Below are 230,686 nucleotides of genomic sequence, written 5' to 3' on the forward strand. Positions count from 1 at the left end.
GTCTAGGAAAGGAAACTGTTTAGACAATGCCGTTGCAGAGAACTTCTTCGGCATATTAAAAACTGAGATGTATCACAATGAAACGTTCAAAGATGCGAATGAGCTCATTGAAAACATCAAAGAATATATTGATTACTACAACAACGAACGCATTAAGCTAAAACTAAAAGGCCTGAGTCCGATACAATATCGAAATCAGGCCTTGGTTGCCGCTTAGAAATGAGTCCAACTTAATGGGGTCACTTCAAAACCGAAGCCTTTATTACAACTAGATTTGATATCTATACTAGCCAGAGGCTAAGTATTAAGTCCCTTGTTACCAACCACACTGGCGTGTAGCGTTTTGCTCATCTAGCCATGTCTTAAGTGGTGCAAAGTAGTCAGCAATAGTGCTTGCATCCATTTGTGGCGAACCTGTTAGGGTCTCCAAGGCATTCTGCCATGGCTGGCTCATGCCCATTTCTAACATTTCGTTAAGTGCTTTACCGGCTTCTTCACTGCCGTAAATAGAGCAGCGGTTAAGAGGGCCTTCATCACCAGCTATGTCACACAGTGCTTTATGGAACTGGAATTGAAGGATATGCGCTAAGAAATAGCGAGTATATGGCACATTCGCAGGCACGTGATATTTGGCACCTGGATCAAATGCATCTGCGCTGCGTTCAACTGGTGCCATAACACCTTGATACTTCTCTCTCAATTCCCACCATAGCTGGTTATATTGTTCAGGTGTCACTTCACCCGACATTACTTTCCAGCGCCACTGGTCAACCATTAAACCAAATGGAATGAAGGCAATTTTGTCTAACGCGACTTGCATCAACATTCCAATGTCGTTCGATGCATCTGGGATCTCATCAATTAAGTTGATTTGCTTAAGGTACTTAGGCGTGATTGATAAAGCGATAGTGTCGCCAATGGCTTCGTGGAAGCCGTCATTCGCCGAACCGCGATAAAGAAGAGGCTGGTCTTTATAAGCACGCTGGTAGTAGTTGTGACCCAACTCGTGGTGAATAACGTTAAATTCTTCCCCCGTCTTCTGAATACACATCTTTATACGAAGATCGTCTTTGTCATCCAAATCCCACGCCGATGCGTGACACTGAACGTCACGACCCTCAGGCTTTTGAAACATAGAACGTTCCCAGAATGTATCAGGAAGTTCCTCAAAGCCAAGTGAAGAGAAAAACGACTCTGCTTGCTTTACCATAGCGACTTCATCGTAGCCTTGCTCAACAAGCGCACCCGTTACATCAGGTACTGTCATTTCTTGCTGCGGTTTGACGATATCGTAAATGTTGCCCCACGACTGAGCCCACATGTTACCTAATAAATGGGCAGGGATGGGCTTGTCTTGAGGTACTACATCTTCGCCATAGTGCTCGCCTAGTTTAGCGCGAACGTGGCAATGTAGTGACTCGTAGAAAGGCTCCACTTGTGTCCACAAGCGATCCAGTTCTTTAGGGAATTCGTCAGCTGGCATATCGTACTTGCCACGCCATAAGGCGCTGACATTTTCAAAACCTAGCTCTGCAGCACCTTCGTTCGCTAGCGATACCTGTTCTGCGTATAGTCCAGCCATAGGTTTAGAAACCTCGCGCCAGCCTGTCCAGTACTCGAGTAGTTTGTCGGCATCGCGTAGCGTTGCCATTTCTGAACTCATTTCAACTAAGCTTTTGCACGTTCCATCTTCACTGCAATACTCACCTGAACCGTACATAGCGCTCAAGTCTGAGCCAATTTTTGCTAAGCGTTCTGCTTTGGCAGCATCTGCCGGTGGTGGCATTGTTAAGCTGTTTTTGAGTAAATCAAGCTGTCTGCGGGTGTCGGCATCAACGTCAACATCATTAAATTTAGCCGCTTCCTTCGCCAAGTTGGCAACCTTTGTTGAAAGCACTTCATTGAAATAAGCACTGACTGCAGCGGTGTCAAAATTGATATTTGTTGCGTAACTCCATTCCGCATGTGCGGCAGGAACTTGCATTTTTGCGATATCATTTTGAGCTTGCTGTAAGAATTGCTTAGCGTCTTGAGCGGTTAATTGAGGTTTAGCTTCTGTCTGAGTAGTACTTTCGCCACATCCCATAAGCGATACGCTTACTAATGCTGCTATCAGAGTACGTTTGTGATTGAGCATACTTTGTCCTTTAATTTTTTTGTTTTTAATGTGAATCGATGTTCACATAGACATGCTCTAGCATTGTGTAACGCGGCGTGACTTTTGTAAAACAAATTTGGCGCAATGCTCCAGTTTAAGCGTTAAAACGCTTCCGCTCTCATCTCATTGCTGAAACTGCAATAGCCAGCGTGAACAATAACGCGATATGTTTAGGTTTCAATAGCATGTTCACCTCTTCTTTTTACCTTCAAATTACTGCTAAGTTTTAAGATAGGCTTTAAAGAGGTGTCGCGCTATTCTCAATTAGTATAATTGTCTCGTTTGTCACAAATGTCACGTTTTCAAATGTGTTGAAAGCCTAGTGAGTTCAATGTGATTAATTGCATACGAATGCGCTAATAAGAGCAACGATTGTTGTTTGATAGATAGGGGAAGCTGTTTTTTTACAAATGATAAGTTGCTTAACAGTAAACTCTTGAGTCGCTAAGCTGAGGAGTTGCCAAGAAGACTGAATAAAAACACGAGTAGTGGTTTTAAAATTACTTCGCGCTAAAGCGGTTGCTTGGTAATACGCCGTGAATTAGGTATTGGCTTTTGAACGGTTTGCTGTTTTGAGACGACATATTGGCTGCACGCTTTACTGTGCTAAGGGCTAGCGATTTATTTTGACGCTGCTTTTTTAGTAGTTGTGAAGAGGATACGTCTTTTATATCTACCAGAGTTGGTTGAACTTCTTGCGCGACACTAACATTGACAAGCGAGCATGCTACACAAAACGTTGTAGCTAAAAAAATGTTTTTACTTGGCTTTTTCATCACATTTTTCTCTTATTTTATGAGTTAATCGCTAGATAAATGGGTTGAGCGTTTGCTTAGTTGTTACTTAGCTGGAGTTCGATTGCAGAGGCGGTTGCACTCGCCTCATTCATCGATTTTGTTTGTTCCTCTTCATTACACCGAAAGTAGAATGAAAACGAAACATGGCGTGTCATACTAAGGTATGTCTAAAAATACCTTTTGAGGTGTGGTCCTTCTGACATGTTGTCCTTTTGATATGTTGTATAGATGGCAGCTAAGAGTATGGTAGAGCTTTACCACGCCGTTACACCACCATCTACTGCTATGGTTTGCCCGTTCATGTAAGAGTTCCCTGGGGAAAGCATTAGCATCATTGTGTTAACGATTTCTTGCGGTTCTCCTAGTCGTTTCATGGGGCTGCCCATGCCTAATTGCTCTCGTGCTTCAGGCGTATTATAACCATCCAGATTCAATATATTGGTCGGGCTGTAAAAAGGGCAAATAGCGTTAACGCGAACATTCTTACGACCGTATTCAACTGCAGCGGTACGGGTTATTCCTGACACCGCGTGTTTTGCCGCGGCGTAAGCCCCACCTTTAGGCGCACCGCCTAAGCCAGCGAGTGAGCTAACATTTAGAACGTGACCTTGCTTTTGTGCAAGCATAACCGGTATTTGGTACTTCATGCCAAACATCACGCCTTTAACATTCACCGCAAACTGGGAATCCATGATTTCCTCGGTCATTTGATGAATTGGGGCTGGGTTATGCGCTATGCCTGCATTATTTACCGCAATATCCAGTCGGCCAAACGTTTCCATGGCTTTTTCAACCAAGGCCTTGTTGAGTGATTCGCTTGCGATATTACCTGCTAGCACCACGACGTCAGTAAGTGCCTTTACGTCTTTTGCTGTCTCTTCAAGGGCGGTTTCGTTAATGTCCGAAAGAACAAGTTTCGCTCCTCGGTTGGCAAGACCCAACGATAGCAAGCGGCCAAAACCGCTGCCTGCGCCGGTAATTAATACTACTTGTCCAGAAAAATCGAGTAGAGCATCCATGATAATCTCCTATTAGTAATTATTTAATGTCAGTTAAAACGTGGCTATTTATGCTGCGTTTGGTTTATAAATTGAATAAGTAAATTGGCGAGCATTTCCCCTTGGTCTTCCTGAATAAAATGGCCGCCGTTTTCTATCAGTGTGTGTGACATGCCGTTGCAGCCAGGAACAAGTTTTTGAAACACTTTTTCTCCACCTTTTGTCACAGGGTCGCTGTCTCCAAATGCTGTAATAAAGGGTTTATGGTATTGCTTCAGTTTTTCCCACGCTTGTCGATTCGCCTGTGCCTCAGCGTTGTCAGGGCTTGTAGGAACAAGAAGGGGAAATACGCGGGCTCCCGCTTTGTAGCTTTCGTTGGGAAAGGGGGCGTCGTAGGCAGCCAGTGTCGTTTCGTCTAATTCGGTGGTTGTAGCATTTTGGATAATGGTTGAAGTCGGAAATTCGGGCACATCTTGAGAGAAGCGGCGCCATTTAATGAATGCGTCAGTGGGTGCGTGATCGCCGGTGGGCAATTCGGTGTTTGACACCATCACGCCCGAAAAGCGATCAGGCATATCAGCAACAAGACGTAAGCCCAATAATCCTCCCCAATCTTGACAGAATAATGTAACAGGGCCTTTCGTCGTCTGTGAAAACCAATCTTTTAGCCATATCACATGCCGAGCATAGGAATAATCTTCTTTTCTTACTGGTTTGTCCGAGCGGCCAAAACCAATTAAGTCTGGCGCAAGAACATTGAAGCCGGCATCACCCAGTATTGGCATCATCTTGCGGTACAAATATGCCCACGTAGGCTCACCATGCATTAAAAGAACAGTGTGTCCGTTTTCTGGTCCGCATTGGTAATGGGCCATTGTGATTTCGCTGCTTACGGTATCTGTTATGTCTGTAAAGCAGGGAGCGTAAGGAAAGTCTGTGATCTTTTCAAAGGCACTTTCCGGTGTTTTGAGCACTTGCATAGCCAACCATCCTTTTGTAAATAAAATGTAATAACAAGTGTTGCTCGCTTAACAAAAACACCGGTTTAATTTTCTGTCAAATAAACCTTAGGCAAGGTAGAACAGGGTCTGCATGAAGAAATGAATTCAGAAAGGGGCTAGCGGTGAATATTAAATATTATGATAAATGTCTATAACACCAATAAACTTGGATGATTGACAACACTGCAATAACATCCAGTTAACGTGATAAACAGGACATGGTTATGACTGAGATGGAAAATAAAGCCGTAGAATATGCAGTACAACAAGGCGTCGCTACACTGACAATGCAAAGCGCACCCGTAAATGCGCTTTCTCGCGCAATCAGAGTAGGACTGATAGAAGGCATAAATAACGCGTTGGAAGACGATAGCGTCAGTGCCATTGTTATTACTTCTTCACTACCTATTTTTTCGGGTGGTGCTGATATTAGCGAATTCTCTGGCGGTGACTTATCTCCCATGCTGCCTGAAGTGTTAGACAAGATAGAAAATGCGTCTAAGCCCGTTGTTGCTGTTCTCCCTGGACCAGCATTCGGCGGTGGCTTAGAAGTGGCGTTAGCCTGTCATCATCGCATTACCTTTGCCGACAACAAAGTGGGTCTGCCTGAAGTCAATCTAGGTATTCTGCCTGGCGCTGGAGGCACCCAACGTCTTCCGCGATTAGCCGATGCACAAACGTCGTTAGAAATGATCGTAACCGGCAAGCCAACGTCGGTGGTTAAGCTTCCAGGTGTCTTCGACAAAATTTCCGATAAGCCTGAGCATCTACTTGAAGATACAAAAGCGTATTTGCAAGCATTAACCCCAGATAAAGCGATAAAACGAACTTGCGACATCACGCTGTCCATGTCCGATGAAACGCAGGCGGTGTTTGACGCTGTTACAGCGCAAACGAAAAAAGCTGCCCGTGGTTTCTTTGCACCCCTAAAGTGTATCGAAGCGGTACGCGGTGCCTACACGCTCGCTTTTGAAGACGGCCTTAAAAATGAAGGTAAGCTCTTCATGGAGTGCATGAATACCCCACAGGCGCGTGCCCAACAGCATTTCTTCTTTGCTGAGCGCGCGGCAGGCCATGTGAGTGACTTTGATAAGAATACGCCAGAGCGCAATATTGAGAAAGTCGCCATTATTGGTGCAGGTACTATGGGCGGCGGTATCGCGATGAACTTCGCTAACGCCGGTATCCCAGTCACTATGCTTGAGCTAAAAGAAGAAGCGCTAGAGAAGGGATTAGCGCTTATCAGAAAGAACTACGAAAACTCAGCGAAAAAAGGCAAGTTAACCCAAGAACAAGTAGAGAGCCGTATGGCACTGCTTTCTGGTACTACATCGTATGACGATTTAGCGGATGTAGACCTTGTCATCGAAGCTGTGTTCGAGAAGATGGAAGTAAAGAAAACCGTATTCTCGACGCTGGATAAAGTGTGTAAGCCGGGGGCTATTTTAGCCTCGAATACGTCGACCTTAGATATTGATGAAATTGCTACTGCTACATCGCGTCCTGAAGACGTGATCGGTCTTCATTTCTTCTCGCCCGCTAATGTCATGAGACTGCTAGAAGTGGTTAAGGCAGAAAAGACATCTGCTGAAGTCATTAAAACTTGCATGAAGATGGCTAAACGCATCAAGAAGGTTGCGGTATTAGTAGGCGTTTGTTTCGGGTTCGTGGGCAACCGCATGATTGAGCCTTACGGACGTGAAGCTAACCGTTTAGTACTTGAAGGTGCTACGCCTGAACAAGTTGACCGCGTGTTAACCGAATTCGGTATGCCAATGGGACCATTCACTATGGGCGACATGGCAGGGTTAGATATTGGCTACTATGTACGTCAATCTCGCCAGGAGCATATTGCACACGATCCAGCTTACGGTGCTGTGGCAGATCGCTTGGTTGAAAAGGGGCGAAACGGACTTAAAGCCGGTCGCGGTGTTTACAATTATGAGCCCGGCAGTCGAGTTCCTATTCCAGATCCTGAAGTACTAGAAATTGCTAAGCAAGAAGCAGAGCGCTTAGGTGTGGTTCAGCGCTCAGACATCAGCGATGAGGAAATTCTGGTTCGCGTGATGTACTCATTGATAAACGAAGGTGCAGCCATCTTGGAAGAGGGTATTGCAGCTAAATCTAGCGATATCGATGTAATTTATGTTTACGGTTATGGCTTCCCAGTGTATCGCGGCGGCCCGATGCAATACGCCGACGAAGTAGGGCTTGGCACTATTTTGGACAAGCTGACTACATATCGCGATCAGTTAGGTGAGTACGGAAAAATGTGGCTTGAACCAAGTGATTTGTTGGTGAAGTTGGCTCAGAGCGGCGGCACATTTAAAGGCTATAAGACAAAGTAGCCCTAACGCTAGTTAACAAAAAACTTGAGGACGAGAGCCTATATCAGCTTTCGTCACTTCACATTTGAATTTAGTAAAGCTAGGAACGTTTCGAAGAAGTACGAATCTTTAGTTTAACTTTGGCTGAACTTTCAGCCCAACTGAAAGGAACATAAACATGCGTGATGCAGTTATTGTAAGTACAGCACGTACGCCAATCGGGCGTGCCTACAAAGGTGCACTGAATAACTTACCAGCCCCTTCATTAGGCGGACATGCCATTCAAAACGCGGTAGCACGCGCAGGGATCGACCCTGCCAGTGTTGATGACGTGGTAATGGGCGCAGCGCTAACCCAAGGCAGTGGCGGCATGAATATTGGCCGCTTGGCTGGCCTAGCGGGTGGTTTACCGGTCACCGTAGCGGGTATGACACTCGACCGCCAATGCAGTTCTGGCATGTATGCCATTGCTACCGCAGCGAATTCAATTCGTACAGGCGATACCAACATTATGGTTGCGGGTGGCTTAGATTCTATCTCTTTAGTGCAAAACAAGAATATGAATATGTTTCGTGCAGTAGACCCTGCACTGGTTGCTAAGCACAAAGATATTTATATGCCAATGCTTCAAACGGCAGAAGTGGTAGGCAAGCGTTATAACATTAGCCGTGACGTACAAGATGAATACGGTTACCAGAGCCAAATGCGCACCGCAGCTGCGCAAGAAGCGGGTAAGTTTGATGATGAAATCGTTCCCATTACCGCAGTTCAAACCGTTTTTAATAAAGAAACAGGCGAAACCTCTGAACGTGAAGTGACCTTGTCAAAAGACGAAGGTAACCGCCCTGAAACAACACTAGAAGGGCTTAAGGCGCTAAACCCAGTAATAGAAGGCGGTTGTATTACCGCAGGTAATGCCAGTCAGCTTTCTGATGGTGCAAGTGCGACAGTAATTATGGATGAGCAAACAGCAGCGAAGGGCAACGCTCAACCTCTTGGTATTTATCGCGGTATTGCAGTGGCCGGCTGTGAGCCAGATGAAATGGGAATTGGCCCAGTGTTCGCTATTCCTAAGCTATTAAAGCAGCATGGATTGACCATGGACGATATCGGTCTATGGGAGCTTAATGAAGCGTTTGCAGTACAGGTACTGTATTGCCGCGATAAGTTAGGCATTCCAGACGAATTATTGAACGTAAACGGCGGTGCCATTTCTATTGGTCACCCATACGGCATGAGCGGTGCTCGCATGGTGGGTCATGCACTCATCGAAGGTAAACGACGCGGTGCGAAATATGTTGTTTGCACCATGTGTATCGGTGGCGGCATGGGCGCTGCTGGTCTATTTGAAGTAATATAGGTATTGGGTATGGAAGGTTATAAAGCTCCACAACGTGACGCCATGTTTGTAACACATGAGCTACTAAATTATCAAAATCACTATCAAAAGCTAGGTTTCGACGAAGCATCAGAAGACTTGGTGTCGGCGATTTTCGCTGAAGCTGCAAAGTTTTCAGAGAACGTACTGGCACCCATCAATGCATCAGGCGATGAAGAAGGGTGTAAGTGGGTTGATGGTGAAGTAACAACGCCTAAAGGTTTTAAAGAAGCTTATCAAACGTATGTTGAGGGCGGATGGCCAGGAATGTCTCACCCTGAGGAATTTGGCGGTCAGGCATTACCATATTCATTGTCATCTATCATTGCTGAGTGGTTTTCAGGCGCAAACCATTCTTGGGCGATGTACCCAGGTCTAAGCCAGGGCTGTATGGCAACAATAAAAGCCCATGGCTCTGAATTGCTACAAAAAATGTTCCTTGAAAAACTGGTTAGCGGTGAGTGGACAGGTACTATGTGTTTGACCGAGGCACACTGCGGTTCAGACCTTGGCATGTTGAAATGTCGCGCGGAACCTCAAGAAGATGGTACCTACAGCTTAACAGGAACGAAGATTTTTATTTCGGCAGGTGAACACGACTTGTCTGAAAATATCGTACACATTGTGTTAGCTCGATTGCCAGATGCGCCAGAGGGTACCAAAGGTATTTCACTATTTGTTGTGCCTAAGTTTAACGTGTCTGAAGATGGCGAAAAGCTAGATAGAAACGCAGTAGGATGCGGAAGCATTGAACATAAAATGGGTATCAAAGCCAGCGCAACCTGCGTGATCAACTTCGATGGCGCAAAAGGTTATTTGATTGGGCCACCAAACCGCGGCCTAAATTGCATGTTTACGTTCATGAATACCGCACGTATTGGCACTGGTCTAGAAGGCTTGGCATCATCTGAAGCAGCATTCCAAGGTGCGCTTCGCTACGCAAAAGATCGCATTCAGTTCCGTTCATTAACAGGGCGTAAAAATCCTGATGGCCCAGCTGATCCTATTATTGTGCACCCTGATGTACGTCGTATGCTGTTAACGCAGAAAGCGTTCGCGGAAGGCAACCGAGCGCTTGCCGCTTACTGTATGCAGTTAGTTGACGTTACTTTGTATGGTAGCGACGAGGCTGAGAAGCAACTTGCGGATGCAAAACTTGCATTCTTAACGCCAATCGTGAAAGCCTTCTTAACTGAAACCGCGCAAGAAGCCACGAGTTACGGTATGCAGGTTTATGGCGGCCACGGCTTTATCAAAGAATGGGGCATGGAGCAGCTAGCTCGCGATACCCGTATCTGCACCATGTATGAAGGTACTACAGGTATTCAAGCCGTTGACCTATTAGGTCGTAAAGTAATGGGCTCTAATGGCGAATTGCTTAATGTGTTTGTCCAAGAAGTGCGCGACTACTGTAATTCATTGCGCGACAACGCTCAGTTTAGTGCTTGGACTAACGCGCTAAACTCTCACCTTGACGAGTGGCAGCAGATCACTATGGACATCGGTAAGGCAGCAGCATCGAACCCAGATGAAATTGGTGCAGCGTCTGTCGATTACCTAATGTATTCAGGTTATGTCACCGTTGCTTACTTCTGGCTAAAAATGGCAGTGAAAGCACAAGAACAGCTTGATGCAGGTAGCACCGAAACCGAGTTTTATAAGAGTAAAATCTTAACAACGGGCTTCTACTTTGACCGTTTGTTAACCCGTACTCGCTCACTGGTTTCGGCAATGCAATCAGGCGCAGACAACTTGATGTCTATGCCAGAGAGTATGTTCGCTATCGAGTAACGACATAAAAGTAATACACGTGCGTTACTAAAAGACGTACGAAAGGCCGAGCAAATAATGTAGCCGAGAAAATGATTTAACCAAATAATCATTGGATACGTTATTTTGCTCGGCTTTTTTGTTTCTTAAAAAAACATAGAGGAAGCGAGCACAGTAATTGTTTCAAAGTACGCGAATGTTGAGGGGGCTCACATTCAATATTTAATCCGAACGCGTCGCATTGGTTACACCGGGAAAAGCCTGAATGGGTACAAAAAGAAGCGATAAATTTTACAGGGGCCTAGAAAGGGGTGAGGCCCCTAAAAGGGGCCTCCAGTGCGGCATCCTGCCGCTACCATGTTGAATCGTTACATCACATGGTGTGACTATATCTTCTTATTAAATTCTGCCGTTAAGCTCTGCTGAGATTGGTGAGCTCTGTAGACCTTGCTCTGCAATCCACGCTTGAAGTGTTTTGCCGTCTGATTCAGGTTCTGCTAGGTCTTTGCTTGGCATTTTCTTAACTAACAGCGTACCTACTTCAACTGCATTGTTAGTAATAGCAGTACGGATTAGGCTTTGACCGTTACAAGAAATACCAGAGTAGTAATCGCGAAGCTTAAGCTTGTAGTCTGATTGAACGCTACGCATTTTCTTGCGAAGTTCGCCTTTGTCATCGGCTTGAACGATAGTGCAAATATTTGCTAGTGCTTCGTTAATGTCGTTAGCTTGTGCTGCGTTAGAAAAAGCTAAAGTAGATGCTGCAATTACTAGAGAAGTTTTAACGATTTTCAACATGGTTAAATTCCTTCGGTCGTTGTTATTAAGATTATGTTTGTTCGTTGAGATGCATTAAACCTGAATCTAACTGATTGAAAAACATGCTGTAAAATAACATGGTATGCCAAATTATACTTATTGGCAGCCATATGGCTGAGAATGCCAGGTATGTGTGTTTGTGAGGGGGCATTTACAGAATGGTAGAACGGCAAAAGTACAACGGAAATAAAAAAGGCCCCGTAGCAGTGGGGCCTTTCAGCGCAGCATTTGCTGCAACCATGTTGAATCGACTCACATGGTAATGTGAAATAGTGCTTAAATCCTGTCGTTAAGCTCAGCTGAAATTGGAGAGCTTTGTAAGCCTTGCTCTGCAATCCACGCTTGTAGTGTTTTGCCGTCAGCTTCTGGCTCAGAAAGATCTTTACTTGGCATTTTCTTTACAAGCAGTGTGCCTACTTCAACCGCGTTGTTGGTCAATGCTGTACGAATAAGGCTTTGACCACCACATGTTACGCCAGAGTAATAATCGCGTAGTTTTAGTTTAAAGTCAGACTGTACGCGACGCATTTTTTTACGTAGCTCACCTTTGTCATCTGCCTGAACAATAGTGCAGATGTTTGCTAGGGCTTCATTTACATCATTTGCTTGTGCTGCATTTGAAAAAGCTAAGGTTGAAGCTGCGATGACTAGAGAAGTTTTAACGATTTTCAACATGGTTAAATTTCCTTCGTTGTTAGTTTAATTAATCAGTTCGTTTGTTCGGGATTAATTAAAAAACAACCAAGTCGATTAAAAAACATTCATTCAAATAACAAGGTATATCAAACAATACGTTATACTAAAGGTGTAAGAGAGATGAAACTCGCTGTAGCCTTTAGTAGTAAAGGGATGGAGCATACAGTAATGCATCGAGTGGCTAGATCAATAAATCGTCAAATAAAGCATAAAAAAACAGCGGAAAAACTGTTTTTTTAGCTTTTATTGAAGTTACTGCGTATGAAAAGTGCGCTAATTTGAGAATCGTTTAACAAGAATAAAAACGAAATTATGGAAGAACTAATGCCGCTGCTGTGCGCTCTGTTGTAATTAAACCATTTAGGAACTTCGAGCGAAGGGCTCCCCTTATTGCTTTCAATTTATTGTCACCCGATGCAACACCTATAACCGGCCTCTCAGGCGTTGCCTTTAACTTAAAACTGGTCACTCTCTCATTAATATCGCAGTTAATAAGAGCGCCTTCTTCATTAAATATCCAACTTATGATCTCGCCGCTTGCTCCAGACTCTGCAAGTGTCGCTAAATCATCGTCGCCGATGAACCCATCCTTATATAGCGGAGATACGCTGCCTAAATTGCCGATACCTACAAAGCTGATGTCAGCTTGTTCTGCAAGCGCGTGAATACGGGAAATGTGCTTTTGCCCTTGCCATATTTCCCTTTCTGATTGGCTTGAAGCAATAACAGGTGTTGGCATAGGGTAGTGTTGTGCCTTAACTCTGTCGGCTACGTGTACCGCAACGTCGTAGCGCGTGGCTTCGCCATTTTCAGCAATGTTACCAACAAGAGAAACAATTTTATGTTGAGGACAGTGCAGCATCGACAGTTCATCTGCGCACGCACGAAGTACGCGACCTGTGCCAAAAGCTATCGTTTTGGGGACGTCGGATTTTAACGCTCTTTCTATTGCTGCTGCACCCGCCTGGCCAAGCCCTCGAGTGGTATTGGGGTCATCATCTACGTTAGGAACAACATCGCAATATGTTAATCCAAATTTTTCTTGGAGCCGTTGTGCTAATTCCATACATCTAGCGATTGGGTGCTCTAAACGTACTTTTACAAGACCTTCTGACATAGATAACGCTACCAAGCGCTGTGCGCTCTGGCGCGACGTTTTAAGTGTTTTAGCTATTTCATCTTGCGTTTTCCCGCCAACATAGTACATCCATCCTGCTCTGGCGGCTTCGTCAAGTTTATTGAGTTCGTTCTGCGCTTTCTTACTCATTTTATATTTCTCACGTCGAATATGTTGGGCCAGTAACCGTAAAGCTCGTCCCATGTTTTTATAGTGTGATCAGATGATGTGTTACCACTGTGTAAGTGTGCGCCACCTGTATAATGTAAATAGTGCATACCCGCACTTTTAGCGGCGGAAATTCCTGGCTGAGAGTCTTCGATAACTAAGCAATTTGCCGGATCAACGCCCAGGGAGTTTGCAGCGTATAAAAATAAATCGGGCGCTGGCTTTCCTCGTTTTACTAATGAGCGTGTATAAACTCGGCCTTCAAAAAAATCATGAAGTCCTGTACGGTTTAGCGCCTTTGCCGTTCTTTCTGGGGAACTGCTGGTCGCGATGCAAAAAGGTATTGTTAGCGCTGAAAGCACAGACTCGATTCCAGGTGTTTGCTGAAGAAAGTGCTCGAAGTTTTTGAACAGTAATGTATAGAAGTCTTCTTTCATAGCAGTAGTAAGAGTAAGCATGAAATCTTCTTTTAACTTAAACTGAACATGTTCCATGCTTTTTCCAAGGAAGTGTTCAATAAAATAGTCCTTTGATAGGGTAATGTTGTAACGAGACAAAATGGTTTGCCACGTCTCCATCGACAATACTTCGCTATCGATAAGTACGCCATCGCAATCAAAAATTACTAAATCAACGGTCTTTATTTGCAAGAATCACCTTTCCTTAATTTCTGTTTTTCACACACTCGCTTTTGTTAGACGACTATTAGACCATCAAAGAATATATCTAAACAGATTGAACATTTGCCTAAGTGTAAGGTAATTGGTGTTAATTATTCTACCTAAACGCACCTTTCTCCAGTGCTATGTTCAATATCCCTTCGAATATCTAGCAATTTACATACTCTCGGGAATGTATTTTTTCTATTTTAGAAACAATTATTTAAATTCTTATAGACGTTTGTGTTTCTTGTTTTAGCACAGTTTTTAAAGTGTTAATGAAGTGGCAATGCGCCAACTTATTTTGTTAATGGCTGTTTACAAGAATCAGGGGCTGTGTAAATATTCACGCATAAATGAGATAAATCCCAGGTTGTGAGCAAATGCTCTAAATGGCATTTTAGCGCAAAGGGAAAACCACCTACAACACGAGATCTGAAGATGAAGTCGACGTCTAGTGATATTGATATTTCGCAAATTAGTGACGAGCAACTCCCTGTCGCTAAACATAAATTGAAAGGCTGGAAGCATTTCATGGGTTTGTATGCTGGCGAACATGTCGCCGCAACAGAGTTTGTATTTGGGGCCACTTTCGTTGCACTTGGCGCCACCATGATGGATATCTTGTTGGGGTTGCTTATTGGTAATTTACTTGCCGTACTAAGTTGGACTCTCATTACCACACCTATTGCTGTGGAAACCAGATTGAGCCTTTACTCTTACCTGCAAAAAATTGCGGGAGATTCAATGACCAAGCTCTACAACTGGGCAAATGTGGTGATATTCACTGTTATATCGGCAGCAATGATCACCGTGTCTGCCACCGCCGTGCGTTTTGCCCTTAATATTCCTGCCCAGTTGAACTGGTATCCTACAAATTTAGCTTTTGTCGCTGTGGTTCTTGCAGTTGGCGTTATCGTTGTTTTCGTCGCTATGTATGGTTTCAATGCCGTATCAGACTTCTCCCGTATTTGCGCTCCTTGGCTTTTCACCATGTTTATTTGTGGCCCTCTAGTGTTAATGCCAGCACTCGCAGAATCTGTAATTGGGCAGACTTTTATCTCATCGTGGAGCGACTTTGTACATATTGGTAGCACATCGGTATGGACGGGGCTGACTCAAAACGGAGAGCCAGGGATCGGATTACTAGAAGTTATTGGCTTTTCCTGGGCGGCCAATACTATTACACACTTTGGTTTAATTGATATGGCATTGCTTCGTTTTGCTAAGCGCAAACGTTATGGACTGTGTACGTCTGCAGGCATGCTATTTGGGCATTACATTGCGTGGATTTCAGCTGGCATTATGGGCGCGGGGACTGCGGTCATAGTGCAGAAATCAATTGTGGAATTAGACCCAGGTGATGTTGCCTTTCATGCTCTGGGGTTATCGGGCCTTGTCATCGTTATTGTTGCTGGCTGGACTACAGCAAATGCTAACCTTTATCGAGCTGGTCTTGCTGCCCAAGCTATTTTTAAAGATAAATCTCGCCATAAAACTACCGCCATAGTCGGCATGGTAACCGTGGCTATTGCTTGTTTTCCCTTTGTATTTACTAAGCTACTTCCTCTTCTTACTTATGCCGGGTTGCTGGTGGTGCCAGTTGGAGCGATTGTATTTGCAGAACATACTATTTTTCCTCGTATTGGCTATACACGATATTGGGCTCATTACCAGAGCTTAACGCATAGCACACCAGCCGTAGCGAGTTGGGGCGTAGGTCTTGCTTTTGGATTCGGGCTTAATGCGTTGAATGTTATGTCATTCTATTATGTTTTCATCCCCACGTGGTTTTTCACCATTGCTGTCTACACAGGGCTAGCCGCTAAATATGGCGCAAAGCGTGAATATCCAGAGCAGGTAGCGCAAGTAAGCGCATTCGATCAGCGAGTAGAAGCACATCAGCAAGCCGAAGCCGCTAAAACAAAGGAAGATGTAAAGGACAGCCGTGCTTCTTCTACGCTACTACGCATCGTATCTGTAGCGAGTCTGGTTGTTTCTATCGCATTGGCTTTCAACACGTTTTCTCTTAGTGACACGCTGAGCGCCTACGAGTCTAATCGAGACCTTTTCTTTAACGTCGGGTTTGCGTGCACGGTTATTTATTTCGTTACTGCATATTGGGCGATGCGTCGTCATAAAGCATTTCAAAACACATAAGGTTTTTATGAAAACTCAAACACCTATCTTATTGAATAGAGCTAATCTGGCGAAAATGCCGGCAGATTTTAAGCGGCCTTCTTATAACGTAGAAAATGTTAAAACTGGTATTGTTCACATTGGAGTGGGAGGGTTTCACCGCGCGCACGAAGCTATGTATGTAGACAGACTCATGGCGAAAACCGGGGATTTGTCCTGGGGAATTTGCGGTGTAGGCCTTCGTGAAAATGACCGGGCCATGAAAAAAGTGCTCGACGAACAAGATAACCTGTATACCCTGATTGAAAAGTATAAAGATGGTACCCGCAAAGCATCGGTCATCGGTGCTATGACAGGTTTTCTTATGGCGCAGGATAACCCTCAGGCGGTTATTGATAAGATGGCTGAACCCGAGGTACACATCGTTTCGTTAACCATTACTGAAGGTGGATATAATTTCGACGCGTCTACAGGGGAATTTATCGCCGCTAACCCAGACGTTATCCATGATATTGAAAACCCGAGAAGCCCTAAATTAGTTTTTGGTTATCTTGTTGCTGCGCTTAAAAAACGCAAGGAAAATCAGATTAAGCCTTTTACCGTTATGTCATGTGACAACATTCAACACAACGGACAAGTGCTGAAGAAAATGCTGCTTTCTTTCATAGAGTTATTCGACACCGCATTAGCTGACTGGGTAAACGAAAACGTAAGTTTCCCAAACTCGATGGTAGATAGAATAACGCCTGCGACGACAGAAGAAGACATCACAACGTTAAAATCAAAAGGCGTGGAAGATGGCTGGCCCGTAGTCTGTGAGCCTTTCGAACAGTGGGTTATCGAAGACAGTTTTTGCAATGAAAAACCAAAGTTTAACCTTGTTGGCGCACAATTTGTGGATGATGTAGCACCTTACGAGAAACTAAAACTTCGCATGCTCAATGCGGGTCACTCTGTACTTGGCCTGGTAGGTTCGGTAGCTGGACTCGACACAATTCATGAGAGCGTTGATGTAATGCAGCTTAAGCGTTTGCTTTCCGTTTTTATGGAGAAGGAAGTGATGCCAACGCTGGATATGGTAGAGGGAATAGATGTTTTTGAGTACAGAGATACATTAATTTCTCGTTTCTCCAACCCGTTTATAAAAGACACGCTCGCGCGAATTTGTCTTGAAAGCTCGGCAAAATTACCTGTGTTTTTGCTACCAACTGTACGAGATAATTTGGCGAGCGGCAGGAATGTTAGTATAAGTGCTCTAGTTATTGCATGCTGGGCTTACTATTCCGATAAACACTCTTCCCAAGATGGGAAACCACTTGAAGTCAATGATGTGATAGCCGAGACGCTACACGGTGCGGCGGTCGATAACCACCTTGATAGTCTCAGCTTCTTAAAACTAGAAGCGGTATTTGGTTCGCTGGTAAACCAAAACCAGTTTACTGTTTGTTATAAAGCGTATGTTGAGCGTCTGTATCAGGGTGAACCGGTATTATTGATTTGTGAAGAGGTAGCAAACAACGTACTTGAACTCGCCAAAGCTTGTTAAGTCGCGTCGTTAATCACTGTGGGTGAAGAGAGTAGGGATGTGCTCTCTTTTTTTTAGTAGTTCAAAATTATTGGGTACCACAAAAGAAAAAAGCGACCCGAGGGTCGCTTTCTAAAGTGCAGATTTCTCTGCAACCATGTTGAACTGATTCACATGGTGTGAAATTGTCTTATAGACGGTCGTTGATTACCGCAGCAATAGGGTTGTCTTGTAAACCGTTTTCCGCAACCCAAGCTTGAAGTGTTTTACCGTCAGCTTCTGGTGCTTCTAAATCGCTCTTAGGCATTTTCTTTACAAGCAATTCGCCAGCTTCCACAGCATTATTAAGTAACGCTGTACGAATTAGGCTGTTGCCGCTACAGCTGATACCAGCATAGTAGTCTTTTAGTTTCATGCGATAGTCAGATTCAACTGAACGCATTTTCTTACGTAGTTCGCCTTTATCGTCTGCTTGAACGATAGTGCAAATATTCGCTAGTGCTTCGTTAACATCAGCCTGTGCTACGCCCGACACACCTAATGTCGCTGCAATAACAAGAGAAGTTTTAACAATTTTCAACATGGTTAATTCCTCAAGTATTTGTGAGTTTGTTTGTTCGTTTGTTCGAGTGGATTAAACGACAAAATGCGGAGCTTGAAAACGTTCTAAGCGATACTTAGGTATGCAGTTTCATAACCAACAACAGGGCAAAAAAAAGCGCTCTTAAAGAGCGCTATAGAGGAAAGCATTGCTAATGAGATTTGTAATTACTGGCCACTTCCATGATTTGCTCGCGCATCCACATATGAGCGTGGTCGTGGTCAGCACTAACGTGCCAGTAAAGAAAATATTCTACTGGTGGTAGGTCAAAAGGCACTTCATAAAGAGCAAGGTCGTAATGCTTTGCTAGGTGATACGGCAAGCAAGCGATGAGGTCAGTTTTAACTATCGTACTTGGCACGGTTAAAAAATGTTGCCCTCGCATCACTTCTTTGCGTCTTTTACCAATTTTATCCAACGCAATTTCTATTGGTCCTACGCCCGATTTTCGTTGTGACACATTGATATGTCCTAGTCGAAGGAAAGTGTCTAAATCAAGGCCGTTTTTTAGTGCAGGATGATTTTTTCTTGCTAGCACGACTAACCTGTCTTGTGCGATTTTTTCTTTACATAGGTGAGGATCGGTAAATGTTGATGCGTCTGAATAAAAGTCCAGTGCCCCTGAAGCCATCGCTGAAACCACTTGGCTTCTTGGGATCTCGTAGTTAGTAAGTCCGATGTTTGGCGCAAGATTCTGCAGACGTGAAATTAACCGAGGCATAATACTTACCTCTAGCAAATCCCTACTAGCAAAATTAAACGATTTTTCAGCAGTTAGCGGATCAAATGTATGGCTTTCTTGAACACTTTTACGCAATAGAGCCAAGGCTTGACGAGCAGGAACAATAATATTTTGGGCAACGGGAGTAGGTGTCATACTGTGGCCAGTTCGAACAAACAAAGGGTCGTTTAGCATTTCCCTAAGCCTTGCTAATGAGTTACTCACCGCAGGTTGGGTGATGCATAAGACATCGGCTGCCTTGGTTAAGCTTCCTGCCGTATAAATGGCGTCGAATACTGCAAAAAGGTTCAAATCGATTCTATTGAGATTCATAACTAATCCTTTAAGAGCGAGTGCCCTGAAAAAAGCCAATAGATGAAGCGGCGCTGGTTTGTATCACAGGGTTTTGAAGATAAGCTGTGATGCAATGCTACATAGCATCTACGAATAATTTACGTTAGTGTAACAAGAATATTTATAAATACCTATTATTAAAAGTTAATTGAAACATTCAAGCGAATAATAGTAGTTTTGTCGATAGTAAACGGATATTGGACTCAAAAATGAAAACACTTTTAGACTTAGCAGTAGGAGATACCCTTGAACAGCCTGAGTGGTTAACCGTCACACAAGAGATGACTAATCAATTTGCTGACGCTACTGGGGACCATCAGTGGATACACTTGGACGCTGCACGCTGCGAAAGAGAAAGTCCATTTAAAACAACAATTGCACACGGTTTTCTCACTGCCAGCCTTATGCCCAAAGCATTTGCTGAAGTCATTGCACCTAATGAGCGAATCGCTTCAATGATCAATTATGGTATTGATAAGTTACGTTTTCTTGAACCTGTAAAAAGCAATGATGCTGTGAAATATCAATTCAAGCTGGTTGATGTCTCGGAAAAAGCGCAAGGAAAACTGTTCAAAGTGGAAGCGAGTTGCCTGTTGAAATCGAGTGGGAACCCTGCACTGGTAGGCAGTTTTCTTATGCTTGCAGTGCTTAAACCTTAATTAAAAAGTGCGTGAGACTAAACACGTTAAAAGCAAATACGCTATTGATGTAAACGTGGCGTGTATCATTTTCCACGAAGTGTATGCATATGACTTACCTTGTGAAAGGTCTCTTCACCCGCTTCAGAAAATAGTAAGGCGAAAAGATTTAAAGCCTGAGTTGCTAGGTTAGCAATCCTCAGGCTTTTGCTATTGTGATTTAGTTTAAACTCGATAGATGTGGTGTTAGTTAGACGCTTCCTCTGCGCCTTCTTCAATCGCTTCTCCTGCGCTTTGAATATCCTTACCCGCACCTTCAACGGTGGCACATCCACCTAAAGTGCCGAAACTTGCTGCTAATATAAGTACTAAAAAAGCGTGTTTAAGTGTTTTTGAATTTAACATTTCCATTTGCATCTCCTTAGTTTCATTCTTCTGCGGGGTGCTCAGGGTCATCACCCGCCTTTACATCAGACTGCTTTGTTGATGAATCCGTTTTATCCTTACTCTTACCGTGCTCGTTTTGCTTCTCCAGCATAGTATTTAATTTATCCCCTCCCTTGGCGTTGAAATCCAATGTTCTGATAGGGAAAGGAATGAGAATATCGTTTTCTTCCAATACAGTTTTAACAGTACTGACAGCGTCATGACGAACGCTCATAAATCCGGGGTCTCCCGGGTATCTAATCCAAAACCACAACAGCAGGTTAATACTCGAATCTCCAAACGACTCTGCATAGACTGCGGTTTCTTCCTTTCTGATAACGTAATCCTTTTCATTCATCGCGTCAGTGATGACCCTAGCGGCTTCCTCTATATCATCTGCATAGGAGATACCCACGGGAACTTCTATCCTGCGATAACCCAAATAGGAGTAGTTAGTTAGTATATTCCGAAACAGTATTTTGTTGGGTATAACTTCAAGTTGACCATAAAAGGTTTCAACCAAAGTGTTTCGAAGGTTAATCTCTTTAACGTTACCGAATACTCCTTCTGCTTCAATAACGTCGCCAATTTCAAAGGGCTTCCTAATACCCATGGCTACACCGGCAATGAAGTTTTCTGTCATGTCTTGAAACGCAAAACCAATGGCCAACCCCACAATACCTGCGCCGGCTAATAAAGAGGTAACAGTTCCCTTAAGGCCAACAAAATCAAGCGCAATGAAAATACCCGCTACTAAAATGATAGATTTGATTATGGAGGTCAGGAGGCTTGCAATTTGTCGCGACTCAAACGTTCTGCGCATGAGTTTGCCGGCAACATTGCCAATTACTTTTGCGATAATGCCAAATGCAATGGCAATAAAAAATGCAACAACAATGTTAGGAAGTAGCGTGATACCGCCTTCTATCCACGACTCTAACTTCTCGCTTAAAAGTTTATAAACCTCATCTAACTTTGGAAACTCCATAGACCTCGTAGCACCTTTATATAAAGTGATGTTGATATTTCAAAAATCATTCCTTCTCATGCTTGCGATTAAGTTGTTGAAATATATGGAGTAAATGCTTTCTCGGCTGAAGGGGGATGCTAGTAATGGTGAATAAATTACCCACATCGGGAAACATATTCTCATTAGGGTAAATGCGCTTTAACCCACCGGTAGTCGGCTGTTATCCATAAAGATATCTGGTCAGACCATGTGTAAAATTAATGTAAACATATTATTCACAATAAATTTACAAAGATGGAATTCGAGCATAGTATCAGATTTGTAGGTCAATATTTGTTCATGGCCTCAAACAATAACAACACGAAATCGAACAGCCTGTCGCTAGCGGAAAGTGTGGGTAGTATGCCGGTAGTGATAAGCCCAGATTTGGAATCACACTATGAAATTTAAAACGCGTAAGACAGCAGTGGCTGCAATGGTCGGTACTGCTTTATTTTGCTCACCTTACATCGCATCAGCCCAAGAAGCTGACGTAGAAAGTGAGCAAGATGCTAAGAAAGACGTAGAACTCATTTTGGTTACGGGTAGTTTTGTTCGCCGTAGCGAAAACTTCGAATCTCCATCACCACTTGCCGTAGTAGATAGCGTGGCTATCGACGCGATAGGTGCAAAAAACATTGCGGATATCACGCAAACACTCACCATTAACACCGGCGCCGAAAACAACCCAGATGCTTTTACTCAAAATGCGACTGCGGGTACGTCGAATATCAACCTCCGTGGTTTGGGCGTAGCGTCAACATTGGTTTTGCTTAACAACAAACGTCAAGTTGTTACTGCCCAACCCACAAACGAAGGTTTGAACTTCGTTGATACCAGCTCACTTGTCCCTATGATTGCCATCGACCGTATGGAAGTGGTTAAAGACGGTGCCTCTGCTTTATATGGTTCGGATGCGGTTGCGGGGGTAGTGAACTTTATCACTAAACGCAATTATGACGGTGCAATGGTAAGCCTTGATTATCAAGACGGTGCTCATGGCGATAATAAAGAATACATTCTGCAAGGCTTATGGGGTGCGACAGGAGATAACGGAAGTGTTTTAGCGGCTATTAGCTATACCAACCGTTCTCCGCTTTTCCTAAGTGATAGACGTCTTAGTCGTCCACAAGACGATACCAGTGCGTTAGGAAACCCTGGCTCGTTCTTTTTGAACATTCCTGGAGCAGGTGCACTTCCTATTATTGACCCATACGGGTGTGAAGAGTTTGGCGGAGCGCCAAGATTACTTGCACCAAGTGGTACAGTGCCTGGATTAGACATTGGTTTCTGTGGCTTCGATTTTGGTAAGTTCTACTCGTACGTAGCCGATGAAAGTCGTACGAACGCTTATGTGCGCGCAGATTACGAATTCCAAAACGATATAACATGGTCTGCGGAATTCAGTTTGGCTAGAAACCGCGCTGAACGTGGTGGCGCCCCAAGTTTCCCAATACTTACCTCGCCAATAGTTCCAGATTATCATCCGCAAAACCCGTTTGGTCAGTCTGTTGCTTTCTTTGGACGAGCTGAAGGTAACGGTTTCCCTGGTGACCCAGCTAATACCGAATCAGATACCTTCCGCTTTAGTACGAGTTTACAAGGTGTGACTGATACTGGCTTCTGGGAAGTGAGCTATACACGTGCGGTTAATGACTTCATTTTTAGAGTGCCTGATGTTCTTAACACCGAGTTCCAACTAGCGCTATATGGCCTAGGCGGTTCAAACTGTGATCCTATTGCCGGAACGCCTGGAGTAGGGAACTGTGAATTCTTCAACCCATTTGCAACGTCGTATACTTCAGCACCAAACTCAGATTACGTAGTGAGTTCATTCACTGGAACTGAAGTTATCGACTCTAAAGCTGACCTAGAAGTATTCGAAGCGTTCACGTCCTTTGACGTGTTTGAAATGGGCGGTGGCTTTGCTGCTTTAGCGTTGGGTGTTCAGTATCGTGAAAATCAATTAAGCCAAGATTACGATGATCTTGCTAACCAAGATAGCTTCACATTCGTTATTGGTAACCCAGACATTGATGGTAGCCAAGATGTATGGGCTGCATTTGGTGAACTTGCTCTACCGATAAATGATGAATTAGACATTCAGTTAGCTGTTCGTTACGAAGACTACGGCGGTACTATTGGAAGCACGGTTGATCCTAAGCTCGCTATTTCGTGGCGTGCTACGGATGAGTTTTCACTGCGTGGTTCTGTATCGACGTCGTTCAGAGCGCCAACTGTGTTCTTAGCGCAAGGTGGTTCAACATCGCTACAACAACTTATTGACCCTGTTCAGGGGGCCACGGCGTTCGTTGCGGTGCGCACTTCAGGTAACGAAGAGTTAAAGCCAGAAGAATCGACGGCGTATAACATCGGTTTTTCTTATGAACCATTTAGAGATCTGTCTATAGAAGTTGATTATTGGAACTTCAAATTTGAAGACCTGATCATTCAGGAGAATGCACAAGCAGTATTGAATGACGACCCAACTAATACAGACAGAGTAGTTAGAGCCGGAGATCCAGTAACAGGGCCGGTACTGCAAATTAACAATACTTATGTAAACGCAAGTTCTCTAGAGACGTCAGGTCTTGATTTTGTGACAAGTTATAAAATAGAGACGGATTTTGGTAACTTCACGCCTACATTGAACGCGACGTACATAACTAAGTACGACTTGACGGACCCTCAAGCAGGGAACATTGATGGCGCTGGACGTCGTAACTTTAATAACATTGGTGTGTCTTCACCTGAGTTGCGAGCGAACCTAGGATTAGCGTGGCAAAATGATATTCACGCTGCGAATATTTTCCTACGCTACATCTCATCTTACGATGATGATCAAAACTGTGCTGACGGCACAGCTAACGTGGCTGGTTGTTCTGGTGGTTTCTATGAGGTGGATAGTCACCTAACGGTAGACGCTCAATACAATATTGATTTGGGTGGTTTATATGACACTGAACAAAGCTATGTGTTGACGTTAGGTGCAATCAACATGTTTGATGAAGATCCTCCACAGCTATTCACTAACAGTGGATTTGACTCAAAGGTTCACGATCCTAGAGGTCGTCAGATCTATGCGCGTTTAGCTATTGAGTTTTAATCATTAATACTAATGAAGTATGGCCGGCCTTTATAAGGCCGGCTTTTTTGTAAACCATAGCCACCACCTTAAGTTTGTATTTTTAGTCACGCCCACTTCTTTTATTAAACCAGTCATTTAAAGTGTCATATTCAAACCTAAAGATATCGCGTACATCATTATTATTGTTTAAAGGAGAACATAATGGCGACAAAGCTGTCTGAAAAAGAAATTAATGAAAGTTTGAATGCGCTAAACGCACTAGTTTCAGATGACACTCCATGGGAGCAAAGTGGTGACTGCATCAAAAAGACATTTACATTCAAGAGTTTTATCCGTGCATTCGGGTGGATGTCACAGATTGCGATTTGGGCGGAGAAGCTAAAACATCACCCAGAGTGGTTCAACGTATATAACAAAGTAGAGGTTACGCTAACTACTCACGATGCCGGTGGACTGACTGAACTTGATTTTGCGCTTGCTGAAAAAATGGAAAAATTCAAATAGTTCGAAAACTGCGTTAAATAAATGGGACTGAATACCTGTAAATTCGTATTAACTTTGCACAGGTTGGTCAATTAAAGCGCGAACAGTCAGAAAAGTGAAATATTTCGCATCTTGGCACTTGTGTTGAGAAAGTCCCTATGTATAATACGCACCACGTTGAAGCGAGGCACATATTGAAGCGCTTTCATCGTTAATTTTCTGGCGCGGGATGGAGCAGTCTGGTAGCTCGTCGGGCTCATAACCCGAAGGTCGTAGGTTCAAATCCTGCTCCCGCAACCACAGAAAATGACCAGAATTTCAAAGCATTGCAAAGGCAAGCTTTACCGTACAAGCGCGGGATGGAGCAGTCTGGTAGCTCGTCGGGCTCATAACCCGAAGGTCGTAGGTTCAAATCCTGCTCCCGCAACCAATTTAAGACCAGAATTAAAAAGCACTGCATTTGCAAGCTTTACCGTACAGTCGCGGGATGGAGCAGTCTGGTAGCTCGTCGGGCTCATAACCCGAAGGTCGTAGGTTCAAATCCTGCTCCCGCAACCACCTTTAAAACCCAGCTTTGGCTGGGTTTTTTCTTTTCCGACGATATAACACTTGAGCTCTTCCTGATTTAAACGATAATTTTGAATTAATTACTACACTGTGTATGCGAGTGTGCTAAGTTAACTTCACGCCACCATTGAAAATTAGACTAATAGGTAGTTTGGCCGCGTTATGATCTCTCGTTTTTTTACGTTCGAAGAACATGCCACCTTAGTTGAAGGTGCTTATCATTTCCCATTGGTTGTGCTCTCATTGTTGGTGGCAGTATTTGCGTCATTCATGGCGTTCAATGTAGCGGGACAAGCCGCGATTACAGAAGACAAAATTAGAAGAAATACCTTATTAGGCACCGGTAGTATTGCGCTAGGTGGTGGCATTTGGTCGATGCACTTTTTAGGCATGACCGCGTTTGATTTGTGCTTACCCGTCAACTACGACCCATTTATCACCGGACTATCTGCAATTCCAGGAGTTGCGGCAGCGTGGGTGGCGCTTCATCTTTTAATAAAAACTCGCATTAGCATTGCAGAGATAGTTTTGGGTGGCGTGTTAGTAGGGGCGGGCATCGGCACAATGCACTACAGCGGTATGGCCGCTATGGAGATGGCACCTCTTCTTCGTTATGACCTTGGCATGTTTGCCCTTTCTATTATAGTCGCTGTGTGTTTAGCCATGCTGTCACTGTGGATTAAGTTTGGTATTACTGCTGCGACTAAAGCCAAGAGACTGTTAGGTAAACATGTATTGCTAGCCAGTATTATTATGGGCTTGGCCATTTCTGGAATGCACTATACCGGTATGGCAGCTGCTAGGTTCGTGTTACCACCTGGCATGGAAACTTCCGGTCAGTCCTCAGATATAGCGGTTTTCCTCGCTATTTCCATTGCTATTGTTACTTTGATACTCATCACTATGGTACTGGGCATTAGCTTGCTCTTTAAATACCGCGATGTAATGGTTCGTGCCATCGAGAGTGAGCGCATTCAAAGCGCTATAACAGATACTGCTGTCGATGCCATCCTTACTGTAGATGATAAAGGTATTATCAAAACCGCGAACCCTGCTGTAGAACGTATTTATGGTTACACTCAGCAAGAAATTATCGGTATGCACGCGCTCGACATTGTGACGCCTGAGAGACGCCATTTATACGGTGATGACTTTTTTAGTCAGCGGGTAGTACCAACAGAACAAATTATTGGCGCTGGTAGGGAAGTTGAAGTTTTACGTAAGGATGGCGAGAGGATACCCGTTAGTATAGGGGTAGGTTATACAAAAATTGAAGGGAAACCTGTTTTCGTGGCGTTTGCTTCTGATTTGCGTAAACGCAAAGAAATGGAAGATGCTTTACGTGAAAGTGAGGCCAAGTTTAGAAGCCTTATTTCAAACATTCCCGGTATGGCGTATCGCTGCTTGAATATGCCAGGCTGGCCTATGGTATTTATCAGTGACGCTGTAATAGAGGTTACTGGCTACCCGCCGGAGGATTTTACTCTACCTAATCCGAAACGCTCATTTGCTGATCTTTATCATCCTGAAGATGCTGAGCGTCTTTCTACCATAAGCCCTGAGGTAGGAGAATTCTCATATGAATATAGAATCATTGCGAAATCTGGCGAAGTTAAGTGGGTTACAGAGCATGGCGTACAGGTTAAAGATGACGAAGGCATGGTACTGTATGTAGACGGCTTCATATCTGATATTACGCACCGAAAAGTCATGGAAAATGAGCTAAAATCAGCAAAGGAAAAAGCTGAACAAGCCGCCGCCGCACGTACTGCTTTTCTAGCGAATATGAGCCACGAAATTAGAACGCCAATGAATGCAATTATTGGTTTTAGTGACTTGATGTTAGGCGAATCGCTTCGGGAAGAGCAGAAATCCCACCTTACTACCATTAATCGCTCTGCTCGTTCATTACTCCACCTTCTTAACGATATCCTCGATAGTGCTAAGCTAGATAAAGGAAAGCTCGACTTGGATTATCGCGATTTTCTTATTCGCGAAGAGTTAGATTTGGTCATTTCTACATTTTGGTTAGAAGCTAAACGCAAGAAAGTTGGACTTGTACTCAATGTGGATGATTCAGTAGCTAATGGGTATAGAGGCGTACCCGAGCGCATGCGTCAGGTACTCAACAACCTTATTGGTAACGCCGTTAAATTTACCCACGAAGGTGAGGTGACAATTAACGTAAAAAGCGACGATAAATTTGTCTACTTTGATGTGTCAGATACGGGTATTGGTATGACGCAAGAGCAAGTGGAACGCGTCTTCGATCCATTTTCGCAAGCCGATGCGTCAATGAGTAGAAAATACGGTGGCACGGGGCTTGGCACTACTATTTCCAAGCAGTTGGTCGAACTGATGGGCGGGAATATTTTCGCACGCAGTGAAAAAGGCAAAGGCACAACATTTACATTTAGACTTCCGCTGAAAGTTGTGGAAATAGATGAGCATATTTCGAGTGACACAACGTCAAAAGCTACGCGAATAGAAACCACATTAAATGTACTTGTTGTCGATGACGTCCAACAAAATCTAGAGCTTCTTTCATTGTTATTGAAGCGTGCTGGTCATAATGTAGATACCGCAACTGATGGTTTGATTGCATTAGATAAAATGCAATCACAGTCATATGATGTTGTGCTAATGGATTTACAGATGCCCAAGCTAGACGGTTTGGAAGCAGCCAAACAGCGTCGAGAATTTGAAAAGGAAAATAGCTTACCTCCGACGCCCATTGTTGCGCTTACGGCTAGCGTATTGGTGCAAGATAAGCATGCTGCACAGCAAGCAGGCATGGAAGGATTTGCTAACAAGCCAGTCGATTTTGCACAGCTGATGGAAGAGGTGGCGCGCGTACTCAATATAGATACAAACGTGATAGATAATGCCAAGGAAAATCCAGTAATTGGCACATCTGAACCATCGCTTAAAGTCGATAAAAACGTATTGGATTTGAAAAAAGCGGTGGATTTGTGGGGAAGTGAAGAAGCCATCCTACAAGAAGTTGATAAATTCTCATCAACATGTAGAGATAAGATAGATGAGCTAATGGGAGCGGCTATTCGAGAAGATTACAAAGCTGTCGCTACGCTGTCCCACGGATTGAAAGGAACGTCAGGTAATCTCTGTTTAACCACTTTTTACCATACCACCAGAGAAATTGAAGCGCAGGCTTTGAAATCGATAGTTAATATTGAAGAGATCAACCGTCTTCGCGATGCGTTAGAAAGAATCGAATTAATGTTAAGTGAATCGCCACTGTACGCCGAGAATGCAATTAATGAAAGTATCGACAATGCGTTGCTGCTTAGTCATCTGGAAGCTATGCTCGATAGTGTAGAGCAAAACATGGTAGATGAAGAGGAATTGACATTTTTACGCGAAGTTGGATGTTCGAGTCATAAAGAACAGATTACGCAAATACTTTTAGATATCGATGATTTTGAGTTTGAGTTAGCGCATGAGCGCATCTCTACACTGATAAAAGAATTAAAGTAGCCAAGAGACACGGCATGTTAGAAATTGAAATCACAAAACCTACTTTACTCCTCGTTGACGACGAGCCGGTAAACCTGCGGGTTTTAAAGCAGCTTCTCGCCAATGACTACCAACTAATTTTCGCCAGAAATGGTGAGGAAGCACTAAAACTAGCACAAACAAGACAGCCTAACTTAATACTTCTAGACGTTATGATGCCAGGCCTGACTGGTTTTGAAGTGTGTCGTCAGCTTAAACAGCTTTCAAGTACAAGGCATATCCCTGTTATATTTGTCACAGCGCTAAATGACGAGCACGAAGAGACAGAAGGTTTTGAAGCTGGCGCGGTGGACTATATTACAAAGCCTATATCACCAGCCATTGTAAAAGCGCGGGTTAAAACTCATCTTAGCTTAGTACAGGCAGACGAGTTGCTGAACAGCCGATTACAAGTTGTTCAGCGTTTGGGGAGAGCAGCAGAATACAAAGATAATGAAACGGGCATGCATGTCATGCGTATGAGCCATTACTCTAAAGAGCTTGCGCTAGCCTATGGACTTACAGATAAACAGGCGGAAATTCTGCTTCATGCGGCACCTATGCATGACATCGGCAAAATAGGTATTGCTGATAGCATAATGTTAAAACCAGGGAAGCTTACCGACGAAGAGTTTGCCACTATGAAACATCACCCTGAGATTGGTGCGGAAATCATTGGTGATTGCGGTGATTCTTTGTTATTGAAAGTCGCTAAATCTGTTTCGTTGACCCACCACGAAAAGTGGGATGGGACGGGTTACCCCAAAGGGCTTGCCGGTGAAGACATTCCTATTGAAGGGCGTATTTGCGCTATCGCTGACGTGTTCGATGCTCTAACCAGTAAACGACCTTACAAAGACGCGTGGAGCATTGAAAAGACGGTAGATTTCCTGCAAAGCCAAAAAGGTAAACATTTTGAACCTAAACTTGTCGACCTTATGCTAGAGATAATGCCAAAAATACTCGACATAAAGGCAACATTTAAAGACGAGGATTAACAGCAGACTCTATTGGCTGTTGCTTAATCCGGCGCCTAGACGTATAATGTGCGTATTACGTGATGAGAGCGGGCTCCCTCAGTACAGGAAAGTAACGCACTTATCATTAGCAAGCTATCACCTAACGGTGGTTTTACCCATAGGTTTGCAACTGCCCATGTTGGCAGGTATGGGTTCAGAATTTTAATAAAAGCCCCGCTAGTCCGGGGCTTTTTGTTGTATTAAAACCTGGAGTCAGCCTCGCTGAGCCGGGTGATGACAGGTGGGCTTTAGGCCCTTTTTTCGTTTTTGGAGGTTTGCATTGGCAAAACTTGAAGAGAAACTAACCGAAATGTTAGAGCCGGGTGTTGAAGCACTAGGTTTCGAATTGGTTGGTATCGAGTTTGTACGAGCGGGGAAACATTCGATTCTTCGTGTTTTTATTGATCATGAAAACGGTATTACCGTAGATGATTGTGCAGATGTAAGTCATCAGGTTAGCGCAATTTTGGATGTTGAAGATCCAATTAGCACTGAATACAACTTGGAAGTGTCATCACCAGGTATGGACAGACCGCTTTTCAAAGAGAAGCACTATATCGAGTCTGTGGGTGAAGTGGTTCAAATTCGTTTGTCTATGCCAATGGATGACAGACGTAATTTTAAAGGCAAAGTACTCGCGTGCGAAAATGGCATTGTAAGTATTGAAGTGGATGGCCAGCAGTTCCAGTTAGCTGTGGCGAATATCGAAAAAGGTAACGTTGTTCCCACGTTCGATTAACGGAACAGCTCTGCTTTCATCGACGAAAGCAAAAGAGAGGCGAAAATGAATAAAGAAATTTTGTTAGTGGCGGAAGCCGTTTCAAATGAAAAACAAGTGCCTAGAGAGAAAATTTTTGAAGCGCTAGAGTTTGCGATCGCTAGTGCAACAAAAAAGAAAAACGAAGGCGAAATTGAAGTTCGTGTAAGCATCGACAGAACGTCTGGTGACTTTGATACATTCCGTCGCTGGTTGGTTATTCCTGATGATCAAGAACAGGAAAACCCATTTGCTGAAATTACGATTTCTGCGGCACAAATCGACGAACCAGAGATTCAACTTGGCGATTATGTGGAAGAACAGATTGAATCTATAAAATTCGACCGCATAACTACGCAAACCGCAAAGCAAGTGATCGTACAAAAAGTACGTGAAGCTGAGCGTCAGCAAATGATTGCTGAGTACGAAGACAAAGTGGGTGAACTAGTTACCGGTACGGTAAAGAAAGTTAACCGCGACAATATCATCATCGATTTGGGTAACAACGCTGAAGGCGTTATCTACCGCGATGACATGCTTCCTCGTGAAACTTTCCGTCCGGGTGACCGTGTACGTGGTCTTCTATACGTTATCCGTCCAGAAGCACGTGGCGCACAGCTATTCATTAGCCGTACGCACCCAGACATGCTAGTTGAATTATTCCGCTTAGAAGTGCCAGAAATTGCGGAAGAAACACTAGAAATTAAATCTGCGGCTCGTGACCCAGGCTCTCGTGCAAAGATTGCGGTTAAAACTAACGACAAACGCTTAGACCCAGTAGGTGCGTGTGTTGGTATGCGTGGTTCACGTGTACAAGCCGTATCGGGTGAACTTGGCGGTGAGCGTGTTGATATCGTGCTATGGGATGAAAACCCAGCGCAATTCGTTATCAATGCAATGGCACCTGCTGAAGTTGCGTCTATTGTTGTTGATGAAGACAGCAACACAATGGACGTTGCGGTTGAAGCAGACAACCTAGCTCAGGCGATTGGCCGTAGTGGTCAAAACGTTCGCTTAGCTAGCCAGCTGACTGGCTGGGAACTTAACGTGATGACGGTTGACGATCTCAACAAGAAGCACGAAGAAGAAAACGCGAAGGTACTTAATCTATTTACTGCTGGTTTGGACATCGACGAAGAGTTCGCGTCTGTCCTGGTAGATGAAGGCTTTACAACGCTTGAAGAAGTGGCATACGTGCCTGCAAGTGAACTTCTAGCGGTTGAAGGGTTAGATGAAGAAATGGTTGAAGAGCTGCGCAACAGAGCGCGTGCTTTCCTAACCACGCGTGCACTGGCGAACGAAGAATCGCTTGAAGGTGCAGAGCCTACAGAAGCCTTATTAAATCTTGAAGGTATGAGTAAACACGTGGCCTATGTGTTGGCCAGCCGCGGTGTTACTGACCTGGAAGAATTAGCAGAACAAGGTACCGATGATATCAGTGATATCGATGAACTAGACGAAGAGAAAGCCGGTGCATTAATCATGGCGGCTCGTAATATCGTATGGTTCAGTGAAGAAGAGTAAGGTCAACAGGGGGAAAATTACGTAATGGCAGATGTATCTATTGAAAAGCTCGCCAGCGACATTGGTACGACCGTTGACCGATTGGTTGGCCAGTTTAAAGACGCGGGTATCACTAAGAGTGCCGGCGATCAGGTAAACGAAGACGAGAAACAAAAACTATTGGATCATTTAAGTAAGCAACACGGCAGCGCAGCTGAACCGACGCGTATGACACTTAAGCGTAAGACAACCAGCACATTGAGTGTTGGTAAGTCTAAAGAAGTGAAAGTGGAAGTACGTAAAAAGCGCACTTACGTTAAACGCAGCGACATTGAAGAGCAGCAGCGTCAAGCGGAAGAAGAGGCGAAGCGTCTTGAAGAAGAAGCACGTCTGAAGCGCGAAGCGGAAGAAAAAGCAGCGGCTGATGCCAAAAAAGCGGCTGAAGAGAAAGCGCGTAAAGCTGAAGAAGCGAAAAAAGCCGCTGAAGAAGAGCGCGCTCGTCGTGCTGAGCAAGCGAAGAAAGAAGCTGAAGCACGCAAGAAAGACGAACCAGAGCTAACGGAAGCTGAAAAAGCGGAAGCAGAAGCGGCTCGTCAGGAAGAAGAGCGTCTTCGTAAAGCGCAAGAAGAAGAAGCGCAGAAAAAGCTTGAAGAAGAAGCAAAGAAAGCGGCTGATGAAGCGCGTAAACTTGCTGAAGAAAACGAGCGTCGCTGGAAAGAAGAAGAAGAGCGTCGTAAGAAAGAAGAAGCTGAAGAAGTTCACTTGCACTCTAATCGTTATGCTCAAGAAGCTGAAGACGAAGAAGATATGCAGGTTGAGCGTTCATCTCGCCGTCGTCGTAAGTCGAAGAAAAATGCGGGTGAGCACCTTAAGCAAGGCTTTAACAAGCCAGCTGCACCTGTAGAGCGTGTAGTTAAGCTTGGCGCAACCATCACCGTTGGCGAACTTGCAAGTAAGCTTGCAATTAAGTCTAACGAAGTTATCAAAACGATGATGAAGATGGGCGAAATGGCAACCATTAACCAAGTACTAGACCAAGATACTGCGGTACTAGTGATTGAAGAAATGGGCCATAAGTACGAGCTTGTTAACGACAACGCACTTGAAGATGAGTTGTTGGCAGACGGCACCGGCGGTGAAAAAACCACACGTGCACCTGTTGTAACCATCATGGGTCACGTTGACCACGGTAAAACGTCATTGCTTGACTACATTCGTCGCGCGAAAGTTGCCGACGGTGAAGCCGGTGGTATTACCCAGCACATTGGTGCATATAAAGTAGAAACAGAGAACGGTGAAATTACGTTCCTAGATACACCTGGACACGCCGCGTTTACTGCAATGCGTGCTCGTGGTGCTACGGCGACAGATATAGTTATTCTTGTTGTTGCTGCAGATGACGGCGTAATGCCTCAAACGAAAGAAGCGGTACAGCACGCTCGCGCTGCTGGCGTACCTCTTATCGTTGCAGTAAACAAAATGGATAAAGAAACCGCTGACCCTGATCGCGTTAAAACTGAGCTATCTCAACTAGAAGTTATCTCAGAAGAGTGGGGTGGTGAGCACCAGTTCTGTAACGTTTCTGCGAAAACAGGTATGGGCGTAGACGAATTGCTTGAAGCTATCGTTCTACAAGCTGAAGTTCTTGACCTTAAAGCAGTAGCTGAAGGCCCAGGTCGCGGTATTGTTATTGAATCTCGCCTTGATAAAGGTCGTGGTCCAGTAGCTTCTGTATTGGTTCAAGAAGGCCAATTACGCGCTGGTGACATTCTACTTTGTGGTGAAGAGTACGGCCGTGTTCGTGCAATGCGCGACGAAAACGGTAATGAAATTAAAGTTGCTGGCCCTTCTACACCTGTGGAAGTACTTGGCCTGTCTGGTGTTCCGGTAGCGGGTGAAGACGCAGCTGTTGTTAAAGACGAGCGTAAAGCGCGTGAAGTAGCAGCTAAGCGTCATCAGAAGAAACGTGAACTTAAACTTGCTCGTCAGCAAAAAGCGAAACTTGAAAACATGTTCGCGAACATGGAATCAGGTGATGTTAGTGAACTGAACATCGTACTAAAAGCTGACGTACAGGGCTCTGTAGAAGCAATTTCTGAATCACTTGTTAAGCTTTCTACGTCTGAAGTGAAAGTGAACATTGTAGGTAGTGGTGTAGGTGGTATCACTGAAACTGACGCGACCCTTGCGGCTGCATCAGGCGCTATCGTACTAGGCTTTAACGTTCGTGCTGATGCTACAGCGCGCCGCGTACTAGAAGCTGAAGAAATTGATTTACGTTACTACAGCGTTATCTATAACCTAATTGACGAAGTGAAAGCGGCCATGAGTGGTATGCTTGCACCAGAATTCAAGCAGGAAATCATTGGTCTTGCAGAAGTACGTGACGTGTTTAAGTCACCGAAACTGGGCGCAATTGCGGGCTGTATGGTTACTGAAGGTAACGTTAAGCGTAGCAACCCAATCCGTGTACTTCGCGACAACGTAGTAATTTACGAAGGTGAGTTAGAATCACTACGTCGCTTTAAAGACGACGTACAAGAAGTACGTAACGGTATGGAATGTGGTATCGGCGTTAAGAACTACAACGACGTGAAAGTAGGCGACCAAATCGAGGTCTTCGAAATCGTTGAGGTTAAGCGCGAAATTTAATTGCCTTAGTTAATTCGGCATGTGAAAAACGGGGGCCGAGTGCTCCCGTTTTTGTCTGTATTTAGTCAATAAATTCAAATCATGCTCGACATTTACATAAGGAAAGGAGAGTACAATGGCCCGTGAATTTTCACGTACCGACAGAGTCGCTCAGCAAGTTCATAAAGAAGTGGCGAGCATTCTGCAAAACGAATACAAGCACCGCGTTGGCGATATGCCTTTGATCACGGTTTCTGACGTAGATGTATCGCGCGACTTAGCGCATGCAAAAATCTTTGTGACTATCTACAACAGCACCGAAGAGGAAGGTAAGGCGCAAATTAAACAACTGGCAGAATACAAAAAGTTTATCCGCAGTATTCTAGCTAAACGTATTCGCATGCGTTCAGTACCAGATCTTCACTTCTTTGAAGATAAGTCGATTGTTGAAGGTATGCGTATCTCTAATCTTGTGTCACAGACCATCGCAAAAGATGAGTCAAAGCGCGATAAAGACGAATCACAAGAGCAGGAGTAGATGGCAAGACGTCGTAAAGGCCGTGAGATTAACGGCATAGTATTGCTTGATAAACCGCTTGGTGGGTCATCTAACCAACTGCTACAAAAAGTGCGCTGGCTGTACAAAGCGGCAAAAGCCGGGCACACAGGCGCACTTGATCCGCTTGCCAGTGGTATGCTGCCGCTCTGCTTGGGTGAAGCCACCAAGTTTTCTCAGTTTCTTCTGGATGCTGAGAAGACCTACGAGGTAACTGCTCAATTAGGCGTACGCACAACCACATCTGATGCGGACGGTGAAGTAGTTGAAGAAAAACCTGTTGAAGTAAGCGAAGAACAAGTGCGTGATGCATGTTTGGCGTTCTTAGGTAAGAGCAAACAAATACCATCCATGTTCTCAGCGCTTAAACATCAAGGTAAGCCGCTTTATCATTATGCTCGTCAAGGCATAGAAATTGAGCGTGAGCCCCGCGATATTGAAGTGTATGAACTGGATGTACTGCGTATTGAACTGCCGTTTGTAGAAATGCGCATTAAATGCAGCAAAGGCACCTATATTCGCTCTATCGTGGATGATTTGGGTCAAAACCTTGGCTGTGGCGCCTACGTAACTCGCTTACACCGCACGGAAGTAGCAGACTATCCCACAGATAAAATGGTATCGCTGGATAAGTTGATTGAAATTCAGGAATCACTGGAAGAAGGTGACTTCAAAGCGCTGGATGACTTATTGATTCCTATGGATACGGCTGTAAGTCGCTTACCATTTGTGACTATTAACGATGCGGAAAGAAACCGCTTTGATAACGGTCAATCTGTAAAAGGGGTATGTAGCGAATCACTTATTGAAGGTATGTCTTACCGCGTTTACCACGGTGAAGATACTAGTGGTATTTTCTTAGGCGTAGGGGAAGGGGTTCTTGACCCGAAAGACCAAGGTATCCCTAAACAAGAAGTGTTTGTTAACCCAAAACGTCGAGTTGTTTATCCATCTTAGCTGCGCTGGTAAATAAAGACGGTTTATGGCTTGCTAAGTCTGTAAACGTCATTATAATACGGCGCTCATTCCGCTTTGCTGAATTAGTGATCGGCGAAGCATTAATATTAGGAGAATGATATGTCACTAACTAAAGCAGAAACCGCAAAAATCATTGCTGAGTACGGCGTTAAAGAAGGCGACACTGGTTCACCAGAAGTTCAAGTTGCTTTGCTTACTCACAACATCAACAAGCTTCAAGGTCACTTTGCTGATCACAAGAAAGATCACCACTCACGTCGTGGTCTTCTACGTATGGTTAGCCAACGTCGTAAGCTTCTAGACTACCTTAAAGGCAAGAACGCTGAGCGTTACCTTGACCTTATCAAGCGTCTAGGTCTACGTCGATAAGACTAGGTTTCAAGAAAAGCGCCCAATGGGCGCTTTTTTTTACGAAGTAATATAGTAACTTCGTTTGTGCAGTGCTAATTCAAGATGTTAGCCACCTGACGTAATAGGGTAAGCGTAAAAGGGTAAGATTAATTGCTGTTTAGCTTCTTATCCTCGAACATCCTTTCATCAGCAACAAATATGAGTTCTTCTAAAGTCTTTCCCTCAATAGGGTAACTTGCATGACCAATGCTGACGCCAACACTGAACGTACCGTGAGCTGTGGAAATAGGTTGGGTAAGGTTTTTAGCTAACCGTGTCTTTAGTGCTTCTACGCTAAAGTCCTTGTTTAGCTCTGTGATAACAACGATAAATTCGTCACCGCCAACGCGCGAAGCGATGTCATACACGCGGCACATTGACTGAAGCCTTTGTGCAAGCTCCACTAATACTTCATCACCTGTCGTGTGCCCATACTCGTCATTAATTGGCTTAAATCGATTGAGGTCCAAATATAAGAGAGTACACAGTTTATTGTTCCTCTCTAAGCGAGCAAGCTCATTACGCATGTAGGTAGAAAGCGCAAGTCTATTGGCTAAACCCGTTAACGTATCGCTATTCGCTAGCTTCCTAATTTGCTGCTCAGCCTCCACCTGTTCGGTAATATCAACATTGATACCAAACATCTTGTTGCCTTCTATACGTCCATACGCGCTTATGTGGCGGTACTTGTCGCTTGCCGCTTTTACCCGAAAGGTCGCATGAAAGCCTGAGCTTTCCTGTATGGCCTGATTAATCTTTTTCTTTACGTTAACGATATCGTCACAGTGGACCGTACTTTCCCAGTCACTAAATTGGCCACTAAACCCCGCCTTGGTGACACTGTAAATTTTATGCATCCAATCGTCCCAAATGAGCTCGTTAGTGGAAGTGTCCCATTCCCACACGCCTATGTGAGCAGCATCTGCGGCCATAGACATACGTCTGTTTAGTGTTTTAAGTGTATGCTGTGCTTCACGCCATTTGGTTACATCTTCAGAAAGCGCCAAGATGTATTGCGGCTTACCATAATTATCATCAATTACGATTTTCTTTGTTTCAAAAAAGCGCGTTACACCGTCAATGTTGAGCTCGAACTCGTTTACGTTTTGCTTTTCAGAGCTCGAAAGCAATTGTTTGTCGTCCGAAATGAATTTTTTAGCTTCTGTCTCGTCGAAAATATCAAAATCTGATAACCCGACGAGAGAGGCTTTATCAGCACCTAATATTTTGCTTCCCGCGTCATTTACGTGGGTGATAGAAAGGGTGTCGGCACGTTTGACAATCAGCATATTGGGTAGCGCGTCAAATACCGTTTGAGCAAAGACCTCCTGATTTTTGACATCAGATAAATCCTTCACCGTACACACATAGGATATGTCATTGCCTGGCAGAAGGTTGATACGTAGTGTTAATGGGAAAATCTTCCCGCTTTTTCTTATTCCATCTAGCGTTAGTGGCATATGATGTATTGCGCTATTTCTTGCTGCTTTTTTCAATCCAATCAGGAGTGGCTCATGTACGTGCTGAGAAGGGCTTACAAGTTCTCTTATATGGACAGTTTGAGGTGTAATAGCATCAAGTCCAAACATGCTTAGCGCGACAGGGTTTGCGAATTCAACCATACCAGCATTGTCAAAGGTCAGTACGCCTTCCTGAACAGTATTTAATACCGCGTTATAGCGCTCCAGCAATAAAGTTCGGGCTCGCAATTCGATAAAGATAAGGATAGTAAACGCGAAAAGCATCACCATTAACATGACCAGGTAAGCGAGGTTCTTTGTTTCCGGCTCTTGTAGTATTTGCGTGGAGGGCAGTGCATACACGTGCATAGACAGCATTCCGGTGTAATGCATACCGGATATAGCGCAGCCCATAATGATTGCAGGTACAATTTGCTTAGTAATTCGCAGCTGAGACGTGGTCACGTATTCATGGGTTTTTAACGCTATACCAGCTAATCCTACGGCAACCACTATTGATAGACAGAAGTACCAGCCGTCATAGGCCATGACGGCATCCATCTGCATTGCCATCATGCCAATATAGTGCATGCTGCCTATACCAAGGCCCATATATAAGCTTCTGAGCCAGAGCGAGTTAGCTTTGTGTGGCAGTTTGCTCATCACAACGATACTCGCAAGAATAGCGGGTAAAACCGACAGCAATGTAACAAACGGGCCATAGGAAACTTCAAGGGGCAGCTGATAAGCCAGCATTCCGACAAAATGCATTGCCCAAATGCCGAAACCGAGGAAGCACGCCGAAGCCAGCGACCAAAAAGAACGCTCGTTTTGTAGCTCTGTCTGCGACATCTTTGCAGACAGTACGAAAGAGATAAGAGAAGCCGAAATCGCAATAACAACAGAGGCCACTACGAAAGTAAGATCGTAAGTAGCCAATATTTCAGTGCTCGGTGGGAAATCCTTTACCGAAAAAAAGTGATAATGTCCGTTTTTCAAAGTCTTAAATTGTGTTTTCAACCAACTACTACTAAATGTAGTAGTTTCATTTATTTACGCAACTCGGCATTGCTAGCTGTTTTACTTGAAGTGCGAACCGCGTTTTGCATTATAGCGAGTTCACGGCTTGTCAAATTACGCCACTGACCTGGTTTTAATGAATCAAGTTCAAGGTGCATAATGCGAGTTCGCTTAAGTTTCGTAACCTCGTAACCTAAAAACTCACACATTCTGCGAATTTGTCGATTAAGCCCCTGAGTTAGAATGATGGTAAACTTATTCTTACCGGTAGGCTTTACCACACAAGGTTTAGTCACTGTGCCAAGGATCGGTACACCGCGTGCCATACGATTAACAAAGCGCTCACTTATGGGCTGATTCACCGTAACTTCATACTCTTTATCATGGGCATTTTCAGCACGCAGGATCTTGTTCACGATGTCTCCATCGCTGGTTAAAATGATTAAGCCTTCCGATGGTTTATCTAACCTTCCAACGGGGAAAATACGTTCCTTGTGACCGATAGCGTCAATAATGTTGCCTTTTACATGGCGCTCTGTGGTGCAGGTAATACCAATGGGTTTGTTGTAAACAATGTATACGCGGTCTGACTTATCTGATGCAACGGCACCAACCACTTTTCCGTCTACTTTTACGGTATCGCCAGGCCCCACTTTGGTGCCAAGTTCCGGCGGTTGGTTGTTAACGGTAACGCGGTTTTGCTCAATGAGTTTATCGGCTTCACGGCGAGAACAAAGGCCAGTGTCGCTGATATATTTATTTAAACGTTTGGGCGCTTGGTCACTCATTGCGCATTAAGTCCTATAGATTTTAAAAAGAGTGCAATACTATCACGGCAAAAAGAAAGGGGCGATTCGCCCCTTTCTTTTTTACTCATTAAACAGTGCTTGTTGCGGTCGTTTGACTGTTTTTACACTAAGTGGTGTTTGCTATTAATTACCCGTAGGCGAGGGTGCAGAACCGCTACCACCTGTCGAGTTGCCACTTGACACGACTTTGGTGGCAATATCGCGTATTTCATTTTCTAGGCTGGTAATGCGCCCCGATAATGTGGTGTTGCGTTGCTCTAGCACTGACAGCTTGTCGGTTAAATTGCGCACGCTTTGCTGAGCACTTTGTTTGTCACTTGCTGCTTGTTCAAGTTGAACATTAACAGCTAGCAGTTCGTCAGCTAATGATGCGAGCTGATTTTTCACAGAACCAATGGCTGCTGCTTGCGATTTAACGTTTTCTGAAACTGAACTGATATTTTTGTTCAACGAATTCTGAACATTGCCCACGCGGTCGCCAAGATCAGCTATTTCTTGCTGATTGCGACGCCAAGCCGATGCCCACAGCTTATCCATTTGCTCCCATAGCTCGTTTGTTTTATTTGTCAGTTCAGTGACTTTAACTTGTAAGGCTACGGTAGATTCGCCGATTTCTTCACCGGTGGCAGATAGCTTGTTTTCTAGTTGCAAAATGCGTTGTTCCGCTTGCTCGGCAACTGCTTTTTGATGCTCAAGCAGGGTGTACAGGTAATAGCAACCACCACAAGCAGCTAAAGCGATAACGGCAACTAATACAACCCAGATTCCATTACCGTTTCCGCTACCAGAAGGCTGACGGTTGGCGGAAGGGGAAGATGACGGCGGAGGCGTTGTCTTTGTTGGAGCTGCCTGACGTTTGGTTTGATAATCACGACGGTCTTCTTCATCCAATCTAATGGTTGGGAACTCATCGTTTTTCGAATTATTTGCCATAGTAAATTAATAGTCTCGTTATGTAGTGTTCTCTTCACTGCATTAACATGCTTAATTCAATAAGAAGACAACACATTTATATTTGCGCGCATAAGCATGTTATCGCTAAATTAAAGGAAATTCTATGGCTTATGTTGAATGTCAATTATACATAAGCCACAAAAAGTTAAAATTGCGTTAACCCTTGGCTTTATTGCTTATCGCCAATCCACTCAACGCGATACAAATCCCGTCTTCTATCCAGGTAGTTGCGCACTGAACCTTCATTTTGAAGCTTGGTCAGTTTATCCAAATCCAAATCAACAATTAGCGTCATTTCTGTATTTGGCGTGGTTTCAGAGACAATTGCGTCATGTGGGAAAGCAAAATCACTGGGAGAAAATACCGCAGTTTGGCCATACTGAATGTCTACATTATCAACTTTAGGTAAGTTACCTACGCTGCCTGCAATTGCCACGTAGCATTCGTTTTCAATTGCACGGGCTTGTGCACAGCGGCGCACACGTAAGTAGCCATTTTTAGTGTCTGTCCAAAATGGTACAAACAAAATCTGCATTTCTTGATCGGCAAGAATACGTGCAAGTTCTGGAAACTCCACGTCGTAACAAATCAATACACCAATTTTACCGAAATCGGTATCGAAGGTTTTAAGGCTATTGCCCCCTTTCATGATCCAATCTTCTTTCTCGTGGGGAGTAGGGTGCAACTTATATTGGCTCTCTATGGTCCCGTCGCGTTTACAAATGTAACTCACGTTGTAAAGCTCTTCCTCTTCTACCACAGGCATAGAACCCGCGATAATCGTGATGTTATACGACACGGCTAAATGAGACACCGCCGTGAGGATTTCATCGGTATAGGTGGCCAAATGCCAAATCGCATCAATTGATGAATCAGAAGGGCTTAAGCCCATCAACGGCGCGTTGAAAAATTCAGGAAAGAGGGCAACGTCACACGAGTAGTCAGATAACGCGTCGACGAAATACTCTACTTGCTGTAGGAGCTCCTCAACATTATTGAAATAACGCATTTGCCACTGAATACACCCGATACGGGCGCTGGTTTTTCTACTGGCGATGAGAGACGGTGTGCCCGGTTCGTAATATATATTGTGCCATTGAAGCAACGTTGCGTAACCTTGAGAGGCCTCATCTTCTGGAAGATAAGCCGACATTACCTGTTTTACTTCAAACCCATTTGAGAGTTGGAAAGTTAAAATGGGGTCGTATATATCTTTAAGTTTTACTTGTTCAATGTACTCATAAGGCGACAATTCATGCGCGTGATTTTTGTAATTCGGGATTCGACCGCCAGCCATGATGGATTTCAAATTAAGATTGCGGCAGAGTTCTTTGCGCGCTTCATATAAACGCCGTCCCAAGCGAAGCCCTCGGTATTCAGGTGATACAATTACCTCAACGCCATAAAGCACGTCTCCATTTGGATCGTGTGTAGTTAAGTAAGCGTCACCGGTTATTTCATCGTAGCTGTGTTTATCCCCAAATTGGTCATAATCTACAATCACCGAAATGGCAAATGCGACCACTTTGCCTTTGTCTTCTATGCATATTTGGCCATCGGGAAACGTTGTAACTTGAGCTTTGTAATTAGAGTAAGGCCACGCGCCCCCAACGTTGGCGTATACCTCATCCATTAACGCTTTCACATCGTTGTAGTCGTCCAGTCTCAAGTTTCTTAAGTCTAGATGATGTTCCGTTTCTTCTATTTGTGTTTGATCTTGACTCATGGGTTACTCTTATTGCTAAAGATTTCTTATACGTGTTTTACGTAGATTTCTACTAAACCGTGATGTAATCGGTTTTTCAACTGTTTATTACAGTTCGACCGCTACATTTGTAGTATCAGTGTTACTAAGTAGCAATAAGTAATTTCTTTCGAACATTTGTCGTGATCAGAATATAGTTTTACTTATTGATTTACTTAGCCCACTAGCTTTGCTGGACTGTCTCGCGCTTAAAAGACTTTCATGTAGACCAAAATTCGAAAACTAAAGGTCAACAGTCCCTAATTAAAACAAAGTAAGCAAGAAGCGTGCGATTTCGCTACACCAATTATAGCGACAAATATTTTTTCTTTTGTCGATAAAAAAATAACGCGCAAAATATGAGTACATGCAATTGCCACCACGCAAAACCCCGCGTATAAGTTCGCTAATTTCCACCGTACCCAACCTAAACCTAATAACATAATTAGTGCATTGCTATAAGGTAACAACACGCTAATGAATAGAGAACAACTTGCGTCGTATCAGCCTCTACACGTTTTTGATGAGACGTTGTTTGAAAATATCGTCGACGACCTGGTCGCTAAAGGCTTTTCTGTTCAAGAGAATGGATTACCGGATTTTATTACACAAGCACTTTTGTCATGCCAGCGTTCAATCTCGGACACTGAATACAAAGCCGCTGGTATTGGTCGTGCAGAAAATTATCAGAAGGCTGAAAAGGTAAGAGGTGACGAAATCTGCTGGATTACAGGTTCCTCAGAAGAAGGCGCGCTATGGTTATCTTGGTGTGAGGCCTTGCAGCAATACATAAATCGCTCTCTTTTTATGGGGCTTTTCTCATTTGAAAGTCACTTTGCGTGCTATGAAGCGGGTAAATTTTACAAGCGCCATGTAGATGCGTTTAAAGGGCAAGGGAACCGTGTGTTATCTCTCGTAGCCTATTTAAATGAAGATTGGACTAAGAACGATGGGGGCGAACTTGTGCTATATGCGGACGAAAGCGACCAGATTGGTACAAGAGTTTTGCCAACAAAAGGCTCTTTCGTTGTCTTTTTGAGTGAAGAGTTCCCCCATGAAGTATTACCTGCAGTGCGTACTCGTCACTCTGTGGCAGGGTGGTTTAGGGTAAACGGCAGTATAAACGACGCTATTGATCCGCCTCGTTAGCCGCTTGTTGTAGGTTGTGGCATGCACTTGTATCTAAACCCCAAGACTTATGTATAATAAGCTCAGGCTACATGCGCGCTATTATAAGAATTGGTTAGAATTACTGGCCAGCGCCTTTCGCGCAGAGCTCGCGCAATATTGTGCCGTCGTAATTACAAATGATTCATTACGACGCTTAGGGAAAAGACGTTAGAAGTGATTGGTTAATGCTGGAAAAAATACCTGCCCCAACCCCAAGAGAAGATTTGCATGTACTGGTTATCGATAACCAGGGGCTTGTACACGATGTTGTGACATCGGCCTTGCATGAGATTGGAATAAAAAATGTAAGCAGTGCCTTTAATGCCTTTCATGCTAAAAGGCTTTGTGCTGCGAGGCAATACGACTTTGTGTTGCTGGCTTTTAATGTCAGTCACGATAAAGATGGTTTCCATCTTTTTGAAGAACTTAAACACCTCAATCATATCAACGACACCACCACGGTAATCTTTCTTAGTGCAGAGACCTCGCCTGAACTGGTTAACTGCATTGTAGAATTGCAACCGGATGACTTTTGGGTAAAACCTCTTCAGCGTAACAAGATAGAATCGCGGTTAGAGTACCTTATTCAAATAAGACTTAAACTGCATAAAATGCTTCACTGTATGCAGATGGGGGATTACTCCACTGCAATGTACTATGCAGAGCGCCAGTTAAAAGACCCTTCGCTATCGGAATACCACACCAGAATAAAACGGTTAATCGGCGATTGTTTATTACAGCTTCGCGATTATCAGACGGCAGAGGATTATTTTAGAAGCTTATTACAAAGCATGGATCATGCGTGGGTGCATATTGGTTTAACTCGCTCGTTACTTCGACAAGATGAACTAGAAGAAGCTCAGCTGCTGGTTGACGACTTGCTACAACGCCACGATACGCGATTTTTAACTTTTGACTTACTCGCGCAATACTTTATTGAAAAAGAGCAGTTCGATATTGCTTACGAGCAGATGAAAGAAGCAAGTCGACTGGCGCCACGCAATATCGAGCGAAATAAAAGGCTATGGGATTTGGCCAGATTGAACCACGATAAAGCGGGCCAACTATCTGCTGTACAGAATATGGCGAAGTTCGCCAAAAACTCTATTCACGACTCGCCACAACTTACCTTGAATGTTATTCGTTCTACAATTGATTTGGCAACCAGCTTAGGCAGCGCCGAGGGCGACCGTTATATTAAGCGCGCAGAGTCCGAGCTGGAAGAGTTGAAACAGCAAAAAGGTATGCAGTCTCAACTGGGCGAACAGATTGATGTAGTTAAAGCACGAGTTTTGTGTCTTCGAGATGACAAGAAGGGCGCAGAAAAACTCATGAAGGAACGCTCTGCTTCTACTGATGGTCTGTCGATGGAAGATAGCCTCGACAAGATGAAAGCGTTTCACGAGCTGGGTATGCGTGAACACTGCGTGAGTATTTTAGATAAGCTGAGAAAGCAGATCGAAGGTGATACCTTTACTTCGCAAGTAGTAAATGAATATCTGAACCAAGAGTCGATTGAGCGTACTGAAATTCAATTTACAACAAAAGAGCTTAAGCAAATGGCGGCGGTAAATTATAAGGAAAACAGGTTATTACCTGCTTTTAATAATTTGCGCCAGGCACTTACGCTCTCGCCGAAAGATAAACAAGTCGCGCTTAGTTTACTGAAAGTTATTACTCAAATTCATTTAGGTGATAATTTATCTGACGAACAGATGAAAGCAGCGACAAAAGCGGCGACCCTTCTCTCTAGCAGCGATTTATCACCCACACAAGCGGAAAAGCGTGATCAGTACATAGCCAGAATTGGTATTGAAATAGAAAACAGCAATGCTGCTGACTTGGTAGGAATGGTGGCTGTGAAAGCCTAGCAGTTTATACAGACTGTTATCAAAATAACGTAAATACAAAAAAGCTGCCTCAATGTAGGCAGCTTTTTTATTGGGTAAAGCACACAGCGAGCGTGTGCTTTATCTATTACTTCTTACTTTTTAGCAGTAGCAGAACGACGACGAAAGCCAATCGCTGCAGCTAGCAGGGCAAGAATTCCTCCCATTGCGCCGCCAGAGCTATCGTTACTTTCTTCTTCTTCAACTACATCCGCTTGTAAATCGAAAGTCGCGATGAACGGGTCATGATCTGAGCTTCTGAATGGACCAACGTCAGTGAACGCGTAGCCGTCTTCATCCGGGTAGTAACGAAGTGCTTGATCGTACTGTAACTGATAAGCTTCAACCGAGTTGATATTCCAGTGCGCGCCATCAATAGCGTCTGCAAGCATGGCTTCACTCGCTAGAACGTGATCTAAACTACCCACTTGTTCAGTACCGTAGAACCAATATGAGAAACCCTCTGCGTCGAACTCTTCAGCCAAGTTGTGATAACCAAATCCAGCTTCAACTTCAACTGATTCACCTTCGTCCATACCAGTATTAACTGCTGTAGTGATGGTGTATCCGCGAGTTTCAGGTGTGTAATCAGTCAGAACAGCTACTGGATCTTCAGCGCTATATGCGTTTAAGTCACCTAGGATAACCTTACGCTCTGGCAGACTTTCATCACTTAGCGCATTGCCTAGTGTGATAGCTGCTGATACACGAAGAGCGTTACAGCTGCCTTGAATAGTAGTGATTTCAGACGGTGCTTCTGCCACGTCTTCAGCACACTGTGAACCCTTAGATTTAAAGTGATTCACAGCAACTAGGAACGATTTGCTGCTTTCTGCATGTACAAAAGATTGAAGAAGGCTTGGGCGCATACGTGCCAGGCTATCTTCATCAATTTGCTGCTCTGGCATAGCCACAACCATCGCGTCACCTTCTGGCGTTACTACAGAAGCTTTATACAGCAAGCCTACAGTAATAGCATCAGTACCAATTGCACTGCCATCACTGGTAGCGATAAATGAATATTGTTCAGTTTCACCGAGTTCAGCATTGATAGCATCAACAAGAGATTGGATGGCGCTATCTTCACCGAAACCGTCGTTTTCAATTTCCATTAAGCCAACAACGTCAGCGTTTAGGTTAACGATTGCTTCAACAATACGACCTTGTTGTAATTCAAACGCCACTTCGTCGTTTGCACCACGGTTTTGGTCATAATCAAACGTTACGTCGCCGTTTTCGTCTACTTCGCCATTAAAGTAGTTAAGTACGTTAAACGTGGCAATTGATAGGTTGCCTTCTGTAACCACTGGGTTCGCTTCGCGAGAAGAAGTTACTTCGATAACGTCGCTTGGATTAATTCTGTATGTGCCGAAGCTGTAGTTTAGCGGGCCAGATGCAGTAACTGTATCACCAATACGAATAGCGTTAGCGTAGCTGAAAGTAGGGAAGTAATTAAGTGCATCAGGGTACTGCGAGCTGCTGTTATCTTCGATGGTAAGAAGGCTAGTTTCGCTCGCTTCTTCAGCCGCCGCATATGCTTCCGATAGAGGAGCCGCTACGTCGCTTGGCTGGCGCTTAATTGTGTCACTAACAACAATTTCGCCGTAACGCCACAAGTTGTTTGTGCTAGTTACCGTTGCGTCACTAACGCTAACTACCATACCTTCAACCGTTTCAAGGTCAACCTCGTAAGGCATAGATAGTTCTACTGCTGCAACTGCATCTACAGTTCCACAATCAAGAGCAGTTACGTCGCTATCCATGGCAAGCGTTGTCATGCCGTAGTTTTCTTCTACTTCACCATAAAGGCGAACTACGTTGCCTGTTTCAACATCAACAGTACCTTCTACAAATAGGCCTTCAGACGTTGCGTCGTCAGCGTCGTAATCAGAAGCTTCTTCCTGTACAAAGAAACCGCCAGCACGTGTGCCAGTTACAATAGCTTCAATAATAACGCTGTTGCCAACTTCAGCAGAGCTGCTTTCACTGCCTTGAATAGCACTGATAAGAGTAGCTTCGGCGCCACATACACCTAACTCAACAGCAGGTTCCTCTGGAACTTCTACAACATCGCCGCCGCCTTCAGTAGTAAAGGTACCTGCTGGAAAAGGTGTTGCAGCATCTGCATTGGTAGTTGAACCGTCTAGCGCGTCAACACCGCTGTAAGTCCAGTTAGATGCTTCAAAACTTCCGCCATTAGCGCTTTGACCTGACGTGCGATACGCCCAACCGTCTAAATACTCCCAAGGGGTGCCATTTCCGTCAGTATTGATATCACCGAAGGTATCGATAACGCTGCCATCTTTGAAAAGCTCGATAGCATCATCACCGTTAATTCCCATTGATGAAGTGTCATAGTCTGGCGCTGAACCGAAAAATGCGGTGAAACCGTCAATTTCAGATGCTACATAAATATAGCTTCCTGCACTTGCTGACGTGCCAGCCGGGAAAGTAAATTCTTCGCCGTCAGTACCACCACCATTGTTGGCAGTACCAATGCCATAAGCTGATAAATCTGCGATGTCATTGACTACGAAAAGTTCGACTGCTTTTGGAACACCACCGCTTAACGGTCCATCGATAACACCACTAATGACCAAATCGTTAGCTTGGATGGCGGTTGAAGAAAGTGCAGAAATGATTCCTGCAGATAGTAAAGTTAATGATGTTTTCACGTCATTTTCCCTTTGTAGTTTTCATTATTCTTTAATTCACATACTGCTTATCTATGCCATTGCTGGAGTAGAAAAAACAGGTTTACACGTGAGGCGCAATTTTCTTATTGCTTGTTCTACACTAAGGGGATTTGGGATGGATAGGAATGACTTAACCTTATTCAAGCTGTTTTTTAAATTCTGCATTTAAAACAATGGCTTACTGTCTATAGATAAATTTACTTATAGCTTTAACTCTTAACCATGCAACCAGAAAGGCGTTAAGTAACGCTATTGACGGAAAGCTTGAGACCGTATGAAAAGATAAAATCGTATTAAAGGTATTCCTTTTCTTGCAAACAACCTGCAAAAAGTAAGTAATCATCAACTGCTTGTTCTGTATAAATATTTGCTATTTTTACGAGCAGGCTTTTGACTTGCCAAAGTGCGAGATGGCGCGTGAGCATCGATTACGCTCGTGACCATCAATTACCATAATCTCGTCTGATACACGCTGTAGCCGGGAGTACGTCATATTTTTCCCATTCCGCAAGGTGTTGACCGGGAAACCGTATTAAATTGCACAGCAATCATTCTATTTTGACTCAATTTTCATCGTTCAATTCAATAACCTGATTAAGCGATTCATTTTTACCAATTAGTTTTTTGTGATTGTGCGCGCTATTCTTATCACCAGTTTCGAGAGACATGATTTCGCGTTAAGTGAATATCTTCACAAAACTGCAAAACCATGTCGACACAATAAACGTAAAGTTTGTATCCGTACGCACTATGTGTGCGGAAATAATTTAAACCAAATGGAGAATTAAACATGGCATTGATTAATACTGCTATCAAACCTTTTAAAGCAACTGCATTTAAAGACGGTGAATTTATTGACGTAAGCAGTGAAGACATCAAAGGTAAATGGGCAGTTTTCGTATTTTACCCAGCAGACTTCACTTTTGTATGTCCTACTGAGCTTGGCGATATCGCTGATAAGTACGAAGAACTTCAGTCACGTGGCGTAGAAGTATTCTCAGTATCTACTGACACACACTTCACTCACAAAGCATGGCACGATTCTTCAGACACGATCAATAAAATCAAGTTTGCAATGATTGGCGACCCAACTGGTGAGATTACACGCAACTTCGATTGCATGCGTGAAACAATGGGCCTAGCTGACCGTGCAACTTTCGTTGTTGACCCAGAAGGTATCATCCAAGCGATGGAAATCACTTCTGAAGGTATCGGCCGTGACGCAGACGACCTAGTACGTAAAGTTAAAGCTGCACAGTATGTAGCAAGTCACCCAGGTGAAGTTTGCCCAGCTAAATGGAAAGAAGGCGAAGCAACACTTGCTCCTTCTCTTGACCTAGTAGGCAAAATCTAAGCATCACGCTTAGCACTTAGTACTGGAAGTAAAGCGCTATAAGCACTGAACAGTATTAAGCATTATATTGGTAGGGAGTGGGTCTCCACTCCCTGACGTTAACTTCCTATTTCCGCTTATGTTGTTGACCTTTTCAAAGGTTGGCGGGGATCGGCGTGTCGAAAATAAGGCAGAATAACCGTGTTAACTAAAGAAATTTTACAAGCATTGAAATCATATGCTGAATCAATGCAGAAAAACGTAACCTTTGTCGTACAGACCGGTGAACATAGCAAGCGTGAAGAGCTTGTGAAGTTTCTGTCCGACATTGCTTCAGTAAGCGACAAATTAAATGTAGAAGAGCGTGATACTAATGGTGAATTGCGCAGCGCAATCAGCTTTTTATTAGAAGCTGACGGTGAAGATACGGGAATTCGTTTTTCTGGTATCCCTGGCGGCCATGAGTTCAACTCTCTTGTACTAGCCATGCTGCATGCAGCAGGTACTGAACTTAAGCTAGATGATAGCGTTAAGTCGATGGTGAAAGCAGTAAATGAACCTCTTAACTTTGAAGTCTTCATTAGCTTGAGCTGTCACAACTGCCCAGAAGTCGTACAGGCACTTAATCAATTTGCTTTGATTAACCCTAATATCAAGACCGAAATGATCGACGGTGGGCTATATCAAAACCTAATTCAAGAGCGCGACATTCAAGGTGTGCCTAGCGTATACCTGAATGGCGAGCTGTTCGCGAACGGTAAAGTTGATGCTTCTGTGCTTATCAACAAATTAATCGAACGCGACCCTAGCCTCAAAGAAGCGAATAAAGGCGATGCACTACCGCTTCAAGACGTAACTGTTATCGGTGGTGGTCCAGCAGGTGTAGCTTCGGCGATTTACAGTGCGCGTAAGGGGCTTAAAGTAGCGATTGTTGCTGAAACCTTTGGCGGTCAAGTTAAGGATACCATGGGTATCGAGAACCTTATCTCTGTACCTAAAACAACCGGTCCTGAGTTGGTAGGCAACTTGATGGAACATGTGCGCGATTACGAAATTACGCTTAAAGAGCACGTACGTGTTGAAAGCATTGAGAAAGGTAACATCAAAACAATTACGCTTTCTTCTGGCGAGCAAATTCGCACTCGCACGGTTATCGTAGCAACAGGTGCACGTTGGAGAGAGCTTGGTGTACCGGGCGAAAAAGAAAACATCGGTAATGGTGTGGCGTATTGCCCACACTGTGACGGACCTTTCTTCAAAGGTAAAGACGTAGCGGTAATTGGCGGTGGCAACTCAGGTATTGAAGCGGCACTTGACCTTGCAGGCATCGTAAAATCGGTGACGGTATTTGAATTTATGCCAGAACTTAAGGCTGATAAGGTTCTTATCGACCAAGCTGTTAAACGGGATAATATTACCATTATCAAAAATGCCGCGACGCGCCAAATTACGGCAGAAAATGGCAAAGTGAACGCTATTGAATACCAAGACCGTTCAACCAATGAAGTACACACTCGTGAACTTGCAGGTGTATTTGTTCAAATTGGACTAGTACCTAACAGTCAGTTTATGAAGGGCACGGTAGACATGACGCAGTATGGCGAAATTATCGTGGATACTAAGTGTCATACATCTGAGCCGGGTATATTTGCAGCGGGTGACGTAACAACAGTACCATATAAGCAAATTGTTATTTCAATGGGTGAGGGCGCAAAAGCATCGCTTGCTGCATTTGAATATTTATTAAGTCACGAAGTAGTTGAATCAGACGAAGAAAGTGAAGCAGCTTAATATATAGCTTGCCTATATTGGTAAGAGTAAAGCCGGACTAACTATGTTAGTTCGGCTTTTTTGTTGCCCTAAACAAAAGTGCTAGGGAGCCCTTCGTACTTTTAATTAAGTCTTAAGAACTGCGATGTGTTGTCTACGCTTTTTAATTATGCAAATGTTAATGATACTGGTTATCATTAATGTAAAAGTTTGCTAAATTAGACAAAAGCATAATGCGGCTCATTGATCACTTCTTTTCAGCGATAGGCGATTAGTGAGCTCAAATAACTAACAGACAACACTCAACATGAATAAAAAATTACTAAGTTTGGCGGTAACGGCTATATTAATGTCGCACGCACAGGCCCAGGAAGATGAAAGTGGCAATGGCATAGCTATAGAGCATCCAGCGGCAGCAACGGAAAAAGCAGAAAAGAATGCCGTTGAAAAGATTGAAGTAGTGGGCATGCGCTCTCCGTTTGGCGCAACAAAAACAAATACACCGATTGTTGAGCTAGCCCGTACAATTTCCATTGAAACCGCATTAGATTTAAAACAAAAGGGTGTATTAAACCTTTCTCAGTCCGCCACTTATATGGCGGGTGTGACGGGAGAGTCTTACGGATACGCCACCCGAGTCGATTCAATTTCTTCCAGAGGATTAAGTATTCCGCGCTATCGCGACTCAATTCAAGAGTTGTTTGGCAGCTATAATTCTACGCGAGCCGAAATCTACACAATGGAACAGGTTGAGCTGCTTAAGGGGCCAGCCTCCGTACTTTATGGTCAGGGTTCTCCTGGCGGCATAATGAATTATGTGTCCAAAACGCCTACGTTGGGCAAAGGAAGTGAAGTCGTCTTGTTATACGGAAGCTTTGACCGCGCGCAAGTTGGGGTGGATGTAAACGGCAGCCTGTCTGAAGATGATAAGTGGATAGGGCGTTTTGTTGGTATTTATCGCAATGCTGACTCTCAGGTTGATTACGTTAGCGACGACACCCAAGTATTAATGCCGTCACTGTCCTTTATGCCTTCTGACAATACAACGCTAACACTTATCGGGTTATTCCAAGATACTGATAGCGATACAGCTGCGCAATTTATTCCTGTGGAAGGCACATTACTGCCTTTGGCTGACGGCACTTATTTACCCGATCAGGATGTTTACGCAGGCGAACCAGGGTTTAATAAATTTGATACTAAGTCGAATCAAGTTACCTTGCTTGGCGAGCACTTGATTAACGATACAACGTCACTTTCATTTACTGCCTTATGGAGAGATGGTGAGGCAGACTACCACCAAGCATGGGCTACGTTTACTGGCGGTACGAGATATCTAAATGCTTATGTTGGCGCTCCGGTTGCACCTACCGACACATTTGTTCCAAGAACGTTTTATCAGGCAGACAATACCTTCAGCCAAGACGCCTTTGATGTTCGCGTAAACAAGGGCTTTGTAACAGGTTCTTTCGAACACGAGTTACTTGCGGGTGTCCAATATCAAAATGTAAAAACTGACGCCAACTCTGCATACTACGCAGGTGGCGGGGTATTACAGGGTGACTTTAGATACATTCTGGACTTGGCAAACCCCGAGTACACCGGCGCACCAGAACAAGCCATTTTCGATGCAATTTATAACGACGCGCCTGAGCAGACGGTTACGGACACGGGGTTATATCTATCAGACCAAATTTCCTATGAAAACTGGCGGGTAACGCTAGGTCTGCGTCACGACCGCGTTGACAATGATACTGGCGTAACGGAGCAGGATGACACGCAAACATCTTACTCAGCTGGAATTTTGTACCGCTTTGACAACGGTATTTCCCCCTACCTTAGTTACGCTGAGTCATTTGAGACGGTAGTGGGATTAGATAACAATAACAACCAGCTTAAGCCAGAAGAAGGCCGTCAATACGAGGCAGGGATTAAGTATGAACTATCGTCAATTCCTGGTTTTATCACGCTGGCGTATTACGATATTGAAGTTTCAAATCTTCCTAATCCCAACGGATTACCAGACGAAGCGGCGCAACAGCAAGGCGTAACGACCATAGAAGGGTTTGAGCTAGAAGGGCGCGTAGACTTTGGCCAAATTACAGCGCAGTTTGCTGCATCGGTCATGGACGCTGAAGATCCTAACGGTTTCTCGTTGTCAGCACAGCCAGATAGCAATGCATCCCTATGGATAAATTATTCTCCACTCGAGCTTGAAGCGCTGACCGTAGGAGCAGGTATTCGCTACGTAGGAGAGTCGGTTTCTGAAAACGGGGTTATTAGATACGACACACCTAGCTACACCCTTGGTGACCTGATGGTGTCGTATGAGCTTTCAGATAATTTGGATTTGCAGCTGAATGTAAGAAATGTGACCGATAAAAAGTATCTCACATCGTGCTTATTCAGAGGTGACTGTTTCCCTGGGGTGCGCAGAACAGTGAACGCGTCGCTAACTTATTCGTTTTAAGGATTTATCATGCTTTCAGTTGCAGCGGGTGGTTTAACACTCGCAGCCTTAGGAGTTATTTATAAAAGTTGGCGCGCTCAAGCGTCAACGTATCTTTATTTAGGTCTTGTCGTATGGCTTATCTCAGCAGTGTGCTGGTCTTATGCACAAGGCTGGGAATTTGGTGTGCTGTATGCGCTGTGTATTCCTTCCATATTAGTGTGGCCTTTTATTGCGTTTAACCAAACGCATTTACCTCAGCCAAAAAATGTACCTCAGCCGAGGAGCTTTGACTTCTCGCGACGTACAGTGCTAGGGAACATCGCAAACTACATCGTGGTGCTGGTTGTTTTATTGGTTGTGAGCGTTTTATTAACGCTAGGAATATGTGCGCTACTCCCATTCTCAATAGCAGGGAAGTTGGCTACAGGTATCGTGCTGTTGCCAATTTTGTGGGGTCTTATTGTTTATCACTACCTTGCCACCGCCCACAAAATTAAAGTTGCTGTTGCTTACGCAGTTTTGGCTGCGCTTTGCCTACCAATACTTATTTTCTTTCCCATGTAGGTGAATATCGATGGATAAAATAACAAAACAAAATGCATTAAATGCACATACTTGGGTAGGCGTTTTTCTAAGTGTACTTCTCTTTTTGGTGTGCTTATCTGGGACCGTGGCGGTTTTTCACTTAGAGTTTGAAAGGTGGGAGCAGCCGCATATTGAAGAAATGAAAAATGTTTCTCCTGACGTTGTTGAAAAGGCAATGGACACCTTTTTAGCTCAGAATACGCAAGAGTCTCACCATCTCTATGTGGTTTTCCCTACATCAGATATTCCTCGGTTGGTGGTAGAAAACGATCATGCTGCTTACTTTGCCGACAGTGAAGGTAACTTATTAGAGCAAGAAAGCGTGTCTTTTACCGAAATGCTCGTGAACTTGCACTTGTATCTAAATTTGCCACAAAGTTGGGGAATGATTTTGGTCAGTGCACTGGGCGCTATCATCTGTACCCTTGTCGTCACTGGAATTATTGCTCACAAACGAATAGTAAAAGATGCTTTTAAACTTCGACGGGGTGGCAACGGTCAGCAAGCACAAATTGATTTGCACAACCGTTTTGGACTATGGGCTGCGCCTTTTCATTTAGTTATAGGTATAACAGGCGCATATTTTGGTATGGCAGGGATCATTTTGGTGGTTGTTGCCTCACTAAATTACGAAGGCGATCGCGACGCGGTTATCCAGAAAATCTTTACGCCAGACCCTGTACTAGCGCCACAGGAAGGTAAACCGGCTATTGGTAGAGCGTTTGCGCAAATGGAAACGCTAGCGCCAGAAAAGTCGCCCATATTTTTAACAGTACACGAAGTGGGTGAGCCTGAGCAGTTCATCGAAATATATGCCAAGGCACCCAATAGAATGATCTACGCAGAAGGCTATCGATTCGATACGGCAGGTAACTTTATCGGTGTGGCCGGCTATGAGTTCGGTGAATGGGGTAAGCAGTTGGTATGGGCAATGTACCGTTTACACTTTGGTGACTTCGCCGGCCTTACCAGCAAATGGCTGTACTTTGTTCTTGGTGTCATGCTGACCATGCTTTGTGTGTCGGGTATAGAGATTTGGCTGTCTAAGAAAGCGCATCCGCCGCTAGCAAGCAGACTTTGGTACAGCACAGTGTGGGGTAGTGTGAGTGCACTCGCATTAACGGCTGTGGCAGATATGTTTTTTACAGGCTCGCTCATCGCCGTTTTTTGGTGCCTTATGCTATTTAATACCGGCATTACAGTGGGAGTTAAATCACTCACTAAGCCCATATGGTTGCTTATATCAGGCATAAGCGTAATGGTGTTACTCATCGCTTACGGGTCTGTGCACCAAAGCGCGACGCTATCGGTTGCGTCACTTCAGCTAAATATACCTATGGCTGCGTATGTGGTGTGGAGTGTTTATCGTGCTAATACGCTACTTAAGCGGGCTAAAAATGCAGAAAGTCAGGTTGAAGGCGACGCGAGTAACAACACGCCTCAATCAGCGCAAGAAAAAAGAGTGAATGCGTAAATCTTATCGTAACTATTAGGGGCTCACAGGTAGCCCCTTAGTTACACTTCTTTCGTTTCCATGTACCGCCATACATATAGCCATTGCTGGCCTTTGCTCGTTCTTGACAAGCTTTGCATACTATACGCCACGTGTCTTCATCACCACACCGAATACGAAACTGTGTGTCGGCATTGATACCGCAGTTGTCACAGGGCCTTGACGGCCTAACTCTGCCCTTTTTCCCCACTTCAAGCACGTCTCTTTCGTTTTAATTAACAGACTTTCTGATACCTATTTTGTAATTACAGGTCACCGCACATAAGCTCAAAACCTTAAATCAGTTTTGCGATTGCAACGGCAATTGAAGAGCCTTTTTCAACGGCTGCGCCCCATAATTTCATTAATAACGACGGCCTTTTTGTCATTAGGATCAGCGCTTCATCTCTGTGATGTTGTTCATCTGCTTGGCATTGTCTAAACCGATTTATAACGTTTGAAGGGGGGATGGTTAACGCAGAAATGCGCTTACATTGTTCTTCGTAATGCGAATCTACGAACTGCTCCCGTCTCTCCCGCGTGGCTCGCACGTAGCTCTTTGTCTACTTGCTTAGCATAATTATCTCCGAGTGTTTTTGCATAAAATGGCATGACGTACCTCTGCAGCATTTTATAAACAAACGATCTGAAGGGGGGAATGGATGCTACCTAACGAATTTGTAATGCATTTCAAAATATGCGCTATTTAGAAAGCTTTGAATGATAGTGTTCTATTTGTAAACGAAAGCAGAGTAATGGGGAGTTGCTTGCTATGGTTGATACACACAGAACATGCGTTGCTTGTAGGAGAGTATAAATGAAGGTATTCGGCGGAGTGCTCATAGTCATTTTAGGGTATTTACTACTTTGGCCAGTACCCATTGCGCCAATGATCTGGCAAGCGCCTACCAGTAACGGGTTTTCAGGGCAATTCGCTGAGAACACACGTTTGTCAGGTCTTACGCTCATTGCATTAGACTCAGATAATGGGCCGGAGGATTTTGCTATAAATGCTGCGGGAACTATTGCAACAGCTACCCACTCTGGAGCGGTATTGTTAAAGAAAAAAGGAGACGCAACATTTACTCCATGGATTAACACGGGTGGACGTCCGCTGGGTATCGAGTTTGATGCAGACGATAACTTATTAATCGCTGACGCCCATCGCGGATTGCTAATCGCAAACCCTGAGGGTGAATTAACGGTTCTGGTTAACCAAGTTGACCACACGAAAGTTGTGTACGCCGACGATGTGGATGTTGCTAATAACGGCAAGATTTACTTCACTGACGCAACCACGAAGTTTTCAGCCACGGAATATGGAGGAACGGTGCAAGCTAGCCTGCTAGAAATTTTGGAACATAGAGGGAACGGCAGGCTCATAGAGTACGACCCAACACTTAGAAAAAGTAACGTATTGATGGATGGCCTTGTTTTTGCCAACGGTGTCGCAATCAGCCATGATCAGAATTCAGTATTAGTTAACGAAACCGGTAAATATCGCGTGTTGCGCTATTGGCTAACTGGGCCAAAGCAGGGCCAAGTGGAAGTCGTAATTGATAACTTGCCCGGATTTCCTGACAACATTAGCCAGGCAAATAACGGCGGCTACTATTTGGGTCTTGCTTCGCCCCGTTCTGCTCCCGTTGACGCTCTATCTGACAAGCCTTTCATCCGTAAAATTGTACAGCGTCTGCCGCAATTCGTACGCCCGCAAGGTCAAGCATACGGACACCTCATTAAAATAAGCGAAAATGGAGAGGTTTTACAAAGTTACCAAGATCCTAGCGGTGACTTTCCATTCGTTACAGGCGCATTAGATACCAGTGAAGGCGTATATGTCAGTAGCTTAACCGCGCCGGCGGTGGGATTGTTGAAGCTAAATTAACGAACGAAATAGGCAGTTTTTTGCAGCTCAATAAGCAATCTTATTTATCACCGGGAGAGCGCTAAACGCCTCGTGAATGTGTTTGTTTTATCTAGTTCTTAAAACGTTTTCTTACATTTAGAAACATTTTAAGCATTTGTAATGTAGTTAGGCTGAGAAGGATGTGTCACTATTCGCTATGCTAACCATAGATGTAGTTAGCATTAGTTTTTTAGTTTTCAGCTAGCCGTTGTATTAAAAGGACATTTTTGAATCATGAAAGCGTATATGTATTCCTCTGTTGCACTTGCAGTCACGATTTCTCTTCTAACTGGATGTGGAGGCGGCTCAGGCTCGTCAAATAACCCTCCTGTAGTAACTACCCCAACAACGCCTGGAACATCAGAGCCAGAGTGGGAAGCAGGTGTTTTTGAACCGCAGTCTCAATATATTGCAAAATGCGAAACGCCGAGAAGCGGCGTAGACCCTTACACGGGAAATCCTTATCCCGATACTCAAGGCACGGCCATGGATGAGAAGCTGTGGTTACGCTCTTGGACTAACGATACTTACCTATGGTACGACGAAGTAGAGGATAACGACCCGGAAAATTACTCAGTGTTGAGGTACTTCGATCAACTTAAAACCACTGAGTTGACACCGAGTGGTACGCCAAAAGATAACTTCCATTTCTCTCAAAATACTGCCGAATACAATGAACTGTCTCAGTCAGGAATTTCATCGGGTTACGGTTTTGACTGGGAATTTGGTTCTACAACCGTGCCCAGAGTGCTAACGGTGCGGTTTACTGAACCTGGTTCTCCTGCGGCTGCTGCCGGTGTACCAAGAGGCGCCACGCTTTCAAAAATTAATGGTGTAGATTTCGTTAATGACAACACACAGCAGGGCGTGAATACTATCAATGCTGCTTTATTCCCAGCGGATGCAGGCACAGTCACAAGCTTTGAGTTTAAGCGGGTGGACGGCTCTACGCTAGCGGTAGATATTACTTCAGGCGACATCAGCGTAACACCGGTTCAAAATGCGAAAGTACTAGATACCGAAAACGGCAAAACGGGTTATTTCCAATTCAATACCTTTATTGTTACCGCGCAACAAGGGTTGATTGACGCGTTTGATATGTTTGTTGAGGAGAACGTTACCGAGCTTGTTATTGACCTTCGCTACAACGGCGGCGGACGTCTGGCATTGGCATCTCAACTTTCATATATGATTGCTGGGCCAAATCAAACCAATAATGCAATTTTTGAAACCTTGAGATTTAATGATAAAAACCCCACAACGAACCCTATTACGGGTGAAACCATTCGTCCAACGCCTTTCTATGCCAATGTAATCGACTACAACGCAGGTTATCTTGCTGATACGCTGCTGCCTAGTTTGTCTCTTACCAAGGTTTACGTAATAGCCACAGGCGCAACATGTTCTGCCAGTGAAGCGGTGATGAATGCCCTTCGCGGTATTGACGTGGAAGTGGTGCAAATTGGCTCTACAACCTGTGGTAAACCTTATGGATTCTATCCTACAGACAACTGCGGCGAGACCTATTTCTCTATTCAATTCCAAGGCGTGAATAATAAAGGTTTTGGTGATTATGCGGACGGCTTCATGCCGACAGCCACACCTGACTTTGATTTCGAATTACCAGGTTGTGAAGTAGAAGATGATTTTACCGCAAGCTTGGGTGATACAAATGAGGGGATGCTGTCTGCTGCCCTAGAATACGCTGCAACAGGATCATGCCCTGAAGTGGTATCTGGCAATGGTACTGCAGATGTGAACGCGCTGCGCAGTAATCAAAGTTCGCTAGTGGGTGAAAAGCTTATTGCTATCGATAAGCCTGAACAACGTAAAGAGAACTTAGTTCTACAAAACAAAATCTATCAGCCTGTTATTCAGGAGCGCAAGTAATGCCGCTTTGTAATAGAAAAGGAAGACTGCTAGCAGCACCTATCGCCATACTTTTGCTATCGGCGAGCGGATGCGCCACAACGAAGGAAGCTGAGTTACACGAGGCAATAACCAAATCCATCAGTGTGAGTCAAAAGCAAACCATTGAAGATAAAATTAGTAAATGGTTTGGTGGGGTGAGCATTACGCTAGCAGATGATGTATTCAGCCAAACTGCTAGTATTACTATCGAGCGTAAGGCAAAGGTTGATGGCAGGGGATTACCTATTGACGGAAGACACGACAACCCTGTTTATAGCTTCACGCTACTAAGCGATGGTAAGCAGTGTGTGTTGCGTAACGACCAAAGTGGGGAACTTGCTGAGCTTGAAAATGTGAAGTGCTATATTGTGCACGAGGCATAAGCCGGGGAATCGACAAAAACGAAATGTAATCGTCGACAGTAGGGCTTAAAAAAACGCCCAGAGTTAAAAAGCTCTGGGCGTTTTTATTGCTATCGTTTGTGCATGCTTGGCTGCTTTTGCGTGCGGCCGCGGCTGTTGCCACTGCTATTATTTCCTTTTGAAGCATTGCCTCTGTTCTTATTCCCGCCGGTGTCGTTACGCTGTTCTGCTGTGTTACCACGACCTTGCTTGTTAGTGTTGGCGTTACGTCGGCTCTTATTCACGCCGTTACCACTTTTGCTGTTCTTGCCCTGAAAGGTAGGTGGAAGCCCAGTATGTTTGGTTAGCGCGCGTTCACCGCGACGACCTTTCTGTGCTTTTTGGCGCTTCTCATCAGCCGTTTCCGGTGGAACAAGGTGTTGAGGGCCGCGGCCTATCAAATCTTCTCGCCCCATACGTGTAAGTGCTTCGCGAATTTGTGCAAAGTTTTTCGGGTCGTGATAACGCAGCATCGCCTTGTGTAATCGACGGTGAATCTCACCTTTAGCGGAAGGTACTTCTTCACTGTCTTTAGTGACTTTGCGTAGTGAATTTACCTCGGTGTGGTACATAGTAGTCGCCGTGGCCATTGGCGACGGATAAAAGTTCTGTACCTGATCGAGCTTAAATTTATTTTCTTTAAGCCATATCGCAAGGCTTAGCATGTCTTCGTCGGTGGTACCCGGGTGCGATGCAATAAAGTAAGGAATCAGGTACTGCTTTTTCCCAGCTTCTTGTGAGTACTTATCAAATAGCTCTTTAAAGCGGTAGTAGCTGCCCATGCCCGGTTTCATCATTTTTGAAAGCGGGCCGTCTTCGGTGTGTTCTGGAGCGATCTTTAAGTAGCCGCCTACGTGGTGAAGGGCAAGCTCTTTTACGTATTCCGGGTCTTCTACTGCTAGGTCGTAACGCACGCCTGAAGCAATCAAGATTTTCTTGATGCCCGGCAAATTGCGGGCACGACGATACAGGTCGATTGTTGGCTTATGGTCGGTATCCATATGTGCGCAAATACTTGGATATACACATGAAGGGCGACGACAGGTGGCTTCAGCTTTCGGGCTCTTACAACGCAGGCGATACATGTTCGCCGTTGGTCCGCCCAAATCAGAGATTACGCCGGTAAAGCCTGGGACAGTGTCGCGGATCTGCTCAATTTCACGAATAATAGAGTCTTCAGAACGACTTTGAATAATACGCCCTTCGTGCTCGGTAATAGAGCAGAACGTACAGCCACCGTAGCATCCGCGCATAATATTAATACTGAAGCGGATCATGTCGTAAGCGGGGATTTTAGCATCGCCATATACAGGGTGAGGAACACGCTGATACGGTAAGTCAAATACCGCGTCCATCTCTTCTGTTTCAAGCGGCATGGCCGGTGGGTTAATCCAGATGTGTCTGTCGCCGTGGCGCTGCATCAGCGCGCGAGCACAACCAGGGTTGGTTTCTTGGTGCAAAATACGCGACGTATGGGCGTATAACACCTTGTTGTCTTTTACTGTTTCGTACGCGGGAAGTTTGACGTACACGTTCTCCCACGGCTTGCGTTTTTCTTTTTCTTTCTGAGCTGGCTGAATAACGATAGGCGCAGCTTCTGGCGCCTCGCTGCTTTTGGTGTCTTTATCCTGCGAATCGCACTCAGGCTCCATCTGATAAGGGCTTGGGATAGCGTCAATCTTGCCCGGCCTGTCTAGAGAGGTCGAGTCAACACCTTGCCACTCAGGTAAGGCTTCTTTTACGATAATTGCCGTACCGCGAATGTCTCGCAAATCAGCAATATCTTCACCTGCCGCTAAGCGATGAGTTACTTCAACAAGAGGACGTTCGGCGTTACCGAAAAAGAGCATATCCGCTTTAGAATCGAACAATACAGAGCGGCGTACTTTTTCACTCCAGTAGTCATAATGCGCAATACGACGCAAGCTGGCTTCTATGCCACCAACAATAACAGGTACACCTTTAAACGCTTCACGGCAGCGCTGTGAATACACGGTAACTGCGCGGTCAGGACGCTTGCCACCTACATTGCCTGGCGTATAAGCGTCGTCGTGACGAAGTTTCTTGTCAGATGTGTAGCGGTTAATCATGGAGTCCATATTGCCGGCTGTTACGCCGAAATACAGGTTGGGTTTACCCAGCTTCATGAAGTCGTCTTTGCTGGTCCAGTCTGGCTGAGAAATAATGCCAACGCGAAAGCCGTGAGCTTCAAGTACCCGGCCAATTACCGCCATACCAAAACTAGGGTGATCTACATACGCATCGCCCGTTACCAAAATAACGTCACAGCTGTCCCAGCCGAGGGCATCCATCTCTTCCTTTGACATAGGTAGAAACGGCGCAGTACCCAGGCAGTGTGGCCAATATTTAGGGTAGGAAAACAGACCGCGGTCGGCCTTAATGGTGGCTTGCATAGTAATCACATCTAGATAAATCAGGGAGTTGCTGAACTTAAAATAGGCAGAAGCTCAGAATAAGTGCGTAATTATAGCAGTCTTGGCCAAGCTAAGGTATAGCACTGTCATTAAATTAAAGAGCTTTGTATACTCTGTGATATAAAAAAGCCGCAAAGTTAAGTGTGGGCGCGCGTTTGGGTTAGAGTCCGGTTCTAGTGAACATGTTAATTAATGGCTTTTTCATAAGCGAAACTCAACCATTAAACGCCTTTTAAATCCCCGTATTTAGCGTATGTAAGGCTTGTCTACTCACAACGAAGAGAAACAACAACGACTATGGCGTATTGGCTATTTAAAACAGAACCTGATGCATTTTCTATAGACGACCTGGCAAGCCGCCCAGACCAAACTGAACCGTGGGATGGCGTTAGAAATTACCAAGCTCGCAACTTTTTAAGAGACGGTGTGAAAGTGGGGGATAAGGTATTTATCTATCACTCTAGCTGTAAACATGTAGGTATTGCGGGCGTTGCCGAAGTGGTGAAAGACGGGTACCCAGACAGCACGCAGTTTAATCCTGAATCGAAATACTACGACCCAAAATCCAGCCAGGAAAACCCCCGTTGGTATCGCGTTGATGTCAAGTTCGTAGAAAAGTTTTCCAGTGTACTCCCACTTTCAGTTATCAAAGCAATGGATGGTATTACTGAACTGCCTTTGGTCAAAAAAGGCGGAAGGCTGTCGATCATGCCAGTAGAAGAGGCTGAATGGCAGCAACTCTACGAGGCGGCTAAATAATAGTTAGAACACCTAGGGCAACACTCGCCTTTGTCACATCATTGAAAGTGACTTATATACCAAATAACCTGTTCCTAGTTGAAGCAAAATACCTACTGTGAGAAACACGCCATCTCGGTTTGTCATGCCAAGCGCAGTCATACATAGAGCAAATGCGGGTAAAACTACTGCAAAAGGTATTGCTTCTAATGGGATCATGGAAAGGGATGCGAGGGCACAGTATCCTGCAATAAGGTTTTTAGCTGGTTTTTGGGACAGGACGGTGCCACGGGGTTTCAGCAGCTTTTCTATTTTATTTACAAAGGGTTTAGCTTTATCAATAGCCGACTCTAACTTGTGTGAACTGACCTTTTTTCGTTTTAGCGCGTTTGGTAGCCAGGGGCTTTCCCTTCCTATTGCTACTTGTATACAGATGAAAAATAATGTTATCCCGCACAATGTTGGAACGCCTGGGATTGCGCCAGTAGGGAGTAGAGCAATAAGTGCAGGTACTAAGAGTAATGGCCCGAACCCCCTATCTTCAAAGCGCTCAATGATATTACCCAAAGAGGTCTTCTCAGACTCTTGGTTATACATATCGTCTAACAGTTCAGTAATCGAGTCGCTCATAATACGTCGTTGAATCCTTACTAAAGGGCTTTGTCCTACTGATGGTTACGCCGTTTTTTTAAATAAGTTTAATAATTCATTTTGACAACTTTTTACTAATGCCCATGTTTTGCTACATTTAGAGAGTGACTAATATTGGGGATACAATTGAGTAAAGAAGATATTTTTTCTATTCTTGAGCAAATGCCATCAAGTATTTTATTTAAATTCGTAGGAACTGACGAAATATATGCGAGTGCAGGGTTTACGAGAGCTTTTGGTATACAGCCCTTGAATTTTGGCGGAATAAAGTCCGTCAAATTTTACGATATTAGTACAAAAAAGGAAGTTGATACGAAGCGAGATCCTTTCTATCTTTCTGAAAAGGGAAGCTGTGTGTCTGGACAGTTCAGAATTCAAACTCAATCGCGAACAATGATCTGCTTCGTTACTAGTGAAGTGATTGCTACTTCAATTGGTAAATGCTCGGTTCTCAATATAGTTGCTAATGCGGCCCATTTGATCGGCGAATTTAAGAAAGATTCTGCGGTCAATAAGCATATTACTTTCAACCAGCTTCTCACTAACTTCTCTTCAAAATTAATCAATGCAAACGTCAGTGAACTAGATAGCATTATCGATCATGCACTTGCTGCTTTTGGTGAGTTCTGTGATGTAGATAGATGTTATCTTTTTGAGTTTGGTGATACAGACGATTATATGTCCAATACTCATGAGTGGGTGGCAGCGGGGGTTACTCCGTATATTGATGAGTTACAAAACATTCCAACCAACACCATGCCTTTCTTCATGAGCCATATATCCAACGGGATATTTAAGGTAGATGATGTGTCTTCTATTCCTGATTCAGCTTCATCAGAACGAGAACTTTTTCAGGAACAGCGTATTTTCTCGATACTCTGCGTTCGCATAATGGTTGATGGAACCATGTACGGATTCATAGGGTGCGACATAATAGGCGGACCGTACTCGTGGAAGGCTTCAGATATCGAGTACTTGCGCCGTATTGGGGAAATGTTAGGTAACACCTTACAGAATTTATATAACAGAAAGGCACTGCAAAAGGTACAAGTAGAATTACTTGAGGCGAATAAACAACTAGAACGACTGGCCAATATTGATGGTTTAACGGGTATTGCAAACAGAAGGTTGTTTGACAGTACTCTAGAGCGGGATGTCGCCCGTTGCTATGAGCAGGGGCGTTCACTTAGCTTATTACTCATAGATGTCGATTTATTCAAGCAGTACAACGACGCTTACGGCCATGTCGCCGGAGATACCGTATTAAAAAACATTGCGTACACGCTCACTAACAGTTGTGTGGGTAGCGATGATTTGGTGGCTCGTTATGGCGGCGAAGAGTTCGCGGTTATCCTCCCTGATACGCAGGGTAAGGCGCTTCCTACTATCGCGGCACGAATTTTACGTAATGTAATGTTTCTTAATATTTTCCACGAAGCGTCAGCGCATGACAGAACGCTTACGGTAAGTATAGGGATGGCTACTACCAGTAACTTGCCGCTTAACAAAGATAATTCTAAGCACAAAGAAGAGGATGCTATGTGGCTTTTAGAACAAGCTGATAAAGCACTTTACCGCGCAAAAAATGCCGGTAGAAATTGTGCGCGGAGTTAACGCTGGGATGTACCGTTCTGGCACTGATTTTTCCAACTCAGACACTTTTTGCTCCTCCATTACCCTACATTTCTAAGACGGTTAGCAGTAATAACGCTGCGTTTTGTTTTTCCTCATTTTAATCACATATCAATTTGTGATTAAAAATAATCACATTTTAAAGTGTGATTGTTTTTGAATTAAACGCCGTAGCGTGCCATAGTGGTATCTAGCCATTTAAAACTTTTATGTTTATTGCAACAAAGTCAACGCGGCGCAAAGCAGAATGACCAGAAATAGTGCTCTTAAAAACGACTCAAAAAGTGTAGCTGGTGTAATCACTGGTGATATAACCAACTCACAATCTTATTCAGATGATGAATTCAGCGATATTCTTGCAACACTTAGGGCGAGCTTAACGAACTATGCGAACCTTTACGGTGGCGACTTCGATATTTACCGAGGCGATGCATTCCAGTTAGTAATTAAGCAGACCCAACACTGTATGAGAACTGCGGTCGGGGTACGTTTAGCCCTAAAGGCGCATGAATTGAGCGTAGATGTGAGAATGAGCATTGCCGTGGGGGAAGTGCAATTCCGTCCTTCAGAAGTGAAAACAGGAACGGGCGAGGCTTTCGTATTGTCAGGGCGGGGACTTGATAATATTAAACCTCATCACCTCGCTTTTTACAGCGGAAACCATCAACTAGACAACAAAACACAACTGCTAACTCGCTTTGCTGATGCACACATTAGTGGGCTTACACAAACCCAAGCGCAAACTTTACATGCGTATCTTGAAGCGTCAGATAAAAGCCATGAAAGTATTGCTGCTATATTGGATAAAAATCGAAGTAATGTGAGTCGTATTCTAAACGCCAGTAATTATAAATTGATTGCTGAGTATCTGGATTATATGGAACAAGCACTGATTTCCAGCGATAAAAATAGCACCGCATTACAAGCCAGCAAGTAACCAAGGATGACTAACGTGAAGCTAAGCAAAACAAAAAACGTCGTGTTTAAAATAGGAGAGCTGCATGGTTGCTGAACCTGAATTGCTGGCAGCATTACTTTTAGCCCACCTGCTAGCTGACTTTTATTTTCAACCTTTTTCGTGGGTTCAACAGAGAAATGAAAAACACGCTCTGGCTTTGCCCTTATATCTACATGCGTTAATTCACGGTGTGCTAGTAGCTGTGGTAATGCTTATATTTTTAGAAAAAATAAGTATTGCAACCGTTGGAATTAGCGCAATTATTGTGGCCGTATCTCATTTTAAAATTGACGTTGTGAAGTCTTACTGTGCGCAGAACATCACTACTTTCGTGCTTGATCAAGTAGCACACATAGTGGTCTTAGTCGGTGTATTTCTGTATGCGACCAACCAATGGGAAGGCGCGCTGTACTTAATTCGCCAAGTGAATACAACTCATGTGGCTGTTCTCCTTGCCTATCTAGCTGTACTCAAACCCAGCTCTATTATTATAAAACAGCTGCTGTCTCCGTGGAGTAGCGACGTGTTGGCTGAAAACAGGTCACCTAAGCACCCGAATGACACACCCACAATAAGTACGGAAGAACAGCAAACTTTGTCGCTTGCAGGCCAAAGAATTGGCTATTTAGAGCGGGTACTTATATTAACTTTCGTTTTGCTAAATCAATTTTCTGCTATCGGATTTCTGATTGCGGCAAAATCTATATTTCGTTTTGGAGATTTAACAAAGCATCAAGATAGAAAGCTGACGGAATATGTGCTGCTAGGCACTTTGACAAGTGTCGCGATGACCTTAGCTATTGGTTTGGCATGCGCTAGGGTATTAGGAAAGTTGCCTATAAAATAAAACCGCTGTAGAAGGTCATTCTGCATTTTAGTTAATTGCGAGCTGAACGATTTTCAATCAAAAATGCTTGCATGTGTTATTTATATAACCTACTGTTTAATTGAATATTAAATGAAGGAATATAGGCATGAGAATACTTTTGGTAGCGTCAGTAATTTTATTAACGGCATGCGATTCAACAGAAATTGCTCAGCAGCAGCCAGAAGCAAACAATGGTGGGGTTGCGCTTTATGACGAAAAGGGTTTATTCGTAAGACAGTACAGTGATGCACAGGATTGTCATGCTGCCGCAATACGCTATAATATGCGAAACATTAACGATAAGACGGAAAATAATAACACCTATAGACGAGCGGGCACGATACAGCCGAGAATAACTTCTTCGTGCCGCGAGGTGTAATAGCGGTATTTTCTTCAATGTATTTCAAAGAACGCCCTTAAATGGGCGTTTTTTATGGCAAAAATGCACACCAACGTTCGACTCAGCTTAAGGGCTTGCACCTTTTCATAGCGGTAGAACTTGATTGCATGTTTTCACCAGCAGTAAAACGCCGACGAGTAATAACAGCGTAAACACTATGCGAGAAAATGACGTCTGACTGACCTTGTTGTGCAGGGCATTACCTATCAGTGCCCCCGCTATCACACAGGGTATTAGCCACATAATGGATTTGACCTGCGAGGCTAAGTCTTCGAACAATAAAAACCACACACAAAGTGACGTATTTAGGGTAAACCATACACTTAGCAAGGTTGCGCGAAAGCGTTCTTTGGTCATGGGTGTTCTTGCACAGGCATACACCAGTAGCGGGCCGCCTGATGCGAATAATCCGTGAGTAATACCGGCAGAGAAAATTAACCCACAACGGGCGAGGTGCCCATGGGCTGGTGCGTGCAGTTGGGCAAGCGATCGAATAGCAAACCAACAGATGATCAGTGCGAAAAGCGCTTTGCTGTAATCAGCGGGTATGTAGTCCGTGACAAGTACCCCTACTAATGTGCCATGCCCCATCAAGGGTAAAATTTGCTTAAACAACAGGTCGTAATCAATATGCTGGCGATGACGGTAAACCAGTGGGCCGGTCATCATTATGTTCAGCGGTACCAACCACTGCATCAATTGAGTGATATCCATGACCAAAGCACCAATTGATAAGGCAATAACAATGCTTCCAAACCCTGTCATGGCCTCGACAGTAAAGGCAATAAACACCCCGATGGCGACGATTATAAAGTTCATTGTAGTGTATCCAATTCACGCACCAATCGGCGGCGCATAAGGTATAAATAAACCTTGGGCATAAGGCGATACAATAATGCGGAAACCCGGGTGAACCCGTCTGGCAGTAGGCGCTGCTGGCCTCTATTCATTGCTGAAATGATTTGTGATGCCATATCTTTACTGTTGCCCATGGCGCCGACCATTGTTCGCTTATGCGTGGCTTTATTGCCCAGCCCGTTTAATGCATTGTGCTCGATGGGGGTATCTAAAAAACTGGGGTACACCATAAGAATATGCTTTCCATTGCCTTGCCATTCGGCTCGTAGGGTTTCAAAGTATTGGTGTAAGGCGGATTTAGAGGCGCAGTAGCCAGCACGCCCCAGTACAGGCATCCATCCTGCCATAGAGCTAATATTTACGACACACGCATGGTGACTTAAAAATGGCGTGAGTGCCTGGGTTAGCTGAACAGGAGCAAAGTAATTGACCCGCATTACCTTTTCGATAACAGACAGCTGGGTATGTGATGCAAGTGAACGATGGGTAATTCCTGCATTATTGATAAGTACGCTTAAGGTGATTTGACGTTGGGTAATTAACTTTACCAAGGCATCAATTTCACCCGTAACCGCTAAATCGCACACAAAATAGTGCTGACATTCAAGGGACGTTGCCACGCGCGTAAGCGCTTCTTCTTGTACATCTACCAACACCAGCTGGTAGTGGGCTGCCATTTGTTTAGCGAGATCTAAACCCAACCCTGATGCCGCGCCGGTTATCATTGCCCAAGGCTTCGGTGAGGTGCTTTCCATTATCTACCATTCCTTATAAGGCTATTGTGGGCCACATAAAAATCAAACACTTCCCTGGATGTTTTTTGAGGCACATAACCAAAAACCGTTTTTAGTGCGCGATTATCCAAAACCGGACGATAGCGCAGAAAATCAACTTGTTCGGCACTGTATTGGGTAAGGCCAAGAGCGTGGCCAATTTTAAGTATTCCCGCAACGACTGCAGCAGGTACTTGCATAAGGGGTTTATTGAGCACGTGTGCAATTTCGGCCATGGTCATGGCACCATCGCCCGCTAAATTAAATTGCCCGACAAGGCTTTCAGTAACGCCTTTAGTGATAATGTTCACCACGTCTTCATCCCAAATAAAAACGAAAGGCGAGGGCGAGCCTTTAATACCGAGCAATTTTGATTTCGTAAACAAATGGGTGATTTGATTATTAGTATGCTTGCCCAGCACGGTACCCGGACGTAGCACTAACTGGTGCAACGCAGGGTGAGTGACCCGGTATTCAGCCAACATTTCTTCAATTAAACGCTTGTGCTGGCTATAGGCGAAGTGGTCATTGCCGCGAAGGGGAGCTTGCTCATTCAGCCAGTCTGGATTGTCGGCGTGATAACCGTAGGCTGCACCACTACTTGTCACCGTAATATGCTTGACCTGATTATTTATGCAACAATTAAGTACATTAGCTGTGCCATTGACATCAATATCATAGTCACGAGCGCGATCATCACTGGCTTGCATCACACTGGCTAAATGAACCACATGGGTAATGTTGTGCTTGGCCATTACGTCACTTAACTGTGCGTCCCGAATGTCCATTTCATAATAGGGGTAGAGCTGTTTTGAAGGAGGACGAATATCCACGCCAACTATCTTGTAATTATCTGCCAAAGCGCTAATCAGGCGCTGACCGATATAGCCTTCGCTACCGGTAATTAAAATATTAAGATCCATAAAAATACTGCTTTTTAGCGGAGTGTTGACGGGCGGTTCTGCGATCTTTAAATTGCCAATAGGTACTCAAACTTAAGCCAGATATGAGGTGCCATATACCCCAGGCGGCGGCAATAACCGCCATTGCTTCTAGATTGGCAAAAAAGGTAAATATGATCCCCAGACCCAAACCGGAGTTTTGCAAGCCCACTTCTAAGGTGATGGCACGGGTATCGGCTTGGGGCAATTGCAGCGCTCGGGCAGCGCCCCATCCGATGGCGAGCGCGAGGGCATTGTGAACCACTACGGCTAACAAAAAGATACTGGCTCCCGCAATAAACTTGTCCCAGTTCATGAAAAGCGCAATGGCTACAAAACCAAACAAGGTGAATAACGAAACGAAGCGAAAGAAGGGCTCACTTTTTCTTGCAAACGACGGCCAGATACGGGCACAAGTTAGTCCCAGAGCCAGCGGTATGGCCAATACAAAGGCAATCACTGTTAACATGTCGGCGGTAGACACTGAGATGCTGTTTAACAAGCTTTGTGTGCGCGGATTAAGGGCGGCGTAAAACATGAAGTTAAGCGGGGTGAGGACACAGGCAAGTAAGCTTGCTACTCCTGTCATACTTACTGACATCGCCGTATTGCCATTGGACAAGTAGGTCATTAAATTGGAAAAACTTCCCCCCGGACAGCAACTCACAAGGAGTAAACCCAGTGCTATTTCACTTGGCATAGGAACGAGCCAGGTAAGCAGACACGTCAATGCGGGTAACAATACAAACTGCGCAATCATTCCTACAAGCGGGCCAAGGGGCTGTCTTGCAATTCGGCGAAAGTCCTCAGGCGTCAGGCTTAGCGCTATACCAAACATCATCATGGCTAGCACCGCATTTAAAACAAAAAGGCTAGTTGACGACATTTACGCTCCCTGTCCCAACTGTTGAATTTCACTGGACAGCGCAGCCAAATAGTCGGCTTTGTGCACGTAATAAGCCATACGCTCTAACGGTAAGTACTGCATGCCTCCGTCTATCCGCTGGCTGGCTTGTGCTTTCACTTTATCAAAAAATGCATCTGCGGCTTGTTGTCGATGCTGTTGCAAATATATGACATTGGCGACCAACTTGGCTTGTTCGTCACGCCCTTGCCAGCCCAGCCCCGCAGCTTCTACCATACCCATCACATATAAATTAGGGTGTAGGGGGTTAAACACATTTAAATAGAGCTGCGGCGCATCGCCTACCCAGTTGAGGTGCTGTTTATCAATAAAGGGGTAATGCAGTTTATAGCCGGTGGCCTGTAAAATGAGGTCGTATTCTGCTTGACTACCGTCACTAAAACACGCGCCATTGTCGGTTAATCGTTCAATATTAGGGCGTACGGTGATGTCGCCATGCCCAATATGATGTAAAAATAGCGAGTTAACTACAGGGTGTGATTCATACATTTTGTAATCGGGGTCTGGCAGGCCAAAATGACTGGGCTTACCCGAAATTAAGCGCACCAACGTGCCATCTACACGTTGTTTTAACCAATTGGGTAAGCGAATTTTACCACCTAAGGTGTCGGTGGGAATGCCGGCGACAAACTTGGGTAAAAAGTAATAGCCGCGACGTACCACCATGTCGACGTGCTTAGCCCGATGAACCGCATCGACGGCGATGTCACACCCACTGTTGCCACACCCCACAATAAGCACCCGCTTATCTGCAAAGATATCAGCACTTTTGTATTGAGCACTGTGCATCTGCTCACCGTTAAAATGGCCAGGAAAGTCGATGACATTGGGGTGGTGTAATGTGCCGTTGGCAAGCAATACGCCTGCAGCGATAATCTGATGTTGTTCATCATTTTTGCGATAGCTGATCCGCCATTGTCCGTTGTGGGGCTCTACTGATTCTACCCAGCAATTAAACTGGTAATGACGATATAAATCGAAGTGGGTAGCATAAGACTGAAAATAGTGTTTGAGCTGATCATGCCGAGGGTAGGTGGCCACATCATCGCTCATGGGAAAGTCGTCAAATTCAGTCATGCGCTTAGACGAAATAAGGTGCGCTGACTCATACATGGTGCTGGTGGGGCTGTCGATGTCCCATAACCCACCCACATCGCTATGGGCTTCCAAGCCCAGTACCTTAATACCTTTTTCTGCTAAACGCCGCACTGTACACAGGCCCATAGGCCCGGCTCCTATAACCACATAAGGATTCATGATTACTGTCTCTTTTAACTACCTGTTAATAAGGTTAACAGGGTGTTGACAAGGTTTCCTTGCTCACAAAGGACAAATAACTAGTTAATTCGGGACAGATTCAGTATGCTATGCCTCCATTAGGTAGGAAAATACGCAGACTATGGCGGCCAGTGTTACACAAAGCTTTACTCAGGCAATACTTAATCAATTAGCACAATTGGCTATTCCGATAGAAGACAAATTGTTAGCCAGTATTCAACAACATAAAGGTGAAGAGCGTTTACCTTTGTTGTTGCAAGATAAACTGTGGCTTGAAGTGGAACGCCATGGCGACAAGGGCATAGGTTTGCACATTGGCTTAGCCATGTTACCGCAAAACTTCGACACTATGGGCTTTTTACTGCTAAGTAGCCCTTCGTTAAGTGTGGCTGTAGACAGCCTTATTCAGTACTCGCCGCTAATAGGTGAAGGCGGGGTGTTTGATAAATCCCGTGATAAGCAAGGGTGGAGCGTACGCTACGAACCTATGTTTACTGCCGCAGTCGATGTGCGCATAGAGGCTATCATGGCAGGTATTGCAACGGGAGCCCGGTGGGTGGCGGGTAAGAATATCACGCCCGTTGCGGTATATTTTAAACACGCGCAACAAGCGCCAAAGGAATTGTATAGCCAGGTGTTTGGCGAAGCGAAGGTGAGCTTTAATCAGACGCAAAATGCCATTGTGTATGGCGATGCTGACTGGCACTTTAAACAACGAGAAGTGAACCCCGCTATTCAAGCGCAAATGTTGGAGCTGGCAAATCAGCAACTTAACCAACTGACTCATCATTCTTTTTCAGAAAAGGTCGAGGCGTTACTCATCAACCAACCATGGCTAACCCGTAGCCAAATTGCCGCCAGCTTTGCGGTGAGCGAAAGAACCTTACTGCGTAGGTTAAAAGAGACGGACATTAACTACCACACAATGGCGCAGGCTATTCGCAAGCAACACGCTCTGAATCAAATACAAAAGCCAGAAGTAACCCAGGCAAGTTTAGCGCAGTATCTGGGCTATAACGATGAAAGTGCTTTTGCTAAGGCATTCAAACGGTGGACGGGAACTGGGTTTAGGGCTTATAAAAATGGAATAGAAAAGAGAAAGGATTAAAAATAAAAAAGACGTCCTAAGACGTCTTTTTTTGAATTGGTGGAGCTGGCGGGATTTGAACTATTCATAAAGTCTTATAAATCATGTGGTTAATTTTTTTATGCCGGAATGGCGTCACCTACACGCAATATTCTTCTTGCCCTTCTGTATTCTGTAATCTGGTCTTTAATTTCAGCTTTTTTGTCTGGACTTAAAAACTCGCACTTTAAGTCTTTAGTTGCTAGCTTTATTGCTTGATGTAACTTTGCGTCTTGCTTTCGAATTTCTTCTGGAAGCCCGTACTTGATTACTAATATATTTAAAAACCAAGCTATCAGGCCGCCAATTACTGGAGCAAGGGAAGCAGCAACTGCTGTTTGACTCGCGTCTAAATCAAGAAGCTGAATAACACCTTCAAAAACTGTAATAATAGAGCCAGACGCAATGATCCCAGTATTAGCGTTGTTCTTTACCATTTTGTATCAAACTTCCATTGTTGATTATTTCCGCTAACTCTTTAGCGCTCTTTATTTTCAATGTAGACACTTTGTCATTCTGCGATGTTTGCACAGTAACTTCTACACTTTTGCTCGGAAAAGCATAATCAAGCATTCCTACGACAATTATTTTACTTGCGTAAAGACATACAAGAAACGCTATCGGGGTAGCGATCAGTAGTAGAGATATATTTATGAAGAACGGTAGTTGCACGATTTCAATCCTAATATGCTGCTATCCAACTTTTCGAAGTACTCTTTCAATTTCGTATTTAACTTTAGAGTCCCCGCTCAAAGATGTAGTCTCTTTGGTTTTGAGTTTGACTTCGTATAAGTCGCCTTTAGCGAATCTATCCTCATTCGCTCTGACTCTTCTAAGAAATGCTTCGTCAGATATTTTTACTGATTTAATTTCTTGAAGGTGTTCAATTTGCCAACCAGTGGATTTCTCGAAGTTTACATTAACAAATCTAACGTTAACGGTATCAACTTCATCTGTTTCTACCGCTCCTACTTTTGATGGGAGTTTCCTATACGATTTTAAATCCGCTTCTTCTATAGTATGTAGGATAGATTCACCATCGAAAGACTTAACATGTACCTTTGCTTTCTCATCACCCCGTATCGGAACTACAATGGCTTGGTTCATTGCCTTTCGAAAATCCCTATCCAAAACAAGCTTTGCAAAGTCTTCGTCTAAAGTAATTTCTTGTTCGTTATTTCTATATTCTGTTTTAATTTTAGTCTTGTCAGAATCTTTTTCAACAGATGTAATTTTCTTTCCTTGGAGAAATTCTAAAACTCCAAGTACAGATCCTGTTACCGCTCCGGTACCAGCTGCAAAACCTATAATCTCAAGAACGTTTTTTGTATCCCCAAGAAAACTAAGCACTTCAATGGGTATTCCAATCGATCCAGGCTTTGGAGCTTTTACTTTTACTTCGAGCTCCGACTCTTCACCATTCAATATTTTGTCTGCAAGTGTAAGGGCTTCGGAGATTCCAATAAGTCCATTAGCTAGGTCGATAGCATCTATCGTATGGTTTTCAGTGTCGCTAGTATCGTAATAAAGACTAAATTTACCTAAATCATTCATGGTAATACTTCCTTGTTTAAAGCGCGGTATTCTAATTATTGTGGGACCCAACGTCCATACGTTTTACGAATCATTCCCCAATCTGCGTGACCCATTTGTCTTGCTACCCATAAAGGGTTTTTGCCTTGAGACAACATCATGGAAGCGTAAGTATGCCTACATTGGTAAGGATATCTATATGGAATTTGCGCTTGTTCAAGTGCGGGTTTCCATACGTACTTTCTTAGTCCATCAGCGTATTTATACTCTTTCATAGTTCGCGGGTCAATGAACACCCTGTAAGAGTGAAAGTACTCTGACTGTTTAATACACTTGAGAGCAGAGACAGCTTCTGAATTAAGTTCAATAGATCTGATACTACCGATAGTCTTAGGTGCTTTTTCAATTCCATTAGTAATACTTAACCTTATGTGCGCCACTTTTTTATTTAAATCAACATCTTGCCATCGAAGGCCCAACAGTTCGCCAGTTCTCAAACCAGTAAAAATTGCGAATTTATAAAAATACTTATACGGACTCTCAAGAGAGCAAAGTATTTTTTTGATCTCGATCTTATTGAAAGGATTTGGTTCTTTTGAAGCTTGCTTATAGCGTTCGATTTGTTCTGCTGGGTTTTTTTCAATGACTTCGTCCATAAGTGCTCTATTGAAAATTTGTTTGAGCACATTTCGTGTTTCGTTAATAGATTTTCCTGACAGTAAACTTTCAGAAGCCCACTCATCAAACATACTAGCTTTAAACTCAGTCAGTAAAAGATCGCCCCAATTTGGCTTGATATAGGAATTATATTTCTGCGAATAACCGCGAATAGTTGTATGAGACCAATTACGCTGTTTCTGTTTAAACCAAATGTTTGAATAGTCGTGAATGGTGAAATTACAACCAGTATCAAAAGCTCTTTGTATTATCTTGCTGTTTGGAAAGCGGCTAGCTATTGATTTATCATTTAAAGAAATCGCCATCTTATAAATAGTTTCCTGCTCCTCAATTCTTTTGGAAGCTGTTTTATTATGTGGAGCTGGAATCGTTTCTCTATATCGCTCATGATTTAGCGTGAAGTCGATAACATATCCACCATTCACTTCTTTAACACTCATTTACTTATTCTCCTCTCATCCATTGGTAAATCATTTCGACGATAAAAATTAGCCTTCCGTCAGGTGCCTTTAGGTAGTGTTGTTGCTTTATCCAAACCCCTTTTTTAACTTTCATTCGAATTGCTTCTTTGCTGTAGCCCGTCATTTCTGAAAGCTTGTCTGTTGTTACTAATCCGCTAATAAATTTGTACTCCTGTATAAACGAAGTACTAGATTGGTCTTGATTGGTCTGCTAAAACAGTGGGCATACGGGTTACATACGGGTAGTTAAAATATGGAAGTTGTTGAAAAACAGGATGTTGAAGATTTGAAAAAGTCTTTAGAAATAGCAATGCAGTTTTTTAGTGTTCATATACCGAACATAGTAGGTGAGGAAGTTGGGGCGTTCCTACTAGAGCAAACTCACCAATTGATTCGACAAAATGCAGCTGATGAATCTCATTTTTACTTTACTGCTGCAGAAATATATAAATCCATGAACGGGCAAGAAGATTCAGAAAAAGCCAGGCGATGGATGAAAGGGCATGAAGACAATCTCTCAAACCTTTTTGCTCAAACGTCTTCATTAAACGCAATACTTGCAGAAAAAAATCTAAGTCCATTAATACTAGAGCGCGTTAGCTCAAAAGGTGGCACTCCGACGAAATGGAGAGTTCGTACGGGTGCTATAAAGTCTAATGGTGTCGGTGATGTGAATACTCATAGGGTACGATACGTTGTTACACGAATTGATGATGCATTGCCTTGGGCTAAACCATTTTCCAACTTAATTCTAACACCAAGAAAGCTCATAATAACGGCAGTTGGTTTACTGGTGTCGATTGCATTAACACTTTACACGTTTATTGGACTTGTAGAGTGGGGTAGCAAGACGATGAATACATGTGTGGTGATAGTTGGCATGTTCGCATGCATAGTTTTTATGACTCTACACGAACTACTCAATAAAGGTATAACGACTTATCCAGCACTTTGGTCTAAAAGGTTAGCAAAGAATAAACTACTCACGATTAATCCAACTGGACAATCTGAAGCTCCAATATTTATGAAAGCAGTTACTATTGAAGCTAAATGCTCAATTTGTGGCGAAGACCTGCTAATTGAAAAGAGTAGAGAGTTTCACAATAGATTCGTTGGAAAGTGCAGGGTAGCGCCATCAGAGCATGTTTTCTCTTTTGACCACATAACGAAGGAAGGGAAATTCCTTCGTTAGAAACAAGACCTTATTTTTTAAAGAGCATTCTAGCTAATGGGTTAAATGAACTCGGGCTGGCTTTGGAATCGGATTGCACCATGCTCTATTCGTGCATATTCGAAAGCTTCATCTAGTGAGTCGAATGGCCCCGCCATTTGTACATCTGAACACTCACCAGAGGTAACGATTACCATGCCGCTATTGAAAGTGTCAGTGTTGTGCATTTCATTCAATGTACTTGCTTTTAAACTATCTAAAGTCATTACCAAACAGCAAAGTCCATCTGTAGCTAGGTCGAATGGTGATTCACTGGGTAAGCGCTCCCGAGAGTAACCAAGGAATTGCTGATTTGATAAAGAGAGCAAGTTATTATCATCTTGAACTATTTTTTTGTTAGCGCAGCAATGTTTGTATTTTTTGTTACTACCGCATGGGCATTTATCATTTCTACCAATTTTCATATTTTTCTCTAGATTATTTTGTTCAGTACAGTTATTTACACAAGTCCAAGATGCCTTCGGCTTTTGGGGCTTCCCCCTCACGGGAAATCCCCAGTCGCCTTCGGCTACCCCCTGAGCCTTCGTCAACAGTCCGTCCTTCCCAAGGGAAGGGCGGGCTGTCAACTTGTTCAGCGGGTGACTCTAGAAGAACCCACTGTTTGTTTTCTATTAAGTGTCTAGACGATATGGAAAGAATTGATTTTGGGGTGCGCGAAAATGCGTGTTTAGAAAGCTCTGAACAATTTAAATGAGCATACAGTTCTTTTATTTTGTTCTCGTACTCCAACGCAAAAGGGCGCTCCACTTTTCTGACGTTTGCTCCACCCATCAGTAATAAGTAGGAAAGCCAATCCGATGAATCAGCGGCGATTCTTAGTTTGTTCAATTCGTGGTCTTCCGCTTCTCCGTATATTTTTCTCAATTGACGCCATAGCGAAACAGAAGGAAGCCCGAAGAACTGAAATTGACGGATGTTATAAAGCGACGCCCAAGCTGTTATTTTTGACGCAGCAGTTTTTGCATCATTACCGTATTTGTCTTCATCTAAATACTCACCATCGATGTTCTTACAAACGTATTTAGCGATGTAAGCTTGGGCGGAGCCTTTCTCAGTGCATATTTTTTCAGCCTTGAAACGGCTTTTTAATGCCCCTTGCTCATTACCATCGTGTTCTAGTGCGTAATGACTAAGGATTTGAGTAACGCGCTCTGAATGATGAGGTGGCATGAATAGCATGAGATGCCAGTGGGGTGTGCCATCGTGATGGGGCTCTACTACTCGTAAACCATAAACTTGTATGTTTTCTCTATCAAATTGTGCTCTCGCTTTCTGCCATTGACAATTTAGATAGTCGTTAGCATCTTTTACACTGTAATGCTCAAATTTTGGATTAGGCTTTCCAGATTTATAGTGAGAGTGATATTTTGACGGTGTGGTTAAAGTGTAAAACCAGCTTTCATGGTTCTGAAGTTGAGAATACTCCTCAGTACCTTTAATCCTAACCATTAACTCTGCGCGTCTTACCTTGGGGTTTGATACGTTAGAGTTGTATACATCAAGCATGGAGACATATTCACCATCAGCGCTGCAAAACCATTTGTTTTGCATATACTCTTGCGCTTGAGCTTTTTCCCACTGATGTTGCCTGAGTCGTTCGTCGCTACAATACGCGCTTTTCGATTGATTCACTAAATCAAGCTGGCGTCTGATTGATTCCATTTTTTGCGTAGCCAGCGTTTTGAACTTGTTGAACCAAAACTTTTCGGTTCTAAAGAGTGTCAGTGCTTCCAAATGCGTCATATCACATGGAATAGAGAAACCGTATTTTTCAAATTTATTCAAGCAGTAGTCAAAGGCTTGTTTAGTATTTAGGTGAGCGGTATTCCTCAAGCATTGGTTGGCTTTCTGCTTGGCAAAAAGTTTCAGTTCGCGAATATCTTTAGAAAGATTCAAGTCAGCTATTTGAAGCTCTTTGTTGAGGTTTGAGAGAAAAAGATTTGCTTTAACATAGCTTGCTTGCTTTGAAATCTTCACGTATTTATGAGCTGCGTCATAGGCAATTGAAGGCATTGCACTGAATAACTCAGCACGAAATTTATGGCATTCCCGCGTGCCTAAACCATAAGTAATTTGTTCGGGAGAGGTGACAGTCTCGCGACATTCAAGTACAGATTCGCGACACTTTACAGCCCTATTAAGACCGTTGGAGACCTGTGGTTGGTTTTGAGTGTTATCGCCAGAGGCGGCGAATTTAAAGGGGTGAGGCGGTCTAGATTGGTCTAGACCGCTTCTGGAATTGGTGGAGCTGGCGGGATTTGAACCCGCGTCCAGAAAATGTCTACCTTTGGTACTACATGCTTAGTTTGTCTTTTCTTTAACTATTTTGGACCCCGACAAACAGGGTTCCTAATAGCTGTCCTGATACTGTTTCGCGGTTCAACCTCAGGAGAGTTTCCCTCGCTAGTTTGCTTATATGACCTTCCAAACCCACGCTAGCAAACTAAGCTGTGGTGGAAGGGCCTATGCCGGGTATTAAGCGGCTAGTGCGTAAGTTTCGTCGTTTGCGACTATTTAAATGCGGCTTTTTAAGAGGCAAACCGCTCCTCTGCATGCACCTCCGGCTTCCTAGATCCTGTCGAATCCTAATCAGCCCCGAGTGTGATTTTCAATAATAGCACAAATGTTACATGGTGAAATACATTCTTTTGAAAATTACTATAAATTTTAAGGGTTTGGCTATTAATCAACCAAAAATAACGTTTAGTATTTCAAAAGCTTATACACGTACATCTCACCTAACTCAATGATGCACGAATATGCGTATCACTGAACTTACTCTAGATATGTGGCTGGTTGGTTCAAATTCAAGAGGGGGGCAAAAAGTATTGGTAAATAAATGCAATAAGACCACTAAGATAGTGCTTTTTATTTGATTATTTTAGCTAATTTTTAAGGAAATAGTGCGGATGTAAGGATGCAATTACTGTCAAGAACCATTAAAGTACGTGGGCATAAATAAAAGGCTTGTAGTGTAAATGTCTTCAGATTCAATATTGTATTCTCCGTATACCTTGCCGTGTGGCATAACAGCACGAAACCGTCTTGTTAAAGCTGCTATGGAAGAAAATATGTCGAGTATGGGAAATATCCCCGGTGAGTCTTTGTACTCACTTTATCGATATTGGGCCCACGGCAACTTAGGCATGATCATTACGGGTAATGTAATGGTTGATAAAGGTGCGATGACAGGGCCTGGCGGTGTAGCGCTAGAAAAAGACACTGATCTTGCTCCTTTTCAAAAGTGGGCAAAAATCATTAAATCTAATGGTGCTTTAGCCATCATGCAAATTAACCACCCAGGTCGACAAGTCTTTAAAGCAATGAAGGGTAAAGCCATTGCGCCTTCTGCTGTGCCGTTAGATATGGGTAAACACTCAAAGCTGTTTGCTCAACCGCGAGAAATGACATGCCAAGACATCCACGATGTGTGCAAGCGTTTCGTTCAAACAGCCAAGCAAGCTGAAAAAGCAGGCTTTGACGGTGTGGAAATTCACGCAGCTCACGGTTATTTGCTTACGCAGTTTTTATCTCCACTGACTAATCAGCGCCAGGACGAGTGGGGCGGTTCCATTATTAACCGCGCGCGTTTGCTTATAAATATTGTCAGTCAGGTTAGGGCCGTTTGCTCAAAAGACTTCATCGTAATGGTAAAGCTTAACTCTGCTGACTTTCAAAAGAACGGGTTCTCTTTTGATGATGCGTGCGAAGTGGTAAACCGTTTAGAAGCGTTAGGCGTTGATGTTGTTGAGCTATCTGGCGGTAGTTATGAAGCACCTGCTATGCAAGGCCAAACTCGCGACGATACCACGCTAGCGCGAGAAGCATACTTTTTGGAATTTGCACAAGCGTTGGTTAGTAAAACCGATATTCCACTAATGACGACCGGTGGAATAAAAAGGGCCGCGGTTGCTGAAAAAGTTATCGAACAGGGCTGTGCGCTGGTGGGGCTAGCCAGTGCGCTTGCGATTACGCCAGATTTAGCCAAAAAGTGGCAACAAGAGTGGTCTTACTCAGGAATAATTCCGCACTGCTCATGGAAAGATAAGTCGTTGGCAAGCCTTGCCAATATGGCCATGGTGCGAAGACAACTTAGACGCTTGGGGAACAACCTTACGACGTTAAGAACCCCTTCGCCACTTTGGAGCCTTATTCTTGATATGCTACATCGCAAGAAAATGACTAAGCGTGATGTAGGTTAAACATCGCCAAGGGCTGCCGTGTGATTGGGCGCAGCTATTTTAATACTCCCTCTAGCCCAAGTCGTGTTTTTCCAATAGTACATACAAAAACACAGCGTTAAACGCTGTGTTTCATCATTCTTTCTTTTTGACGTTGCCAATCTTTGTCTTTAATGGTGTCACGCTTGTCGTGCGCGTGCTTACCTTTGGCTAGATGAATTTCTAGTTTCACCCAACACTTTTTCCAATACATTGAAGTGGCAACGATAGAGTAACCTTGGCGGTCTCGAGCACCCATTAAGCGGTCTATTTCGCGTTTGTTTAGCAACAATTTGCGCGCACGCTCAGGCGCAGCGATTACATGGGTAGATGCTTGATTTAGCGGACTAATTCTGCAACCTACCAAATACGCTTCGGCATTTTGGATAATAACGTACGCATCGGTAATGTTCACTTTACCGGCACGAATACTTTTAATTTCCCACCCTTGAAGCTCAAGTCCAGCTTCGAACTTGTCTTCTAGGAAATAGTCATGACGCGCTTTTTTGTTCTGCGCGATATTTCCTGAGGTGTTTTTGTTGGCTTTATTCTTTTTCATGCTGGCTATTATACTGATTGTTCAAAGGAATGTCTTTAGTTGTCATTGTTATCTTATATTGGGGCATTTGGTTCAAAACCGAATACAAGCGATACAAATTTTCTGTGATACAATGCCGCCAAGAGTTTTAATTGTAGTGGAATCAATGCCAAGTATTCATAGAAGCGCGCTTGTAGCTCATAGCGCAGAAGCCATGTTTAACTTAGTCAACGATGTAGCTTCCTACCCTGAGTTTTTGCCAGGCTGTACCGATAGCAAAATCCTCGACACGTCAGCGCAAAGCATGAAAGCGTCTTTGTTAGTTGCCAAAGCCGGTATTAAGCAGTGGTTTACCACCCATAATGTGCTTGAACCGGGGAAAAGTATTCAAATGCAATTGGTTGACGGCCCGTTTCGCTCGCTTACCGGTGGCTGGACATTTTCGGCGCTATCGGAAGAAGCGTGTAAGATAGAGTTAAATCTTGAATTTGAATTCAGTAATAAGTTAGCTGAAATGGCATTTGGAAAAGTGTTTAATAGCCTAGCTAGCAGTATGGTTTCTGCTTTTACAGACAGAGCGCGGAGCGTATACGCATGAGTAATAAGCTCATCAATATTGAGGTTGCCTATGCATTGCCTACCAAGCAAACCATCATTGATGTTGCTATTCATGAAAATGCGACGGTAGAAGAGGCGATTCAAGCTTCTAACGTGCTAGAGCAATTCCCTGAAATTGATTTAAAAGCGACGAAAGTGGGGATTTGGAGCCGCGTTGTTAAGCTGCGCGATACACTTACCGACGGCGATCGCATCGAAATTTACCGTCCGCTTATTGCTGATCCGAAAGAAATTCGCAAGCGTCGTGCCGAGAAAGCGAAAGAAGAGGGACGTGCGGATAAAATTACCGGTGGAAAAGTGAATCCACTTAAAGCGAAATACTGAGCACTAACTCAGCGCGTTCGGTTTGCAGCATTACTAAATATAAAAATGGCCTTCAATTAAAGGCCATTTTTGTATGAAAAAAGAAGTTATTAGCTTTTATCAGAAATACTGCCTAGTTCCAAGAAAGGCGAGGCATCGATATCTTCTGCATCCATCATACTGGCGATACGCTGAACCGTAGCCACCATTTGACTTTGTTCCCATTCTTTAAGTTGCGAAAAGCGCTCAACAAAGTGCTCTTGAAGTGGGCGAGGCGCATCCACCACCGCTTCCTTACCGCGTTCAGTTAAAAACACACCCACTTTTCGTTTGTCTTGCGTACTTCTAATGCGCGTAGCTAAATCTCTGGACTCTAGTCTGTCGAGTATGTTCGTGATCGTTGCAGGGCTTAAATTAATATTCTCTGCAATTTCACGCACCATAATACCGGGCCGTTCTTCAATATTCTGCATTACTAATAGCTGTGGACCTGTCAGCCCCACATGTTTACTTAGCTGCTTGCTGCGTAGGTCTACAGCGCGAATTACGCGCCGTAGTGCCACTAATAATTCTTCTTCTTTTCGCATATTACTTCCAACAATTGCGTAACCAAGTCGTTACTTAAGCAAATGGATAAAATGTTGGTGCTTATGATAGTGATCGATGACGTCATTAATGACTGAAATTTTCGACCAGCCCATAATATCATAGTTCTGACCACCTTCACTTAGGTGCACTTCGGCGCGATAGTACGTTGCCTTTTTGTTTTCGTCTAGTGGTGGCGTATCACTTGGACCAAATTCAGGCTGTTCTGTCGACACAGGGTGTACAGCATATATGAACTCTGGGTCATTACCCATATCAACTGTCAAAATAAGTGCTTCGTCGGTGTCTTCAATTTTTATTTCAAATTGCTGCGCCTTAAACTCTTCACTTACTTCCGTTAGTGCAGGTTTTACAACCTTGTTTATATAGCGACGAACGGCCGTTTCATCAGGAAAGGTCACGATGTTTTCCAGGCGCTCCTTCCAGTTTTTGTCAGAATCGTTGTGCTGAGGTGTACCTGTTAGAACCTGTAGGCTCTCACGTTTATACGCTTCAATACGCAGTGCTTTTAGCAGACCCGATATAGCAATGAGCAGCACTATGGCAAAGGGGAGTGCGGCGGCAATCGTCATTGTTTGCAGTGCGCCAAGCCCACCAGCGTAAAGTAATACGGAGCTGACTACACCAACGCCCACAGCCCAGTAAACGCGCTGCCACAATGGTGTGTTGTTTTCACCATGTGAGCACAACATATCGACAACCATGGCTCCAGAGTCGCACGAGGTAACAAAGAATACGATAACCATTAGTACGGCAATAAGACTTAGCACAGAAGAGAAAGGGAACTGCTCCAAAAACACAAACAGTGCTACTGACGTGTCTTCATTTACCATTTGAGCAAGTACATCTTTGCCTTGCACTAATACTTGATCTATCGCTGCATTACCAAACACCGTCATCCAAAATAGCGTGAACGCTGATGGAATTAGTAATACACCCATGACAAATTCACGAATAGTTCGACCGTACGAGATACGCGCTATGAACAGACCTACAAACGGTGCCCACGCTAACCACCAACCCCAGTAGAATATGGTCCAGCCGCCAATCCAGTCTGTTTTTTCATAGGCAAACAAATTGAAAGTGTTTCGCACAATGTCAGACAAATAGGCGCCAGTGTTCTGCATAAACGCCTGTAGTAAGAAGACAGTCGGGCCTAAGAACAACACAATAAGAAGCAGCAGTAATGCAAGAATCATGTTGGTTTCAGATAAACGTCGGATTCCTTTCTCCAGGCCTGTCGTTACTGAAATAACGGCTAAACCGACAACGCCGGCCATAATTGCTATTTGAACACCGGTATTAGAAGGAAGGCCAAACAAATAGTTAAAACCCGCGTTAACTTGCGATGCACCAAAACCCAGTGAGGTCGAAACACCAAACACCGTTGAGGTTACCGCAAAGATATCGACAACGTGTCCAGGCCACCCGTAAATTCGATCGCCAATTAAGGGGTACAGGGCAGAGCGAAGTGTAAGAGGCAGGTTCTGACGATACGCAAAATAACCCAGTATTAGAGCGACCACTGCATAAATAGCCCATGCGTGTACGCCCCAGTGGAAAAAGGTAGTCTTCATTGCCTCACGAACAGCATCAATGCTCTCAGCCTGTGCAGTTGGAGGCGCAAGGAAATGCATTAGGGGCTCGGCAACGCCAAAGAACATTAATCCAATCCCCATACCTGCCGCGAACAGCATACTTAGCCATGTACCGAAGCTGAACTCGGGGTTTGCATGGTCTGGTCCTAACTTAATTTCGCCGTAGCGTGACATGCCAAGGAAAACAACAAACACCACGATTACTGCGACAGTAAACACATAGAACCAACTGCCATTAGTCACAATGGTGCTTTGTAGCTTTTGGAAAATAGCATCAGCTGTTTCAGGAACGGCAGCAGCGAAGATAAGTAAACATAGGATTAAAGCTGACGATGTAATAAACACCGGCTTGTTGAGTGGAGATTTATTTTCGTTCTCAATCACGCAGTAAATTCCTTTCACCTTTTCTAAATTTCAGTTTATACGCAGAAATATACCGCATGGAGCATTTTTTATAAACATCAGATGAAATTATTTGATTTGTATGTATTTGGTAAGTGAGTCAAAGTCTACCCTTTTTTTTGTAATTGTTTTTACGATAAAAAATTGACTTTCTGCTAGGTTTTAGGTGTTTTTGGTTAATTATTAATCGTTAGAGTAGAAATTATTACTAGATTGTGTATCGTAATATATGATCTTTTTGATATGTGTTTAAAGTAAACACTGTCCGAAGAATAAAAAACAAATGAAGGAAACACACACAAATGCGAAAAACTCAGCTTAGCTGTGCAATCATCGCTGCACTGGCATCTACCTCTCTGGCTGCGCAAGAAACAAAAGCGCCCGCTAAACTAGAAACCATTGAAGTTACTGCCACTAAAAGAAGTGAGTCAATTCAAGACGTGCCCGTTGCAGTATCTGCATTAGATGGAAAAGCGTTAGAAAACCTTGGAATTGATAATTTCCAAGACTACGTAGAGTTCTTGCCTAACGTGGTATTTCAGGGAACAGGCCCCGGGCAAAACGAGATATATATTCGTGGTGCAGCAACCACGCAATCGAGCATTACGTTGTCATCTGTTCAAGCACTTCAGCCTTCGGTCGCATTCTATCTTGATGAAATGCCAGTCTCTATGGCAGGGCGTAATTTGGACATTTACGCTACCGACGTACAACGTGTAGAGGTGCTTCCCGGACCACAGGGAACGCTTTTTGGTGCAAGTTCGCAGGCTGGCACCGTTCGATTAATTACAAATAAGCCAGACCATACGGGGTTTGCGGCTGGATTTGATACCAGTATCTCCACCACAAAAGGCGGAGATATGAGTAACACGGTGGAGGCATATTTCAACGTTACTCCAACTGACAACCTGGCGCTACGCGTGGCTGCATACAATGAAAGTCAGGGCGGTTGGATTGACAACATTGAAAACGAGCCAGGCAATGGGGGTTATATTGGTAGTGCCGTTGTAATCGATCGTATATCTGGCAATGCGTTGCAGAAAAAGGGCATCGATCCTGCTGCGATGGATGCACGTCGTGAAATCAATGGTTTCACCCGCAGTGAAGCCGCAGTTGTGTCACCAAGAAACAGCGAACACGTTGAAGATAACTTTAACGATGCGGTTTACTCAGGGGCTCGCTTCGGGTTGTCTTACATTGTCAACGAAGACTGGGATGTGCTTGTTCAACACACTCAACAAACACTGGATACTGAAGGGGTATTTGCATATGACCCAACAGTTGACGGCGAAAGCTCGGCAATTCGTTTCCAAGGCGATGAAAACTCTGATGAGTTTGGCTTAACTACGTGGACACTTAACGGTCGTTTAGAAAAATTAGATGTCGTGTATACCGGTGGTTATTTAGACCGCGAAATAGATACGCTTACCGACTACACAGGCTACACCAATGGTGGTTTGTTCTCAGCGTATTACGTATGTACGCATTATGAGACGCCAGATAATCCTGACGACGCCCGCTGTCTTGACCCGAGCAAGTATTACAAAGAAGACACAACAAGTACCCGCTTAACTCACGAGTTACGTTTCAGCACAACGATGGACACGCCATGGCAACTCACAGCAGGAGTGTTCTACGATGAGCAGGAAGTGGGTTCTGTAGGCCAGTTTAAGATTGCAAGCCCTGAAATTTTCGAGAATCTTGCAAGTTCATGGAATGCACTGGCTGGAGATCGAGGTATAAATAGCGACGGTGGGCCTTTTTCTCCCGAAATTAGCTTCGTGAATGATGTTACACATACCATCGAGCAAGTCGCGGTATTTGGTCAGTTAGGCTATGACATTACCGACACGGTAACCGCTACGTTCGGCGCACGCTGGTATCAAATTGATGACATTTACCGCGGTGCTACATCAACGCGCGACATCACAAGCCGTCTAGAAGCGTATGGCCAAGGTGTATTAGACCCTGCTGTTTATGACGGCCTAGGCCTAGACGGACAAGGTGTAGTAGACGCTATCCAAGATGGTTCATTAGAAATTGGCTTACTAGACGGTGACGGTGTACTTACTGTTGATGACACCATCTTTAAGTTCGGACTCGACTGGAAAGTAAACGAAAACGTATTGCTCTTTGCTAACTACTCAGAAGGTTTCCGTCCGCCGGTAACTAACAGGCTAGGTGGCGATGCAGCAGCAAATAACTCAGGCGCCTTTGCTGATTTCCGCGTTCCGGTATACTCAACCACAGATACCTTAGATAACTATGAATTGGGTTTGAAAGGGGACTTCTTAGATGGCATCTTGCGCGTTAATGCTACTGGTTACTACTCAGAAATAAGTGATCTACAAACGTCGCGTTTTGACCCAGCTAATATAAGCTTCCTTGTGTTTACCGACAATGTTGGTGATGCGGAAGTAAAGGGAATAGACGCAGATCTTACTTGGCTAGCAAGCGACAACCTCGTAATCAATGCAGCATTTAGTGTTTTAGATACTGAACTTGTGAGTATTAACCCTGAGCTTGAAGGCATTGCCGCGGGTGTAGGCAGCGAACTTCCTTACTCTGCTGACTTCTCGGGCAACATCAGTGCACGTTATTTCTTTGAGCTAGATGGCGGAAAAGAAGGTTACGTAAACGCATCACTCACTTATACCGGCGACCGTCTAGCAGGCATGGTAATGAACGCTTATGCCATGGAAGATGCGACGCAGCTGATCTATGGCACGGGTTCAGGCCTTAAAATTAAAGATGAAGGTGATGAATTCAAAGGTGCGACCTACCCAGGTTCAGATGGCGAAACCATTCGCGGTGGTCGATACATTCAGGAAAGCTATGTGATAGGTAACGTATCAGTGGGAATGATGTATCAAAACTGGAAAGTTGAGGCATTCGTCGACAATGTTTTCGATAAATCAGCCATCTTAAATATTGATACCCAGCAGTATACGCCTAAGGTAGTGACGAACCGCCCACGTACTATAGGTCTGCGATTCTCTTACGATTATTATTAATAATAGATTGTAATTAAAGAGAAAGTAGGCAGCACACTGTGAATAAAACGGCAGGCCTAGGTCTGCCGTTTTCATTACTTCTGCTTAAAAAATTAGGTAGTATTAAACATCAGCCATATTGGCTTAAACCAATTCCGTTCAGCGCTACGAAAAACTATAACGAAGGCTATGACAATAGAAGATTTTCAACACCAAGTTCGTGCAATAAAACAAGCGCTTCAGCGTGGCCAATCTGCAACTGCACACCAGTACATCCAAGATTTATTGTCGGCTTCGCTAAATGAGCAGCAACAATCTGAAGTTTTCTATTTGAAGGCTGTCACTTGTAGAATTTCGAAACAGTACGATGATGCGTTTAAGGTAATCAATACGTTACTCTCAATTCGTCCAGATTACGGAAGAGGATACCAAGAGCTGGCTTACTGCCACGAAGCTGTAGGAGATAAGCGCAACGCTGCCGATGCGTTTTTCAAAGCAACTCACTTTAATCCTGCGCTTATAAGTAGTTGGAAAAAGCTACTCGCTATATACCAAAACCATAACGACATTCCGGCCGAACAAATGGCGTCGGCACAAATTGCACATTTACAATCGCTTCCACCACCTATTCTGGGTGCTTACGATTTGATGTACGAAAAGCAGTTTGCTGCGGCCGAACAGGTGTGTCGCCAGTTCTTAACAAAACATAAGCACCACCCTGAAGCAATGATGTTGCTTGCTGAAATTGGTATGCAGCTGAAGGTATACAGTGACGCAGAGTTTTTATTGGAAAGTTGTGTGGAGTTATATCCAGAAAATGAGCGTGCAGCGTTGGCTTATCAAAACGTGCTCTCAAAATTAGGCAAGTTTCCAGATGCTGTGAATGTAGCGCGACAAAGACTATTAAAAAGCCCGGATAGCTTTGCAATTAAAACAAGCCTTGCACATGCACTCGTTGGAGTAGGCAATTTAGATGAAGCGTTAGAAATTTATTATGGCGTTCTTGAACAAACACCAGACAGACCTAAAGTTTGGGTGGCGTTAGGCCATGCTTTAAAAGCGAAAGGCGATACTTCAGATGCAGTTAACGCTTATGAAAAAGCGGTGAGTTTTGCTCACGACTATGGCGATGCTTACTGGAGCTTGGCAAATACGAAGACTTATAAGTTTAGTGACAAGATGCTTCAGCAAATGACGGAGCAGGTTAGCAGTAGAGCGATTAAGTTAGACGATAAAATTCATATATGTTTCGCGCTTGGCAAGGGGTATGAAGATAATGCTCAGTTTGAAAAAGCGTTTAAATACTACCAGCAAGGAAATGCGTTAAAACACAGTACGCTTCAGTTTGATATTGAAAGAACTGAGCAAGCATTAGACGCGCAACAGAACGCTTTTAGTCAAAGCGATTTTGATAAAGCGCAAGGTTGCCAAGCTCCCGATCCTATTTTTATTGTTGGCCTTCCACGCGCGGGCTCAACGCTTCTTGAGCAAATATTAGCATCGCATTCTCACGTCGACGGCACAATGGAACTTCACGACGTATTGGGCATCGCGTCTTCGCTAAGTCACCAATCTACGCCTTACCCGCTAAATGTAGCCTCGCTAAGTAACGATACTTTGATAAAACTAGGCGAGCAATATATTCAGCAGACTCGCGCTTATCGTCAGGGCGCACCATTTTTCATTGATAAAATGCCCAACAATTTCATTCATATAGGTTTGATTAAAAAGATACTGCCCAACGCCAAAATTATCGATGCGCGAAGAAATCCAATGGATTGTTGTTTTAGCGGATACAAACAACTGTTCGGTGAGGGGCAAGAATTTAGCTACTCACTTAGTGATATTGGCCGGTACTACAATGCTTATGAAAAGCTAATGGCTCACTGGCATAAGGTGTTGCCTGATGACATCTTAACGGTGCAACACGAAGATATGCTCGATGATTTAGAAGGGCAGGTCAAGCGTATCCTAGCTTTCTGTGGTTTAGAGTTTGAAGAAGCGTGCCTAGCATTTCATAAAACGAAACGGGTAATAAAAACGCCGAGTTCAGAACAGGTTCGTCAGCCTATTTACAAAACAGGGATGGGGCAGTGGAAGCCTTTCGAATCTAATTTGAGTGAACTTAAGCGCGTGCTCGCAGATAAATAAGAGTAGAAAGCTTTTAATCGTTCGTTACCGATAAGCCTAAACTTTTGACGATAGGGTTTATATAACAAATAACTTCTCTTAAAAAAACAGGGCTCGATACTTTACCGCGCCCAGTTCTTGAAAAGCTTACTTGCCTGCACAACACCACCGACTTAATTCGTGTGCCTTATGGCTGATAAGGCAACGAAGATTGGTGAAGAATAATTCTAATTTTACCGTCGTCGCAAAGCTTGAATACAAAGCTCTTGTTTACAAAAATGTGGCTGTCGTCGTCACCAATAAAATGCACGTTACACTGCACAATGGCCAAATCTCCGTGGAGAATGAAATCTTCTTTGCTGTACCATACCTTCACCCAAGGTTTAAGCTTAAAGCCGTTGTCGTTAGGGTAGTCATTATTTCCACCAATAAAGTAGGAAAGGGCACCTTCTTTAGTTGGGCGAAATGTCTGTGCACCGAAAGTTAATGTCGGCTTGAACAGCACTTTACCTTTATCGTAATCGTAGTTTTCAGATAAAACTTTGGACGCAAAAGCCTTAACATCGCCACCTTCCGCGTGCACTTTTCCTACTGCAACGACGTTGTCGCACCACGTTTGAAGGGCTGTGTGTACCATATCTTCAGTAAACATGATTCTTACTCCTAACACTGTTGGCTATGTTGTTTTGTTTTTAGACTGGTAACCTTTTTAAACAGACGAGATAAATCCGCCTAGCCATGGCAATAATTTTCTATGACGGAAAGGCGCAGAAAATGGTGGCTATTAGCCATCATATACTTGCTTTACAAGTTTGACGCGAGAAAGTCGATAAGATTCCCTTGTACAAAGGCAAAGTTCAGAAATTGCTGTTAAGGTTTAACCCAGCCTGCTTATATGTACCATTAAAATCTACAAAATGTTTACTCACGGCAGCGTATTTCCACACCTATTATAAGAACAACTTTTAACCTATACTTCATACAAAAATAGAAGCATTTTCATAATAATAATGAGACCTCTATTAGCCACCATTTTATTATTCCTAGCGCTATTTGTATTTCATGCAAACGCTGCGGTAGAAGACATTCAGCCTCTTTGTCACGAAAGTGTTGACGAATGTCTATCAAAAATCAGAGCACAGCAATCTCTATTAGACGAGAACACACCACCTTGGTGGGAGCTTCAAGTGAGAAGGTTTGATATTTTATTTAACTTTCAACGTTATGATGAGCTTTACGCACTTCTTAGGCCTTGGCTTGATGCTTCAAATTTGAATGGAATGCCAGAATACAAACCAGTAGTTTCCCTGTTTTTCGGCAAATGGCTAAGGATTAATCACCGAGAGGAGGAAGCAAAAATAGCGTTAACCAAATCTCTAACGGGATTTAAAGCACAATATGAAACGATGCCCTCACCTCAAGTGGGTATAAGGGTTTTAAATCTTCTTACTGTGCTTGGTAAAACGAAGGAAGCGCAGGACTTTGCTGAGCAACTCGAAGGTGAAAACTATAATGCACCTATTTTTTACCATGAAATCTTTGCTGAACTAGGGCACGTAGCTCTAAAAGAAGGCGATAATGCAAAACATATTGAATATCGAGTTAAATCGTTAAATTGGGCTTTAAAGTTACCTGATATGCAGCAGCAAGCCATCGCCTATAGCAATTACGCTGTAGCGCTTCGTAACAATAAAAACTATCAGGAGGCAGAGAAAGCGTTCCTTGATGGTTTAGCATGTGCCGAGCAAGCGAAGGATATTGCTCAAATCAACAGTATTAAGTTACGGTTAGCGGAAAACGCCACACTTAGCAACGACCCAGATAAAGCAAGGCTTTGGCTCAATCGAGTATCTGTTAAAGGGCTTCCATCGGTGCAGGTTTCGCGCTACCGAAAATTGGTTAAAGATAACGCGCCGCATTAATCGTTAGATTGCTTTCGATTATGTGCAGTCAAATGGCAACTTGCAGCACGTCTTTTATATGCCTGTACCTAGTTTCACTAATACTTGCGGCGCTTCAGTCCAGTCTCAGCCAATATCTTCGCTGAAATTTCTTCAATTGAATACTTAGTACTGTTCAAAAACGGAATCTTTTCCTTTCTATAAAGGTTTTCTACTTCACGCAGTTCCATTCGACATTGAGGAAGAGATGCATATTTACTGTTTGCGCGGCGTTCTGAACGTATTTGATGCAGCCTTTCTGCAGCAATTGTGAGTCCAAATAGCTTATGTTTGAAACGCTTTAAAGCCGGGGGCAGCTTTAACATATCTCCCATGTCTTCTTCGGTAAACGGGTAGTTCGCTGCTTTTATTCCGTATTGAAGGGCTAAGTACAGACTTGTTGGCGTTTTACCCGAGCGCGATACCCCAGTAAGAATAATGTCTGCTTCGTCGTAATCTTTTAGATTAGAACCATCGTCGTTTGCTAATGCGTAGTTTACCGCTTCAATTCTTATGTCGTAGGTGGTTTCGTGAATACTGTGGGTGCGGTGCTTTTCTGGTTTTGAAGGTACACCCAACACTTTTTCCAGCGGCGCAACGAATTGGTCGAGGAAATTATAATTAATGCCCACCGATTTCGAGATTATTTTGCGAATATCTACATTCACAATTGTATAAAAAACGAGCGGCCTTTCTCCTGTGTCTTGAAAACTTTCAGAAATTTGCTGTAAAACTTTGTGTGCTTGTTCCTCAGTTTCAACGAAAGGAATGGTGTTGTGATTAAAAGAAACGGGAAACAGGGAAAGCAGGGCGTGGCCAAAGACCTCTGCTGTGATGGCTGTACCATCTGAAATATAAAAAGCTGTGCGCACAACATATCCTTAACATTGGTGTAATTTTATTACAAAAGTAATAAAGGGTTTACATTCTGAATTTCCCCATTCTAAGATGATTTCGTCGAAAAGCTACACGGTTCTTGTGAATGATGGCAAATACAGTAAGTTTGCTGTCAAACGTAATGGACAGCGGTAACAGTGGTTTTCACCACTTATCGACTACAATTTGATGAGTTTCAGGCGATAAAAGCACAAACCTGAAACTAACCTCATACCCTACACATAAAAAAGCTGGAGGCTTGGGCTGTGCAAGAATACGTACTTTGGTATCAAGAACTGGGCATGCATGATGTGGGTCGCGTAGGCGGCAAAAATGCATCATTAGGCGAGATGATCTCAAACCTGGCGAACGCCGGTGTGCAGGTGCCGGGTGGTTTTGCTACCACCGCCGAAGCATTTAATGAGTTTCTAGAGCAAAGTGGCCTAGAAGCAAGGATCCACGAAGTCTTAGACTCGTTAGACGTAGATGACGTGAATGCACTTACCGAAGCGGGTAAGAACATTCGCCAGTGGATCATCGACACGCCATTCCAGGGCAAATTAGAAGAAGAAATCAAAACCGCATTTGTCACGCTTCAAGGTGATGCTGGTGAAGAAGCATCATTCGCAGTGCGTTCGTCAGCAACTGCTGAAGATATGCCTGATGCGTCATTTGCAGGACAACAAGAGACTTTCCTGAACGTTAAAGGTTATGAAGCCGTGCTTGTAGCAATTAAGCACGTGTTCGCATCACTGTTTAACGACCGCGCTATTTCTTATCGCGTTCACCAAGGATACGACCATAAAGGTGTGGCGTTATCTGCAGGTATTCAGCGCATGGTGCGCAGTGATATCGCTTCATCAGGCGTTATGTTTACTATCGATACAGAGTCTGGTTTTGAAGACGTTGTATTTATCACCAGTTCGTTCGGTTTAGGCGAAATGGTTGTGCAGGGGGCGGTTAACCCTGATGAATTTTACGTTCACAAGCCAACCCTTGATAAAGGCCTGCCTGCTATCGTTCGTCGTAACCTCGGTAGTAAGCTTACCAAGATGGTGTATTCAGATGATGAAGCACACGGTAAGCAAGTGTCTATTGTTGATATTGACCCTGCCGAGAGCAAAACCTTCTCGTTGACTGACGAGGAAGTCATGGAGCTTGCCAAACAAGCGCAGATCATTGAAAACCACTATAAGCGTCCTATGGACATTGAGTGGGCAAAAGATGGTGCAGATGGCAAACTTTATATTGTTCAGGCTCGCCCTGAAACGGTACGCAGCCGTGAAGACTCACAGAGCATTGAGCGCTTCCAGTTAAAAGGTCAAAGCAACATTGTTTGTGAAGGCCGTGCAATTGGTCACAAAATCGGTGCTGGTGTAGCGAAAGTACTTGATTCAATCGAAGAGATGGACAAAATCCAAGCGGGTGACGTTCTGGTAACTGACATGACAGACCCTGACTGGGAACCTATCATGAAGAAGGCTTCAGCTATCGTTACCAACCGTGGTGGCCGTACTTGTCACGCGGCAATCATCGCGCGTGAGTTAGGTATTCCAGCTGTAGTTGGTTGTGGTAACGCTACAGACAGCATTAAAAATGGCGACAAGATCACAGTGTCTTGCGCTGAAGGTGACACTGGTTTTATCTATGGTGACGAACTAGAGTTCGACGTTGTGACATCACGCATTGATGCGATGCCTGACCTACCGCTAAAAGTAATGATGAACGTGGGCAACCCAGATCGCGCATTTGATTTTGCTCGCTTGCCAAATGCTGGTGTTGGTCTTGCTCGTCTTGAGTTTATTATCAACCGCATGATTGGCGTGCACCCTAAAGCGCTACTTAATTTCGACAGCCAGCCGGAAGAGCTGAAAGAAGAAATCAGCGATATGATTGCAGGCTACGAATCGCCAACGGAATATTATATCGAGAAATTGGTAGAAGGTATTTCAACCATTGGCGCAGCGTTCTCGCCAGAGAAGGTTATTGTTCGTATGTCAGATTTTAAATCGAACGAATACTTCAATCTGGTTGGCGGCTATCAATATGAGCCTGACGAAGAAAACCCAATGTTGGGTTTCCGTGGCGCAAGCCGCTACATCTCTGAAGACTTCCGAGATTGTTTTGCCCTTGAGTGTGAAGCCATTAAGCGCGTTCGCAACAAAATGGGCTTAACAAATGTTGAGATCATGATCCCGTTTGTTCGTACATTAGAAGAAGGTCGTCAAGTCATCGAGCTTCTTGAAGAGCAGGGACTTAAGAAAGGCGAAAATGGCCTTCGCGTTATCATGATGTGTGAACTACCTTCAAACGCATTGCTTGCAGATAAGTTCCTAGACATTTTTGACGGCTTCTCAATTGGGTCAAACGACTTAACGCAGCTAACTCTAGGTCTAGACCGCGACAGCGGCCTTATCGCGCACTTGTTTGATGAACGAGATGAAGCGGTGAAAGCATTGCTTTCAATGGCAATTAAGGCAGCGAAGAAACGTGGAAAATACGTGGGTATTTGTGGTCAAGGTCCATCAGACCACGAAGATTTCGCGGCGTGGCTTGTTCAAGAAGGCATTGATTCGGTATCACTTAACCCTGATACCGTGGTTGAAACCTGGCTTTACCTTGCTGAAAAGCACGGTTAATCACGCAGCTCGGAGGTGAAGGCTAGAAAGCTTAAGGGCTATCTAGTTTTTCATCTAGTGTCGTGATATTTCACCACGTAACAGCTTTCGTACTATTAAAAAGAGACCTTAAGGTCTCTTTTTTAGTTAGGCAACATAAAGTGATGGCCACCCATTTAGAAGCAAATCTTTGCTCGAGTTCATTCCTTAAAAAAACTGTGGTTATTAAGCAAAACTATGCATTTTTGCGTGTTGATAACATGACTTTTTGTAATTAAAAATGTAATATTACAAAGTTACTTTCACTTTGAATCTTTGATTATTAATTAACTTGGTTGAATTCTCATGGCACATAATGACAGCGCAGTTTCAGTAAACACTTCTGATGAAAATACAATGCAATCACGCTCTGTGGCAGAGCAGTTGGCGGAAGCGCAAAAAGAAATTAACGAACTTAAAATGCAGTTAATGTGGATGGAACGCAACTACGAGTAAAAATGGCTGACTAAAGCAAGGTGGTCATATTTTGATTACTTTCAAAAAGTGAGTGTAGTTTTTTGAAGGTTTTCATTTGTGGTTTCAGTTTGGTTTTCAATTTTGCGTAGGCGTTGCTGGCAAACGTTAGGTCGAGTTTATCGGTGACGAATGTTTGAAAGCTAAACAGGGGGGCTCTATTGCACTCTGAGATAGGTATTTTGCTTATCTAATCATCTCATTAACTACTACGACTTAAAGTAAGTACGCACTTTGTTAAACGTGAGCTGCTTATAGTGAAACGGCTAGCGAAAAACCAAAAAAAGGAGGTCACCATGACCTCCTTTTTCGATCTAGTGTGCTTGGCTGCGCCGAATGACTTGGCGAGTCATTCAGCGAACTCAGCGTGAGCCTTCTACGCTTTCAGCTGGTTACCAATAGGTAATTGACGAATACGCTTACCACACGCAGCGAAAATGGCGTTACATAGTGCCGGTGCGTAAACCGGTGTGGCAGGTTCACCCACACCAGCTGGCGGCGCATCGCTTTCGATTACCTCAACTTCAACTTCTAGCGGTGAATCGCTCATGCGGGGCACACGGTAGTTGTGGAAGTTACTTTGTTGTACACGACCTTTATCAAAGGTAATGCCGTCGCTAATAGCCGTAGTAATACCGAATACTGAGCCACCTTGGGTTTGGTTTTTAACGGTATCGGTATTAACTACAGTACCTGCATCAATGGCTACCCACGACTTGATTACGTTCAAATCGCCAGCATCAGACACTTCAACTTCCACCACAGTAGCTACGTAGGTTAAGAAGCTACGGTGCGCCGCTATACCTAGACCACGACCTTTAGGCATATCGCGGCCCCAGCCTGCCATGTCAGATACCTTCTCAATAACATTGCGAAGGCGACCTGTATCTAAAGGATAAACCGACTTATCACCCCAATAGTTTTGATATTCGGCCTTTTGATCAGTCACATCAATAATTCTGTCAGGGCCGATTACTTCCAATAGGTAATCTTTAGAGTCTTTGCCTGCTTTATGCGCTGCTTCATTAATAAACGACTGTACAGCAAAGGCGTGGAAGATATTCGATACTGATCGCATCCATCCAATTCGGGCTTTGGCTGGTGCTTCACCGCGCTCTAACTTCATATTCGGCGTAAGAATAGGGTTATCCGTAAAGCCCAAATCTAACTCAAAGCTAAAGGGAGCGTTCGCACCCTCTTGAAAGGTTGAGGCGATGGGGGAAAACGCGGTTCTATGAAGGTAAGCATCAATTTTGCCGTTTTCATCAAGCGCAGCCTCAACGTGCTGAGCAGATACTGCGTGATAGAAACCGTGCTGAATATCATCTTCACGGGTCCATTGAACGCGAACTGGCTTGCCCGTTTTCATTGAAAGGTACGCTGCTTCCGCTGAAAAATCAGGTTTAGATTTACGGCCAAATGCACCACCTAACATGGTTACATGAACATTGATTTTTTCTTTGTCCATGCCAACCATAGCGCCCACGGTCTCCATATCAGCCTGCGGGTTTTGTGTAGCAGCCCATACGTTTACGCGGTCGTTATAGTACATGGCAGTAGCGCATGGCGGCTCCATGGGGGCTTGTGCTAAATGCGGCACGTAATAGTCAGCAACCAGCTTATCGCTGGCTTTTTCTAAAACGCTCAACGCATCGCCTTTTTCTCGAACAAGCGCTTGAGGTGCATTAACTGTGTTAAGCAGCTGCTCTTTAAATTTAGCTGAGTTATAGTCGCCATTTGCGCCATCGTCCCAAGTAACCTCAAGTGCTTTTCGGCCTTGCCACGCAGCCCACGTATTGTTAGCAATAATTGCCACGCCACCTTTTGGCTGGAACTGAGGGGCACCTTTTGGCGCTGGAATTTCAATGACATCAACAACCCCATTAACTGCTTTAGCTTTATCTGCGTTGAAGCTTTTCACCTTGCCGCCCACCACGGGAGGGCGCTCGATTATAGCAACGAGTGCTTTTGGTTCGCGCACGTCAGCAGCAAAGGTTGCTTTACCGGTAACAATATCCTGAAGATCGATATGGGCCATACCCGTATTGATATAACGCCATTCTTTTCTGTCTTTAAGCTTGAGCTTATCTGCCTCAGGTGGTGTGATGGTTAATGCATCGTCTATTAAATCTTTATAGGCAAGGGTCTTACCCGAACTATGTGTGACTACATGTTGCTCGGCAACACATGAACCCGGCTCAACACCCCATCGCTTGGCAGCAGCGTGTTGCATCATATAGCGAACGCTTGCGCCCATTTCGCGAAGACGCTGCATATTAAAGCGAATACTGCGAGAGCCATCGGTGTTTTGATCACCGTATTTAGGGTCACCTTTACCTTGAATCACAATCACTTTGTCCCACGCAGCTTCCATTTCGTCAGCCACAATTTGCGCAATAGCGGTACGGATCTGCTGACCCATTTCACTGCGGTGACAGGTAACTTCAACCATGCCGTCGGGACGAAGCGCAATAAACAAGTTCGCGCGTTTTGCGTTTTCCGCTGGCTTAGCTAAAACGCCTGCCATAGCGCGTGGCGCACTACCTATAAAATAAGTACCAAGAACCAACGCACCTGCCGCAGCTGTCGATTTTAAAAAGCTGCGGCGATTCATATCAAAATAGGTATTTTCACTCATGCTTCTTCTCCCGCTTGGGTTGGGTCGAAGTAGCTAACGCCTGCGTTGCTGCTCATCGATTTAGACGCCGACTTTATGGCTTTATGTATACGAGGGTAGGTTCCGCATCGACAAATATTGCCAGACATGTTTTGAACAATCTCTTCATCACTTGGGGTTGGGTTTGTTGATAACAAGCTAGCCGCCTGCATAATTTGCCCACACTGACAGAAACCGCATTGTGGCACTTTGTGCTCTACCCACGCTTTTTGAACAGGGTGGTCGCCATTTTCGCTTAACCCTTCAATAGTGGTGATTTTTCTGCCTTGAACGGCGGATACTGGCAATACGCAAGAACGTTGTGCCATGCCGTCAATATGAACAGTACACGCGCCGCATTGCGCCATACCACAGCCAAATTTAGGTCCTGTAAGATTTAATTCGTCACGAAGGTACCACAATACTGGTGTAGATGGGTCACCAGAAAATTCGTGTTTGTTACCATTAACGGTAAACGTGATCATGGTCTTGTCTCCATAGGTAAGCGAACGATATGATTTGAACCAGATTGTGTAAATATGGCCTACCCAAGCAGCGCAGCACGGAAAAACGAGCTGCACAAACTCATATCGATACGGTTACATTGCCTGATGATACGAACTACCCAAGATGCTGAACATACTCAGATAATTGCCACTATTATTATTGTTAAAGGCTTCGCAATTTATACTTTAGATTACGTTAACACGCATTGCATTATTGCGCATTTACATAAGTTTAATTGCTAACACTTTGCGACAAAGTGAAAGAAAAATAGAACGGACTTTTTACACTGGAAGCGTTAAGCGTTAAGCGTTAAGCGTTAAGCGTTAAGTATTAAGTATTAAGGTAACGGTTAAGGACGAGGAATAATAACGGCATAAACACCGCTATATACTAGCGCAGTTTCCTCATTAGTAGGAATCGATCAATTTTGCGCGCGCCAGTGGTCATTGTTTTTTGACTATATTTAAGCCAGTTACGCGCTTTTGGCCAGTCGTAACTTAACAGCACTAACCCGCCTACCACTAAAAGAATGGAACCAGGAAGCAGTGTCAGTACAATTCCACCAACAAACAATATTGCGCCTAAGGTAAGTCTTACTATTCGCATGTGATACCACTTTGTTTGGTAAACCTAACTCTTTACAGTTTCGCCCACGAACGCCGATTTTCCAATACAAAAAGTGTAAATATTTGTACTCGAGTACTTTGTGTAAGGCACTGTTGGTTTGCTTAAAATTGTCGAATAAGTAGTCGTTCAGCAGGCAAAGATACACCAATGGCCTGATTGCGGTGGAAAGGAAGTTTGAAATAAAGTACAAAGACTACCAAAGACGTGAGGCATTTCTCGCGGTCAAGCGAGTCTGAAAGGATGCTTTTGCGAAGGTTTACTCTAGCTCATGCTAGGTAAAAGATAACGATAATAATGAGAGTTATAATGGCACAACAACCAGAAAACCAACCAATCAGCGATGAAGAGCGCGCAACGTGGGTAAGAGAGCAATTTCAGAAGGCTAATAAATTTTTAGCTGAAAATGGTGTTTTGTTCGATTCCGTTGTTACAGAAGAGAGCCGCTATTTAATTCCTTACCTTGCAGTATGGAAAATTAAAGCGATGGACAGCAAACGCTATTGGGTAATTAGTGGTGATTTGCCGTCAGACTATACATCGGTAGACAACGCGAAAGATGCAAAAGAGGCACTTCGCCACTTTGCTATGCATTGGCAGTTAAAGGCTGAAAACCTGATCAATGCCAAAGATGCAGATGAAACGCAAAAAGAATTTGGCGCATTGCTTATCAATCGTGCTGAGAACTTATTTGCTATGCAAAATACGCCGGATCTTTGGGTTTAGAGCTTTAAGTCGGCAATCTAATGAAGTTGAGTCACGTCCGGAAGAGGAAAGCGCTCTGCCGGACATTTTAGGCGTTGTCTGGGAACGCCTGCGTCCATAAATACTCGACCGTAAGGGATAAACCCTATCGACTGGTGATAGGATACACTTTCCAAATTACACACCACCTTGATAATAGGAACGTTATTTTGCTTTGCCGCGTTAATCAATGCTTCAAATAAAGCGCGATATACGGGAAGTGTTCTGTGGTTTCTTTTAACGGCAATTCGACCAAGCTCGCCTCGTTTAGTTAAACGGCCTGTGGCAATGGGTTCGTTATCATCATTAACAATAAGTACATGACACGCCGAGCTATCATGTTCATCAAACTCGCTTGCTTCGGGCACGCGCCATTCCAAAACAAATACATGTTCCCTTAGTGCTTTTAGTCGATGTTTATCCTTTTCCCAATCGACGTTTTGTATCGTAAACGCCATACCTACCTGTTAACCTTCGAACCATTCCCAGTAACCATTATTGATAAGTGTAGTTAAGGTTTCTAAAAATGTAAAAGAAGGGGCATCTTGACAACATGTTGCATTCAAAACGCCTCCTGATGCCAATACTTCAAACCACTCTTGGTCATTTTTACCAAATGCGAATTGGCTACCATTGACATAAAGTGCGCGAGGAAGGCCACGCTTGCCATCGCAAATTAATGCGCGCACACCAGGTGCAGGAACAAAGCTAATGCCTGCGGCGAATTCATTGGAAATTTGCTCTAACGATACTTCATTTTCTAGCGGATATTCAGGAATGCCTTGTTCACTCATGGCTTCTAAAAGTGCCAAAGTAAAGTCTTCACCGTTTATAGCATCGATAAGCTGCTGCTTAAGAACGGCTACATCGCTTGGGTTTATCCAAGCACGATTGCCTTGAAGAGAGCGGCCAGAGTCTGTGAAGCGATGATTGTGCGCGCCTTTATCCAGCATCATCGCCAAGCTTTCTGCTAATTGAAGATTATCCGGTGCACGGTAACCGACCGAGTAAGTTAAGCTGTCTTCAATAGTAGCGCCGTCATGAGGCCAACCTGGAGGCACGTAAACCACATCGCCAGGCTCAACTACCACATCTATAACCGGGTCAAACCCTTCAATTTGTCTTAGTTTGGGGTGGGGACAAACTTCTTTATAGTTTGCTGGCTTGCCCACTCGCCAGCGTCTTTGGCCCTTTCCTTGAACTAAAAATACATCGTATTGGTCGATGTGAGCGCCGACGCCTGCGCCATTTGTTGCAAAGCTCACCATTAAGTCGTCCAATCGCCAGTTAGGGATAAAAGAGAACGGGTCTAGAATGGGAGTTACGTCGGGAACATATTTATCGACGCCTTGTACTAATAGTGTCCATTTGCCCTGACAAGCCTTATCAAAATCGGCAATGGGCCCTTGTTCAACATTCCACTTGCCTTGAACATTACTAATAATACGTGCATCCACTTCCGACTCTTGTGCAAGTCCTGCAAGGTCGTTTTCATCGATAGGATCTACAAAGTTATCAAAAAAATGCTTTATGACTACCGGCTTTTGCTGCCAATAGTTTTTTAGGAAGGTTTCTGCATTAAAGCCGTTTCCGGTTCTTGCATCAATAAAGTACATTTTGTCGTTAGTGGGCATAGCGTCTCTTTCAGTAAGCCTGGTTATTGTTTCTTGCCTGCTTTCATTGGCGTTGCTTGTATCGTAGTAGTCATCTCGTTAGCGTGAGAACTATTTTAGAAGCAGGATAGAAGGTGATAGGCGGCATTATCAGTCATTGAAAAGGTTATTGCCACCTTACATTCACTAGCCGATATATAATCTGGTGAAGCCATCACAGTGAAGCAAATTGCATAATTTTGAGTGTAGTCATGAAAGTTTTTAAATAGATGTGCCTAAATCGTAGGTGGTGAGAAACGATTACGCTAAATCGTTTCGCAAACATAGGCGTTAACTAACGTCGCTTTGGTGCGCAACTGTGTTGGCTGAAACGTTAACATTAATGAATATTCGTCTAACAGCATTGACCCACCTGCCTTGTGAGGGGCTCGTCCAAACATCTCTCTTACTTCTGTTTTAGGAGGGCTATCTGCGTTATAAGACGGGGCGTTACTAGTACTAGTGTTGATTGTTTGAGATAGACGATAGCTAACCAAGTCGTAAGATTTTTCACAAATTGCAATGGTGTCAGGTGCTGTGTACTGCTCTAACATTGCCGCTCTGTTTACCGTAGTACCCCAAATATCAAACCCTGCAAATGGTCGAGAAGACTGGCCAGCGAGCACTAACCCCGTTGCTATACCCACACGAAGCTGGCTAAAAGAGGAAGAGAGAAGGGTATCGTTACGTACAAGGTTGCGTGCACGCAAAGCGAATTTAATAGCGTTGTTGATACTGGTTTCAAGCGCGTCTTTTGTACACGCACTGTTGTTACAAAAGCCAGCCACAATATACTGGTCGCCATTAGTTTTTAATGGCGACAGTCCAAATGCAGCAGCAAGGGCATCAAATTCGCTAAACAGGTTTTCGACCATACCGGTGCAGTTAATGTCACCAAGTTGCACAGTCAATTGCTGAAAGCCAGATAAATCGCAAAAGATTACGACTGCACTCTTTAAACAGTAACTTGAATTTATTCTATTGTTTTCATGCATAAGTGAAGAGCTGGATAGGAGGGAATTCACTACAGAATTGTTAGCATGTGGTCTTTCGTTAGAAAAAGTGTTTGTGCCATTTGTCGTATTTAAATCCATTTACATGCTCCAATTATGCTGCACAGACAAGTTTCTTAGGTTTACAGGTATAAAAAAACGCGGTGTTAATAACCGCGTTTTTTAGTGTAGTGAAAAGCGCAGGGGCTTATAACTGATCTACAAGCCTGATTGCATCACCAATGTATGTAGCAGGCGTTAATGCTTTAAGCTCTGCTTTGGCCGCTTCTGGCATGTCTAGGTTATCAATAAACTCAGCAATGACGTCTGCGTTTACTTTCTTACCACGAGTCAGTTCTTTTAGCTTTTCGTATGGCTTTTCAATACCGTAACGACGCATAACAGTTTGAATTGGCTCTGCAAGCAGTTCCCAATTGTTATTTAGCTCGTTAAGTAAGCTTTGCTCATTAACTTCTAACTTGCTGATCCCTTTCAAAGTGGCCTGATAAGCAATAACTGCATATCCTACACCTACGCCAAGGTTACGTAGCACGGTTGAGTCGGTAAGGTCACGCTGCCAGCGAGAGATAGGAAGCTTAGCTGCTAAATGGTCAAAAATTGCGTTCGCCAGACCTAAGTTGCCTTCTGAGTTTTCAAAATCAATAGGGTTAACTTTGTGTGGCATGGTAGAAGAGCCGATTTCGCCAGCTACCGTTTTTTGCTTGAAGTGACCGAGTGCAATATAACCCCAAACGTCACGATCGAAATCGATAAGAATGGTGTTGAAGCGGGCAATGGCATCAAACATTTCTGCAATATAGTCGTGCGGTTCTATTTGTGTAGTGAACGGGTTCCAGGTTAGACCTAGTGAGGTAACAAACTTCTCTGAAACTTCGTGCCAATCTACATCTTTATACGCTGACAAGTGTGCGTTGTAGTTGCCTACAGCACCGTTAATCTTACCAAGTAACTCAACACCTGCGATTTGGCTACGCTGACGTTTTAGGCGAATAGCCACGTTTGCCATTTCTTTACCCATGGTGGTAGGTGAAGCAGGCTGACCGTGAGTACGTGCCATCATAGGTACGTTCTGGTAGCGCTTAGCAAGCTCTACTAGTGCTTCGATTAATTTGTCACAGTAAGGAAGAATGACGGTCTCGCGAGCTTCGCGAAGCATTAAGCCGTGTGAAAGGTTGTTGATGTCTTCAGAAGTACAAGCAAAGTGGATAAACTCATTTACTGCTGAAAGCTCACTATTGTCGGCAACCTTCTCTTTAAGAAAGTATTCAACCGCTTTCACATCGTGGTTTGTTGTGCGCTCGATTTCTTTGATGCGCATGGCATCTTCAACACTAAATTCAGCTACTATTTTGTCTAGTAGTGCATTTGACGTGTCTGTAAAAGCAGGAACTTCTTCAATTTGTGGGTTAGTAGACAGCATTTGTAACCAACGTACTTCTACTTCTACACGGTATTTTAATAAGCCGTACTCACTGAAAATACTGCGTAATTCTACGCTTTTGCCAGCATATCGACCATCGACAGGGGAAATTGCAGTTAACTGACTCAGTTCCACCTTAAGCTCCTCACTAGTTTATTAATCGTAGTGCTTTAACAGCACTGTTAAGAATGTGTTTGCGTTTGAATAAAATGTTTCTTCGTTTTCCACCCATCTGACGCCACATTACTGCAGCCCTCACACCCGCAAGCAAAAGCGCTCGCACTTTATGCTGAGTAGCAGGTTGGCTCAAATAGTCGGGGTTACCAGCCACCTGAATACGCGGTGCTAGCGGACTGATGATATCGCTGTAAATGCTCGCTAAGGAGGCGACTATTTGTGGGTTTTGGAAATCGATGTGAGCAAGCTGGCGCTGAACATGGGAAATGCGTTCGCCCAGTTCCTGCATTGCTTTAGGCTTTCTCGCTAGCTTCCTTTCAAGGCCTAGGATACTCGCTATATAGCGGGTTAATTCGGTATCTTTTGTTGCTTGTTTGTCAGATAGCTGTGCTGCGAGTGTGGTGTAACCGGTTTTTAAGTTGGCGAGTTGACCGAAGACCTGTTGAGGTGTTTCTGGGTCAGTAACCAGTATGCTTGATAAGCTGGCTTCTATCGCTTCGTTATCGGCAGAACCTCGTCTGGCAAGCTGCTGAACCAGCGCAGCAGCTTGACATACTCCAGCAAGAGCTAGGTTATTTTCTATGTCGGTATCTAACATCAGCGAATATAACTCTCAATAATACCGCCGCCAAGGCAAACTTCGTCATTATAGAATACCGCCGACTGCCCTGGCGTTACCGCCTTTTGGGGCTCATCAAACATCACTTCAATGGTGTCGTCTTGAGTTGGCGTTATTGTACAAGGGATATCGGCCTGACGATAACGGGTTTTAACTACCGCGCGCACAGGTTCTGTAATTGTTTTTCTATCCACCCAGTGTAGCTGCTTTGCTACCAAGCCTTTCGAGTATAGGCGAGGGTGGTCGGCACCTTGACCCACAATAAGCACGTTGCGAGCAACATCTTTATCTACCACATACCAAGGGTCGTCACCGTATTTGGCTAATCCACCAATGTGTAAGCCTTTACGTTGACCTAGCGTGTGATACATCAATCCTTCGTGCTGGCCAATTTCTTCACCTTCTGCGGTTTCAATAACGCCAGGCTGAGCTGGAAGGTAACGGGCTAGGAAGTCTTTAAACTTGCGTTCACCAATAAAGCAAATCCCGGTAGAGTCTTTCTTATCGTGGGTGATAAGACCCTGCTCTTCGGCAATTTTGCGAACTAATGGTTTTTCAATGTCACCCACAGGGAAAAGCGTCTTTGCAACGTGCTCTTCGCCTAATGTGTAAAGAAAGTAGCTCTGGTCTTTGTTGTTATCAAGACCTCGCAGCATTTGCCATTTACCGTCAACTTCTCGGCGACGAACATAGTGCCCGGTAGCAATGTAATCGGCGCCAAGGTCTTCTGCTGCAAACTCAAGAAACGCTTTAAACTTAATTTCTTTGTTGCACATAATATCTGGGTTTGGCGTACGGCCCGCTTTGTACTCCTCTAAGAAATACTCAAACACGTTATCCCAGTATTCTGCTGCAAAGTTAATGGTGTGTAGTTCAATGCCAAGTTTGTCAGCAACCGCTTGTGCATCTTTTAAATCTTCTGCAGCGGCACAGTATTCATCGTTGTCATCTTCTTCCCAGTTTTTCATGAAAAGACCTTCAACCTGATAACCCTGTTGTTGGAGTAGGTAGGCTGAAACAGACGAATCGACACCGCCGGACATCCCGACGATCACTTTTTTGCTGGCGTTAGATTCAATATCACTCACTATGGATTGCACACTCATTTGATTAATAAAAAAGAAACCGTATTTGTTAAGTTAGTTATCAATGATTGGTTGATAACGTATTTCAAGCGGCTGCTCGGTTAGTGAGCTATACCACTAAGTAATCATTTACAAATAGGCCCGTTTTCGAGGTCGCGGATTTTATCAGATTCCGACAGCTAATTCACATTTAATCCTTATCTGAATAAGTAATTAAATATGTGCTTAACGGCCTCTGACATTTGCAATATCGACGTAGACCGCTAAAAAGGGTCAGTAACGCCTAACATGCTTTAAGCTCCGCCTCTCATAAGTGGCTCATTAGTGTGGTCTTGGAAGATGAATTCAAGTGCTATGGGTGCCTTCATAACTAAAAGCTCACATACTTACCACTTTCTATACCATCTATCGTCCAGTTTCCGACCCGGTATCTGATAAGACGCAGAGTAGGGTAGCCCACGTGGGCAGTCATGCGCCTTACCTGTCTGTTTTTACCTTCGGTAATGGTAATTTCGACCCAGCTGGTTGGGATGGACTGCCTGAAGCGCACTGGCGGATTTCTTGGCCAAACATGTGGCTCTTGCATTGCTTTTATTTTGGCAGGACGCGTCATTCCGTCTTTTAACTCAACACCATCGCGTAGCGCCTGCATCGCTTTCTCATCCATAATACCTTCTACTTGCGCCCAATAGGTTTTGCTCGTCTTGGCTTTAGGGTTTGCGAGTTTGTGCTGAAGTTTCCCATCGTTAGTGAGTACCAAAAGGCCTTCTGAGTCCCTATCAAGTCGTCCAGCTGCATATACATCAGGAATATCAATGTAGTCCTTAAGGGTTTCTCTTCCATCGGCGTCGGTGAATTGAGATAAGACTTGAAAGGGCTTATTGAAAAGCACCACTTTAGCGTTTGATGACATGTTACTTTCGCTTGTTTGAATTCGAAATTTCGTGGGGATTTTACGATAAACGGCATCGTTTCGCATGGGAAAAATGAGACCAAAATAAAGGTTTGCGGGGTGAAGTTTGTCGATAAATTCGGTGATCTTATGTGTTAAGACAATGGTATGACTTGTAACTCAAACTTTCGACCCTATACTAATGGTCGCTCCCAATTTTATAAGAGAGTGCATCTGCATAATTATTAGACAGTTTTAGCAGTGATAAGCGGGCTTGCTTATACACCGCATCTTGACAATGTAGCTTAGCTAAACAGGTAAGCTCAAAGCGAAAAGATGCATATTGCTAACATAGGGAATTGAATAATGTGTGGGGAAGAAAACAGCAAGTGACCTAGTGCTTAATGAGAGCAATAGGTGGAAAACATCAAATACGTTTCGCAATGACTGTGGGCGTGACATGAAAAATGTTGCGGGTTGTTGCGACCTAATGGACTAAAGACGACAGTACCCTGTCGAGAAAATTGAGGTATATAATGACCAAGTCTAAGATCATCTACACGAAGACAGATGAAGCGCCGATGCTGGCGACTTATTCACTTCTTCCTATCATCCAGAAGTTTGCTGCGGCTGCAGATATCGACGTTGAGCTAAGCGATATTTCTCTTGCTGCGCGTGTATTGGCAAATTTCCCAGAGTATCTTTCTGAAGAGCAAAGAGTGCCAGACGCATTAGCAGAACTGGGTGAGATGACCCAAGACCCGAATGCTAACATCATTAAGCTTCCAAACATCAGTGCCTCAATTCCTCAGCTTCGCGCTACGATAAAAGAACTTAACGCTAAAGGCTTTAACGTTCCTGCGTTCCCTGATTCACCAAAAACTGCTGAAGAAGAAGACATTCGCGAACGTTACGGCAAGGTACTAGGTAGTGCAGTAAACCCTGTATTACGTGAAGGTAACTCAGATCGCCGTGCCCCAACTGCAGTTAAAAATTATGCACGCAAGCACCCGCATTCAATGGGTGAGTGGTCTCAAGCATCACGTTCTCACGTAGCCCACATGCGCGGCGGCGACTTCTACTCGGGTGAGAAGTCTGTAACCGTGGAAAAAGATGGTTATGTAAGCATTGAATTTACAGGCAAAGATGGTAGCAAGAAAACACTTAAGCCTCGCGTAGATTTGCTTGCTGGCGAAGTTATCGACGGCATGTTCATGAGTAAAAAGGCGCTGTGTGAGTTCTTCGAAGAGCAAATTGAAGATGCGAAGAACACGGGCGTTCTATTCTCATTACACGTAAAAGCGACCATGATGAAGGTGTCTCACCCAATCGTTTTCGGTCACTGTGTAAAAGTATTCTACAAAGACCTATTCAATAAATGGGGTGACCTGTTTGAAGAGCTAGGTGTTAATCCAAACAATGGTCTTGGTAGCGTTTACGACAAAATTGCAAGCCTACCTGAGAGCCAGCGTTCTGAAATTCAAAAAGACATCAACGCATGTTATGCAGACCGTCCGCCAATTGCGATGGTTAACTCTGACAAAGGTATCTCTAACCTTCACGTACCAAGTGACGTAATTGTTGATGCTTCTATGCCTGCTATGATCCGTAACTCTGGTCAAATGTGGGGACCAGATGGAAAGGCGCACGATACTAAAGCAGTTATTCCAGAAAGTACTTATGCAACTATTTACCAAGAAGTTATTAACTTCTGTAAAACTCACGGTGCATTCGATCCAACAACGATGGGTACGGTACCTAACGTTGGCCTAATGGCACAAAAAGCAGAAGAGTACGGTTCGCACGACAAGACGTTTGAGCTAGAAGCAGACGGTACAGTGTCGATTGTTGACCAGGACGGCAACGTACTTATTTCTCACGATGTTGAAGAAGGTGATATCTGGCGTATGTGTCAGGTGAAAGACGCACCTATTCAAGACTGGGTTAAGCTAGCGGTGACACGTTCACGTCAATCAGGTATGCCTGCGGTATTTTGGCTAGACGACGAGCGTGCTCACGATGCGCAACTTATCAAGAAAGTTGAAAAGTACCTTCAAGACCACGATACAAACGGTCTAGACATTCAAATAATGTCTCCTGTACGCGCTATTCGCTACAGCATGGAGCGAGCAATTCGCGGCTTAGACACTATTTCAGTAACGGGTAACGTACTTCGTGACTACCTTACTGACTTGTTCCCAATCCTAGAGCTTGGCACCAGTGCTAAAATGTTATCAATCGTACCATTGATGGCTGGTGGCGGCCTTTACGAAACAGGCGCAGGCGGTAGTGCTCCTAAGCACGTACAACAGTTTGTTGAAGAAGGTCACTTGCGTTGGGACTCACTAGGCGAATTCCTGGCTCTAGCCGTATCGCTTGAAGACGTTGCTATTAAGCACAGCAATACAAAAGCGAAAGTTATTGCTACAGCACTTGATAAAGCAACGGAAAAATTACTTAACAACGGTAAGTCTCCGCTTCGTAAAGCAGGCCAGCTGGATAACCGTGGTAGCCATGTCTACCTAGGCCTATACTGGGCTGAAGAAGTAGCAAACCAAACGGAAGACGCAGACCTAGCTGCGCAGTTTAAGCCAATGTATGAAGAGTTATCAGCGAAAATTGATGACATCATGGCTGAAATTGACGCGACTCAAGGCAACGCGCAAGACATTGGCGGTTACTACTACCCAGACGAAGACAAGCTTTACGCGACCATGTCGCCTAGTAAAACACTTAAAGCAATTATTGGCGCATAGTACGTGCACCAACGATAGGTATCAAAGCCTAATGCGTTAATTGGCCTTACAACGCGTAAAGCCAGCTGAATGCTAAACAACTAAAAAAGCCCGCTCGTTTTACGAACGGGCTTTTTAATTTTCTTGTACCTTATAATTTACAACGGTAATTCCAATATACGTAAAAGAGTCAGTTAGCTAAGCGCGCAATAAAGCAGGAGGTAAGGCATATCGTAAGGGCAAACGTAAGGTTAATTGTAAGCTTATTAGCTACGCGTGTAGGAACCTATTTATGAAAGTGCCTAATTGGCGTAATCATTGAACGTAATCATTAAAATTAATGAGATTAAAAAAAGGAAAAGTTAAGAAAGTAATCTAATGAACTAGTTTTAAAAAATATTAATTTACTGGAAGCAGGGGGAATGTGGAACGCATTCTTAAAACACACAGCTTTTTAGAACACATAGTTAGCCGCACAGACACTTTAAGCGCCTTTAGGCTTTTTAATGGCAAAAAAAAGCAAAAGCCCGACGTTCAAAGCCAGGCTTTTTAAATTCTTTTCTTAACGCTCTGGTTCTTCTTTGAAGCCAATGTTCTCAGCGTGAAGACCTTTCGGGCCTTGCTGAACTTCGAACGTTACTTCCTGACCCGCTTTTAGCGAACGGTAGCCTTCCATTTGAATCGTAGAGTAATGCGCGAAAATATCTTCGCCACCGTCCTCAGGTACGATAAATCCAAAACCCTTTGCGTTGTTAAACCATTTAACTTTGCCAACCGCCATACTTCGACTTCCTCTTAATCCTTGAACTCACGAGTATATGCCCCCATTATAGATCCGGAGACAGGGTGGAAAGAGTATTGAAAGTGATTAATGTGTAGTTAATGACGTGCAATACTCAAAGCCACTATACAAAATGTAGATTTTTTAACCATATTATGTCAAGGGCTAATGTGAATAAATTTATCCAAAAGTTTGTACACATATATGCCAGTAAACCACTATTATTAAGTTATGAGTAAAGACAACGCTATTAGTATCGAAAAGGAAAAGCAGAAAGACGCGCAGCGACAGAAGCCGCAGCCGCCTCCCATGTATAAAGTGTTGTTGAACAATGACGACTATACACCGATGGATTTTGTCATTGAGGTACTCATGCAGTTTTTCAATATGGACGCTGAGAAAGCCAACCAACTTATGCTGACCGTTCATTATCAAGGAAAAGCCGTGTGTGGCATTTTTACTGCTGAGATAGCAGAGACAAAAGTGATGCAGGTTAATCAGTACGCACGCAAACATCAGCACCCGTTGATGTGCACGATGGAGCAGGCATAAGGTTTTTTGTAGAGGGCGAGCAATATGTTAAATAAAGAATTAGAACAAACGTTGAATAATGCGTTTGTATTTGCCAGAGAGCATCGTCATGAGTTTATGACGGTTGAGCACTTGTTGTTGGCATTGCTTGATAACTCAGCTGCTCGCGACGCGCTCAAAGCGTGTGGTGCCGATATTGAGGCAATAAAAAGCGAACTGTTAGCTTTTGTTAAAGATACGACGCCTCTCATTCTTGATGACCAGTTAAATGAACGTGAAACACAGCCAACGCTAGGCTTCCAACGTGTACTTCAGCGAGCGGTTTTCCACGTTCAGTCGTCGGGTAAAGACGAAGTAACGGGCGCCAATGTGCTTGTTGCTATATTCAGCGAGCAAGAATCGCAGGCAGTTTACATTCTTAAGAAAGCGGATGTAACGCGCCTAGATGTGGTTAATTTTATTAGCCACGGTGTAAGTAAAGCGGACGATGATGAGCCGGTTAATCCAGAAGCCTCAGAAGAAGCTGAGACAGGGGAAGAGGGCGGCTCAGCGTTGAGCAAGTACGCTACCGACCTAAATCGCCAAGCGAAAGACGGTAAAATTGACCCGTTGATTGGTCGCGACTCTGAAGTAGAGCGCACCATTCAGATTTTATGTCGTCGCCGTAAGAATAACCCACTTCTTGTAGGTGAAGCGGGCGTGGGTAAAACTGCTATTGCCGAAGGTCTCGCCTACAGAATCGTTAACGAAGATGTACCTGATGTTATCGCTGAGAGCACCGTATACTCTCTGGATTTGGGCGGCCTTCTTGCGGGTACTAAATACCGCGGCGATTTCGAAAAGCGTTTAAAAGCTATTTTGAAAGAGCTAGGCAAAGACAAGAATGCTATTTTGTTTATCGATGAAATCCATACCATCATTGGTGCAGGTGCTGCGTCAGGCGGTGTAATGGATGCTTCTAATTTGCTTAAGCCTAAGTTATCAAGCGGTGAACTTCGCTGCATAGGCTCGACCACGTATCAAGAGTATCAAGGTATTTTTGAAAAAGACCGCGCCCTTGCACGTCGTTTCCAGAAAGTTGACGTAACTGAACCTAGCGTAAGCGATACGACCAAGATACTTCTTGGCCTTAAGAGCCGTTACGAAGAGCACCACAACGTGCGCTTTACCCAAAAAGCAATTCAGGCGGCAGCGGAACTGTCGGCTAAATACATTAATGAGCGTCATCTACCGGATAAAGCCATTGATGTAATGGATGAGGCAGGCGCAAGCCAGCGCTTGTTGCCACCTTCTAAGCGCAAAAAGACGATTGGCGTTGGTGACATTGAGCAAATTATTGCAAAAATGGCGCGTATACCAGAGAAGTCTGTATCAGCCTCTGACAAAGAAGTGCTTAAAAACCTAGGTCGTAACCTTAAGATGGTGGTTTTCGGTCAGGACAAAGCGATAGAGACGCTAAACGACGCTATTTTGTTGTCTCGTTCTGGACTAGGCGCCGAGACGAAGCCAATTGGTAGTTTCTTGTTTGCAGGACCAACTGGGGTCGGTAAAACAGAAGTTACACAGCAATTAGCGAAAATTATGGGCGTTGAGCTGGTACGTTTTGACATGTCTGAGTATATGGAACGTCACGCGGTAAGCCGTTTGATTGGTGCGCCTCCTGGTTACGTTGGATTTGACCAAGGTGGTCTGTTAACTGATGCGGTAATTAAAAACCCGTATTCCGTGGTGCTTTTAGATGAAATTGAGAAGGCGCATAGCGACATTTACAATATTCTTCTGCAAGTTATGGATCACGGAACACTTACCGACAATAACGGGCGCAAAGTAGACTTTAGAAACGTGGTGTTAGTCATGACCACTAACGCTGGCGTTCAGGAAACTGTGCGTAAGTCTATTGGTTTTAAGCAACAAGATCACAGTCACGATGCAATGTCTGAAATCAATAAGGTCTTTACACCTGAGTTCAGAAACCGTCTAGATGGTATTATTTGGTTTAACCACCTCGACCCAGAAATTATTTTGCAGGTGGTAGACAAGTTTATTATCGAGCTTCAAGCGCAGCTTGACGTTAAAGGCGTATCATTAGAAGTTACAAGTGCTGCCCGCGCTTACATGGCTGAAAAAGGCTATGACAAAGCAATGGGGGCTCGTCCAATGGCACGTGTAATCAAAGATGAGCTTAAGAAAGAGTTAGCTAATGAGTTACTGTTTGGTGAGCTATCTAAAGGTGGAAATGTGAAGGTAGACTGTGTAGAAGACAAGCTTACCTTTGAGTATACCGGTGTAGATGCGACCTCTGAAGAGGCTGAACCAACCTGATAACTAAATTGCTAATGCAGCAGGGCAAGAGTAGCGTTGAGTTCCTTACTGGTGCGCCTTGCCTTGTTTAATAAAGGTGAATTTAGTTACCTCTTATTAAGCGATTAAACTGCAGATACGAAAAAGCCCGATCTTAATCGGGCTTTTTTTATGCGTTACCGCTTAAATGGCTCATTATCTTGCGCGATAAACGATACGACCTTTGGTCAAATCGTAAGGAGTCATCTCAACGGTGACCTTATCGCCAGTAAGAATACGGATATAGTTCTTGCGCATTTTACCAGAGATGTGTGCAGTCACTACGTGACCGTTTTCTAGTTCAACGCGGAACATAGTGTTAGGTAGCGTGTCTAACACAGTACCTTCCATTTCAATACAATCTTCTTTTGCCATGTAAAGCAGTTACCTCAGTAATTCAAAATTTTTGCCGCGCAGACCTTACCCAATCTTGGGTTCGGTGTAAAGCAATTAAGTGGGTATTTTACTATTTTTGCTAAATAGATGCCATTCATTGTCACTAAACTGCTCAAATGGCAAAAATTTATGTTTATAAGACATTTTTTGACAGCCCTCTACGTAATACCCCAGATAAACATAGTCATGGCCTAATTGCCTCGCTTGTTCTATTTGCATCAATATCATCCAAGTACCTAACGACGCAGAGCTATAGTCAGGGTCGAAAAACGTGTAGAGCGCCGAAAGTGCCCCCATTTGCTCGTTAGCGTCAACAACGTCGGTTACTGCTACTGCAATAAGCTTGTCGCCATCGTAGGCCTCAAGGTAATGGGTTGTCATCCAGTCACATAACACAAAATTGTCGAATTGAGTTTTTGAGGGTGGGTACATGCTTCCATCTGCGTGCCGCTGTGTGATATAGCGCTCATACAAAGGGTAGTAAGTACTTTTGGTGTCGCTGACAAGTTGAACGCGAAACTTGTGATTGGCTTTCAATAGCCTTTTCTGGCTTCGTGAGGGCGCGAAAGTATGTACCGGAATTCGCACAGACTTGCACGCCTTGCATGCCGGGCAGTGCGGACGATAAATTTGTTCACCACTTCTTCGAAAGCCCACTTGAATAAGTTGCGAGTATCGCCACGCCTGAAAATCATTATTTTCAGCGTAAACTAGTAATTGCTCTTGCTCGTCCGGCAAATAGCTGCACGAAAAGGATTGGGTTATACCAAACTTCACGGAGTAATCACTCTTGGCTTCCAACGATTAAGATAGTCTTCTGACAGCCTACCGTCTTCAGTTAAAGTGTGGTTGTTGTTTTCCAGTTTTTCAATAAAGTTTTCACGGGATAACACGCTTGCCCCAAGAGACGACAAATGATCGGTAGGCAACTGGCAATCTATAAAGGCCATGTTTTGAGACTTCATGTGCTCGACCAATGCTAACATAGCAAGCTTTGATGTATTACTTTCGGTATGAAACATTGATTCACCGCAGTACACCTTTCCAATACCCACGCCATACAGGCCACCCACCAGTGTATCTTCGTTCCAAACTTCCACAGAATGCGCTAACCCTAAGCCATTGAGCTGCCGGTAAGCGGCAATCATGTCATCGGTTATCCAGGTTTCGCTGTTTAGCTCTCCGGTGTTTGGATTTTTTCGCGGCGTAGATGAACAGGCTTCGATAACACGGTCAAACGCATAATTTAACGTCACCGTGTATTTTTGTTTTCGGGCAAGCTTCTTAAGGCTTTTCGACGCGATAAAATTGTCGAGCTCAATAACGGCTCTGGGGTCCGGTGACCACCATAACAAAGGTTCGTCGTCGCTAAACCAAGGAAAGATACCCTGTGAATATGCTGAAAATAAACGTGCTGGGCTAAGGTCGCCACCAAACGCTAACAGGCCGTTAGGATCGTCTAATGCGGTGTCGACGGGAGGGAAGGGCGCGCCTTCTTCTATGTAATGTAACGCTATCATAAACAAGCCAGAAAAAAGCCCTACTGAATAGCAGGGCTTGGTAAACAGTATTAACCTTGTTCAGGCATAGTACCATCTAAGTATTTTTCAGCATCTAGCGCCGCCATACATCCAGTACCTGCTGATGTAATAGCCTGACGATAAATATGATCGCTCACGTCACCTGCAGCAAATACACCTTCAACACTGGTTTGCGTTGCATTGCCGTTTGTACCGCTGTTTACAACGATGTAGCCATCTTTCATTTCAAGCTGACCGTCGAAGATATCGGTATTCGGTTTGTGACCGATTGCAACGAAAAGACCCATTACATCAATCTCTTCTGTCGCATCACTATTTGTATCTTTAATACGGATTTTGGTTACGCCCATTTCATCGCCCAGAACTTCGTCTAGGGTGCGATTTAGGTGCAAGACCACGTTACCGTTTTCAGCTTTGTCACGAAGGCGTTGCTCTAGAATTTTTTCACTTCTAAAGCTATCTCTTCTGTGAATCACGTGTACTTCAGAAGCGATATTAGAAAGGTACAGCGCTTCTTCAACGGCCGTGTTACCACCACCGATAACCGCTACTTTTTGATTGCGGTAGAAGAAACCGTCACAGGTTGCACAGGCAGAAACACCCTTACCCATAAACGCTTGTTCTGACTCAAGGCCCAGGTACTTAGCAGATGCACCCGTTGCGATGATAAGCGCGTCACATGTGTATGTACCGCTATCTCCATAAAGCGTGAAAGGACGCTTAGAAAAGTCAGTCTTATTGATGTGATCGAAAATGATTTCGGTATCAAACTTTTCAGCATGCTTTTGCATACGAACCATTAGATCAGGACCAGTAAGGCCTTCAGGGTCGCCTGGCCAGTTTTCAACTTCTGTGGTGGTAGTAAGCTGTCCGCCTTGTTGAATACCAGTTAATAGAACAGGTTTAAGGTTTGCACGTGCAGCATAAACTGCAGCTGAGTAACCTGCAGGGCCTGAACCCAAGATAAGTAGACGGACGTGTCTGCTTTCTGCCATTTTCCTCTCCAAATAATTCACCCGCTCGGGTTACTTATAAATTTTCTCTTAGAAAGCTAGGTAGGGGCAAAAATCTGTAAATCAAGCTCAACACCTAGTTACTTTTATTATAGTAATTTGCCAATACAGAATCTGCAGGGGATGTCGACACGCTTCTAAGAAAGATACAACAAAGCCATGCAGCATAATGATTAGGCTCAAAAGCTATATGATGCCTTTAAGCGACGAAAATGTCACTTAAAGATAAGATGAACTTATGCCTTTTAATTCTTAGCGTTGTTGATATTTTAACGCTTCTTAATTTAGTTATTGAGCCAAGCGTACAGCAATGACGCTTAAAAAGTGGATAACGATTATTGAAACGGTGTGTCGGGATGAATTGTCAATCCACCCTCTGAAACCGCTATTTCAACGAAACTTAATTAACAAGTCAGATATCTAATTTGCTAAAATCGACAGTGATAGCTTCTTGCTGCAAATACGTACTGATTTAGTAGAACCAGTTTGTATTAGCCAAAAAGCGGATTACAATTTAGTTAGATCTATCGAATAATGACGTTAGTAATATCGGTACTGAGGCCGGTAGAAGTGGTTTAATGAAGAGGTGAGGCATGTCTCAATCAATAATGACAATGTTGAAAAACGGTCAGCAGTACATGAAGACATGGCCTGTGAGAAAAGAACTCTATGCCTTTTTTCCAGAGTGCCGCGTTGTCGCTGCGACTAAATTCGCGATTAAAACTATGCCACCAGTCGCGATGGTGTCATGCGCGTTACTTTATCAGAACCTAGGTGCTGATTATTTGCCTCAAACCATCACAATAGGTGCTTTTTTCTTAAGCTTACCTATGCAAGGTTTACTTTGGTTAGGCCATCGTTCTGATCAATACTTACCGCCCCAGCTGAAAAGCTGGTATCAAGAAATCCACTCTAAAATGCGTTCGCAAGGAGTGGCTATAACCAATGCTAAGTCAAAGCCCAAGTACAAAGAGCTAGCCCAACTGCTTAAAACAGCCTTCAATGACCTAGACAATGCGTTTACTAAGCACTGGTTTAACTAAAAGATAGCGACGCATCCTAAGTCAGCCCTTTGCTTACCATTGTTTTTGGCGAAACGCTTAGGACGTTCTAAGCAGGGCCTGACATTTTCTACATTTATATTGTGCCCCTTTAAGAATATTGTTGTGCCTGCGCGTACTTAGCGCGTAAGTGTCACAATCACAAACGTAATGGAAAGTGCGGGTTACCCTTTTCACGTCAAATTGATGAGTTGCACTAGGGGGACAGTTAAACACACTGTGCATTATCGACTGCCATTCTTTGCCATGGGGCTGAACTCTGCCAAACAGAGTCCACACCAGCAAATGACTGACTTCGTGTGGCACAACATCACTTAAAAAAGCGTCAATATTTTCTTTAAACAGAATAGGGTGAAAATTTACGCGGTTTTGTTGTAAAAAAGCGGTACCTGCATTTTTACCTGAGCGTCTGAACGTAATGGTAGGGCGCTCGAACGTTCGCTTGAAGTAATGCTCTGCTTGTTCGTAGCAATAAAAAACAGCGTCGGTAATAACGCGACGCTGTTCTTGAGTTAAGTCATTTGAAGCGATGTTGCTGCCTCTGTCTATTTATTTACTTACTTTCTTTCTTATTAACCGTTACTGCGCGTTAATTATTTAACGTCACAAGGCAAGCATAGAACGTACGTACCTTTAGGGTCGTTTAATTGGTTTACCAAGCTAAAATCTTTAAGTACACGCTTGAATTCATTTACAAGTGCAGAATCGGCGTTAGCAAATTGCCATTTTCCTACAAAGGTCATGGCTTGGCCAAAAAATTCTTTCCAGAAAATTTCCTGGGCACTTAACGTACGTTGAACGTAAAACGTATCGTACTTCTCAAGTTCCGCTAATTCAGCTGCTGCAACAATCGCATCGTCAATAGTACCAAGCTGGTCTACTAAACCAAGTTCAATGGCATCTTCGCCAATCCAAACGCGACCTTGGGCAACACTGTCAACTTCTTCCACGCTCATGCCTCGAGCATTTGAAACCAACGATAAAAAGTTACCGTAGGTGTTTTCAACGTTGCGCTGAAGAATTTGACCGAATTCAGGTGCAAGAGGGCGAATAGCTGAGAAACCTGCTAGCTCGGTAGAGCCCACTCCGTCACTGTGAATACCTAAGTAATCTAGAGAGTTTTCGTAGGTCATAAACATGCCAAACACACCAATTGAACCCGTTATTGTGCTTGGGCTTGCGATAATTCTGTCAGTGCTGGCTGCAATCCAATAGCCACCTGATGCTGCGTAAGTGCTCATAGAAGCAATAACCGGCTTACCAGCTTGTTGTAATTGCAATACTTCCTGACGAATAATTTCAGACGCGAATGCGCTGCCTCCTGGTGAATCAATCTGAAGCACCACCGCTTTTACGTTGTCGTCTAGACGTGCCTTTCTTAAAAGACGAGCGGTGCTGTCACCACCTATCGTACCTGCCTTTTGGTTACCGTCTAAAATAGTGCCTTTGGCAACTACAATGGCGACTTTGTCCATATCAGACTCGATAACCGGCATAGGTGGGTTAATCACTTTCAGGTAGGTATTAAATGAAGTGAGGTTTACGCCGTGATTGTTATCATCTTCACCAACTAATTCAGTAAGCTCCAGTCTTACTTCTTCGCGGGTTTTTAACGCGTCAACCCAGTTGTTTTCTAGTGCATATTGAGCAAAGTCGCCACCTGCGGCTTCAAACTTAGCCAATAGGCCGTCAAGGGTCTCGTCAAAGTTTGCTTCGTCGATACCACGCGCTGCTGCAACATCTGCTTTGTATTGCGCCCAGTAACCGTCTAGCCACTGCTTCTCTGCTTCTTTTGCTTCTTCAGACATATCATTTCGCATGATAGGCTCAACAGCAGATTTATAGGTACCAACACGGAAAATATGCGTGGTCACCTTAAGCTTTTCTAGCATGTCTTTGAAGTACATGCCGTAGCGGCCGTAGCCTTCGAACAGCAAACCGCCCATGGGGTTAAGATAAATGGTATCGGCGTGCGCCGCTAAGTAATACTGATCTTGAGAAAAGTAGTCACCAATGGCATAAACAGGCTTTTCTGATTCTTTAAACGCATCGATGGCATTAGCCACAGTACGAAGTTTGTCTAAGCCACCGCCAGTTAGCCCGTGTAGGTCAAGAACCAACGCTTTAATACGGCGATCTTTTTGCGCATTTTCCAGCACTTTCACTACATCGCGTACAAGTACTTCAGGGTTTTCAGGCTCACTGCCAAGCGATTCTTGTAAGAATTGTTCGAAAGGGTCAATACTTTCCTTTTCTATAACAAGCTTTCCGTTAAGCGTAAGAAATAAAGCACTGTCTTTGTTTACGGTAAACTGCTCATCATCCTGACCAGCTATTACGATAATCAATCCAACAAAAATAACAATGAATATCAAGTTAAAGAAAAGTTTGCGGGTGAAGTTAAGCACCGTCCACAAGCCAATAAACAAGGATTTAGTCCAATTTCCTTTGGCTGCCATTTTTATCACTACCTTTTTTTGAATTAACTAACCAGAGTAAGGTAGGTCAGGCATACCTTACTCACGTACTGCAATCTATTATGTTACCTAAATCGAGTAAGATCGCGAAATTAATTGTAATTTTTTGTGAGTGTCTTTGTTTTCGCTTACTTACAACTTATTTCAGTCGGCCTTATCTGTTGGGTCCTTATCCAGCCATCGACCAATAAGGGTTGCGATACGCTTGTGATCTTCTTCGCTGAAAGCCATTAGCAATTTTCCGTTTTCTGCTTTGTACTCTGTTTTTCTATGGCCTCTTTTCATCAGCCGCAGAAACGGAGAAGGCTTGTCTTTAGGCGATGAAATTTTTTTCATAACGTGCCGTTCTTATCTTCTAATTACTCTTAACAGGCAAAACAATGACACACCTATACCAGAAAATTGTAGAACGACTGCAATTAGCGGATGGCATCCCATTACTTTTACTTCGTTTATATTTAGCACCTGTGATGATACAGGCTGGTTGGAATAAAGCATCTAGTTTTGACAGCATTGTCGATTGGTTTGGTAACGAAGACTACGGGCTTGGTTTACCTATGCCTCTTGTGATGGCGTTCTTAGCAACAGCTTCAGAACTGGTAGGCGGGGTTTTGTTATTGTTCGGTGCATTAACTCGTTTGGTGAGCATTCCGTTAATGACAACTATGGTCGTTGCTATGGTAAGCGTGCATGCAAAAAACGGGTGGCTTGCTATTGCTGATGCATCTTCATGGCTAGCTGACGGTACTATCTTATTAAACGAAACTATTATGGCAGCGCCAGAGAAATTATCTGCCGCTAAATCATTGTTGCAGGAGCATGGTCATTACGACTGGCTAACATCTAGCGGTAGCTTTGTAATACTTAACAACGGTATCGAATTCGCTGCAACGTATTTTATTATGCTTTTAGTGTTGTTTATTTACGGCGGTGGTCGGTTCTTTAGCATCGATTATTATGTGAATAAGGCAGTGAGTGGAAAAACTGACGAATAAAGCTTTACTGTCTTTATAAAAGGCCGGAATTTTCTGGTCTTTTTTGTTTATGGACCGTAGGATCTAGCATCTAGATTAGGTATATCATTGATGTAGACATGCTTTTCTCTTTTCTAAATTTAAAAGCGTGCTAGCAACTAGGTGAAAATATAAAGTAGGGACGTAAATGGACGCATTAACATTGTTACTCAATAGAAGTTCTCAACCTCGATTAGAAGCGCCAGCGCCAAGTGGTGATGCCTTAGAGAATATTATGCAGGCTGCGCTACGTGCACCTGACCATGCGTGCCTCACTCCGTGGCGTTTTATTGTATGTACAGGAAAAGGGCTGGATAAGCTAGGTGCACTGTATGAACAATCTGCTATAGAAAACGAAAAATCGCAAAAAGAAATTGAACGTGCCGTGCAGCTTCCTCACCGCGCGCCTATGGTTATCGTAGCCATTGCCAAGCATGTTGAACATGAAAAGGTACCGCGTGTTGAGCAAATAGCTTCAGCAAGCTGTGGTGTTATGGCGATGCAAATGGCGGCCGTAGCACAGGGTTTTAACGGTATGTGGCGCACCGGTAGTTACGCACACTGTGAAACGGTAAGAAGCGGATTAGGCTTAAGTGAGGAAGACGAACTAGTAGGTTTCCTATATTTAGGAACACCAGCATTTGAGCCTGCACCAAAACCGCAAAGAAATAGTAACGACTACTTTGAATTCTGGCAGTAGTTGATACCGATTCGAATAAACTGCCGCATAAGATAGCTAGCGGCGTGTAATTAGGGTCTTATTTTTACAGGCAGTATAAAATAAGACCCTCATATTTTACCTAGAAAGATAGGTCTACATTATAACCGGCGAACTTCCTAATATTGATAACGCGATCGCCGTCTAGCATCCAATATTGCCCCTTAATCCCTTGTAACACACCACTAAACGATGGTGTTTTATCGAGATTCAATGACTTTATCTTTACCGGATAATCTTCAACTGGGTAATGAATATCATGGATAGGCGTAGTTACTTCTGATACCGCTTGCAGCCCTTTTTCTTGCTTTAGCGCTTCTAACCCACCTTCAATTTTATCCATCAATTCAGTTTTTACCTGCTCTAAATCAACCTCGTCTGGCTTGCCTTTAAGCATAGTTCGCCAATTGGTCTTATCAGCAATGTGATCTTTGCATAAGGTTTCAACTAATCCGCTGGTAAGCCTGTCGGGAACCCGCAGCATTACTGTGGCCTGCGTGGCACCTTGATCCATCCAACGGGTAGACACGCCATCGGTAACTTGACGAGTAATACCTACTTTTACCGTGCCAGTATTTGCCAAATAAACAAAATGCTCGCTAAAGCAATGTTCTTCACCCCACTGCGGTTCTCTGCACGTTCCTTCATGGTAATGGCACTTTTCTGGTTTGATAATACAGCTATCGCATTGTGCCAATGAGATTAAACACGGGTAGCAGTAACCTTGGTTAAAGCTTTTCTTGGTTTTGCGATTGCAGTGAACACAGTTGATTTCACCAGAGTAGGTTACCGTTACTTCCTTGCCGATGAGAGCATTGATATCTACTGACTCATCACCAATTGGAAGCGAGTAGTGCACGGTATTGTTTTCATCGGCAGTGGTACGCATTTTTCTGAGCATACCCGAATATGTAGTTGTCACTTGTTAAAACCTTAATGCTTTGAGACTTTCTGTAGTTTATTCAGCTTTTAGAATTAGGCTGTTATTCGCTTAACTCGCCGCGCAAGTTCTGCGTTAGCAGTTGGCTTATTTCCTCAAAAGGGAGCCCTTTGCTTAATAAGTAGTGCAGTTTCGCGAGAGCCGCCTCGGGCGTCATATCGCTACCAGATAAAACTCCCACTTCTTGCAGGCCATGGCCCGTTGCATAGCCACCCATGTTTACGCGACCGCGCATACACTGGGTACAGTTTAGAACGGGAATTTCTCTGGCCTTTGCGTATTTTAATTGCGCGATAAGTTCAGGGTTTTGAGGGGCATTGCCCACGCCATAACTCAGTAAAATCAACGCGTTCACAGGTTGCTGTAGCGTGTTTTTAATCACCTCTGGCGCAATACCGGGATACAAACTTACCATACCAATAGGCTGGGCTTTAACGTTCGACACCGTTAAGGTGTTGTTTGGCGTCTTCGCTAATTCGCCGGCTTTCAGACGAATATTAATGCCAGCTTCTAATAGTGGAGGGAAGTTAGGTGAGTCAAACGCACTGAAGCCATCTGCATCCACTTTACGGCTGCGGTTGCCACGAAGTAGTCTGTTATTGAAGAATAGCCCAACTTCGGCAATGGGGAAGTTCGCGGCAACGTATAACGCGTTTAGAAGGTTGACTTGGCCATCTGAACGAAGCTCTGCCAATGGAATTTGAGAACCGGTAACAATGACTGGTTTTGACAAATCCTCAAGCATGAAACTTAACGCCGAGGCGGTATATGCCATGGTGTCAGTACCGTGCAAAATAATGAAGCCATCGTACTTGTCGTAGTTGTCAGCGATATCATCGGCAATACGCTGCCAGTCAGACGGATCCATGTCTGATGAATCAATAAGATTATCGTATTCATGCAGTGTAAAAAGGGGCATTTCAGAACGGTGAAACTCTGGCATCTTTTTCAATGTATCTGATAAGAAGCCTGCAGCGGGTACGTAGCCTTGCTTGGAAGGCTTCATACCAATTGTTCCACCTGTATAGGCAATATATATATGTTTGCGCATGAAATGACCTTACCCTTAATTTGGGAATACTTTTCAAAAGGGGATAGCGTAATTTGACGGGCATTCTAACAATACCCACGGGTTTGTCACCCTGAAATACGAAGGTACAAAAAAGCGGTGAAGATCACCGCTTTTATTCTGTATCAACTTTTTGTCAGCGCTAGGCTGGGCCCTATGCTGAAGTTCGGTACTACTTAACTTCTTTACCCGCTGCTTGTTGGTCAGCATGGTAGCTAGAGCGAACCATAGGGCCACATGCCGCATGGGTAAAGCCAATTTCTTTTGCGTAGTCACCAAGGGCGTCGAACTCCTTAGGGTGTACGTAGCGCTTAACCGGGTAGTGGTGGCGACTTGGCTGAAGGTATTGACCCAGCGTAAGCATGTCCACATTGTGAGCGCGTAGATCATCAAGTACGCCTTGAATCTCTTCGTTCTCTTCACCCATACCCATCATCAGGCCAGATTTGGTCATCACGTCAGGGTGTTGCGCTTTAAACTTTTTAAGCAAATCCAACGACCATTGGTAGTTCGCGCCAGGGCGACATTCACGGTACAAACGCGGAATCGTCTCTAGGTTATGGTTGAACACATCAGGTACGCCGTTTTTGAAAATCTCTAATGCACGATCCATACGTCCACGGAAGTCGGGTACTAATACTTCGATTGTCGTCGTTGGGCTATGCTCGCGAATGGCGTTAATACAGTCTACGAAATGCTGAGCACCGCCATCGCGAAGGTCGTCACGGTCTACAGAGGTAATTACCACATAGCGCAGATTCATTTCTGCAATGGTTTTAGCCAGCTTCTCAGGCTCTTCTGCACTAGGAGGCAGAGGTTTACCGTGGGCTACGTCACAGAAAGGACAACGACGAGTACAAATATCACCTAGAATCATAAAGGTGGCTGTACCGTGGTTAAAACACTCGGCAAGGTTAGGACAACTCGCTTCTTCACACACAGAGTGAAGATTGTTTTTGCGAAGTGTCTGTTTGATGTGATCAATTTTCTCGGTAGTACGAGGAAGTTTGATTTTAATCCACTCCGGCTTGCGCAGCATTTCTTCCTTTTCAGTAGGAATAATAGTGACGGGAATGTGTTTTACTTTTTCATCATCACGGAGTTTTACCCCCGCTTGAGGTCGTGCATTACTCATCAAAACCTTCTTTGTATGTTGGCTGTGCAATGGAAAGCGCTTCTAGCAACAAATGCGTTAATTCATTACCAGCGGTCTCAAGCGTAGTCGGACCATTGAGGCGCGCGGTATCGATCATTTCCATACCGGCATAACCGCAAGGGTTAATACGCTGAAACGGTGATAGGTCCATATTAACATTTAAAGCTAAGCCATGAAACGAGCAGCCATTACGTATTCTTAAACCTAATGAACAAACTTTCTTCTCATCGACGTATACGCCAGGCGCATCGGGCTTTGGATACGCTGTCACGCCGTATTTTGCAAGTAGTCCGACCACCGATTCTTCCATAGCAGTGACTAAATGGCGAACACCCAGCTTTCTGCGCTTAATATTTAGCATCAGATAAATAACTTGTTGCCCCGGACCGTGGTAGGTTACCTGGCCGCCCCGGTCAACCTGAACAACAGGAATGTCACCAGGCATAAGTATGTGTTCAGCTTTGCCCGCTTGTCCTTGCGTAAAGACAGCATCGTGCTCAACAAGCCAAATTTCATCCTGGGTGTTTTGGTCGCGTTCATCGGTGAAGCGCTTCATTGCCTCGAAGATAGGCTCATACGGCTGACGCCCTAACTGACGTACTATAACGCCGTTTGCGTCAGACGCTATCGACTGCTCATTCACTTATAGTACAACCCTAACTAGCTCTAATTTGGCAAGTTCAGTGTAAATAGTTTCCATGTGCTCTTTACTGGTTACACGCACACTGATAGAAACCGAGTGGTAAGTACCTTTACTACTTGGTTTTACGTTAGGCGAGTAATCGCCAGGCGCGTGCTGTTGAAGACAGCTAACTACCTGTTCGGGTAAGTCTTCATGAGCAACGCCCATGACTTTAAACGTTTGGTTTGTTGGAAAATCTAGTAATTCGTCAAAACGGGTATCCATGCGATATCCTTGGTACTTAAAATATCATATAAAAAAACGGCCAGATTGTAACAAATCTGGCCGCTTCACAACTAGCTTTTTAACGTATTCAGTAAAGGTGTTTACTCGTCGTCAAATCCTAGCTGAAGCATAATGTAGTCTTTCATGCGGTTAAAGAAGCTGCCTTCTTTTACTTCTTGAAGGGTAACAAGTGGATAGCTAGCCACATCTTCGCCGTCTAGTTGTAGATATAGTTTTCCAACAACCTGACCTTTTGCAAGTGGTGCTTCAAGCTTGTCATCAAGTTCGAAGTTAGCTTCTAAATTAGCCGCCTGACCGCGTGGAATAGTAATGGGGGTAGATTGATTAATTCCAAGGTCTACTGTCTCTCTATCACCCATGTAGATGCGGTGAGCAACGAAACTGTGGCCCGCTTGGTATGGCGTAAGTGTCTCGTAAAAACGGAAGCCATACTTAAGTAGCTTTTTGTTTTCAACTTTACGCGCACGTTCGCTATCAGTACCCATAACTACAGAAATTAGACGCATACCGCCTTGCTCTGCAGAAGTGATAAGGCTGTAGCCCGCATCTGACGTGTGGCCAGTTTTAATGCCATCTACGTTTAAGCTCTTGTCCCACAATAAGCTATTGCGGTTGTATTGCTTGATGCCGTTGTAGGTGAATTCCTTCTCGCTGTAAATCTTGTACATTTCTGGTGTTTCTGCGATAAGCGCGCGAGACAGAATAGCCATGTCACGAGGGGTAGTGTAGTGATCTGGGTCGTGAAGGCCGTGGGCATTAACCCAGTGAGAACCTGTCATACCAAGTGATGCCGTGTGTGCGTTCATCATACTGGCGAAAGCAGATTCTGAACCCGCTACGTGTTCTGCCATAGCAACACAGGCATCATTACCTGACTGCACAACGATACCACGTAGTAAGTCGCGTACTGAAACCTGAGTACCTACTTCGATAAACATTTTAGACGAATCAGGGAATTTCTTTGCCCATGCATTTTCCGAGATAGTCACTTCGTCGTCTAGGCTGATGTTACCGGCTTGTAGTTCTTTACCAATAACATAAATGGTCATTATTTTCGTTAAGCTTGCAGGAGCAAGCTGCATGTCTGCATTTTTAGATGCAATGACATGACCAGTTTCAAAGTCGGTAAGAAGAAAACCCTCTGCAGCAACTGAAGGAGCAGGCGGAGTGACTACCGCAGCGTTCGCTGTGTGCAGTAATGTGCCTATCACCAAAAAGGCAAATGAAAGTAATGACGGTTTAGCGCGTTGAATTATTCTGAGCATGGTTCTAATTTCTTTGACCGTTTTATCCGTGTGAGTTAAAGCTTACCTTATTGTTGCGATGACCGCGAAACGATTACCGCAAAACATGGCTACCCAATTTTAGCTTTTGTCCAGTTCGTTACCGAATTCTGTTATTCCACCCCGTTTTTTAACTGAGGTGGCGAGAGATCTTAACGAAAGGCCGCTTATAAGACTAGGTTTTATCAAAAAAGTTTACGTGATTGTAGGGATTAGGCGAAGAAACCGTGATATTGCCTGCTGAATGACACATTATTGCCATAATGTCGTTGTTTTTATGAGCGAGAAGTTGCGGCTAAGTTATGTCTTTTAGGGCTTCGGTGGGGTTTACTTTAGGTTTATTCAAACAAAAAGCCACGTTAAAAGCGCCGTTGTTAAGTTATATAGAAAACAAGGTGTTTATCTTATCGGAGAATCTAGAGCGTTTGTGTTATTGCATACGCGTTGGGATAACCGTTTTGCTTTAACTGTTCGAGCACTTCTGCAACGACGGCTTCATCATGAATAGGGCCCAGCTGAAGCTTGTAAATATTATCAGTAACCGGAAGATGAGCCGGTATTTGGTATAGCGCAGATAATACATTCGAAATTGATTTGGCTTTCTCCGCGTTTGATAGGGCAGCAACTTGAATATAAATCGCATCAGTTGCCACATTGTTATTTTTATCACTGCTGCTTGACGCACTGTCGGTAGCATTCGGTGCTGGCGCTATAGGCGGTTTTGGCGTCGTTGATGCCAGTGCCGGCGAAGGTACAACCGCAATACCCAAATATTCGTCGTAGGTTACCGTTGGATTATTTCCTACCGTTACATTGTTTTGTTCATCAAAGTGAATGACTTCAAGCTTTACTTTGGCTGTGCCTTTGCTGTGATAGCCCAATTTTACTGCGGCTGCGTATGAAAGGTCGATAATTCTATCATCGTGAAAAGGACCGCGGTCGTTTACCCTTACAATAGCCTGCTTATTGTTTTCCAAGTTGGTAACACGCACGTAAGAGGGGAGCGGCAACGTTTTATGTGCAGCGCTCATGGCGAACATATTATAGGTTTCACCATTTGACGTTAGATGTCCGTGAAACTTCTGGCCATACCAGCTGGCGTAACCAACTTCCTCATAGCCTTTACCGCTGTCCAGAGGGGTATAATGCTTGCCCAGTACCTTATAGGGCCTGCTATTAAACATTCTGTACGCTTCGTATTTGGGAACTGCGTCCAGTGTTTCTGGCTTTTTAGCTACGTGCTTAGGCGCTGAGTCTTGCTGTTGAGTGTAACGGCCAGATTGTGTAGGTGCACTTTGGCAGCCCACTAGGGCCAGCGCAATAAAAACGGCAGAGCCATAGCGAAAGAATTGTCCGTTTGCTTGGTTTACGTTAATAAGACCCGCGTTAACTAAACCTGTTTTAACAAAATCAAGAACCGAAAAAAGGCGCTGCACCATACAAGTTATCTAGACATTAAACGTTTCTGAGTGGCAATGGCCATAAGAATGCCAAAACCTGCCATTAAAGTCACCATGGATGTTCCACCAAAACTCACCAAAGGTAGCGGTACGCCAACCACGGGAAGTAAGCCAGACACCATGCCCATATTTACAAATACATAAACAAAAAAGGTAAGCGTAATACTGCCGCCAAGCAGTTTAGCGTATGCGTCTTGCGCGCGACTGGAAATTATAAGGCCGCGTAAAATAATGAAAATATAAATTGCCATTAAACACATGACACCAGTCAGGCCAAATTCTTCACTGAAAACAGAAAAAATAAAGTCGGTATGACGTTCGGGTAAAAACTCTAGCTGCGACTGCGTGCCTTGCAGCCAGCCTTTGCCGTCAACACCACCTGAACCAATAGCAATCTTAGATTGAATGATATGGTACCCTGAACCTAATGGATCGCTTTCCGGGTTTAAAAAGGTTAACACGCGCTGCTTTTGATAATCCTTCATTAGGAAGAACCACATGACAGGCGCAAACGCCCCAATAAGGCCCCCAACTACCGATATTAGCCGCCAACTCATGCCTGCCAGAAATATAGCGAAAATGCCTGAACTGGCTATCAATAGGGATGTACCTAAGTCGGGCTGCTTAGCAATAAGAATAGTAGGAACCACGACTAGACCAAAACCAACAATGATATGGGTTGTGCGTGGTGGCATCGTGAACTTACTGATATACCATGCAACCATCATGGGTACGGCGAGTTTCATTAATTCTGAGGGCTGAAAACGAATAAAGCCTAGGTCGAGCCAGCGCTGTGCACCTTTGCCCATATCGCCAAATAGCAATACGGCCACTAGCATTAAAAGCCCTACACCATAGGCATAGGTTGAGAAAAACCTAAACACACCCAAAGGAAGCTGGGCTAACCCAAACATAACGATAAAGCTAAATCCAAGCCTGATAAACTGGCGCTCCATCTGCTCCATATCCTGCCCAGAAGCAGAATAAAGTGTAAATAGGCCAACACAACTTAATACAAGTAAGCCGACTAGCAGCCAGCCGTCAATATGAATGCGTTGAAGAAAGCTAATTTTATTAGGGTTTATGGTGGTTCTTTTCACTAGTTTGTCCCTAATTCATTGTCACTGTTCGCCGTGTCAGCTACCACAGGCTCAAAAACACGATCTCTGAAATAAAAGTCCATGATTTGGCGGGCGACAGGCGCAGCGTTCTTACTACCACCGCCTACGTTTTCAAGCACCACGGTTACGGATATCTCTGGGTCATTGAAAGGTGCAAAGCCAACGTACATGGCATTATCGCGCAAGCGCTCATCTATTTTAGTTGCATCATACTTCTCATTTTGACCCACGGTGAATAGCTGGGCTGTGCCCGTTTTACCCGCAGAGTCGTACGGGGTGTCGGCAAATGCATGGCGCGCGCCGCCTTCTTCGCCGCTCACCACATCGCGCATTGCGTTTAACACGACATCTAAGTTCTTGCGGTTCTTTATTTCTATGGGGCGCAGTGATTTTAATGGAATCAAGTCAACGGACCCATCGGTATTCATATAGCCGCGAATAATCTGTGGAATATAACGTTCACCGGCATTAATTAATGTATTTACCGACGTGTTTAATTGCACAGGTGTTGTGGTCCAGTAGCTCTGTCCTATACCTACAGGAATGGTATCCCCGATATACCAAGGTTGATTAAAGCGAGCTCGCTTCCAACCCCGGCTTGGCATGTTAGCGTCTGATTCTTCATAAAGATCGATACCCGTGAAATCACCGAATCCGAATTCGTACATAGACTCACTGATCTTATCGATACCTAATTTATACGCTAGCTCGTAATAATAGGTATCGCACGACACTTCTATTGCTTTTGATACGTTAACTTTTCCATGTCCCCATCGACGCCAATCGCGCCACACGTGAGACACATTTGGCAGCTGATAGCGCCCAGTGTCATTAACCGTATAGTCTTTAGTGATTACTCCTTCTTCTAGCCCAACAAAACCCAAGTGGGGTTTGATGGTTGAAGCGGGAGGGTATTGCCCTTGGGTCGCTCGGTTAATTAACGGGCGGTCTGGTGAATTCAGTAGTGCAGAGTAATTCTTGCTGCTGATACCGTGCACAAATAAATTGGGGTCGTAACTGGGGTTAGAATAAAGTGCCAGTACGCCGCCGGTTTTAACATCGGTTACCACTACAGCACCGCGCATACCTTCTATAATTCGCTGAGCCTCTAACTGAAGCTCTAAATCTAGGTTAAGTACGATATCTTTGCCCGGTGTGGGAGGTTCAACGCTAAGAACGCGAATAATTCGGCCTTGGTTGTTTACTTCTACCTGCTGATAGCCCACTTTTCCGTGCAGTAGCTCTTCATGGTACTTCTCAATGCCAAGCTTGCCTATATCGTGGGTTGCTGCGTAATTATCTTCCTGACCTGCTTCAACCAGTTTTTGTAAATCTCGTTTGTTAATGCGCGCTACGTAGCCAAGGGCATGAGTGAGCGTTTCTTTGTAGGGGTAATGTCGAGCTAAACGGGCTTCAATTTGTACACCAGGGAATTTGTGTTTACTGGCAGAGAATAGCGCCACTTCTTCTTCACTTAGCTGTGTGCGAAGAGCAACGGGTTTAAATCGACGGGTGCCTTTGAGCGTAGATTGAAAGCGTTCAATTTCATCGCTGGTGATGCCCATTAATTCAGTTAAATCACTAAGGGTTTGGTCTATGTCATCCACTTGTTCTGGAATGACTTCCAAACTGAAAACCGGACGATTTTCTGCTAAAAGCACACCGTTGCGGTCATAGATGAGACCGCGATTTGGTGCTATGGGTAGAACCTTAATTCGGTTGCCGTTTGAGCGGGTTTGATAATCTTCAAACTGAGTAACCTGCAAAGAATAGAGGTTGTTGAGCACAATGCCCAACATGGCAACAACAATGATAAAAGCAATAGTCGCTCGGCGGGCGAACAAGTTCGCTTCTGCGGAGTGGTCTCGTATTGCTTGGCGCTTTCGTTGCATCGACTTCCTTTGCATCAGTGTAGCATCACCTTACTCACGGTGATAAGGATGGTTTTGCGTGACCGACCACGCGCGGTAAAGGCTCTCAGTAAGAATTATTCTAACCAGAGGATGGGGGAGAGTAAGGGCTGATAACGACCATTTTTGCTCGGACGCAGCAATACATTCAGGTGCTAGTCCTTCAGGGCCACCAATGAGCAAACTCACGTCGCGCCCGTCCATTTTCCAGTTGTCTAGTTGTTTTGCAAGAGTCGGCGTGTCCCAGGGTTTGCCCGTTACTTCTAACGTAACAATGCGATTTCCTTTTGGGATAGCGGCCAGCATTTGCTCACCTTCTTTTTCCAAAATGCGTTTGATATCCGCATTTTTCCCGCGTTTGCCCGCTGGGATTTCGGTGAAAGATACCGGCATGTCGCTGGGAAAGCGACGAATAAACTCATCCACGCCAGTGTTTACCCAACTTGGCATTTTCGTTCCAACTGCGACGATTTGTATACGCACTTTGTTACCCTTACTGCAGGAATTACACTTTCACTTATACAATAAAGGCCATACGCGTTTGGGTATGGCCTTTATCGACCGTGCTACTGCAAGTTTATAATTGGCGTTTAAGCCACTATGACCACAGTTTTTCTAGCTGGTAGAAATCACGGGTTTCATCCTGCATAACATGCAAAATGACATCACCAAAGTCGACGAGAACCCATTCGCCGGTTTCCTTACCTTCCACGCTTCCCGGCGCGTGGCCTGCTTTCTTAGCTTCTACCATTACATTTTCTGCAATAGATGAAACGTGGCGCTTAGAGTTACCCGAACAAATGATCATGGTATCTGTAATACTTGATTTACCGCGAACGTCTAGTTCAACTACATCACGGCCTTTCATATCGTCAATTTTGTCTTTAACAAACTGTTTGAGCTGTTGACTCTCCAAGAGTTTTCCTCACTTACTTAACTTTTATATAACTGATGTTCATTAATGTACTCTAGTACGCTTTCTTCTAACCACAAATCAGAAGAGCGGGCGTTAGAACCGTTTGGTGTCTCGGTTTTCTCAGGTGCGGTTGCACCTGCAAGTACATCACGAATTTCAGTAGATGAAACACTATAAAGTGGCGTGCTAGTTAACACTACATGGCCTGCAGGCTTTGCGTGAATAACATTTATATCGTTAGTCACATGACAATCTAACCAAGCTTGTATTGCGGGAGGAGGCGAAAATTGTTCGTCGTCTCTACGCATAACCACTAAGTGACAGTAATCGAGCAGGTGTTCCCACTCGTACCATTTATCTAGATTATACAGTGAATCCGCGCCAATGAAAAAACAGATTGTTTCATCGCTTTTCTGTTTAAGCGCCCGCAGCGTTTTAACTGTATAAGATGGCGACGGCAGTGTCAGTTCTATTAGCTCTGGAATAAGTCTGTCGTTATTTTCGGCGCAAAGTTCAATCATTTTTACCCGATGGGTTTCAGAGACCCCGACCGACTTATGAGGTGCTAATTTACAAGGCATTAGGTGAACGACATTTACACCTATTTCATCTGCTGCCTTAAGTGCGGCGCTAATATGACCTTTGTGTGGAGGATTAAAAGTGCCGCCAAGGATAGCTTTAACGGCAGGGCTAGATTTGGGAGAACGCGAGAGACTCACAGTACTTCGCCTTTTAAGCTTGTAATAGGGGTATTTCGCGAAGGTCCATACCCATAAACATCATGCATAGGTGACACATTTCTACATAAGGGCGGGCAATCACATTTTGCTTAAAAGCATGATCTGACTGGGTAAGCGCCTTTTGAATGTCTTCTAATCGCGCGACGCTAAGGCGGTTCAATGCACTTTGATAAAAGCCTTGCCTGTTACGCCAGATACCAAACTTCTGCCACTGAATGGGGGCACCGCTTTGCTGAGCAAGTTTTAATTTCCACAACTGCTCCCACTCTCGAATAAGTGCCCAAATGATGATATTTGGCTCCAGGCCCTCACTTTCTAAGCGGTAAAGCATTTTTATGCAGCGGGTACTGTCGCCGCTAAGCATAACGTCAACCAGTTGGAATACATTAAAACGTGACTGATCAACCATGGCCTGCTCAATCTGTTCATCTGAAATAGACTGATGAGGATAGAGCAGGGCAAGCTTATCAATTTCTTGCTTAGCGGCAAGCATGTTGCCTTCGCAGAAATCAGCAATCATCTTGGCGCCAGACGCTGATACGGAAAGTTGGAGGGCACTTAACTGTTGATTTAGCCATGCACTGAGCTGCTTGCCTTCCAACGGGTAACACAGTACCGAAGCGCCCATGTCATCGAGCACTTTAAACCATTTACCGCGCTGCACGTCTTTGCCAATTTTCGGCCCGTGTACCAACAATAGAATATCGGGGTTTAAAGATGCAGCGACTTCTTGCAGCATTTTACTGCCTTCAGTGCCCGGCTTTCCGGTAGGGAGCTCTAACTCGATAAACTGTTGGCTTGAAAAAAGCGACATGCTTTGCGTGGCTTCAATTAGCTGGGTCCAATTGAACCCGGTTTCAGCAACAAGTACGGTACGCTCTTCAAAGCCATTGGCTTTCGCTTTAGCGCGTATTTGCTCAATAACGTCGAACTTTTGCTGAGGTTCGTCTCCAAACACTAAATAACAAGGGCGAAGAGCCTTCGTGATATCTTGGTTGAATTGGTTTGGATAAATCTGCATGAAGAGTTCTGGCGTTTACTACTTGGCAGGTGCTGACGCGTTTGGCGCAGCTGCTGCCTGACTAGAAAGGCGCCTAATCATAATGTCAGCCGCTTCGTCACGCATTTCGTTTAACATTAATTCAAGTTCACGAGATTTTGCCAAAACTTGATCAGGATCGTCTTGATAATCTCGTACTACTTCAAATTGAACCATAACGGCGTCTTTACCAGGAAACTGCACGCGGTAACGTACAACGTAGATAAGCTCATATTCAGCAACTTGCCCCGAAGGGTAAACTGACAAAAGCTGACGCTCTAATTTTTCTGGTAATAAATAAATATTAACATTTTGGTTAGAGCGAGCTGTTTTATCTACGCTGACACTGGTTAGCCCGTAAACGTTCAAGCGTTTATCAAGCGCACGCGCCAAAGGCGCATGTGCTCGAGCACTTTCAATGGCAACCGTGTTAATGTCATCTGGTAGGCTAGGGCTGCTTCTTAAATGAAAGCCACAGCCTGTTACCAAAACGGTACCCAATACGGCGACTGCGAATTGTAAGTGCTTTTTCATCACTACCTGACCTAGTTAGCTACAATGTTTACAAGCTTGCCAGGTACAACAATCACTTTACGAATGGTTTTACCTTCGATGAATTGCTGAACGTTTGGTTGCTCTTTCGCAGACGCCTCAATGCTCTCTTTGCTTGCATCAGCAGCAATTGTCATTTTAGCGCGAACCTTACCGTTAACCTGAACAATGATAAGTTTTTCGTCTTCAACCAATGCAGCTTTATCAGCTTGTGGCCATGGTGCTAGGTCGATATCTTCGTTGTGACCCAACACTTTCCATAGCTCGTGAGCAATGTGCGGCGTAATTGGGTTTAGAAGCAACAAGATTGATTCACAGGCTTCGCGCATAATAGCGATGTCCTGAGCGTTGTCTTGTGGCGCTTTTTGAAGGTGGTTTAGCAATTCCATTACCGCTGCAACCGCAGTGTTAAAGGTTTGGCGACGACCTAAGTCATCAGACACTTTCTCAATGGTCTTGTGCACTTCACGACGAAGGGCTTGTTGGTCTTTAGACAGTGCATTAACGTCGATGGCTTCTGGTGTGCCTTTTTCAACGTGCTCAGTCACCAACTTCCAGATACGGCGTAAGAAACGGTTTGCACCTTCAACGCCTGAATCTACCCATTCAAGGGTTTGCTCTGGTGGCGCTGCGAACATAGTGAATAGACGTACTGTATCGGCACCGTATTGGTCGATAACTTCTTGTGGGTCTATACCGTTATTCTTCGACTTAGACATTTTTGTCATACCGCCGTGAATAACTTCCTCACCATCGGCGGTTAGCCACGCTTTAACAATGCGGCCTTTCTCGTCTTTTTCTGTGCTTACTTCTGTAGGCGAGAACCAGGTCTTCTTACCAGATGCGTCTTCACGGTAGTAAGAGTCAGCTAACACCATACCTTGACACAACAAACGCTTAAACGGTTCGTCAGAGTTTACCAAGCCTTCATCGCGTAGCAATTTGTGGAAGAAACGCGAGTAAAGCAAGTGCAAGATAGCGTGCTCAATACCACCGATGTACTGATCTACCGGCAGCCAGTAGTTGGCTGAAGTAGGGTCAAGCATGGCATCATTATTGGCTGCACTTGCATAACGCGCGTAGTACCAAGACGACTCCATAAAGGTGTCGAAGGTATCTGTTTCACGTAAAGCAGCTTGGCCATTGTAAGTGGTTTTTGCCCACTCAGGGTCAGCTTTAATCGGCGACGTTACGCCATTCATTTCCACGTCTTCAGGTAAAACAACCGGTAGTTGGTCAGCAGGAACAGGTACTGATTCACCGTTTTCCAAATTCAACATTGGAATAGGTGCGCCCCAGTAACGCTGACGGCTTACGCCCCAGTCACGTAGACGGTAATTTACTTTGCGCTTACCACAGCCTTTGCCTTCAAGTTCATCGGCAATACCATTGAATGCGGCATCGAATTCAAGACCGTCGAATTTATCAGAATTGATCAAGCTGCCTTTTTCAGTAAATGCAGAGGCAGTAAGGTCGCACTTGTCTTCATCACCCGCGTTAGGCGCAATAACTTGCTTAATTGGCAGGTTGTATTTAGTCGCAAATTCCCAATCGCGCTGGTCGTGACCAGGAACGGCCATCACCGCGCCTGAACCGTAGTCCATCAATACGAAGTTAGCGACCCAAATTGGAAGCTTTTCACCCGTAAGAGGATGAACCACCTCAAAACCAGTGGCAAAACCTTTTTTCTCCATAGTTGCTAACTCTGCTTCAGCAACTTTGGTGTTCTTACATTCGTCGATGAATGCCGCTAAATCTGGGTTCGATTTTGCTGCGAATTCGGCAAGAGGGTGCTGCGCAGCTACTGCAACGTATGTAACCCCGTAGAAGGTATCTGGGCGTGTGGTATATACCGTTAAGTCGGCAATGTCGTTAACAGCTGACGCTAAGTCGAAGGTAATTTCAACACCTTCAGAGCGACCAATCCAGTTTGCCTGCATAGCGCGTACTTGGTCTGGCCATTCTTCAAGCTGTTCTAGGTCTTGTAATAGTTCTTCAGCATAGTCAGTAATTTTAATAAACCACTGTGGAATTTCTTTTTGCTCTACAAGAGCTCCTGAGCGCCATCCGCGACCGTCGATTACCTGCTCGTTAGCCAAAACAGTTTGGTCGACAGGATCCCAGTTCACGGTAGAGTTCTTCTTGTAAACAAGACCTTTTTCGTAAAGACGTGTGAAGAACCACTGTTCCCAGCGATAGTAATCTGATTTACATGTAGTTACTTCGCGATCCCAGTCGTAACCGAAACCCAACGAGCGAAGTTGGTTTTTCATGTAATCAATATTTGAGTATGTCCATTTCGCCGGTGCAGTGTTGTTGTTAATTGCTGCATTTTCAGCCGGAAGTCCAAAAGCATCCCAACCCATAGGCTGCAATACATTTTTACCCTGCATGCGCTGGAAACGGCTGATTACGTCACCAATGGTGTAGTTACGCACGTGACCCATGTGAAGTCGGCCACTAGGATATGGGAACATAGACAGACAGTAGAATTTTTCTTTTTCTACATCATCGTTTGCTTTAAAAGATTGGTTCTCTTCCCAGTATTGCTGAACGCGTTGTTCAATGTCTTTCGGATTGTACTGATTATCGGCCATGAAACTTAGGCTTCCGCATTAAAAGTTAAAACGTTTATGGGTCGGTATGAGGCGCATTTTCTGCACATTTGCCATTTTACCGCGCGTGGGATTGTCCCACTTAACATACATATAGCCCAATAGAATAACCCACCGCTAAGCCATGCCTCAATAGCTTAACACTGAACTAAGCAATTTTTATTGCTGCTTGATTGAAAAGTGAGCGTTATCGATAGGTGTGACGCAAACCACTAGCAATTAAGACCTAATATCTTAAGTGATAAAAAGGGACTCTGATGGCTTATCAACAGCTTTTGAAATTATTGCTACTAAGGTGCGAATTAATTTTCGTTGCTAAACGTCGTTAGCGCATTTAACTGTTGCGCCTGCACTTTGTCGACAACATTAACCAAATTGAAGGCGTCTTCTTCAGATGCTTTGCTACCACCAAAATGAATATTGCCTGAAGCGTTATAGGTAAGCGTTACTTTAGTCTTTGATGTGGTGCTGGTCTTGGTATCGTCGTTTGATGGCCCAGTTGCTTCAATAGTGGTGAATTCCCAAGTAAGAGCACCCGTTATGCCCATTTCTTGAAGCGGACCTAATCCGCCTGTCATGACCACTTTCTTATTCGGTTCAACATAGCTTATATGCATATGAGCTGCACTAGCTGTGTCGGTAGTTTCGCAGAAACAGCCGCCAGCTTGCTCATCAATGCGTAATGAGCCTTTCCACCACGTATGGTCTTTCGGCCACCACATATCCACATGTTGTATAAAGTGAGAGTAGACCACTTCTATAGGAGCATGACTTTCACTCACATTGGTAATTGAAAAGCCTGCATTGTCTACATAATTTACCTTAGCCATACACGCTGAAGAAAACGCCACCCCCAAACTGGATAAAAGAACACAGGACGTAAGAAGAAAAGGTGAGCGAGTGTTTGTTTTTGTTTTCATTGTTATAACCCTGTTCTCATTAGTTGATTGGTATATTCGCGAATTCGAGCTTAATCGCCATGTCGATTCAACGCGTTAAAATCTGGGAATGCTTCTAAGAGGTAAAGGTTTCAGCTTTATCCAATTAGCGTTCCCATAAAGTAAGCAGATATAAAGAATGTAGATTTTCTCGTATTTAAATTCTGCAACGCAGTAATAAAAAGCTACACCTTGCTGTGTTTGGTATCAATTCGTAAATACATAACGAAGGATCGCAACCTCATCCAATTCCCTTGTAAATTCTTAAAGGTGGTTGTTTGTTGTGCAATTGACAACGCAAAGCAGCGTTATTAAGGATAAGCGTTTGACACTAATGTTAATTAGGGTTTCACTTAAGTAAAGAAACGAAAATAGATCAGACATGTCTGTAGACAGTAAAATTTATGCGTTAGATGTAGACGCGCTTTCACCTACCATCAATCGCCGAGCGATAAATAGTGCCTTAAAAGATGATGAAGCGCTAAATGCTACTTTTATTGGCCAAGAACGTGCGCGTGAAGCACTAACGTTTGGGTTAGGCATTAACACCAAAGGTTATAATCTTTACGTGATGGGTGAGCCAGCAACGGGGCGATTCACCTTGGTGAAGGATTACATCGAACGCCAGGTTGCTCAGCTGCCGGCTCCTGATGATTGTTGCTATATCAACAATTTTGATGAAGAGCGTGAACCTGTTGCATTAAAATTCCCTCCTGGCGGCGGAAAAGCATTCCATAAAGACATGGCTGCACTCATCGACGATGTTTTAGACTCACTGCCCATTGCCTTTGATAACCCAGGGTATCAGCGCCGTCGCGCCTCAATATCAAGAGAGTTTGAGCAAAAATACGATGCAGCTATCGATGCAGTGGAACGTTACGCACAAGCAAATGATGTCGCGTTATACGAAGAAGGCGGCTCAATTACGTTTTCGCCTATCGTAAACGGTAAACCAATTAGTGATACTGAATTTGCCTCGCTAACTGACGAGCAACGAGAAGGTTTTTATTCACTTATAGACGAGTTAGAGAACCGACTTAGTGAAGGGTTGTTAAGCCTGCCTACGTGGAAGCGCGAGAATTCCGAGCGTCTGCGTGAACTAGACAAAAAGACGGCAGAGCAGGGGATCAAACCACTGCTTAAGGTGCTTGAACACAAATACGCGTCTGAGCTTGGGGTAATGAAATATCTCAAGCAGCTTAAAACCGCTTTGGTTAATGCCATATTGGTTATTCACAGTGAAGAGCAAAAAGAAGAGAAAAGCGACGACTTTGACAAAAAGGTATTTTTAGAAGAGCAATTCCTTCCTAACGTGCTGGTGTCAAATAAACTCGACGACGCGGCGCCGGTGATTTACGAGCCTAACCCAACCTATCAAAACTTGTTCGGCAAAATTGAATACACTAATATTCACGGTAGCGTATTTACTAATTATCGAATGATACAGCCAGGAGCGCTACACCGTGCAAATGGGGGTTATCTACTATTAGATGTCGACCAACTCATTGAGCAGCCTTTTGTATGGGATACCTTAAAGCTTGCCATTAAGTCACAACGGTTACGCATGGACTTGCCGCAGCAGGACGTGGGCATGGTTAACAACATCACGCTTAATCCTCAGCCTATTGATTTAAATGTGAAAATTGTTTTATTAGGCTCTCGCGACCTTTACTACACGCTACAAGACTATGATGATGAGTTTGATGAACTTTTTAGAGTGCTGGTAGATTTTGACCTAGAAATTCCTGTTACCAGGCAGGCGCTGTTTGACTTCGTAGGCAAGGTTCGTGCGCATCTCATCCAACTGGGACTTAAAGGAATAACGACTAATGCCATGTGCAGGTTGGTCGAATATTCGTTGAGAATGGCGGAACACAAAGAGAAGCTATCTGCGCATTTTGCGGAAGTCATTGAACTGGTAAATGAAGCCTACTATTTCTGTCAAAAATCTAATGCCGATACACTTGAACTCGACCATTTAAAGACTGCACTAAGTGCCAAGAAACGTCGCACAGGTCGCGTAAGCCAAGCCCTGTTAAACGATATTAAAGAAGGGCACGTGCTTATTGCCACTGAAGGCAAAGCTGTGGGCAAAGTAAACGGGCTAACGGTGTTGGATATTGGTGATACTGCGTTTGGTACACCCGCACGCATTACCTCTACGGTGTTTGCTGGGGCTAGTGGTGTGGTTGATATTGAGCGAGAAGTGGAGCTTGGTCAGCCAATTCACTCTAAAGGCGTCATGCTGCTAAACGGTTATTTGGGCAACAAGTATGCTCAGCATTTTCCGTTAACACTCTCAGCAAATATCGCGTTAGAGCAGTCATACGGTCATATTGACGGCGACAGTGCATCCTTAGGTGAACTGGTTGCGCTTATATCAGCGCTTACTGAAATCCCTTGCTTACAGACCTTGGCGATTACAGGTTCAATAAACCAGTATGGTGAAGTGCAAGCCGTTGGTGGAGTAAACGAAAAAATCGAAGGCTTTTTTGATTTGTGTCAGCACCGCGGGCTTACTGGTACGCAGGGCGTAATTATCCCTAAATCGAATGCGATTAACTTGGTATTAGATACCACTGTTATTGACGCAGTGAAAAAAGGGTTGTTCCATATATACACTGTTGAAACTGTCGACGATGCGCTATCCATTTTAATGGAGCAGGAAGCCGGTAAAATCAGCAGTAAAGGTCGCTACCCTAAAAACTCCATTAACTATCATGCAGTAAATCGCTTATACAATATCGCGCTTATTGTGAACGGTGGTGACGGCGAATAACCTAAAAATAAAGCGCGAGTTCGACGTATAGAGTCGCGCTTTTTATTTTTGATTTAAATAAGCTGCCCTATTAATCGCGCGTACTGATGACCAGCGTCTCGGATATTTTGTCTTGGATGGCTTGTCGGTTTGGATCCCAGTAAATCTGCATAAAACCTAACAACCCTGTTGCCAAACCAGCACCATAGCCACCATAACGGCCAAAGCTCTCCCAAAGCGACAAGCCAGAGCCATCAAGCTTGAGCACCTGTATGTTCAACAAGCGCTTACCCGGCGTTTTGCCATTAAACCATGCGGTAAAAACACTGTAATAAAGTGCTGCCCAACCAAACCCCAAACCAAGCTCGGCAACTATTCCCTTAGCCCAAGCTACAACACTATAGTCTGAAGAAACAGAATGTGAGGGTGGATCAACATAATCTTCAACTTCACTGACGGTAGCTTCCGTTGGCTGCGTAAATTCTTCAAACGTACTATTTATGTGAGTTTGATTATCTCCACTAATATTTTCAACGGTTCCGTTAATGTTTTGACTAGGGTTACTAGCAAGAGCACTGTCATTGAAATAATCGGCGTTGTTTAGCGCATCTAACGATAGCAATACCGTCCAAAAAAGCATAAAAGCACCACCCATCCTTAGAAATGAGCGGGTAGTTTTTCGATTTCTATTTTTTGCGAGGTTATGGCTGGCTTTGTAAAACGTGACGGTGGCAATAATTGCTAAAAAGAGTGCATCGAGAGAGCTAAGTATAGCAACGAAGAAAAGGTCTATACACTGAGCGACTCCCCGCTGAAAAGGTGTCGCAAGGCGTTTTCCCAACAGCGACTCGGCCACACCAAACGCGTAGGGCGTGACAATATCTTTTGTCTCAATCTTGTTCGAAGTATCTACAGCATTGGGCTCAACACCTCTATTTATAGGGGGAGCATCAACTTGTTGGTGGGGTTGTGTCATTTAACGTCCACTGTACTTAATACATTTCCATCACATCACTTTACACAGTAATGCACCTAATTTTAACTACTTATTGGATTATAAAATACGAATTTCTCAACAAAGATAAGTACAGTGTAATGTCTTCAAAAGTTGGAATAATTTTCCGTAAATGTCGTTTATTAGTGACAGTGAAAGTTTTTAAGTTATTGATTTTTATAGTAGGCACTGAGTTTGCATTACTGAGTTTGTTTTAGAGTAATTCAAATGGAATACAACTATGCCTTTAAGGAGGTTACTATGTTTAACTCAAAGCGAACGATAACGGCAACTCTGGTTTCTTTAGCAATGATGGGTTCATCAGCGCTAGCACACACCGATGTGGACCAACAGAAAACCGCAGAGATGCAGGCATCATCAAAGTCGGTTCAACCTGTTTCAAGAACTGCGGAAGTAGGGAACTCGTGGATTACGCTAACCGGTGAAGTATCTGCTGTCGATTCAAAATTTTTCACACTAGATTACGGCGACGGTCATATCTTTGTTGAATTAAGAGACACCGACCTCGACACTCAGGCGTATGCTGAAATTGAAGGAAAAGACGTGATGGTGACTGCGCAATTAGATGAAAGCATGTTATCTAAGGAGCGCTTAGTTGCCCAAAGTGTGATTGTAGAGGGCATGGATACTGTTTACTTAGCTAAATCGGTAGACCAAGCATCTGCAGATCTTTATCTAAGTACCGCCAGCAACATCGATTTTGATGATGAAGAAATGGTGTTAGTTGGCACGGTTAAATCAATTGGTAAAGAAGCCCTACAAATTGAAGTGGGTGATAGCACGCTAACAGTAGAACTAGATGAACTGGAAGATGCGCCAGTAGATGTCAATGGGTATCTGTCACTTTCTAAAGGTGAGCGCGTACGTATTACTGGTGAATTAGAAGATGACTTCTTCAATAGGTTTACCGTTGAAGCCGATACCCTAATGAAAATGAAGAGTTAGATAAAACCTTTTCTCGTTAAATGAAAAACCCGCCAACAGGCGGGTTTTTCTAATTATCGACTACGTATTCCACAATAAATTTTATTACTTAGGCGGCATACGAAGCGCGCCATCTAAACGGATTGTTTCGCCATTTAGGTAGCTGTTGTTTGCCATGTGAATAACTAACTTAGCAAATTCTTCTGGTAGCCCAAGGCGCTTAGGAAACTGAACGTTTGCCGAAAGGGCGTCTTGCACCTTTTCTGGCATAGCAAGTAGCATTGGTGTGCCCATAACACCTGGCGCGATGGTATTAACACGAATGCCTAGCGGCGCTAAATCGCGAGCCATCGGTAGGGTTAGACCTATAATACCGCCTTTACTGGCGGCATAAGCGGTTTGCCCGATTTGACCTTCATAGCCAGCCACAGACGCTGTATTTACAATAAGACCGCGTTCGCCTTCATCGTTAATAGGTGACTGTTTAGCCATAGCTGCCGCAACCAAACGCGACACATTAAAGCTGCCCACCAGGTTAATATCGATCGTTTTTTGGAAGTCACCTAACGGCGCGGGGTTGCCTTCTTTATCAAGCAGGCGTTTAGCTGGTGCGATACCCGCACAGTTAACCACTAAGGAAATAGCACCAAATTTACTCGTTGTCGCGTCGATTGCTGCTTGAACAGACGCTTCGTCGCGAACGTCAACCTTGGTGAAAAGTGTATTGTCGCTGCCAAGTTCCTCAACACGCTGTGCGCCGAGTTCTTCATTTAAATCGAAAAGACTAACATTTGCGCCTGCATCACGAAGGGCGATAGCAGTGGCATGACCTAGCCCGGAACAACCACCGGTCACAATGGCAGTAAGATTATTTAGCGTCATAGATTTCCCTTAAACCCTGTTTATTCACTATTATTAACGTGATGTTAACGGGAAGTAAGAAGAAAAACTACGGTGCCGAGAGGGATCGGCACCTTTCATTCAGTTATTTTGCAGTTATTTTGGCAACTGAATTTTACAGTCTTCGCTTTGACGGTAGATAATTAGTGTATGACCAATTACCTGAAGCTTAACTGAGTTTGTTTCACGAACGATGGCGTCCATGATAAGCGCTTTTTCTTCGCGATCATCTGTTGGCACCTTAACTTTAATTAATTCGTGGTGGCTAAGTGCGTTATCGATTTCGGCAACCACACCTTCTGTCAGGCCGTTACCACCTAGCTGCACAACAGGTTTTAAAGGGTGTGCAAGGCCTTTTAGAAATTGTTTCTGTTTATTTGAAAGTTTCATGAAGTAATATTTCTTACAATTAATCTGTTAGTTTATGCTTGAAATAACGTATTCTAACGCCATCTTCTCTACAATCCTAATGACATTGTATTGGAATGACAAAAAAGAAACACTCCGCCAGCAGTAAACGCTGGCTTCAAGAACACGTTAACGACCATTATGTGCAAAAAGCAAATAAGGAAGGTTGGCGATCGCGGGCTATCTACAAACTGGAAGAAATCCAGAAGAAAGATAAGCTTATTAAACCAGGAATGACACTTGTAGACCTCGGTGCGGCACCGGGTGGCTGGTCACAGCTGGCTGCTCAACTTGTTGGCGACAATGGTCAAGTTATCGCGTGCGATATTTTGCCCATGGATCCAATAGTGGGTGTAGACTTTCTACAAGGCGATTTCAGAGAGGACGCAGTTCTCGACGCACTATTGAACAGAATTGGTGGGAACACCGTAGATATTGTGTTGTCTGATATGGCACCGAACCTTGCAGGTAATGCTTCGGTTGACCAGTCTCGCTCTATGTACCTTTGCGAACTAGCGCTTGATATGTGTCACCAAGTGTTAAAACCAGGCGGTTCATTTGTCATAAAGGTGTTCCAAGGTGAAGGGTTTGTTGAGTTCATGAACGCACTTAAACAGTCTTTCACAACCATTAAGACGCGTAAGCCTGACTCGTCCAGATCTCGTTCACGAGAGGTGTATTTGGTGGCTTGTGGGTATAAAGTGTAGTACGCTTTGAGATAAGCGGTTTTCGTTGCGAGTTGTGTCGTTTATTCAATAATCAAGTTGTTGAATATACATGCAATTCGGGTTTATAGAGGTTAGTAGCATTGAGCGATATGGCAAAAAATTTAATCTTATGGTTAGTCATCGCCGTTGTTTTAATGTCGGTTTTCCAGAGCTTTTCACCGAGTGAATCGTCTCGTTCGCAAACTGACTACACAACGTTTTTGAGAGAAGCAGAACAGGGAAATATTCGAGAAGTTCGCATCAATAATAGTGGCGAAATTCGAGGTACTAAGCGTTCAGGCGAAACTTTCCAAACATTCGTACCTTACTTCGATGACAAGTTAATTTCTGACTTGGTTAAGAACGACGTAAGAGTGTACGGTGAACCACCAGAAGAGCAGTCTCTTCTGACGTCTATTTTCATTTCATGGTTCCCCATGTTACTGCTTATTGGTGTGTGGATTTTCTTCATGCGTCAAATGCAAGGTGGTGGCGGCCGTGGCGCTATGTCATTCGGTAAGAGCAAAGCTCGCCTACTTGGTGAAGACCAAATTAAGACAACATTTGCTGACGTAGCAGGCTGTGACGAAGCGAAAGAAGATGTATCTGAATTGGTAGACTTCCTACGCGATCCGTCTAAGTTCCAAAAACTAGGTGGTAAAATTCCGAAGGGCGTACTAATGGTAGGTCCTCCAGGTACGGGTAAAACTTTGCTTGCAAAAGCGATTGCCGGCGAAGCGAAAGTACCATTCTTTACTATCTCGGGTTCTGACTTCGTTGAAATGTTCGTAGGTGTAGGTGCATCTCGTGTGCGTGACATGTTCGAGCAAGCGAAAAAAGCTGCGCCTTGTATTATCTTTATCGATGAAATCGATGCGGTAGGCCGTCAACGTGGTGCGGGTCTAGGTGGTGGTCACGACGAGCGTGAGCAAACCCTAAACCAGATGCTAGTTGAAATGGACGGCTTTGAAGGTCACGAAGGTATTATCGTTATTGCGGCAACTAACCGCCCTGACGTACTAGACCCTGCGCTACTTCGTCCAGGTCGTTTTGACCGTCAGGTAGTGGTTGGTCTTCCAGACATTCGCGGTCGTGAACAAATTCTTAAAGTTCACATTCGCAAAGTGCCAGTGGCTGATAATGTTGAACCATCAGTTATCGCCCGCGGTACACCAGGTTTCTCAGGTGCTGATCTAGCTAACCTAGTAAACGAAGCTGCGTTATTTGCTGCTCGCGGCAACAAACGCCTTGTTTCAATGGAAGAGTTTGAGAAAGCGAAAGACAAAATCATGATGGGCTCTGAGCGTAAGTCTATGGTGATGTCTGAGCCTGAAAAAGAAATGACAGCGTATCACGAAGCGGGTCACGCTATCGTAGGTCGCTTGGTTCCAGAGCACGACCCGGTTTACAAGGTGTCAATCATTCCACGCGGTCGCGCGTTGGGTGTGACTATGTACTTACCGGAACAAGACCGTGTGAGCCATTCTAAACAACATTTAGAAAGCATGATTTCTAGCTTGTTTGGTGGGCGTATTGCTGAAGCCATCATTTACGGTGACGACAAAGTGACAACGGGTGCGTCTAACGACATCGAGCGCGCGACTGAAATTGCTCGTAAGATGGTAACCCAGTGGGGCTTGTCGAGCAAAATGGGTCCAATGCTGTATGCTGAAGACGAAGGTGAAGTGTTCCTAGGCAAGTCTATGTCTAAGGCAACAAACATGTCTGACGACACAGCACGAGCAATTGATGCGGAAATTAAGTCGTTGATTGACCGCAACTATGAACGTGCTCAGAAGATCCTTGAAGAAAACATCGATATCTTGCATTCAATGAAAGACGCACTAATGAAGTACGAAACCATTGATGCTAAGCAAATTGATGACCTAATGAACCGCACTGAAGTTCGTCCTCCTGCAGATTGGGATGACAGCAAGCCGTCTGGTGGCGATAAGCCAAGCGGTGGTGCACCAGTTCGTGAAGGTGAAATTAAGAACGATGGCGTTGACAAGCCGTCGGTAGGCAAGCCGGGCGATATCCCAAGCTAAGCTTCTACAATCACTAAAAAACGCCAGTTAAACTGGCGTTTTTTGTTAGCGCAATCTGGTTTTTGTTGCAAATTGAGCAAAGGCTTTAAGCGGGAGTTAAACAACGTTGGTTATCAAATTGGAGTAGGCAATGTATTTGCGCTTCACGGTAACGAGCACTGCTCACTAGGCGATTTAAAACCAGTTTGCTTTATAGCTTCATTTTTTGAAGACAACTTTTTTTGAAAGATAGTATTATTTCTTAAAAACATAGTGCAGGTAATTCATGCAGTTTGGTAAGCACTTCATTGATCTGTCACAACCACATGTGATGGGCATCTTAAACGTTACGCCCGATTCATTCTCTGACGGCGGCAAACACGCAAATGTAAAACAAGCCCTTGAGCACGCGCTTCGCATGATTGATGAAGGCGCAACGTTCATAGATGTCGGTGGTGAATCAACCAGGCCTGGTGCACCCGATGTTTCGTTACAGGAAGAATTGGATCGCACCATACCGGTTATTGAAGCCGTATCGAAAAATACCGACTGTGTAATTTCCATAGATTCCAGCAAAGCTGACGTAATGCGCGAAGCCGTGAGGGCAGGCGCAGGGTTAATTAACGATGTACGCGCCCTACAAGAGCCTGGGGCACTACAAGCTGCCGCCGAAGCAAAAGTACCCGTATGCTTGATGCATATGCAAGGACAGCCTAGGACTATGCAAGATAATCCAGAGTATGAAGATGTCGTTAAAGATGTCGGCCAGTTCTTATTGCAGCGTGCACAAATCTGCGAAGAGGCAGGCATTTCTAAAGATGCTATTTTGTTTGACCCAGGCTACGGATTCGGTAAATCACTAGAACATAACTATGCATTAGTTAAACACCTTCCAACACTTATGGCTTTGGGTTATCCAGTGTTAGTGGGTATGTCACGTAAGTCGATGATTGGCAATTTACTCAACAGAAAAGTGGATGAGCGCTTGGCGGGAAGCATAAGCCTCGCTACAATTGTTGCCCAAATGGGCGCACAAATAATTCGCGTTCACGACGTGAAAGAAACAGCAGATGCTGTCAATATCGTGAAAATGCTGAATTCAGTAAAATAAGGAATAATAATGACGCAGCGCAAATATTTCGGCACCGACGGCATTCGTGGCAAGGTAGGCGAGAGCAATATTAACCCGGAATTTGTCACCAAATTAGGGTGGGCAGCGGGTAAGGTACTTGCAGGTCGAGGAACGAACAAAGTACTAATTGGCAAAGACACGCGAATTTCTGGCTATATGCTAGAGTCATCATTAGAAGCAGGGCTTTCTGCTGCGGGTATCAATATTGGTTTGCTCGGCCCTATGCCAACGCCTGCCATTGCCTATCTTACTAAAACCTTTCGCTCAGAAGCGGGTATAGTAATTAGTGCATCTCATAACCCATTTTATGATAATGGCATTAAATTCTTTTCAGCCCAAGGCTTTAAACTCGATGATGATATTGAGTTAGCTATTGAAGACATGCTCGAGCGACCTATGACATGTGTGGCATCTGATAAGCTAGGCAAAGCTACACGTATCAATGACGCAGCAGGTCGTTATATTGAGTTTTGTAAAGGCACATTCCCGTCAGAACTGTCGCTGACAGATCTAAAAATTGTTGTGGACTGTGCACACGGTGCAACGTACCACATCGCTCCTAATGTTCTTCGTGAATTAGGCGCAACGGTTATTGAACTGGGTACAGCGCCCAATGGCCTAAACATTAACGATGGTGTAGGTGCAACCTCGATGAATGCTATTGTTGAAAAAGTGAAAGAAACCGGTGCGGACCTAGGTTTTGCACTAGACGGTGACGGCGACCGCATTATGATGGTTGACCATCTTGGCAACGTGCTAGACGGTGACCAGATTGTCTACATCATTGCGCGAGATGCACTTAAAAATGGCAAGATGCAAGGTGGCGTTGTTGGCACATTGATGAGCAACTTAGGCCTAGAAAATGCACTTTCGAAACTAGGCGTACCGTTTGCCCGCAGTAATGTTGGTGACCGATACGTAATGGAGTTACTACAGCAGAAAGGTTGGTCTATTGGCGGTGAGAATTCGGGCCACGTACTTAACCTAAATATGTGCTCCACCGGCGACGGAATTGTTGCGGGGTTACAAGTACTTGCTGCTATGCTTCGTTCACACATGGATTTGCATGACTTGGCAAGTGGGTTTGAGATGTATCCTCAAACGCTGATTAACGTGCGATACGCTAATCAGGAAGTGGATTATTTAGCCCATGCAGATGTACAAAATGCAAAGAAAGAGGCTGAATCTGCGTTAGGGAAAACGGGCAGGGTGCTATTACGTAAAAGCGGGACAGAACCATTAATACGTGTAATGGTAGAATCGAATGATGAAGCCCAATCTCATAAATGGGCAGAGCATATCGCTGAAACTGTTCGTAATCTCGCCAATTAGTTGGCGTAGCAGGAAATTTTACTTTTTGTGCTTGTATCTTCTCAATTAAATAGTTAATATCACGCCCGCTTTGAAGACAGGGCTAAGGTCTGCGTTGTGAGTAAAAATCTTAGAAAGCCATTCGTGGCTGGCAACTGGAAAATGAATGGAAATTTGGCATTAGTTGCTGAATTCAATCAAAAATTAGCGAACGTAAAAGCTGAATCGGAAATCGTAATTTGCGCTCCTTCACTTCTTTTACACGCATTTGAAACCCAGTCATTTGCCATTGGCGCTCAAAACGTAAGTCATCTGAATAACGGCGCTCACACTGGTGAGTTGTCTGTTGAAATGCTTAAAGAGGCGGGTTGTGGTTACGCAATCGTCGGGCATTCTGAAAGACGAGAAGACCAAGGCGAGTCAAGCAAACTTGTTGCATTAAAGGCGAAACAGTGCGTTTCCTCTGGTGTTGTACCTATCATTTGTGTAGGTGAGCCACTAGAAGTAAGAGAAGCAGGCAACGTCGAGGCATACGTTGGTGAACAACTAGATGCGCTTATTGATGCCATGTCTGTTGAAGAACTTAGCAAGACTGTTATTGCATATGAGCCGATTTGGGCAATAGGTACTGGTAAAACAGCTAGCCCAGAACAAGCACAAGAAGTACACGAATTTATTCGCGGCTACTTTGCAAAAGTAGACGCACAATTGGCTCAAGGCCTTCGTATTTTATACGGTGGTAGTGTTAAGCCAGACAATGCTAAAACCCTGTTTGCTCAGAACGATGTAGATGGTGGTTTAATTGGCGGAGCCAGTTTAAAAGCTGAAGATTTTATTTCAATTTGCCAAGCGGCAAACTGACGAGGTATTTATGATTTACGAAGTGCTTTTAGTAGCATACCTAATTGTTGCGCTATTACTTATTGGGTTTGTTTTGATCCAACAGGGTAAAGGCGCAGATATGGGCGCTTCATTTGGCTCAGGTGGTTCAAACACGGTTTTCGGTTCATCAGGTTCAGGTAACTTTATGACCCGTACAACAGCTATTCTAGCTGCGCTGTTTTTCTTCATCAGCCTTTCACTTGGTGCAATGACTGCAAACCGTGAAAGCGCAGAAGACGAGTGGAACAATCTTGAAGTTCCGGCTTCAGTAGAAGAGCCAGTGCAACTTCCAGCTGACCAAGACGTTCCAGTCATTGAAGAAGCAACACAGAACGATGTACCTGTTGTTGAAACAGACGTAACAGACGTACCAAAGTCTGACGATACTGATGGTTCAAACTAAAATAGTTTTCGCGGAAGTGGTGGAATTGGTAGACACGCCATCTTGAGGGGGTGGTGAGCATAGCTCGTGCGGGTTCAAGTCCCGCTTTCCGCACCAATTAAATAGAAAAGGCCAGCAATATTGCTGGCCTTTTTTGTTTCTATTCTCCGTATAAGTTAGTTATATGGTGCTTACACCCGCGGTCTGGCACTGTGTGTTTAATTGTAACAAAGCGTTAAAATCCAAAATTTACAGGGTCTTACGTCTGTTCCTAAATTTATTATTCGGCTATTCTTTGAAAGAGTTAAGCGCTCAGGTGAGTGTCTTAAATAAAACAATTTTCATGGGGCACTGAAGTGCAAAAAACACTTAGTCAGAGTTTATTCCAAACCCTTTTTATAGGGATTGTAATAGTGTCACTTCTGATAATAGGCGCGGTGTGGCGTTCTGCTAACACTCTTGTAGTTGATAATATCGATCACAATATTGTATTAGCGGAAAAAGTTTTTGATAAAGTCATCGCTGACCGCCAAGCCGTTATTCATAATGTTTCCAACATATTATCCCGTTCACCTGACTTCAAACGTGCTATCGACACAGAAAACCTGCCTTCTATTGACGCGGCGTTTGCTAGTTTCGCGCAGAGACTCGACACCGATATCATTGCTTTAGTTAGTCTTGACCATCAAGTAATTGTTTCACGCACGGAGTTATTTAAAGAAGGCCAAGACGTAGAGAGTAGCCTAGCTTTAGGTGCAAAGGGTAAAGACAGCGGTTTTTTCGTTTTAAACAATCAATTAATGCAGCTAAATCTTATCCGTGTAGAAATACCATCGCTTAGGTACTACATGTTAATCGGTGTAGCGTTTAATAATGCATTATTGAGTGAACTTAAACAGCTTGTAGACGCCGATATCATCATTTCAAAAGTTGATTCCAATGACATCCTTTCCACAACGTTAAAGGAAAATGAGGCGCAACAAATCTTAGCGTCTGAAGACGACCCTTCTTGGCTAGATGTAACTTTCAACGATGAACTGACTTATTTTTCACGCCAGGTAGACATTTCAACTGACGAAAATTTACCTGTAAAAATAACAATAGCCATAGATGCAAAGACTTCGTTCAATGCTTTTACTCGTGTTCAATTTACCGTTTTGTCTTTCTGTTTGGTCGCCATATTCATTGCACTTGGACTTTCTCTGATTTTTGCCAGAAAGGTGAGCCAACCTGTATCAACTCTTGTAAAAGCGGTTAATAAGGTAGCATCTGGTACCTACGGTACCACGCTAGAAACGCCCTCCACGTTAAAGGAAATATCTGAACTCGCCAGTGCCGTTGATAGCATGCAATCGAGTATCAAGAGTCGTGAAAAGCACATACGTTATCAAGCTGAGCATGATGTACTAACGGGGCTTTTTAATCGAAATTATGTAGAAGGGTACTTTGAAGCTGAACTTCAAGACGGGCGAGCGGTACAAGTTGTTGCCATCACGGTTATAGGCTTTCGTACGATTAATGACTTGTACGGTTATTCCAACGGGGACAATACACTAAAAGCATTAGCCGAAAGACTGCAGCGATGGCCGGGAACTTCTGCAAGGCTCGCCGGCGGTGAGATTCTGTATATTACCCACGAAGCGCTTAACGACGACCAGCTCGAAACATTGAAGCATATCTTAGAACAGCCGGTTGAAAGTAATTTAATCGCAATACCCGTGAAAGTGGCGATGGCTGTTATTCAGTGTCCACAGGATGCAACCACATCTGAAGAGCTATTTCGAAAGATGAATATCGTTACCGATGAAGCGATACACAGCGATAGTTGGTGCGTTCGTTACAGAACTGAATTAGAAGATAAATACAATCGCAGATTATCAATTACTACCGAGCTTAAGCGCGCCTTGGCAAGTCAGCAACATGAGCTGTCTATGGTTTACCAACCAAAGATAGACCTAAAAACCATGAAAGTGTGCAGCATGGAAGCGCTTATTCGCTGGAATAACAGCGTGCTAGGTTTTGTGCCACCCGACGAATTTATTACTATCGCAGAACAAGCTGGATTAATTGAGCAAGTTACTACTTGGGTTATGAGGCAGACCATATCTGATTTAGCGTACTTTAGAGGGCGCGGGTATGGGTTTTCCGTAGCCATGAACTTATCAACACAAGATATTCAAAATAAGATACTTCTGGGCAATCTAGTTGCATTGCTCACACAAGAGGGGTTATCGCCTGACTCGCTGGAGCTTGAAATAACAGAAAGCGATTTAGTGGCTGATGCGTCATTGGCTATTGAAAACCTTAACGAGTTAACAGCGCGCGGCTTTCACTTCGCAATTGACGACTTCGGAACAGGCTATTCATCGTTAGCGTATTTGAAGAACTTACCAGTCAAAACGATAAAAATTGATAAGAGCTTTATTCTGTCACTAGCAAGCGATGAAAACGATCAGCAAATTGTGCATACCGTTCTTAGTTTGGCGAATGTGTTTAATTTGAAAGTTGTAGCGGAAGGGGTGGAAGATGTGGCGTCTCTGGAAATCTTGCGAGATTGGGGATGTGACATTGTTCAAGGATATTACATTAGCCGCCCCCTAATTCGTTCTGACCTTGAGGATTGGCTGCAAAATACGCCTTTCGGTGAATAGCTTTTTTATTAAATTAAATTTATTGTTTGAACGTAATCACAGTGCAGTTGTTTCCAAGTTAGGCGACATGGCATCGTAAATGCAAATACTAATAACGAAGCGTGTAAAACGCTCTGCGGGCCAGAATTTTTCGCCAAAGTGTGAGTATTTTGCCCACTGAGTTGTGAAATTACTTCAAAAACAAGGAATTTATTATGGACATCATTCGTATACTGTTATCGATTTTACTTCCACCGTTGGGCGTGTTCTTGCAAGTGGGTATTGGCGCTCACTTTTGGATTAATATCCTTTTAACTATTCTTGGCTATTTCCCAGGTGTTATCCACGCTGTCTATATCATCGCTAAAAAATAGTAATGTAGACTAGCCACTACTCGCTATGAAATAGACTGCATTGCCAAAGCCATAGCAGTAGATAAACAAAAGCCAGCTTGATTAGCTGGCTTTTTTATGTTGTGGTAGGTTTCGAGCGAAGCGATTTATCCAACGTAAACTATCTCCTATTACGCTGTGAGCTTTTCGTCATCTAGCTCTTGTTTCATTTCCCTTTGGTATTCTTCAGCCAATTTTGTTTTTTGGCGGTCATTAAGCACATTACCTGCAACCTGGAAGAACTCTTGTTCTTCATCAGCTAGGTGGTGTTCTACCTTTTCCTGTAGATTTTTTAAATGACGTAGCCAAGCCGGTGAGCTCATGTCGGTGTCATCTAGTTTGGCGAGCAGTTCATCAATCTCGTGATGCTCTGCAATACCATGGCGTGTTAAATCTATAGTCGCGTCTTTCTCTAGCAAATGAGAATAAAAGTGGCGCTCTTCTGCAATAGCATGGCTTTCAAGCTGGTTTTTAAGCTCTTGGTAATACTCGCGACGCGCAGCGGTGTCGCCACTTGTTTCAGCCAATATCTTAAGCAACAAACGTTGCTTTTCATGGTCTTGACGTAATGCTTCAAAAATTTTCATGGTCGTTCCTTTTTAATGCCTAAAAGTGATTCACAGCACTAATAATGCTATTTTTATTCCATGAATAGAGAACTTGTTAGCTTATGATTTATATCGAATTTTTCTAGTCGTTGGGGAAGCAGGAGTTAGGAGGAGAAAGTGACAACGCAAAATTTACAAGAATGTTGCCGATAAATTCACGGCGCATTGACCGCGAATTTATCGAATAAACCACATTACACGCCTTGTGCGACCACGGCATCTGCCAATCGTCTGAATGCTGCGATGTTGGCGCCTTTCATATAGTCAACGTAGTCGCTTGCGCCACTTTCAGATTTTCCTTCATTGACACAGCGCTGATGAATGCTTTCCATGATTGAATACAATTGTTCATCTAATGCGCTCGCGTTGCGTTGATTGAACATAGCGTTTTGGCCCATTTCTAAGCCCGACAACGCGACTCCTCCCGCATTCGATGCTTTACCCGGTACATAAGCGATTTTTGCGTCGGAAAAATGCGCTTGTGCGTCTTTGGTACAGGGCATATTCGCCCCTTCTAAAGCCATCTGACAACCGTTCTCTAGTAACAATTTCGCATCGTCTGCATGGAGTTCGTTTTGCGTAGCACAGGGTAGGGCAATATCACACTTTAAGTGCCAGGGCTTTTTATTCGCCACCCATTTACCCATGCCTTCATTAGCCATATCTGTAAGGATGTTATTACGAGAAGCATGGTTGTCGATTGCCCATTTAAGTGCAGTATCTGTTATCCCTTGTTCGTTGTGCAGAAGTCCCCGGCTGTTCGACAGCGAAATAACTTTTCCACCTTTTTCTACGGCTTTTAAAGCGGCATGCAGCGCTACATTGCCGGCACCAGATACCGAGATCGTCTTCCCTTCAATTTGAGTACCTTTATGCTGACAAACCGCTTCTAAGAAGTAAATGAGTCCGAAACCCGTGGCCTCTGTTCGTACATAACTTCCACCGAACTCTAAGCCCTTACCCGTTAGTACCCCTTCAAATTTGTTGTTTAGCCTACGGTACTCACCATATAGATAACCTATTTCCCTGGCACCTACATTGATATCGCCTGCAGGCACGTCGGTATTTGCACCAATATGCCGCTGTAATTCACGCATGAATGCTTGGCAAAATAGCATGATATCGCGATCTGAGCGGCCTTTGGGGTTAAAGTCTGAACCACCTTTACCCCCACCCATGGGCAACCCGGTGAGCGCGTTTTTAAAGCATTGCTCGAATGCAAGAAACTTAAGCACAGAGAGGTTTACGGTAGGGTGAAAGCGCAAGCCCCCTTTGTAAGGGCCCATGGCCGAATTGTGCTGCACACGCCAGCCTTGGTTTACTTCAATTTTTCCCTCGCTGTTCATCCATGAGACGGTGAAATAGATAATGCGTTCAGGCAGGCAAATACGCCTTACTATGTCAAACGCCTTATAATCTTCGTTCGCATTATATATGGGAACGATGTCTTCAAGCACTTCGTGTACTGCCTGAAGATACTCGGTTTCGCCTGCGAACTTCTCATTGAGAAAAGTATATATTTCATCAAAATTGCTTTTTTGGGCCATGTACTACTTAATCCTTTTCTTTAAAACTGGTGAGCACGGTAAGACTGCGAGGGCACGCTTTAATAACCAGTGATTCGCCCTCATAGATCTCGCCGTCCACAGCATATGCTGTAGGTTTATCGAACGTTAAAGTAATGTTGGACGCGCGTTCATGGTGTATAGATTCTGATTGTTTTTTTGCTTCGGCTGGGCTCAATACCAACTCGGCCAAAGACGCAAACTGCCTGTCTGAACTGGGCTGTGGTAACAACCACGTTAAATCAAGTTTGCCGTCTGTAATGTCAGGGGGCTCTGCGCCTTGCGCAAGCGCTGTAGTCATTGGTGCCGCGTTAGCTATAACAAAGCTGGGTGTCTCTAGTGTTTCAGCGCTTTTTCCGTCAATTGCAACCTTGAAGGTCATATTCTCGTTATTTGAAATAGCGTTCCAAAGACCTTTGAGGTAGGCAAATTGGCCTCCCATGTTCTTTTCTTCACGGTCAGCGGCAGAGATCATTTTCTCCTCAAAACCGACGGCGGCCACAAGTAACATCACATGGTCGTTACACGTTGCGGTATCGATATCCAGGGTATTACCTTCGATAATAATGTCGCATGCGGTACTTATGGGCATTACTTTGCTGATATATCCGTGCAACACCTGACTGAGCGCGTTTGCCGTACCAAAAGGGATAATGCCCATGGTAATACCAGTATTTACGAGAGCAGACGCAACTTCTGTTAATGTGCCGTCGCCGCCACAGGCGACGATAATATCAGCACCGTCTTTTTTGGCTTGCTCTGCCAGTGTCTTGCCATCTATATCTTCAGTGGTCTCTTTAACCGTAACTTTGAATTTTTCGTTTAGCCGAGACAACACGTCATCTCGGTATTGCTTCCATTTACCACCGCCAGCAACCGGGTTTACGATAAGCGTTAAGTCTTTTTGCAACGAAAGTAAGCCGCCATCTCTTACTTTTTGCAATGAAGCTAACTGTCGTTTATTAAGTCTTGCTGTTTGTCGTATTTGGTTAATTTCACGAAGAGCGTCATCTACAGTTAAATTAGGATTCTTTGCCAGCAAATAAGCGGCCACCACCAGCACAGAGCGTCCTCGTCCAAGTGCGCAGTGCACGACGACATTTTTGTTTTCAGATATCTGCTGGTTTAGCCAATTTATGGCAAGAAGCAGTTGTTCTGGAGTTGGGCTAGTGTGATCTAGCACCGGCACGTTTAAATACCGATAGTCTTCCTGATAAGCAGTCCAGTCTAAGCCATCGAATTCGGCGGTTACATCGAGAATGGCATCAATGTTGTTTTCATTTAATAGGCTAACGTGTTTTCCCGACATGCGGCAGGCAAGAAACAAGTTTGGCTCTATTTTCTGAAGCGGGGGGACTTTATCAGTTCTGCGAGCATACTCATTATAAAGCCATGAGCCCAGCAAGAAAGGCACAAAAACCCAGCGAATGTAAAAGGGAATTGACCCATCTTCGCGCTTACGGAAAAGACTGGGGTAATTAAGCAAATAGGCACTGCTGACTGCAATTAGCGAAAATGCTATCCAGCCAAACACCACTTTTAGCAATATCACAGGCACAGTTAGCGTTAACACTAATGCCAACAATGCACCAAGTACGTAATACTTCACCATTTTCACGATTAACACATCCTTTGTAATTGGAAAAAGCAAACAGCCTATGCATCTATACTTATGCTGGAATGTTTTCGTTTACTTTTGTAGTAACAGGTTTGAACTATCGCATTGCCAATAACGTATGCGTTGGTATTGAAAGTGTGAGCGTGTTAAATGAAAAATAGTGCAGTATTGAAGGTAGTAAACTTTATATGGTTCCAAAGCATTTGGTGGCTGGTTATTTTATTTCAGAACCAAGCCGTGTTGCCTGTGTTGGGATTAATTGCATTGTGGATTGCCATATCGCCTAAGCGCATAGAAGATATAAAGCTAATGAGCACGGTTTTTCTTCTTGGCACTGTAATAGATACCTTACTCACTGTTAGTGGCTTGTTTATTTTCAACCAAACAGAAGTGCTCGTAAGCTTTTGGCCAATTCCTATTTGGTTAAGCCTACTTTGGGCCGCCTTTGCGGGTACCGTTTACCATAGTTTAACCGCTTTCAATGGGCGAATAGCTATCGCTGCCGTAGCAGGAGCGGTGTTCGCACCGCTCAGTTATATCGCAGGTGCAGAATTCGGAGCGGTAGAGCTAGGCACGAGCGTAATGCTTTCTTATATCTTTATCGCGTTGGTGTGGAGTGTAGTCTTTCCGCTATGTTTTTATTTATCCAATCGTTTTGAGGCAAAACAGGCCCAAGCGTAAACGCAAGGAGTGTATTGGTAATGACGAAAAACGTATTAGTTACCGGTGGTAACAGAGGCATAGGTCTAGAAATAGTGAAGGGAATGCTATCTAAAGGCTATAAGGTGCTGATGGGGTGTCGAGACGAAGAGTCGGGCCTTGAAGCTAAAAAAGATATTGTGGGTGGGGATCTTCATATCATCGAAATGCCACTTGATAACGAAACGGCAATCGTTGATGCATTTGTACGTGCTGAAGCAGTGTATGGACCTATCGATATACTCATCAATAATGCAGGCATTTTAGATGATACCGATTGGAAGGACGTGAATTCCGAGACCTTTGCTAAGTCAATGCAAGTTAATGTGAATGCGCCCCTCACACTCATTCAGCAGACGCTACCTCAAATGATTGAACGGGGCTTTGGGCGTATTATTAATATAAGTTCTAGTTACGGCAGCTTTGCCGAGGGTTTGAAAGGACCATTGTGCTATGCCATATCCAAGGCGGCACTTAATGCGCTTACCGTTAAGATGGCAGCTGTAGTTGACCAAGCTGCTGACGGCAAATCGCTCGATGTCACGGTTAATAGTATGACACCAGGCTGGGTACATACCCGAATGGGGGGAAGTGACGCACCTAGGCCCCCTGAGGAGGGGGCAGATACCGCAATATGGCTTGCGACAATGGAAGAGGGCGGCCCTCACGGAAAGTTCTTGAAAGATAGAGAGCCAATTGAATGGTAGCTTAGTTATTCGAGCTACCATTACTTGGATTAGCTCAGTCTTGTCTAAAGAACCGCATGTATTACAGCGAGAATCGCTCTCTTAGAAAGCGTGCGATTCCGTCTTCGTCATGATGGCCAATAACTGATGTGGCAGCGTCTTTGATGTAAGGCTTTGCATTTGATGGCGCATAGGCCTCGTCAGCCAATTTAAACATGCTTAAATCGTTATCGCTGTCACCAAATACAATAACGTTACTTGCGTTTAGTTGATTGCGTAACAACTCTACAGCACTGCCTTTATTCGCAAGGTTGTGGTGCACATCCATCCAACGATATTCATCACCTTCAATTGCTGGGCCTGAATAAGCGATTAAACCTTCATGCATGTTTAACTGCTTATACATATCATAAACGAGCGGTGCATCGCCTATCATACTTATATTAGTAATATGCGCATTTGCGGGTAGCGACTCAATAGAAGCAAGGCGAGCTTTAGTGCGAGAAAAATACTTCTTTATTAAGTCATGCTCTACCTGATGCTTAGGAGAAGAATGGTAAATTACGTGTTCATGGTTAGGGCTTTCCATGTTCACGGTATTAATGAAAGGCGTAATATTGTTTTGTACAGCGTGTTCAATAATGAGGTTTACTTCACTGGGGGCCAGCAAATTCTCTAACGTCAATGCATTTCCTGACGGGTCCCAAATGGCCACACCATTGTTGTAAATATGAGGGAGTACAAATGACTGACCTTTAAGCACAAACTGTGCTGAGTGCATGGTTCGGCCCGTTGCTACCGTAAAGGCGATGTCTCTTTCGCCAAGTAGGCCCAACGTTTCTTTAGTGAACGAAGATATTTCAGATGACTTATTTAATAAGGTCCCATCTAAATCAAAAAATATTAAATCCATACAATTGGTGCCTAGTCTCTCTTGCAAAATGACCGCAGACCAAACGATAAAGGGCAATATACGTCTTGGTCGTTATATTGCCCTTTTGCTTGTTACGTATCAGTGAGTTTGGTACATACCTTAACAATACCTTACCACATTCTACATTTCAGCAGCGTTTCAAATAGTGTAATTAGTCGTACTACCTAATAGATTCAACTACTTTGTCTGAGTGCTGCTTCAATAGCTGTGACACCTTAGAAGAAGACTGAGATTTTTTAAGATTAATCACTAACGCTACTTTACCGTATCTAACCGCATGTCTTACTGTTTGGATCACTTCATTTCTATCAGGGCGTAACCCAATTAGACCCGCAATGAATAACCCAATGAATAGGCCTGGACTAATTAATGCGATGTAAGTAAACAAAGGATTTTGTTGGGTAAGGGCAGGGCCAAACTGAGTTAGTAGAAAGGCGGTAATCAGCCCTAGCACAACGCCAATAGAACCAAGAAGTAAATGCGACGACCACATACTCTTACCAATAGAGGCGCTATTGCGCTCAAGCTTTTCGCTCATTTTAGGATCGCCAGCTTCGATTATCTCAACTTGCGACGCCTCTACAGACGTGTTGTCTTGTACTATTTCCAGTACTTCCTGGACTTTCTGTTTAGAAGGAAACACAGCGGCAACTTGCAATTCGCCGTTTGATACAACGTTGGCTCTAAAATTTTCATGCTCATTGCTGTTAGCGCTTTCTGAAACTACCTTATTCGAACTTTGAACATTCATCTTTAAATCCTCGACTTCTAACTTGGACTCTCTAAATCAATCGACTTCACTTAACTTCAACGGCAATCGATAAATGTTGAGGCCCTGAAATTAAATGTAACTTGGTAACCCTTACTTAGATTTATTCAAGTTGTATTCCTGTGAGGGACACCAAACGCTTATACTTTCGTTTAAATTGAAATGTTGGTTGTTCTATCTATATGTAATTTATGGTTATTTTAGGAACGTTAAATATGGTTTAGTAAGCACGAAACCCCAGTTTGTTGGGATTTTACCCATACACGTGGCGGTTTCGCGCACCTTACAAATAGAGCGAGTGGTAGTCTTTGTGAGAATTTTACACATGCTGTGAAAAATCGTTACAGCGTATGCTCTTCATTGTTCAGAGAATCCTCCACCGTATTAGAAGCGGGTTTGAACGTTGTGATCATTTCTTAGCAATTCAATGTAAGTTTTATTTATGAATTAGCGGTTTTATTCTTATGTTCTGCGTAGCTTCTAATTTGTTTACGGGAGAGAACAATACCCCCTAGAGGATATTTTTATTGAATAGTTCCTTTACTGGTGGGGCAGAAGTGGCGAGAGAACTGGCGAAAGAAGTGGAGTGTATGAAACGGACTAAAGGGTATTGCAACGTTTATTCAGATGATAGCCATCTATCGATAAAGCGAATGGCGTGCGGGAATAAACGATTTTACTATCGCTACGTTAGCGGAAAAAAAGTGACAGGCGAACGTGTGCTTAAGCGGATTAAAAAGCTTGTCATTCCGCCTAATTGGCGAGATACCTTTATAAGCCGTGACAGTAAAGCCAGTATTCAAGCAGTCGGATATGACGAGAAAGGGCGTAAACAGTACATCTACCACGATAAATGGCACGAGCAGCAGCAAGTAGAAAAATTTGAGCGTTTGGTTGCCTTTGGTAATGCACTTCCTGAATTCCGTGAGCACTGTCTATCATTAATTTCACAGCCAACATGGACGCAAGAAAGAGCTTGCGCGCTGGTGTGCCTGTTGCTCGATTACACAGGTGCTAGAGTTGGCAACGCTCAATATAGCAAGGAAAATAACACATATGGGTTAACTACATTACGGCGCAAGCATGTACAAGCGCAGTGTGACGATAGTGTTGAACTTGCTTACATTGGTAAGCACGGCAAACCAAGAACACTAAAAGTAAACGACCCTGAGCTTGCTTCATTAGTTTGTGACTGTGCGCAACAACAGGGTTACTGTTTATTTCGTTATCAAGATGAGAATAATCAATGGCACGACGTAACGAGCGAAGACGTTAATGCGTTCATCCACAAAGAACTAAGTGAACAGTTCAGTTGTAAAGACTTTCGAACGTGGGCATCAAGTCGATTTGCACTAACAAACCTGCCCAGTGTGTATGAACAGATAGCAAACTCCAGAACCAAGAAATGGGAGAGTACGTTAAGTAAGTGTGTTGCAGCAGAGCTAGGCAATACTCCCACCGTTTGCAGGAAATATTATATTCATCCGAAACTATTTACTGTGAAAAATGACGAAAAGGCGTGTGAGAAGCTAATTAATCGGGTTCGCTCGCTACATAGTGAAGATTGTACGCAACTTACCCATTTACTGCCTGTAGAAAAGCTTCTTTTGGATGTTATTTCGTCTGAGTGCGCGTAACAAAGTATTTTTAATGAAAATGTTTTAGCTGATAGTAAAGTTGCTGCTTTCCGCGCCTTTTCAGCTAAAGTTAAATTGTTTCATAAATGACTTGGTGTTTTTAAGTTATTGAATATTAGTGGTAATTATAAATTTTGTTAACGTAATATGCTGTGAAACATGGTTGGTGCTAATTTAAACATAAGTGCCAGCTAAACGATGTTGTTTAAAAATTGCACTTGAAATTTTTTGTCAGATCCTTATATTGTTAGAGCTCTAATGATTACTGTTCGATTCAATATTTGCTGAGCGAATTGGGTTGGCAAAGGTTGAACGGCATTTTCATTTACGAGTTTTCGAAGAGCAATAGAGGAAATAACGAACGTTATGCCAATGGAAAGTTACCTATCACTAGCCGTGTATTTTATAGCGATGTTAGGGATAGGGTTGTTTGCTTACCGACAATCTACCAGTGATATATCTGGATACATTTTAGGAGGGCGACAAGTAAGCCCTCAAGTTACCGCACTGTCTGCGGGTGCGTCTGACATGTCAGGTTGGATGCTGATGGGCTTACCAGGAGCAATGTACTTAACCGGTTTTGACGCGGTCTACATCGCAATTGGACTGGTAGCTGGTGCGTTAGCTAATTACGTATTAGTAGCACCGAAGCTTCGCGTTTATACCGAAGTAGCGAACGACTCGCTTACTGTGCCTGAGTTTTTTGCCAAGCGGTTCAACACGCCGAACTCAAGCTTGCGCATTGTTTCAGCGGTGATAATCGTGCTGTTTTTCACGTTGTACACGTCAGCCGGGTTAGTTGCAGGTGGTAAGTTGTTTGAAAGCGCATTTTCAGTCGATTACCAGTTAGGCCTGTTTATTACGCTGGGTGTAGTGGTGTCTTATACATTACTCGGTGGTTTTTTGGCGGTAAGCCTTACGGACTTTGTGCAAGGGTGCATTATGTTCGTGGCATTGGTACTAGTGCCAATTGTAGCGTTTACCGAATTCGACAGCGTATCGCAAATGACAAGTGCCGCTTATCAATCTGTACCGAATTTTTCTGAATCGTTAGAAACGCTAACGATTGTCGGGTTGTTATCTAGTTTGGGCTGGGGCTTAGGCTATTTCGGACAGCCTCATATTATTGTCCGTTTTATGGCAATTCGCTCTGTTAAGGCAATTGGAACAGCGCGAAATATTGGTATGTCGTGGATGTTAGTGACCATTATTGGGGCACTAGCAACAGGCTTTGTGGGCATTGCCTATGCTAATCAGTTTGGCCTGGCCGTCGACGACCCTGAGACGATATTTATTATCTTCTCACAATTGCTGTTTCACCCACTTATTAGTGGATTTCTAATGGCCGCTATTTTAGCCGCCATTATGAGTACAATTTCGTCGCAGTTATTAGTAAGTGCGAGCTCTCTGACCGAAGATATTTATCGCGTAATGGTAAATAAAAAGTCACCGAATAAATCGCTAAGCGAAAAGCAAACCGTAACAATTGGTCGTTATGGTGTAGCGGGAGTTGCCGTAGTTGCACTGCTATTGGCCATGGATGCGTCGAATACAATTTTATCTTTAGTAAGTAACGCTTGGGCAGGTTTTGGTGCTGCTTTTGGTCCGTTAGTACTGTTTTGTCTGTATAAAAAGGACCTAACAGCGAAAGCGGCAATGGCTGGCATGATTAGCGGTGCGGTAACCGTACTGTTTTGGATATACGCGCCAGTTCTCGCTGACGGTAAAACGTTAAGCAGTGTTATTTATGAAATTATTCCAGGGTTTGCTGTGAGTACGCTAACGCTATATATGGTAAGTCGTTTTAGCGAAGATCCATCGACAAATGTTCAGGCAACATTTGCGCAAGCCAGTGAAGAATTAGCGAATCAACAATCTTAAGGTTAAAAAGTTTATTATGAGTCATCCAAATTGGAAACGCGTAGTCATTAAAGTGGGTAGTGCATTGATATCGCCCAACCAACAAGGTTGTAGCAGTCACTACCTCTTGAGCATTGCGCAATTTATCGTGCGATGCAGAGCCAACGGTACACAAGTTGTACTCGTGTCTTCTGGTTCTGTCGCAGCAGGTGCGCATCTGTTTCCAGAGCAAGAGAAGTCAGATATTGCGGTTAAAAAAGCAATGGCGGCAGCGGGTCAAACTGAAATGATCGCCACGTGGGACAGACTATTTGATTTTCCATCTGCCCAAATGCTTTTAACGCATGCTGACCTGCGAGACAGAGAGCGTTATGTAAGTATTCGTGAAACGATATTCAGTTTATTGGATAACAATATTCTGCCAATCGTGAATGAGAACGACACCGTTACCACCGACAAATTGAAAGTGGGTGATAACGATAATTTATCGGCCATGGTGGCGTCGGCAGCCGAAGCAGACGCGCTTATCATCTGTTCAGACATTGATGGGTTGTATGACAAGAACCCGCATGAACATGACGACGCGAAATTGCTGAAGTCGGTTAATACCATTGATCAAAGCATTTATGACATGGCTGGTGGTGCGGTTAAAGGCGGTGTAGGCACCGGCGGAATGCGCACTAAAATTGAAGCGGCCGAAAAAGCCGTTTCGCATGGTATAGATACATATATTATTAACGGCTTTACTGAACTGTCGTTTAATATGCTGCTAGCAGGTGAAAACCCGGGCACGCATTTCGTACCTCATGATAAACCAATGCAAGAGAATGTGCATTGGATGCGCCATACGTCAAACGCGCAGGGTGAGGTGATAGTTGAAGGGGACTTTGACGCCTCTCTAGCTGGCGACGCAGAGCAGCTTACAAGTAGCGAGATTATAGACGTGAAAGGTGAGTTCTCGGTAGGCGATACCATTCTAGTACGTAAAGAAGACGGTACTAAACTGGTGAAAGCCAAGTCGAATTACAGTAGCTGTTTATTGAATTTCATTGCGAATCAGGAAAACGAAGAATTCGCCCATGAGTTTGAGGAAAAGACTGGGCCAATTATTTCTGATCAGCACATAGCAAATCTGGAGAAAGAATGAGCATTATTACAGAGTTAGCACAACAGGCAAAAAAAGCTGCACGTACACTGGCTATTTTAAGTGAAAGCCAGAAAAACGCGGTGTTAACTGAAATGGCCGCGGCAATTCGTGCAAATAAAAGCAAAATTATTGAAGTAAACGAAAAGGAAGTCGCGCGCGCCAAAGAAAATAACTTAGACGCAGCAATGGTTGATCGCTTAATACTTAATGAAGAGCGTATTGAAGCCATGGCTGAGGGTATTGAAGTTATTGTTGAACTTGACGATCCAGTAGGTAAAGAGCGCGTTATCGGTACTCGTCCAAACGGTATTGAGATTAAGAAAATGCGTATACCGCTTGGTGTTGTGTGCATGATATATGAAGCACGACCTAATGTTACTGCCGACGCAGGCGCGCTGTGCTTCAAATCGGGTAACGCAGTAATATTACGTGGTGGTAAAGAAGCATTGGATACCAGCTTAGCCATTGCTGAGCTTATGCAAGATGTGCTGGAAAAACACAACTTGCCGAAAGCATTGGTTACGGTTGTGCCAAATCCTGACCGCGCATTAATGCAAGAGCTAATGGAACAACGCGACTATATTGACGTTATTATTCCACGTGGTGGCGAAGGCCTTATTAACTACGTGACTGATAACGCCAAGGTGCCAGTTATTCAGCACTTTAAAGGTGTGTGTCACCTTTACGTAGACAAAGATGCAAATTTAGATAAAGCGATGGCGCTACTTCTAAACGGTAAGACACAACGTACCGGCGTGTGTAATGCTTTGGAAGGTCTAGTTGTACACCAGGCTATTGCGGGTGATTTTCTGCCAAAAGTGGCCGAGGCGTTTAAAGAAAAAGGCGTTAAGGTTCACGTTAATGAGAAAGGTAGCCAGTACTTCGACGGCGCTGACGTTATTTCTGAAGACGCGTACGGTGAAGAGTATCTTGGCCTTGAAATCGCGATTCGCGTGGTTGACGATTTCGACGCTGCGGTTGACCACATTGCGCAGTTTGGTAGTAACCACACGGAAGTAATTTGTACTGAAGATGCGGAAAAAGGCAAGCTGTTCCAACGTACAGTTGATGCAAGTGTAGTAATGGTTAATGCCTCTTCACGCTTCTCAGACGGCAGTCAGCTTGGCTTAGGTGCAGAAATTGGTATCGCAACCACTAAACTGCATGCTTATGGCCCAATGGGCTTGGAGTCATTGACTTCAGAGAAATATTTAGTGAATGGCGAAGGCCAAATTCGCGACTAATAAAAAGATGTTTTAACTGGTCGGCATTGTGCCGCGAGTTTACATGCTTCATAATTAAAAGCGCTGACATTCGTCGGCGCTTTTTTTCGCCTATTCAAATATTTACCCTCGGAGTACAGACGGAGCCTACATGGAGATTGTGATAGAACCAGCGCAGTTATGGCATCAATTTATAACCTTTGCCAACGATTATAAACTGCTGACATCTCTAGTACTTTTAATTGTACTGCACTTTATTAAAAAGGGTGTGCTGCGCCTTATCAGGCGTATTAGTTCTCATCGCGGTGAAGACCGTCGAAATCAAATTAATATTTTAGAGCAGTTAGGCAACGCCTTTATCATCATTGTGCTAATGATGGTGTGGAGCTCTGAGATCCAAACATTGGCAATTTCCATTGCTGCCTTTATGGTGGCAATTGTGCTGGCAACCCGCGAGTTTATTCAGTGCTTTATGGGGTTCATTTACTACCTGGGCGCACGGCCGTTCAGGGTAGGCGACTGGATCCAAATGAACAACATCATTGGTGAAGTAGTAGAGATGGACTGGGCGAAAACGGCGCTTTTAGAAGTAGACCCTGAAAGCTTTAACTACACGGGTAAACACGTGTACGTGCCTAATAGCCAGCTAGTGACCCAAACTGTACGAAATCTTAACTTTATGCGTCGCTACCGTTTGCATTCATTCGAAATAGTGAACGAGCCTTCTGTAAACGCCTATAGTTTGCTTCCAGCGTTTCATGCCAGGGCTCAAGCACATTGTGAATATTTCCGCGACGTAGCAGAGCGCTACAAAGGCTTAATTGAACGTCACTTAGAGCAAGAATTTATTCGCATCGACCCCGAGGTTGAGATTAAAACCAATGAACTTGCCAAAGTAGTGGTGAAGGTAAGCTTGTTTTGCCCTACAGCCGAAGCTCATGAATTAGAACATAAAATGTGCTCAGACTGGTTAAGCCTGTGGTTTAAAGCGCAAAAAGAAGAACAGCGTCAGCTGCATGCTCAGAACAATGATTCGTCATCAGCACCAAACCAGGCTAAAGCATTATCTGAAGCTCAGACAACTACTAGCGGTGCGCTATAGCCTTTATTCTAGGCACTTCCATTCTCGGTGGCTGGTGAAATGGCCTTGTAAAAAGGCCATTTGATCAGCCAAAATCCGCCTGTTCATCAAGTAAAAACGCTCGTATACATTGGGCCTGAACGGAACTGCGAGTAGGGGCATGTTTGCTTCTTCTGGCGTTTTCGCGCCTTTCGCGTGATTACACCGTTGGCAAGCAGTGGCAACGTTCGTCCAACTGTCTTTTCCGCCGCGAGAGCGGGGGATAATGTGGTCTCGGGTAAGCTGCTTTGGCGTAAACTTATTGCCGCAGTACATACACAGGTAGCTATCGCGCCTAAACAAATAGCGATTAGTAAGGGCAACTTTGCCAGATAAATCTGTTACCTTGCCATCGCACGCGATAATACTAGACAGGGTAAGCTGACTTTGCAGCCCTTCGTGATTCCAGCCTCCCTTAAGCGTAATAGCATCGCTACCTAGCTCAAATAGCACCTTATCTTGACTGTAAAGCTTTGCGGCTTGTTCAACATCTATCCACTCTTGTGGCATGCCTGCTTTATTAAGTCGAAGTACCAACATGGTTATCTCCTTTAGCACACTAATATTAGACGTTCTTGTTGTGGTTAATCACTTCTGCGCATTCGTTACACGTGATGTTTATTTAAGTTCTTACTTTGTTCGCTTTTTGTTCTAGCATACGCTGTTTTGTGTCAGTATGATGAAAATATAGTCAATAATTGAAATTTCACAGATATTTCATATAGTCATGGTGCTATAGGTGGTAGCGGGTAAAGACCGAGTTGATTACAAAATAGTACGACAAATTCCGCGCGGGGCTGCATTTGGCCATGGTATTAACGCCACTTCAAAGCTATACTATGCGCCGCGTTTAAAAGCGATAAAATAAAGATTGAAATTAAAGGACAAATAGTGACTCCTATTACTAAATCATTTCAGTATGGACAGCATACTGTAACTCTAGAGACGGGTGTAATTGCTCGTCAGGCAACAGCTGCGGTTCTTGCGAGCATGGACGATACGTCTGTACTGGTAACAGTAGTTGGTAAAAAAGAAGCTAAAGCAGATCAAGACTTCTTTCCACTTACTGTTAACTACCAAGAAAAAGCGTACGCTGCGGGTAAAATCCCAGGTGGTTTCTTCAAGCGTGAAGGTCGTCCATCTGAAGGTGAAACACTGATTGCACGTCTTATCGACCGTCCAATCCGCCCATTATTCCCAGAAGGTTTCAAAAACGAAGTACAAGTTGTTGTTACTGTAATGTCTGCTAACCCAGATATCCCTACAGACATCATCTCTATGATTGGTACTTCAGCAGCCCTTGCTATCTCTGGTATTCCTTTCAACGGCCCAATTGGTGCGGCTCGTGTTGGTTATAGCAACGGTGAATACATTCTAAATACACGCGCAGAAGAGCAAGCTGAAAGCGAGCTTGACCTTGTTGTTGCGGGTACTGAAGGCGCAGTACTTATGGTTGAATCAGAAGCAAGCGTGCTTTCTGAAGACACCATGCTAGGTGCGGTTATGTTCGGTCACGAGCAAATGCAAACTGTAGTTAACGCAGTTAACGAATTTGCAGCTGAAGTTGGCACTGAGAAGTGGGACTGGACACCAGAAGCAGAAAATACTGCGCTTAAAGACAAAGTTAAAGCACTAGCTGAAGCAGAAATGACTGCGGCTTACCAGATTTCTGACAAGTTAGAGCGTAAAGACGCGGTAACTGCGGCAACTGAAAAAGCGCTTGCAGCCATTATTGCTGAAGACGAAACGCAAGACCAGAAAGAAGTACTAGACCTTCTTCACGAACTTGAGTCTGACGTTGTACGTTCACGCATTCTATCTGGCGCGCCGCGTATCGATGGTCGTGACCCTGCAATGATCCGTGCACTAGACGTAGCGACAGGTATTCTTCCTCGTACTCACGGTTCTGCACTATTTACTCGTGGTGAAACTCAGGCCCTTGTAGCTGCTACTCTTGGTACAGAGCGTGACGCACAGATGATTGACGAGCTTCAAGGTAAGCGCGACAGCCGTTTCATGCTTCACTACAACTTCCCTCCATACTGTGTTGGTGAAACCGGTATGATTGGTTCGCCTAAGCGTCGTGAAATTGGTCACGGTCGTCTAGCGAAGCGTGGTATTCAAGCAGTAATGCCAAGTGAAGAAGAATTCCCGTACGTAGTACGTGTGGTTTCTGAAATCACAGAATCAAACGGTTCGTCTTCAATGGCTTCGGTATGTGGTACTTCACTAGCGCTTATGGATGCAGGTGTTCCAATTAAAGCGTCTGTTGCGGGGATCGCAATGGGTCTAGTTAAGAGTGACGACAACTTTGTTGTACTTTCAGACATCCTTGGTGACGAAGATCACCTTGGCGACATGGACTTTAAAGTAGCGGGTACTACCGAAGGTATTACTGCACTTCAAATGGACATTAAGATTGAAGGTATCACTAAAGAAATCATGCAAATTGCGCTTAAACAAGCAAAAGAAGCACGTTTGCACATTCTTAAAGTAATGGACGAAGCGATTGGCGGTCACCGTGAAGAGCTAAGTGAATTTGCTCCACGCATTTACACAATGAAGATTGACCAAGACAAGATTCGTGACGTTATCGGTAAAGGCGGCGCAATGATCCGTCAAATTACTGAAGAGTCTGACACTAACATCGAGATTGAAGACGACGGTACTATCAAAATCTTCGCGACAGAGCGTGCGAAAGCAGACATCGCTATTAGCAAGATTGAGCAAGTAACGGCTGAAATTGAAGTTGGTAAGACTTACAACGGTAAGATTACACGTATTGTAGACTTCGGTGCGTTCGTAGAAGTACTTCCAGGTAAAGAAGGTCTTGTTCACATTTCTCAAATCGCTCACGAGCGTGTGAACAAAGTAACTGACTACCTAGAAGAAGGCCAAATGGTTGACGTTAAGGTTATGGAAATCGATCGCCAAAACCGTGTACGTTTAAGCATTAAAGAGCTTCTAGAAAAGCCTGCGCCTAAGTCTGACGACGCAGAGTAATGCCGATTAGGTTTTAAACCTAGTTAGCTGTATATGAGTAAAAAGGGAGCTTGGCTCCCTTTTTTCGTTTTAGGTTTTAAAAACACTAACGGGTTGGGTTTCACCTATTAACCCACACATTCAACCTATAACGAAAAGCGCTTTTTTAGAGGTATTTGAAAATGGATAAGCAAACGCAAACCGAAGTAGAAGCAGCGGTATTTCGCCGCTTAATAGAACACTTAGATTCAAATAAAGACGTTCAGAACATCGACCTGATGATTTTGGCCGATTTCTGCCGTAACTGCTTAGCAAAATGGTATTCGGCCGCTGCAAGCGAGCAGGGCGCTGATATCGACTACGAAGCCGCACGTGAAGTGGTATACAAAATGCCGTATTCAGAGTGGAAAGAGAAGTACCAGCTTCCTGCCACTGACGAGCAGTTGGAGAAGTTGGCTGCTAGGCAGGGGAAGTAGTTTTTAGATAGGACGGAACTTGTCTTTGTGTTTTGAAAGCCAGCTTATGCTGGCTTTTTTGTTTTTGGGGTGGGGGCTGAAGTACCTTCTATACTTCTAGTTAGTATCTTTGATATACGAGTGATAAAAGGTATTTCGGTTTTTCTTTATTTTTCTGTTGGTTGTGGGGTATTGTAGTTCTAAGTACAAGGACAGGTTCCCGAAAGTTGTGTGGATTAGCATGACGGTTTGGGGACGAGTAAGCTGTTAGCTGACCCGAAGGAGAAATATGTACCCCAATACAGAAGCTTTCTTGAGACTTAGAGAGCAAACTCAAGCAGTCTTAGATTTTACAGTTTTGATTTCAAACTCTGTTCCTTTATTAAAAATGACAATGAAAAATATTGATAAGGGTATCGAAGGGGCTCAGCTCGCCAAACCTGATCATTTTAAGGGAGAACAGAATCCTGATCAGTTGAAATCTTACGCAGCTGAGTATAAGAAAAATCTTAGTAAATATGTTTTATTAAGTAACTTTAGCTACTTTGAGGTTTATGTCGTAGATGCTGTAGAAGAAATGCTAGGGTTTCATGGCGGGGCAGAAAAGTTGATTGAGGATGCAAGGAATAGGTGTCAAAAGCACGTGAATCCTACTGATCAAACTATTGTTAAAAATAGAAGCAAACTACAAGATTCATTTAAGAATAAAAATAAAGAAAAATATCAGAAATTTACTCGTTTATTACAGGATAAGAACTTTAAATTCCCATCTGAACTTCTGTCAGCATACGGAGTACAGAAGCTTTGTGAAAACTTAAAAAATCTAAAAAGTGTCGGCATCCCTGAGTTGCTAATTGACGGGCTACACTTCCCAATGACCGAAGCTGAAGTTATTGAATTTCATAAAATTCGAGATATAAGGAATAAGATAGCTCACGGCAAACGAAAAACCTTTGATATGCCAAGCGCAATGAAGCACACCAAATTTCTAAGGGAATTATCAGTAAGAATAGACCGACATATAGTTAACAACTATTTCGTTATTGAGCGTTTTTCATGAGGTTGTCAGCAGCTAACAAACGCATGTTGTCGGACTGTTTTTCCGCTTCGCTCCAAAATACCCGCAAATGCGGGCGTTATATTTTCTCCGAGGGTTTATGAATAAAATTGAAAATTTGTACGGAAACGATCTTGAAACGAAGTATTTTTATATTTTCCCTGTGGAGAGACTTGATTTAAAAAATGAAGAGTCACTTGGAAACATAAGAATCTTTCCAAAAGGCTGGATCGATATTGATGATATGTTTAGCAATACAATTATCATGCTTCAAGAAGATAAAGATAAATTTGATTCAAACATTGAGAAATTTAAATCAAACCCTTTAGTAGTAATCAATGATCAAACTTATGCTGATTACCCTGGGAGCATATCAAGTGATTTGCAAATTATGACTACTGCAATATCTAAAGCCTCCATAATTATCGATTATATAAAATTTGAGTTTTGCTCCTTAGTTACTCCTAAAACCATGCCAGCAAGGTTGGGGCAAGTTACATCAGGCGAGACGTTGCTGTTAATGTACAATGGGAAAAGTAGTCCTTTTACTCGTATCATAGATACTACGATCTACAGTAATACTTTAACGGCGGGTGTAGGTTTAGATATTAACTCTGAAATTTTCACTAATTTTAAGCTATTAAATGCTGATATTGGAGAGGTTGGGAACATAGCGAAACAAGCGTTGAGAATGTTTTCAAACGCACTGGAAGAAAATGATAATACAGGGAAATTCATCGAAATAATGAGATTGTTTGAATTTATCGCCGATCCAAATAGTTTTACTAAGTTTCAGAAGGTTAGAACAAAAATTGCGGCTCATATAGCCGAAAACAGCTCGGATATTCATAGATTGCAGGAAGAGTTTAAATACTATTCTAGCGGTGATAATGAAGATGGATTGCGTACGGAGATAATTCACAATGGTAAGAGTATAGAAGTATTGATACCAGAACTTAGTAAACAAACAGATCTTTTCAATAAATTACAGTTATACATAACCAAATGCATCAAAGATCTAGTTTGTTTTTACAATAAAAGCTGGCTTGAACTAGAAGTTATTAGAGATACAAAATTAGAAGAAGCAAAAAAAAACAAAGTAAAAAATAAAACCGTAAATTACTCCAACACTGCCGTTTTAATTGATGTTAATTTCCTTGCTGAATCAATTGAAAAGTTTTCGCCAATTTATAAAGAGCTGCACCCAGAAGGTGACTTTAGTAATTTAAAATTAGAGGAATTAGTTTATCAAGCTTTACTTAACTGTAGAATGTTAGAAGAAAAGAAAACTTATAAAGTTTTTGCCTTTTCTAATACTATTGATGATATTCCCTTAGTTAAAATACCTATTTCATCATTAGATGGCGCAAAGCTTAAAGGTAATAATTGCCTTTTTGAGTTTGTTGCATTTGCCTTCGAGGAAAAATTAAAAAAAATAGAGTCTATTTTCGAGGTCACTCACGATATTTTTCAAGACAAGTCTTCTTTTGATTCTTCAGCCCTTACTTTTCAAAATGTTGTGTTTATTGGAGATGATCCTGAATATATTGATCTTCTGAAAAATGTGAATGCGAAAGACAATCGAAATTTAGTTGTTGTAAAATGTTCACATTATTCTCAAATGGAACTTCGAATTCCATTTTTTGATGTAGGGCATTTAGTAGGAATGTCATTTGGTCTGTCAGCTAGTCAGTTATGAAAATATAACAAGGCAATTAAGTCGGATTCGTAACAGTTGGCTCGTTCCGCTTCGCTCCATTTTAGCCAACGATTACTCACCGCTTATAGCGGCTTTAGTCACCAAGGAGGATTAAGTGGCATCACCGTTATCAGATCTTGACGAGCTAGTCCTCAAATGTAGGGACGAAAAAGCCAAGAATTACATAAAAGAAGCTGTAGCGTGTTATAAATCGGGAGCATTTCGCTCTTCGATAGTATCGACTTGGATAGCAGTATCCTTTGATATTATCGATAAATTGAAAGAGTTATCGTTGGCCGGTGACAAGGAAGCCGAAATCCAAGTTGAAGCTTTTGAAAAAGCAGTGAGAAATGGAGATATAACGAACTCTTTGAGATTCGAAAGAGATATTTTAGCTATTTGCCGAGATAAATTGGAATTAATATCTCCTGTAGAATTTATAGATTTGAATCGTCTACAAGAAGACAGAAATAGGTGTGCACATCCGTCAATGACTTCTGATGGGGAGATATTTAACCCATCAGCAGAATTAGCCAGAATGCATATAAGATCTGCAGTAGAACATTTACTTCAGTATCCTCCTGCCCAAGGGAAATATGCGCTTGACTCATTGACTTCAGAAGTTAACTCAGAATATTTTCCAACAGATATTGATAAAGCTATTGTTGCTTTTGACAACAGCCCATTAAAAAAAGCCAGAAAGAGCCTAATTAGAAACTTCACAATTGTGCTCGTAAAAAAAATACTCAACAAATCTTACGACTACAAAGAGATAACTAGAACAGCCACGGCACTCAACGCAATAAAAGTTATTCACGAAGAAGAATTTGATGAAACTCTGAGGGACAAGCTATCAAGTATAGTTAGAAATATAGAGGCAGATAATTTAAAAAATGTAATCCCACTAATCAGCAGAGTAAATGACGTTTGGCCTTACTTTGACCAAGATGTTAAGCATAAAATTGAAGCTTTTGTCGAAAGTCTACCGACTGAAAACTTTGATGACATTGACATCATCCTTTCAATTGACGATTTAGTTGGTTCAGCAGAAAAAAGGATCTCTAAAGCAACAAGGAAGGAGATCAGTGAAACATTGTTTTTTGATCTACCTACTCAAGTCGGCAATAGGATAGTTGAACTATATGAACAATCTAGGTCTTTTGATCAAGCTAATAGCTTTGCGCCAACTGTAGCAATGCATGCTCGTGATTATACTGGTGAACAAATAAAGAGCATTATTGAAGCATCCGGAAACAATGACCAAATAAAGAATAGCTTTGAAGTAGGCGCTGTAATTAAGGCGTTGAGAGCAAACAAGTCAGTCACTGACGACGAGATAGATGGTTGGTTAGACGACGCAGACATTTCTAAATATAAAAAGATTAAAAATGAAGAGGGTGACTAACAAACAAATACTAAACAAGACAGGCATGTTTGTGTAAAAATTCATAAATTTTAGCCAGTCTACCCTCTATTTTAAGTAGGTAAATGCAAAGACAAGGAGGTCGAAATGAAACTTTTAAAAGTAGCTTTATTTACTCTTTTTATATCGCAGATTGCTGCTGCCGAAATTGACGTTTCTCTTGCCAATGGCACTGAGAAAGAAGTGTTGAAACGCGAGCAAATTTTTAGACTCATTGAACAGCATGATCTTAAGAAATGGTGGTTCACTGATAAAATTGTTATAGATGAATCAGTAAGGAGTCCTTTCAGCCATCCGGTTTTAACCCTTAAAGCTACCATGCCAAATAATGACAACGCTGGTTTGTCTCAACTTCTACACGAACAAATTCACTGGTTCGAAGGTGCGAGAAAGGAAGAGGTTGATAATACGGTTGCCGAATTACGAAAAATATACACGTCTGTTCCGGTTGGCTTTCCTGACGGCGCAAGAAGTGAATTTTCAACCTATCTGCATCTTGCTGTTTGCTTAATGGAGTTAGATGCTTTAACGCACGTCTTGGGTAAAGAAAAAGCAGAAGAAGTCATTGCAACCAATGGAAAATATTTCTACAAATGGATATATAAAACCGTTCTTCAAGACCAAGCACAAATACGAGAAATTTTGAAAAATAACAGGTTGTACATTTAATACTAAAAAAACTAATTAAAACAGGTGTTTTGTCACATTAAGGAAGATCGGTATGAGAATAAAGTGTCGTAACTGTGGATTTGCAGAAGAAGTCAATTTAGATCTTTTCGTGAAAATTTTAGGTGGTGCAACAGCTGGGTTTGGCTTTTGGGCATGGACTAGTTTTCTTTTCGCAGGAACGGGCTTCGCTATGGCAATTTGTATTGCGATTATTACTGGCGGAGCAGCTCTCCTCGCTTACAAAGATGAAATAATAGACTGGATCGCCAACGAAGGTTATGAGTGCGAGAGTTGTGGCGGCAAGAATTGGCAAGCGATATCTCCTGACAAAGAAAAAGAAATTAACGCACATGAAAAGTATCAATGTAAAGTTAGTGCGTCTTTCGAGCTTCAACAAAGAATCGAGACTGCCGAAGCACTATTACGTTCAGATGGGGTTGAGTTTGAAAAAACTGAGAACAGCTGGCTTGTTTTGGAGTCGTCAGGTGAGTTAAAAGAAATAAATGGTATCAACCAATTAGAACTTTATATATCTTCATTATGAAATAACTTGTACTAGTGTAATTACTAAAGAAGACATACGGTATAAGTACCATGCGATTTTGACTTAGCAACGTTTCCTTCGCGCAAAGCGCTATGGATGAGATTCCTTTGCATGTTACAAATGACGGGCACTTCAGTCTCGAAGCAGTAATTAATGGAAAAGAGGGGAGATTTATTCTTGATACAGGCTCGACGGGGACTGTTGTTGGTCTGAACAAGCTCGAATATTTCGGCATCAGAAAGGCAAAGAGCGCTATAAATGGAATTACTCCAGGCGACAAGGAAAAAGGCAAGATTGAAACCTTTCCAATTAGCATCGAGTCACTGTTTATAGGAACTCATGCGCTAACAATCAAGAATATTCATTCAAGTTCAACTTTTCATCTAGGGCCTGAGATTGACGGCATCATAGGCCATGATGCAATTGTTGAACTACGCGCTATGGTTGATATTAGGAACAGTAAGCTTCTAGTACCAGAAAAAGACATTAACGTTAAAGCATTTTTTTCTGGTTCTGATTCAAAATACACCGCCATTCCTCTGCTGCAAACTGAAATGGGATTTACCTTAGTTAAAGCACGATTTGAGCAACATGATGTAGTCATGCTAGTCGATTCAGGTGCACAACGAGTCGTCTTGGGTATGTCTGTAGTAGCCGATGACTTTGGGTTCGATTTGGAAAATCACACAAAAGCCAAATTAGTTGGCCATGATGGAACAGAGACTCCGATGAAAGTCACCCCGAACAAAACAATAAAGATCGGAAGTGTAAGAATTAATGGCGACTTTCTCGTGGCTGACTTTGGTGCTTTAAAACAGACTATTGGGTCGAAAAATGGAAAGTTCATAGGAATCATCGGTAATAAAGAGTTGGCTTCTATCAACGGTATTATTGACGCTGCCAACGGCGTTATATATGTGCATAAGACTTAACACTAAGCAAGACAGGCATATATGTGTAATTTACACTGACCTTAGAAGAGAGAATACGCCCATAATGAACGGGCGTCGCTCCACGTTGCTCTTCACAATAAGCAACTTCGTGAAACTCCTTATGCGTATCCAATCATATAAAAATCATGCTATGTTTGTTCATGCTAGCCTCCAAATTGATTTAGTATTGAACAAACTAATTATGGACTCCGGCCGGCGCTCCGATGGCTGAAAAGTTAACCCACGAAAATGCGGGGGCTAGCACTTTTACAGGGAGTCATTGTGTCTAGCCAGAACACAACAACAAGGAAAGTTATGCTTAAACATATGCTCACTGCGATTCTGTTTCTACATTATCCTACTTTCGCAAAAGAAAGTGTGCTGATTGAAAATGTGACCGTCGTATCATCGCACCTTCAGGAGCCATTACAAAAGGCGCATGTTCTTATTTCTGATGGACGGATAAAGACAGTATCGTCATCTAAGATTGAAAAAACATTTGATGTTCAGGTAATAGACGGGACTGCTTTATACCTAGCCCCCGGAATAATGGATAGCCATGTTCATGTTTCATCTATTCCTGGCATGGGATTTGGCGTCGAGCCTGTGGCGCAAAAGAATGAAGCACTTGCTGAAGAATACTATAGACAGCAACCCTATAGCTTCTTGTACTACGGTATAACACAGGTCGTCGACCCAAACCCAGGGCTTGAATGGAAGAAATTTACCGCTTCTGAAATACATCCTGATTACTATCGTTGCGAAGTCATTACCTCACGCTCAACGTTTCCTTTGGTAGAGAAAAATGATGAGCTGTCGAAATCCATGTTTTCCTATATCGTTGAACAGGACGTTGCTGAGACAGCACAGAACTCTCCTGAACAAATTGGAAAACGTATTGCTGAATCCGGCGCATCTTGCATAAAAATATACTTTGAAGATGGCTATGGCGATGAAAGTCAGTGGCCGTTATTGTCTGACGATACCCTGAAACGTATTCGAAAATCTGCATCACAACATAAACTACCTCTGGTAGCGCATGCCAATGCATTGGATATGTATCAAAGAGCTATTGATGCAGAGGTGGATGTAATTGCGCACGGGCTCTGGAATTGGGGGGAGTTTTCGCGTGAAACTGAAGTGTCCAAACCAATGCATGGCGTGCTTAACCAGTTAATGAGCAAAGGCACTGGGTACATGCCAACCCAAAGGGTAATTGCCGGACTAGGTGAACTCATGTTGCATAACTCACATGGTGTTTCTGAATTTAGTAAGGTAACGCCCGAAGAATTAATTGAATGGTATAAGCAACCTTCGGCACAATGGTTTAAAGAAGAATTACGCGCAGGATTTGACGGACTACCTGACGAGGTTATCGCTCGAATCTTTTTAAAAGATCGGGTTGGGAAAGGTAACAAAATTTTAAAGATCCTCACCGAGGCAGACTATCCGCTGTTATTAGGTTCTGATTTTCCGGGAAGTCCTAGTTTTTCCAACCAACCAGGTTTAACCACTTTCCTTGAGATGAAAGCAATGGCAGACGCTGGCGTATCTTTAGTTGCAATACTCGCAGCTGCGACCATTAATAATGCGCGACAATTTAATATTGATGAAGATTACGGAACGGTTGAAGTTGGTAAGGTTGCAAATTTACTTTTGCTAAAACAAAACCCTTTAACTACCGTGGACGCTTGGAGCAATATCCACCATATTATCTTACATGGAGAAGTTTTTAATCGTTCAGATTTTGCTGCAGATGCTATGGCTAACAAATCATTGCAGCGGACAAGCCGCTGAATGCGGCGTTATGTGACTCAAGGATGACGAAGAATGTATTTGCCTTTAAAAGATTTGGAAAAGGAACATTCGATACCGGACGTATGGAAAGACTCCATTTGCGAAGTGGTTATTCAATTAACCAAAGATAATTTCGAACTCCACAATGTCTCTGAATACATCGCTCTTCAATCTAGTGATATGGCCAAGTTTAATCGAGAAAATGTTCTTGAATATGGCTGTTGTCTAAAGGCGTTATCTACGGAATGTTGGGAACGTTCATGCTATCAATGGCAAGGTAATTATTGGGATTTAATCATCGATTTATGTACTGTAGAAGAAGATGTTAGTGATCTCGTTCTGAAAGGTCGAGTTTATCCCATAAACTCAGGCTACAAATATGAGTTTGGCATGGTACATGTTCCGTAGTTTTATTAGGCAGTCACATAACACATTAAGCCGCGCGCAGGCTCGTTGGGATACAAACACGTAGGCTCCCTTCGTTTCGCTCAGGATTTTAGCCCACGTGTTATTGCCCCTAAGCAGGAAGTTAGGTTTCAAAGGAACTAATTAAATGAAAGTAATGTTTTTCGGTCTGATTTTATTAATTACAGCGTTTAGCTCTGCGTCTAAAGAAATCCAATCCAATGGGTTTTCTTTAACCCTCGGAAATGGCTGGTCTGTTGTAAATACAAACAAAATTACAACTGCTGCAGCAAATGAAGAATCAGAACAGGTAATCATTCTTTCAGTCTACATTGTGCCATCCGTAGAAAAGGGAACTGAGATATTAGCTGAAATGAAAAGCTACTTATCAAATCTCAATGAACAACTCCCTAAATTGGAATTATATTCTCAACTTGCCCCTTTAGATGGTCAAACAAGTGTTCCCTGGGAATTAGTTGCTTATTCAGGGCCAAATGAAGAAGGACACTTAGTTGCTGCGTGTCTCGGTACTAATAAAGGCGTGTTAATGGTTTCACTAGAAGGAATAGGCTCTGTTCAATCTGCAATTCCGCAATTGAAATCAGTTCTTTCTTCGTTGAATTACAATGAAACCTAACAATAAAATTATTTCACCCGCAGGCGGACTGGGACGCATACACGCAGGGCGGCTTCGCCATTATGCATTGCGTGCCACTGCGCCCGTTGGTGAAAAGTTTGCCTACTTATCAAAGGAATTGAGCACCAATGAATGACAAAATACTAAGCCTTGGGCAAGAATGCCTGAGAATTATCCCCGCAGAAACTCAAGCAACTAGCTTTCTTGGTGGGAAGCCCTTAGTACGCTCACCTGTTGACTGGCCCCGTAAAAACAATAAACCGCTTGGTTTCATTGCTCAACTAGATCTGGAGGAAGTTAACCCAAGTAGGTGTATAGAATGGCTACCTGATACCGGCCGATTGTTATTCTTTTATGACCTTGAAGAGTGGCCATGGGGATTTGATCCAAATGACAAGGGGGGCTGGGCAGTAATCTATGAAAATGGTTCTAATGAGCTTTATTCTCTTGAACTGCCCAGAGATCTCAGTGAAGACCATATAGCCTCTTCTATTAAGTATGTGAAAACGCAGAACTTCATCAGCTATCCAGATGCTCAACGAGTTAGCTTTGATAAAATTGGCTTATCTAGAGATGAGGATGAAGATTACTACGGCTTTATCGACGAGCAGTATGGAGATGAGCCTCGCCACCAAGTTGGTGGTTTCCCGACACCAATACAGAATGACGACATGGAAGAAGAGTGTCAGCTTGTAAGTGGTGGAGTAAATTGCGGTGGTCCAGAGGGTTACAGCTCTGACGAAGCCAAGCAGCTCCGAAAGGAAGAAAACGATTGGCGAATGATTCTACAATTTGACTCTGACGATGATATAGGAGCTATGTGGGGTGATATGGGTATGCTTTATTTCTGGGTTAAAGAAAGTGAGGCTAGAAAGCATGATTTCTCAAATGTTTGGATGGTGCTGCAGTGTAGTTAAACTTAAGGGGAACAAAGTGTTGCACCGGACAAACCGGTGAACGCGGCGCTAAGTGCTGGACTTACCCAAACCTAGTTGTCATCTCCTGTAGTTAGATAAGAGGTGAATTATGGCTAATAAAAAGTTCTCGATTAAAGTGTCGCCGCGATTAGCGTTTAGTTGATTTAGCATTGTCATAGACTATTCAAGACAGGCACCTTTGTTTACAAAGGTTTTATTTTTGTGTCTGTCTTAATTTCTCTCTATATTTTCCATTTTACTTCGGAGAGTGGTTTGAAATTCCCCAAAGACCCGAAAGCGAAGGCCAGTTTTGTGCCAGGTACTCTATATGCTGTAGCAGTTGATGATTTTATCTTTTATTGTCAAGTTGCTGCAAACCAGTCCTTAGGCTTCTTCAGAGTTCGCTCTAACAATATTCTTGAAATTAAGGAAATTCTTCGCTATCCAATTATGTCGAGATTCGGAATTAGCCGCCCCTCTCTAGGACGCGCTCTCAGAGATGGTTATTGGATAAAACTTGGAAAAGGTAATTTAAAGCAAGAGCTAAGCGAACCTGCTCCAACTGTTCAGTGGCCTGTTGGAGAACTAAAAGTTTCTGTCTGGCTAGATGGTAAAATAGTTAAGGAAACTTCTGCTTTTGATCCAGACATCCAGTCCTTTGAAATGGTTAACGCATACGATGCGATATTTCATGTTCCTGAACGTCTAATCGTTGACTACACAGAAGATTCAGAAGAATTTGAGTCAGGGGGTACAGTTTGGAGGCAACGCAAATTAAAAGAATACCTTGCCAATAAATATTCAACCGCACCTCATCACCAACTCCCAGATGGGTGGGTGTATACGTAGCGGGAACTATAAAAAACTTAGTGAGCGAAACATTTACTTATTGGCTCGCTTTATCAGCACAATTAATCATAAGTTTCACTTTGATGAAGCTGGTATTACATTGATCAGAAACGCTGATAGCTTTTCTTACAAGTAGGAATCTTTGAAGCACTCAAAAGAATATTTAGACTGCCAAATTTTTTGTTTGAAAGAGGAATCCGGGCAGCATCTAGTATCAATATGGGTGTATGCTAGGAATTACAGTTATTTTCGAGAAATGGCGAAAGAAAAACTTGGCATATAACAGTCACATAAGTTGCCCGTATGCTCTTTGGGGCATTAACAGCTGGACTCAGTTAATTCGCTCAGATTTTGTCCCACTTGTTACGAACCTTGTTTAAAAGTTATTTATTGCAGTAAATGGAGATAACATTGGAAGTTAACAAAAAGTCTTACTCACTTGGAAGGTTTTCTTTAGACCTTCTTTGTATTGGGGGAGGGGTTATGTTTTCTTATTGGATGCTTTCTAATTTTGAAAGTGTGGAGCAGTGGTTTGAAGGCAGACGCTCAGACGGCTTGTCTTTCTTTGTCGGCATATTTTTGGCTCTTATAGGAACATGGGATATGACACAAGGCATATACAAATCAGTAAAGCTTAAGTTTGCCAAACAATGATAGTCAACAAGGTGCTTAACATGTTCCTTGCGTTTACTGGCACACTAACGCGGAGCCACTTTGCACCTAATTTTACTAAACGCACTATTTACCCTTAATGGGTGTTTAAACCTCATGGAAGAGACAAATGAAGTATTTATATTTTATAGCTTGTATAACAATTTTAAGTAATCCCTCATACGCCAACGAAGCGTTTTCCGATTTACGCGCTGAGTTACTTGAAATGATGAAGCTCGATCAAGACACATTGCATGGTAAAACTCAGTTAAGCTTTGAAGAACTTAACGCAAAGCAATCTCAAAGAGTACAAGAGATAGTTGAGAAATTTGGCTGGCCAACTATAGAAATGGTAGGTAAAGAGGCTTCTCAAGCGGCGTGGATTATTGTGCAACACGCAGACCACGACATTCAGTTCCAAAAAAATATGCTGTCGATGATGCTTCCTTTGGCCTTAACTAAAGAGATTGACCCAGGTAACTACGTATACCTTTATGACAGAATCCACACGCCTCAACTCTATGGAACACAAGGCAAATGTAAGGGAAGCACCTTTGAACCTTTTCCAATTAAAGACATAGAGAAAATAAATACGCGAAGGGACGAAATGGGAATGTCAACGGCACAAGAATATTGGGATATGGCCTCAGAAAGAATGTGTGGAGCAAGCAAGCACTGAAAATGTTAGCGCTCTTTCAGGATGCTTGAATACGAGCGCGCCATGTGGTTACTTTATTACACGATACGATAGATGCGCTCATTTTGTGCTAAGCGATGTACCTAAAGCGCGTAGACTAAAATAATTAAAAAAAGGCAGCTTTAAGACATGGAGTCAGTCATATCTAATAATAACTCAGTAGAAAGTCAGTCAGCGGATAATAAATTCTTTGCTTCGTTCGCACTATTTATTACTTTTCTGGTGTATGGTGGGTTTGCTTTAAATTGGATATCTAACCCCAGCAATTTGGGTAGAATTACTTTATGGACTGGATTGCACGGTGCTTTCAGTGCAACCTGGTACATATTACTTCTTACTCAGATAAAACTCGCAGGCAAAGGTAACCTTGCATCTCATAGAGCTCTCGGCAAACTAAGCGTTATTCTTGTGTTCGGAATCCTCTTAACTGGTTCATTAATGGTTTTTGAGTTTTATCATCGCATGGCAGGCTTTGGTATATTCAATCCAGAAGATGCGCAAGCCAGAGTTAGGGCGGGCAGCTTTCTAGGCGGTGCATTTTTACAATGGCTAATTTTCCTAGTGCTTTACGCTCTCGGCGTTCTAAATATAAGAAACCCAGCGCACCACAAACGATTTATGATTGCAGCAGCAATCCAGATGATGCCAGAGGGATTGAATCGTGCTGTACACTTACTTTCGTTACCGGACTACTCCATGTTTATTTGCATGTTCTTAGTCTACCTAGTTCTTATGTTTTATGACTGGAAAGTACAAGGCCGTTTGTACGCCAGTACGATATTTTCGGTTGTTTTATTTTGTTTATTAGTGCTTACCATGCACACAGCATTCAAATGGCAGGCGTGGGGAGACTGGTCAGTAAAAATGATCGGTAATATTTAGCATTGACTAACGAAAAACAAATTTTGAATTTATTCCTATTGCACCAACGCAGACTAATATGGGTGTTTTTGGCGCTCTGTTGTTTTGAAAGTAATGCAGTAGTTATGAGACACGATGTTTCTGCAGAAAAATATCGTGTTGAAAAAATGCCAGAATATGTTGTAGATATGCCAGGTGAGGGCCACGGGGTTCTCATCGCAGAGCAGTGGGTTGTTACTGTCGCACATAGTATCTTTTACGATTATACGAATTCCAACTTAAAAGTTGGTTCTAAATACTATGAAATAGAAAAGGTTTATATCCATCCAGGTTACATAAAGCCAAGGGGCAATGAATTAAGCGGTGATTTAGCTCCGCTAATGCAAGTTTTGAAATCCAGCAGCGATATTGCGTTAATAAAACTATCCAGTCCAGTTTCAGACATTAAACCCATTTCAGTCTATTCAGAAGCTGCCGAGAAAGGGCGTGTCATAACAGTTTTTGGTAAAGGCGCAACTGGAAATGGGTTAACAGGTGAGAACGTAGAAACTAAATCGCTCAATCAGGCAAACAAATTTCAAAATGTCGTAGAAAGTGCAAATGGTAAATGGCTAACGTTCAAATTTGATTCTCCTAAAAATGCGCTTCCCCTAGAAGGAATGCATGGCTCAGGAGATAGCGGAGGCGCTTCTATTATTTATCAAGATGGTGAGCCATATCTAGTGGGGTTATCGAGTTGGCAATTTGCGACTGGAGATATTTCTGAATTTAAAGGAGGGCTGTATGGTACTACTGCTTATCAGACTAGATTATCAAATTACTACCATTGGATTCTGAATATTATTGGTAACTAAAAAGTAAGTTATTTCAATTGGGTGCTCTTAGGGCATGAATTCATTTACTTTGTAAAGACTAATCAAGACAGGCATATTTGTAATCGTCAGGTTTACCGTACTTCATTGAAAAGTTGTATAAATAACAAAGCAGAGATAAGCATATAGTCTTGCATATATGAAGAGAAATGGCGGCTCAAAGACCTAGAGTTATAGTCTCGAAATAAAGAGCTCACTTTCACGTGCCTCGCATTAAAAAATAAGTATCAATAAAAATTAGGAGAGAAAATGCACCCGAATAGACACGCTATAGCTTTTGGAAGTCTAGTATTTTTGGTGGTATCGATTGTTTTAATTATTGCTGCATTATTTTGGGGTTGGCCAAAATATAAAGTCTATAAGAAAGAAATGGATGGTATTGCTGCACTGAAAGAAGCAGAGTGGAGCAAGCAAATACTTATTGAAGAAGCCAAGGCTAGAGAGCAAGCAGCGTTAATGCAGGCGAAAGCCAGAGTCACACTAGCGCAAGCAGAAGGCGAAGCTAAAATTGTGCAAGCTAAAGCCGAAGGACTTGCTGATATTGAGCGTGCAAAAGCCGCTGCTGAAGCTAATAGGATTATTGGCGAATCGCTTAAAGGCAATGAAGAGTACCTTCGCTACGTCTGGATCAAAGGTCTTCAAGATGGAAATGGTGAACGCATTTATATTCCAACTGAGGCTGGCCTTCCTATACTCGAAGCAGGTAAGGCAGGGAAGTAATATCCCACTACTGGGTTACATTAGGTAAAAAGCTATGGCAAAAATTTTAATATTTGGTAACTCTGGTTCTGGAAAATCTACTCTGGCACAGCACTTATGCAAAACGCAAGGTTTAGCTCATTTAGATCTAGATACATTAGCGTGGAAACTTACTAGCCCACCTGAAAGAAAGCCTATCAAGGAGTCTGAAGAAGAGATAAAGGCTTTTATTTCTTCTAATGACAAATGGGTAATTGAAGGCTGTTATACAGACTTACTAAAAATTGTAGAACAGCAGTCTACTGAAATTATATTTATGAACTTACCCATTGAATCCTGCATTTCAAACGCAAAGGCGAGACCTTGGGAGCCCCATAAATACGAGACTAAGCAAGCCCAAGATGAAAACTTAGCAATGCTTATTGATTGGATTGGGCAATATTCAGAAAGAAACGATACATTTTCTTATGCGGCACATAAGCAGTTTTATGATAGTTACCATGGTCATAAGACGATGATTACTCAAAATGTCCCAACCGAGCCAAATTAGGCAAATTCGTTAATATATGAAATAAGTGAAACAGAGTTTCAATGAAGATAAATCTACTTTTAGCATTATTATTTCTAGCATCAGGTACGGTGTCGGCTGAAGACATTAAAATAGATCTTAAGCAGCTTGCGCAACAGTACTTCGACACAATGGTTGCAACTCAGGCCCCTGGCGCTACTCAAGTTGAGCTTGAAAATCACCTGAATTTGCTCGCTGATGATGTTGGTCATTCACATTTACCATGGGTGATAGACGATACGCGATTACCTGACGGTAAGGAGCAAATGAGAGAGGGCATGACGTTCTATTTAGGCGCACATACAGTATATAGTGCTGAGCTGTTAGATGTTTTTACATTTAATCATTCTGCTATTGCTATCAGGTATAAGAATTATGCCAAGGGCGTGCACCCGCAAAACAATCAACCTATTGAATACAGTCAAGTAATGATGGAAGTACTAGAAATAGAGAACGGTAAGATTGCTGTAATTCGAAAGTACCATGAGTGAGCTTCAGATTCAGGTAAGTTGAATTGGGAGGAATCTTCGGTCGTTGATTATTTTCGCAGTGATGCTTCAGGCATTGACGCTTCTTATCGGTTTGATTTAACTTGTATAATTCTTATTCAAGTGCTGCTAGTATGGTTTGTGGTGTCTAATACCTATAACTAACATTCCCATTGCCTCTCGAAACGATTACCTGAGAGCTCAGCGATAGAACAGGAAGCTTTCTAGCTAGAAAGTAAGTTATTACATTTTAAAGGAACAGTATGTTTAAGAAGCTTTTAAAAGGATTTGGAATTGCGCTTCTAATCCTTATCTGTCTATTTGTACTTATTGCTGTTTGGTCGGGCTATAAATCTTCTGAATACGAGAAAACGGCAATTCCTTACATGAATACTGCAATTGCTGACATTTCCTCTTGGGAGCTAGATACCTTTAAGAATTACCTCACTCCGTCTGAAATAGAAAATATCAATGAAGATGATCTTAAAAGGCTTATAAAGGCGCTATCAAAGATGGGGGCGTTAGTTGAAATTGGCGAATATCAATTCAATACAGTTACTTCCAGAGCACTAACATCTGGTGGCTCAGGAACGTTTGTTACCTATACTGTTCCAGCCGTATACGAGAATGGCGATGCAGTACTAACTATCACTCTAAAAGAAGAGGGGGATTCCTTTTCAGTTTATCATTTTAAACTAGACTCCCTCGCGCTGTTTGACTAGCGAAGATGTAAAAGCTAATCGTGCGTCGGCGCCAAAATGAAGACACCGACAAGCATATTTCTACAGAATATTAGGCCGAGCTTTAAGGGCAGGGTAAAATGACGAAGAACCGAAGAACAACAATCATCAGGCTTCTTCTGCTAATCAGTACCATTGTTTCTTTGTTTTTCGTTCCGTGGATATTGGTTAAAGCCTGGATCCTACCTTTGCCACACACAGTGCAAGAACAAGTTGATGAGGCTATTAGCCACGGCTTTGACGGCATAATTGTCTACGTGGATGAGGCGGGAAAGCCTCCAGCTTTCTACACAGCAGGCTGGAAAGACAGAGATAACAAAATACCCGCTGCCCACGACTCTTTATTTAAAATTGCCAGTATCAGTAAGTTGTACACTGCTGTGGCTATCACCAAAATGGCGCGAGAACAGCGACTATCCCTAGACGATTTAATCGTTGATCATTTACCCGAACTCAAAGACAGAATTGAGCATTCAGAAAAAATAACGCTTAAAATGATGGTGCAGCATAAGTCAGGAATCCCTAACTTTACTGATAATGCTGCCTACTGGGAAAACGAACCGGAAAACGGCAAGCGAGCGCTCGACTTCGCGCTAGATCTTCCTGCGAGTTTTGAGCCCGGTGATGGATATGAGTATTCCAACACGAACTATCTGCTGCTTCGCAATATTATGGATAAGGTTTTGGGGGACAGTCATCACGCGTACATTAAGCAAAACATCTTACTTCCACTTCAATTGAACAACACCTATTTTTCATTGAGTGAAGTCAATCTGGACGACGTAATGAGCGGCTATTACGTTGGTTACAAGGAAGATGTTAAGGCGCGTGACTACGGTATGCTAGCCACAGCAGAAGACGTGGGTAAGTTCTTACGAGCGCTAAACAACGGCTCTATTTTCAATGAAGGCGAAGCGGAACTTTACCCTTATGTTTTCGAGCATGGAGGCTTGGTTATCGGCTATCAAAGCCTTGCAGAATATAACAGAGATCTCGATACCGTGGTTGTTCAATTTATCAATACCACTGACTTTGACGGTTATGAGTGGAACTTGTCTGAAATCACAATAAGCCGAATCTTTAAAATACTAAGAAAAGCAGAAAACGAGTAGGTGGTAGGCTTGGTTCAACGCTTTTTAAGTGTAGGCCAATCATTACAAGTTAGAAAATAATGGGTGGCAACAGAACGGTTTTTATTATGTAGTTAGTTTATTAATTCGCCGTTTTTACTCTATGCTTTTAGTGGTTATTTTATCTCTTCAGCTGCTCGGCAAAAAAGGGGCAAAACGTGAAAAAACTCTTCTTAATGTTATCTGTGCTTATATCGGTTTTGTGTTTGCTACTGGCCGCTGCGCCATTTACTCCGGCAATTGCGGGCTCGTTTTTAATGCTTATCCTCGCTGGAGTTTTAGGCTTTAAAGGGTATTCAAAAATAAGCTTGCTTTTGCTTTGTATCAACACCTTTTCGGTAGTTGTCAGCCCTAACATAAACGAGTCTAGTTTTGCCGCATTAACTGTAATATCGATAATCTTTATTTTCTCTTTCACCGGCGTAGCACTTGGTCTGCCGAAAGGTGTTCAAAGATATGATAGTTGCGTTGATTGACGTTTGAGTATTCAAATATTCAGATGTTAGAGTGGATAATTAAAGGGATTGAAAAAACGTTGCCCCGTTTTGTTTCAACCGCTAGAGTTTAAAAACTCGCCGCCTACAAAAGCAAGGATGTTATTTATGGTCAAGTATGAACTCCCCGCCAGAATTGTATTATCGCTATTTATCGTCATTCCTCTTTTTTTCGCTTATTACACGCTTCAAAGCAGTCAGCCACTGCTATTCATTTCAATGCTTCTTGCATCGGTGCTGTTTTTGGTAACGCAAGTAAATATAAAACAGTTTTTAATGCCTAAACGCCAACCCAATGCCAAATTACTTAATATGCAAAAGGCCTTAGGAACCGCTTCGGTTGTTTTATTGATGTTAAATATTGCGTTCAAAGACATTATGTTGTTCTAGAAGAATTTACTTTTTTGCCCAAGAAAAAATAAAAAGCAACGCCAAAGGAAGGCCAATGAAGAAGCATTTAGTATCGTTTTTGATCTTATCAATCCCTTTTATTTGTTTTTCTAAAGAATTACCCAGCGAATTTAAGAATAACTTAATTTACCTAAAACCTAAGCTCGCGGACGGGACTACCCTGACATTTTTTACTGATACTGGTGGTGGTTGGAATGCGATCTCACGAGAGCTTAGCGAAAAATATGGTTGGGAGATAAGTCAAAAAGAATCTGAAAATGGGGTTATCGAGGTTACCGATATGCCTCCGTTTGATCCAGAAGCGTCAATTCCCATGGCGGGATTGAATAATTGGTGGGCTGGAAAATTACAAGTAGTACCATCCGAAGAGTTTAGCTCGACCACGAAAAGTGACGGAACACTAGGCGGACGGTGGCATGCTGAAAAAGTAATTAGTTTTAATTACCCTGAGAAAAAAGTAGAAGTGCTAGATGAAACTCCTACATCAACTGAGTTTTCGACGGTACCTTTGGGATTTCAAAAGGGCCTGGATGGAGGTTATACAATGGCTTTTCCAAGTATCGATATCTCAGTTAATGACAGACAAATTCCAATGTTATTAGATTCAGGTGCTTCGGCATGGCCATCGACAGAGGCGATGGAAAAAGGAGGGTTAAAAGGTGGTGAAGTTGCGACTTCTTTCATTGTCGCTTCAATATTCGATGAATGGGTTAAGTCTAACCCAGAATGGTTAGTGATTGAGGATGCATGTGATTTTTCTCATCAACCCATGATTCGAATTCCGTATATAAAAATTGGAAATAAAACCGTTGGCCCAGTTTGGTTCACAAGAAGACCAGACAGTAGTTTCCACCAATTTATGTCTTCGATGATGGATAGGCGCATTGATGGCGCACTAGGAGGTTCAGCGCTTCAGTACTTAAGACTCATAGTTGATTACCCCAACGAACAAGCGTTGATAGCTAACGAAATTTTGTAACGACGAGATAATTAAACCAAGATGTCCAGTCTACTAACCCCTATGTTTATGCACATTCTTTTATGTGCCTTGCTCTATGTACTTCTCACCATCGTTCGCGCGCCTGCGGTATGGGGATTAGGGAAAAACAAAGATGGCTCAAATCCGTTTGGCGATATACAGCCTAAAATAAGTGCGAATTTGAGTAATCAATTTGAGTGGCCGTTATTTTTTCACGTTGTTTGCGCCTTGCTAATTGCGTTAGGTGAGCCAATTAGCAATTCACAAGTCTTCTTTGCGTGGATATTTGTTATTGGCAGGGTGCTGCATAGTCTTGTACAAATATTTACTGACAATATTAGATTGCGTGGTTTGGTGTTTACTATCAACTTCGTTGCCGTTCTTGCAATGTGGTTGTTGCTTTTTATACAACAAGTTTTAGGTTAAAGAGCACAAAGGTTATGGAAGAAGTATTTGAACCGCTGGGCCGCTTTATACTCAGAGTAATAAAGTGGATTATCATAGACGCAATTATAGAATTCGTTTTGAAGGGCACGGGCCATGTGGTGCTTAAATTGCTAACCTTCGGAAAGTATCCAAGAGCTGGCCGTGATGAGGGAAGGACCGTTGCTGTTGGTTTTATAAGCTTTGTGGTGGTTTTTGTCTGTCTTGCAATGATTGCTTAGTTTTGAAAAAGGATATCTGCGATGAAATTAGAAAAGTGGGCGAGAATAAGAGAAAAAGGAAAACAGCGCTTCGTTCTAGTTTACGGCGTTTTAGGCTGGGGAGTCTCGACCGGTTTATTATGGTCATTACTTATGGCGTTTATCGAGCCTTCCGAAAATATCTGGGGGCGACTCGCCATTGCGATGATCATCTTTCCCATTGCGGGGCTCGCTTTTGGTCACTTAACGTGGAATAAATCTGAAAAAGCTTTTGCAAAAGAAACGACGAAAGCTGTATAGAATGGTTAGAACATGTCTTGTAATAACCAATGAAGGGAAGCCGCTGTTGTTAAGTATCAAAAAATTATTTGTTGTTTCATTAACTTTTCTTGTAGCAAGCTGCGCTAATATTCCGCTTTCTACAATGCTTGAGTTTCGTTCATTTGATGAGGCGAAATTTGTTGAACTCGCCCCTAAGCATCTACTTACTAAGATCCACGTAGACAAGCCTGCCGAAATTAAGGCAGAAAGCACGTGGCTTACTCTGGGAGTCAGTTCCTCAGAGGAAGAAAGAAGTTTTAAGTATAATCTTGAGGTCATTTCAGAAAGAACACTGCCTGCAGCATCTGGATGGTTGAGTGATACGCCAGCGCGAACTGAGTACGTTTTAGGGTTAAGTTCTGAAGCAGTGAAAGAGTTTACTGAGCTTCAAGAGTTTATGACGTCTGATACACCTACAGGGTTTGATCTTCACGTGAATACTGGGTTTAAAGAGCCGGCAAATGAAATGAAGAGCATCACTATGTCTATCTTTTTAAAGCTCTACGCTAATGAAGACTATTTTACGCTTATAGACAGAGCAGAACTTGATATAGAGAAGGAAAGCGAATAACTTTCATGGCGCTGGATTTTTACCCATAACAAAGTAAAGTAATAATCTTCAGCTCTTCAAGCTTATTTAGAGAAGTACATGGAAGTATCTAAAGCCAGTATTCAAAAAGCGGTAGCTAACAATATCATCTCAGAGCAACAGGGCATTGCTCTGTACAATTTCTTCCAAGAATAAAATCAGCATACTCCTTCTTTTACCTTCACGCATATTCTGTACTACTTAGGTGGCCTTATTGCTATTGGCGCCATGACATTATTTATGAACCTAGGCTGGGAGCAATTTGGTGGTGCCGGCATCATATTTATCTCTATGCTTTATGCTGGCGTGGGCTTAAAGCTTGCCAATTCTTTTGCGCAAAAGCATTTAGTAATACCAGCAGGGATCTGCGCCACCTTCGTAGTTTGTTTAACGCCAATTGCAATCTACGGTGCGCAGCAATGGCTCGGTCTATGGCCCGACGATAATACGGTTTATCGCCAGTTTCATCACCGCATTAAATGGCTATGGTTATACATGGAGCTTGGAACGCTAGTAACTGGGCTAGTGGTAGCATGGCGATATAAATATCCGTTCTTAGTAATGCCGATTGTGGTAACGCTCTGGTATATCAGTATGGACGCTGTGATGCTTATTATTGACCATGAGGATTTATGGAGCAGCTACTCGTGGGAGTTCCGAGCACTTGTGTCGATGTACTTTGGCGCGTTGATGATGCTATTAGCGTTCTGGGTGGATATTAGGGCGCGAAACACAGCAGATTACGCGTTTTGGCTTTATCTATTCGGCGTTATAGCGTTTTGGGGCGGCCTTACCAGCCAAGATTCAGACAGCGAACTGTCTAAATTTGTCTATTTCTGTATAAACCTTGCCATGATTGGCGCTGGTGCTCTGTTGGTTCGACGTGTATTTGTCATTTTCGGTGCTTTAGGATGCTGTTTATATTTGGGTCATCTTGCTTCTACCGTTTTTGAAGATAGTTGGCTTTTTCCTGTGGCGCTTTCAGCGATTGGTTTGGGTGTTGTGTACATGGGAATTTGGTGGCAAAAGAATGAAGCTCGCATTACAAAGAGAGCGCAAGCGATACTGCCGAAAGCGCTACAGGAACTATTAGCTAATAAGGCTTAGTTCACCTAGGCAGTAAATAAACCAGTAACTAACTCAATACAGATAACAATTAACAAAAGATAACGCTTACGCAGTAGTAAGGGGAAAGAGGTAAACGGAGATGTCAGATAAAAGTGTAGAATTTAAGGAGCCTGGTCGCCTCATAACTTGGATTAAGTATTTATTGTACGTGCAAGTTGCTTTGGCTCTGATAGCCATTGGCTCGAACTTGATGGAGTACCAACTGTTAACAGACTTTCAAAACGGCGTTTATTTCAGTCAGGAAATGGCTGTAGCAGACGCCGAGGCTAATGACAAAAGGCAGCAAATAATTGCTTTTTCGTATTTGGCGGTGTTTATCATTTCCGGGATTTTAATTCTTAAGTGGATTTACCAGTCAAACCAAAATGCGCGGTATTTAGGCGCTAAAGATATGGCGTTTTCGCCTGCTTGGTCGATAGGTTTTTACTTCATTCCGATTGTATCGTTATGGAAACCATATCAAGCGATGAAAGAGATTTGGCAAGCCAGCCAAACCCCTAACAATTGGCAGATAGAAACGTAAGTTCGATTTTGGGCGTGTGGTGGTTTTTCTGGATTGCTAATAGCATGGTCGGACAGGCTGTTTTTCGTATGTCCAGAAGGGCACAAGAAATTGATCCTGCTGGAACGGTAGACCCAACATCTACGCTGTACAATACCACCATGTATGCAATGGCTGGGTTATTAGTATTGGCGTTCATCGCCAACCTTCTTGTAAAACCAGTACGAGAAAAGCACCACGTAGAGAATACGCACCCCGAACTGGAACCGGCGAGAGCGACTTGATAATTTGAAAAATAAAACCCGCTTACGAGCGGGTTTTTAGTATAAGTATGATCTATTTACCTAACATATCCAAATAAATGTTACAGTAATTTCACAATATAGTGATTAGGAAATGATATGGATTTTCTCTTTAATGTTTTGATTTGGGTTGGGGTTGTCATTTTTGCCATATTCTTTATCGGTTTCATGGCTGCAGCCAAGCTAAATAAACGACAAGAAGAAAGTTGCGCTAACCAGCGTAGTCAAAATGCTGCTGACCCTGTCAGGGAAGGCGAAAGGCCAAGTGATCAAAACAAAGGATAACATTTCATTTATTGTGAATTGCATTAATAAATAAAAACGTTCACATTTTTCACCCCTTTCTCCATGTTCCCCCGTTTACTGAAAAAAGGGGGAACACTATGCAAACAACAATTCTACCAAACGTAAATACACATCAACTATCACCACAAAGCGCTTTTCCGTTTGAGAAAGCACCTATAGCCAAACGCACGTTAAACGCTGTAACTATTGCTATTGCTGGTGGCGCCGTAACAGCTGGCCTTTTTGTGTTAATGGCAGAACTTATTCGGCAAGACAAGGTAAACATTAGCGAAGCACCGCCGGTGTTTTTCGAACCCATCATTTACCAACCTGAAGAAGAGCGAACCATTATTAAGAAACCCATAGTGCCAATTGAACAGGTAATTAAAACGCCACCGCAAAAAGTTGTCGAGATTGATCCTGAGCCTAATGAAGGCCCAGGCAACTTTGAAATAAAAACGCATATTCCAAATACGGCTTTAGACCTGTCAATTAACTTAAATAGCGCTCAAGGTGACATGCAAGCTACACCACAATTTAGGGTTGATCCCACATATCCGCCTGAAGCGAGTCGCGATGGCATAGAGGGTTGGGTAAAACTAGGGTTTACCATAAGTGCTAGTGGCGCAGTATCTGATATTACGGTGCTAGATTCTGAACCCAAGCGCGTATTTGATAGAGCCGCACGTAGAGCGCTTAAGAAATGGAAATATAAGCCTAAGTTGGATGGCGGTAAGCCTGTTAGTCAATCAGGTATGGTTGTAGTATTAGATTTCAAACTAGAACAATAAGGACTGCCTATGAGTATAGGCGCAAGCTTGCAAAGCCTGTTTCAAAGTAAGCGCGAAAAAGCGCTTGGAGTGAGTGAAAGGCTAATGTTGCGATACGGCGCAAAAGGTGACGAAGCATCATTAGCCGCACTCTTTGATTTACATAACCACAAGCTATTTTATTTTTTGAAGATGTTAAGTGATAGCGCCGTTGCAGAGGATATATGCCAGCGTACTTGGATAAAGGTTATTGAAAGTCGTCATTTGTTCAAAAGTGGCGATAATTTTCAAGCTTGGCTGTTCACTATTGGTAGGCGAACACTAATTGATGAATTTAGAAAAAACGCCAAGTTGGAATATAACAACGATGCAGTTGAAGCGTTCTCGCTCACTGAGTTAGTTAAGTATGCCCAATCTTCGGTAGAGGACGATGTTCAAAAAGGACTAGAAAAAGATTGGTTTAAAGCCTGTCTGCAGCAATTGCCTTATAAGCAAAAAGAGGCGCTAACTTTGCAGTTTGAAGGGTTTGGGCTTTCGGAAATTGCCGCCATATGCGGCGCTGAGAAAGAAACGGTGAAAACCCGGATACGGTATGCGAAAGACAGTCTTAAAACTATGCTGGAGAAAATGTAATCATGTCTATATCAGATAAAGAACTACAAGATGCGTTTAGGCGCAGCCAGCAAATACAAAAGCAAAATGATGCAGTGACCGAAAAGGCCAATGCTCGCGTGCGTACCAGTGTGCTCGCCCACAACAAAGCGAAAGAAAATGAAAGTGAAGCTCAGCGTATATTTGAAGCTTTGTCTTCACATGTTCGTGTATATTTTGCTTCTTCAACCTTACGTTTTACGGCTGTGGCATTCGCAATCGTTGCCATGTTAGGCGTATACAATATCGGTACATTCCAACGTAATAGTTCGTCGCCTTTTCAAACGGCAGCACACAGTGTAGATATTGTTCAATATCATGGGTTTGAAGGGGAGGATAAGCTGCTGGCTAATAAAACCGGAAATGATTACAAAGCCCGTTTTAATGCCTATACGCAACAATATATCGAAAGTAATTTGGTAGCTAAAGCGGTAACCTTAGAGCCAGCAACACTTAAGGCGCAAGATGGTTATTGGCTTTTAGTGAACTGCAGTAATCAGCAGGTGGTAGTTTCTGAAAACCTTATTGCATCGTTAAATATGAACGGTCGCATTGAAGGAGATATCAACATTGGTACTCACGTAGCATTAGCCTTTGATGCTCAAGGAAGGATTTTGACGATTAAACAAACTTCTACGCCACTGATGTGCTGATTGAGAAAGGGTAGAGGTAGATTGTTCCGTATACGAGGCACTAGCAAATAGGCTTGCATAGGCCTCGACTACGGACAGATGTTCTGAAAAGTTTTATTTGTCTAAGTCATGTGCCCTAAAGGCATTTGGAAGTAATTCACCAATGGTAGTTTCGAACACTTGGCCAGTTTGACTAACCATGGTTACAGGGGTTTCATCTGGGGCGAATTCAGCAATTTTCTGTCTACACCCACCACATGGGAAACAAAACTCGTCATTCGGGCTTGCGATAACAATGTGCGCGATACGGTTTTGCCCTTGGGTGACCATATTACCTATTGCGGTGGCCTCGGCACATTGACCTAGCGGGAAGGCAGCACTTTCTACGTTACAACCAGAGAAGGTTTCTCCGCTTGGAGTAAGTACTGCAGCACCAACTTTAAAGTTGGAATAAGGTGAGTGAGAGTTTTTCTGTGCGTCAAATGCAAGTTGTGATAGTTTTTCTAAATTATTTTTCTTCATAGCTACCTGTGTTAACCACCCAATACGCTTTACTTTTATCATCAAATGCGAGAAGGTTGGCGGCATTAGCGCCGCAATAAGCGTATACTTAATGCTCAGGCGGTTTTTTCTTTTTTTATAGAATGCTTTTTTACCATGTGCAGAAACGTTAGTCTCATCTTTTTTTCTCTATTCGCTGCTATTTTAAGCGGTTGTGCGCAAACACCACCTGTTTCAGAAAAACCTCAAATGGGAAACTTGCTTTTAGCCGAGCCTGCACCCGTTAACCCACGTTCAGAAATGGCGATTGCACGCTACAATCAAGTTTTGACTAGCCCAGCGCTTTCAGATGAAGATAAAGCCGAACTGCATTTTCAACGGGGTATGTTGTACGACAGTGTAGGCCTTTCTGGTTTAGCACAGTTTGATTACACCCAAGCCATCAATTTAAAACCTGATTTAGCAGAAGCCTACAATTCCATTGGCATTCACTATATTCAGCAAAATGACTTTATTCAGGCCTACGACGCATTTGATTCCACGTTGGAAATTAACCCTGAGTACGACTTTGCGTTCTTAAATCGTGGTATAGCACTTTATTACGGTGGCCGCGCAGAGCTTGCCACAAACGATCTAAATCGCTTTTTTGAAAAAGACGACAGCGATCCGTTTCGTGCACTGTGGGCGTATTTTGCGCATCACGATGTGTCGGAACTTGAAGGGCAAAAGTACTTAGCCTCTATTCGACCAACGTTAGACAACCAGCACTGGGCTACTACGCTGGTGGATTTGTTCCTAGGTACCGTTGATGAGAACGACGTACTTAACTCACTGCTAGACGGTGTAAAAAGCCAAAAAGCGCTAACTGACAGATTATGTGAAGCCTATTTTTACTTAGGTAAATTCCACACTCAACGGGGCAATAACGGCATCGCCTCGAATTACTTCAAGCTTGCACTAAGCACCAATGTGTTCGATTACGTTGAACATCGTTACGCAAGAATGGAGCTTAACCGTTTGCGTGAACAAGCTAGCAACGATCTGGTTAGCGAAGAGTAATTAACAAGCGTTATGCGAGGCTTATTTTTAGCAGTGTTCGCACTGCTCATTGTTGCGGGCGATAGCGGACGCTATGTCCCTCAGTTAATTGCTAACGCGAGCAGCGTACTTACACCGTCAAACCAAAGGTCAGATAGCCTCCAAGTAGAAGGTGAGCGCTTAGCATCGGATGGTGACAACACTAACAGCGAACTTCAACATACCGCAGAATCTAGTTCCAGTTCCGTAGCACTTCATAACACCAACCATGACGCTGAGCATGATGCACTAGCGCTACTTTGGTTAGCCGCAAAGCAAGGTAGCGAAGACGCACAAAATCGCTTGCTCATTGAGTTTGAGCGTGCGTATAACGCAGGTTTCAAAGCTACTGACTATATTGATGAAGCCACTGCAACCTATTTTCTAGAAAAACTTGTTAATCTTGAAAATGCGGACGCTGCATGGCTGCTGTACCAAATATTAGGTGAAGAAGGTGCGTCACAGCGCTTTATGCGCTTAGCGGCGCTCGGCGAGGTCGCAGAAGCACAGCTTGCGTTTGCAATGTCTACTGATTCACCAGAAAAACGTGAGAAGTGGCTAGTACGCGCTGCATCGCAAAACTACGTACCCGCACAGGCCGCTTTGGCCGATTGGTATCTTCTACACGGGCAGCAACAATTAGCGAAACCGCTGCTGGCAGCAACAGCAACCTTAGACATGCAAAGTGCATTTAAATACGCTCGCCTTCTGTGGGACGAAGGGGAGTTTTCTGAGGCCAAGCAGCATTTTAGCTTTGCCGCGAAGAAAGGGCATCTTCAAGCGGAAAAAGCCTTAGAGGCCATCAATCTCTACACGCCTTATTCTATAGAGCAAGCATTAAAACAAGCTCCTTCATTTAACTGGGAGAGTGAAGGGATGTGTCTTCAGCGTATACAGCCTTTTGCTACCAGTTTAGCTACTATTATGCGTGCTCACAGTCTTTATAACTCATTCAATAACGACAAGCGTCTGCAGAATCTTTCTATTTGCCTGGCCCCGCCTATTTGGCTTAAATCCGATGTACTAAGTTGCGATCCGGATTATAAGAATGCTGGGATTTTAGGCTGTAGTATTACTCCTTTAGCAAGCATTGCGAAAAAGCAGAAATTTAGTCATGCAGTAGTGGTGGCAGAGCAGGGTAAGGCAAATGTTCAAAACGGCGTAATGTACTTAGACATTAGTGACGCTTACTCAGTGTTTGTTCATGAGCTAGCGCACTTTGCTGGCTTTGCTGATGAATATCCTATTGGCAAAGGCATGGCAAATAAGCTGTGCGATGAAGATGGAATAAGCGATTTTGCACCACCAAACCTAATCGTAGATTCTGAGTACTGGTATGCACCTCACGAAACGGTCGAAAATTGGCTAGAGATAGATCCAGCAACCATTATTGCTCGCGCCAAAACGTGCACCGTGTTGGGGGAAAACAGCTATAAGCCCAGCCGCAGAATTACCTTTATGGAACATCACGATAGCGGCGTGATACCGCCATTATATTTGGTACTGTGGCAGCAGCAGTTGGAAAAACAAAATGCCCAGCGACCCATTTCTATGAATTTCTTTCAGGCGTTCCACAATAGCGGCAACCAAAAAGAAGCCGCACACTGGTTAGCTGAATACGAAGCCTTTACTGGTGGAAAATAACCGCAGTTATCATTAAGAAAACATTGCACTCGCCACTATTTTGCGAGTGTATCTTTAAGCTCGTTTACCCACATAGACGTTGCACCACAAATTGCTACGGGCATAACGATAAAGTTAACCACGGGAATAAGTGAGAATATATTCACCATCATTCCGAACGTCATCGCTTTCCCTTTGTGTTCGCTAAGGTGCAGGCGCATGCGCGTAAAATCTATTTTGTGGTTGTCGTATGGGTAGTCGCAGTACTGAATTGCCATCATCCAGGCGTTAAATAAGAACCACAAGACTTGCCCAATGATGGGTAGGAAAAAGAACAATAATAGAAATCCAATGGCACGAGGTACATACCAAATAAATTTGGTAAGTTCACGGCCTACTGTTCTAGGAATGTCTTTAACTAAAGCCATAACGCCTTCGTCACCTAAATCTTGACCCGTTAAGTGACGCTCAACCTTTTCTGATAACACACCGTTAAACGGCGCTGCAATCCAGTTTGCCAGTGTGCCAAAGATGAGTGCGAAAATGAGCAATACGCTGATGACTGCTAGGGGCCACAGGAAAAAGCTGACCGCTGTTTTGATCCAGCCTAACCATTCAGGTACAAGATCAATCACATAAGCGATGCCCATTTCAATTTGGCCAAATAAGAAGTAAAAAGCCACAGAAAAAAGCACTAAGTTTATTGTTAGGGGTACAAAAACAAAACGCTTTAACCCTTTGGTTTTTATAAGCGAAAAGCCTTCAAAGAAATAATGTACACCGCCTGAACTCATTCGTACTCCTTCGCGTTTGAAACGCTGTGTTTGTTAACTATCTGCTCTATCATACGCGCTTGGCGTATTCTCTGCCTAACTCAGTGAAATGGTAATTGTTACAAGCTGTTAGATTTGGTAGAGTCGAAGCATAATAACAAAAGAATCTTCCGTGTGATTGCATCATTTCTACATCAACTGCTATTTCAGCCGATGGTTAGCTGGTTTCTGGCTAACATCAAGGTGATACCGCGTGCAGCTTTGTGTTTAAGAGGGATGATGTGTGAGGCTTAAAAAGATTAAGCTCGCGGGTTTCAAGTCCTTTGTTGAGCCAACTACTATTCCATTCCCCGGCGAAATGACCGCCATTGTAGGCCCTAACGGCTGTGGTAAGTCGAATGTCATTGATGCTGTACGTTGGGTTTTAGGGGAAAGTTCTGCCAAAAACTTACGCGGCGATGCAATGACCGACGTGATTTTTAATGGCTCTTCGTCGCGTAAGCCTGTGGGGCAATGTAGCGTTGAACTTGTTTTCGACAACAGTGCAGGGCGGATAGCCGGCGAATTTGCCAACTACAATGAGCTGTCTGTTAAACGCTTAGTTACACGGGACGCCACCTCTACCTATTTTCTAAACGGCACTAAATGTCGCCGGCGTGATGTAACCGATCTGTTTTTAGGAACAGGGCTAGGCCCGCGTTCTTACGCCATTATTGAGCAAGGTATGATCTCGCGGCTTATCGAGTCTAAGCCACAAGATTTGCGTGTGTTCATTGAGGAAGCAGCGGGTATTTCAAAGTACAAAGAGCGCCGTAGAGAGACAGAAAACCGTATAAGGCACACGCAAGATAACCTTGAACGCTTGAATGATGTGCGCGATGAATTAGGCAAGCAGCTCGAAAAATTACAGCGTCAGGCTGCTGCGGCTACTCGTTACAAAACGCTACGTGCACAAGCCAGAGAGCTGAAAGGCCAGTTAGCAGCCCTTCGTTTTCTGAAAAATAGTGAACATATTGAAGCGTTGCAAAAACAGCAGCAAGCATTGCAGTTAGAAGTCGACGACTTAGTTGCCCGGCTACAGGGCGACGAAGCTGGGCTTGAGTCGTACAAAACTAAGCAGCTGGAAACAAAACAAACGATAGATGATCTTCAGCAGCAGCTGTTTACTACCAGTAACGCAATAACGCGACTAGAGCAAAATGCGCTGCACGCAAAACAACGCAAAGGTCAGGTAGAGCAAGAGTTAGCACGAATTAGTGAACAACACGAATTGCTTAACCACTCTATTGATGAGGCACAGGAAGCGCTTGCAGTATCAAATGAGGCGCTTGAAAACATTGAGCCTGAATTTGCCCTTAAGGAAGCAGAGTTAGAGCATGCCAAAGAGCGTTTTGAAGACGCTGAACAAGCGCTAAGAGAATTTAACGCACAAGCGCGAGCGCAAGAGCAGACCTACAATCAACTTCGTCAAAATGTTCAGCAATGCCATAGCCAAATTCAGTCAACTATGAGTATGCAGTTACGCACATCTCAGCGTATCAGCGAACTACAAGACGAGCTAAAGCAGCTAGACGAAGAAGATTTTGCCAGTCAGATAACGCTTTTAGAAGAGCAGTGTAGCGAACTCGATTTTGACATTGATGAAGCTAAGCAATTACTTCAAGAGTCCAATCAAAAGGTGTCGCAGCAACAAGGCGAAGTCAACGCAATAGAAGCGAAGCGCCGTGATGTGCAGGGCCAGTTACAAACTGCACTGTCCACAAAAGCCGCGCTAGAAGCGCTTCAGCAAGATGCCTCAAATAATGAAGACGTACTATTAGATGGGATAGAGAAGCTGTGGCAGCAGTTTAGCTCTAACCAAACTCTTGCGCCTTGCGTAGAGGCGATTTTACAACACGCAAAAGACCCCGTTGTTGCTAAAAGCCATGACATTCTGGCACTGCTGCAAAACCAAGATAATTTGCCAAGTGGTATTAAAGTGTTTACCGATAAGGCGTTTGTAAGCACTGCCAGTTCGGGTTCATTAGCACACGCTCTATTAACTGAATCTAGCAGTAATGAATCGTCAACACCGCGTGTTCCCGCATTTTTTAATGACATTTACCTTTGTAGTAACGATGACGGACTTGCGACAACGATTGAAAGGGCTTTTAACAATGAAGATGAACCTCAAGGTATAGCCAAGGAGTTTACTAGCGCAATCTCGCCTTCAGGTTTGTGGGCAAGTTCACAGTGGGTAGTGAAACCTGGCGAAGCAAGCGACGGCGCTTTGCAGCGAGCGAACAAAATTAAGGGGCTGGTAGATAGCATTGAAGAATCTGAAAGCCTTATAGATGAGATTGAGCGTTCATTAGAGTGCGCCAAACAAGCACTTGAACAGAACGAAGCGCAAAAGCAGGCTATTCAGAGCGCCTTAAGTGAAAAAGAAAACCAGCGCGCACAGCTTAAAAATAAACTTTCTTTGCTTGAAATGCAGCAAGAGCAACAGTCAACACGCACTGCCAAACTTAATGACGAGTTAGCAAAGCAAGAGTTAATGTTAGCGAAAGAAGAAGAGCAACTAGCCCAACTTTCGGAAAAATTAGAGCTTCAAGAGGCACAAATTCTTGAACACGAAGTACACATTGACGATGTGAACGCTAAGCGTGATGCAAATGAGCGAACTACGTCAGAGTTGCGCGCGTTAGTTGATACATTAACATCGCAAAATCATGAGCTTGCACTTAAGAAGCAGCAACTAGAGAACCACCAGAATTTATATAGTCAACAGGTTACGCGTAACCTTCAGCAGCGTGAAGAGTACATAAAAAACAAAGAAAGATTACAAAAAGAGCTTACACAGCTGACGTCTCCTGAAGAAATTCAAGAAGCCGAGCTACAGTCGTTGTTGGAAAACAAAGCGGAATTAGAACAGCTGAAAAGTGCTAAGCAAAGTAGTCTTGAAGATATAGAGCAGTGGTTGCGAGAAGCCGAAAAAGGGCATCAAGCTTTGGGTAAAGACATTCAAACGCGACAAACAAACATCGATAAACTTAATATCGATATTGAAGGCTACCGGGTACGTGCGAATACGATTTTAGAACAGCTTGATGAAACGCAGCAGTCGCTGAAGAGCATTCTAGAAACCTTACCTGAAGACGCCGAAGAGAAACGCTGGCAAGAAGACCTTGAAAAAACACAGGCTAATTTGCAGCGCTTAGGTGCAGTGAACTTAGCTGCTGTTGAAGAATATGAAACCCAGTCGGAAAGAAAGTCGCATTTAGATACACAGCATAACGACCTGACCGAAGCCTTGGAAACGCTACAATCGGCTATCCGGAAAATTGATAAAGAAACCCGCACGCGCTTTTCTACTACCTTTGAACAGGTTAACGAAGACCTTAAAATGTTATTTCCCAAAGTGTTTGGGGGCGGCTCGGCGTATCTTGCGCTGACCGATGACGATTTGTTGGAAACTGGGGTGACGATAATGGCTCGCCCCCCTGGTAAGAAAAATAGTACGATTCACCTCTTAAGCGGTGGAGAAAAAGCATTAACCGCTTTATCATTGGTGTTTGCTATTTTCAGATTAAATCCGGCACCATTTTGTTTGCTGGATGAAGTAGATGCACCATTGGATGATGCAAATGTAGGGCGCTTTTGTAACTTAGTGTCGGAAATGTCACAAACAGTGCAGTTTATTTATATCACCCACAATAAAATAGCGATGGAAATGGCCAGTCACCTAACCGGTGTTACCATGGCGGAACCAGGAGTTTCGCGTATGGTGGCGGTAGATGTAGACGAAGCTGTAGCCTTCGCAGAAGCATAACAAAGGGCGAAAGAAATTAAATGGAAGATCAATTACGTCTATTTTTACTCCTTGGAGGCACGGTTTTTATCATCGCAGTGCTTGCCCATGGTATTTGGAAAATTCGTAAAAACAGTAAGCCTTCAGAAAAAGAGCGCTTAGAGCCCCGTCAGTGGCAAGATGATGACAACGATTTTGAGTCGGACGAACAGGAAGGGTTTGACGAGCTGGGCATTGGTGCGGTGCGTGTAGTTAGTAAATCGCAAAACCAAGAGCATGAAGCTAAAAGTAGCGTATCGAAAAATAACGCAAATAGCCCAGCACACCATGATTTTAGTGAAAAGCGCGCTTACGACATCGATGAACTTGATGAAGACCATGACGACAACAGCTCGTCTCAACATGCTGCCTCAAAAGCGCACGATGATGATAACGAAGGCCTACACAGTGAGCATGCGGGTAAACGCTCAAGCAATGTTGGTGATACTGCTAAGCAGTCTGATGCCAAAGAAGAAGCCCAGAAAGCGCCAAAGCTATACGGTTCTGTGGTTACAAATCCTAAGCCACACATGAAAGGCCAAGCCCGACCCGATGGCGCATCGACCAAAGGGTCTAGCAGAGGTGATGAAAGCCTTGCTGCGTTCCCTGAACCTCCAGGTTTCTTACTTCGTGAAGGCGAAGAGCAAGAGGAGACGTCTTTAGCGTCGCATGTTCAGCGTGAAGGGAGCGAAAAGCCAAATACTCCAAGTAATCAAGAGAGAGTGGAAAGCGCGCAATCGCATGACCCAATTCAGAGTCAGGCGGGCGGTCATCAAGAAAGAGGGCGTGCAGAACCAGTTCGTCCTGCACAGAAGTTTTATATAGACCCAACGCTTGAAGAAGAGCCTCAAGCGGTGCAACCGCCGGCAAGACATGAAAGAGAAGTAGCTGATTTTAGTTTAGATGCACCCGAAGAGTCTGTTTCATCCAGCGATGTTCATGAAGAAAATGAACAGCCGCGCCGTTTTGCACGTAATAAGCGAAGCAAAACACCATTGAGAAGACGGGAAGAGCCGAATTTTGGTGACGATCAAATGCGCATCGATTTCGACACCAGCGAAGCAGAGAGTTCTGACTTCGGTGACGAAAGCTTTAGTGCGAATGAATATGGCAGTAACAGTGCTGGCAGTGCACAGAAACCTGCGAAGTCATCTTCTATGGAGCCTGAGGTTTTAGTGTTAAATGTAAGAACGCCAGAAGGTGAGCCTATTTCAGGCGCGGCGCTATTACCTATGTTGCTAACATTAGGGTTCAAGTTTGGCGATCAGGACATTTTCCACCGCCACGTAAACTCAAATGGCAAAGGGCCAGTATTGTTCAGCCTTGCTAACATGTTTAAGCCTGGGGTTTTCGATATTGATAACTTGGAAAACTTTGAAACCCAAGGCATTTCACTATTTATGATTCTGCCGATTGAGGGCGACCCTCATCAAGTGTTTAACATGATGCATAACGCAGCGCGTAAGCTGGCAGATGAGTTCGGTGCACAGGTACTCGATGGGCGTCGAAGCGTATTGACTAAGCAGGGTTTACAGCAATACGTAGAGAAGATTCGTGAATTTGAACGCAAGCGCATGATCGCTCGCAACTAGCGTTACCATTTACACTTGCGTCTAAAGCCTACGGGGTAATTATGCAGGTGCAAACGCGTACTAAAAAGGACTTGGCTCATACCCAGGTCCTTTTCTATTGATTAGAGCCTGTTAATCTTTCATGTATAGCAGAGATTGGCGGGCCCCAGCATTGTAGCGTGGCTGTTCGTTTCACAAGCTGACTAAATTAGGTCAGGTTCTTACAGCCCCATTTATAACAAACAGTGGCTTTGGCTAATAGGCCTTGGCAACGAATTGTAATACTTTTAACTATTTAAACGGCGTGACAACAACTCCATGTCTGATTCTTTAGAACAAGCAAAACAACAAGTAGAAGAACTTCGCAATACACTTAATGAGTACAACTATCAGTACTATGTATTGGACGACCCATCAGTACCTGATGCAGTTTACGACAGGGATATGCAGGCGCTTATTGCGCTAGAAAAACAATATCCTACGCTTCAAAGTCCTAATTCTCCCAGCCAAAAAGTGGGCGGTAAAGCGTTAACGGCCTTTGAACAAGTTACCCATGACGTTCCTATGCTGTCACTGGATAACGCCTTTGACGAAGAGTCGTTGCTAGCTTTCGAAAAACGTTTAAAAGACAGACTGAAAGATTCAGCAACGCTAGACTTTAGCTGCGAGCCAAAGCTAGATGGTTTAGCGGTAAGTATTTTGTACGAAAATGGTGAATTAGTGCGTGCTGCAACACGTGGTGACGGCCAGGTAGGTGAGAATATCACTGCTAACGTGCGCACTATCTCAAACGTGCCGTTAACGCTTCGTGGTAAGCATTATCCTGAGCGCGTAGAAGTGCGCGGTGAAGTGTTTATGCCTCGTGAGGGCTTTGCAAAACTCAACGAACATCAAAAAGAAACGGGTGGTAAGGTTTTTGCCAACCCTCGTAATGCTGCGGCCGGTAGTTTACGACAGCTAGACTCTAAAATTACGGCCAAGCGCCCACTGATGTTTTATGCTTACTCGCTAGGCGTAGTGCAACCAGAAAGTTTTGAGCTGCCCACAACACATAGCGAGCGCCTTAAGCAGTTGGGTAATTGGGGGCTGCCGCTGTGCCCTGATATCGATACCGCCGAGGGCGGTAAGGGCTGCTTGGCGTACTACAACCACATTTTGGAAAAGCGCGATAATTTGCCGTATGACATCGATGGCGTTGTGTTTAAGGTCAACCGTATTGACCTGCAAAATGCCCTTGGATTTGTTGCCCGAGCGCCTCGCTGGGCAATTGCGCAGAAATTTCCTGCGCAAGAAGAAGTGACTAAGTTACTGGACGTTGAGTTTCAGGTAGGAAGGACTGGTGCGATCACGCCGGTTGCCCGCTTAGAGCCTGTGTTTGTAGGCGGAGTAACAGTATCAAATGCTACGCTTCACAATCAGGACGAAATTTCCAGATTAGGCGTTAAAGTTGGCGACACCGTGGTAATTCGACGTGCGGGTGACGTAATTCCTCAAGTGGTATCTGTGGTAGAAGCTGATCGCACAGGTAGCGAAACTGACATTACTTTTCCTAGCCAATGCCCGGTGTGTGACTCGCAGGTTGAAAAACTAGAAGACGAAGCGGTCGCTCGTTGCACCGGTGGGTTAATTTGTGCAGCACAACGCAAGCAGGCGCTCAAGCATTTTGCTTCGCGCAAAGCATTTGATATTGATGGCTTGGGCGACAAGTTAGTTGATCAGTTAGTTGACGCTGATCTTGTGCACAGTCCCGCCGACTTTTTTACTCTGTCTTTAGGTGATGTTGTCGGACTAGAACGTATGGCCGAAAAGTCTGCCAGCAAGCTACTGGCATCACTTGAAGCTTCAAAGCAAACCACGCTTGCCAAGTTCCTTTATGCGTTGGGGATCCGTGAGGTTGGCGAGGCTACTGCGGCAAACTTGGCTGCGCACTTCGAAACCTTGGAGGCGATTCGCGAAGCGTCACTTGAAGCACTGGTTGAAGTGCAGGACGTAGGTGAAGTGGTGGCTACCCACATATTTAATTTCTTTAACGAGTCGCATAATACCGATGTTATTGATGCGCTGTTAAGAGAAGGAGTTAACTGGCCAGCTATTGAAAAGCCAGATTCGGATAATTTGCCTCTTGAAGGCAAAACGTGCGTTATTACCGGTACGCTCAGTGAAATGGGACGTTCTGATGCGAAAGCCCGTTTGCAGTTACTTGGTGCAAAAGTGGCAGGTTCCGTAAGTAAGAATACCGACTTCCTTGTAGCAGGAGAAAAAGCGGGTTCCAAGCTAACTAAGGCACAAGAGCTTGATGTGGAAGTATGGGATGAAGCTGCGCTTATTGCTTTTTTATCAGAGCATGAAAAGTAGCCTTTTTAGCTGAATTCAATAAGAGAGCTCGGCGTAATGGTTTTCCTGAATAGATTAACGCCGAACTCATATTTATAGTTTCCAATAAAAAACGCCACTTCGTTGAAGTGGCGTTTTTTTGTAATTCTTGCTCTGTCTTTTGCGGCGTACTTTGTACTGGTCATTGTAAGGTGCTTGAGCAAAAGTAAATATTTCTACAAACCCTCAAGTGTATGACTGTCGCGCTAGTGGGCCTCTTGATTCCGCATTTGTCTGCGCCTTTCCCAGGCTTTTTTCACTTGAAAGCGCCAAACCCAGTTCAAAGAGAAATAACCCGCTAAACCAAATACAACCGAACAAATTCCACACCCGACTAAAAACGCAGGGCCGATGGTATTAATGCTTTCTACAACCCACTGCCAACTGAACTGAAATTCAAAATGCTCAGGCTTGGTCCCAAGTACAGTAGTACCAACCTTGTAAGCCCCATAAAATATAGGTGGAATTGTAAATGGGTTAGTCACCCAAACAGTTGCAACAGATAAGGGCAGGTTTGCGCGAAATGGAATAGCTAAACCGGCAGAAAGCCACATTTGAAACGGTACTGGCCAAAACGCAAAAAATAAGCCTATGCCAAATGCACCAGATGCAGAACGACGGTTTAGGTGCCACAGATTAGGTTCGTGTAATACGCTACCAAAAATTTTTAAAGCTTTGTTTTGCTTAATGCTTTGGTGATCTGGCAAAAAACGTCGGATAAATTTCTTAGGCATAAATATCAATGCATCTCGAAAATAAAATCAAAAAAGACAGAAAAAAACTCAGTAAACGGAATTGCGCAACATGAATTTGCACCACCCACATTCACTCACTGTCAATTGCTACGTGAAAACATGGTCAATCGTATCACAATTTGCTTAACCTGTTTTTGCGCTGGCGCAATAAGTGCAGTGTTCTGGCAAAAACTTCCCGGTACACACAGCATGGCAGTAATGATAGCCATATTGATGACCTGTGCGGCTGTCATCTTGCTGTTTTCGATAATAAAACTCACCAAACATCATACGTTGCCAGAAGTGCTGTTATGTTGGGCAGTGAGCGGATTATTGTCCGGAGTACTTTGGGTGGCGAGTGTAGGGCATTTTTACTACGCTTGGCAACTGCCTCAGGGGAAAATTCAACAAGATGTCACAATTTCAGGTCGAGTTGTGTCGGGGGGATGTGTTTCTGGCGTAGATAGCGTGCAGGAAGCGGCTTATCAATATGTTGTCGTTATAGAATCAGTCAACCGTGAAAGCACAGCGACATTTCTAGACGACGGCATATTTTCATCTTTATTTAAACGAGTTGTGACGAACACTTTCAGTTTTAAAGCTCGCCTTAACCATCAACATTATGAATTCGCTAATGACGGAATTGTCCAACTAGCACATTCTCAGGAAGATGATGCAGATCTTATCCATCAGGCAGCTGATGAGAGCCCAGACAAACCCCGTATCTTGGGGTGTTTACATAACGGCGACACGTTTACCGCAGTTGCTAAACTCAAACCTGCGTACAGCACGGCCAATCCCGTAGGCGCTAGCCGACAGCAGCAGTTGGTCAGTCAATTTATTCATGCATCAGGATATATTAAGTCGATAAAGCAAGATAAAACAAAGCATAGTCACTCAGTGCGTTATGGGCTTGCTACAACATTGCAGAAGTTAGACCTCGTTCATGAAAGATGGTGGCGTGCACTGCTACTAGGAGATAAAACGGGTTTCACTTTGGATGACTGGGCGCTGTTACAACGTACCGGCACCGGCCACATATTTAGTATATCAGGCATGCATCTTTCACTTATTGCTGGGGTTTGTTTAATACTTTTTCACCCCGTCATTTTCTTACTGGTGCACGTTTGTAATGTGCTGGAAAGAACTAAGTATTTTCTTAAGATCAAAACAACTCTTGGGTTTCAGTTGGAAGCACCGGCAAAACGAAACCAATACAAACGAAGGTTATTCAGCACTGAAGCGCCAATTAGGAAAATTGTACTTATATGCCTTGTTGTTAACTGCTTCTTTTACGCCTTGCTCAGCGGGAGTGCATTGCCCGTTGTACGTGCGTTAATCCTTTTAGTCGTTGGGTGCATTTTGTCTCTTTCACGCACAGCGTGGAGGCCCGTAAACATTGCACTGTCCATGTTGACCCTAAGTTTACTCTTGTTTCCTTTCTCGATGTTAAGCGCGAGCTTTTACTTAAGTATTGGGGCTGTGGTGTGCATTTGGTTTTTAGTGGTTATTTTGGGGCTACAGCGAGCACCGTGGTATGTGTCATTGTTCAAATTACAAATAGCCCTCACCGTAATAATGATGCCCTTAACCCTAATATGGTTTGGTAGTGCGAGTATCATTGCGATAATCGCTAACTTAATTGCCTTGCCAGTAATAACCTTACTTCTACCAATATGCCTGTTATGTATTTTAATCCACCACTTTTTTGAGTTTATCCCTGCTCTGCACCTTTCAAGCATGCTTTTACAAAAAAGTGATGTGTATTTAGGGTATTTGCTATCACTTTTAAACGAGCTTAGTGAGTTTTCACTAAGTGCCATCAATATACATATAAGTAATGGTGCAGCTTTTTGTTTAATCGTCGCTTTGATTGTTTTGCTTTTACCAACATGGCGTTACAAAGCTATCTGCGTAACCCTTCTTATGCTCCCACTGCTAAGCACTATTCAAAAATGGCTACCAACCAATGAAAGGGTGTGGGCACTTCATGTGTTTGATGCAGGTCAGGCCAGCGCTATCGCTGTGACTAAGGGGGGAAGGGCTATCATTATTGATTCAGGCGCCAAGTTTAATGGCATTGCTCATACTGCAACGAAACACTTGTTACCTTTTCTGGAGAGTAGGCATATTTCAAACGTAGATGTCGTCATACATACGCATAGTGATAACGATCATGCGGGAGGCGCCCAAGCCATCAAACAACACCCCTTAGCAGTAAACGCCGCTTTCCATTCACCAACGTTTGGGTGCGAGCGAGGTAAAAAAATGCGTTGGCAGAATTTAACAATCAGTTTTTTATGGCCACCAAAAGGTAATGACGAAGACAATAATGCCATGTCTTGCGTGGTTAAAATAACGGGGGACTCAGGCAGCGTGTTAATTCCCGGTGACATCGAGAAAGCGAGTGAATATGCCTTAATAACCCGCGAAATTAACGAGGAGACATCAGTAAGTTCTTCAAAGCTAGAAGCTGATATTCTTATCGCGCCGCACCACGGAAGTAAAACGTCATCTACCAACGTTTTCATTGAACATGTAGCGCCAAAGGCTGTGATTTTCACGCAAGGATTTGAAAATAGGTGGCAATTTCCCGCAACGGATGTAACAAAACGTTACGCTTACAACGGTGTAAAGCAGTATTTAACAAGCTATCACGGTTATATAAAGGCGACCTTTAGTAAGGAGTCTTTCTACATAGATACTCAACGGCGAACTTTACATAAGCGCTGGTATTTACCGGGCATAGCGCCTCGCCATCTAAATAAATAAGCATTACCGCCAAACGTATACCGTGCATTATTAGAAATAGACGTGTGTGACGAAACGAAGATGTGCACCAAAGGAAGATGCGCACGAATATCTTTAAATAGATACGAAGTGGCCACACATTATTCAGTTAGTTGGCAGACTAACCAATTTTACCGCTATATTAGTGAATTAGAGCGAGAACGAGTACAATACTTCCAACGCGTTTTTGTTAACGTTTCAAACAGGTTAAAAAAACTACATGCAACAAGCCGACAACTCGGATTATCAAATTAAACGCTTTTTAGAGTACCTTAAAGCGTACAAAGTACCTTTCGTCTTTGCCATCATCGGTATGATTGGTTATTCAGCGGTAGATACTTTCGTATTCTCGCAGCTTCAGCCAATGATCGACGAATCGTTGGGTAAAAACGATAAGGACTACCTTCGTTTAGCCGCGTATGCGATTGTACCGCTCTTTTTGTTACGGGGTGTTTTCAACTTTTTAGGCAGTTACACATTAAGCTGGATTGGTGCTCAAGTGGTTATGCGCATGCGCCAACAATTGTTTGAAAAATATATTCATCTTCCGGTGGCATTTCACGATAATCACGCGGTCGGTGGACTTATCAGTAAAGTCACATATGACACAGAGCAAGTGGCGAATGCGTCTGGTAAGGCGCTGCTAACATTGGTTAGAGAAGGCGCACTGGTAATCGGTTTACTTTGTGTGATGTTCTATTATTCATGGCAGCTATCACTCATTTTTCTTTTAATTGGCCCTATTGTGGCGGTGATTGTTTCTATCGTCAGTAAACGTTTTCGCGTTGTAAGTAAAAACATTCAACAGTCAATGGGTAACCTTACATCGTCGGTAGAGCAGGCGGTGAAGGGTCATAAAGTTGTGATCATGTTTGGTGGTCAGGAAATAGAGCAAAAGCGTTTCGAGCAGAAAAATAATCACAACCGTCAGCAGTCGATGAAACTCAATGTCACCTCTATTTTGAGTGTGTCGTCAATTCAGGTGATTGCGTCGATTGCCCTTGCTGTCGTTCTGTTTATTGCCAGCACGCCCGGCATGCTTGAAAAGCTTACTGCAGGCGTATTCATTAACGTGGTCTTTTGCATGGTAATGCTGCTTAAACCCCTTAAACAGCTCACTACTATCAATAACCAATTTCAAAAAGGTATGGCAGCGTGTGCCAGTATTTTTGAAATACTCGATGAGGCTGACGAAGAAGACAAAGGGAAAACAAGAGTAGAGCGCGCAACAGGGAAGATTGAGTTTGATGACGTTACGTTTTCGTATCCAGGTAAACAAACCCCTGCCTTATCTAACGTGAGCTTTACCGCAAACCCAGGACAGTCGATTGCTTTGGTAGGGCGCTCAGGAAGTGGTAAATCGACCATCTCGTCGCTGCTTACACGCTTTTATGTGCCGCAAGAAGGCCAAATTCGCTTGGATGGCACGGCGCTTAACGATATTGATTTAAAAGATTTGCGTGCTCAGTTTGCGGTGGTATCGCAAAACGTAACGCTGTTTAACGACACTATCGCAAACAATATCGCTTATGGTGCTCGTCAGAATGTATCTCGCAAAGATATTGAGAATGCGGCAAAAATGGCGCATGTTGAAGAGTTCTTATCGAACTTGCCTGAAGGTTTAGATACGGTTATCGGTGAAAACGGCTTGATGCTTTCGGGCGGCCAGCGCCAGCGTATTGCTATTGCGCGGGCGATACTCGCCGAAGCGCCCATTCTTATTCTAGATGAAGCGACATCAGCACTTGATACAGAGTCTGAGCGTTTGATCCAAGATGCATTGGAAACGCTGCAAAAACGATGCACCAGCATAGTTGTGGCGCACCGCTTGTCTACTATCGAAAACGCAGATTGCATTATGGTGGTGGAGCAGGGGCGCATTATTGAAAAAGGCAAACACAACGAACTGCTTGAAAAAGGTGGTCACTACGCGCAACTGCACGCGCTGCAGTTTGGTGAAGCTAAGTGAGGCAATCACAAAGTAAAACTAAACACGATAAATGGTATTTCGGCCACCCTTTAGTGTGGCTGCTTTCACCGCTTGCGCTGTTGTTTTACTTTGTTTCTGCAATTCGCCGATTACTTTTCAAAGTGGGGCTTAAAAAAGCGTTCAAGGCGAATGTGCCCGTTGTTGTTGTGGGAAATATTTCCGTTGGTGGTAACGGTAAAACGCCCGTTGTATTGGCGTTAGCCGATTATTACCAAAAGCACGGCATCAAGGTCGGCATTTTAAGCAGGGGTTATGGTGCTAAATCACCCGTATACCCGAGGCTAGTAAAAGGCGATGACGATGCATCTGAGGTAGGCGATGAACCTCGTCTATTGGCCATTCGAAGCCAATGCAATGTAGTGATCGACCCAGTCCGCGCTCGCGGTGCTGCCTATTTAAGTGATGAATTGCATTGTGAATTAATTATCTGCGATGACGGTCTTCAACATTACGCGCTTCACCGCGACGTTGAAGTTGTGGTGATGGATGACAGAAAAATAGGCAGCGGTTATTTGTTGCCAATGGGCCCGCTTCGCGAAGGACAATGGCGTCTTGGAACCGTTGATGCGCTTGTACATAATAGTCGTTCCATGCCAACCTTTAGTGATGCCGTGGCTCCTCAATATTTAATGACGTTGGTAGCGGGGGATTTCACGTCTGTTTCAAATAGAGTAAAGACCAGCCCGCTTGAAGAGATAAAAAAGGAACCGTGCAGCGCGATTGCTGGAATAGGCTCTCCTCAACGCTTTTTCGCTCAACTTAAAGAAATGGGGATTCAGCTCTCATCGGCGACACCGTTACCTGATCATCACGCTATTACATCGTCTGACATTCCCGGTGGAAGAGTGTTAATGACAGAAAAGGACGCGGTGAAAGCCGCGCCATTTGCTCATGACGATTGCTGGTTTTTACCCGTTACAGCGCACTTAGCGCCAGACTTTTATAATTTAATAAACGTGAAACTTGCCAAAGCAGGTTTAGAGATTCACCAATATGGAAAGGAATAACAATAATGGCCTTTGATAAGAAGCTTTTAGAAGTGTTGGCTTGCCCTGTGTGTAAGGGAAAATTGGTACTAAGTGAAGATAATAAACAGCTAGTGTGTCGATTTGACAGACTGGCGTTTGACATTAAAGATGGCATCCCTGTACTTATAGAAAGTAAAGCGACAGCATTGTCGTTAGACGAAGTAGACGCAACACGATAGAAATATTGAAACGAAGTAGTAATTTAGGGCGAAATAAAGTTATGTCATTTACAGTTGTTATACCCGCTCGCTACGGCTCAAGTCGTTTTCCTGGTAAACCCTTAGCCCTTATTGGCAAAAAGCCAATGATTCAACACGTCGTTGAACGCGCTAAAGAGGCGGGAGCCGACAACATTATAGTAGCGACGGATGACGAGCGCATTCAAAATGTAGTGGTTGGTTTTGCCCAAGTGTGTATGACGTCTGTAAACCACCAGTCGGGTACAGAGCGTATTGCCGAAGTTATCGAAAAAGAAGGTATCGCTAACGACACTATTGTAGTGAACGTCCAGGGCGACGAGCCATTTATACCCGCAGAAAACATCAGACAGGTGGCAAATAATTTAGCTAATGCGCCCCAATGTCAAATGGCCACGTTATCTACACCAATCGATAACGTTGAAGATGTATTTAATCCAAATATCGTTAAGGTTTTGGTCAACAACAAAGGTGAGTCTATTTATTTTTCACGTTCTCCTATCCCGTTTGAGCGTGATTATATGATGGCAAATCCAAAAGCCGCGAATACCCATCTTTACAAACGTCATATAGGCATTTATGCCTATCGTGCTGAATATGTTAAACAATATGTTGCCTATACGCCTAGTTCACTAGAGCAGATAGAGTCATTAGAACAGCTTCGGGCAATCTGGTACGGCGATAAAATTCACTGTGAAGTGGCAATAGCACCACCGCCAGTGGGAATTGACACGCCAGAAGATCTAGAACGTCTTTTAAAGACTATATAATAAAAAGAACAAAGTGCAGATAAAGGGCGCTAGCTATGCATTTAGTTAAGTGCAAGCGCTACTTAAACAGCCAGATTTTTAAAAGGTTAATAATACCTTTTGCACGCATACACATAGTAACAAGGGAACCGTTATGAACGTAGTTATTACCGGTGGGAACAGGGGCATTGGCCTTGCGCTCACTAAGCAATATAAGGCACGGGGCGCGAAAGTTTATGCCACGTGTCGCAATAGCTGTGACGAGCTAAATAGTGCAGGCGTCACAATCATTAAGGGCGTTGATGTATCGCAACCCGATATGTTAGCTGAAAAGCTTGCACCTTTAATGGACGTAAAAATTGATTTACTCATTAATAATGCTGGTGTACTTGGACGTGAAAGCATTGATGATTGGGATCCGAATACCATTGATTATCAATTTCGGGTTAATGCCTTAGGGCCACTGTTAGTAACACAAACGTTATTACCCGCTATGGCGCAAGACAGTAAAATTGCCTTGATCACCAGCCGAATGGGGTCAATGTCTGATAATGGCTCGGGCGGATATTATGGATACCGAATGTCTAAAGCTGCATTAAATGCGGCAGGTGTGTCCATGGCAAATGACTTAAAGCCAAAAGGAATTGCCGTGGGCATTTTCCATCCAGGGTTTGTTCAAACCGAAATGGTGAATGGTGCAGGGGATATCGACGCCGATACTTGTGCCGAGCGATTGTCACAGCGCATTGACGAGTTAAATATCACTAACGCAGGTCGATTTATTCATTCAAACGGCGACGAGTTGCCTTGGTAGCGATAATTGAGCAGCTATTCGCCTCGGGCTATATGCTTAAAACGGGGCACAGCTGCTAGTGAAGGCGACTTGTTTTCGCCGATGTCCTATCGTAACGCTATCGCGTTAAATGGTAGCTATCAATAATTTGCGCGATAGAACCATCTTTTAATCGCGCACTTAGAACGTCATTAAACTCTGGAAAAATTGACGCACATTTTGACTTAGCTGAAATGGCAAAATGCACGTTGTTGGACGAAATAGGTGATTGGCTTATCTGCATGCCATCATTTTCAGCATCTTTCAAATGACTCAATGCCGCACTTAGTGGTGAAACAGCGTAGTCAGCGCGGTGTCTTCGTATCATTTCATACATTTTGTCGTGGTCTTTCACTTCGATAATATTTAAGTTTGACTTAATGCTATCGAACTTCTCTCCTAAGCTAATACCACGGGGCATTACACCGATATACTGGGCAAGTGCGTTTAGCGAAAGGTCGGCTCCGCGAGCTTGCGATAGCGAGGGCGATAGTACAACATACACGTCCTCTGCAGCAAAAGGAGCGGTGATAAGCCACTTTCGACTACGAGCTTCGTTCCAATAGTTCCCCGCTAAAATATCAAGTTCCCCAGCGTCGAGTTTAGACTCTATGCGTTTCCATGGTAGACCGGTTTCAATTTTTAGCGTTACGCCTAAATCTTGCGCTAATAGTGTTAAAACGTCGAATGCGATTCCAGTTGCCCTTACTTTTCCTTCGAACTCGTTAAACGCATAAGGAAACCATTGCTCTGCGCCAGCAGTATTCAATACCTTACATTCTGTGCTTGCAATAGCGCGATGGTTAAGTAAAAAGAATAGAATAAATGCACCACAAATAGACCCGAGAAGGCGAAAGGGAGAGCTGGAGGTATAGATGGGTAATGATGCCATAATTTACTCACTTACCACAGCAGATAGCAGTGCATATCTTGTGTGATTATCTATGTAATAGTTTCGTTATACATAAAACCCTATCGACTGGCAATTAGTCGATAGGGTTACATTCAATAGTGAATAAATCTGAGGGAATAATCGATCATTCCCCTAAAGATAAGACTACTGCGCGGAATGAGTACCTTCGACTTCCTCGTCTTGGTCTTCAGATAGTACAGCCCACACATCGTGCTCGTTAGCATGAATTACTTCAGCCCACACTCGATCACCCGGTTTAACGTCATAAACACCGTTTAAGTGCACTAAGCCGTCAACTTCTGGTGCATCTGCGTAAGTACGACCAACTGCGCCTTCTGCATCAACACTGTCGATAACAACTTGATATTCGTTTCCGATCCTCGCTTGTAATCGTGCGGCGCTGATTTCGCCCTGAACTTCCATAAAGCGTGCAAGTCGAGCTTGTTTAACATCCTCTGGAACCGGATCAGGTAAGTCATTTGCTCTTGCGCCTTCAACAGGCGAATAAGCGAATGCGCCAACGCGGTCTAGCTGTGCTTCGCGAAGGAAATCCAATAATTCTTCAAACTCTTCTTCCGTTTCACCCGGAAAGCCGACAATAAATGTCGAACGAATTACCAGTGACGGGCACTGTTCACGCCACTTTTTAACACGTTCTAGAACACGTTCAGCGCTACCAGGACGCTTCATTAACTTTAATATACGTTTATTGGCGTGTTGGAACGGAATATCTAAATATGGAAGTATTTTACCTTCGTTCATTAGAGGGATAAGGTCATCGACGTGCGGGTAGGGATACACGTAATGTAAACGCACCCAAATGCCCATTTCGCCAAGCTTTTCACAAAGCTGTTGCATGTGTGCTTTAACTGGCATGCCGTTCCAAAAGCCCGTTCTGTGCTTAACGTCAACGCCGTAGGCGCTGGTATCTTGCGAAATAACCAATAGCTCTTTAACGCCGGCATCTTTTAAACGCTTGGCTTCATCGAGAATATTACCCACTGGACGGCTGACTAAGTCACCACGCATAGAAGGAATTATGCAGAACGTGCAACGGTGGTTACAGCCCTCTGATATTTTCAAATAAGCATAGTGACGGGGGGTTAACTTAACGCCATGATCAGGAATAAGGTCTTCAAACGGATTGTGCTGTGGTTTAGGGAGGTGATCATGTACCTGTTCTACAACCGTTTCATAAGCATGGGGGCCGGTGATAGCTAACACATTTGGGTGAAGCTCTCTAATTTCGTCTTCTTTAACGCCCAAACACCCGGTTACGATAACTTTGCCGTTTTCTTTTAATGCTTCACCAATAGTGTCTAATGACTCTTCAACCGCGGCATCAATAAACCCACAGGTGTTTACGATAACCAAATCGGCGTCGTTGTACGTAGGTACCACGTCATAACCTTCGGTGCGAAGTTGAGTAAGAATACGCTCTGAATCAACTAAGTTCTTAGGACACCCTAAGCTAACAAAACCAATTCTGCTGCCATTACTTTGCTGCGAAGGTTTGTTATCACTTAATACCTTCACTGGCGTTTCTAGCGTTGTGGTTTTATTTACTACTTTGTTTGGATTAAACGTTTCTACTGTCATCTAAAATATCACCTGGAAAATGACTGAGCTTAAAATGGCCGCGGATTATACAGGAAAACCGACCTGTACGCAGTATATATAATTGGCGGTGAAAATATAAAATATAAACACAATCACAGAAACGACTGTAAGCAATAGAACTCAAGGTTTTCTGTAGGGTAGAGACCCTCACATAACTAAGTGAAAGCGAGAAAGTGGTTTAAAAATGTTTCTTTCATCCCCACCTTAACCGCTTCTTACAAATAAACATCGTCAAATTGAACGGGTAAAAAACGTTCATTGTTAAAAAATAGAAGTGAAAACATGCTGAAACTACCGCTAACATCTTATGATGAGTCAGGGCGAATTCTACCACCGCGCTGGCTGTATAGCGTATTTATACTTCTATGTATTGACTGGCTCGCGTTTATCTTTTCTGTGGCATCTCGCACGCAAACCAGTGAGCTTCTTGCATTCTTTTATCCGCAAAAGGAAACCTTGGGGTTGGGGCTGGCGGCCAGTTTACCTGTGCTTATCTCACTAATTTTGGTTAGCCAAAGAGATCGCTTATGGAAAAATGGTTATTTGGTGTGGCGACGATGGGTTATCCCTTTAGCACAGCTGGGGGTATTGGCGTTATTAAGCGTTCAGCTTTACTACACCATGCATCATCACTGGGGCTTTGAATACATAACGGGCGTAAAAATCGTTTTTTACACCATAGCGCTGTACGCTATTTCTAAAAGTCGGCATTTAAAGTGGATGGTAGAGGATTGGGAAACTCCCAATCCCTGAAATACCGTTTTGGGTGGTTTTTTAACACTCAACCGACTTGATGTTTGGCTGCGTGTAAAGTGTGTGAAAACCTTAGTGACTGCGTAAGTGGTTACTCAACGCTTGTTCATAATAAGCAAATACACTGATTTGGCTATCATTAACCAAGCGTTCGTAACATATACCAGCTAAGGCATAAGTATTTTCACCTACTTGTAAAAACACTGCTGGCGCTTTGGGGTTTGACTGGTCATAAATCCATTCGCCTGCTAACTGTGTTTTCAAAATTTCTCCAACGTAAGCCCCGAAGATATTACAAATGGTGAAAACCGCTTCATCTTCTAATGCTAAATCGTGATACTTATCAACAAAGCTGAGCAAAATGTCATCTACCAATGCCACGCTAGCAGGGGAGTGGTCGAGTACAATATTGAACTCATCGGCTGCAGTAACCACTGCGTCTTTTGCGCAATCGGCCATTAATTTATTGAGTTCATCAGGTGACATTTTGTTCTCCTTCTCACCAAATTTGAAATAACGAGCTTTGTTAATGTTGCAAGCTAGCTGTTTATATTCTTATCTTTTTAGTCGTTTTTCTAATATCTTCAAAACGCAGCGCCACATAAGTAGCTGGTTTGCACTATGCGTAATACACTAGTAACAATACACAATGATGCGTAAAAATTTGTTAAGACAAGGCTTTATAAGCTTTTGGCTATTGTGCGCAAGTTATCGGCCAAAGTCTATTTTTGTCCAGTTAATCTGTTAATTACGCTAGCAGCGGCGAACATCCCAAAAGTGGCGGTAACAGTCACCACCGCGCCAAAGCCGCCTGCACAGTCGAGTCGCGTGCCGCCTTCCATTGCTGATTTGTTGTAACAGACTGAGCCATCAGGTTGTGGGTAGCGCAACTGTTCAGTTGAATAGATACACTCAACGCCAAAACGACGTTTGGGGTTTTTGCTAAAGTTGTAATTACGTCGAAGTTCACTGCGTAGCTTTGCAGCTAGTGGGTCTTGCGTTGTTTTTGCAAGGTCGCCTTTTGTTACCTGAGTTGGGTCAATTTGACCGCCCGCACCGCCAACCGTAACTATTGGAATTTTATTGCGTTTGCAGTGCGCAATCATCGCTGCTTTAGCTCTAATGCTATCCGTGGCATCAACGACTGCATGCATTTCTTTGGTTAACAGCGCTGCTGTATTCTCTGGCGTGACGAAATCTTCAATACAGTGAACCTTGCAAGCTGGGTTTATTAATTTAATTCGAGCTGCAATGGCATCGACCTTTGCTTCACCAATGGTATTTGAAAGTGCGTGAATTTGACGGTTTGTATTGGTTACGCAAATGTCGTCCAAATCAATAAGTGTAATAGTTCCAACGCCTGAGCGTGCAAGCGCTTCGGCAGTCCAACTTCCTACACCGCCAATACCGACTACGGCCACATGACTATTGGCTAAATTATTGGTTTGCTGCGCACCGTACAAACGCACAATGCCGCCTAAACGAGGGTCATCAGACATGTTTCACTTCACTTAAAAAATAAACTTACGAAAGTATGCGTTAGCGTTATAACTCGAATACACGCTAGCGGGCGCGCATCATCTCAAAAGTGAATACCAAAGATCAATACACTCCAGTTTTTTCGAATAATAAATCCGATTTTAAGCAACATACGTTCTACACAATACATGTTTAAATGATTTCATATTTAATGAAAGATAGAAAAGGGGCTAGCGCATGGGCTTACTCGTTGACGGGAAATGGCAGGATAAGTGGTACGACACTAGCAAGAACGGCGGTAAATTTGAGCGCCAAGCATCCAAATTTCGTGACAACGTCAGCAATGATGAAGATGCGAAGTATCCTGTAGAATCGGGCCGGTACCACCTTTACGTGTCTTTAGCCTGCCCGTGGGCACACCGCGCACTCATCTTTAGAAAACTAAAGGGTTTAGAAGAACATATTGATGTTTCAGTTGTTCACCCTGAGATGCTCGACAACGGATGGGAGTTTAAAAAATATCCTGGGTCGACGGGAGATAAACTATATGGATTTGATTATGCCCATCAGATTTATACCAAAGCGAAGCCTGAGATAACCACACGGGTTACTGTTCCAATCTTGTGGGACAAGCAAACTGAAACCATCGTCAATAATGAATCGGCAGAGATCATCCGCATTTTTAATAGTGGTTTCAATACACTTACTAGCAACGATGATGACTATTACCCTGAAGCACTTCGACAGGAAATAGATGACATCAACGAGATGGTTTATCACGATATTAATAACGGTGTGTATAAGGCTGGTTTTGCAACCACCCAGAAGGCATATGAAGAGGCAGTTAATGCTTTGTTTCATGCGCTAGATATTGTTGAAGAACGACTAAGTAAACAGCGTTATTTGGTCGGAAGTAATATTACTGAAGCTGACTGGCGGTTATTTACCACGCTTATCCGCTTTGACGCGGTGTACCACGGTCATTTCAAGTGCAATAAAAAGCAAATTGCAAACTATCCGAATATTTATGGCTATATGAAGGAGCTTTATCAGGTGCCGGGTGTAGCTGAAACAGTAAATTTTGATCACATCAAAAGACACTATTACTTCAGTCATACCATGATAAATCCGACACAAATCATTCCTGTGGGACCCGAGCAAGACCTCATGTCCGCACACGGTCGCGAAAATATCGGGTAATTTCGTTTGGCTATAGTCGCAGGGTTTTAAGGTAGGTAAAAAAATGTCAGTTGAAGTAAGTGAACAGAAAACAATAGTTAAAGTGGTAAGAGGAATGCCGACTAGTGATGGTGCTGGCGTATCTCTTACGCGAATTATCGGCCAACCTGATCTGCCGCGATTGGATCCATTTCTAATGCTAGATTTTTTTGGGTCAGATAACCCGGGAGAGTATATCGCAGGGTTTCCTCCCCACCCACATAGAGGGTTTCAGACAGTTACTTACATGCTTGCAGGCAAAATGCGCCACAAAGACTCCGTAGGAAATGAAGGGGTGATCGATGCCGGCGGCATCCAGTGGATGAACGCGGGGAGAGGAATTATTCACGAAGAAATGCCAGAGCAGGAAGAGGGGTTATTGCAAGGCTTTCAATTGTGGGTGAATCTTCCTGCAAAAGAAAAAATGTCAGCGCCAAACTATCAAGATATCCAGCCAGATAGTGTTCCCACCGTGCAGATACAAAACGCTTCAGTAAAAGTATTAGCAGGGGAAGTTGATGGTGTGAAAGGACCTGTTAAGACAACCGCCGTTGCTCCTACGTTCTTAGACATTGACCTAAAAGGCGGACAATGCGATATAGCCTTAAAATCCAATGAAGCTGCTTTTCTCTATGTTTACGAAGGGAATATAACAGTTGGTAAGGGCGATCAAGCGCAAAAAACCATGCTGGAATCAGGAGAGTTAGGCGTTTTGTCTCAGCAGGGAACACGTCTATCTTTTTCTTCAGAGAAGGGTTCTAAGATTATTGTTGTATCAGGTAAACCTATCAACGAGCCAATTGTCCAATATGGGCCTTTCGTGATGAATTCTCAGCAGGAAATTGTGCAGGCATTTAATGATTACCAAAGCGGTGTACTGGCGAAGTAAAAAGAAAATCCGGTATAACTTTTAAATGCTGAGGCTGGTTTTGATACTGTGGTTGTCATGGTTTGTAAGGAGCATTTCCTCCAATGCATTTTGAAAGTATTGCCGAGAAACATGTGTTGTCTCTTTTGGATTTCGAGCACAAAAACAAAGATTATTTTGAAAAGTCGATAGCGCCTAGGGATGAAGGTTTCTACTCTTTAGAAGGCGTTGGCTATCATATAAACGAATTGCTTTACTTACAAAAGCAGAGAAAAGCGTGCGGCTACGTTCTCATTGGCGACCATCAAGATAAGAGCATAATAGCCCGCGCTAACCTAAAAAATATCATAGGCAATACAGCAGAAATAGGTTATCGGGTTGCGGAAAAAGAAAGCGGAAAAGGGATCGCCTCTCGTTGCGTAAGGTTTTTAATTGAGCAAGCTAAAGTTTCGAGTTTAACTATGCTAACCGCGGAAGTGATGGACAATAATCCTGCGTCTGACAAGGTACTTATTAAAAATGGTTTTGCGCCGACAATTTGCTTTCCAAGAAAATATCGTCATAGAGGTGTAGTTTATAACAGTATTTACTATGAACTAGCACTTTAGGCAGGTTGATACGTAACTGTGCGTAATCAATTGATGCGTTATTACAAATTGAATTAGTAATTCTCTACCCCTAATGATTTAATATCCATGTGTCTAAAAACATGTTTTTCTTTTACGGTATAGCGAAGGGCGTGCATGCGTCTGTCGTTTGTAAAAGGTGTTCTAGTAATTACATATAGTTAAAACTCAGGGAATTTTGATCTAGATGGCAACCCCAATTACCTGCTTTAAAGCATACGACATTCGCGGCGAATTAAATTCACAGCTAACGGAAGAGGTAGCTTACCGAATTGGTTATGCGTTTGCTAAGGAACTAGCTGCCACGACGGTGGTTGTTGGTAGTGACGTGCGTCTTACCTCTACACCTCTAAAGTTAGCGTTAAGTGCAGGGCTGATTGACGCTGGTGCAACAGTGACTGACATTGGCATGGCGGGAACAGAAGAAATTTACTTCGCTACAAAGCATCTTGGTGTTGATGGTGGCATTGAAGTCACGGCAAGCCACAACCCTATTAATTACAACGGCATGAAGCTGGTTAAAGCGGGTTCTATACCAATCAGTGGTGACACTGGCTTAAATGCAATTAAAGATAAAGCGGAAGCATTGGAAGATAGCTACGTGTCAGAGCGATTATCCCACTACACAGAGGGGGCGATAATTGACGCGGAAGCATTCTTTAATGGTACGGCTCATGTAAAAAAAGAGAAGCTTTCTGAAACCGATAAATATGCGGTTAAGTCTTGTATGTCCGACTATGTTTCTCACATGCTTTCTTACGTTAACTTAAATAATTTCACGCCATTAAAAGTAGTAGTTAACGCAGGTAATGGTGCTGCTGGGCCAGCATTAGACGCCATTGAAAAAGAAATGATTGCGCGGGGCGTACCGATTGAATTTATAAAAGTACATCACAATGCGGATGGTAAATTTCCTAACGGTATACCCAACCCATTACTGCCTGAAAACCGCGCTGATACGGCCGGTGCAGTTAAAGCGTCTGGCGCCGATTTTGGTATCGCCTGGGATGGTGACTTTGACCGCTGTTTCTTATTTGATGCGGACGGTGAATTCATTGAGGGATATTATATTGTTGGCTTGTTAGCTGAAGCCTTCATTGAGAAAAATACCGATAGCAAAATCATTTATGATCCTCGCGTATACTGGAACACGGAAGATGTTGTAGCGAACGCAGGCGGTACTCCTATTAAATCTAAAACAGGGCATGCATTTATTAAAGAGCGTATGCGCAAAGAAGATGCAGTGTATGGCGGTGAAATGAGCGCGCACCATTACTTTAGAGATTTTGCTTACTGTGATTCAGGTATGATTCCATGGTTACTGATTGCCGAATTGGTATGCGTTAAGAAGCAAACTCTCGCGAGTATGGTAAAAGCGCGTATAGAGGCGTTCCCTTCTTCAGGTGAAATTAACAGTAAGCTAAAAGATGCTGACGCCGCTTTAGAGCGAGTGACGAGCAAATACCAGCCTCTTGCCAGTGTCGTTGATACTACCGATGGCCTGGGTCTTGAGTTCGATACATGGCGCTTCAACTTGCGTAAATCGAACACTGAACCAGTTATTCGTTTAAATGTAGAAAGTAAAGGCGACATTGCGTTAATGGAGCAGAAAACAGAAGAGTTACTTTCGCTTATTCGCGCAGAATAGTGTTGGCATTTTTCGTTTCGAACGACGAAAGCCAAATAAATAAAGGCGATAATATTGAAATATTATCGCCTTTTTTCTTAATGAAAATTTACAACCGATAATGTTTATAAATCAAAGGTTTAATATGGTTATGCGTAACATTTTGTTCAAGTGAATTCTAATCGTGAGTCCATTTCAGTAGTGATTGTATTTCACTAACCACTAGCGCTACAAAAGAACTGCGATAGGTTCCTAAACCAAGAACACTGTGCGCTAGCCTAATCAAGATTATACAAGTAGGTAAATCATCCACGCGTGGCAGATAACAACAACGCTGGTTAGTCCCATTCTTAAGCTAATGTAACTAACGACTTGTTCTTTAGGCAGGCTCAAAGTGAACTTGTCATAGATTAATACCGCGACGTAGCTAAGCGATAATACGCCAAATACTTTTACATCGTGTGAGAATACTAAGCACATCCATCCAATAATGGTCGGCAACATCGCGATTAACATTTGTTTGTCATAGCGTTGGTTGCTTATTGAATCCCACCAATGAATACCACCAAAAAACGATAACAGCACTGCTGAATACTGAACGAAGTAAACTGCACTTTGGGTTAATGGTAATAAATTAAGTTGATACGCCAAAGGCATAGCAATAAAAGGAATAAGGCCGGCAATTCCTAAAAAGACAGCAGAATAGGGCATTAGTGTTCCTTGTAGTAGAAGTGTAAAAACAAAAATAGCGCCATATAGGCGCTATTTTTACTATTAAGCATAGTTCTAAGTTCAGTATTACCTGACTAATTACTTAATTGGCGTGTATTTACGCTGGCTGTGGCCAGTGTATAGCTGACGAGGACGACCAATCTTCTGTTTAGGGTCGCTCATCATCTCATGCCAATGTGAGATCCAGCCTACTGTACGAGACAGAGCGAAGATACACGTGAACATGTTAGTTGGAATGCCGATAGCTTTAAGCACGATGCCTGAGTAGAAATCAACGTTCGGGAACAGTTTCTTCTCTGCGAAGTATGGGTCGCTTAACGCAATTTTTTCAAGTTCCATAGCAACTTCTAGAAGTGGATCTTTTACGTTAAGTTCATTTAATACTTCGTGGCAGCTTTCACGCATTACTGTTGCACGAGGGTCGTGGTTTTTGTAAACGCGGTGACCGAAGCCCATAAGACGGAACGGGTCGTTCTTGTCTTTAGCACGTGCAATAAACTCAGGAATGCGGTCTACAGTACCGATTTCTTCAAGCATGTTCAGACATGCTTCGTTTGCACCACCGTGTGCAGGCCCCCACAATGAAGCAACACCAGCAGAGATACATGCGTACGGGTTAGCACCAGATGAACCAGCAAGGCGAACGGTAGACGTTGACGCATTTTGCTCGTGATCTGCGTGTAGCGTAAAGATACGGTCCATTGCGCGCTCAACAGCTGGGCTGATTTGATATTCTTCTGCTGGTACAGAGAACATCATGTTCAGGAAGTTAGCTGCGTAGCTTAAATCGTTACGTGGATAAACGAATGGCTGACCTACGTTGTATTTGTAGCACATAGCAACAAGGGTAGGCATCTTAGCAATTAGACGGTGAGCGCTGCGGATACGCTGCTCTTCATTAGAAACGTCTAAATCACTGTGATAGAACGAAGACATAGCGCCAACGGTACCACATAGCATTGCCATAGGGTGTGCGTCGTTGCGGAAACCGTGGAAGAACATGTTAATTTGTTCATGTACCATGGTGTGACGAGTAATTGTCTCTTTAAACTCTTCGTACTGTTCTTTTGTTGGTGCATCACCGTGAAGCAACATGTGGCAAACTTCTAAGTAGTCTGCGTCACGCGCCAGCTCTTCAATAGGGAAACCGCGGTGTAATAACACACCTTGAGCGCCATCAATATAGGTAATTGAAGACTCGCAAGATCCTGTCGCCATAAAACCTGGGTCGTACGTGAAATAACCGTGTTGGCCTAACGTACGGACATCGATTACATCTTGTCCTTCGGTGCCAGACAAGATAGGAAGCTCGATTTCCTTACCGCCGGCTTTAAGAATGGCTTTCTGATCTGCCATAAAATGCTCTCCTCAGAATGGTTCTGTTTGCAGCGAAAACGGACGAAAATATCCGCTTCGTTGGGAAAAGTGGGCGTATTTGTACTTTATTATGTACCAACAAGTCAATTTAATTGCATATATGCACAATAAATATTCCGAATTGCTTAAAAAAATAATAGCAATCAGATAACGATTAATTAACTCGTTGGGAATTCACTTTGCCCGATACGGTGCAATTATCAATGGCTTTTCGACAAAGGTAAACCACCGATCGATAAATATATTAACAGGTTAGTTTAAAAAGTAACCTTTTGATGTGGAATAAATACTCATACAGATTAAATGTGCTTAATTTCTTGTTGATATGCATAGTTATTCCATTTGGCTACTGGTAAACTTCTCAACACTGTAATTGCGCTCGTTTAAACGTGTTGCGCACAATTTTGATCTCTTTTTATTCAAAATAATTATCGTAAAAGTGCATATAGCGACTAAAGTCTTACTACGGCACAAAAAATTGTAATTATATACTACGCTGGATATACTCAGCGGTGCTTTTGGAATGGAATAATTATTCTGTTACAGGCATTAAAGAATAATTCACAAATTGTTAACAACTCAGTGGATGAGGCAATTAACAGGTTAAAAATCGAATTCACTTACTCAGGACATAATAAAGGTAAGAAATTCATTATCCCCTACGGATTAAACAGGCATACATTGTGAAAAAGCAAAGACCAGTAAATTTAGAACTCAATACTATTAAATTTCCGCCCTCTGCTATTTCGTCAATTCTCCACCGTGTAACCGGTGTTGCAATGTTCTTCGCGCTACTTTTTGTTATCTGGGCATGGGCAGTTTCTGTTCATTCGCCTGAAGGTTTCGCGGACGTACATGCAATCATGGACGGTTTCCTTGGAAAATTTGTCGCAATTGGCACAGCTTCAGCGCTGACGTATCACATTCTAGGCGGCCTAAGACACGTTGTTATGGATTTAGGTCACTGGGAAGAATTAGAGTCGGGTAACACAAGTGCAAAAGCAGTAATCGCACTTTGGGTTGTACTGACCGTAGTATTGGGAGTTGCATTATGGTAACCAACCAAGCAAGCATTAAGCGTGACGGCGTACAAGACTACGTTTCACTTCGCGCTACAGCAGCAATTATTTTCGCGTACTCGGTTTTCATGGCGTGGTTTTTCATTACCACCGATAACCTAACGTTTATCGAATGGCGAGGATTGTTCTCTGGCCTAGCTATGAAAGTTTTCACATTGGCAACACTAGTAGCAGTGATGATCCACGTGCGCATCGGCCTTTGGCAGGTGCTTACAGACTATGTTAAATCAGCAGGTCTGCGCGCAGGACTACAATATATCTTAAATATCATCGCATTCGGCTATGTAGCTGTTGGCCTATTCGTATTGTGGGGAGTGTAAAATGAG

General features: G+C 43.6%; 208 protein-coding genes, 4 tRNA genes, 1 other RNA gene and 1 pseudogene (1 of these 214 cut by a window edge). 125 read left to right on the forward strand and 89 right to left on the reverse strand.

All coding sequences use genetic code 11. The features are described from left to right. The coding region (locus BGK61_RS08920; protein WP_157888785.1) for an IS3 family transposase at window positions 1–217 on the forward strand (217 nt) is incomplete at its 5' end. Between the two features lie 99 nt (window positions 218–316). Here the strand turns inward: BGK61_RS08920 and BGK61_RS08925 are convergent. The 4 genes from BGK61_RS08925 to BGK61_RS08940 form a co-directional block, all read right to left on the reverse strand. Continuing rightward, complete coding sequence (locus BGK61_RS08925; protein WP_076012827.1) at window positions 317–2,137, reverse strand: M2 family metallopeptidase; 1,821 nt, start codon at window positions 2,135–2,137, stop codon at window positions 317–319. Between the two features lie 521 nt (window positions 2,138–2,658). Further along, window positions 2,659–2,934 carry a hypothetical protein gene (locus BGK61_RS08930; RefSeq protein ID WP_076012826.1) on the reverse strand — a complete coding sequence of 92 codons (276 nt, stop codon included), beginning with the start codon at window positions 2,932–2,934 and terminating at the stop codon, window positions 2,659–2,661. Between the two features lie 275 nt (window positions 2,935–3,209). Beyond that, window positions 3,210–3,974: an SDR family NAD(P)-dependent oxidoreductase gene (locus BGK61_RS08935; RefSeq protein ID WP_076012825.1), complete on the reverse strand. Its 765-nt coding sequence runs from the start codon at window positions 3,972–3,974 to the stop codon at window positions 3,210–3,212. A gap of 44 nt (window positions 3,975–4,018) precedes the next feature. After that, window positions 4,019–4,933 carry a haloalkane dehalogenase gene (locus BGK61_RS08940; RefSeq protein ID WP_076012824.1) on the reverse strand — a complete coding sequence of 305 codons (915 nt, stop codon included), beginning with the start codon at window positions 4,931–4,933 and terminating at the stop codon, window positions 4,019–4,021. 245 nt (window positions 4,934–5,178) lie between these two features. Between BGK61_RS08940 and BGK61_RS08945 the strand changes: the two genes are divergently transcribed. The 3 genes from BGK61_RS08945 (at window position 5,179) to BGK61_RS08955 (ending at window position 10,450) form a co-directional block, all read left to right on the forward strand. Beyond that, complete coding sequence (locus BGK61_RS08945; protein WP_076012823.1) at window positions 5,179–7,302, forward strand: 3-hydroxyacyl-CoA dehydrogenase NAD-binding domain-containing protein; 2,124 nt, start codon at window positions 5,179–5,181, stop codon at window positions 7,300–7,302. Window positions 7,303–7,459: 157 nt separating this feature from the next. Beyond that, entirely contained in the window at window positions 7,460–8,641 is a 1,182-nt protein-coding gene (locus BGK61_RS08950) for an acetyl-CoA C-acyltransferase (protein WP_014998154.1), read from the forward strand. Between the two features lie 9 nt (window positions 8,642–8,650). Further along, window positions 8,651–10,450 (forward strand): acyl-CoA dehydrogenase C-terminal domain-containing protein, encoded by a 1,800-nt coding sequence (locus tag BGK61_RS08955; RefSeq protein ID WP_014998155.1) that lies wholly within the window; start codon window positions 8,651–8,653, stop codon window positions 10,448–10,450. 378 nt (window positions 10,451–10,828) lie between these two features. On the opposite strand, the gene BGK61_RS08960 is transcribed toward BGK61_RS08955, so the two are convergent. The 4 genes from BGK61_RS08960 to BGK61_RS08975 all read right to left on the reverse strand — a co-directional run bounded on the left by BGK61_RS08960 (window position 10,829) and on the right by BGK61_RS08975 (window position 13,879). Next, window positions 10,829–11,227 (reverse strand): DUF3718 domain-containing protein, encoded by a 399-nt coding sequence (locus BGK61_RS08960; protein ID WP_076012512.1) that lies wholly within the window; start codon window positions 11,225–11,227, stop codon window positions 10,829–10,831. A 297-nt stretch (window positions 11,228–11,524) separates the two neighbouring features. After that, complete coding sequence (locus tag BGK61_RS08965; RefSeq protein WP_014998157.1) at window positions 11,525–11,923, reverse strand: DUF3718 domain-containing protein; 399 nt, start codon at window positions 11,921–11,923, stop codon at window positions 11,525–11,527. 331 nt (window positions 11,924–12,254) lie between these two features. Beyond that, the gene (locus BGK61_RS08970) at window positions 12,255–13,211 is read right to left on the reverse strand and encodes a sugar-binding transcriptional regulator (protein ID WP_076012513.1); all 957 of its coding nucleotides are present in this window, start codon (window positions 13,209–13,211) and stop codon (window positions 12,255–12,257) included. Then, the gene (locus BGK61_RS08975) at window positions 13,208–13,879 is read right to left on the reverse strand and encodes an HAD family hydrolase (RefSeq protein WP_076012514.1); all 672 of its coding nucleotides are present in this window, start codon (window positions 13,877–13,879) and stop codon (window positions 13,208–13,210) included. The genes BGK61_RS08970 and BGK61_RS08975 overlap by 4 nt, the downstream gene beginning before the upstream one ends. A gap of 450 nt (window positions 13,880–14,329) precedes the next feature. Here BGK61_RS08975 and BGK61_RS08980 point away from each other — a divergent pair, with 450 nt between their 5' ends. Together BGK61_RS08980 and BGK61_RS08985 are read left to right on the forward strand one after the other, a co-directional pair. Next, window positions 14,330–16,048 (forward strand): purine-cytosine permease family protein, encoded by a 1,719-nt coding sequence (locus tag BGK61_RS08980; RefSeq protein ID WP_076012515.1) that lies wholly within the window; start codon window positions 14,330–14,332, stop codon window positions 16,046–16,048. Between the two features lie 7 nt (window positions 16,049–16,055). Beyond that, window positions 16,056–17,573, forward strand: coding sequence for a mannitol dehydrogenase family protein (locus BGK61_RS08985; RefSeq protein WP_076012516.1), 1,518 nt, complete (start codon window positions 16,056–16,058; stop codon window positions 17,571–17,573). Window positions 17,574–17,742: 169 nt separating this feature from the next. Here the strand turns inward: BGK61_RS08985 and BGK61_RS08990 are convergent, their stop codons facing one another. Both BGK61_RS08990 and BGK61_RS08995 read right to left on the reverse strand, forming a co-directional pair. Further along, window positions 17,743–18,135, reverse strand: coding sequence for a DUF3718 domain-containing protein (locus BGK61_RS08990; protein ID WP_014998162.1), 393 nt, complete (start codon window positions 18,133–18,135; stop codon window positions 17,743–17,745). A 169-nt stretch (window positions 18,136–18,304) separates the two neighbouring features. Next, window positions 18,305–19,207: a LysR family transcriptional regulator gene (locus tag BGK61_RS08995; RefSeq protein ID WP_014998163.1), complete on the reverse strand. Its 903-nt coding sequence runs from the start codon at window positions 19,205–19,207 to the stop codon at window positions 18,305–18,307. Window positions 19,208–19,437: 230 nt separating this feature from the next. Here BGK61_RS08995 and BGK61_RS09000 point away from each other — a divergent pair, with 230 nt between their 5' ends. Continuing rightward, complete coding sequence (locus BGK61_RS09000) at window positions 19,438–19,887, forward strand: MaoC family dehydratase (protein ID WP_076012517.1); 450 nt, start codon at window positions 19,438–19,440, stop codon at window positions 19,885–19,887. Between the two features lie 225 nt (window positions 19,888–20,112). On the opposite strand, the gene BGK61_RS09005 is transcribed toward BGK61_RS09000, so the two are convergent. Together BGK61_RS09005 and BGK61_RS09010 are read right to left on the reverse strand one after the other, a co-directional pair. Beyond that, window positions 20,113–20,277 carry an entericidin A/B family lipoprotein gene (locus BGK61_RS09005; protein ID WP_014998165.1) on the reverse strand — a complete coding sequence of 55 codons (165 nt, stop codon included), beginning with the start codon at window positions 20,275–20,277 and terminating at the stop codon, window positions 20,113–20,115. Between the two features lie 16 nt (window positions 20,278–20,293). Next, window positions 20,294–21,280, reverse strand: a complete 987-nt coding sequence (locus BGK61_RS09010; RefSeq protein ID WP_076012518.1) for a mechanosensitive ion channel family protein — start codon at window positions 21,278–21,280, stop codon at window positions 20,294–20,296. A gap of 421 nt (window positions 21,281–21,701) precedes the next feature. On the opposite strand from BGK61_RS09010, the gene BGK61_RS09015 reads away from it, so the two are divergent. From BGK61_RS09015 to rpsO, 13 genes are all read left to right on the forward strand, one after another. After that, window positions 21,702–24,407 (forward strand): TonB-dependent receptor domain-containing protein, encoded by a 2,706-nt coding sequence (locus tag BGK61_RS09015; RefSeq protein WP_076012519.1) that lies wholly within the window; start codon window positions 21,702–21,704, stop codon window positions 24,405–24,407. Between the two features lie 183 nt (window positions 24,408–24,590). Continuing rightward, on the forward strand, window positions 24,591–24,893 hold the full coding sequence (locus BGK61_RS09020; RefSeq protein ID WP_076012520.1) for a 4a-hydroxytetrahydrobiopterin dehydratase: 303 nt from the start codon (window positions 24,591–24,593) through the stop codon (window positions 24,891–24,893). Between the two features lie 202 nt (window positions 24,894–25,095). Then, window positions 25,096–25,172: transfer RNA gene (locus tag BGK61_RS09025), tRNA-Met, on the forward strand. Between the two features lie 53 nt (window positions 25,173–25,225). Then, window positions 25,226–25,302, forward strand: a tRNA-Met gene (locus tag BGK61_RS09030). A 51-nt stretch (window positions 25,303–25,353) separates the two neighbouring features. Beyond that, window positions 25,354–25,430, forward strand: a tRNA-Met gene (locus BGK61_RS09035). Window positions 25,431–25,601: 171 nt separating this feature from the next. Beyond that, window positions 25,602–28,937 (forward strand): MHYT domain-containing protein, encoded by a 3,336-nt coding sequence (locus BGK61_RS09040; RefSeq protein ID WP_076011540.1) that lies wholly within the window; start codon window positions 25,602–25,604, stop codon window positions 28,935–28,937. Between the two features lie 14 nt (window positions 28,938–28,951). Next, complete coding sequence (locus tag BGK61_RS09045) at window positions 28,952–29,953, forward strand: response regulator (RefSeq protein ID WP_076011541.1); 1,002 nt, start codon at window positions 28,952–28,954, stop codon at window positions 29,951–29,953. A 301-nt stretch (window positions 29,954–30,254) separates the two neighbouring features. Then, window positions 30,255–30,713, forward strand: coding sequence for a ribosome maturation factor RimP (gene rimP / locus BGK61_RS09050; RefSeq protein WP_014949254.1), 459 nt, complete (start codon window positions 30,255–30,257; stop codon window positions 30,711–30,713). Between the two features lie 45 nt (window positions 30,714–30,758). Next, window positions 30,759–32,255, forward strand: coding sequence for a transcription termination factor NusA (nusA, locus tag BGK61_RS09055; protein ID WP_014998171.1), 1,497 nt, complete (start codon window positions 30,759–30,761; stop codon window positions 32,253–32,255). 24 nt (window positions 32,256–32,279) lie between these two features. Next, on the forward strand, window positions 32,280–34,886 hold the full coding sequence (gene infB / locus BGK61_RS09060; RefSeq protein WP_076011542.1) for a translation initiation factor IF-2: 2,607 nt from the start codon (window positions 32,280–32,282) through the stop codon (window positions 34,884–34,886). 115 nt (window positions 34,887–35,001) lie between these two features. After that, window positions 35,002–35,403, forward strand: coding sequence for a 30S ribosome-binding factor RbfA (rbfA, locus tag BGK61_RS09065; RefSeq protein WP_014998173.1), 402 nt, complete (start codon window positions 35,002–35,004; stop codon window positions 35,401–35,403). After that, complete coding sequence (gene truB, locus BGK61_RS09070; RefSeq protein WP_076011543.1) at window positions 35,404–36,378, forward strand: tRNA pseudouridine(55) synthase TruB; 975 nt, start codon at window positions 35,404–35,406, stop codon at window positions 36,376–36,378. It begins immediately after the preceding gene. A 120-nt stretch (window positions 36,379–36,498) separates the two neighbouring features. Next, window positions 36,499–36,768, forward strand: a complete 270-nt coding sequence (gene rpsO, locus BGK61_RS09075; RefSeq protein WP_012518257.1) for a 30S ribosomal protein S15 — start codon at window positions 36,499–36,501, stop codon at window positions 36,766–36,768. A 128-nt stretch (window positions 36,769–36,896) separates the two neighbouring features. Here rpsO and BGK61_RS09080 read toward each other — a convergent pair whose 3' ends face one another. The 4 genes from BGK61_RS09080 to BGK61_RS09095 form a co-directional block, all read right to left on the reverse strand. Beyond that, a complete protein-coding gene (locus BGK61_RS09080; RefSeq protein WP_076011544.1) occupies window positions 36,897–39,188 on the reverse strand; it encodes a diguanylate cyclase domain-containing protein in 2,292 nt (763 codons plus the stop codon). A 110-nt stretch (window positions 39,189–39,298) separates the two neighbouring features. After that, complete coding sequence (gene rluF, locus BGK61_RS09085; protein WP_076011545.1) at window positions 39,299–40,057, reverse strand: 23S rRNA pseudouridine(2604) synthase RluF; 759 nt, start codon at window positions 40,055–40,057, stop codon at window positions 39,299–39,301. Between the two features lie 144 nt (window positions 40,058–40,201). Then, window positions 40,202–41,011, reverse strand: coding sequence for an AAA family ATPase (locus BGK61_RS09090; RefSeq protein ID WP_076011546.1), 810 nt, complete (start codon window positions 41,009–41,011; stop codon window positions 40,202–40,204). A 190-nt stretch (window positions 41,012–41,201) separates the two neighbouring features. Beyond that, window positions 41,202–42,758, reverse strand: a complete 1,557-nt coding sequence (locus tag BGK61_RS09095; protein ID WP_014949262.1) for a bifunctional GNAT family N-acetyltransferase/carbon-nitrogen hydrolase family protein — start codon at window positions 42,756–42,758, stop codon at window positions 41,202–41,204. Between the two features lie 495 nt (window positions 42,759–43,253). Between BGK61_RS09095 and BGK61_RS09100 the strand changes: the two genes are divergently transcribed. After that, the gene (locus BGK61_RS09100) at window positions 43,254–43,925 is read left to right on the forward strand and encodes a 2OG-Fe(II) oxygenase (protein ID WP_076011547.1); all 672 of its coding nucleotides are present in this window, start codon (window positions 43,254–43,256) and stop codon (window positions 43,923–43,925) included. 206 nt (window positions 43,926–44,131) lie between these two features. Then, window positions 44,132–45,817 carry a response regulator gene (locus tag BGK61_RS09105; protein ID WP_076011548.1) on the forward strand — a complete coding sequence of 562 codons (1,686 nt, stop codon included), beginning with the start codon at window positions 44,132–44,134 and terminating at the stop codon, window positions 45,815–45,817. A 113-nt stretch (window positions 45,818–45,930) separates the two neighbouring features. Here BGK61_RS09105 and BGK61_RS09110 read toward each other — a convergent pair whose 3' ends face one another. Further along, on the reverse strand, window positions 45,931–48,510 hold the full coding sequence (locus BGK61_RS09110) for an ExeM/NucH family extracellular endonuclease (RefSeq protein ID WP_076011549.1): 2,580 nt from the start codon (window positions 48,508–48,510) through the stop codon (window positions 45,931–45,933). A gap of 817 nt (window positions 48,511–49,327) precedes the next feature. Between BGK61_RS09110 and ahpC the strand changes: the two genes are divergently transcribed. The 5 genes from ahpC to BGK61_RS09135 all read left to right on the forward strand — a co-directional run bounded on the left by ahpC (window position 49,328) and on the right by BGK61_RS09135 (window position 56,145). After that, window positions 49,328–49,885: an alkyl hydroperoxide reductase subunit C gene (ahpC, locus tag BGK61_RS09115; protein ID WP_440201867.1), complete on the forward strand. Its 558-nt coding sequence runs from the start codon at window positions 49,328–49,330 to the stop codon at window positions 49,883–49,885. Between the two features lie 180 nt (window positions 49,886–50,065). Beyond that, a complete protein-coding gene (ahpF, locus tag BGK61_RS09120; RefSeq protein WP_014998182.1) occupies window positions 50,066–51,655 on the forward strand; it encodes an alkyl hydroperoxide reductase subunit F in 1,590 nt (529 codons plus the stop codon). Between the two features lie 286 nt (window positions 51,656–51,941). Further along, entirely contained in the window at window positions 51,942–54,104 is a 2,163-nt protein-coding gene (locus BGK61_RS09125; RefSeq protein WP_076011550.1) for a TonB-dependent siderophore receptor, read from the forward strand. 9 nt (window positions 54,105–54,113) lie between these two features. Beyond that, a complete protein-coding gene (locus tag BGK61_RS09130; protein WP_076011551.1) occupies window positions 54,114–54,650 on the forward strand; it encodes a hypothetical protein in 537 nt (178 codons plus the stop codon). Between the two features lie 10 nt (window positions 54,651–54,660). Further along, entirely contained in the window at window positions 54,661–56,145 is a 1,485-nt protein-coding gene (locus BGK61_RS09135; protein ID WP_076011552.1) for a PepSY-associated TM helix domain-containing protein, read from the forward strand. A 314-nt stretch (window positions 56,146–56,459) separates the two neighbouring features. On the opposite strand, the gene BGK61_RS09145 is transcribed toward BGK61_RS09135, so the two are convergent. Beyond that, window positions 56,460–56,714: a demethoxyubiquinone hydroxylase family protein gene (locus tag BGK61_RS09145; RefSeq protein ID WP_234349465.1), complete on the reverse strand. Its 255-nt coding sequence runs from the start codon at window positions 56,712–56,714 to the stop codon at window positions 56,460–56,462. Window positions 56,715–56,980: 266 nt separating this feature from the next. Between BGK61_RS09145 and BGK61_RS09150 the strand changes: the two genes are divergently transcribed. From BGK61_RS09150 to BGK61_RS09160, 3 genes are all read left to right on the forward strand, one after another. Continuing rightward, window positions 56,981–58,051 (forward strand): SMP-30/gluconolactonase/LRE family protein, encoded by a 1,071-nt coding sequence (locus tag BGK61_RS09150; protein WP_076011553.1) that lies wholly within the window; start codon window positions 56,981–56,983, stop codon window positions 58,049–58,051. 255 nt (window positions 58,052–58,306) lie between these two features. Next, the gene (locus BGK61_RS09155) at window positions 58,307–59,962 is read left to right on the forward strand and encodes a S41 family peptidase (protein WP_076011554.1); all 1,656 of its coding nucleotides are present in this window, start codon (window positions 58,307–58,309) and stop codon (window positions 59,960–59,962) included. After that, the gene (locus tag BGK61_RS09160) at window positions 59,962–60,366 is read left to right on the forward strand and encodes a hypothetical protein (RefSeq protein WP_014998188.1); all 405 of its coding nucleotides are present in this window, start codon (window positions 59,962–59,964) and stop codon (window positions 60,364–60,366) included. Before BGK61_RS09155 ends, BGK61_RS09160 begins: the two co-directional genes overlap by 1 nt. An 89-nt stretch (window positions 60,367–60,455) precedes the next feature. On the opposite strand, the gene BGK61_RS09165 is transcribed toward BGK61_RS09160, so the two are convergent. Beyond that, on the reverse strand, window positions 60,456–62,798 hold the full coding sequence (locus BGK61_RS09165; RefSeq protein WP_076011555.1) for a YgiQ family radical SAM protein: 2,343 nt from the start codon (window positions 62,796–62,798) through the stop codon (window positions 60,456–60,458). A gap of 318 nt (window positions 62,799–63,116) precedes the next feature. On the opposite strand from BGK61_RS09165, the gene BGK61_RS09170 reads away from it, so the two are divergent. After that, window positions 63,117–63,578 carry an EVE domain-containing protein gene (locus BGK61_RS09170; RefSeq protein WP_076011556.1) on the forward strand — a complete coding sequence of 154 codons (462 nt, stop codon included), beginning with the start codon at window positions 63,117–63,119 and terminating at the stop codon, window positions 63,576–63,578. Window positions 63,579–63,611: 33 nt separating this feature from the next. Here BGK61_RS09170 and BGK61_RS09175 read toward each other — a convergent pair whose 3' ends face one another. After that, a complete protein-coding gene (locus tag BGK61_RS09175; protein WP_076011557.1) occupies window positions 63,612–64,187 on the reverse strand; it encodes an exopolysaccharide biosynthesis protein in 576 nt (191 codons plus the stop codon). A gap of 147 nt (window positions 64,188–64,334) precedes the next feature. Here BGK61_RS09175 and BGK61_RS09180 point away from each other — a divergent pair, with 147 nt between their 5' ends. The 4 genes from BGK61_RS09180 to BGK61_RS09195 all read left to right on the forward strand — a co-directional run bounded on the left by BGK61_RS09180 (window position 64,335) and on the right by BGK61_RS09195 (window position 68,045). Then, window positions 64,335–65,822 carry a sensor domain-containing diguanylate cyclase gene (locus BGK61_RS09180; protein ID WP_083648670.1) on the forward strand — a complete coding sequence of 496 codons (1,488 nt, stop codon included), beginning with the start codon at window positions 64,335–64,337 and terminating at the stop codon, window positions 65,820–65,822. Window positions 65,823–66,087: 265 nt separating this feature from the next. Further along, entirely contained in the window at window positions 66,088–66,777 is a 690-nt protein-coding gene (locus tag BGK61_RS09185) for a hypothetical protein (RefSeq protein WP_076011558.1), read from the forward strand. 64 nt (window positions 66,778–66,841) lie between these two features. Then, window positions 66,842–67,645 (forward strand): DUF3307 domain-containing protein, encoded by an 804-nt coding sequence (locus BGK61_RS09190; protein ID WP_076011559.1) that lies wholly within the window; start codon window positions 66,842–66,844, stop codon window positions 67,643–67,645. A 127-nt stretch (window positions 67,646–67,772) separates the two neighbouring features. Then, entirely contained in the window at window positions 67,773–68,045 is a 273-nt protein-coding gene (locus tag BGK61_RS09195) for a hypothetical protein (RefSeq protein WP_076011560.1), read from the forward strand. Window positions 68,046–68,150: 105 nt separating this feature from the next. Here BGK61_RS09195 and BGK61_RS09200 read toward each other — a convergent pair whose 3' ends face one another. Genes BGK61_RS09200 through BGK61_RS09220 form a run of 5 tightly spaced genes read right to left on the reverse strand, consistent with a single transcriptional unit; the run spans window position 68,151 to window position 72,820 of the window. Further along, window positions 68,151–68,885 (reverse strand): sulfite exporter TauE/SafE family protein, encoded by a 735-nt coding sequence (locus BGK61_RS09200; protein WP_076011561.1) that lies wholly within the window; start codon window positions 68,883–68,885, stop codon window positions 68,151–68,153. Beyond that, complete coding sequence (locus BGK61_RS09205) at window positions 68,882–69,679, reverse strand: SDR family NAD(P)-dependent oxidoreductase (RefSeq protein WP_076011562.1); 798 nt, start codon at window positions 69,677–69,679, stop codon at window positions 68,882–68,884. Before BGK61_RS09205 ends, BGK61_RS09200 begins: the two co-directional genes overlap by 4 nt. After that, complete coding sequence (locus BGK61_RS09210) at window positions 69,679–70,620, reverse strand: SDR family oxidoreductase (protein WP_076011563.1); 942 nt, start codon at window positions 70,618–70,620, stop codon at window positions 69,679–69,681. The genes BGK61_RS09205 and BGK61_RS09210 overlap by 1 nt, the downstream gene beginning before the upstream one ends. Further along, complete coding sequence (locus BGK61_RS09215) at window positions 70,610–71,524, reverse strand: bile acid:sodium symporter family protein (RefSeq protein WP_076026051.1); 915 nt, start codon at window positions 71,522–71,524, stop codon at window positions 70,610–70,612. Before BGK61_RS09215 ends, BGK61_RS09210 begins: the two co-directional genes overlap by 11 nt. Then, on the reverse strand, window positions 71,525–72,820 hold the full coding sequence (locus BGK61_RS09220; protein WP_076010944.1) for a flavin-containing monooxygenase: 1,296 nt from the start codon (window positions 72,818–72,820) through the stop codon (window positions 71,525–71,527). 142 nt (window positions 72,821–72,962) lie between these two features. Between BGK61_RS09220 and BGK61_RS09225 the strand changes: the two genes are divergently transcribed. Beyond that, a complete protein-coding gene (locus BGK61_RS09225) occupies window positions 72,963–73,949 on the forward strand; it encodes an AraC family transcriptional regulator (RefSeq protein ID WP_076010943.1) in 987 nt (328 codons plus the stop codon). 98 nt (window positions 73,950–74,047) lie between these two features. On the opposite strand, the gene BGK61_RS09230 is transcribed toward BGK61_RS09225, so the two are convergent. The 3 genes from BGK61_RS09230 to BGK61_RS09245 form a co-directional block, all read right to left on the reverse strand. Further along, the gene (locus tag BGK61_RS09230; RefSeq protein WP_076010942.1) at window positions 74,048–74,404 is read right to left on the reverse strand and encodes a hypothetical protein; all 357 of its coding nucleotides are present in this window, start codon (window positions 74,402–74,404) and stop codon (window positions 74,048–74,050) included. A gap of 256 nt (window positions 74,405–74,660) precedes the next feature. Continuing rightward, window positions 74,661–75,521 carry an LAPAL motif-containing putative phage structural protein gene (locus BGK61_RS09240; RefSeq protein WP_076010940.1) on the reverse strand — a complete coding sequence of 287 codons (861 nt, stop codon included), beginning with the start codon at window positions 75,519–75,521 and terminating at the stop codon, window positions 74,661–74,663. A gap of 35 nt (window positions 75,522–75,556) precedes the next feature. Further along, on the reverse strand, window positions 75,557–76,618 hold the full coding sequence (locus BGK61_RS09245; protein WP_083648653.1) for a site-specific integrase: 1,062 nt from the start codon (window positions 76,616–76,618) through the stop codon (window positions 75,557–75,559). A 274-nt stretch (window positions 76,619–76,892) separates the two neighbouring features. On the opposite strand from BGK61_RS09245, the gene BGK61_RS09255 reads away from it, so the two are divergent. Further along, a complete protein-coding gene (locus tag BGK61_RS09255; protein WP_076010938.1) occupies window positions 76,893–77,831 on the forward strand; it encodes a hypothetical protein in 939 nt (312 codons plus the stop codon). Between the two features lie 41 nt (window positions 77,832–77,872). Here BGK61_RS09255 and BGK61_RS19395 read toward each other — a convergent pair whose 3' ends face one another. From BGK61_RS19395 to ssrA, 3 genes are all read right to left on the reverse strand, one after another. Beyond that, a complete protein-coding gene (locus BGK61_RS19395) occupies window positions 77,873–78,274 on the reverse strand; it encodes an SEC-C metal-binding domain-containing protein (RefSeq protein WP_083648651.1) in 402 nt (133 codons plus the stop codon). Window positions 78,275–78,305: 31 nt separating this feature from the next. Next, the gene (locus BGK61_RS19400) at window positions 78,306–79,847 is read right to left on the reverse strand and encodes a replication endonuclease (protein WP_157888790.1); all 1,542 of its coding nucleotides are present in this window, start codon (window positions 79,845–79,847) and stop codon (window positions 78,306–78,308) included. 263 nt (window positions 79,848–80,110) lie between these two features. After that, window positions 80,111–80,467: a transfer-messenger RNA gene (ssrA, locus tag BGK61_RS09270) on the reverse strand. Window positions 80,468–80,848: 381 nt separating this feature from the next. Between ssrA and BGK61_RS09275 the strand changes: the two genes are divergently transcribed. Beyond that, window positions 80,849–82,072, forward strand: a complete 1,224-nt coding sequence (locus BGK61_RS09275; protein ID WP_076010937.1) for an NADH:flavin oxidoreductase/NADH oxidase family protein — start codon at window positions 80,849–80,851, stop codon at window positions 82,070–82,072. Between the two features lie 97 nt (window positions 82,073–82,169). Here BGK61_RS09275 and smpB read toward each other — a convergent pair whose 3' ends face one another. Beyond that, complete coding sequence (smpB, locus tag BGK61_RS09280) at window positions 82,170–82,649, reverse strand: SsrA-binding protein SmpB (protein ID WP_014998203.1); 480 nt, start codon at window positions 82,647–82,649, stop codon at window positions 82,170–82,172. A gap of 145 nt (window positions 82,650–82,794) precedes the next feature. On the opposite strand from smpB, the gene BGK61_RS09285 reads away from it, so the two are divergent. Continuing rightward, the gene (locus BGK61_RS09285; protein WP_014998204.1) at window positions 82,795–83,226 is read left to right on the forward strand and encodes a type II toxin-antitoxin system RatA family toxin; all 432 of its coding nucleotides are present in this window, start codon (window positions 82,795–82,797) and stop codon (window positions 83,224–83,226) included. After that, window positions 83,223–83,570 (forward strand): RnfH family protein, encoded by a 348-nt coding sequence (locus BGK61_RS09290; protein ID WP_076010936.1) that lies wholly within the window; start codon window positions 83,223–83,225, stop codon window positions 83,568–83,570. Before BGK61_RS09285 ends, BGK61_RS09290 begins: the two co-directional genes overlap by 4 nt. An 89-nt stretch (window positions 83,571–83,659) precedes the next feature. Here the strand turns inward: BGK61_RS09290 and BGK61_RS09295 are convergent, their stop codons facing one another. Both BGK61_RS09295 and BGK61_RS09300 read right to left on the reverse strand, forming a co-directional pair. Further along, on the reverse strand, window positions 83,660–84,136 hold the full coding sequence (locus tag BGK61_RS09295; RefSeq protein WP_014998206.1) for a MarR family winged helix-turn-helix transcriptional regulator: 477 nt from the start codon (window positions 84,134–84,136) through the stop codon (window positions 83,660–83,662). Between the two features lie 30 nt (window positions 84,137–84,166). Further along, window positions 84,167–86,137, reverse strand: coding sequence for a BCCT family transporter (locus tag BGK61_RS09300; protein ID WP_076010935.1), 1,971 nt, complete (start codon window positions 86,135–86,137; stop codon window positions 84,167–84,169). 320 nt (window positions 86,138–86,457) lie between these two features. Between BGK61_RS09300 and BGK61_RS09305 the strand changes: the two genes are divergently transcribed. Continuing rightward, entirely contained in the window at window positions 86,458–89,169 is a 2,712-nt protein-coding gene (locus BGK61_RS09305) for a TonB-dependent receptor (protein ID WP_076010934.1), read from the forward strand. 168 nt (window positions 89,170–89,337) lie between these two features. Then, window positions 89,338–91,299, forward strand: coding sequence for a tetratricopeptide repeat-containing sulfotransferase family protein (locus BGK61_RS09310; RefSeq protein WP_076010933.1), 1,962 nt, complete (start codon window positions 89,338–89,340; stop codon window positions 91,297–91,299). A gap of 166 nt (window positions 91,300–91,465) precedes the next feature. On the opposite strand, the gene BGK61_RS09315 is transcribed toward BGK61_RS09310, so the two are convergent. Next, window positions 91,466–91,930: a hypothetical protein gene (locus tag BGK61_RS09315; protein WP_076010932.1), complete on the reverse strand. Its 465-nt coding sequence runs from the start codon at window positions 91,928–91,930 to the stop codon at window positions 91,466–91,468. Window positions 91,931–92,288: 358 nt separating this feature from the next. On the opposite strand from BGK61_RS09315, the gene BGK61_RS09320 reads away from it, so the two are divergent. Continuing rightward, entirely contained in the window at window positions 92,289–93,200 is a 912-nt protein-coding gene (locus BGK61_RS09320; protein WP_076010931.1) for a tetratricopeptide repeat protein, read from the forward strand. Between the two features lie 77 nt (window positions 93,201–93,277). Here the strand turns inward: BGK61_RS09320 and ppsR are convergent, their stop codons facing one another. Continuing rightward, window positions 93,278–94,090: a posphoenolpyruvate synthetase regulatory kinase/phosphorylase PpsR gene (gene ppsR / locus BGK61_RS09325; protein WP_014998212.1), complete on the reverse strand. Its 813-nt coding sequence runs from the start codon at window positions 94,088–94,090 to the stop codon at window positions 93,278–93,280. Between the two features lie 270 nt (window positions 94,091–94,360). Between ppsR and ppsA the strand changes: the two genes are divergently transcribed. Further along, a complete protein-coding gene (gene ppsA, locus BGK61_RS09330) occupies window positions 94,361–96,733 on the forward strand; it encodes a phosphoenolpyruvate synthase (RefSeq protein ID WP_014998213.1) in 2,373 nt (790 codons plus the stop codon). A 324-nt stretch (window positions 96,734–97,057) separates the two neighbouring features. Then, window positions 97,058–97,207, forward strand: coding sequence for a hypothetical protein (locus BGK61_RS19520; RefSeq protein WP_157888791.1), 150 nt, complete (start codon window positions 97,058–97,060; stop codon window positions 97,205–97,207). Between the two features lie 394 nt (window positions 97,208–97,601). Here the strand turns inward: BGK61_RS19520 and BGK61_RS09335 are convergent, their stop codons facing one another. The 3 genes from BGK61_RS09335 to BGK61_RS09345 form a co-directional block, all read right to left on the reverse strand. Then, window positions 97,602–99,863 (reverse strand): molybdopterin cofactor-binding domain-containing protein, encoded by a 2,262-nt coding sequence (locus BGK61_RS09335; protein WP_076010930.1) that lies wholly within the window; start codon window positions 99,861–99,863, stop codon window positions 97,602–97,604. Then, window positions 99,860–100,366 (reverse strand): (2Fe-2S)-binding protein, encoded by a 507-nt coding sequence (locus tag BGK61_RS09340; protein WP_014998215.1) that lies wholly within the window; start codon window positions 100,364–100,366, stop codon window positions 99,860–99,862. Before BGK61_RS09340 ends, BGK61_RS09335 begins: the two co-directional genes overlap by 4 nt. A 412-nt stretch (window positions 100,367–100,778) precedes the next feature. Continuing rightward, the gene (locus tag BGK61_RS09345) at window positions 100,779–100,994 is read right to left on the reverse strand and encodes a PGPGW domain-containing protein (protein WP_014998216.1); all 216 of its coding nucleotides are present in this window, start codon (window positions 100,992–100,994) and stop codon (window positions 100,779–100,781) included. A 327-nt stretch (window positions 100,995–101,321) separates the two neighbouring features. Between BGK61_RS09345 and BGK61_RS09350 the strand changes: the two genes are divergently transcribed. Further along, window positions 101,322–101,738, forward strand: coding sequence for a DUF4826 family protein (locus BGK61_RS09350; protein ID WP_014998217.1), 417 nt, complete (start codon window positions 101,322–101,324; stop codon window positions 101,736–101,738). A gap of 17 nt (window positions 101,739–101,755) precedes the next feature. On the opposite strand, the gene BGK61_RS09355 is transcribed toward BGK61_RS09350, so the two are convergent. From BGK61_RS09355 to BGK61_RS09385, 7 genes are all read right to left on the reverse strand, one after another. Further along, a complete protein-coding gene (locus tag BGK61_RS09355) occupies window positions 101,756–102,214 on the reverse strand; it encodes a GNAT family N-acetyltransferase (protein ID WP_014998218.1) in 459 nt (152 codons plus the stop codon). Between the two features lie 9 nt (window positions 102,215–102,223). Beyond that, window positions 102,224–103,390, reverse strand: a complete 1,167-nt coding sequence (locus tag BGK61_RS09360) for a cupin domain-containing protein (protein ID WP_014998219.1) — start codon at window positions 103,388–103,390, stop codon at window positions 102,224–102,226. A 284-nt stretch (window positions 103,391–103,674) separates the two neighbouring features. Next, entirely contained in the window at window positions 103,675–104,502 is an 828-nt protein-coding gene (locus tag BGK61_RS09365; protein ID WP_076010929.1) for an adenylate/guanylate cyclase domain-containing protein, read from the reverse strand. Window positions 104,503–104,608: 106 nt separating this feature from the next. After that, on the reverse strand, window positions 104,609–105,976 hold the full coding sequence (gene purB, locus BGK61_RS09370; protein ID WP_014998221.1) for an adenylosuccinate lyase: 1,368 nt from the start codon (window positions 105,974–105,976) through the stop codon (window positions 104,609–104,611). Between the two features lie 13 nt (window positions 105,977–105,989). Further along, a complete protein-coding gene (gene hflD, locus BGK61_RS09375; RefSeq protein WP_014998222.1) occupies window positions 105,990–106,616 on the reverse strand; it encodes a high frequency lysogenization protein HflD in 627 nt (208 codons plus the stop codon). Beyond that, window positions 106,616–107,743 carry a tRNA 2-thiouridine(34) synthase MnmA gene (mnmA, locus tag BGK61_RS09380; RefSeq protein WP_076010928.1) on the reverse strand — a complete coding sequence of 376 codons (1,128 nt, stop codon included), beginning with the start codon at window positions 107,741–107,743 and terminating at the stop codon, window positions 106,616–106,618. The genes hflD and mnmA overlap by 1 nt, the downstream gene beginning before the upstream one ends. Before the next feature lie 349 nt (window positions 107,744–108,092). Further along, the gene (locus tag BGK61_RS09385; RefSeq protein ID WP_044556786.1) at window positions 108,093–108,635 is read right to left on the reverse strand and encodes an rRNA large subunit pseudouridine synthase E; all 543 of its coding nucleotides are present in this window, start codon (window positions 108,633–108,635) and stop codon (window positions 108,093–108,095) included. Window positions 108,636–109,150: 515 nt separating this feature from the next. On the opposite strand from BGK61_RS09385, the gene BGK61_RS09390 reads away from it, so the two are divergent. After that, the gene (locus tag BGK61_RS09390) at window positions 109,151–111,370 is read left to right on the forward strand and encodes an NADP-dependent isocitrate dehydrogenase (protein WP_014998225.1); all 2,220 of its coding nucleotides are present in this window, start codon (window positions 109,151–109,153) and stop codon (window positions 111,368–111,370) included. Window positions 111,371–111,911: 541 nt separating this feature from the next. Here the strand turns inward: BGK61_RS09390 and cspD are convergent. Further along, a complete protein-coding gene (gene cspD, locus BGK61_RS09395) occupies window positions 111,912–112,130 on the reverse strand; it encodes a cold shock domain-containing protein CspD (protein ID WP_014949330.1) in 219 nt (72 codons plus the stop codon). A 231-nt stretch (window positions 112,131–112,361) separates the two neighbouring features. Between cspD and clpS the strand changes: the two genes are divergently transcribed. Together clpS and clpA are read left to right on the forward strand one after the other, a co-directional pair. Beyond that, window positions 112,362–112,682: an ATP-dependent Clp protease adapter ClpS gene (clpS, locus tag BGK61_RS09400; protein WP_014949331.1), complete on the forward strand. Its 321-nt coding sequence runs from the start codon at window positions 112,362–112,364 to the stop codon at window positions 112,680–112,682. A gap of 24 nt (window positions 112,683–112,706) precedes the next feature. Continuing rightward, on the forward strand, window positions 112,707–114,983 hold the full coding sequence (clpA, locus tag BGK61_RS09405; RefSeq protein WP_014998226.1) for an ATP-dependent Clp protease ATP-binding subunit ClpA: 2,277 nt from the start codon (window positions 112,707–112,709) through the stop codon (window positions 114,981–114,983). Window positions 114,984–115,157: 174 nt separating this feature from the next. Here the strand turns inward: clpA and infA are convergent, their stop codons facing one another. From infA to trxB, 4 genes are all read right to left on the reverse strand, one after another. Next, a complete protein-coding gene (gene infA, locus BGK61_RS09410) occupies window positions 115,158–115,376 on the reverse strand; it encodes a translation initiation factor IF-1 (protein ID WP_014949333.1) in 219 nt (72 codons plus the stop codon). Between the two features lie 75 nt (window positions 115,377–115,451). Next, complete coding sequence (locus BGK61_RS09415) at window positions 115,452–116,174, reverse strand: arginyltransferase (RefSeq protein ID WP_076010927.1); 723 nt, start codon at window positions 116,172–116,174, stop codon at window positions 115,452–115,454. Next, window positions 116,171–116,917 carry a leucyl/phenylalanyl-tRNA--protein transferase gene (aat, locus tag BGK61_RS09420; RefSeq protein WP_014998228.1) on the reverse strand — a complete coding sequence of 249 codons (747 nt, stop codon included), beginning with the start codon at window positions 116,915–116,917 and terminating at the stop codon, window positions 116,171–116,173. Before aat ends, BGK61_RS09415 begins: the two co-directional genes overlap by 4 nt. Window positions 116,918–116,967: 50 nt before the next feature. After that, window positions 116,968–117,933, reverse strand: coding sequence for a thioredoxin-disulfide reductase (gene trxB / locus BGK61_RS09425; protein ID WP_076010926.1), 966 nt, complete (start codon window positions 117,931–117,933; stop codon window positions 116,968–116,970). Between the two features lie 611 nt (window positions 117,934–118,544). On the opposite strand from trxB, the gene yfbV reads away from it, so the two are divergent. Continuing rightward, window positions 118,545–118,994, forward strand: coding sequence for a terminus macrodomain insulation protein YfbV (gene yfbV, locus BGK61_RS09430; protein ID WP_014949337.1), 450 nt, complete (start codon window positions 118,545–118,547; stop codon window positions 118,992–118,994). 57 nt (window positions 118,995–119,051) lie between these two features. Here yfbV and BGK61_RS09435 read toward each other — a convergent pair whose 3' ends face one another. The 3 genes from BGK61_RS09435 to BGK61_RS09445 all read right to left on the reverse strand — a co-directional run bounded on the left by BGK61_RS09435 (window position 119,052) and on the right by BGK61_RS09445 (window position 121,825). Beyond that, complete coding sequence (locus tag BGK61_RS09435; RefSeq protein WP_338024233.1) at window positions 119,052–119,561, reverse strand: SprT family zinc-dependent metalloprotease; 510 nt, start codon at window positions 119,559–119,561, stop codon at window positions 119,052–119,054. 44 nt (window positions 119,562–119,605) lie between these two features. Further along, entirely contained in the window at window positions 119,606–121,471 is a 1,866-nt protein-coding gene (gene sppA, locus BGK61_RS09440; RefSeq protein WP_076010924.1) for a signal peptide peptidase SppA, read from the reverse strand. A gap of 162 nt (window positions 121,472–121,633) precedes the next feature. Beyond that, window positions 121,634–121,825 carry a hypothetical protein gene (locus BGK61_RS09445; RefSeq protein ID WP_076010923.1) on the reverse strand — a complete coding sequence of 64 codons (192 nt, stop codon included), beginning with the start codon at window positions 121,823–121,825 and terminating at the stop codon, window positions 121,634–121,636. Between the two features lie 44 nt (window positions 121,826–121,869). On the opposite strand from BGK61_RS09445, the gene BGK61_RS09450 reads away from it, so the two are divergent. Both BGK61_RS09450 and BGK61_RS09455 read left to right on the forward strand, forming a co-directional pair. After that, complete coding sequence (locus BGK61_RS09450) at window positions 121,870–122,484, forward strand: HvfX family Cu-binding RiPP maturation protein (protein ID WP_076010922.1); 615 nt, start codon at window positions 121,870–121,872, stop codon at window positions 122,482–122,484. A 166-nt stretch (window positions 122,485–122,650) separates the two neighbouring features. After that, a complete protein-coding gene (locus BGK61_RS09455) occupies window positions 122,651–123,202 on the forward strand; it encodes an NAD(P)H nitroreductase (protein WP_014998233.1) in 552 nt (183 codons plus the stop codon). 100 nt (window positions 123,203–123,302) lie between these two features. On the opposite strand, the gene BGK61_RS09460 is transcribed toward BGK61_RS09455, so the two are convergent. The 16 genes from BGK61_RS09460 to BGK61_RS09535 all read right to left on the reverse strand — a co-directional run bounded on the left by BGK61_RS09460 (window position 123,303) and on the right by BGK61_RS09535 (window position 139,869). Continuing rightward, window positions 123,303–124,142 carry a DUF2797 domain-containing protein gene (locus BGK61_RS09460; protein WP_083648650.1) on the reverse strand — a complete coding sequence of 280 codons (840 nt, stop codon included), beginning with the start codon at window positions 124,140–124,142 and terminating at the stop codon, window positions 123,303–123,305. A 61-nt stretch (window positions 124,143–124,203) separates the two neighbouring features. Next, complete coding sequence (gene ansA, locus BGK61_RS09465; protein ID WP_014998235.1) at window positions 124,204–125,211, reverse strand: asparaginase; 1,008 nt, start codon at window positions 125,209–125,211, stop codon at window positions 124,204–124,206. A gap of 190 nt (window positions 125,212–125,401) precedes the next feature. Next, window positions 125,402–126,364 carry a lipoyl synthase gene (lipA, locus tag BGK61_RS09470; protein WP_014998236.1) on the reverse strand — a complete coding sequence of 321 codons (963 nt, stop codon included), beginning with the start codon at window positions 126,362–126,364 and terminating at the stop codon, window positions 125,402–125,404. Further along, entirely contained in the window at window positions 126,357–127,028 is a 672-nt protein-coding gene (lipB, locus tag BGK61_RS09475) for a lipoyl(octanoyl) transferase LipB (RefSeq protein WP_076010920.1), read from the reverse strand. Before lipB ends, lipA begins: the two co-directional genes overlap by 8 nt. Then, entirely contained in the window at window positions 127,029–127,292 is a 264-nt protein-coding gene (ybeD, locus tag BGK61_RS09480; RefSeq protein WP_014998238.1) for a DUF493 family protein YbeD, read from the reverse strand. It abuts the gene before it with no gap. 101 nt (window positions 127,293–127,393) lie between these two features. Beyond that, on the reverse strand, window positions 127,394–128,578 hold the full coding sequence (locus BGK61_RS09485) for a D-alanyl-D-alanine carboxypeptidase family protein (protein ID WP_014998239.1): 1,185 nt from the start codon (window positions 128,576–128,578) through the stop codon (window positions 127,394–127,396). A 434-nt stretch (window positions 128,579–129,012) separates the two neighbouring features. Beyond that, the gene (locus tag BGK61_RS09490; RefSeq protein ID WP_076010919.1) at window positions 129,013–130,035 is read right to left on the reverse strand and encodes a septal ring lytic transglycosylase RlpA family protein; all 1,023 of its coding nucleotides are present in this window, start codon (window positions 130,033–130,035) and stop codon (window positions 129,013–129,015) included. 5 nt (window positions 130,036–130,040) lie between these two features. After that, window positions 130,041–131,156, reverse strand: a complete 1,116-nt coding sequence (gene rodA, locus BGK61_RS09495) for a rod shape-determining protein RodA (protein ID WP_014998241.1) — start codon at window positions 131,154–131,156, stop codon at window positions 130,041–130,043. Beyond that, window positions 131,156–133,069, reverse strand: a complete 1,914-nt coding sequence (mrdA, locus tag BGK61_RS09500; protein ID WP_014998242.1) for a penicillin-binding protein 2 — start codon at window positions 133,067–133,069, stop codon at window positions 131,156–131,158. Before mrdA ends, rodA begins: the two co-directional genes overlap by 1 nt. 30 nt (window positions 133,070–133,099) lie before the next feature. Further along, entirely contained in the window at window positions 133,100–133,570 is a 471-nt protein-coding gene (rlmH, locus tag BGK61_RS09505) for a 23S rRNA (pseudouridine(1915)-N(3))-methyltransferase RlmH (RefSeq protein ID WP_014998243.1), read from the reverse strand. Between the two features lie 115 nt (window positions 133,571–133,685). Continuing rightward, complete coding sequence (gene rsfS, locus BGK61_RS09510; RefSeq protein ID WP_014998244.1) at window positions 133,686–134,003, reverse strand: ribosome silencing factor; 318 nt, start codon at window positions 134,001–134,003, stop codon at window positions 133,686–133,688. A gap of 17 nt (window positions 134,004–134,020) precedes the next feature. Then, complete coding sequence (nadD, locus tag BGK61_RS09515) at window positions 134,021–134,722, reverse strand: nicotinate (nicotinamide) nucleotide adenylyltransferase (protein ID WP_014998245.1); 702 nt, start codon at window positions 134,720–134,722, stop codon at window positions 134,021–134,023. Between the two features lie 13 nt (window positions 134,723–134,735). Beyond that, window positions 134,736–135,764 carry a DNA polymerase III subunit delta gene (gene holA, locus BGK61_RS09520; protein WP_076010918.1) on the reverse strand — a complete coding sequence of 343 codons (1,029 nt, stop codon included), beginning with the start codon at window positions 135,762–135,764 and terminating at the stop codon, window positions 134,736–134,738. Between the two features lie 18 nt (window positions 135,765–135,782). Beyond that, a complete protein-coding gene (locus tag BGK61_RS09525; protein WP_014998247.1) occupies window positions 135,783–136,316 on the reverse strand; it encodes an LPS-assembly lipoprotein LptE in 534 nt (177 codons plus the stop codon). Between the two features lie 11 nt (window positions 136,317–136,327). Further along, window positions 136,328–138,931, reverse strand: coding sequence for a leucine--tRNA ligase (leuS, locus tag BGK61_RS09530; protein ID WP_076010917.1), 2,604 nt, complete (start codon window positions 138,929–138,931; stop codon window positions 136,328–136,330). A gap of 320 nt (window positions 138,932–139,251) precedes the next feature. After that, entirely contained in the window at window positions 139,252–139,869 is a 618-nt protein-coding gene (locus BGK61_RS09535) for an SRPBCC family protein (RefSeq protein ID WP_076010916.1), read from the reverse strand. A gap of 400 nt (window positions 139,870–140,269) precedes the next feature. Between BGK61_RS09535 and BGK61_RS09540 the strand changes: the two genes are divergently transcribed. Beyond that, window positions 140,270–142,666, forward strand: a complete 2,397-nt coding sequence (locus tag BGK61_RS09540; RefSeq protein WP_076010915.1) for a Lon protease family protein — start codon at window positions 140,270–140,272, stop codon at window positions 142,664–142,666. 70 nt (window positions 142,667–142,736) lie between these two features. Here the strand turns inward: BGK61_RS09540 and BGK61_RS09545 are convergent, their stop codons facing one another. Beyond that, complete coding sequence (locus tag BGK61_RS09545; protein ID WP_014998251.1) at window positions 142,737–143,621, reverse strand: RDD family protein; 885 nt, start codon at window positions 143,619–143,621, stop codon at window positions 142,737–142,739. Window positions 143,622–143,900: 279 nt separating this feature from the next. Here BGK61_RS09545 and BGK61_RS09550 point away from each other — a divergent pair, with 279 nt between their 5' ends. Further along, window positions 143,901–144,605 carry a hypothetical protein gene (locus tag BGK61_RS09550; RefSeq protein WP_076010914.1) on the forward strand — a complete coding sequence of 235 codons (705 nt, stop codon included), beginning with the start codon at window positions 143,901–143,903 and terminating at the stop codon, window positions 144,603–144,605. An 84-nt stretch (window positions 144,606–144,689) separates the two neighbouring features. On the opposite strand, the gene BGK61_RS09555 is transcribed toward BGK61_RS09550, so the two are convergent. Continuing rightward, window positions 144,690–145,466: a 3-hydroxyacyl-CoA dehydrogenase gene (locus tag BGK61_RS09555; RefSeq protein WP_014998253.1), complete on the reverse strand. Its 777-nt coding sequence runs from the start codon at window positions 145,464–145,466 to the stop codon at window positions 144,690–144,692. Between the two features lie 114 nt (window positions 145,467–145,580). Further along, a complete protein-coding gene (gene yhbY / locus BGK61_RS09560) occupies window positions 145,581–145,874 on the reverse strand; it encodes a ribosome assembly RNA-binding protein YhbY (RefSeq protein WP_014949363.1) in 294 nt (97 codons plus the stop codon). A 95-nt stretch (window positions 145,875–145,969) separates the two neighbouring features. Here yhbY and rlmE point away from each other — a divergent pair, with 95 nt between their 5' ends. The 9 genes from rlmE (at window position 145,970) to BGK61_RS09610 (ending at window position 155,337) form a co-directional block, all read left to right on the forward strand. Next, window positions 145,970–146,599, forward strand: coding sequence for a 23S rRNA (uridine(2552)-2'-O)-methyltransferase RlmE (gene rlmE / locus BGK61_RS09565; RefSeq protein WP_014949364.1), 630 nt, complete (start codon window positions 145,970–145,972; stop codon window positions 146,597–146,599). A 101-nt stretch (window positions 146,600–146,700) separates the two neighbouring features. Further along, window positions 146,701–148,647: an ATP-dependent zinc metalloprotease FtsH gene (gene ftsH, locus BGK61_RS09570; RefSeq protein WP_014998254.1), complete on the forward strand. Its 1,947-nt coding sequence runs from the start codon at window positions 146,701–146,703 to the stop codon at window positions 148,645–148,647. Window positions 148,648–148,912: 265 nt separating this feature from the next. Next, window positions 148,913–149,737, forward strand: a complete 825-nt coding sequence (folP, locus tag BGK61_RS09580; protein WP_076010912.1) for a dihydropteroate synthase — start codon at window positions 148,913–148,915, stop codon at window positions 149,735–149,737. A 9-nt stretch (window positions 149,738–149,746) separates the two neighbouring features. Continuing rightward, window positions 149,747–151,090 (forward strand): phosphoglucosamine mutase, encoded by a 1,344-nt coding sequence (glmM, locus tag BGK61_RS09585; protein WP_014998256.1) that lies wholly within the window; start codon window positions 149,747–149,749, stop codon window positions 151,088–151,090. A gap of 96 nt (window positions 151,091–151,186) precedes the next feature. After that, window positions 151,187–151,930 carry a triose-phosphate isomerase gene (gene tpiA / locus BGK61_RS09590; RefSeq protein WP_014998257.1) on the forward strand — a complete coding sequence of 248 codons (744 nt, stop codon included), beginning with the start codon at window positions 151,187–151,189 and terminating at the stop codon, window positions 151,928–151,930. Window positions 151,931–151,940: 10 nt separating this feature from the next. Then, complete coding sequence (gene secG, locus BGK61_RS09595) at window positions 151,941–152,354, forward strand: preprotein translocase subunit SecG (protein WP_076010911.1); 414 nt, start codon at window positions 151,941–151,943, stop codon at window positions 152,352–152,354. A 10-nt stretch (window positions 152,355–152,364) separates the two neighbouring features. After that, a tRNA-Leu gene (locus BGK61_RS09600) sits at window positions 152,365–152,450 on the forward strand. Window positions 152,451–152,746: 296 nt separating this feature from the next. Continuing rightward, window positions 152,747–154,984, forward strand: coding sequence for a bifunctional diguanylate cyclase/phosphodiesterase (locus tag BGK61_RS09605; protein WP_234349433.1), 2,238 nt, complete (start codon window positions 152,747–152,749; stop codon window positions 154,982–154,984). Window positions 154,985–155,178: 194 nt separating this feature from the next. After that, window positions 155,179–155,337 (forward strand): YqaE/Pmp3 family membrane protein, encoded by a 159-nt coding sequence (locus BGK61_RS09610; protein ID WP_014949371.1) that lies wholly within the window; start codon window positions 155,179–155,181, stop codon window positions 155,335–155,337. A 149-nt stretch (window positions 155,338–155,486) separates the two neighbouring features. Here BGK61_RS09610 and BGK61_RS09615 read toward each other — a convergent pair whose 3' ends face one another. From BGK61_RS09615 to BGK61_RS09625, 3 genes are all read right to left on the reverse strand, one after another. Next, window positions 155,487–155,942, reverse strand: a complete 456-nt coding sequence (locus tag BGK61_RS09615) for a hemerythrin domain-containing protein (protein ID WP_014998260.1) — start codon at window positions 155,940–155,942, stop codon at window positions 155,487–155,489. A gap of 215 nt (window positions 155,943–156,157) precedes the next feature. Further along, window positions 156,158–157,510, reverse strand: a complete 1,353-nt coding sequence (gdhA, locus tag BGK61_RS09620; RefSeq protein ID WP_014998261.1) for an NADP-specific glutamate dehydrogenase — start codon at window positions 157,508–157,510, stop codon at window positions 156,158–156,160. A 7-nt stretch (window positions 157,511–157,517) separates the two neighbouring features. Further along, the gene (locus BGK61_RS09625; RefSeq protein ID WP_014998262.1) at window positions 157,518–159,146 is read right to left on the reverse strand and encodes a diacylglycerol kinase family protein; all 1,629 of its coding nucleotides are present in this window, start codon (window positions 159,144–159,146) and stop codon (window positions 157,518–157,520) included. A gap of 150 nt (window positions 159,147–159,296) precedes the next feature. Here BGK61_RS09625 and BGK61_RS09630 point away from each other — a divergent pair, with 150 nt between their 5' ends. Continuing rightward, entirely contained in the window at window positions 159,297–159,827 is a 531-nt protein-coding gene (locus BGK61_RS09630) for a DUF2878 domain-containing protein (protein ID WP_014998263.1), read from the forward strand. A 20-nt stretch (window positions 159,828–159,847) separates the two neighbouring features. Continuing rightward, window positions 159,848–160,552, forward strand: coding sequence for an SDR family NAD(P)-dependent oxidoreductase (locus BGK61_RS09635; protein ID WP_076010909.1), 705 nt, complete (start codon window positions 159,848–159,850; stop codon window positions 160,550–160,552). A 61-nt stretch (window positions 160,553–160,613) separates the two neighbouring features. Here the strand turns inward: BGK61_RS09635 and BGK61_RS09640 are convergent, their stop codons facing one another. Both BGK61_RS09640 and BGK61_RS09645 read right to left on the reverse strand, forming a co-directional pair. After that, window positions 160,614–161,444, reverse strand: coding sequence for an HAD family hydrolase (locus BGK61_RS09640; RefSeq protein WP_076010908.1), 831 nt, complete (start codon window positions 161,442–161,444; stop codon window positions 160,614–160,616). Between the two features lie 181 nt (window positions 161,445–161,625). Next, window positions 161,626–162,216, reverse strand: coding sequence for a hypothetical protein (locus tag BGK61_RS09645; RefSeq protein ID WP_014998266.1), 591 nt, complete (start codon window positions 162,214–162,216; stop codon window positions 161,626–161,628). A 608-nt stretch (window positions 162,217–162,824) separates the two neighbouring features. Between BGK61_RS09645 and BGK61_RS09650 the strand changes: the two genes are divergently transcribed. From BGK61_RS09650 to BGK61_RS09670, 5 genes are all read left to right on the forward strand, one after another. Then, the gene (locus BGK61_RS09650) at window positions 162,825–163,871 is read left to right on the forward strand and encodes a DNA topoisomerase IB (protein ID WP_076010907.1); all 1,047 of its coding nucleotides are present in this window, start codon (window positions 162,825–162,827) and stop codon (window positions 163,869–163,871) included. Between the two features lie 366 nt (window positions 163,872–164,237). Continuing rightward, window positions 164,238–165,752 (forward strand): sodium/proline symporter PutP, encoded by a 1,515-nt coding sequence (gene putP, locus BGK61_RS09655; protein ID WP_076010906.1) that lies wholly within the window; start codon window positions 164,238–164,240, stop codon window positions 165,750–165,752. Between the two features lie 16 nt (window positions 165,753–165,768). After that, entirely contained in the window at window positions 165,769–166,878 is a 1,110-nt protein-coding gene (gene proB / locus BGK61_RS09660; protein WP_076010905.1) for a glutamate 5-kinase, read from the forward strand. Then, a complete protein-coding gene (locus BGK61_RS09665) occupies window positions 166,875–168,122 on the forward strand; it encodes a glutamate-5-semialdehyde dehydrogenase (protein ID WP_076010904.1) in 1,248 nt (415 codons plus the stop codon). Before proB ends, BGK61_RS09665 begins: the two co-directional genes overlap by 4 nt. A 130-nt stretch (window positions 168,123–168,252) precedes the next feature. After that, the gene (locus BGK61_RS09670; RefSeq protein ID WP_014998271.1) at window positions 168,253–169,203 is read left to right on the forward strand and encodes a mechanosensitive ion channel family protein; all 951 of its coding nucleotides are present in this window, start codon (window positions 168,253–168,255) and stop codon (window positions 169,201–169,203) included. Between the two features lie 3 nt (window positions 169,204–169,206). On the opposite strand, the gene BGK61_RS09675 is transcribed toward BGK61_RS09670, so the two are convergent. Further along, a complete protein-coding gene (locus BGK61_RS09675; protein WP_076010903.1) occupies window positions 169,207–169,761 on the reverse strand; it encodes an HNH endonuclease in 555 nt (184 codons plus the stop codon). Between the two features lie 351 nt (window positions 169,762–170,112). Here BGK61_RS09675 and pnp point away from each other — a divergent pair, with 351 nt between their 5' ends. The 36 genes and pseudogenes from pnp (at window position 170,113) to BGK61_RS09855 (ending at window position 198,022) form a co-directional block, all read left to right on the forward strand. Further along, the gene (gene pnp, locus BGK61_RS09680) at window positions 170,113–172,224 is read left to right on the forward strand and encodes a polyribonucleotide nucleotidyltransferase (protein ID WP_076010902.1); all 2,112 of its coding nucleotides are present in this window, start codon (window positions 170,113–170,115) and stop codon (window positions 172,222–172,224) included. 161 nt (window positions 172,225–172,385) lie between these two features. Continuing rightward, window positions 172,386–172,679 (forward strand): DUF1244 domain-containing protein, encoded by a 294-nt coding sequence (locus BGK61_RS09685; protein ID WP_076010901.1) that lies wholly within the window; start codon window positions 172,386–172,388, stop codon window positions 172,677–172,679. Window positions 172,680–172,947: 268 nt separating this feature from the next. Beyond that, window positions 172,948–173,718: a HEPN domain-containing protein gene (locus BGK61_RS09690; protein ID WP_076010900.1), complete on the forward strand. Its 771-nt coding sequence runs from the start codon at window positions 172,948–172,950 to the stop codon at window positions 173,716–173,718. Window positions 173,719–173,815: 97 nt separating this feature from the next. Further along, complete coding sequence (locus BGK61_RS09695; protein ID WP_076010899.1) at window positions 173,816–175,414, forward strand: hypothetical protein; 1,599 nt, start codon at window positions 173,816–173,818, stop codon at window positions 175,412–175,414. A gap of 115 nt (window positions 175,415–175,529) precedes the next feature. Beyond that, window positions 175,530–176,819 carry a hypothetical protein gene (locus BGK61_RS09700; RefSeq protein ID WP_076010898.1) on the forward strand — a complete coding sequence of 430 codons (1,290 nt, stop codon included), beginning with the start codon at window positions 175,530–175,532 and terminating at the stop codon, window positions 176,817–176,819. Window positions 176,820–176,924: 105 nt separating this feature from the next. Then, on the forward strand, window positions 176,925–177,506 hold the full coding sequence (locus tag BGK61_RS09705; RefSeq protein WP_076010897.1) for a hypothetical protein: 582 nt from the start codon (window positions 176,925–176,927) through the stop codon (window positions 177,504–177,506). Between the two features lie 52 nt (window positions 177,507–177,558). Further along, window positions 177,559–178,050, forward strand: coding sequence for a hypothetical protein (locus tag BGK61_RS19665; protein WP_076010896.1), 492 nt, complete (start codon window positions 177,559–177,561; stop codon window positions 178,048–178,050). Between the two features lie 92 nt (window positions 178,051–178,142). Then, the gene (locus tag BGK61_RS09715) at window positions 178,143–178,982 is read left to right on the forward strand and encodes an aspartyl protease family protein (protein WP_076010895.1); all 840 of its coding nucleotides are present in this window, start codon (window positions 178,143–178,145) and stop codon (window positions 178,980–178,982) included. Between the two features lie 315 nt (window positions 178,983–179,297). After that, a complete protein-coding gene (locus tag BGK61_RS09725; protein ID WP_076010894.1) occupies window positions 179,298–180,779 on the forward strand; it encodes an amidohydrolase family protein in 1,482 nt (493 codons plus the stop codon). 33 nt (window positions 180,780–180,812) lie between these two features. Next, a complete protein-coding gene (locus BGK61_RS09730) occupies window positions 180,813–181,187 on the forward strand; it encodes a DUF7668 domain-containing protein (RefSeq protein WP_076010893.1) in 375 nt (124 codons plus the stop codon). A 145-nt stretch (window positions 181,188–181,332) separates the two neighbouring features. Continuing rightward, window positions 181,333–181,821, forward strand: a complete 489-nt coding sequence (locus tag BGK61_RS09735) for a hypothetical protein (protein ID WP_076010892.1) — start codon at window positions 181,333–181,335, stop codon at window positions 181,819–181,821. Between the two features lie 128 nt (window positions 181,822–181,949). Further along, window positions 181,950–182,738 carry a YwqG family protein gene (locus BGK61_RS09740; RefSeq protein WP_076010891.1) on the forward strand — a complete coding sequence of 263 codons (789 nt, stop codon included), beginning with the start codon at window positions 181,950–181,952 and terminating at the stop codon, window positions 182,736–182,738. Window positions 182,739–182,960: 222 nt separating this feature from the next. Next, window positions 182,961–183,587, forward strand: a complete 627-nt coding sequence (locus tag BGK61_RS09745; RefSeq protein WP_157888793.1) for a hypothetical protein — start codon at window positions 182,961–182,963, stop codon at window positions 183,585–183,587. 483 nt (window positions 183,588–184,070) lie between these two features. Continuing rightward, entirely contained in the window at window positions 184,071–184,241 is a 171-nt protein-coding gene (locus BGK61_RS09750) for a hypothetical protein (protein ID WP_157888794.1), read from the forward strand. 127 nt (window positions 184,242–184,368) lie between these two features. Beyond that, window positions 184,369–184,917, forward strand: a complete 549-nt coding sequence (locus BGK61_RS09755; RefSeq protein WP_076010888.1) for a DUF6624 domain-containing protein — start codon at window positions 184,369–184,371, stop codon at window positions 184,915–184,917. A 147-nt stretch (window positions 184,918–185,064) separates the two neighbouring features. Continuing rightward, window positions 185,065–185,817 (forward strand): hypothetical protein, encoded by a 753-nt coding sequence (locus tag BGK61_RS09760; protein WP_076010887.1) that lies wholly within the window; start codon window positions 185,065–185,067, stop codon window positions 185,815–185,817. A 104-nt stretch (window positions 185,818–185,921) separates the two neighbouring features. After that, window positions 185,922–186,650, forward strand: coding sequence for a trypsin-like serine protease (locus BGK61_RS09765; RefSeq protein ID WP_199820705.1), 729 nt, complete (start codon window positions 185,922–185,924; stop codon window positions 186,648–186,650). 267 nt (window positions 186,651–186,917) lie between these two features. Next, window positions 186,918–187,388 (forward strand): SPFH domain-containing protein, encoded by a 471-nt coding sequence (locus tag BGK61_RS09770; protein ID WP_014998279.1) that lies wholly within the window; start codon window positions 186,918–186,920, stop codon window positions 187,386–187,388. Between the two features lie 34 nt (window positions 187,389–187,422). Then, complete coding sequence (locus tag BGK61_RS09775) at window positions 187,423–187,917, forward strand: P-loop NTPase family protein (protein ID WP_076010886.1); 495 nt, start codon at window positions 187,423–187,425, stop codon at window positions 187,915–187,917. 41 nt (window positions 187,918–187,958) lie between these two features. Then, complete coding sequence (locus BGK61_RS09780; protein WP_076010885.1) at window positions 187,959–188,426, forward strand: nuclear transport factor 2-like protein; 468 nt, start codon at window positions 187,959–187,961, stop codon at window positions 188,424–188,426. 260 nt (window positions 188,427–188,686) lie between these two features. After that, entirely contained in the window at window positions 188,687–189,145 is a 459-nt protein-coding gene (locus BGK61_RS09785) for a hypothetical protein (RefSeq protein ID WP_075176545.1), read from the forward strand. Window positions 189,146–189,243: 98 nt separating this feature from the next. Beyond that, on the forward strand, window positions 189,244–190,275 hold the full coding sequence (locus tag BGK61_RS09790) for a serine hydrolase domain-containing protein (RefSeq protein WP_076010884.1): 1,032 nt from the start codon (window positions 189,244–189,246) through the stop codon (window positions 190,273–190,275). Window positions 190,276–190,451: 176 nt separating this feature from the next. After that, window positions 190,452–190,769 (forward strand): DUF6419 family natural product biosynthesis protein, encoded by a 318-nt coding sequence (locus BGK61_RS19670; protein ID WP_199820704.1) that lies wholly within the window; start codon window positions 190,452–190,454, stop codon window positions 190,767–190,769. Window positions 190,770–190,895: 126 nt separating this feature from the next. Beyond that, window positions 190,896–191,177: a hypothetical protein gene (locus BGK61_RS09800; RefSeq protein ID WP_076010882.1), complete on the forward strand. Its 282-nt coding sequence runs from the start codon at window positions 190,896–190,898 to the stop codon at window positions 191,175–191,177. Between the two features lie 55 nt (window positions 191,178–191,232). Further along, a complete protein-coding gene (locus BGK61_RS09805; protein ID WP_076010881.1) occupies window positions 191,233–192,177 on the forward strand; it encodes a hypothetical protein in 945 nt (314 codons plus the stop codon). A 42-nt stretch (window positions 192,178–192,219) separates the two neighbouring features. Next, window positions 192,220–192,603, forward strand: a complete 384-nt coding sequence (locus BGK61_RS09810; RefSeq protein ID WP_240498947.1) for an MAPEG family protein — start codon at window positions 192,220–192,222, stop codon at window positions 192,601–192,603. Between the two features lie 14 nt (window positions 192,604–192,617). Next, entirely contained in the window at window positions 192,618–192,842 is a 225-nt protein-coding gene (locus BGK61_RS09815; RefSeq protein ID WP_014949408.1) for a hypothetical protein, read from the forward strand. 21 nt (window positions 192,843–192,863) lie between these two features. After that, complete coding sequence (locus tag BGK61_RS09820) at window positions 192,864–193,121, forward strand: hypothetical protein (protein ID WP_061094945.1); 258 nt, start codon at window positions 192,864–192,866, stop codon at window positions 193,119–193,121. 1 nt (window position 193,122) lies between these two features. Further along, window positions 193,123–193,713, forward strand: coding sequence for a hypothetical protein (locus tag BGK61_RS09825; protein ID WP_234349430.1), 591 nt, complete (start codon window positions 193,123–193,125; stop codon window positions 193,711–193,713). Window positions 193,714–193,791: 78 nt separating this feature from the next. Then, window positions 193,792–194,838 (forward strand): annotated as a pseudogene (locus tag BGK61_RS09830) (DUF2157 domain-containing protein). 100 nt (window positions 194,839–194,938) lie between these two features. Further along, entirely contained in the window at window positions 194,939–195,382 is a 444-nt protein-coding gene (locus BGK61_RS19815; RefSeq protein ID WP_267889355.1) for a DUF4328 domain-containing protein, read from the forward strand. Window positions 195,383–195,450: 68 nt separating this feature from the next. Further along, window positions 195,451–195,645, forward strand: coding sequence for a hypothetical protein (locus tag BGK61_RS19820; RefSeq protein WP_411454175.1), 195 nt, complete (start codon window positions 195,451–195,453; stop codon window positions 195,643–195,645). 117 nt (window positions 195,646–195,762) lie between these two features. Next, a complete protein-coding gene (locus BGK61_RS09840) occupies window positions 195,763–195,948 on the forward strand; it encodes a hypothetical protein (RefSeq protein ID WP_076010879.1) in 186 nt (61 codons plus the stop codon). Window positions 195,949–196,046: 98 nt separating this feature from the next. Then, the gene (locus BGK61_RS09845; protein ID WP_083648649.1) at window positions 196,047–196,739 is read left to right on the forward strand and encodes an energy transducer TonB; all 693 of its coding nucleotides are present in this window, start codon (window positions 196,047–196,049) and stop codon (window positions 196,737–196,739) included. A 9-nt stretch (window positions 196,740–196,748) separates the two neighbouring features. Continuing rightward, window positions 196,749–197,351 (forward strand): RNA polymerase sigma factor, encoded by a 603-nt coding sequence (locus BGK61_RS09850; protein WP_076010878.1) that lies wholly within the window; start codon window positions 196,749–196,751, stop codon window positions 197,349–197,351. Between the two features lie 2 nt (window positions 197,352–197,353). Next, window positions 197,354–198,022: a hypothetical protein gene (locus tag BGK61_RS09855; RefSeq protein ID WP_076010877.1), complete on the forward strand. Its 669-nt coding sequence runs from the start codon at window positions 197,354–197,356 to the stop codon at window positions 198,020–198,022. Between the two features lie 93 nt (window positions 198,023–198,115). Here the strand turns inward: BGK61_RS09855 and cdd are convergent, their stop codons facing one another. After that, entirely contained in the window at window positions 198,116–198,523 is a 408-nt protein-coding gene (gene cdd / locus BGK61_RS09860) for a cytidine deaminase (protein ID WP_044556963.1), read from the reverse strand. Window positions 198,524–198,658: 135 nt separating this feature from the next. On the opposite strand from cdd, the gene nlpI reads away from it, so the two are divergent. Both nlpI and BGK61_RS09870 read left to right on the forward strand, forming a co-directional pair. After that, window positions 198,659–199,561 (forward strand): lipoprotein NlpI, encoded by a 903-nt coding sequence (gene nlpI / locus BGK61_RS09865; protein WP_014998298.1) that lies wholly within the window; start codon window positions 198,659–198,661, stop codon window positions 199,559–199,561. Between the two features lie 12 nt (window positions 199,562–199,573). Beyond that, entirely contained in the window at window positions 199,574–201,223 is a 1,650-nt protein-coding gene (locus BGK61_RS09870; RefSeq protein ID WP_076026052.1) for an SEL1-like repeat protein, read from the forward strand. A 35-nt stretch (window positions 201,224–201,258) separates the two neighbouring features. Here the strand turns inward: BGK61_RS09870 and cysZ are convergent, their stop codons facing one another. Then, window positions 201,259–201,996 carry a sulfate transporter CysZ gene (gene cysZ / locus BGK61_RS09875; RefSeq protein ID WP_014998300.1) on the reverse strand — a complete coding sequence of 246 codons (738 nt, stop codon included), beginning with the start codon at window positions 201,994–201,996 and terminating at the stop codon, window positions 201,259–201,261. 262 nt (window positions 201,997–202,258) lie between these two features. On the opposite strand from cysZ, the gene smc reads away from it, so the two are divergent. The 3 genes from smc to ligA all read left to right on the forward strand — a co-directional run bounded on the left by smc (window position 202,259) and on the right by ligA (window position 209,730). Further along, window positions 202,259–205,786 (forward strand): chromosome segregation protein SMC, encoded by a 3,528-nt coding sequence (smc, locus tag BGK61_RS09880; RefSeq protein WP_014998301.1) that lies wholly within the window; start codon window positions 202,259–202,261, stop codon window positions 205,784–205,786. A 20-nt stretch (window positions 205,787–205,806) separates the two neighbouring features. After that, window positions 205,807–207,396: a cell division protein ZipA gene (gene zipA, locus BGK61_RS09885; protein ID WP_076012806.1), complete on the forward strand. Its 1,590-nt coding sequence runs from the start codon at window positions 205,807–205,809 to the stop codon at window positions 207,394–207,396. Window positions 207,397–207,693: 297 nt separating this feature from the next. Continuing rightward, entirely contained in the window at window positions 207,694–209,730 is a 2,037-nt protein-coding gene (gene ligA / locus BGK61_RS09890) for an NAD-dependent DNA ligase LigA (protein ID WP_076026053.1), read from the forward strand. A 5-nt stretch (window positions 209,731–209,735) separates the two neighbouring features. Here ligA and BGK61_RS19525 read toward each other — a convergent pair whose 3' ends face one another. Together BGK61_RS19525 and BGK61_RS09895 are read right to left on the reverse strand one after the other, a co-directional pair. After that, complete coding sequence (locus BGK61_RS19525; RefSeq protein ID WP_157888795.1) at window positions 209,736–209,894, reverse strand: hypothetical protein; 159 nt, start codon at window positions 209,892–209,894, stop codon at window positions 209,736–209,738. 60 nt (window positions 209,895–209,954) lie between these two features. Continuing rightward, on the reverse strand, window positions 209,955–210,482 hold the full coding sequence (locus tag BGK61_RS09895; protein WP_014949426.1) for a DUF2062 domain-containing protein: 528 nt from the start codon (window positions 210,480–210,482) through the stop codon (window positions 209,955–209,957). Between the two features lie 210 nt (window positions 210,483–210,692). Here BGK61_RS09895 and BGK61_RS09900 point away from each other — a divergent pair, with 210 nt between their 5' ends. The 6 genes from BGK61_RS09900 (at window position 210,693) to BGK61_RS09925 (ending at window position 218,050) form a co-directional block, all read left to right on the forward strand. Beyond that, window positions 210,693–213,254 (forward strand): DNA internalization-related competence protein ComEC/Rec2, encoded by a 2,562-nt coding sequence (locus BGK61_RS09900; protein ID WP_076012609.1) that lies wholly within the window; start codon window positions 210,693–210,695, stop codon window positions 213,252–213,254. Between the two features lie 238 nt (window positions 213,255–213,492). Next, window positions 213,493–215,241, forward strand: a complete 1,749-nt coding sequence (msbA, locus tag BGK61_RS09905; protein WP_014998305.1) for a lipid A export permease/ATP-binding protein MsbA — start codon at window positions 213,493–213,495, stop codon at window positions 215,239–215,241. Beyond that, the gene (lpxK, locus tag BGK61_RS09910; protein ID WP_076012610.1) at window positions 215,238–216,269 is read left to right on the forward strand and encodes a tetraacyldisaccharide 4'-kinase; all 1,032 of its coding nucleotides are present in this window, start codon (window positions 215,238–215,240) and stop codon (window positions 216,267–216,269) included. Before msbA ends, lpxK begins: the two co-directional genes overlap by 4 nt. A 5-nt stretch (window positions 216,270–216,274) precedes the next feature. Then, window positions 216,275–216,469 (forward strand): Trm112 family protein, encoded by a 195-nt coding sequence (locus BGK61_RS09915; protein WP_014998307.1) that lies wholly within the window; start codon window positions 216,275–216,277, stop codon window positions 216,467–216,469. A 41-nt stretch (window positions 216,470–216,510) separates the two neighbouring features. Then, window positions 216,511–217,257, forward strand: coding sequence for a 3-deoxy-manno-octulosonate cytidylyltransferase (kdsB, locus tag BGK61_RS09920; protein WP_014998308.1), 747 nt, complete (start codon window positions 216,511–216,513; stop codon window positions 217,255–217,257). Between the two features lie 133 nt (window positions 217,258–217,390). Beyond that, window positions 217,391–218,050, forward strand: coding sequence for an SDR family oxidoreductase (locus BGK61_RS09925; protein ID WP_014998309.1), 660 nt, complete (start codon window positions 217,391–217,393; stop codon window positions 218,048–218,050). 97 nt (window positions 218,051–218,147) lie between these two features. Here the strand turns inward: BGK61_RS09925 and BGK61_RS09930 are convergent, their stop codons facing one another. Both BGK61_RS09930 and rimO read right to left on the reverse strand, forming a co-directional pair. After that, window positions 218,148–218,960: a substrate-binding periplasmic protein gene (locus BGK61_RS09930; protein ID WP_014998310.1), complete on the reverse strand. Its 813-nt coding sequence runs from the start codon at window positions 218,958–218,960 to the stop codon at window positions 218,148–218,150. Between the two features lie 165 nt (window positions 218,961–219,125). Further along, a complete protein-coding gene (gene rimO / locus BGK61_RS09935; RefSeq protein WP_076012611.1) occupies window positions 219,126–220,580 on the reverse strand; it encodes a 30S ribosomal protein S12 methylthiotransferase RimO in 1,455 nt (484 codons plus the stop codon). A 303-nt stretch (window positions 220,581–220,883) separates the two neighbouring features. Here rimO and BGK61_RS09940 point away from each other — a divergent pair, with 303 nt between their 5' ends. Further along, window positions 220,884–221,354: a DUF2919 family protein gene (locus BGK61_RS09940; protein ID WP_076012612.1), complete on the forward strand. Its 471-nt coding sequence runs from the start codon at window positions 220,884–220,886 to the stop codon at window positions 221,352–221,354. 72 nt (window positions 221,355–221,426) lie between these two features. On the opposite strand, the gene BGK61_RS09945 is transcribed toward BGK61_RS09940, so the two are convergent. Together BGK61_RS09945 and tcdA are read right to left on the reverse strand one after the other, a co-directional pair. Further along, on the reverse strand, window positions 221,427–221,840 hold the full coding sequence (locus BGK61_RS09945) for a hypothetical protein (protein WP_076012613.1): 414 nt from the start codon (window positions 221,838–221,840) through the stop codon (window positions 221,427–221,429). 236 nt (window positions 221,841–222,076) lie between these two features. Next, entirely contained in the window at window positions 222,077–222,853 is a 777-nt protein-coding gene (gene tcdA / locus BGK61_RS09950) for a tRNA cyclic N6-threonylcarbamoyladenosine(37) synthase TcdA (protein ID WP_014998314.1), read from the reverse strand. A 217-nt stretch (window positions 222,854–223,070) separates the two neighbouring features. Between tcdA and BGK61_RS09955 the strand changes: the two genes are divergently transcribed. The 4 genes from BGK61_RS09955 (at window position 223,071) to BGK61_RS09970 (ending at window position 227,193) form a co-directional block, all read left to right on the forward strand. Continuing rightward, window positions 223,071–224,033 carry a glutathione S-transferase family protein gene (locus BGK61_RS09955; protein ID WP_076011504.1) on the forward strand — a complete coding sequence of 321 codons (963 nt, stop codon included), beginning with the start codon at window positions 223,071–223,073 and terminating at the stop codon, window positions 224,031–224,033. 43 nt (window positions 224,034–224,076) lie between these two features. Next, window positions 224,077–224,940, forward strand: coding sequence for a pirin family protein (locus BGK61_RS09960; RefSeq protein ID WP_076011505.1), 864 nt, complete (start codon window positions 224,077–224,079; stop codon window positions 224,938–224,940). 83 nt (window positions 224,941–225,023) lie between these two features. Beyond that, complete coding sequence (locus BGK61_RS09965; RefSeq protein WP_076011506.1) at window positions 225,024–225,527, forward strand: GNAT family N-acetyltransferase; 504 nt, start codon at window positions 225,024–225,026, stop codon at window positions 225,525–225,527. A 205-nt stretch (window positions 225,528–225,732) separates the two neighbouring features. Then, window positions 225,733–227,193 (forward strand): phosphohexomutase domain-containing protein, encoded by a 1,461-nt coding sequence (locus tag BGK61_RS09970; RefSeq protein ID WP_076011507.1) that lies wholly within the window; start codon window positions 225,733–225,735, stop codon window positions 227,191–227,193. Window positions 227,194–227,460: 267 nt separating this feature from the next. Here the strand turns inward: BGK61_RS09970 and BGK61_RS09975 are convergent, their stop codons facing one another. Both BGK61_RS09975 and BGK61_RS09980 read right to left on the reverse strand, forming a co-directional pair. Next, window positions 227,461–227,883 carry a DUF3429 domain-containing protein gene (locus BGK61_RS09975; RefSeq protein ID WP_076011508.1) on the reverse strand — a complete coding sequence of 141 codons (423 nt, stop codon included), beginning with the start codon at window positions 227,881–227,883 and terminating at the stop codon, window positions 227,461–227,463. Window positions 227,884–227,982: 99 nt separating this feature from the next. Next, complete coding sequence (locus tag BGK61_RS09980; protein WP_014998320.1) at window positions 227,983–229,260, reverse strand: citrate synthase; 1,278 nt, start codon at window positions 229,258–229,260, stop codon at window positions 227,983–227,985. A gap of 704 nt (window positions 229,261–229,964) precedes the next feature. Here BGK61_RS09980 and sdhC point away from each other — a divergent pair. The 3 genes in view from sdhC to sdhA are tightly spaced (at most 1 nt apart) and all read left to right on the forward strand, a layout consistent with a single transcriptional unit that may run on beyond the window. Further along, a complete protein-coding gene (gene sdhC / locus BGK61_RS09985) occupies window positions 229,965–230,339 on the forward strand; it encodes a succinate dehydrogenase, cytochrome b556 subunit (RefSeq protein ID WP_076011509.1) in 375 nt (124 codons plus the stop codon). Further along, window positions 230,333–230,680, forward strand: a complete 348-nt coding sequence (sdhD, locus tag BGK61_RS09990; RefSeq protein ID WP_075176567.1) for a succinate dehydrogenase, hydrophobic membrane anchor protein — start codon at window positions 230,333–230,335, stop codon at window positions 230,678–230,680. Before sdhC ends, sdhD begins: the two co-directional genes overlap by 7 nt. Window position 230,681: 1 nt before the next feature. After that, on the forward strand, window positions 230,682–230,686 hold the 5' end (the start) of the coding sequence (sdhA, locus tag BGK61_RS09995; protein WP_014949447.1) for a succinate dehydrogenase flavoprotein subunit. Its footprint extends 1,768 nt past the window's final position; 5 of the gene's 1,773 nt are visible here — the first part of the coding sequence; it begins with the start codon at window positions 230,682–230,684; its stop codon lies off the right edge, out of view.

The organism is Alteromonas abrolhosensis (assembly GCF_001953635.1).
In the GTDB taxonomy this organism is placed as follows: domain Bacteria; phylum Pseudomonadota; class Gammaproteobacteria; order Enterobacterales; family Alteromonadaceae; genus Alteromonas; species Alteromonas abrolhosensis.

Excerpts from the sequence above, each read along its gene's own strand:
- BGK61_RS08925 (WP_076012827.1), bottom strand. The coding sequence starts at position 2,137 with ATGCTCAATCACAAACGTACTCTGATAGCAGCATTAGTAAGCGTATCG.
- BGK61_RS08930 (WP_076012826.1), bottom strand. The coding sequence starts at position 2,934 with ATGAAAAAGCCAAGTAAAAACATTTTTTTAGCTACAACGTTTTGTGTA.
- BGK61_RS08935 (WP_076012825.1), bottom strand. The coding sequence starts at position 3,974 with ATGGATGCTCTACTCGATTTTTCTGGACAAGTAGTATTAATTACCGGC.
- BGK61_RS08940 (WP_076012824.1), bottom strand. The coding sequence starts at position 4,933 with ATGCAAGTGCTCAAAACACCGGAAAGTGCCTTTGAAAAGATCACAGAC.
- BGK61_RS08945 (WP_076012823.1), top strand. The coding sequence starts at position 5,179 with ATGACTGAGATGGAAAATAAAGCCGTAGAATATGCAGTACAACAAGGC.
- BGK61_RS08950 (WP_014998154.1), top strand. The coding sequence starts at position 7,460 with ATGCGTGATGCAGTTATTGTAAGTACAGCACGTACGCCAATCGGGCGT.
- BGK61_RS08955 (WP_014998155.1), top strand. The coding sequence starts at position 8,651 with ATGGAAGGTTATAAAGCTCCACAACGTGACGCCATGTTTGTAACACAT.
- BGK61_RS08960 (WP_076012512.1), bottom strand. The coding sequence starts at position 11,227 with ATGTTGAAAATCGTTAAAACTTCTCTAGTAATTGCAGCATCTACTTTA.
- BGK61_RS08965 (WP_014998157.1), bottom strand. The coding sequence starts at position 11,923 with ATGTTGAAAATCGTTAAAACTTCTCTAGTCATCGCAGCTTCAACCTTA.
- BGK61_RS08970 (WP_076012513.1), bottom strand. The coding sequence starts at position 13,211 with ATGAGTAAGAAAGCGCAGAACGAACTCAATAAACTTGACGAAGCCGCC.
- BGK61_RS08980 (WP_076012515.1), top strand. The coding sequence starts at position 14,330 with ATGAAGTCGACGTCTAGTGATATTGATATTTCGCAAATTAGTGACGAG.
- BGK61_RS08985 (WP_076012516.1), top strand. The coding sequence starts at position 16,056 with ATGAAAACTCAAACACCTATCTTATTGAATAGAGCTAATCTGGCGAAA.
- BGK61_RS08990 (WP_014998162.1), bottom strand. The coding sequence starts at position 18,135 with ATGTTGAAAATTGTTAAAACTTCTCTTGTTATTGCAGCGACATTAGGT.
- BGK61_RS08995 (WP_014998163.1), bottom strand. The coding sequence starts at position 19,207 with ATGAATCTCAATAGAATCGATTTGAACCTTTTTGCAGTATTCGACGCC.
- BGK61_RS09000 (WP_076012517.1), top strand. The coding sequence starts at position 19,438 with ATGAAAACACTTTTAGACTTAGCAGTAGGAGATACCCTTGAACAGCCT.
- BGK61_RS09005 (WP_014998165.1), bottom strand. The coding sequence starts at position 20,277 with ATGGAAATGTTAAATTCAAAAACACTTAAACACGCTTTTTTAGTACTT.
- BGK61_RS09010 (WP_076012518.1), bottom strand. The coding sequence starts at position 21,280 with ATGGAGTTTCCAAAGTTAGATGAGGTTTATAAACTTTTAAGCGAGAAG.
- BGK61_RS09015 (WP_076012519.1), top strand. The coding sequence starts at position 21,702 with ATGAAATTTAAAACGCGTAAGACAGCAGTGGCTGCAATGGTCGGTACT.
- BGK61_RS09020 (WP_076012520.1), top strand. The coding sequence starts at position 24,591 with ATGGCGACAAAGCTGTCTGAAAAAGAAATTAATGAAAGTTTGAATGCG.
- BGK61_RS09040 (WP_076011540.1), top strand. The coding sequence starts at position 25,602 with ATGATCTCTCGTTTTTTTACGTTCGAAGAACATGCCACCTTAGTTGAA.
- BGK61_RS09045 (WP_076011541.1), top strand. The coding sequence starts at position 28,952 with ATGTTAGAAATTGAAATCACAAAACCTACTTTACTCCTCGTTGACGAC.
- nusA (WP_014998171.1), top strand. The coding sequence starts at position 30,759 with ATGAATAAAGAAATTTTGTTAGTGGCGGAAGCCGTTTCAAATGAAAAA.
- infB (WP_076011542.1), top strand. The coding sequence starts at position 32,280 with ATGGCAGATGTATCTATTGAAAAGCTCGCCAGCGACATTGGTACGACC.
- rbfA (WP_014998173.1), top strand. The coding sequence starts at position 35,002 with ATGGCCCGTGAATTTTCACGTACCGACAGAGTCGCTCAGCAAGTTCAT.
- truB (WP_076011543.1), top strand. The coding sequence starts at position 35,404 with ATGGCAAGACGTCGTAAAGGCCGTGAGATTAACGGCATAGTATTGCTT.
- rpsO (WP_012518257.1), top strand. The coding sequence starts at position 36,499 with ATGTCACTAACTAAAGCAGAAACCGCAAAAATCATTGCTGAGTACGGC.
- rluF (WP_076011545.1), bottom strand. The coding sequence starts at position 40,057 with ATGAGTGACCAAGCGCCCAAACGTTTAAATAAATATATCAGCGACACT.
- BGK61_RS09090 (WP_076011546.1), bottom strand. The coding sequence starts at position 41,011 with ATGGCAAATAATTCGAAAAACGATGAGTTCCCAACCATTAGATTGGAT.
- BGK61_RS09095 (WP_014949262.1), bottom strand. The coding sequence starts at position 42,758 with ATGAGTCAAGATCAAACACAAATAGAAGAAACGGAACATCATCTAGAC.
- BGK61_RS09100 (WP_076011547.1), top strand. The coding sequence starts at position 43,254 with ATGAATAGAGAACAACTTGCGTCGTATCAGCCTCTACACGTTTTTGAT.
- BGK61_RS09105 (WP_076011548.1), top strand. The coding sequence starts at position 44,132 with ATGCTGGAAAAAATACCTGCCCCAACCCCAAGAGAAGATTTGCATGTA.
- BGK61_RS09125 (WP_076011550.1), top strand. The coding sequence starts at position 51,942 with ATGAATAAAAAATTACTAAGTTTGGCGGTAACGGCTATATTAATGTCG.
- BGK61_RS09130 (WP_076011551.1), top strand. The coding sequence starts at position 54,114 with ATGCTTTCAGTTGCAGCGGGTGGTTTAACACTCGCAGCCTTAGGAGTT.
- BGK61_RS09135 (WP_076011552.1), top strand. The coding sequence starts at position 54,661 with ATGGATAAAATAACAAAACAAAATGCATTAAATGCACATACTTGGGTA.
- BGK61_RS09150 (WP_076011553.1), top strand. The coding sequence starts at position 56,981 with ATGAAGGTATTCGGCGGAGTGCTCATAGTCATTTTAGGGTATTTACTA.
- BGK61_RS09155 (WP_076011554.1), top strand. The coding sequence starts at position 58,307 with ATGAAAGCGTATATGTATTCCTCTGTTGCACTTGCAGTCACGATTTCT.
- BGK61_RS09160 (WP_014998188.1), top strand. The coding sequence starts at position 59,962 with ATGCCGCTTTGTAATAGAAAAGGAAGACTGCTAGCAGCACCTATCGCC.
- BGK61_RS09165 (WP_076011555.1), bottom strand. The coding sequence starts at position 62,798 with ATGCAAGCCACCATTAAGGCCGACCGCGGTCTGTTTTCCTACCCTAAA.
- BGK61_RS09170 (WP_076011556.1), top strand. The coding sequence starts at position 63,117 with ATGGCGTATTGGCTATTTAAAACAGAACCTGATGCATTTTCTATAGAC.
- BGK61_RS09175 (WP_076011557.1), bottom strand. The coding sequence starts at position 64,187 with ATGAGCGACTCGATTACTGAACTGTTAGACGATATGTATAACCAAGAG.
- BGK61_RS09185 (WP_076011558.1), top strand. The coding sequence starts at position 66,088 with ATGACCAGAAATAGTGCTCTTAAAAACGACTCAAAAAGTGTAGCTGGT.
- BGK61_RS09190 (WP_076011559.1), top strand. The coding sequence starts at position 66,842 with ATGGTTGCTGAACCTGAATTGCTGGCAGCATTACTTTTAGCCCACCTG.
- BGK61_RS09195 (WP_076011560.1), top strand. The coding sequence starts at position 67,773 with ATGAGAATACTTTTGGTAGCGTCAGTAATTTTATTAACGGCATGCGAT.
- BGK61_RS09200 (WP_076011561.1), bottom strand. The coding sequence starts at position 68,885 with ATGAACTTTATAATCGTCGCCATCGGGGTGTTTATTGCCTTTACTGTC.
- BGK61_RS09205 (WP_076011562.1), bottom strand. The coding sequence starts at position 69,679 with ATGGAAAGCACCTCACCGAAGCCTTGGGCAATGATAACCGGCGCGGCA.
- BGK61_RS09210 (WP_076011563.1), bottom strand. The coding sequence starts at position 70,620 with ATGGATCTTAATATTTTAATTACCGGTAGCGAAGGCTATATCGGTCAG.
- BGK61_RS09215 (WP_076026051.1), bottom strand. The coding sequence starts at position 71,524 with ATGTCGTCAACTAGCCTTTTTGTTTTAAATGCGGTGCTAGCCATGATG.
- BGK61_RS09220 (WP_076010944.1), bottom strand. The coding sequence starts at position 72,820 with ATGAATCCTTATGTGGTTATAGGAGCCGGGCCTATGGGCCTGTGTACA.
- BGK61_RS09225 (WP_076010943.1), top strand. The coding sequence starts at position 72,963 with ATGGCGGCCAGTGTTACACAAAGCTTTACTCAGGCAATACTTAATCAA.
- BGK61_RS09230 (WP_076010942.1), bottom strand. The coding sequence starts at position 74,404 with ATGGTAAAGAACAACGCTAATACTGGGATCATTGCGTCTGGCTCTATT.
- BGK61_RS09240 (WP_076010940.1), bottom strand. The coding sequence starts at position 75,521 with ATGAATGATTTAGGTAAATTTAGTCTTTATTACGATACTAGCGACACT.
- BGK61_RS09245 (WP_083648653.1), bottom strand. The coding sequence starts at position 76,618 with ATGAGTGTTAAAGAAGTGAATGGTGGATATGTTATCGACTTCACGCTA.
- BGK61_RS09255 (WP_076010938.1), top strand. The coding sequence starts at position 76,893 with ATGGAAGTTGTTGAAAAACAGGATGTTGAAGATTTGAAAAAGTCTTTA.
- BGK61_RS19395 (WP_083648651.1), bottom strand. The coding sequence starts at position 78,274 with ATGAAAATTGGTAGAAATGATAAATGCCCATGCGGTAGTAACAAAAAA.
- BGK61_RS09275 (WP_076010937.1), top strand. The coding sequence starts at position 80,849 with ATGTCTTCAGATTCAATATTGTATTCTCCGTATACCTTGCCGTGTGGC.
- smpB (WP_014998203.1), bottom strand. The coding sequence starts at position 82,649 with ATGAAAAAGAATAAAGCCAACAAAAACACCTCAGGAAATATCGCGCAG.
- BGK61_RS09285 (WP_014998204.1), top strand. The coding sequence starts at position 82,795 with ATGCCAAGTATTCATAGAAGCGCGCTTGTAGCTCATAGCGCAGAAGCC.
- BGK61_RS09290 (WP_076010936.1), top strand. The coding sequence starts at position 83,223 with ATGAGTAATAAGCTCATCAATATTGAGGTTGCCTATGCATTGCCTACC.
- BGK61_RS09295 (WP_014998206.1), bottom strand. The coding sequence starts at position 84,136 with ATGCGAAAAGAAGAAGAATTATTAGTGGCACTACGGCGCGTAATTCGC.
- BGK61_RS09305 (WP_076010934.1), top strand. The coding sequence starts at position 86,458 with ATGCGAAAAACTCAGCTTAGCTGTGCAATCATCGCTGCACTGGCATCT.
- BGK61_RS09310 (WP_076010933.1), top strand. The coding sequence starts at position 89,338 with ATGACAATAGAAGATTTTCAACACCAAGTTCGTGCAATAAAACAAGCG.
- BGK61_RS09315 (WP_076010932.1), bottom strand. The coding sequence starts at position 91,930 with ATGTTTACTGAAGATATGGTACACACAGCCCTTCAAACGTGGTGCGAC.
- BGK61_RS09320 (WP_076010931.1), top strand. The coding sequence starts at position 92,289 with ATGAGACCTCTATTAGCCACCATTTTATTATTCCTAGCGCTATTTGTA.
- BGK61_RS19520 (WP_157888791.1), top strand. The coding sequence starts at position 97,058 with ATGGCACATAATGACAGCGCAGTTTCAGTAAACACTTCTGATGAAAAT.
- BGK61_RS09335 (WP_076010930.1), bottom strand. The coding sequence starts at position 99,863 with ATGAGTGAAAATACCTATTTTGATATGAATCGCCGCAGCTTTTTAAAA.
- BGK61_RS09340 (WP_014998215.1), bottom strand. The coding sequence starts at position 100,366 with ATGATCACGTTTACCGTTAATGGTAACAAACACGAATTTTCTGGTGAC.
- BGK61_RS09345 (WP_014998216.1), bottom strand. The coding sequence starts at position 100,994 with ATGCGAATAGTAAGACTTACCTTAGGCGCAATATTGTTTGTTGGTGGA.
- BGK61_RS09350 (WP_014998217.1), top strand. The coding sequence starts at position 101,322 with ATGGCACAACAACCAGAAAACCAACCAATCAGCGATGAAGAGCGCGCA.
- BGK61_RS09355 (WP_014998218.1), bottom strand. The coding sequence starts at position 102,214 with ATGGCGTTTACGATACAAAACGTCGATTGGGAAAAGGATAAACATCGA.
- BGK61_RS09360 (WP_014998219.1), bottom strand. The coding sequence starts at position 103,390 with ATGCCCACTAACGACAAAATGTACTTTATTGATGCAAGAACCGGAAAC.
- BGK61_RS09365 (WP_076010929.1), bottom strand. The coding sequence starts at position 104,502 with ATGGATTTAAATACGACAAATGGCACAAACACTTTTTCTAACGAAAGA.
- hflD (WP_014998222.1), bottom strand. The coding sequence starts at position 106,616 with ATGTTAGATACCGACATAGAAAATAACCTAGCTCTTGCTGGAGTATGT.
- mnmA (WP_076010928.1), bottom strand. The coding sequence starts at position 107,743 with ATGAGTGTGCAATCCATAGTGAGTGATATTGAATCTAACGCCAGCAAA.
- BGK61_RS09385 (WP_044556786.1), bottom strand. The coding sequence starts at position 108,635 with ATGTCATCAAACGCTAAAGTGGTGCTTTTCAATAAGCCCTTTCAAGTC.
- BGK61_RS09390 (WP_014998225.1), top strand. The coding sequence starts at position 109,151 with ATGACCAAGTCTAAGATCATCTACACGAAGACAGATGAAGCGCCGATG.
- cspD (WP_014949330.1), bottom strand. The coding sequence starts at position 112,130 with ATGGCGGTTGGCAAAGTTAAATGGTTTAACAACGCAAAGGGTTTTGGA.
- clpS (WP_014949331.1), top strand. The coding sequence starts at position 112,362 with ATGAGTAAAGACAACGCTATTAGTATCGAAAAGGAAAAGCAGAAAGAC.
- clpA (WP_014998226.1), top strand. The coding sequence starts at position 112,707 with ATGTTAAATAAAGAATTAGAACAAACGTTGAATAATGCGTTTGTATTT.
- infA (WP_014949333.1), bottom strand. The coding sequence starts at position 115,376 with ATGGCAAAAGAAGATTGTATTGAAATGGAAGGTACTGTGTTAGACACG.
- aat (WP_014998228.1), bottom strand. The coding sequence starts at position 116,917 with ATGATAGCGTTACATTACATAGAAGAAGGCGCGCCCTTCCCTCCCGTC.
- trxB (WP_076010926.1), bottom strand. The coding sequence starts at position 117,933 with ATGGCAGAAAGCAGACACGTCCGTCTACTTATCTTGGGTTCAGGCCCT.
- yfbV (WP_014949337.1), top strand. The coding sequence starts at position 118,545 with ATGTCTCAATCAATAATGACAATGTTGAAAAACGGTCAGCAGTACATG.
- sppA (WP_076010924.1), bottom strand. The coding sequence starts at position 121,471 with ATGGCAGCCAAAGGAAATTGGACTAAATCCTTGTTTATTGGCTTGTGG.
- BGK61_RS09445 (WP_076010923.1), bottom strand. The coding sequence starts at position 121,825 with ATGAAAAAAATTTCATCGCCTAAAGACAAGCCTTCTCCGTTTCTGCGG.
- BGK61_RS09450 (WP_076010922.1), top strand. The coding sequence starts at position 121,870 with ATGACACACCTATACCAGAAAATTGTAGAACGACTGCAATTAGCGGAT.
- BGK61_RS09455 (WP_014998233.1), top strand. The coding sequence starts at position 122,651 with ATGGACGCATTAACATTGTTACTCAATAGAAGTTCTCAACCTCGATTA.
- ansA (WP_014998235.1), bottom strand. The coding sequence starts at position 125,211 with ATGCGCAAACATATATATATTGCCTATACAGGTGGAACAATTGGTATG.
- lipA (WP_014998236.1), bottom strand. The coding sequence starts at position 126,364 with ATGAGTAATGCACGACCTCAAGCGGGGGTAAAACTCCGTGATGATGAA.
- ybeD (WP_014998238.1), bottom strand. The coding sequence starts at position 127,292 with ATGGATACCCGTTTTGACGAATTACTAGATTTTCCAACAAACCAAACG.
- BGK61_RS09485 (WP_014998239.1), bottom strand. The coding sequence starts at position 128,578 with ATGCTCAGAATAATTCAACGCGCTAAACCGTCATTACTTTCATTTGCC.
- BGK61_RS09490 (WP_076010919.1), bottom strand. The coding sequence starts at position 130,035 with ATGGTGCAGCGCCTTTTTTCGGTTCTTGATTTTGTTAAAACAGGTTTA.
- mrdA (WP_014998242.1), bottom strand. The coding sequence starts at position 133,069 with ATGCAACGAAAGCGCCAAGCAATACGAGACCACTCCGCAGAAGCGAAC.
- holA (WP_076010918.1), bottom strand. The coding sequence starts at position 135,764 with ATGCAGATTTATCCAAACCAATTCAACCAAGATATCACGAAGGCTCTT.
- BGK61_RS09525 (WP_014998247.1), bottom strand. The coding sequence starts at position 136,316 with ATGAAAAAGCACTTACAATTCGCAGTCGCCGTATTGGGTACCGTTTTG.
- leuS (WP_076010917.1), bottom strand. The coding sequence starts at position 138,931 with ATGGCCGATAATCAGTACAATCCGAAAGACATTGAACAACGCGTTCAG.
- BGK61_RS09535 (WP_076010916.1), bottom strand. The coding sequence starts at position 139,869 with ATGAAAACAAAAACAAACACTCGCTCACCTTTTCTTCTTACGTCCTGT.
- BGK61_RS09540 (WP_076010915.1), top strand. The coding sequence starts at position 140,270 with ATGTCTGTAGACAGTAAAATTTATGCGTTAGATGTAGACGCGCTTTCA.
- BGK61_RS09545 (WP_014998251.1), bottom strand. The coding sequence starts at position 143,621 with ATGACACAACCCCACCAACAAGTTGATGCTCCCCCTATAAATAGAGGT.
- BGK61_RS09550 (WP_076010914.1), top strand. The coding sequence starts at position 143,901 with ATGTTTAACTCAAAGCGAACGATAACGGCAACTCTGGTTTCTTTAGCA.
- BGK61_RS09555 (WP_014998253.1), bottom strand. The coding sequence starts at position 145,466 with ATGACGCTAAATAATCTTACTGCCATTGTGACCGGTGGTTGTTCCGGG.
- yhbY (WP_014949363.1), bottom strand. The coding sequence starts at position 145,874 with ATGAAACTTTCAAATAAACAGAAACAATTTCTAAAAGGCCTTGCACAC.
- rlmE (WP_014949364.1), top strand. The coding sequence starts at position 145,970 with ATGACAAAAAAGAAACACTCCGCCAGCAGTAAACGCTGGCTTCAAGAA.
- folP (WP_076010912.1), top strand. The coding sequence starts at position 148,913 with ATGCAGTTTGGTAAGCACTTCATTGATCTGTCACAACCACATGTGATG.
- glmM (WP_014998256.1), top strand. The coding sequence starts at position 149,747 with ATGACGCAGCGCAAATATTTCGGCACCGACGGCATTCGTGGCAAGGTA.
- secG (WP_076010911.1), top strand. The coding sequence starts at position 151,941 with ATGATTTACGAAGTGCTTTTAGTAGCATACCTAATTGTTGCGCTATTA.
- BGK61_RS09610 (WP_014949371.1), top strand. The coding sequence starts at position 155,179 with ATGGACATCATTCGTATACTGTTATCGATTTTACTTCCACCGTTGGGC.
- BGK61_RS09615 (WP_014998260.1), bottom strand. The coding sequence starts at position 155,942 with ATGAAAATTTTTGAAGCATTACGTCAAGACCATGAAAAGCAACGTTTG.
- gdhA (WP_014998261.1), bottom strand. The coding sequence starts at position 157,510 with ATGGCCCAAAAAAGCAATTTTGATGAAATATATACTTTTCTCAATGAG.
- BGK61_RS09630 (WP_014998263.1), top strand. The coding sequence starts at position 159,297 with ATGAAAAATAGTGCAGTATTGAAGGTAGTAAACTTTATATGGTTCCAA.
- BGK61_RS09635 (WP_076010909.1), top strand. The coding sequence starts at position 159,848 with ATGACGAAAAACGTATTAGTTACCGGTGGTAACAGAGGCATAGGTCTA.
- BGK61_RS09640 (WP_076010908.1), bottom strand. The coding sequence starts at position 161,444 with ATGGATTTAATATTTTTTGATTTAGATGGGACCTTATTAAATAAGTCA.
- BGK61_RS09645 (WP_014998266.1), bottom strand. The coding sequence starts at position 162,216 with ATGAATGTTCAAAGTTCGAATAAGGTAGTTTCAGAAAGCGCTAACAGC.
- BGK61_RS09650 (WP_076010907.1), top strand. The coding sequence starts at position 162,825 with ATGAAACGGACTAAAGGGTATTGCAACGTTTATTCAGATGATAGCCAT.
- putP (WP_076010906.1), top strand. The coding sequence starts at position 164,238 with ATGCCAATGGAAAGTTACCTATCACTAGCCGTGTATTTTATAGCGATG.
- proB (WP_076010905.1), top strand. The coding sequence starts at position 165,769 with ATGAGTCATCCAAATTGGAAACGCGTAGTCATTAAAGTGGGTAGTGCA.
- BGK61_RS09665 (WP_076010904.1), top strand. The coding sequence starts at position 166,875 with ATGAGCATTATTACAGAGTTAGCACAACAGGCAAAAAAAGCTGCACGT.
- BGK61_RS09670 (WP_014998271.1), top strand. The coding sequence starts at position 168,253 with ATGGAGATTGTGATAGAACCAGCGCAGTTATGGCATCAATTTATAACC.
- BGK61_RS09675 (WP_076010903.1), bottom strand. The coding sequence starts at position 169,761 with ATGTTGGTACTTCGACTTAATAAAGCAGGCATGCCACAAGAGTGGATA.
- BGK61_RS09685 (WP_076010901.1), top strand. The coding sequence starts at position 172,386 with ATGGATAAGCAAACGCAAACCGAAGTAGAAGCAGCGGTATTTCGCCGC.
- BGK61_RS09690 (WP_076010900.1), top strand. The coding sequence starts at position 172,948 with ATGTACCCCAATACAGAAGCTTTCTTGAGACTTAGAGAGCAAACTCAA.
- BGK61_RS09695 (WP_076010899.1), top strand. The coding sequence starts at position 173,816 with ATGAATAAAATTGAAAATTTGTACGGAAACGATCTTGAAACGAAGTAT.
- BGK61_RS09705 (WP_076010897.1), top strand. The coding sequence starts at position 176,925 with ATGAAACTTTTAAAAGTAGCTTTATTTACTCTTTTTATATCGCAGATT.
- BGK61_RS19665 (WP_076010896.1), top strand. The coding sequence starts at position 177,559 with ATGAGAATAAAGTGTCGTAACTGTGGATTTGCAGAAGAAGTCAATTTA.
- BGK61_RS09715 (WP_076010895.1), top strand. The coding sequence starts at position 178,143 with ATGGATGAGATTCCTTTGCATGTTACAAATGACGGGCACTTCAGTCTC.
- BGK61_RS09725 (WP_076010894.1), top strand. The coding sequence starts at position 179,298 with ATGCTTAAACATATGCTCACTGCGATTCTGTTTCTACATTATCCTACT.
- BGK61_RS09730 (WP_076010893.1), top strand. The coding sequence starts at position 180,813 with ATGTATTTGCCTTTAAAAGATTTGGAAAAGGAACATTCGATACCGGAC.
- BGK61_RS09735 (WP_076010892.1), top strand. The coding sequence starts at position 181,333 with ATGAAAGTAATGTTTTTCGGTCTGATTTTATTAATTACAGCGTTTAGC.
- BGK61_RS09740 (WP_076010891.1), top strand. The coding sequence starts at position 181,950 with ATGAATGACAAAATACTAAGCCTTGGGCAAGAATGCCTGAGAATTATC.
- BGK61_RS09750 (WP_157888794.1), top strand. The coding sequence starts at position 184,071 with ATGTTTTCTTATTGGATGCTTTCTAATTTTGAAAGTGTGGAGCAGTGG.
- BGK61_RS09755 (WP_076010888.1), top strand. The coding sequence starts at position 184,369 with ATGAAGTATTTATATTTTATAGCTTGTATAACAATTTTAAGTAATCCC.
- BGK61_RS09760 (WP_076010887.1), top strand. The coding sequence starts at position 185,065 with ATGGAGTCAGTCATATCTAATAATAACTCAGTAGAAAGTCAGTCAGCG.
- BGK61_RS09765 (WP_199820705.1), top strand. The coding sequence starts at position 185,922 with ATGAGACACGATGTTTCTGCAGAAAAATATCGTGTTGAAAAAATGCCA.
- BGK61_RS09770 (WP_014998279.1), top strand. The coding sequence starts at position 186,918 with ATGCACCCGAATAGACACGCTATAGCTTTTGGAAGTCTAGTATTTTTG.
- BGK61_RS09775 (WP_076010886.1), top strand. The coding sequence starts at position 187,423 with ATGGCAAAAATTTTAATATTTGGTAACTCTGGTTCTGGAAAATCTACT.
- BGK61_RS09780 (WP_076010885.1), top strand. The coding sequence starts at position 187,959 with ATGAAGATAAATCTACTTTTAGCATTATTATTTCTAGCATCAGGTACG.
- BGK61_RS09785 (WP_075176545.1), top strand. The coding sequence starts at position 188,687 with ATGTTTAAGAAGCTTTTAAAAGGATTTGGAATTGCGCTTCTAATCCTT.
- BGK61_RS09790 (WP_076010884.1), top strand. The coding sequence starts at position 189,244 with ATGACGAAGAACCGAAGAACAACAATCATCAGGCTTCTTCTGCTAATC.
- BGK61_RS09800 (WP_076010882.1), top strand. The coding sequence starts at position 190,896 with ATGGTCAAGTATGAACTCCCCGCCAGAATTGTATTATCGCTATTTATC.
- BGK61_RS09805 (WP_076010881.1), top strand. The coding sequence starts at position 191,233 with ATGAAGAAGCATTTAGTATCGTTTTTGATCTTATCAATCCCTTTTATT.
- BGK61_RS09810 (WP_240498947.1), top strand. The coding sequence starts at position 192,220 with ATGTTTATGCACATTCTTTTATGTGCCTTGCTCTATGTACTTCTCACC.
- BGK61_RS09815 (WP_014949408.1), top strand. The coding sequence starts at position 192,618 with ATGGAAGAAGTATTTGAACCGCTGGGCCGCTTTATACTCAGAGTAATA.
- BGK61_RS09820 (WP_061094945.1), top strand. The coding sequence starts at position 192,864 with ATGAAATTAGAAAAGTGGGCGAGAATAAGAGAAAAAGGAAAACAGCGC.
- BGK61_RS09825 (WP_234349430.1), top strand. The coding sequence starts at position 193,123 with ATGGTTAGAACATGTCTTGTAATAACCAATGAAGGGAAGCCGCTGTTG.
- BGK61_RS19815 (WP_267889355.1), top strand. The coding sequence starts at position 194,939 with ATGTCAGATAAAAGTGTAGAATTTAAGGAGCCTGGTCGCCTCATAACT.
- BGK61_RS19820 (WP_411454175.1), top strand. The coding sequence starts at position 195,451 with ATGTCCAGAAGGGCACAAGAAATTGATCCTGCTGGAACGGTAGACCCA.
- BGK61_RS09840 (WP_076010879.1), top strand. The coding sequence starts at position 195,763 with ATGGATTTTCTCTTTAATGTTTTGATTTGGGTTGGGGTTGTCATTTTT.
- BGK61_RS09845 (WP_083648649.1), top strand. The coding sequence starts at position 196,047 with ATGCAAACAACAATTCTACCAAACGTAAATACACATCAACTATCACCA.
- BGK61_RS09850 (WP_076010878.1), top strand. The coding sequence starts at position 196,749 with ATGAGTATAGGCGCAAGCTTGCAAAGCCTGTTTCAAAGTAAGCGCGAA.
- BGK61_RS09855 (WP_076010877.1), top strand. The coding sequence starts at position 197,354 with ATGTCTATATCAGATAAAGAACTACAAGATGCGTTTAGGCGCAGCCAG.
- cdd (WP_044556963.1), bottom strand. The coding sequence starts at position 198,523 with ATGAAGAAAAATAATTTAGAAAAACTATCACAACTTGCATTTGACGCA.
- nlpI (WP_014998298.1), top strand. The coding sequence starts at position 198,659 with ATGTGCAGAAACGTTAGTCTCATCTTTTTTTCTCTATTCGCTGCTATT.
- BGK61_RS09870 (WP_076026052.1), top strand. The coding sequence starts at position 199,574 with ATGCGAGGCTTATTTTTAGCAGTGTTCGCACTGCTCATTGTTGCGGGC.
- cysZ (WP_014998300.1), bottom strand. The coding sequence starts at position 201,996 with ATGAGTTCAGGCGGTGTACATTATTTCTTTGAAGGCTTTTCGCTTATA.
- zipA (WP_076012806.1), top strand. The coding sequence starts at position 205,807 with ATGGAAGATCAATTACGTCTATTTTTACTCCTTGGAGGCACGGTTTTT.
- ligA (WP_076026053.1), top strand. The coding sequence starts at position 207,694 with ATGTCTGATTCTTTAGAACAAGCAAAACAACAAGTAGAAGAACTTCGC.
- BGK61_RS19525 (WP_157888795.1), bottom strand. The coding sequence starts at position 209,894 with ATGACCAGTACAAAGTACGCCGCAAAAGACAGAGCAAGAATTACAAAA.
- BGK61_RS09895 (WP_014949426.1), bottom strand. The coding sequence starts at position 210,482 with ATGCCTAAGAAATTTATCCGACGTTTTTTGCCAGATCACCAAAGCATT.
- BGK61_RS09900 (WP_076012609.1), top strand. The coding sequence starts at position 210,693 with ATGGCAGTAATGATAGCCATATTGATGACCTGTGCGGCTGTCATCTTG.
- msbA (WP_014998305.1), top strand. The coding sequence starts at position 213,493 with ATGCAACAAGCCGACAACTCGGATTATCAAATTAAACGCTTTTTAGAG.
- BGK61_RS09915 (WP_014998307.1), top strand. The coding sequence starts at position 216,275 with ATGGCCTTTGATAAGAAGCTTTTAGAAGTGTTGGCTTGCCCTGTGTGT.
- kdsB (WP_014998308.1), top strand. The coding sequence starts at position 216,511 with ATGTCATTTACAGTTGTTATACCCGCTCGCTACGGCTCAAGTCGTTTT.
- BGK61_RS09925 (WP_014998309.1), top strand. The coding sequence starts at position 217,391 with ATGAACGTAGTTATTACCGGTGGGAACAGGGGCATTGGCCTTGCGCTC.
- BGK61_RS09930 (WP_014998310.1), bottom strand. The coding sequence starts at position 218,960 with ATGGCATCATTACCCATCTATACCTCCAGCTCTCCCTTTCGCCTTCTC.
- rimO (WP_076012611.1), bottom strand. The coding sequence starts at position 220,580 with ATGACAGTAGAAACGTTTAATCCAAACAAAGTAGTAAATAAAACCACA.
- BGK61_RS09940 (WP_076012612.1), top strand. The coding sequence starts at position 220,884 with ATGCTGAAACTACCGCTAACATCTTATGATGAGTCAGGGCGAATTCTA.
- BGK61_RS09945 (WP_076012613.1), bottom strand. The coding sequence starts at position 221,840 with ATGTCACCTGATGAACTCAATAAATTAATGGCCGATTGCGCAAAAGAC.
- tcdA (WP_014998314.1), bottom strand. The coding sequence starts at position 222,853 with ATGTCTGATGACCCTCGTTTAGGCGGCATTGTGCGTTTGTACGGTGCG.
- BGK61_RS09955 (WP_076011504.1), top strand. The coding sequence starts at position 223,071 with ATGGGCTTACTCGTTGACGGGAAATGGCAGGATAAGTGGTACGACACT.
- BGK61_RS09960 (WP_076011505.1), top strand. The coding sequence starts at position 224,077 with ATGTCAGTTGAAGTAAGTGAACAGAAAACAATAGTTAAAGTGGTAAGA.
- BGK61_RS09965 (WP_076011506.1), top strand. The coding sequence starts at position 225,024 with ATGCATTTTGAAAGTATTGCCGAGAAACATGTGTTGTCTCTTTTGGAT.
- BGK61_RS09970 (WP_076011507.1), top strand. The coding sequence starts at position 225,733 with ATGGCAACCCCAATTACCTGCTTTAAAGCATACGACATTCGCGGCGAA.
- BGK61_RS09975 (WP_076011508.1), bottom strand. The coding sequence starts at position 227,883 with ATGCCCTATTCTGCTGTCTTTTTAGGAATTGCCGGCCTTATTCCTTTT.
- BGK61_RS09980 (WP_014998320.1), bottom strand. The coding sequence starts at position 229,260 with ATGGCAGATCAGAAAGCCATTCTTAAAGCCGGCGGTAAGGAAATCGAG.
- sdhD (WP_075176567.1), top strand. The coding sequence starts at position 230,333 with ATGGTAACCAACCAAGCAAGCATTAAGCGTGACGGCGTACAAGACTAC.